Origin of the sequence: Nocardia sp. CA-107356 (assembly GCF_050946365.1) — a bacterium.
Taxonomy (GTDB): Bacteria; Actinomycetota; Actinomycetes; order Mycobacteriales; family Mycobacteriaceae; genus Nocardia.
The window spans coordinates 6018344-6247662 of sequence record NZ_CP191992.1 but is presented as its reverse complement, the minus strand read 5'-3'; the positions used below and the strand labels follow the sequence as shown (position 1 = coordinate 6247662).

The window sequence follows — 229319 nt, the reverse complement described above, 5'->3', positions numbered from 1 at the left end:
GCTGGCCACTGCCGTAGCCGCCCGCTACGCGGGCACCCGCGCGGACGTCCTGCGCCTGGCCATCCCGCCCCGGCACGCCCGCACCGAGAACGGCGGCTCGAAGAAATCGGCTGAATCCGAAGAGCCACCGGATGATTCGACCGAGTCGGCCGACGGCGGTGCGGGCACGTCTGTGAGTCGAACAGCCCAAGCGCCCACACCTTCGCGCGGTCGAGCTGTCACATCCGGCACCTGGCGCGCCCCGCTCGATAGCGATCTCGCCGACAATTCCGCGGCGGAACGGGTTGCATTCGTGGCTGATGCACCATCCGCCGCTGCCCGACCCGATGCTCCGGTAGTTGGCGATCCGCATAGGGCATCGTTTGTGTCGGGATCGCTGGATATGCCGAATGACTCGGCAGCGGCGCCCGCCGATTCCGTCGATCCTGCCCGAACTCCGAATGTCACTGCGGCGGTGGCTGATTCGCCTGACGTGCGGACGGCAGGCGCTTCCGTGGTGCGGGCCGACTCTGTCGAATCCGCTGCATCCGTGGATGCGGCGGGGGTGGTCGACGTCGCTGGCGATCGGCCCGATACCGCTCCGGCGGCATCGCGATACACCGATCACGCGACGGCTGCCGGTGCCGGATCGGTGTCGCCGCCAACGGATTCCGTCGGATCGGTGGCGAACTCGGATGTCGCGACGTCGCGTATGCAGGCCGGTGCCGACTCTGTCGCTACCACTGGTGCAAGCGGGGATGCGGAGCCGGAGGGCGGGGGCCTACCAGCGGGTTTGCCTGGTGCCGTTGCGGCCGAATCCGCGAGGTCGGTGAATGTCGCTGCGGCGTTGACTGATTCGGGTGACATGCCGGACGGGGTGGATGTCGGTCCGTGGGAGCGGTATGTCCATGGGGCGGCGTTCGTATCAGCATTGGGGCAGGGAAAGGGGGTGCGGGCGGGTTGGCAGGCGGTGCCGGGGGAGGATTGGGCGCGGCGGTTGGCGGAGTTGGCCGCGGTGGTGGCGGGGCAGGGGCGCAGTGCGATTCTGATGGTGCCGGATCAGCGGGATCTGGATCGGGTGCTGGCGGAATGTGTTCGGCTGGTGGGGGATTCGGCGGTCGGGTTGGCTGCGGGGTTGGGTCCTGCCGCGCGGTATCGGCGGTGGTTGGCCGCGTTGCGAGGGACGGCGCGGGTGATCGTGGGGACGCGCAGTGCGGTGTTCGCGCCCGCCGCTGATCTCGGGTTGATCGCGATCTGGGATGACGGGGACGACACCTATGCCGAGCCGCGGGCGCCGTATCCGCATGCGCGCGAGGTCGCGATGCTGCGGGCGCACGAGAACGGGGCGGCGTTCGTGGCGGCCGGATTCGCGCGGACGGCGGAGATCCAGGCGGTGGTCGATTCGGGGTGGGCGCATGATCTGGTCGCCGATCGGGCTGTGGTGCGCAAGGTTTCCCCGCGCATCAGTGCTCCGGGTGACTCCGATATCGCGATGGAACGCGATCCCGTCGCGCGGGCGGTGCGCATCCCCGCTGTGGGATATGCCGCCGCGCGATCGGCACTCAAAGAGGGGGCTGCGGTATTGGTGCAGGTGCCGCGGCGCGGGTACATTCCGGCGCTCGCCTGCGCGAAATGCCGAACGCCAGCACGATGTCGGCATTGCAACGGCCCACTTGCCCTGCCGGATGGGCGAGCCGGGCACCGCGGCGAGACCGCGCACAGTCCTGCGTGCCGGTGGTGTGGTATCACCGAGGCCGCATTCCGTTGTCCCGCTTGTGCTTCCAGGGCGCTGCGCGCAGTGGTGATCGGTGCGGCCCGCACCGCGGAGGAACTCGGCCGCGCATTTCCCGGTGTGCCCATCCGCGGGTCGAGCGGCGGCGCGATCCTCGATACGGTGGAACCCGGCCCCCAGGTGATCGTCGCGACCGTCGGCGCCGAACCGGTGCTGCCCGGCGGCTACGGTGTCGCCCTGCTGCTCGACGGTTGGGCGCTGCTCAGCCGCGCCGACCTGCGGGCCGCCGAGGACACGCTGCGCCGCTGGATGTCGGCCGCCACCCTGGTCCGCACCCACGGCCAGGTCATCGTGATGGCCGAACCTTCGCTGCCGACCGTTCAGGCATTGCTGCGCTGGGATCCGGTCGGCCATGCCCGCGCCGAGGTGGCCGGCCGCGCCGAAGTCGGCTTTCCGCCTGCCGTCCGCATCGCCGCCATCGATGGCACATCCGATTCCATCGCCGAATTGCTCTCCGCGGCAAAGCTTCCGGAGAACGTCGACCTCCTGGGCCCAGTACCGCTCCCGCCCGGGGCCCGCAAACCCTTCGACAGCGGCGATACGCCTGCCGACGTCGAACGTATGCTCCTGCGCGTGCACCGTACTTCCGGCGCCGCCCTGGCCCGCGCCCTCACCGCCGCCCAGGCCATCCGCAGCACCCACCGCTCCGACGCCCCCCTCCGCGTCCAAATCGATCCAGTCGATATCGGCTGACGCTCGGCCCGCTGTTCACAGCGCAAATAATCGCGCCGTGCCGACTTGTGGTGGTCGATCGTGGTGGGGTGCGTGCTGTGGTTGAGTGGGACGAATGATCAGCAACTCGCTTCGTACCATCGCGACCATCTGCCTTGCGCTTGCCGCCGCCGGACTATCGCCGGCACCCGCCGGCGCGGATCCTGGGCTGTCCGAGTTATCGCTGAGCGTCAGTAAGGGGGAGGCGCAGAGTCCTGGCGCAGAGCAGGTCACGCTGACTTGTGATCCGGCGGCCGGCAGTCACCCAGCGGCGAGCGAGGCGTGCGCGGCGCTGGCGACCGCGGGCGGCACTTTCGACAAGCTCGTCGGTGATCCCGGCGTCCGCTGCATGAAGATCTACGCCCCGGTGACCGCGACCGCCGCCGGGACGTGGCGCGGCCGAAACTTCCAGTGGCAGAAGACCTTCGGCAACAGCTGTGAGTTGCGTGCCGCCACCACCCCGGTCTTCGATTTCGTCACCGGCTGACCGACCTTCGGCGGGCCGCGCTCCCTCACGGCAGTCCCAGCCTCGCTTGACGGGGCTGGCCCGCGCTCGCGGTAATTCTTTAACTGGCTGATTAATTAATGATAGACTCGAAGCATGGCCCGCACCGTCGATCCGCAGCGCGTCGCCGAAAGGCGCACCGCCATAACGCATGCCGCGGCCGGGCTGTTCGCGACGCAGGGGTACGAGCGCACCACGGCCGCGCAGATCGCCCGCAAGGCGGGACTCACCTCGGGCAGCGTGTTCTATTACTTCCAGGACAAGGCCGCGGTCTTCCGATCGATCTTCGAACTGTCGATTCCCGAGCACACCGAACTCATTTCCCGGCATATCGATCGCACCGATTGCCTCGCCGCGATCCTCGATATCGTCGACGCGCTCGCCGGTGAGGTGCTCGATCCGGCCGCACCGGGGCTCATGGTGGAACTGTTGCGACGGATCGAGCACGACGAAGAACTCCTCGCGGTCGCCATGGAGGATGCGCGCCTCAGTGCGGCGGGGCTCACGACGCTGCTCGAGCGCGGCATCGACCAGGGCCGCATTGATTCCGGATTCGATCCCGAGGAGACCGCGCGCTGGATCCTGTCGATCATCGATGCGGCCTTCCTCAATGCCGATCCGGATCGTCCGCACGATCCGCGACCGCTGGTGCGCGCCACCGTCTCCCGCCTCTTACGCCCTATCGGATCGGATGACCGATGACCACCACATCCGCACCCACGGTGCTGCGTTTCTCCACCGTCTGGCTCTGGCTGTTCGGCCTCGGCGGGCTCGCCCTGGGTTGCGGGATCGGATTCGCCGTCCCGTTCGTCGGCCAGTGGCTGGTGGATACCGTGCACGAGATTCCCGGCCCGCTGCGCATCGCCATGACGGTGCCGCGCATCTGGCTGGTTCCGATCACCACAGTGATCGGTGCGCTTGCTGGGCTGGCCCTGTTCGGCACCGCGAGAAACGAGAGCTTGGCCCTCACCGTTGCCGGCGATCACGTCGAACTCGCCCAGAACGGGCGCGAACAGTATGTATCGCGCGCCGAGATCGCCGCCGTCTTCCGCGAGCACGGGGACTTGGTCGTCACCGATCGAAATCGACTGCGGCTGGCCCGTTTTCGCGCAACCGACCTGCGCGCCCGCGCCATCGAACAAGCCTTCCGCGACCACGGCTACCCCTGGCTCGAGCAGAACGACCCGTATGGTGCGGACTTCACCCGCTGGGTCGATGGACTGCCGGAAACCGGCGCCGATATCGATACCCTGATGCGGTCCAGGCGGCGGGCAATCGCCGACAAGAAGTCGCTCGAAGTCGAGGACCTCGACGATAAGCTGCTCGCCCTCGGCGTCGACGTACGAGATCGCAAGGGCGAGCAGCAGATCCGGATCGGCGGACAGTCGAGCAGGGGCTAGCCGAAGACCGCCCGGTTGCGTCGCGCCCATTCGGCATACGACGTCGCGGGTCGCCCGAGCACAGCTTCGATATCGCCGCTGACCTGCTGCTCGGCCGGCGTCGGTGTGCCGAGGATGTCGAGCGTGCCGTCGGCCACGTCGGCGGGCATGAACCGCAACATGCCGGAACGCGCCTGCTCGCGGGTCAATTCGACGAACCGCAGCGAGGTACCGAGCGCGGCCTCGACGGCCTGGGCCTGTTCGCGCGGGCTGATGGCGGCGGGTCCGGTCAGTTCGTAGACACGGCCGGAATGATCGGTACGCAATACGGTCGCCGCGACCTCGGCGATATCGACGGGGTCGATCGCGGGCAGGGCGATATCGGCGAAGGGTGCGGCGATCAGCTGCTCGGCCCGGATCGACTCGATCCACGCGTAGGTATTGGAGAAGAATCCGGTGGGCCGCAGAATCGTCCAGTCCAGGTCGGACTGCTGCAGCGCCGACTCGAAGGCATGCAGTCGGGCGTGCGAGGCGAGTCCGGGCCGGGTGCCGGTTGCCTGGGACGACAGCAGCACCAACTTCTTGATTCCGCCGGCCGCGGCGACCTCGACGAACCGCGCCGGATCAGGTCCGGTTACCAGTTGCGGTCCGGTGAGGAGCAGGAAGAGCGCATCGGCGTTTTCGATTGCGGGGGAGAGACTTTCAGGGTCGGCGAGATCGGCTTGCCGATGCTGGACGCCGTCCGGCAATGCGATGTCCTGATTTCCGCGGGATACGGCGATCACCTGTTCGTCCGCGGTGACGAGGTGCTGCACGAGGGTGCGTCCGATATTGCCGGTCGCTCCGGTCACTACGATCACGTTCACTCCTGAGTTAGTTGGCTGACTTAAATGACCGTAGCCGATGAGCTACCGGATTGTCTATAGTTAGTTGTATGACTAACTCAGTCGAAGGACGGCGCACGCTGCCCAAGGCGGGCAAGCGGGAACGCCTCGCCGGAGCGGCCGCCCAGGTGTTCCATGAACAGGGCGTCGAGAAGACGACGATCGCCGATATAGCGCGCGCGGCCGAGGTCCCCGTCGGCAACGTGTATTACTACTTCAAGACCAAGGATCAGCTGGTCGAGGCGGCACTGGGCGCGCACGGGCAGACGCTGCAGGTGTTGATCGCCGCGCTCGAGCAGTACGACGAGCCGCGGGAGCGCCTGAAGGCGCTGGTGCGCGGTTGGGTCGACCAGCGTGACCGTGCCGCGCAATTCGGTTGCCCCACTGGCAGTTTGGCCTCGGAACTGGGTAAACGTGGTGACGGGCTGGAGCGGGCTTCAGCGGCGAGTATCCGCAGCTTGCTCGACTGGATCGAACAGCAGTTCACGGCAATGGGGCGTGCGGATGCGGGAGAGCTCGCCGTTGCGCTGTTCGCGGCATATCAGGGGATCTCGTTGCTCACCAATGCCTTCCGCGATCCGGAGCTCATGGTGGCCGAGGGGCTCCGGTTGGAGCGCTGGATCGATTCGCTGGCGCAATAACGGTTTCCATCGGTGTGCGCATGGTGGGTCCGATCTCGTTGGTGACTTGCTCCATGGCTACGCCTCGCTCAGGTGACAAGTCACTACCGACGCCTTCCGATCGGGCCGCGCATCGACTGATGTGCGGCCCGATCACATTGGAGCGACTAGTTGGTTCGTGTCACCCATCACTCTTGCGCGCGATGCATTGCCGATATATCGTCGATAATGTGAGATACACGCGAGAGCCCAAGGAGGCTGACATGGAAAACATCGAATACGGAGAATTCAGAGGTCGTGGCCGCTGGCGGAAGCCGGGTCATGACGAGGGCGACGCGAGTCGTCGGCAGCATCGCCGCGGCGGGCGGCACGGTTTCGGGCCCGAGTTCGGACCGGGCCTCGGCCCTGGTTTCGGACCCGGCTTCGGTCCCGGTTTCGGACGTGGGCGCGGTCGCGGCGGCCGGGGCAGGCGCGGTGACGTGCGTGCGGCGGTGCTGTTGCTGCTCACCGAGCGTCCGATGCACGGCTACGAACTGATCCAGCAGATCAGGGAGCGAAGCGACGATGTTTGGCGCCCTAGTCCGGGATCCATCTACCCGGCGCTCGCACAGCTCGAGGACGAGGGTTTGGTGCTCATCGAGAAGGTCGCCGGTCGCAAGACCGCGAAGCTCACCGACGCGGGCGCGGCCTACGTGACCGAGCATCGTGACGACCTCGGCGATCCCTGGGCGGATGTCAAGGAGGACGTCGGTACTCAGGCGATGGATCTGCGTGGGCTCATCGGACAGTTGATGGGTGCGGCCGCTCAGGTCGCCGCGGCGGGTACGCCGCAGCAGGCGACCCGGGCCGCGGAGGTGCTCACCGAGGCGCGCAAATCGCTATACCGCATTCTCGCCGAGGATGACGCCCCCGAAAAGTAATGGCGGTGTGAAACACCGCGTGAGCGTGCACTTTTCGAGTCGATCGGGTACATCATTGTGATATGGAACAGCCGATTGGTTCGTGGGGTTGGGGTACATCACAGTTCCGGCGTGTGGTGGCGGCCGGTATCTTGGCCGGAGCCGTCGTTTTCGGCTCCGGCGCCGCGCCGATCGTGAGCGCGGAACCGGTCGGAACCGCGCCGGTGAGTGCGGAAATCGTCGGATACCGTCCGCCGGATATACCAACCCGACCCGGCCCCGCCCAACCGGACCATCTGGCCGCCGCGACCTATCAGAAGACGCACAAGAACGCGGTCCCGGTCGGTGTCAACAACTTCGACTGCAAGCCGACCGCTGAACATCCCCGTCCGGTCGTCCTGGCGCACGGCACCGATTCCACTGCCTACTCCGACTGGTCGGCCATCGGGCCGCAGATTTCGGCGCTCGGCTTCTGCGTCTTCGCCCTCAACTATGGCGGCGCGCCCGGCAAGGACACCTACGGCACGGAGGACATCGTGATGAGCGCCTACCAGGTCGGTGCGTTCGTCGACCAGGTGCTGGCCGCCGCCGGTGCCACACAGGTCGATATCGTCGGATTCTCCCAGGGCGCCAATGTCACTCGCTACTACGTCAACAGGCTCGGCGGTGCGCCGAAGATCGGTCAGTGGATCGGTCTGGCGTCCCCGAGCTACGGCGGGGTGATGTACGGACTGGTGCCGGCGGCGGAGGCGATTCCGGGTGCGCTGCAGGCATTCTCGATGGTGACCTCGCTCGCGGCGGTGCAGCAGGCGCAGGGGTCGCCGGTGATGGTCGAACTCAATGCGGGCGGTGACACCGTGCCCGGCCCGCATTACGTGACCGTCGGCAGCCGGGTCGACGAGATGATCCAGCCGTTCAGCAATATCGCGCTGCACGGCTCGAGCGTGCAGAACATCGCGCTGCAGGATCTGTGCGCGGTCGACCAGACCGGTCACTTCCACATGGTCTACGACCCGTTCGTGCAGGAGTTGCTGCTGCAGACGCTGGATCCTGTGCATGCGCCCGCACCGACGTGCCGCGCGGTGCCGCTGGGCACCGGCATTCCCGAGGTGATCATCGCCGGACATTCCTGACCCCGCGGTTCGGGACGGCCGGGCGGAGGTATCGACGCTCCGCCCGGCTCCCGGGCGTAGAAGCGAAAATCGCAGGCCTGCACTTCCATTGAGGTGCCTCTGTGTAGGTGGAGCGCTGCTCTAGCGAATCAAACCTAGTTGGCGCGCCCGGGCGACAGCCTCGGTGCGGTTGACGGCACCGAGCTTGCCGAAGATGTGGGTTATGTGTTTCTTGACGGTGTCGACACTGACTACCAACTCGTCGGCGATCCGCCGGTTCGATCTGCCTGCGACCAGCAGACCCAGTACGTCGCGCTCACGGGCGGTCAGTTGCTCGACCAGGCCCGGCGCCATTGCCGCGGCACTCGACCCGGAATCTTGGACGAGGTGCTCCTGGCTGAGCGCTTGCAACACCCGGGCCAGGTATCCGAGGGGCACGCCGCGGGCGGCGTGTTCTGCCCGCTGGGCCGCGATCAGTCGGCGGAGTAGCACACCCATTGGGGCACCCTCGTCGGCGAAAACCCGAACATAGCTGTGGGGGTAGGCGAGTGTGAGCGCATTGGCCAGTGCGTCCACAGCGTTGTTCTCCGCACCCCGAGCGGCGAGGGCCAGCGCCTGTAGCGCCTGGATCTCGATGATGCTCCCGACACGGCCTCGGGTGGCCGCCGCCGCGAGCATTTTCTCCAAGAGTGCAAGTGCCGGGCCGGGCAAGTCTTGCGCGAGCAGCAACCGGGCCAGCACCAGATACTCGGGCTCCCGGGAATAGTCCGGCTCGTCCTCCGCGCTCAGGTCGCGTTCCTTCGTCCAATGGGCCGCCGCGACGATATCGCCCTGTGCGAGGTGCAACCGCGCCCGTTGCGCTGGAACAGGATTGAACTGGTCGGCCATGGCTGTACCCGATGTGAGCTGCTCGGCCTCGCCGATCGCTGCCATGGCCCCGGTCGGGTCACCCTTGGCCCGCCGGATCCACGCCAGTGTCGCCAGCCCTGCGGCCAGCGGCTGAGTGTAGGTCAGCTGCCGGCAGTGTGCGATGCCCTCGGTTACGTCCCGGAGGGCGGCATCGAGTTCGCCTCGCTGGTAGGCCACCTCCGCCATGCCCACGTACCCCATGCCAGCAGTCGACAGAGTCGGCACACCGGGTGGTGCGGTGATCTCGACTGCCTGCTGGTAGGCGCCCAGTGCTGCGTCCAGGCGGCCTTGGGCGCGCCGCACTTGGCCGAGGTGGTAGTAACCCCGAACAGCCAGGGAACGCTCGTCCGCCGCCTGCCACTGGGTGATGCTCGAGGTGAATGCCTGCTCGGCTTCTTCGAGCCTGCCGCGCAGCCATTCGGCCAAGCCCAGTTGCCACCAGGTTACGGACTCCAGCATCCACTCGTCCTCGCCGAGTTCGGCCAGTGCCCGTGCGGCGAACGCGGCCGTTGCCTCGGCATCGCCGTGCAGATAGGCGAGCCAGGCATGAGCGAGTGCGATCGCTGCGGGGACGTTCGCCAGCCAGCTCGCGGCCCTGCCGACCGACGGCTCGAACGGCTCTTCACCAGCGTCTGCAGGCGTCCGCTGGACAGCGTCGAGCCGCGGCCCAGCCGCGTCCGAGTTGCTGCCCACGAGTGCCATCCACGCCTGTGCCAGGCACAGACGGGGCCTTGACTGGATGAGCTCGGCGGGCAGTTCGGAAAGCCAACGATGCACCGTTGCCTGCTCGCCCTGACGGAAGATCCCGTCGAAGTACCGTTCGATCATCCGCGCAGCCCAGGCTGTGTCGTCCGCACGTAATGCGTGGTGTACGGCCTCGTCGGCGAGCCCATGCGCCGCACACCAGGCTGCCGCGTTTCGGTGCAGTGCTGAGGCCTGTCCGGGCTGTTCGTGCTGCAATCGGGCGCGGAGCAACTCGGCAAACAGATGGTGATAGCGCCACCAGCCGCGTACCTCATCCAGCGGCACGAGGAACAGGCCAGCCAGCTCAATCCCTTCCAGCATCTCCTGGCCATCCGCCCGGCCGGTGACGGCATCACAGAGCTCCCCGCTGAGGCGCTCGAGCACGGAGGTCTGCAGCAGGAACCCGCGTACCTGCTCGCTCAGTTGCTCGAGTACCTCCCCTGCCAGGTAGTCCAGGATGTAGCGGTGGCTGCCGCTGAACGCCGCTGCGAACTGGGCGGGATCCGCCTGGCTTCGCAGCGAGAGGCCGGCCAACTGCAGGCCGGCTGCCCATCCCTCGGTGCGGGTGGTAAGCATCGTTACTGCCGCGTCGGGCAAGCCGCCGCCAGTCGCTCCACGCAGCAGCGCTGCCGCTTCGTCCGGTGCGAAGCGGAGCTCGTCGGCGCGCAGCTCAGCCAGCTGACCTCGGGCCCGCAACCGCGCCAGCGGCAGCGGCGGGTCGGACCGGCTGGCCAGTACCAGCCGCAGACCTGTCGGCAGGTGCTCCAGCAGAAACGTCAGCGCGGCGTGAACCGCCTGCGCATCAATCAGGTGGTAGTCGTCGAGGACCAGCAGTACCTCTTCCTCACCAGACCGGGCGTCCAGCGCATTGATCAGCGCCGTCACCAGTCCTTCGAACGAGGTCGGGGCGGGCGGGCCCGGCAGCGGGCCGACCCGCTCGCCGATTCCCGGGCGCGCCCGATCGAGCGCCGCAACCACGTGCCGCCAAAACCGCGCCGGGTCATTGTCTGCCGCATCAAGCGACAGCCAGGCAACCGGTCGTGGGCCATTTCGAGCCCATTCGGCCAGCATGCCCGTCTTGCCGAACCCTGCCGGGGCGCAGACCAGAACCAGCCCCTGTTTCAGATCTGCGTCGAGCCGACCGACGAGCCGCGGGCGGGGCACGAAGCCCAGGCGTAGCCCGGGCACACGCAATTTGGTGGCTAGCAGCGCATCCTGCTCGGACATGACACCTCGGAACGGGTAAGCCGCGGGCGGCTCAGCCGTCGACAACCTACCGCTCAGCACGTCCAGCGATGGTTAGCTCGGTTGCTGGCTGGGCCCATTGTAATGGCGGGCGAATCAGGCGCTCCGGCTGCGAGATCGCCTGGCATATGCGGCAACCAGAGAATACTGCGCTGCCCTGGTACCACTTTCGGGCCGGACGCGTCTGCGGAGATTCCACCTGCATATCCACCTTTGGGTGACGCGCCGGTCCGGGGGGCGTTCGTAGCGTATTCGGTGACTGAAATGCCCATCAGCAGAAGGAATCGGCAATGGATGCGCTCAGGCTCGAGCAGTACACGACCTGTCCCGCAGGTATCGGAGAAACGCTCATTACGCGTAACGCCTTGCCCCTTGGCATGGCCGCCGTCCTCGGGCTCTTCGAGCAGCAGCGCCGTTGCGGCCGGGCACTGGTTCTCCGCCAGGACCGTGAGCGGGTGTGAAGGGCTCGGGATGGCCGGCGCATTACGAGATCCGCGTCGATGGCGTCCTCGACGACCGGTGGGCCGACTGGTTCGGCGGACTGCAGGTCAACGCCGAGGTCACTCAGACCGCCATCTTTGGCCTGATTGCTGATCAACCCGCGTTGCACGGTGTTCTGACCAAAGTCCGCGACCTCGGGCTGTGTCTGGTCTCGGTGCGTCGGCTGAGCCCCGACGAAGCCAGGGATGGTGCGTAGCAATCTTGGGGCAACGCCAAGGCCCATGCCCTCGACCAGCCCGACACGATCGGCCATCCCGTCGCCAGCCAATAGCCATACCGATCAGCACCCAACAATCAGAACAGGACAGCCTCAAATGACCGAACAAGACACGTCCGAGTCCGTCGAACGGGAGAAGGTTCGATTCGTCAGCGGCGACACTATATGTGCCGCCTGGCACTATCCGGGAACCAACGGCGCTTGCGTGATCATGGCAGGCGGGTTCGGGGTACCCAAGGAGCCGGCCACCGACCAGTTCGCGAAGCGATTCAACGATGCGGGGTTTGCGGTACTCGCCTTCGACTACCGCTGCGTCGGTGAGAGCGAAGGGCAGCCGCGCCTCGCGTTTTCGGCCAGAAACCAGCTCAACGATTGGCAGGCCGCGATCGACTTCGCCCGGACTCTGCCGGGAGTCGATCCGACCAAACTCGCAATCTGGGGGTTCTCCGCCACCGGCGGTCACATCTTTCGGGTCGCGGCGCGCAACCCGCAGCTCGGCGCGGCAATCGCACAGACACCGAACCCCGACGGTCCGGCCCTGAGCCGCAACGCCATGCGCCACCAGAAGCCACTGGCGATGCTACGTTTCACCGGCCTGGGCGTTCTCGACGCCCTCGGTAGTCTCGTGGGGCGTCCACCGCGATTGGTGCCGCTCGTCGGAAAGCCCGGGACCGTCGCGATGCTCACGACGCCGGACGGAATCGACACCGGACTCGCACTGCGTTCGCACATGTATCCGGACTGGCAGCAGATGATCGCTGCCCGTACCGCGCTTCGCTTCACTCTCTATCAGCCTGGCCGTGCCGCCTCCCAGGTGCAGTCGCCGCTACTTGTCATGGTCTGTGACCACGATCAGACGTCGCTCGTCAAGCCATCTGTGAAGGCGGCGAGCCGCGCTCCACGCGGGGAGGTCGTCGAAATATCCGGTCCCCACTACGCCCCGTTCTTGGATAAGCACGAGCAGGCCGTCGAAGCGCAGTTGTCCTTCCTGCACCGGCACCTGTTCGATCATCCGGCAGCGGATCACTCCGGCATCTCCCATGCCTCGCAGGGGCGAAAGGTATGAAGCAGATCGAGCTGTCCGCGGGGACTATCGACTACCGAGACACCGGCGGTGACGGCCCCACGATTGTGCTGCTGCACGGATTGATGATGGACGCTTCGCTGTGGGACGGACCAATTGCCGAACTGTCCGCCGACCACCGATGCGTGGCGCCGACATTGCCGCTCGGCGCGCATCGGCACGGGATGCACGCCGACGCCGACCTGTCTTTGCCTGCGATAGCCCAGCTGGTCGCGGAATTCCTCGACCGCCTCGACCTGTATGACGTGACCCTCGTCGGCAATGACACCGGCGGCGCGCTTGTCCAGCTACTGATGGGCGATGGCACCGCCCTTGCGGGACAACGCGTGGGGCGGGTCGTACTCGTCTCGTGCGAGGCGTTCGACAACTTCCCGCCCGGGCTGACCGGCAAGCTGCTCATGCTCACCGGCAAGCTCTCGCCAGCGTTGTTCGGGCTATTCATGCAGCAAATGCGGTTCCGGATACTCCGGCACAGCCCGCTCGCGTTCGGGTGGCTGACCAAACGCGGAGACGCGACGGTCGCCGGTTGGATGGAGCCGATCTTGACTCAGCCGGAGATCCGCCGCGACGCAGTGCGAATGCTGCGAGCCGCGGCGGCAGATACGAGCTTCTTGCTCGCCTCGGCCGAGTATCTGCCGAGCTTCGACCGCCCGGCCCTCGTGGTTTGGGCGGAGGACGACCGCGTAATGCCACCCGAACATGGCAGACGCCTCGCCGAATTCCTCCCGCGCGCACAGTTGATCGAGATAGCAGATAGTTACACTCTCATCCCACTCGACCAACCAGCAAGACTCGCCCGGGTCATCCGGGAGTTCGCTGACCCATCCCGCACAACCGAGCCGTCGCGCGGACCATCCCGGTCAGCGTGACTCGCCATGCCGGTCGGGACAATGTGGACAGGTTTCGGGTATTCACTCGTTCGACGTGGTTCGGTATCCCGATCTCGTTGGGACACAACGGTTTGGGCGCAGTGCGTGAGCGAAACAGCCATGGGTCGAGCTCTATCTCGATGCGGCGATGGCGGCAGAGGTGATGACGCTGGTTCGCGGTGAACGTGTCGTCGACGCCGGGGCTCGGCGGGGCCATTTGCCGCCCAAAATACTATCAGACGCATATAATATTGAATTCACATTATTTGACCGCTCTCCCGCATCGGTTGAGCATCAACGAATCTGAAGGGAAGACCGCAGTGCGGAAATCCGTTATGCGAAAGAAAGTTCACTTTCACAGCCGTGGTGTCGAATGCGCCGCGTGGTATTACCCGAGCCAGAACGGGACATGCGTCATCATGGCCGGAGGGCTGGGCGTCACCAAAGAACCCGCTGCGGACCGGTTCGCGGATCGGCTCCACAAAGCCGGTCATGGCGTGCTGACTTTCGATTACCGCAATTTCGGCGAAAGCGGCGGCACACAACGCCAACTCGCCCGTTTCCGTGAGCAAGTCGCCGACTGGCAGGCTGTGATCGAATTCGCCCCCACTCTGCCCGGTGTAGACCCGGACAAGCTCGCAGCGTGGGGATACTCGTCCTCTGGCGGCCATATGTTCACCGTTGCGGCGCGCAATCCGCAACTTGCCGCCGCGATCGCCCATGCTCCGCTTACTGACGGTCCGAATGGGGCGCCGAACGCATTCCGGCACATGACACCGATCGCACTCACCCGGATCACCGCGCGAGCCATTGCCGACGCGATCGGCGGTGCCCTCGGCCGCGACCCGTTACTTGTGCCGCTGGCCGGCGAGCGCGGCTCTGTCGCTCTCCTGACCATTCCCGACGCTGGCAATAGCGCACCCGCGCTCAATCCGGGGAACAAATACCCGGATTGGCAACAGGAGGCAAGCGCGAGCGCATGGCTGCGCTTGGGCTCCTACCGCCCTGGGCGACACGCATCCGCCATTCGATGCCCGCTGCTGGTCATCGTGCACGATGAGGATGATGTGGCCCCCGCGGAACCAGCGGCCCGCGCGGCGCAGCAAGCTCCTCGCGGTGAAGTTGTCCGCCTCCCCGGCGGACACTACGGATCGTATTTGGATGCTTACGAGCAGGCCGTCGAAACCTTGCTTTCTTTCCTGGATCGACGTGTAGCCCACCCGTGACGACGCGGAAGGGTCGAATCCGCGGCCCAACCGGGCTGCGGGTCGCACCAGACTTCCTGATCGGGACCGTCTGCATGACGACCTTTGCGCGAGACGTGATAGCCGTTCTGGGGCAGTAGGAATACTTTGTCGGCGCGAGAAGTCCGCCTGCATTCGGTTTCGAGGTACGGGGCTTATGCATTCACCGAGTCGAACTATTGCCGCTGCATCGAGGTCCCTCTCGGTCGAGACCGGAGCGATGCCCCAAGCGATCTGGCGCATATATTATGAAATAGGTAAATTATGACCATAGGTGGAGAGTGTAGGGGGCCGGATCGCGGATCCGAACACCGGGCTGTCCGAAGTGATCGCCGTCGGTGTGATGACGCCGGCCTACTTCGGCGGCGAATATGGCTCCCACCCCGGCCGAGATCCGGAACGCCGGGGTTGCCCAGTAAGGAGTATCGGCATCATGGGTCCTGCCGCCAGGTTTGCTCGGTTCGCCGGGCCAGTGTTCACCGGTCTCTATGCAGGTTCTCTGCTCACCCTGCTGGTCCTCGAATTGGAGTTGCGGCGCTTCGACGGCTCGGTGTACACGCAGGTAGCGCAGATCAATCTCATCGGGATCCCGTGGCTTTCCGGTGCAACGTTGATTCCCGCGATGCTGTGCGCGGCGCTGTCGGTGGTCGTCACGATCCGGCGGCCGGGTACGGCCAAGTGGTGGGCGCTGTCCGCGTTGATGCTGTTGTTGACCGTGTTCGTTATCTCCTCGGCGATCAACGTTCAGATCACCGCGGCAGAAGGTAGATGGACCGTCGCGGCGCCGCCAGCGGACTGGGCCGTTCAACGAGATCACTGGCAGGTCGCACACGCGATCCGCACCATCGCCGCCACCGTCGCATTCGTATGTCTGAATGTTCTCGCGGTCTCGGGCCGTCGACAAACCGGTAAGGCGTGACCGGCTACGCCCATATTGGAGGCGCGAATCCGCATATGCGGCTCCCATATCTGGAACGTGTAGATGGCGAACGCAAAGTCGAACATCGTGCGAGCGGGCGAGGTGCGGTCCGCGACAGCATGATTCGCGCCCTCGCGACCGGGTGAGTGTGCAACTCGGAAGCATCGCCGAGATCGGTGATTCCCCGAGCCGCGACAGCCGAGAGGGTGATCTACGGATCCGATGTTCTTCCCACTGGGCCGTGTCTGATGCGGCCTTGTAGTGCCGTCATGTCCTCTGTTCGGACCCGCACCATGCGTCGACTAAGCCCGGGCGATCTATGCCGCACCGGCAGAGCAGCAGGGCCGGAATCGGCAGTGGGAGCACCTGTAGGCCGATCGTCCAGTGGCGAGCATCACTCCATAAAATACGTAAATCATATAGTCCCCATTTCAAAATAATTGATATGATTCTCGTGTCTTACGGTTCCCGGTGGTGACTCGTGTGAGCGATTCGCCGGGCGGAGGAGTCGCGATGACCGTTGCCATCCCGGTGGCCGGGCAATCGGTCGCTCAGGTGCGTCCATGCTGCTGGATCCGGGTGTCGGCGGTAACCGATTTCGAACGGCGACCTGCCCCACGGCGTTCGTCCCGTCGGAGCCGAAGAAGACGAATCTGCCCTGCGGTACTCGAAAGGTCTGTTATGCCCATTGATTTCGCCGTCATGTACGCGACGCACGATGCCTTCCGCCGCGACCTGAGCCGACTGGCCGCGGCCGCGGAGTCCGGTCTCGCCGACTCGCCTGGTGTCCGGGCCGGATGGGCGAATTTCAACCGTCAACTGCATGTTCATCACAGCGTCGAGGACGCCGCGCTATGGCCGCGCGTACTCGACGCGCTGCCCGGTCGCCCGCACGACCGGGCACTGATGGCGGATATGGAAGCCGAGCACGCGGCACTGGACCCAGCCCTGGCCGCAGTCGAGAAGGCGATGCGCCGACAGTCCGCCGATCTGCCGGAGAGCATCCACAAGCTGTCGGAGATTCTGGGCCAGCACATGGCACATGAGGAAAGCAGTGCATTGCCACTCATCCAGGAAGTCTTGACTCCGAAGGACTGGGATGCCTTCCGAGGCGCGATGGCCAGAAAACAGGGTCCATCGGGCGCCGCGGTCTATATCCCGTGGGTTCTCGATGACACAACGCCTGAACAGCGGCGTCGTTTCCTGGCCGCGATGCCGGGGCCGGTCGCCCTGATCAACCGGTTGCTGTGGGAACGCCGCTATCGCAACCAGCGATGGTGGCACTGACCCGGGAAAGCGACGTAGCCGACGGAAGACATTGGTTCCACTCTCGTAGGTCGGCGTTGGGCCGCCTACGGACGTTACGGAAGGACATTGATGAAGGGCTCGATTGCAGCGTTGCTGTCTGTATCGGTCGCCACGATATTCGGCACTTGCGCCACTGCTTCGGCGGATCCGATCGCGGACAAATCTCGCGCTGTCGGCACTGTGGACGGCTGGGAGCTGCAGATCACGAAAGTTGCGGAAAGTGTGGACAGGCAGCCGAATCTGGCTGATTCGCCGTTTACGCACGAGGGTTTCGTCAGCCTAACGGCGGCCGCTGATATCACCGGATCCGGGCGAACAGCGGTGAATTCCGGGACAGTACAGTTGGGGTATCAGTTGGGCTGTCAGGCCGATGTCACCAACGGTCTCACTGCCGGATTGGCCGCCATGGCAGGACCGAATGTGATGGTGACCGTCGCGCCCGCGCCGGGGGTCGCGGTCGGTGCCGGCGCACAGCTCATGCCGAGTTTGGCTGTGAATATCAAGCCCGGCACCATCACCTCTATTCCGCTCGGCACGAAGATGCTTGCTGGAGCGCACGGCTCGATCTCTGTCGATCAGGTGGAGATCAAGATCGACGGATGTCTCGGTCAGGTCAGTTTGCGTTCCTTCGCGATCGTCACGATATCCACGGCTACTGCCGATAGTTCGACAGCCGTTTACGGCGACCCGATGTGGTTGTGATGCGTACTCCGCGATTCTGGCAGGGCTGGATCCTGGCCTGGTGCGTTTCGGCATCGATGGTAGCGGCGTCCGGACATGCAGCTCCGATCGTCCCCGCGCCCCCGAACGTGACATGTGAGACCTCGGACTCGGCTACCGGATGCGACGCTCCTCTCACCGAGCAGCACGGTGATCCGGGCCCACGGTTGGATCCTGCGCCTGTTCCGCCCCCGGCGGTGCCAGCGCCGGGTCCCGGCGCCCCGGCCAGTCCGCCTGCCGCAGCACTGGTTCCGCTGTCGCCTGGACCCGGTGGCGACGTGCCGATCGTGCCGGCAAACGGCAACTGACCACGGTCGCGCCCCCGGACTCGACCGGGGGCGCGGCCAAGGCTGGAGCACCGTCGAGCGGATCGACCGGATGATCGAGATCAAGATCACTGCAAGCCGTCATGTTCTATGATGTTCATATAATATTATAAATGTATTAGATGTCATAGGGCATTGGCCGTATGACAGTGAGGAGCCTGACGATGGTCAACGCAATAGTTCGCGTGGGTGCTGCACGGACGATGTCGGTATTGCGTACGCCGGAATCACGATTCGAAGGCTTACCGGGCTATCCGTTTGCGCCGCACTACACCGAGATCGACGCGGGGGATGGCGTAGGCACGCGGCTGCGGGTCCACTATCTCGACGAACGCCCCGCTGACCCGGCACGAGAGTCTGGGGAGACAGTTCTGCTGCTACACGGCGAGCCGTCGTGGAGCTTCCTGTACCGGCACGTGATACCGCCACTGGTCAAGGCCGGGCATCGCTGCGTCGCGCCTGATCTCGTCGGGTTCGGCAAGTCGGACAAGCCCGCCGACCGTTTCGAGTACACGTATCAGAGCCACGTCGACTGGCTGGCCGAAACGGTCTTCGATCGCCTCGACCTCCGCGACATCACGATGGTGTGTCAAGACTGGGGCGGCCTGCTGGGGCTGCGCCTGGTGGGGGAGCATCAGGATCGGTTTCGACGCGTGGTTGCGACGAACACCTCATTTCCGACAGGCGACCAGGACCTCGGAGGCTCCTTCGCCCTGTGGCTGCAGCTCAGTCAGCGCTCGAATCCCTTCGATATCGGCCAAGTCGTCGACCGGGGAACCGTGAGTGATCTCGATCCGGCGGTCCTGGCGGCGTATAACGCTCCGTTTCCCGATGAGTCGTATCTGGCAGGCGCTCGCCAGTTTCCTCTACTGGTGCCCATTGCACCGTTCGACGAGGCGGCTCCGGCGAACCGCCTGGCGTGGGACGCGTTGGGAACCCTGCAGATCCCGTTCCTGTGCGCGTTCAGCGATAAGGATTACGGAGTCGGCGGTGGTGACCGGGTGTTTCGTGAGCACGTTCCTGGTGCGGCCGGGCAACCGCACGTGACCATCGCAAACGCCGGTCACTTTGTGCAGGAAGATCAGGGGGCCGCTCTGGCCGTTATCGTCGACGAATTCATTCGATCGACTCGCTGAATCGGTCGCGGGGTGCGCCGTCGTGGCCGTGGCGGAATCCGCCGGTCGATCGAGGCGTTCGGCGGTGACATGGCGGCGCATACACCGAATTGTGGTCTTGACATGGCGCCCGTTGACGATGTGAATTCGCCCGCCGTTCGGTCGGTTCTGCGCCCCGTTTCTATGTTTGTGCCAGGTCTGCGTATGATATGTAAGCCGTATAAACGTGGGCGAGGTGGCGCAAGATGAGTTCAGTAGCGGGTCGTGCTTCGACGCCGAGTAAGCGGAGGTTGACCGCTGACGTGCGGGAAGCGTTGCGTGACTTGAATATTCAGTTGTCGCTGCTCAATCGGAGGTTCGGTGGCCGGGTTGAGCTCAAGGATGTCGATTGGACGTGCCTGGATCTGATCAACCGATATGGCCCGCTGTCACCGACGGCGCTGGGGCGTCGCGCTGGGCTGCATCCTGCGACGATGACAGGGATCTTGGATCGATTGCAGAAGGGCGGGTGGATCGTGCGTGAGCGTGATCCAGAGTCCGCGGATCGTCGTGCGGTCACGTTGCATGCTGTGCGTGAGCGGAATGCCGAATTGTTCGAGTTGTTCTCCGGGATGAACAACCGCATGGATAAGTTGTGTGCTCGTTATTCGGTGGCCGAGCTCGAAGTGATCGCCGACTTCCTGCAGCGGACCGGCGCAGCGGGTCACGAGGCAGCCGAGGAGTTGGCTGAAGGCTGAGTGCAGCGGGTAATAGCTCTGCGGACGTCGCTGCGACGCGCTGAAGGGCGTGCTGTTTCGGCTGATGCCAGCTTCGTTTGTCGGCTTTCCCGGCCGTTCGGGCTGAATCTTCGGTTGAGTAGCGAGAGTCGAATGTCCAAGCGGTGCAATGCTTCTCGCGCGGGGTCGTGTAGCGCTACTTCTCTACCTCTATTTGTATGGCTTCCGCATCAGATGCGGCCGACGGCGGCGGGGGGTAGGGCACTTCTGCAAGTGGCAGAGGTGTCCACTCACGTTCGATCAGGCATGCTCGACCCGGAACGCTGCGATCCGAGTTGCCGCCGCGGCCACTCCGTCCGGAGTCGGGGTATCGGACAGCCCAGTGATCACGAAGCGCTTGCCGACGCTCTTCGGGCTCGTTGCAACCAGTTCGCGCAGCAGGGGCTGGCGTTGGGCAACTGGAATCTCGACAAGGCGAGCCTTTCGTCCTCGTGTGAGGGTGACAGTCTGCGGTCGTTACCGGGCAGCCCGGCGGAGGTATCGACACTCCGCCCGGCTCCGCTATCCATTGCGGACTGGACTTACGCTGTATGGGGAGAAGTCCGGAGAAAGGGTTTGCACAGGTGGCTGCCGAAGTCGAGTCTCGAATCCCGTTGAGCCGGATGCGAGTACTTTCGACGGCGATCGGCGTCGCCGACGAGCGTGGTATCGAATCGCTGACGATGCGTCGGTTGGCGGAATTGCTCGGCGTCGAGGCGATGTCGCTGTATCACCACGTGGCCAACAAAGAAGATGTGCTCGATGGCGTGGTCGACGTCATCGTGGGGGAGATCAACCAGATCGTGGCCAGCATTGATGCGCCCGCTGCCGGGGCCGCGTGGCAGCCGGCCGTGCGGCAGCGGATTCTGTCCGCCCGCGAGGTGCTGGTGCGACATCCGTGGGCGCCCGGTGTCTTCCAGACGCGGACCAATACGAGCCAGGCGGTCCTGCGCTACTACGACGGCCTGGTGGGGCTGATGCGCGAAGGCGGCTTCTCGCACGACCAGATCCACCACGCAATGCACGTGCTCGGCAGTCGGGCGCTGGGTTTCACCCAGGAGTTATTCGATCCCGGTGACGGACCCGTCGATGCGGAAGCCATGGCCGCGCTCGACGGATTGGCCGAGGCGCTCCCGAATCTGGTCGGGATGCTGCGGGAGGTCGCCCACGACGATCCGGACTCGACCTTGGGCTGGTGTGATGACCAGTTCGAATTCGAGTTCGCACTCGATCTGATTCTCGACGGCCTCGACCGTTTGCGTGAAACTGCCTGACCCGTAGCGACTTCACTCGGCATGGAGGTGCTCGCGCCGGCTATTGACCAGCCTTACGTCGTAAGGGTACCTTACGACGTAAGGCTCATGAGCGCCGGAGGTGGCTCGGTGCCGAGATCTGAGGAGAACATCATGAAGGCCTATGTCCTTCGCTCATTCGGTCCACCGGAGCGGCTGACTCTCATGGACATCGACCAGCCGGTACCCGCCGACGACGAAGTGTTGGTCCGGGTGCGTGCCACCTCGGTGCAGCCCTATGACTGGCATTTCATGCGCGGTGAGCCGTATATCGCGCGGCTGATGGGTGGTGGTGTCGGCTTACGCAAGCCGTCCATCGCCATCCTGGGCGCCGATGTGGCGGGGGTGGTCGAAGGTGTGGGCAGGGCGGTGACCGGATTCCGACCCGGCGACGAGGTATTCGCGATGGTCAAAGGGGGTGGCTTCGCCGAATACGTGCGTGTCCGGGAAAGCGAACTGGCGCCCAAGCCGAAGAACCTGTCGTTCGCGGCGGCGGCCGCGGTGCCGCTGGCGGCGAATACCGCGCTGGTGGCCCTGCGTGACGAGGGACGGATCCAACCTGGGCAGCGGGTACTGGTCAACGGCGCATCGGGAGGTGTCGGCACATTCGCGGTACAGCTCGCGCGCGCGTTCGGCGCGACGGTCACCGCTGTCTGTGGCACGAGGAATACGGAGTTGGTCCGCGCACTCGGCGCGGATGCGGTAATCGACTACACCGCAGCGGATTTCACGCGGAACGGGCAGCGTTACGAGCTATTGGTGGATATCGCGGGAAGTCGCTCGGTGTCGGCATGCCGGCGCGTGCTGACCCCCGATGGCACCTATGTCGCGGTCGGCGGGCCAGCGGGGCGCTGGCTGCAACCCGCGGGTCGGATGTTCGCCGCGTTGGCGGTGGCGCCGCTCATCTCGCAACGAGTCGCGATGGCGGAGGTGACCCGATGTACGCGGAACAAGGAAAACCTCATGGCGCTGACCGAACTCATCGAGGACGGAATGATCACCCCGGTCATCGACCGGACTTATCCGTTCGCCGAGATCCCGTCGGCGGTGCGGTACCAGGAGGAAGGCCACGCCACGGGAAAGGTGGTCGTAGTCGACGACTAGGTCGTGCGGATCTTTCGCCGCCTCCGTTCAGCCGCGCCTACCGCGTAGATAGTCACTGACCACGGCGGCGCCGAGACCGTCCAGATCCGGCGCCACCACGCGGCCACCGCTGCGGCGGGCCACCAGGTCGACGAATGCGGCCAGGCTCGGGTCCTCGCCGAGCATGAATACGGTGACCGACGCGCCCAGCTTGGCCAAGGCGTCGACCTGAGCCATCGTCGCGGCGAGAGTGCGCGGCTCCGGCGGCCAGTTGAAGTACGCCGCACCGTCCGGTTCCAGATGCGCCGTCGGCTCGCCATCTGTCACAACGAGTACGACGGGTACGGCGTCCGGATGCCTGCGCAGGTGCCGTCCGGCCAGCAACAGCGCGTGGTGCAGGTTGGTGCCCTGTTCCCACACGCCTTCCAGCGCAGTCAGTTCGCCGATGTCGACCGTCGTGGCGTGTCGGCCGAACGTGATCAGGCTCAGCGCGTCGGAGCGGAATCGGGTGCTGATCAACTGATGCACCGCGAGGGCAGTGCGCTTCATCGGCAGCCACCTGCCCTCCTGCACCATCGACCACGACGTATCGACGCAGAGCGCCACGGCTGCCCGCGACCGCTGCTCGGTCTGCATGATCTCGACGTCGGACACATCGAGCGTGACAACGCGACTACCCACCGACGCCGACCGCAACACCGCGTTGCGTACCGTTCTCGGCACGTCCCACGGTTCGGTGTCGCCGAACTGCCACGGCCGGGTGGCGCCCGTCGGCTCGCCAGCCGCGCCGGCCAAGGCCGTATCCCGATCACCGCGACGGGACCGCAACTGGCCGATGACAGCACGCAGCGCGGTCTCGCCGAGCCGTCGTAAAGCCTTGGGCGTCAACCGAAGCGAGCCGTCCGGTGCCCGTTCGAAGACGCCCTGTGCGCGCAGTTCGCGCTCCAGTTCGGCCAATCGAGCGGCGTCTACGCTGGCGTCGTCGCCGAGTTGGCGGGCCAGCGCATCCAGATCGATGTCTTCGAGCCGGGCGCCCGGATAGGACTGGCCGAGCTGTTCAGCGAGCGCGTCCAGTTCGGCGAGGTCCTGTAGGGCTTGCGCGCCCGCGCCAAGGCCCAACGGGTCGTCACCGCGGAACCGCTGGGCGGAGTCCCAGTCCTCGCCCGGCCGCAGCGCACGCAGGGCGGCATCCAGTGCGGCGACCTGCTGGGCAATGCGCGGATCGCCGAATGCCTGGCCGATCAACTCGGACAGCTCCGACCGTTGCTGGGCCGACATCGAGTTCAGCATGCGTTGCGCGGCCGCGGCCCTGGCGGCGAGTGCGTCGATCAGCTCGTCGGTATTGCTCGGGTTCTCCGGGAAGAATTCGCCGTGCTCGGCCATGAATTCGGCGAACCGCTGGTCGGTATTCTCGCCCCGCGCATGGGCTGCGAGCAGGTCGTTCAGGTCGGACAACATCCGTCCGATGCGTTCGACGTCGTCCGGTGTGGTGTGCTGCAGCGCCTGTTTCATGCCCTGGAACCGGGATTCCAGTAGTTCCTGACCGAGTAGGTCGCGGATCTGCTGGTAGTTCTGCCTGCCGGTTTCGGATCGCCAGTGGTAGTCGGCCAGCTCATTGACGGCGGCCGCGGTGCTCGGTGGCAGTGCGTCCAGCTGTGCCTCGGCGAACCTGGCGTCGTCGGATGGATCGGGGAACAGTGCGCGGCGCTCGGCATCCAGTGCCTGCTCCAGCAGTTCGCGGACCTGTTGCAGCGTGCCGTCCAGCCGGTGTCGACCGGCGATCTCGGCGCGGCGCTGCCGCAGCTGCAGGGTCAGCTCATCCAGCCCGCGCATATCGCGCATGCCGCGTCGCAGCAGCTCCTCCAGTGCGGTGCGGGGCGAGCTGCCCTCCATCACGTCGCGTCCGATATGGTCCAGCGCTTCCCGCAGATCGAGCGGGGGTGCCAGTGGATCGGGTCCGTCGTGATAGGGGCCGTAGGCGTAGCGGTCGGGAATCGTCATGACGGCTCACCTCGACCAAGTGCTTCGGCGGTCACGAGCCGTACACCGCGACGCCATCGTCGGAGTCCTTGGCTACCTGCCGGGCAAGATAGAGGGCTTCCAAGGCGAATTCGACCGCCGACGCGATCCGGGTCGGCGGTTCGGAGGCGCCGACGCCGAGGCGCTGAGCCACCTCGTGCAGGATGGGCAGTTCCGGCAACGCCGAGAGGACATCTCGGCCGGGGACGCGCTCGCCGGTGGTGACCAGATGGCCGTCGCCGACCGCCTCCGCCAAGGGCCGCAGGTTCAGCCCGCCGAGCCGTGCACTGGCCGTCTCGGCGAATGAGCGCCGCAGCAGGTGCGCGAGATGTTCCTGCTCACGGCCTTCCTCACCGGATTCGAACTCCAGCTTGCCGCGCAGTACCGCGGGCACGGATTCGAGGTCGACGGGCCGCGCGACGGCGGGGCGCTCGCCGGTGAGCGCCGATCTGCGGAGCGCGGCAGCGGCCACCGTTTCGGCGGCGGCGACCGCGAAGCGCGCGGACACACCGGAGCGCTGGTCGATCGCGGACGATTCGCGCAGGTGCCGGACGAACCGGGCGAGTACTTCGATCAGCGGGTCGCCCACCTCGGCCACCAGTTCGGCCTCCTGCCGGACCAGCGTCACCTCGGCCGGAACGCTCAGCGGGTAATGGGTGCGGATCTCCGCGCCGAACCGGTCCTTCAGCGGCGTGATGATCCGGCCGCGGTTGGTGTAGTCCTCGGGGTTGGCGGTGGCGACGAGCAGCACGTCGAGGGGCAGGCGCAGGGTATAACCACGGACCTGGATGTCGCGCTCCTCCATCACGTTCAGCAACGCGACCTGGATCCGTTCGGCGAGGTCGGGCAGCTCGTTGATCGCGACGATGCCGCGGTGGGCGCGCGGCACCAGTCCGAAATGGATGGTCTCGGGATCGCCGAGGCTGCGGCCCTCGGCCACCTTCACCGGATCGACGTCACCGATCAAGTCGCCGACGGAGGTGTCCGGCGTGGCGAGCTTCTCCGCATAACGCTGCGAGCGGTGCCACCACGTGACCGGCAGATCGTCGCCCAACTCCTCGGCCAGTCGTCGGCCGGCCGGGCTGATCGGGTCCAGCGGGTGCTCACCCAGTTCGGTGCCGACGATGACGGGTGTCCACTCGTCGAGGAGGCCGACCATAGTGCGCAGCAGCCGGGTCTTACCCTGGCCGCGCTCACCGAGCAGAACGATGTCGTGGCCGGCCAGCAGCGCGCGTTCCAACTGCGGCAGGACGGTCCGATCGAAGCCGACGATGCCCGGCCAGGGATCATCACCGGAACTCAAGCGCGACAGCAGGTTCTCGCGCATCTCGGTCTTCACACTGCGCGGCAGATGGCCGCCCGCGCGCAACTCGCCCACGGTCGTTGGCAGGTGCTCTGGAACAATCACCCCTTCGACGCTACGTCGGTTCGGCGATGGGGTCGAGACGGAGCAGTGCAAGGAAACACGCCGGAAATAAGCTTGACAGGCGAGATCCATCGGTGTTCGAGTTCAGTGGCGAGGCAGTGGCCGACGGATCGGCGTCGGCGTTCAGGGGCGGGCGATGATGATCGGGCAGTCGGTGGCATGTAGGACGGCTTGGCTGACCGAGCCGAGGGTCATGCCCGCGAAGCCGCCGCGGCCATGGCTGCCGACGACGATCAATTGGGTATCCGCGGATTCATCGAGTAGGCGTCTGGCCGGTCGATCCTCGACGACCACCCGCTGTACTTCGAGGTCCGGATACTTCTCCGCGTAACCGGCCAGGCTTTCCGATAGCAGCCCCTCGGCCTCCTGCTGCATATCGGCGCGAGAGATGTAGCGGTTGAATTCGGACCAGGTGAGTACCGCGCGCACCGCGACATCGCGATGGGCGGCCTCGTCGAAGGCGACCTCGATGGCGCGGGTGCTGCACGGGGAGCCGTCGACACCGACCAGCACCGGGCCGAGCAGCCGATCCGGTGTGTAGTTCTCGGGTTCGGGGATGACGGCGACCGGACAGTGCGCGTGCCGGGCCACCGCGGTGCTCACCGAGCCGAGCAGGCCGCGGCGGAAGGCGCCGAGGCCGCGGGTGCCGACAACAAGCAGGCGCGCATCCTTGGAGCGGTCGAGCAGGACGGGGATCGGCGGGGCCTCGACGACGAATGTGGTGATGTCCAGCTCGCCGATGGGTGCGGCTGCCGCCGTGGCGAATTCGTGTGCGGCGGTGACGGCCGCGGCCCCGGCCGCTCGGTACGCGTCGTAATCGATCTGGTTGAAGGCGATCCCGGGTCCGAAGTCCATCGGGGCGCCGATGCCGTACACGATGTGCAGGGGTGCGCGGTGGTGGACGGCGTCGACGGCGGCCCAGCGTACGGCCTCGGCGGCATCGTCGGAGCCGTCGATACCGACGAGCACGGGGGGATTGATAGCGTTGGCGGACATATGATTTCGTAGCCCTTCTGCGACGGGGGTGGGTGCTCTACTGCGGGTGGACGACCATAACCGGGCAATGCGCGGTCTGCACCAGCGCATTGCTGGTGGAGCCGAGCAGCAGTCCGCGGAATCCGCCGCGGCCCCGGCTGCCGACCACCAGCAACTGCGCGGACCGCGACCATTCGAGCAGCGCCAGCCGCGGACCGGACAGATACACCTTGCGAATGACCTGGACATTCGGGTACTTCTCCTGCCAGCCCGCGAGCTGCTCGGACAGGATCGCCTGCCCGGCGGTCTCGGCGTCGCGATCGCAGATGGTGTACGGGAGGCCGGCGAACCGGTCGTAGTACAGATCGCTCCACGCGTGCACGGCGACAAGTTGGGTGTTGCGCTCGCTGGCTTCGGCGAACCCGGCCCCGACAGCGGCCGCGCTGACCGGCCCACCGTCCGCGCCGACCACGACCGGGCCGATGCGCCGAGTCTGCTGTTCGGTGCCGGTATCACGGACGACCACGATCGCGCCGTGGCCATGAGCGGCCACGGCGAGCAACGTCGACCCGAGATGGCCGGGGGTGTTGCCCGACCCCGCCGCACCGATCGCGACCAGATGCGCCGATTCGGACAGCTCGATCAGCAGATGCGCTGGATCGGCTTCGGACACTTCGGCTTCCACGGTCAGCGTCGGATCCACCTCGTGCGCCAGTCGGCGCGCGGTGCGTACCAGATCTGTGCCTTCGCGACGGATCGCATCGATCACCGGCGGTGTGATCACGTCGTAGATCCCGTAGACGGCCCCGGCCGCCGCGAGATCGAGGCCGTGCACGACGCGCAGTCGGCGGCCGCGCTGTGACGCGGTCTCGGCTGCCCATCGGACGGCGAGGTCGGCGGCCGCCGACCCATCGATTCCGACCACTATTTCGGCCGATGCCAGCCGGTGCGGATCATCGTGGTGCTGGGTGGTCATGCGCGGTGTCCCTTCGAGTAGATCGGCTACCCGTAGGTTAAGAATCCGAGGCCCTCCGGCACGCCGGGCGTTGGTCACGAACCGTAGGGTCCAAAGGCCGCTCACACCAGGCGCGTTGGTACCGGGAATCACCCGCTTGTGCCCCGGTGCTCGCACTCAGGGCAATGGTGCCGACCAGTGCAACACCGTGCCCCCGCCCTCGCCCTTCGTCACGCTGAAGCTGCCGCCCGATCGCTCCGCACGGGCGGCCAGGTTCGCCAATCCGCTCAGCCGCTCGACGTCATCGGGTACGCCAATGCCGTCGTCACTCACCTCGATGGTGACGTCGTCGCGCACCCGGAGCTGGACCGATACTGTCGTCGCGGACGCATGCTGCACCGCGTTGCTCACTGCCTCGCGCAGTACCGCCTCGACGTCCTCGGACAGCGGTGGCGTCAATACCGATACCGGTCCGGCCAATCGGATGGTGGTGCGCAGCCCGCTTTCTCCGATCATGTCCGCGATGACGCCGTGCAGGCGCTTGCGCAGGGTCGGGGCGTCGGCGGTGCTGCTGCTGTGCAAGTCGAAGATCGAGTGCCGGATGTCCTGCACGATCGACTGAACGTCCTGAATGGTTTCGGTGAGCCGAGCTTTGACCTCGGGGGCGCGGGCCCGCTGTGCGGTGCTCTGTAGCGAGAGGCCGACCGCGAACAGCCGTTGGATCACATGGTCGTGTAGGTCGCGGGCGATCCGGTCGCGGTCGGAGAGCACGTCGAGTTCGCGCATCCGGCGTTGAGCGTGGGCCTGCTGCAGGGCCAGCGCGGCTTGGTCTGAGAAGGCGGTCATCATCGACTGTTCGGCGGCGTCGAATGGCTGTGCGTCCGAGGGCCGCACGGTGGCGAGTACCCCGATGACCGAATCCTTGGCCCGCAGCGGGAGGATCAGCGCGGGGCCGAATTTCGACGGCACGTCGAAGATGGGGGAGAAGTGCAATTCGTCGATGGTGACGACGCGTCCGTTCCGGAACGCTTCGCCGGAATGCGATCCGCTCATCAGGATGCGCTCGTCGATGAGCTCTTCGGCACCGACGCCAGCGGCGGCGACCACCACCAGTTCGGTGACATCCTCGACTGGGACTTCGGGATCTTCGGGGAGCGCGAGGAAGGTGCACGCCGAATGGGTGAGTCGCAGCGCGCGGTCGGCAACGAGTGCGAGGGCGCTGCCGGGTTCGCCGCCCGCGAGCAGTTCGGTGGCGACGTCGCTGTTTGCCTCGAGCCACTGCTGGCGGATGCGGGACTGCTCGTAGAGGCGGGCGTTGGCGATGGCGATGCCCGCGGCGGCGGCCAGGGCCTGCACCACGACCTCGTCGTCCTCGGTGAATTCCCGGCCGCCGGATTTCTCGGTGAGGTACAGGTTGCCGAAGATCTCGTCGCGGACCTTGACCGGGACGCCCAGGAAGGTGTGCATCGGCGGATGGTGGGCTGGGAAGCCCACCGATGAGGGATGAGTCGAAAGGTCGCGCAGCCGAATGGGTTTCGGTTGTTCGAAAAGCAGCCCGAGCACACCGTGACCGCGCGGCAGATCACCGATCATGACCCGGGTCCGGTCGTCGATGCCCTCGTAGACGAACTCGGCGAGCAGGTCGCTCGTCTCATCGGTTTCGCGCACGCCGAGTGCACCGTATTCGGCGTCGACCAGCTCGATGGCGCTGTGCACGATCGAGCGCAGCGTGTTGTCGAGGTCGAGTCCGGCGGTGACGACCAGCATCGCCTCGATCAGGCGGTCCATCCGGTCGCGGACGCCGACGATCTGCGCGATCCGGTCCTGGACCTCGCCGAGTAGCTCACGCAAACGCAGCTGCGATAAGGTTTCGGTCACCGGTGTCTGGCCGGGTATGGCCGACTCGCGATCCATATCTTGCATTTTCGCACGAATCAACTACCCAAGGCTGCGCTGCGCGACACCCTGACTCATGTTCATTCATTCCATCTTTATGGGCGCGCTGAGTTTCGAAGCCAGCACCGCGGCCTGCGTGCGCCGCTCGACCCCCAGTTTGGTCAGCAGCCGCGAGACGTAGTTCTTCACGGTCTTCTCCGCCAGGAACATCCGGCCCGCGATCTGCCGATTCGTCAGCCCTTCACCCAGCAGATCGAGCAGGGTCCGTTCCTGTTCGGAGAGCGTGGCCAGTGGCCCGGTCTTGGCTCCGGCCTCCTCGCGCAGTTTCGCCATGAGGGCGGCGGCCGCACGATTGTCGAGCAGCGACTTGCCGGCGCCGACCTCGCGAATGGCCTCGACCAGCTCCAGTGTGCTGATGTCCTTGACCACATAGCCGCTGGCCCCGGCCAGAATCGCGTCGAGCATGGCCTGCTCGTCAGTGAACGAGGTGAGGATCAGGCAACGGAACTCAGGGTGCTGGCTCAGCAGTTCACGGCACAGTTCGATGCCGTTGCCGTCGGGTAGTCGCACATCCAGGACCACGACGTCCGGGCGTAACGCGGGAATGCGCGCCAAGGACTGCGATACGGAACCCGCTTCGCCGACCACATCGAGGTCGGGTTCGGCGTCGATCAGATCCTTCACGCCTCGTCGCACGATCTGGTGGTCATCGACCAGGAACACGCGGATCATCGGGAACACCTCCCTCGAGTACTACTTCAGCCTACTGAGCGATCCAGGTCGGCATATCGGAGATCGGCCCCGGTTCGGTGACGAAGGTCCCTTGATTCCGGCTCGCCCCGATGCCAGGCACGTACGGCCGCAGCTACGGTGTGGTCCAGCGGCAGGGCCGTATCGAAAGCTGTCGCACCGGGCCATGGAGACGCCGCGGCCGCCATGGCGTTGGCGATATCCGGCGTCGCATCGGATTCGCGGGCCGTGCGCTGTCGGATCCGGCTATTCGCGAGTGCGCGCGGGCAGACGCACTGCAGCGCCACCAGGTCGGCGGATGTTTCTTCGGCGAGCGCGGCCGCGCGACGCCGGTCGGTCGCGTCGATCCAGCTCGCGTCGAGAATGACCGAGACGCCGGCAGCCAGCAATGTCCGAGCCCTGGCCAGTAGTTCGGTGTAGACGCGGACCTTGCCCGCCGGGGCGTACGCGCCCGCGCTGTAGGTGCCGATCGCACCGGTCACCTCGTGCCCGGCCAGCAGTTGTTTGCGCACATCGTCGCTGGAGATGACGACCGCGCCGGTGGTCGCCGCGAGTTCGGTGGCCACTGTCGATTTTCCGGTGCCCGGTAGACCGCCGACGAGCACCAACCGCACCGCCGCCTGCTCCAAGTGGCGCTCGGCGATCTGCAGATGCCGTCGTGCGCGTTCGCGCGCCGCCGTTTCGCCCTGCCCGGCACAGATGACGTCGACCTTCGCGCGGACCAATGCGCGATATGCGACATAGTGATCGCGCAGCGATCTCGGTGCCGGGTCCGCGGTGGCCCGCAGGTATTCGTCGAGCAGTCGATCGCCGAGTTCGCGATGGCCGAGAGACTCGAGATCCATTGCCAGAAAGGCGATGTCGTCGAGGCAGTCGACATAGCGGAGCCGATCGTCGAAGTCGAGACAATCCAGAACCCGGAAGCCGTCGGCGAGATCGAAGATATCCTCGGCGAGCAGGTCACCGTGCCCATCGACGATGCGGCCGTCAGCGATCCTGTTCGCCAGTAATGGATAGCGACCGTCGATATAACGCATCGAGAGCTCATCGATGCGCGCGAGCCGTTCCTGGTCGACGAGGTCTGCCGATTGCCCGGTGAGGCTGTGCAACAACTTCCGCCAACGGCCGCGCAGTTCCTGCGGCGTCGCGGCGCGATCGATCTCCGGGCCGCGTCGCGCCGTATGGTGGAACAGAGTCAGCACCTGGATCAGCGCGGACAGCTCCGAACCACGCACTATGGGGTCGGCCAGGACGTTGGAAAGTCGCCGGTCCTCCGGCATGCGCCGCATGACGACCACCGGTTCATCGGGTCCGCCCGCCGGATCGGTGAGGTGCGCGATGCCGAGATACACATCCGGCGCGAGCCGACGGTTCAACTCGACTTCCCGCGCACAGGCGTGCTCGCGCAGCGGTGCGGTGCTGAAGTCCAGGAAGTCGGTGGCGATCGGTTTCTTCGTTTTGTACGCGCGGTCTCCGTAGAGCATCACGACGCCGGTATGGGTTTCCCGCAGCTGAGCCGCGTTCATAGCCGTGCTCCGTGCGCTTGGGCGGATGCGGCCAATGCCATGCCCGCGGTGGCGCCGCCATCGATGACGAATTCCGACCCGGTGGAGTAGGTGGCTTCGTTGACGATGAATCCGACCATTGCGGCAACCTCTGCTGGCTCGCCGAATCGCGGCAGTGGTTGTCCCGCAGTGATTCTCATGTCGAAACCAGCCGTCATCGGGGTGTCGATCGGGCCGGGGTGCACCGAGCAGACCCGGATGCCGGCACCGCCGAGTTCGAGCGCGGCGGCCTTGGTCAATCCGCGCAGGCCCCACTTGCTGGCCACGTAGCCGGCGATCCCGGAATAGCCCATCAACCCCGCGGTCGAGGAGATGTTGACGATGACGCCGTCGCCATTGGCGCGCAGCCGCGAGGCCCCCAGATGCATCCCGAGCCAGGCGCCGAACAGGTTGACGTCGACGACGTGCCGGAACATCGCCGGTGATTCGGACTCGACACCGCCGACGTCGAGGACGCCGGCATTGTTCACCAGGACCGCGAGCGGCCCGAAGTTCGCCTCGGCGTCGTCGAGCACCCGCTGCCAGCCGTGCTCGTCGGTGACGTCGAGGTGCCGAAATATCGCTGTCGTGCCGAGGGATGCGGCGGTCGTGGTGCCTTCGGAATCGAGCAGGTCGGCCACGACGACGCCGAGGCCGGACTTGACGAGGGTCTGCGCGATGGCTGCGCCGATGCCGCGGGCGCCGCCGGTCACAACGGCGCTTCGGCCATGTAATTCGAGCCCGTGGAGTTCAGGCATGATGCCACCCTTTCGCTGCTGATGCACTCAGGATTTCGCAATCGGCGGCGCGTTGTGATGGCCGAAGGTCATCGATTCGGCGGGACTTCCGGACTGTCCTCGTCGGTGGCGTCCGAAGTCCCGGTAGAAGGGGCCGTCGTGCTCTTATCTGCGGCCTCGCTTCGGTGGAAGCGTGAATCGAGACGAGAAAGGATGGCGACAATGGATCACGGACTGCCCGATGATCAGACCGTGAAGGCGGCGCTGGCGCTTGGGGTGCGGGCGCCGTCGGTGCACAACACTCAACCGTGGCGGTGGCGGATCGGTGATAGCGCCGTACACCTGCACTTGGATCCGACGCGGGCACTGACCTCGACCGATCCCGAGCAACGCGACCTCGTAGTGAGTTGTGGTGCGGCGCTGCACCATCTCCGTATCGCGTTGGCGGCGCTCGGCTGGTCGGCCGTGGTAGATCGGCTGCCGAATCCGGCCGCACCGAACCATCTGGCATCGATCGAACTGGTGCGGCATCGGCCGACTCCCTTCGATGTCGAGCTGAGTGCCGCGATCACCCGCAGACGGACCGATCGACGCCAGTTCAGCTCATGGCCGGTGACGCCCGGATACCTCGGGCTGGTCACCGAGCGCGCCGCGACACTCGGGGCAATCGTGCGGCAGGCGACCGATGGGTCGCGCGACAGTTTGGTCCAAGCCATATGTATGGCGGCCGAGCGGCACGCCGGGGATCCGGGCGATCGATTCGAACTGGCCGAATGGGGCGGCAGGCACGAACCCGACTACGCTGAACTGCTGGTACTCAGCACCTCGGCCGATGACCGGTGCGCTCGACTGTGCGCGGGTGAGGCGTTGAGCGCCGTGCTGCTGACCGCGACGAATGTCGGCTTGGCCACCTGTGTGCTGACCGAACCGCTCGAGATTCCGGCAATGCGCCAACGGGTCCGCGTCGGTGTCCTCGACGACGGTAGCTATCCGCAGGCCGTGATCAGGATCGGCTGGGCGCCGACCAGCGCCGAGCCGTTGCCGCCTACGCCGCGTCGGGCGGTCGATGATGTGTTGGATACCTGCGACACCCCCCAGGCGACGGCCTGCTGAACGACTTTCGCCGAGCGTAGTCATACGGTGGCTCGCGCTCGGGCGGCGAGCCACCGTATGACTACGCTCGACGCGGCGGAGGTGCTGGGCGGATGTCGAGTACGTCGTCGAGGGGGCGGCGGTGGGGTGGGGTGGGGGTGTTGTCTTCGGGGGCGGTGCCGATTCGGATCAGGACCTGGGGGATGTCCGGGTGGGGGACCAGTTCGGCGACTACTGAGCGGCTGGTGGGGAGTTCTGTGATGTGGGTGAGGGCGCAGGTGGATAGGCCGCGGGCGGTGCATTCGAGGAGTACCTCCGAGAGTGCTTCGCCGGTGTGCAGCCACTGGGAGGGGGATTCGCCGAGGGTGCTGAGGGCCACCAGGCGGGCCTGGTCCACGAGATCGGCGCGGCGCGCCGAATAGGGCGCGGACGGGAAGGCGCGGCCGATATCGACTCTGGCCGCCTCGGCATCGGAGACCAGTGCGGCCACGGGGATGCCCTCTTGGACATCCGAATGTCCGGTCCACCAATGCAATTCGGTTTGGTACCGCATATCGTACCGGCGCAACGCGGTGGCGTGCTCGGTCGCTGCGGCCAGCCGATGCCGGCTGCTGTCGGGGATTTCATCGATCGCCACATGATGCGGCCGGGCGAGTTCACGGACGGCGCTGAGCGCGTCGAGCCAGCCGTCCGGCGCCTGCATCGGCAGTCGGTCGGTGTGGCGCTGATGGATGGCGCGCACGCGGGCGGCGGTGGTGTTCAGCGCACCGGGCCACGGCCAGAACTCGAGGGTGGCCAAGTGCTCCGGCAGATTCGGATCCGGGAAGCGGGTGACCTCGGCGAACCAGCCCATCGACAGGAAGGCCAGGCGCGCGTGGTCGAGTACCGCGCCACAGCTGATCACCAACTGCCTGCCGAGTGGGTCGGCCGACGACAGCAGCCGGTCGGTGTCGCTGCGCAGTTGCAGTCGCGTGCCGTCGAACACCCAGCGCCACGGCTGGGTGTTGTGCACCGACGGGGCCCGGCCGGCGAGCATAAGCGCCAACCGCACGGTCTGCAGATCTGGTCTGGTCACATGATCGCTCGAGTTCATATTTCGAGTGTCGACCGCGATAACAGCGACCGCGATGGGCATTGCGCACCTGATCCAGGGTCCATCGTCACTACTGGTGCGAGTCGGCGGCGATATCGGCCCCGAGCCTGTTCGCATGGCGAGTTTCCGGGCCGTTGGTACCTGCCGTATGAGGCGATCGATTCTGGTGGCGGCGGGTGGGCGCATAGTCGGGGTGAACCGTAAGCGGAGTACCGCGACAGCCCGGAGGAGCAGCGTGACCGACCGCTGGATCGGAGACTCGCCGCCACATTATTGGCAGCGGATCGTGGTGACCTTTCGGCAGTGGGTGGGTCGTCTGTCGTCCTACTCGTGATTCATCGTGAGGATGTCGGTGAGCGGGCGGCGCGGCGTGGGCGGGGCCTGCGGTTCATCCTCGGGGGCGGTGCCGACGCGGATCACGACTTGGGGGATACCGAGATGCGCGAGCATGCCCGCGACAACCCTTCGGCCCGAGGGTATCTCGGTGATGTGGGTCAGCGCACAGGTCGCCAACCCCGCCGCCGTGCATTCCAGCAGCACCGCGGAGAGCGCCTCGCCGGCGTGCAGCCATGCGGTGACGGAATCGCTGGGTGAGCTGAGCGTCAGCAGCCGCGCTCGGTCCTCCTGGGTGCCCCGGCGGGCCGAATGCGGTGCGGACGGGAAGGCGCGTCCGACGCCGACCCGGGCGAATTCCGCGTCGGCGACCAAGGCTTCCCGTGGAACGCCCTCTCGATCGCCGGAATGTCCGGCCCACCAGCGCAATTCGGCTTGATACTCCATATCGTAGCGGCGGGTCGCGGCGGCGTGTTCGGAGGCCACCGCGAGTTTGTGGCGCGCAGTCTCGTCGAGCACGTCGAGTTCGAGGTCATGGGGCGTGACCAGCATCCGCGCGGTGTGCACGAGTTGCGACCAGCCCGTGGGTGCGAACATCGGCAGCCGGTCGGTGCGCCGGTGATCGATGGCGCGGGCGCGGGCCAGCACGCCGAACGGGGGATCCGGCCACGGTCGGAACTCGATGACCGCAAGGTAATCGGAGCGCTCGGAATCGGGCAGTCGCGTGGTGTCGGTGTGCCAGCCCTGTGCGGCGAAGGCGGTGCGCACATGATGCAGCATCGCACCGCAGCTGATCACCAATTGTCTGCCGAGCGGGTCCGCGGAGGTCAGCAACCGGTCGTTGTCGCGATACAGGTGCAGCCGGTCGCCGTCGAATACCCAGCGCCACGGCTGGGTATTGTGCACCGACGGTGCCCGGCTGGCCAGACGTATGGCAGCCAACACCATTCGATGGTCGGGCACGGAACGTACAGGGGAGGGGCTGGTCTCGGTCATATTTCGAGTGTTGTCCGGTGCGTTGCCGGTCGATACGGGCCTTACGCCCGTTCTCGAAGGTCCATCGTCACACCCGGACTCGTGTGGCGGTCATCGTGACGGAGGGCGTCGTCGGTTCGGCCGGGCTGCGCTCGACGCGCTGCTCGATGCCGAGGAGCGTCGTGCCATGACATTCCACCGAAATTCATATCGGGTACAGGGGCGTTCGGCAGCGGGTGCGGACGACCTCTATCCGCCGTGATCGCTTGCGGCACGCGCCGCGCCCCATAGCCATGATCGTCATGTCATCGGCATTTCCGGGCCAGAGACCGATGGCTTCGCGCCGAGGGCCGGACCGGCGCTATCGATGTGGGGTTCCACGGAATTCAGCGGCACTTCCCATATCTCGCCGGCGGAGAGAGTTTTCTCGATGTCCTCGATACATACCCGGATGGGGGCCGCCGTGCTCGGTAACAGCCGCACGACGGCCCGGGTACGGGTCAGCGTGATGCTGAGCGGCTGCCCACGATAGCTGAGGGTGAATTCGGTTCGGGACAGTTCGGCGGGCAGCACCGGGTGCAGCCGCAGCACGTCGTGGCGGGTCTCGACGCCGCCGTAGCAGCGGATCACCATATCCGCGGTGCCCGCCATCGCGCCGATATGGACGCCCTCGCGGGTGGTCCCGCCTTGGGTATCGGCCAGGTCGGTGTCGAGGGCTTCGGTGAACAGCGACCAGGAACGGGCGCGGTCGGTGCGGGCGAGGACCCAGGCGTGGGCCAGCCGGCTCAGCGTCGAACCGTGGCTGGTGCGCGCGAGGTAGTACTCGACGGTGCGGGGGATGAGTTCCGGGGGCAGTTCGTAGCCGAGCCGGTCGAACAGTGTGCGCAACTCCTCGGCCGAGAACAGGTAGAACAGCATGAGTACATCGGCCTGTTTGGAGAGCTTGAACCGATTGGTGGTGTCGCCCTCGGCCTGCAGGATCAGATCCAGGCGGCCGATTTCGCCGTACTTGGATCGGTAAGCGTCCCAGTCGAATTCGGCCAGCTTCTCGTAACCTTCGAACTGGCTGATGATGCCGTCGTGGAACGGGATACGCAAGCGTGCGCTGATCCGGTCCCACAGCGCCGGTTCTTGCGGCGTGAGCCGCAGCCGATCCCACAGCGGATCGCAGTCGGTACCGGTGAGCAGCGCGACCGCATCGTGGGCACGCATGAGTACCCAGGCGGTCAGTACATTCGTGTACGCGTTATTGCGCACGCCGCGTCCCGGCGCGTCCGGATAGCCGTCGTGGTATTCGTCCGGACCCATCACCCCGGTGATATCGAATCGGTCCTCGACCGGATCGTGCACAGCCAGATTCGCGAACAGGCGAGCCACTTCGACCAGGATCTCCGCGCCGCAGTCGATGAGAAAACCCAGATCCGCGGTGGCCTGGAAGTACTGCCACACACTGTAGGCGAGCGCGAGGCCGACGTGGCGCTGGCGGTGCGAATTGTCCGACATCCATTGGCCGTCGCGGATATTGAACAAACGGTCCGGAGTCTCCTCGCGCCCGTCGCTACCGCTCTGCCAGGGAAACAGGGCTCCGGCCAGCCCCTCGGCGCTGGCGGCGGCCCGTGCTCTCGGCAACCGCCGGTGCCGGTAGCGCAGGAAGGCGCGGGTCAGCTCGGGCCGCCGCAGCGTCAGCACCGGGTAGACGAACAACTCGTCCCAAAAGATATGTCCGCGATAGCCTTCGCCGTGCAGCCCGCGCGCGGGCAGACCGACATCGGCGTCCGGACCGACCGCAACGGTCGCCTGCAACATGTGAAAGATATGCAGATTCAACGCAAGTCGGCGATTGCGACCGTCCTCGAGGCGAATGCCGAACCGGTCCCACAGCCGCGCCCAGGCGTCGACGTGCGCGGCGAGCAGGTCCGCGAACGCGGGCGCCCGCGCGATACGGTACTCGACATCCAGTGCGGCCGTGGACAAACCGCGGTCTCGCGAAGTCGCCACCACCGCGACCTTCTCGATCGTGACCGGGTTGCCCGGTCGCACCGCGACGGTGAATTCGTGTCCGGGACAAGACGTGTCGGCCAGCAGTTCGCGAGCTGACACCTCGGCGTCGGTGTGCGTGCGGGCGGCCAGGGCGATGGTGATGTCCGATTGATCGGTGATCGCCTCGTACAGCACAGTGTCGGAATCCAATTCCCGATATCCGAGCGGCGCCAGATGAGCGTGTGCCAATGCGCGATCGGCCGCAACATTGCGATTGGCCACGCGCCCGTTGATCGTCGAGGTGATGACGACAGCTCCGGTCCAATCCTCGGCTTCGATGGTGAACTGCAGTGCCGCGAGGCGCGGATCGGATAACGACTGGAATTGCCGGGTGATGACCCGTGTGGTTCGTCCGGCGTCGTCGCGGTACCGGTCGACCCGCGTGAGGACCCCCGCCCGCAGGTTCAGATCCTGGTGATGGCCGAGCATTTCGGGTGTGCCGGGGCGCAGCGTCGGGCCGTCGACCGGACGGATGGTCAGGAAGGTCCAGTCGGGAGCATTGACCAGATGTTCGGATTCGACTGTGCCGCTATGTAGTTCGGAGCTGTGGCGATTGTAGATACCGGCGAGATAGGTGCCCGGATAGTGCACCGAGTCGGCTGTGCTGCCCGGCGTCGCCGCCCGCGTACCCCAGTATCCATTTCCCAATGCGCACAAGGCTTCCCGAGTCCCCTCCCGGGCCGGATCGAATCCGTCGTAGACCAGATTCCAGCCGCCGGGGCCCGCGATGGTCGCGCCGGCGCACCACCGTGCGCTCGGATATTCGATCGCGGTCGCGCCGTCGCCCGGTATGAGGTGCAGGTCGGCGAGATCGGTGACGATGACGTCCGCGCCCGCATCGGTCAGCTGTGTACCGGTCCCGGTGTGGTCGACACCGACGACGAGTCCGAATCCGCCGGCGGCCGCGGCCCGGACCCCGGCGGCGGCGTCCTCCATGACGACGGCGTCGATGGGCTCGATGCGCAGGCGGTGGGCGGCCGCGACGAACATGGCCGGATCGGGCTTGCCGGGCAGTTTCATGCGCAGCGCGTCGGTGCCGTCGACGCGGACCGTGAACAGTTCCGTGATGCCCGCGGCGTCGAGTATCGCGGCGCTGTTGCGGCTCGCGGTCACCAAAGCCGTCGGCACCCGCACCGCGCGCAGTTGTTCGAGCAGCTTGCGCGCGTCGGGGAACACGCGCACACCTACCCGTGCCAGTGCGTCGGTGAACAGCTGTTGTTTGCGGGCGGTCAGTCCCGCGACAGTCAATTGTTCAGCGTCGTCGGTGATTTCGCCTTCCGGCAGGGTGAGGGCGCGCGATGCCAGAAAGGCCCGCACGCCATCCGCACGGCTGCGGCCGTCGACCCACTTGCGGTAGTCGAGGTCGGTGTCGAAGGGCGGCTGGGACGGACCACCGAGCTTGGGCAGCACCTGATCGAACAGGGACTTCCACGCCGCGGCATGGACCGCCGCGGTATCGGTGACCACGCCGTCCATATCGAAGATGACCGCACCGTAGTCGTTGGCGGTGCGTCCCGGGGCCGACGGAAGGTTGTCCAGCCGCATCGTCGAATCCATCCCCTGGTCGTCGAGCGGGTCGGGGGCCGGCACATCGTGCACATCCCCGATGGTCCGCGTCCGGCACGTGATGGACAAGTGCCCTTTGTCCCGGTGGCATGGGCTTTAGGCGCGCTCTCGCGAGCCGATCCCCGCGCGCTGATGCGCAGATCCGGACCGATCGGCGCCTCGAGCAGGCCTTTCGGCCCTTCCCCGCGCGAGGGCGCGCTGCGAGCGTGGCTATCGGATGGCACAACCAGATCAGGAGGACCATGATGTCCAGCGAAACCCGTTCGGGTGCCACGCCGGTCAACGCACCGATTGTGGTCGCGGTCGACGGTTCGACGATTTCCCAGCACGCGGTGGCCTGGGCTGCGGTCGACGCCGCAGTGCATCGATGCCGCCTGGAGATAGTGACGTCCTTCGCGATCCCGTTCGGCTTCGGGCCGTCGGTGACCCTCACCCAGGACGATATCGACCAGCTGCGCATCGATGCCGAACGCGTGCTCGACGAAGCTACAAAAGTAGCGCGGGCAGCGGCGCCCGACGCGGTACTGGCCATCTCCACCGAAGCCATCGACGAGCCGATCATTCCGACGCTGCTGGCCCGATCCGAGCAGGCCAGCATGCTGGTCGTCGGTGGCCGTGGGCTCGGGGCCGTGCGGCGCGCGCTGCTCGGCTCGGTCAGTGCCGCCGTTACCCGCCATGCGAAGTGCCCGGTCACCGTGGTGCACACCACCTCGGCCACCGACGCGATCTCGGTGTGCCTGCCGGTACTGGTCGGCGTCGATCGCACCGTGAACAGCACGGCTGCCGTCGAATTGGCCTTCGAGGAGGCATCCCGGCGCAAGGTGGGTATCGTCGCGCTGCACGCCTGGAGCGACACCACCGGACTCGCGCTACCCGAGATCTCCTGGCCGGGGGTAAAGGAGGCGCAGGACACACTGTTCGCCGAAAGCCTGGCGGGCTGGGCCGAACGGTATCCGGATGTCTCGGTGTGCCGGGTCCTGGTGTGCGACAGGCCTGTTCACGCCCTGCTGGAGGAGTCGGCACACGCCCAACTCGTGGTGGTCGGCAGCCATGGTCGTGGCGGATTCGCCGGGATGCTGCTCGGTTCGACGAGTACGGCTCTCCTGCATTCGGTGGAGTGCCCGATCACCGTCGTGCGGGGTGCTTGATCGCGGTCGGATGACCGCGCCGAAATCCGTGGACATCGGTGCCGATGGTCGTGTGAGCCAGGGTCTTTCGGCCCTCCCGTGCTCGATACCGCGAATGTTGCCATCAATGTTCGGTTCTCGAAGTCACGATCGAAGAGCGAGGTCGTCATGAGTCCGTCCGGGCGGTGGTCGAACTCGGCTTTCCCCGACATTGTCGTGTTCCCGCGCGGACGGATCGCGGAGTTGGAACTCGAGCGCGTGGCCGGCGCGGTCGGTCGACTGCTCGCCCGCTACGGGGTCGAGGGCGGCGCGCGGATTCGGGTTGTCGGCGCGAATTGTGCGAACGGGCCGCAGTTGGTGCAGGTGAATCTGCGGGTGGACGACATTGCGGCGCGGGTGCAGATGATTACGCCCGGTGCCGGGGTGGTGTTGCCGGTCGTGCTGCGGCTGGAGCGGCTGATCAAACGGTTGACAACGAATCCGCGGTTGCCGCTGGAACCGGATCCGACTCGGCGGCCGTTGGCGGGCCCCGGCCGGGGCGAGATCACGCGTCGCAAGAATTGCACATTGCTGGTCGGCATGCCGGATGCGGCGGTGGCGGTCATGGACGCGATGGACTATGACGCGCATCTGTTCACCGATGCCGAGATCGGTGCCGATGCGATCGTCTACCGCGACCGCACGGGGATCGGATGTGTCCGTTCGCGAAGGGGCACACCGTCGGACCGGGGGCAACCGCCGCCCGCTCCGGAGTTGTCGGAGCCTGTGGCCGTCGACCTGCTCTGCGGTGATGGTATGCCGTATTTGTTCTTCGTCGATCCCGTGAGCCGTCGCGGACGGCTGCTGTATCGGCGTTACGACGCCGATCTCGGGCTGGTCGCACCCACATCTCTACGACCGGCACACCAACAAGGGGCAGGTGGTGTGACGGAGTCGACGTCCCCGATTCATGGGCCTTTCGGCCCTGTTCGGCATCCACGGGCCCCGACCAAACTGCCAGCGTTGCGTGCGCTATCGGCTGAGAAGGGATTTCGCGTGAGTACATCCGAGTTATCGTCGACCAGGACTGCTATGGAAGAGGTGTGCACCACCCAGGGCGCCGTGGACCCCGTCCAGGGTGCCCGTGCGATGCGGGCGATCGACCGGGTGCTGCGCTGCCACCATATCGGTGCACCGGCGCGGGTGCGGCTCACCACAGCGCCGTGCGCGGACGGCCCGATGCTGGCACAGGCCAATGTGGTATTCCGGGATACCGCTGTGCGAGTACAGGTTCCGGGCCCCAGCGGCTTCGTCGTGGCCTTCCTCGCCGACCGGCTCGACCGGCAGCTGGCGCGACTGACCTCCGACGATCTGCCGAGGCACTGGCCCGATCCGGCCCGCCCGCCGTTGGCGGTGGGCACCGAGGAGCAGCCGATCGTGCGCCGCAAGCACTGCGCATTGCTGACCGGAACACCGGCCGATGCGGTACGCGCGATGGATGCGATGGACTACTACGCGTACCTGTACACCGACGCGGAGACCGGCGAGGACGCCGCGGTCTACTGGGCGGGCCCGCTCGGGGTCCGGTTGGCGCGCCAGCATCGGCGGCAGCTACCCGAATTGCCCTCCGGACTGTCGCTGACCATGAATCCGCATGCCACGCCGCTGCTGACCGAAGCCGAGGCCGCGGCCCGGCTGTGCCGATACGGCCTGCCGTTCCTGTTCTTCACCGATCCTCGCAGTGGGCGGGGGCGATTGCTGTATCGCCGCTACGACGGTGCGCTGGCGCTCGTGCTGCCCGTGACGCAGAACGGTCGATCATGACCGAGCTGGCGAACGACTGCCCAGGGCGCGCGGTTGTCGAACTCGATCGCGCGACGGCGTTGGAACTGCTCGCAACCGTCCCGGTCGGTCGAGTGGTCTTCAGCCGCAACGCATTACCGGCGATCCGACCGGTCAATCACATAGTCGAGGAGGACGGCCTCGTCATCGTGCGCACCCGCCTCGCCTCCAGGCTCACCTCGGCTGTGCATGCCAACTCCGGTGTGGTGGTCGCCTACCAGGCCGACGAGATCGACCCGCACCTGCGCACCGGTTGGTCGGTCGTGGTGACCGGCCTCGCCCGCACCATCACCGACCCGACTCGCATCGCCCGCTACGAGCGCTTACTTCACTCCTGGGCCGACGGGATCATGGACACCGTCATCGAGATCGAGCCCGCCTTGGTCTCCGGCATCCGCCTCGTCGACAAGGTCGCATAGCCAACTGGAGCGTGCGATTCATAGCGTGGAAGTACATTTGGCGACCAACGTCCCCGGGATAGAGGGTATCTCGGCTCTGTCGACGACGATGGCGACCCGGGCATGGTGGGATCGGAACCGGCCACCGATGGCCGGGCGGGAAGCAAGGCGGCAGGATCGGCCGACCGCGAGGTCGGATCATGGGGCGGACGAATCGACTCGCCGGTTCCGTGTCGGCGACCGACGAGTTACATATGGCGATTGACGACCACGCCGTGATCCGACAACCGGATATCCGGGCCGTGCCCGCCGAAACGCATCCGCCCATCGCCACGGTGGCCGGTTCCGCATCCCTGCGCACACCAGCTATCACACGCCGGTCGGCTACCAAGTCTCAGACGCCCTCTGACAGGGTGCTGGTGCCGCCACTGTTGGGGCTGCTACCGAGTGAACCGGGCGATGTCTTCAGCAACAAGCGCTGGTGCTTCGAAGGGGAACGCGTGACCGAGCCCGGGGTAGATCCGCAATTGCGAACCGTTGATGTAGTGATGAAGCAGGGTGGAGTTGGCAGCGGGTTCTTGTTCGTCGTTTTCGGCGCCCAGGATGAGGATGGGCAGCCGCAGGGTGGGCAGGCTGCTGACGACGTTGGCGGTGGGGTTGATGAGCCAGTCGGTCATTGCGGCGCGTTGACGGTTGAGGCCGGTCAGGTTTTCTTCGACCCTGTTGGGGCGCAGAGCTGTTCGTTGACGCCATGCAGCCAGGTCGTCGGGGTGGTCGCTGAAGTACAGCGGAATGACCTGGTCGGCAGGCGCGAGTGGGTCGAACGCTGGCCCGCCGGCGATCAGATCCGGCAGATCGGGCAGCACCTGCTGTGATCCGCCGGGGCCGGTACCCATCAGGATCAGGGCGCCAACGTCATCGGGGCGATCTACGACCAAGCGTTGCGCGACGAATCCTCCAAGGGAGTAACCCACGACGGTGGGCCGGTTCAGATGGAGGGCCTGGATCAAGCCAGCGGTCTGATCGGAGAGTTGTGCGACAGTCAAGATGGCCGAGGAGCTGGCCGGGGTCCGTCCCACGCCGTCGGCGTCGAAAATGACGACGCGGTTGGTCGTGGCCAGGCGGTCGAGTAATGCCGGGTCCCAGTCGTCCATGGTGAATCCGAGGCACGGGGTCAATAGCAGGGTTGGTCCGTGTCCGAAGCTGCGGTACGCCACCGGCAGCCCCGCGACGGTGACGATGTGGGTGGGTGCTGTCAACGACGGTGACTGGTCGAAGCCGTCAGACGCGATGTCGCTGGTGGGGGCGAGCTGAGGGGCCGTGGTGTCGGCGTTAGCGGCGCTGGGTGCGATCAACAGCATGCTGGTGGCCAGTGCTGCGGTGACGGCCAGGGCAGGCGTCCGGCGTCGCGAGACGGGCCGGCGAGGGCGGGGCAACGGCCCGCTGTCGGGCGTCGCCGGGGCTGCTGGTTGCGGCGGGTCGAGAGCGGTCATGTGGGCTCCTCGAGGTTGCGCGATGGACCGGAATCGCGGCTGTGATGCGCTGGGTGCCGCTGGATCATCGGCATGCCGACCCGATTCGGGGATCGATGTCCTTCGGTCTGAATGGTTGTCCACGCGTATCAAGAGACGCCGGGGGCCCGAAAGGATTCACCTGGCTGGGTCAACAGGACACTGCTGACCTTCTGCAGAGCAGGCTCGGCGCGGTCAAGACTCCGAAGTCGGTGAAGATCTGCCCCCTACCACGATCATCCGTTGGCAAGGTCCTTCGCCGTGAACTGCGCGACGAGTACTGGATTCACGCCGACCGACGAGTGTGATCGCGTGTCATCGCAGCTGAACTCCGGCTCCAAGTCGCTGACCGGGTCGCTCCGGGCGGCCGGGCGGAGGGATCGACACCCCGCCCGGACCGCACTGGAGTTCTACCAGCTTTTCCCCCATCGGTCGGGGAGATCCGTGTGAACGGCGTCGCTCTCTAGAATGAATCGACCGTATTCATCGTTTCTCGGGAGTCGCCGCCGTGACCATTCAGCCCGTTCGCCTCTTCGGCGATCCCATTCTGCGTTCGCGTGCGGCGGAGATCACCGAATTCGATCGTGAGCTGCGGCAACTGGTCACCGATCTGACCGACACCATGCACGACGACGGCGGAGTCGGGATGGCGGCGCCGCAGATCGGCATTGGTTTGCGGGTTTTCGTCTACGACACCGAGGACGCCAGGGGACATCTGATCAATCCGACCTATGAAGTGGTCGGTGCGGAGGAGCAGGTCGGGCCCGAGGGCTGCCTGTCGATTCCCGGGGTGCGTTACGACACGCGGCGCGCGCTGCGGGTGCGGGCCGCCGGTGTCGACGTGGACGGTAAGCCGGTCGAATTTGCCGCCGAGGGGCTGCTGGCCCGCTGCGTTCAGCACGAGACCGATCATTTGGACGGTGTGCTGTTCATCGATCGGCTCGATCCCGCGCAACGCAAAGAGGCGATGCGCACCGTTCGCGAATCCGATTGGTTCAGTGCGGGGATCACGGTGCGCAGTTCGCGTGCGTTCGGGTCCAGCCAGGCCGGACCGTTCGGACGGGGTCGCTGATGCGCATCGTTTTCGCGGGCACACCGGATCCCGCGGTGCCGTCGCTGCAGCGCTTCATCGAGTCGGAGCGGCATGAGGTGGTTGCCGTGCTGACTCGGCCCGATGCGATCGCCGGGCGCGGACGCAAGGTGCAACGGTCGCCGGTCGGGCAACTCGCCGATGAGCACGGTATTCCGGTCCTGATGCCCCGGCGTCCCGCCGAACCCGAATTCATCGAACAGCTCACCGAATTGGCGCCCGACTGCTGTCCGGTGGTGGCCTACGGTGCGCTGCTGCCGCAGCCCGTGCTCGACATTCCGCGCTTCGGCTGGATCAACCTGCACTTCTCGCTGCTGCCCGCGTGGCGCGGCGCCGCGCCGGTGCAGGCGGCGATCGATGCGGGTGACGAGATCACCGGCGCGTCCACCTTCCAGATCGAGGCGGGTTTGGACACCGGGCCGGTCTTCGGCGTGGTCACCGAGAAGATCGCGGTGACCGATACGGCGGGCGCACTGCTCGACCGGCTCGCCGACACCGGGGCGGTACTACTGGAGAAAACTCTCGACGGCGTGGAAGACGGGACGCTGCACGCGGTGGCGCAGTCCCCTGACGGCGTTTCCTACGCGCCCAAGGTGGCGGTCGAGGCCGGGCATATCCGCTGGGACCAGCCCGCACTGGCGATCAACCGCCGCATCCGCGCGGTCACTCCGGCACCCGGTGCATGGACCGAGGTCAACGGCACTCGCCTCAAGCTCGGCCCCGTCGAGATGGTCGAGGAAGTACTGCCGGAACGGACGATCGAGGTCCGCAAATCCGGAGTTTTCGTCGGCACCGCCACCACCGCGGTCCGCCTCGATCAGGTTCAGCCGCAAGGTAAGCGCATGATGGCCGCCCTCGACTGGGCCCGCGGCGCCCGCCTGCAGCCCGGCATGGTGGTCGTATGACAACGCCTGAGCGCCGCCCTCGTACCGCGGGACCATTCGGCCGCGCCGGTGTCGAGTCGGGCCGTGGAAAGTCCACATCCGTCGACTCGGGTTGGCTCGCGCGCGCTACCTCGGCGAAAAAGGGCGCACAGCAGAAGAATTCGCAATCCGCACGGTGGAACCAGGACCACGACGATACCGGCGCGCGGCATAGCGCGCGTGCCGGGAACAATCCGGCGCACCGGGACGTCACGCGCGAGCGCGATGACGAGGCACGACCGTGGCGCACCGACCAGAGCCGCGGCGATGCGCCACGGACCCGACCAGAGCGGCGGAACATGAACGAACAGGGTAAATCCGCATCATCGGGGGGCGGTTCGCAGCGCAAGAGGCCGCCCTCGACGCAGGGCAAGGGCGCGGCCCGCACCGGGTGGAACGGCGACACCGCGCGGGCCGATCGAGGCGGTCGCGTGGACAGCGGGCCGGGAAGTCCGGCCGGGCGCGGTGGCGCGCCGCGACGGTCCGTGGACCGTGGCGGCAGTCCACAGACCGAGGACGCGAGGCAGTCCGTCGATGATCGGCGCGAAAATCGCTCGGGAACTGGATATTCCGGTGGCTCGTCGAGTTGGCGGGATCGCCGCGCGAAGGGTGCGGAGCCCGCGAATGGTGGGCGGAGCCGTTCGGACACATCGAGATCCGCGTCATCGGGTCGGGAAGACACGGGGGCGCCGTCGAGCGATGCGCGGTGGGGGAATGCGGCCGCCCCGGCTGGCCGGAGTGATCGTTCGAAGGGAAAGGGCGGTGCGGCGTCGAGCGAACAGCGGCGTGGGAACCGTTCGGACGCGGCGAAAGCCGGTCCATCGGGCCGGAACGAGGGTCGGCAGGGCAAGCGAGCCGCGAGTGGTGATGAGCCCGGCTCGAATCGCGCGGGCGCTGGGGGCTCAGCCGCATCGGCAGGCGGGCGCGGCAGGTCCGGCGCAGGTGGCTCGAGTCGGCCCGTGGGCGGGCGTAGCGACTCTTCGAAAGGCCATGGGCGACACAAGGATTCCGCTGGGTCCGGGGATCCGGTACGGCTGGTCGCGCGGGATGTGCTGCGGGCGGTGCGGGAGCGGGAGGCTTACGCGAATCTCGTATTGCCCGGATTGCTCCGGGAGCGGCGGATCTCGGGACGGGATGCGGCGTTGGCGACCGAATTGACCTACGGCGCTTGCCGTTCACTCGGATTGCTCGATGCGGTGATCGCCGCGGGGGCGGGGCGGTCGGTCGAGGAGATCGATGGGCCGCTGCTGGATGTGTTGCGGCTGGGGGTGTATCAGTTGCTGCGCACCCGGATCGGGGCGCACGCGGCGGTGGATACCTCGGTGGCATTGGCGCGCGCGGAATTCGGGGCGGGTAAGGCGGGCTTCGTGAATGCCGTGCTGCGGCGGGCCGGAGAGAAGTCCGCCGACGAGTGGGTGGCCGAACTCGCGCCGCGAGATCCGGTGGGGCGGTTGGCCTTCGAGTTCGCGCACCCGGTATGGATCGCGCAGGCGTTCGCGGACGCGCTCGGCGCACGGGCCGGGGAATTGCGGGATGTGCTCGAAGCCGATGACGCGCGTCCGATCGTGCATCTGGTCGCCCGTCCCGGCGATATCACCGCCGAGGAATTGGCCTTGGTGACCGGTGGCGAAGAGGGCAAATGGTCGCCGTACGCGGTCTACCTCGATGGTGGCGGCGATCCCGGAAAGCTGGAACCCGTCCGCGAAGGCATGGCGGCCGTGCAGGACGAGGGCAGTCAACTCGTCGCGCTCGCCCTTACTCGTGCGGAACTGGACGGTCCGGATAACGGCCGCTGGCTCGATCTGTGCGCCGGGCCCGGTGGTAAAGCAGCCCTGCTCGGCGCGATCGCCGCGATCGACGGTCACCGCGTCGACGCGGTGGAACCGGCCGAACATCGCGCCGAACTCGTCCGCAAGGCGGTACACGACCTTCCCGTCGACGTCCACGTCACCGACGGCCGCGCCAGCGGACTCACTCCCGGCTACGACCGCATCCTGGTCGATGCCCCCTGTACCGGCCTCGGCGCGTTGCGCCGCCGTCCGGAAGCCCGCTGGCGCCGCACACCAGCCGATGTCGCCGAACTGGTCGTCCTGCAGCGCGAACTCCTCGCCGCCGCATGGGATCTCCTGCGCCCCGGCGGCGTAGTCCTCTACTCGACCTGCTCGCCCCACCTCCCGGAGACCGTCGCGGTAGTCGCGGACGCCGTCCGTCGCACCGGCGCCATCCAACTCGACACCCGCGAACTGCTCCCCGGCGTCACCGATATCGGCGATGGCCCGGGCGCGCAACTCTGGCCGAATCGTCACGGCACCGACGCCATGTTCCTCGCGGCCCTGCACAAACCGGTCGGATAGCACCGGCCCTGGCGTTGCTCGAGACCGGGTGGTGTTGGGTGTTTCTACCCTCCCGGTTGCATGGCGGCCTTGCGTGAGCGGGTCGAAAGGCGCTGGTTCCCGGGATTGCCCGACACCGGGTGGTGTTGGGCGTTTCCATCCTGCGGTTGCATGGCGGCCCTGTGTGAGCGGGTCGAAGGCGCTGGTTCCGGCGTTGCTCGAGACCGGGTGGTGTTGGGTGTTTCCACCCTCCCGGTTGCATGGCGGCCCTGTGTGAGCGGGTCGAAGGCGCTGGTCCCGGCATGGTGCGAGGCTGGGTAGGGCCGGGTGATTCCCCGCCGGGTTCCCGGGTGGTGGCACCCGGCGTCACGCGGCCCGCACCTCCGCCTGCCGGAGTGTCGAGCAGTTGCTCGCAAGGAATTGCGCGAACCGTTCGGCAGTGCACCCGCAATCCGAGGCGACATTCGTCCAAGACGTCGGCGGGTCGACGGCCCACACTGACCGCATGGCGATGACGTGGGAGCAGGTGGTGGCCTTGGCGACCGAACTTCCCGAGGTGGTGGAATCGACGTGGTGGCGCAGCCCCGCGCTGAAGGTGGGCGGTAAGGGGTTCGCGCGGCTGCGGTCGGAGGCCGAGGGCGGGCTGGTGCTGCTGTGCGAGATGGCGGAGAAGCAAGCCCTGGTGGCTTCGGACGATCCGGCCTTCTACACCACCCCGCACTACAACGGATCTCCCTACGTCCTCATCGATCTCGACCGGATCGAGCCCGATCAACTGCGCGAGATGCTCGATGCCGCATGGTGGCTGTCGGCACCGGCGCGCCTGCGAAAACAGCGGGCGCGCTAGTTCGCTGGTCACCGGCTCCGACGGGTGCGGAAGCTGCTGCTCGGTGCGGCGAACCGAGCATTTCAGTCGCGGGCCGACTGCTCGCGCAGGCGGGCAAGGGTTTTCGCGAGGATACGCGAGACGTGCATCTGCGAGATACCCATGCGCTGGGCGATCTGGGTCTGGGTCATCGACTCGAAGAAGCGCATGGTGAGGATGCGGCGTTCGCGCTCAGGGAGTCCGTCGAGTAGCGGACGGATCGCGACATACTCCTCCACCCGGTCGAATTGGGATTCCTCCTCGCCCAGCGTGTCCAGCAGCGATGCCTCGGTGTCGCGACCGAGGGAAGCGGCGTCGATCGAACTCGGCTGGTAGGCGTTGCCCGCGATAACGGCCTGGGTCACCTCGTCGGGATCCACATCGAGTTCGGCGGCGATCTCTTTCGCAGTCGGGGAGCGGCCCAAGGATTGCGAAAGCGAGTCGATGGCGGAGCCGATACGCAGATGCGTTTCCTTCACCCGTCTCGGCACCCGCATGGCCCAGGTGTTGTCGCGGAAGTAGCGACGCACTTCGCCCATAATGGTCGGCACCGCGAAGGACAGGAAGTTCGAGCCGCGCGAAATATCGAAACGGTCGACCGCGTGCACCAATCCGACCCGCGCCACCTGGGTGAGGTCGTCGAACGGCTCACCGCGACCGCTGAATTTGCGGGCGATGTGATCGGCGAGCGGGATGCAGCGGCTGATCAGCTCGGCGCGCAGCGCGTTATGCCGTGCCGTGCCCGGTTTGGCGGCGGCGAGTCGCTCGAACAGCCCACCGACATCGTCGTAGCCCGCGCCCGACGCCTGGAGGGTTTCGACTTCCTCAGCGGCCTCGTCGGTCAGCACTGGTTCGACGTCATCGTCCTTCTCGGCATCGGACACGGTGTTCTCGTCCGCCACTACGCTTTCCCCCGGACCCGACGGAACTCCACCGTCGTCGGATATCCGGAAACGGCCGCGTCGTGCGGATCCTGTGTCGCTTGCACGTCATCGGTGAGAGTGCGCAGCACATGCCAACCGAAGCTGCGCTGATCCGGCAGTCCCTCGGTGGCGGCGACCCCGGTGACTCGAACGAGTAGTTCGGTGTCGCCGACGGTGAACCGGCAGTGCAAGCTGGTTTCCGGCGCCGCGACCGCGATCAGCGTCGAGCACACCTCGTCGACGGCCAGCCGAATATCGGCCACCTCGTCCAGGGTGAAATCGCTGAGCAGCACCAGTGTTTCGGCAAGCCCGCGCACGATCGGCAGCTGCGTCACCGACGCCGCCACCCGAATCTCCACCGGGGTGCTGTAGAGCCCCTGTTCCGCCGAAATGTTGATCACCTTATGCAGGCTACCCACTCACGGCCGGAGCAACCCTAGGTACCGGTAAGCTCCCGCGATGTGTCCCCTTCGACGTTTACCCGCCCGACCACGCCGATGATCGCCCCGTCTATCCTGTCCGCCGACTTCGCCCACCTCGCTGACGAGGCGAAAGCAGTGCATGGCGCCGACTGGTTGCACGTCGATGTGATGGACGCACACTTCGTGCCGAATCTCACTCTCGGACTTCCGGTGGTCGAAAGTCTGTTGAAAGCCACCGACATTCCGCTCGACTGCCACCTGATGATCGATGATCCGGGCCGCTGGGCTCCGCCTTATGCGGAGGCGGGAGCGTACAACGTCACTTTCCACGCCGAGGCGACCGACGATCCGATCGCGGTGGCCCGCGATATTCGCGCGGCCGGTGCCAAGGCGGGCCTTTCGGTGAAGCCGAATACGCCGATCGAGCCGTATCTGGAAATCCTGCGCGATTTCGACACGCTGCTGGTGATGAGCGTGGAACCCGGCTTCGGCGGGCAGTCGTTCATTTCGCACGTGCTGGAGAAGGCACGTATCGTGCGTCGGCTGGTGGACGCCGGTGAACTGCGTTTGATCGTGGAGATCGACGGCGGCATCAACGCCGATACGATCGAGGCGGCTGCGGAGGCGGGTATCGATTGTTTCGTCGCCGGATCCGCGGTCTACAACACCGACGATCCGGGGGCGACCGTGGAAAAGCTGCGGCAACAGGCCGCGGCACTGCGCGCGGTCTGAAAACTCGAACGGGCCGAATCTTCTAGCGGGAGGGCGCTTTCCGGGTGCCGAGCGCACGCGTCGCCTCGATCACCGCGCTGAGTGGTGGCAGGGTTGTCGCGTTCTCCGGCGGCTGGATCCAGGTGCGATAGCCGGTGCGCTCGTCATCGGGTGACGGGAGCACGACCTGGCTGCCGGTGCAGGCGACGGTCGCGTAGAGCCGGAACAGCTCTGCGGAGATGGCCGGGCTGAGGGTGTCGGGCCGGGTCGGGCCGGTGATGAAGGTCCAGCGTCGTGCCCTGGGGTGGTGGACCACCGGCGCGGCGATCTGCGCCTGCGTCAGCTGCCGCTGCACCTGTTCGCCGAGATCGGCGGGCATGGTGATGGCGCCGTAATGGGTACCGATCCGGAGCAGGATGCGGCGTGACGTCGGGTCGATCGATGCTGGCATATGAAATTCGCGCCGGTACTGCACACAGCGAACTTCCAGCGTCGAATCGACAAGAGTGGTCACGCAACACCCCCATTGGTGTCGAACTTGATTTGACCCACGGTGCTGTTCCCTGGCTTCCTCGAGTGGTGGATTTCCTGGTCGAACTCGCCGGACCGGTCACGGCCCGGGGTGAACCGTTCCGCACTGAACTGCTCGGGTCGAAGTTGAACGAAAGGAATCAGCTGCGTAACAATCTTGCGGCCATTTTTTCGCCCGCGCAAGGTTTCGGTGTAAGTGCGTGTCCAGTGGGTACAACGTCGTGTTCGACACTATGCGCGACGGGTGAAATCGCCCCGCGCAGTTTTGGAAATAGGAATGAACAATTATTGCCGGCGAGTAAACGGCAATATTTTCCGCACGGCCGTACACTATTTCGCTTCAAAGAATAATTGACGTTGGTTCAGTGTCCGCCGGGGCGCCCTGCGGTCTGCTTACAGCGCGAGTTGCCGAGCCGCGGTTTCGACCAGCCGCTGGTCGGAACCGCGCTGTCGTCTACGACCCGGCGTCGTTACGCTGAGCTGGGACCGGTGTGCCGACGGGAATAGTCGCCGGATCCCGACTGTTCGGCAACCGTAGAAACGACGCGACAGGGAGTCAAGGCATGTTCACAGGCATTGTCGAGGAACTCGGCGAGATCGTCGCCACCGAGGAGCTGGCCGACGCCGCTCGTTTGACGATCCGGGGCAAGCTGGTGACCTCCGATGCCGGGCACGGCGATTCGATCGCCGTCAATGGCGTATGCCTGACCGTGGTCGACGTGGTCGACGGCGATTCGTTCACCGTCGACGTGATGCAGGAGACGTTGAACCGCTCCAGCATCGGCGGGCTCGGCGCGGGTTCGCGGGTCAATCTCGAACGCGCGGCCGCATTGAACAGCAGGCTGGGCGGTCACCTGGTGCAGGGACATGTCGACGGCACCGGCACCGTGCTCGCGCGCACCCCCTCGCAGAACTGGGAGGTCGTGCGGATCTCGCTGCCGGACGCGATCGCCCGATATGTAGTGGAGAAGGGTTCGATCACCGTCGACGGTATCTCGCTGACCGTCTCGGGCCTCGGCATCGCCGACGCGCCCGCCGCCGACGGCAACCGCGACTGGTTCGAGGTCTCCCTGATCCCGACCACCCTGTCCATGACGAACCTCGGCACCGCCGTCGTCGGTACCACGGTGAATCTCGAAGTCGACGTGATCGCCAAGTACGTAGAGCGCCTGCAGCAACGCGGCTCTGTGTGATCGCCGCGCCTGCGGCGCATCGACCGCTCGGCTGAGTTCGATGGCCGAGCCTTCGACTCGGACGCGAGATGGGCCACGAACGGGTCAATCGTCAGACTCGCTCCGTGGTGGCTGGTCGGGCGGCTCAAAGTCGGCTTATGGCCAGTCGACTAGTGTATGTGAGGCACCTATTTCGAGATGGAGCACAACAGACGTGACCAGGTTCGACACTATCGAGCGCGCAGTCGCCGATATCGCTGCCGGTAAGGCGGTCGTCGTCGTCGACGACGAGGACCGCGAGAACGAGGGCGACCTCATCTTCGCGGCGGAAAAGGCGACCCCCGAGCTGGTTGCCTTCATGATTCGCTACACCTCCGGTTACATCTGCGTGCCACTCACGGGTGAGGACTGCGACCGCCTCGGCCTGCCGCCGATGTACGCGCAGAACCAGGACAAGCACGGCACCGCCTACACCGTCTCGGTCGATGCCAGGGAGGGCGTCACCACCGGTATCTCCGGCGCTGACCGCGCGACCACCATGCGACTGCTCGCCGACCCGAATGCGAAGGCCGACGATCTGACCCGGCCCGGTCACGTGGTTCCGTTGCGCGCCAAGGACGGTGGTGTGCTGCGCCGCCCCGGTCACACCGAGGCCGCGGTCGATCTGGCCAGGATGGCCGGACTACATCCCGCGGGTGTCATCTGCGAGATCGTCAGCCAGAAGGACGAGGGCCATATGGCCCGCACCGAGGAACTGCGCGTCTTCGCCGACGAGCACAACCTCGCCCTGATCTCCATCGCCGAAATGATCGCCTGGCGGCGCAAGCACGAGAAGCAGGTCATCCGGGTCGCCGAGGCCAGAATCCCCACGGCGCACGGCGAATTCATGGCCGTCGGCTATCAGAGCATCTACGACGATGTCGAACATGTCGCCCTGGTCCGCGGCGATATCGAAGACGGCGACGATGTGCTGGTCCGGGTGCACTCCGAATGCCTGACCGGCGATGTCTTCGGCTCGCTGCGCTGTGACTGTGGTCCGCAGCTCGACGCCGCGCTGGAGATGGTGGCGCAAGAGGGTCGCGGTGTGGTGCTCTACATGCGCGGGCACGAGGGCCGCGGCATCGGGCTGATGCACAAGTTGCAGGCCTACCAGCTGCAGGATTCCGGCCACGACACCGTCGATGCGAATCTCGAGCTCGGTCTGCCCGCCGACGCCCGCGACTACGGCACCGGTGCGCAGATTCTGGTGGATCTCGGCATCCGGTCCATGCGCCTGCTCACCAATAATCCGGCCAAGCGGGTCGGACTGGACGGCTACGGGCTCAAGATCACCGATCGGGTGCCGATGCCGTTGCGCGCCAATGCCGAGAACCTGCGGTACCTGCGCACCAAGCGGGACCGGATGGGCCATGACCTGATCGGGCTGGACGAACTCGACCTGGGCGAGACGGCACAGTGATTTCACACCCCGAGATTTCGGACCTCGACGCAGCCTGGAAAGGCGGTATTCGATGAGCGGCACCGGCGTACCCAGCTTCGAGCTGTCGGATGCCAAGGACCTGAAGCTCGGCATCGTCGCCTCGCGCTGGCACACCCAGATCTGCGACACGCTGGTCGCGAATGCGGAAAGGGTGGCCAAGGACGCGGGCGTCGAGCACATCACCGTGGTGCGGTGCGCGGGCGCGATGGAACTGCCGGTGGTGGCCCAGGAACTGGCTCGCTCACATGACGCGGTGGTCGCGCTCGGGGTGGTGATCCGCGGTGGCACACCGCATTTCGAATACGTCTGTGACGCGGTGACCGCCGGTCTGACCCGGGTATCGCTGGATGCCGGCACGCCGGTCGCGAATGGTGTGCTCACCACCAATAACGAGCAGGAGGCGCTGGATCGGGCCGGATTGCCCGGTTCCGCCGAGAACAAGGGCGAACAGGCCGCCGCGGCAGCGCTCGACGCCGCGTTGACGCTGCGCGCGCTGCGGCCTTAGGTCATGCCGGTCGTCCGCATTTGGCGTAGGCGCCCCGGCGACGGGGCGGGTTCGGCTGCCGCATCGGGACAAGATGATTGGGAGCTCGAGGTGCGGCCGCATCGCGCGGTACGGACCGCGTGGATCGTGGCGGTGCTGCTCGTGGCCGGTTTCACGGCAGGCGGTATCTGGTTGCGCCACGGTTCGACGGGGGTGAACTTCCGGCTGGCCGATCAGTTGGCGATGATCGGCATCGGTCTGCTCGGCGCGGCCGCAGTGTTGCTGTTGACCCGGCCGCGGGTGCGCGTCGGCAAGCGCGGCGTTTCGGTACGCAACATCCTGGGCGACACCGAATTCCCCTGGCAATACATTCGAGGCGTCTCGTTCCCGGACCGGAAGTCCTGGGCCCGTCTCGAACTGGTCGACGACGATTACGTGCCACTGATGGCGATCCGCTCCAACGATAAGGAGCGCGCCGCCGAGGCGCTCGACAAGCTGCGCGAGCTGGGCGCGAAATACACTGCCGCGCAGGAGTGAGCGCTGCTCTATCCGATATTGCGTACCGGATAGAGCAGCCGCAGGTCAGCGGGTGTCGCCGAGGACGGCACCTTCACGCCTCGGGTCCGCACCGCCGATCCAGCCGTCGGTCCCGTCGCGCTGCAATGCGCTCAGGCCACTGGACTGCGGAGCGACCGAGACCTGATGGCCCAGTTGGCGAAGCCGTAGGACCAGCGGGTCGTGATCGCCGTTATCGGTGGCGTTGATGGCGGGATGCTCGCCGCCGACGCCGGTCGCCGGACCGTTCCCGGCGCCGAAGGCGACTGCGGAGACCGCCTGCTGCGGGTCCAGGCCCCAATCCAGTACGCCGATCAGGGCTTTCACGACGAACTGGATGATCACCGAGCCGCCGGGCGAACCGGCGACCTGAGTGAGATCGCCGCGGGAGCCGTCGGCATTGCGGTCGAAGACCAGGGTCGGGCTCATCGAGCTGCGCGGCCGCTTACCCGGCTGTACGCGGTTCGCGACGGGGGCGCCATCGGTGCCGAGCGGGTCCGCGGAGAAATCGGTGAGCTGGTTGTTCAGCACGAATCCGTCGACCAGATGGAATGATCCGAAGGCCGATTCGACCGTGGTGGTCATCGAGGCGGCATTGCCGTACTTGTCGACGATCGAAATATGGCTGGTGCCGTGCTCGGGCGGCTGCGGCCCGATGCCGAGCGGAACCGGGCCGAAATCGCCGGGTTGGGCGGTGCCCATGCTGTGGTTGGGGTCGATGAGGCCGGAACGTTGCTTCAGGTAGTCCCTATTGAGCAGGGTCTGCGGCGAATTGCCCGGCAGCGGAATGAAATCCGTATCGGCGACGTACTTGTTGCGGTCGGCGTAGGCGAGCCGCTCGGCCTCGGAGATGAGGTGCACCGCATCGGCTTTCGGCGTGCCGCCATTGCGGTCGATATTGTCCGGGCGCAGTGCGGCGAGGTCGAAGTTCTCCAGGATGCCGAGGGTGGCGGCGACGGTGATCCCGCCTGAAGACGGACTCGGCATACCGCAGATCTCGTGCGTGCGATAGCTGGTGCACAATGCGGTTCGCTTCTTGGCCTGGTATCCGGCGAGGTCATTGGCGGTGATCAGGCTGGGAGTGCGTCCGCCCGCGGTGGAGGCGGCCTCGTCGACGATGTCACGGGCGAGTGCGCCGGTATAGAAGGCGTTCGCGCCGTCGCTGGCGATGGCGTTGAGGGTTTTGGACATTGCCGGATTGGTCAGGACGGTGTCGGCCCGCTTGGGGCTGCCGTCCGGATTGAGGAAGTACGCCTTCGCGGCCTCGTCCACGGCAAGATCCTTCGCCGATTCGGCGATCTGGCCCGCCAGCCGCGGACTGATCGCGAATCCCTGGTCGGCGAGGCCGATGGCCGGGTTGAACAAGTCCCGCCACGTGGTCTTGCCGTGGTCGCGATGTGCCATTTCCAGCATGCGCAAGACACCGGGGACGCCGATCGAGCGCCCGCTGGCGCGTGTACTCGGCTTCGGCTCGGTGCGATCGGTATCGCTGACCCAGCGCAGATAATTCTCGGTCGCGGCGGCGGGCGCGACCTCCCTGCCGTCGTATGCCTCCACGCTCTTGCTGGCCGCGTCGTAGTAGAGCAGGAACGCGCCGCCGCCGATGCCGGAGGCCTGCGGTTCCACCAACCCGAGCACCGTCTGCGCCGCGATCAGCGCATCCGCGGCCGTGCCGCCATTGCTCAGCACCTCGCATGCGGCCTTGGTGGACAGCGGGTTGGCCGTCGAGACCGCATACGTTTTGGTGCGCACCGCTGTCATCCCGGACCGGTAGCCGGTCGCGATCTCCGGATTGGTGCTCAGATCCTTGGTCGCGCCCGGCGTCGCACCCGCTGAGGTCGCGACCACCGGGGTGCCGTTGGGCGTTGCCGTACATGCCGCGTTCGCGGATTTGTCTTCGGATGAACATCCGCTGACAACGCCGACGATGAGCGTGAGCGCCGCCGCGGCGCTGACCCAGGTTCCTCGCGTGCGACTCATGGACGGCACTGTATCGCCGATCGCCGACCCCCGCGGGAATTCCGGCGCTGCGGGCTCCCAGCGGTGGCAAGCCGGATTCAGCTGTGCCGAAATTGTCTCGCGGACAAGCACTCTCCGCAGGTGATCGCTCGCCGAGGTTCATCGAAGGTCATGGTCGGTACGCTGGATCGAGTGGTGATCGAGGCGGTGTTGTTCGACTTCTCCGGCACGCTGTTCCGGCTGGAGCCCGATGAAACCTGGGACGCGATGGTCGCACCCGATGGCGAGCACTTGGATCAGGCCGCGATCCTGGACCGAATAACGAGGCCGGTCGGTTACGGCGCGCGGTTCGACGCCGCGGGCCGGATCGTGTGGGAGCGGCGGGATCTGGATCCGGCGATGCATCGCAGCGCCTATCTCGAGGTGCTGCGGCAGGCCGGGGTGCCGACGCGGACGGTAATCGAGCGGATCTACGACTGGATGGTCGACCCGCTGGCGTGGACGCCTTATCCCGACACCGGTGCCGTTCTGGAAACCTTGGCGGCGCACGATATTCCGGTTGCAGTGGTGAGCAATATCGCCTTCGATATCCGCCCGGCGTTCGCCGCCAACGGCTGGGATCGGCTCGTCGCCGCACACACGCTCTCGTTCGAGGTCGGCGCGGTGAAGCCGGATCCGCGGATCTTCCTGGCTGCGCTGGACCAACTCGGGGTGCGCCCGGAGTCGGCACTGATGGTCGGTGACAGTGCCGAGGCCGACGGTGGTGCGGCGGTCGCGGGCTGCGGTTTCGCGCTGGTCGATCCGTTGCCGACCGCGGATCGTGCCGAAGGGCTGCTCGACGTCCTGCGCGAGCACGTACTCGCCTAACGGCCACTATGTGACCTGCATCACACTCTTTGGGTCCTGAATGTCGATGTCCCCGAACTGAATTAGCTTGCGGTGACGCCCATCACATCGGGGTGCGTAAGCTCGACCGGGGAGTGGCCATGGATGCCGAGGCACATTTCGAATCATCGGCCGTGCGCACGGCGCGGCCCGTCGGCCTGCCCGAATCGGTCCGCGAGGCCAGAGAGGCGGCATCGGGTCTGGCCGGCTTCGGCCTCGCGTATCCGGTCATCATGGGCCTGATCTCCGGCGATGCGGCGGCCAGATCCGCGGCCGTGCAATTCAGCTGTAGCTGGGTAGTCGGCCTGGCGCTGTTGGCCATCGGCTGTGGAGCGATGGTGCGTCGGGCGGCGATCGGCCTGGCCGTCGTGCAGGCCGTCGCCGTGCTGCGGGTGCACGTCGATGCTGTCCCGGATGTGGCCGGGCTGGTCGTCATCGTGTTCACGCTCGGCGCATCGACAACGATCGTGTACCAGCTGTGGCGGCCGGAAGCCAAGGCCTGGTTCGACATTCGAGTCGCCGACGCCGAGTAGCGCAGCCGATCAGGCTGGCTGTGCCGACGGCTCGGCCACCGCGAGATCGGGCCGGGCATCGGCGGCGGATCGCGCATAGCGCTGGGCGAGGACCGTGCAGGTGAACAGCTGGATCTGATGGAAGAGCATGAGCGGCAGCACGATCAGACCGACCGGATGTCCCGCGAACAGCACCGAGGCCATGGGCAGGCCGGTGGCCAGGCTCTTTTTCGAGCCGCAGAAGATCGCGACGATCTGGTCGGGGCGCGCGAAACCGAGAAGTCGGCTGCCGAACGTCGTGACCGTGAGAACGACGGCGAGAATGCCAGCACACACAGCGGCGGTGGCCAGTAGCGCCCACGGCGAGATGCCGCTCCAGATGTGTTCGGTCATGCCCGCGCTGAATGCGGCGTAGACGATGAGATAGACCGAGCCGCGATCGACGGTCCTGGTCACTGTGGCATGCCGCAGCAGCCGGGTCATCCTTTGCCGCAGCAGCTGACCTGCCAGGAACGGCAGCAGCAGTTGGACGACGATCGCGAGGATCGCGACGGGGGAGACGGTCGCATTACCGGTGGTGTCCATCAACAGCATCACCAGCAGCGGGGTCGCGAAGACGCCGATCAGGTTGGACAGCGACGCACTGACCACCGCACCCGCCACATTGCCCTTGGCAATCGAGGTGAAGGCGATCGATGACTGAACGGTCGAGGGCACCAAGCACAGGAACAGCACGCCTGTGTAGAGGTCATCGGTCAGCACCGAAGGCGCCAGGAAACGCAGTGCCAGACCGATCAGGGGAAAGATCAGATAGGTCACTGCCAGCACCGACGAATGCAGGCGCCAATGCCGCAACCCGGCCCATGCCTCGCGCGGCGCGAGGCGAGCGCCGTACAGAAAGAAGAGCACGCCGATCGCGATCTTGGTGATCCAGTCGAGCGCATCGGCCGCGACACCATGCGCGGGCAGCAGTGCGGCCACCGCCACGCTGACCAGGATGCCGAGCATGAACGCGTCGATACGTAGTTTGGCGAAGAACTTCACAAGTCGACGGTATGGCGCTGGCGACTGATCGCGATAGGCGTTGGGATCGATATCTGTAAACGTATTCGGTGATAATTGGAGCGTGTTCGAACCCGAGCTGCTGCGGACCTTCCTCGCCGTCGAACGCGCGGGTGGTTTCACCGCGGCCGGTCGCATTCTCGGCCTGCGTCAGTCCACCGTCAGCGGTCACATCGCCCGCTTGGAGAAGGCTGTCGGTCGCGAACTGCTCCGCCGCGACACCCGTAACCTCGCGCTGACCGCCGACGGTGCGGCCATGGTCGGGTTCGCCCGCACCATCCTCGACGCGCAGGGTCGGGCCGAGCGCTACTTCTCCGGCTCCACCCTCACCGGGCTGATCCGCCTCGGCGCCTCCGATGACGTGATGGCCCGTGAACTCCCCGACGTACTCCTGGAATTTCAGCGCACCCATCCCGGCATCGATCTGGAACTCACCGTCGGCCTGAGTGAAAACCTGAAAACCCGGATGGAGACCGGCGAACTCGACCTCGTCGTCGGCAAACGCCTACCGGGTGAACGGCACGGCGAACTGCTCTGGCGCGACCGCCTGGTGTGGGCGGGTCGCTCGGCCGCAACGGAATTCGACGATCCGGTACCGCTGGTCACCTACCCGCCGCCCAGCCTCACCCGCCGCATCGCGCTGCAGGCCCTCGAACGCGATGCCCGCACCTGGCGGGTGACCTGCACCAGCGACAGCCAACTCGGCCTGCGCGCCGCCGTCCTTGCCGGGCTCGGCGTCATCGTGCACGCCGAAACCCTGCTCCCGGACGGCCTCGTCGTGCTGCCCGGGCGTCAACTGCCGGAGCTCGGCGAACTCGAGTTCGTCCTGATGCGCCGTCGCACCCGACTGTCACCACCGCAACAGGCGCTGTGCGAGGCCATCATCGCCAGTGCGCGCCGATTCTCCTGAGCCGAGCCCGGCGACGACCGCACCCGTGCGGATGTGTCGGGGGCGGTCGATAGGCTTGGATTCGTGGCAGATCCCGCGACCTACCGGCCGAAGCCGGGCACGATTCCCGTTGAACCCGGTGTCTACAAATTCCGGGACGCGCACGGGCGTGTGATCTATGTCGGCAAAGCGAAGAGTCTGCGGAGCAGGCTGAATTCGTACTTCGCCGATGTGGCGTCGCTGCATCCGCGTACCAGGCAGATGGTCACGACGGCGGCGAGTGTCGAGTGGACCGTGGTCTCCACCGAGGTGGAAGCCCTTCAGCTGGAATACAACTGGATCAAGGAGTTCGATCCGCGTTTCAACGTACGGTATCGGGACGACAAGTCGTACCCGGTGCTCGCAGTGACGTTGAACGAGGAGTACCCGCGGCTGTTCGTCTATCGTGGCGCGCGCAAGAAGGGGGTGCGGTACTTCGGGCCGTATGCACATGCCTGGGCCATTCGGGAGACCCTCGATCTGCTGCTGCGGGTATTCCCCGCGCGCACCTGCTCCAACGGAGTCTTCAAGCGGCACAACCAGATCGGGCGGCCATGCCTGCTCGGCTACATCGACAAATGTTCGGCGCCGTGCATCGGCAGGGTCGATGCCGAGCAGCATCGGCGGATCGTCGAGGACTTCTGCGACTTCCTGGCCGGGCGCACCGATCGCATGGTGCGCGACCTGGAGCGCCGGATGCACGACGCCGCCGAGGAGTTGGATTTCGAAACCGCCGCCCGGCTGCGCGACGATGTCCAGGCGCTGCGCCGGGCACTGGAGAAGCAGGCCGTGGTCCTCGGGACCGGCACCGACGCCGATGTGATCGCCTTCGCCATCGACGAGTTGGAGGTCGCGGTGCAGATCTTCCACGTCCGCGACGGCCGGGTACGCGGCCAGCGTGGGTGGGTGGTCGACAAATCCGGTGACGCCATCGACGGCCACGAGGCCGGTGGCGAGGTCGCCGCGCTGGTCGAGCAGTTCCTCACCCAGTTCTACGGCGAGCAGGTGACCCAGGCCGAACAGGGTGAGGACGAACAACCGGCCACCGTGGTGCCACGCGAGGTGCTGGTGCCGGAGCTGCCCGCCGACGCCGAACAGATCCAGGAGTGGCTGAGCGAACTGCGCGGGTCGGCGGTGCAGCTGCGGGTGCCCCAGCGCGGTGACAAGAAGGCGCTCGCCGAAACCGTGCAGCGCAACGCGATGGAGGCGCTGGCCCAGCACAAGCTCAAGCGGGCGGGCGATCTGACCTCGAGATCTGCTGCGCTGCAGGACATTCAAGATGCCCTCGATCTGGATAGCGCGCCGCTACGAATCGAATGTGTGGATATCAGCCACGTGCAGGGCACCGATGTGGTGGCCTCGCTGGTGGTGTTCGAGGACGGCCTGCCGCGCAAGTCCGAGTATCGCCACTACACCATCAAGGAGGCGGCGGGCGACGGCCGCTCCGACGATGTCGGCAGCATCGCGGAGGTGACCAGGCGGCGGTTCTACCGATTGCGCCGCGAACGCGACGAGATCGAGGCCGAGGACATCGTGTCCGAGGGCATCGCCGCCGACGGCGAGGATCTCGAACTCGCCTCCCGCCCCGGCATCGACCCACGCACCGGCCGCCCGCGGAAGTTCGCCTACCCGCCCAATCTGTATGTCGTGGACGGCGGCGCACCCCAGGTCGCGGCCGCCGCGGAGGTTCTCGACGAACTCGGCATCACCGATGTCGCGGTGATCGGCCTGGCCAAACGACTCGAGGAGGTGTGGGTGCCGGGTGAGGGCGATCCGGTGATCATGCCGCGCAATAGCGAGTCGCTATATCTGCTGCAACGGGTGCGCGACGAGGCGCATCGCTTCGCCATCACCTTCCATCGCAGCAAACGCTCCCGCCGGATGACCGCGTCCGCACTGGACTCGGTGCGTGGCCTCGGTGAGTCCCGCCGGACCGCGCTGGTGACCCACTTCGGGTCGGTTGCCAAACTCAAGGAGGCTACGGTCGAGCAGATCACCGAGGTTCCCGGCATCGGTGTGGCAACCGCGAAGGCCGTTTTGGCCGCGTTGCGGGAGGAATAAGACACCTACGTTGTGTGTCTGCGCCCGATACCGGAACCGGTGCGGGATGATCGACAGGCACCCTGACACAGATCCGGTAGGACATGACACGCGTCGAATCGAACAACAGTGCGGGCAGCCCGCGGTCGACCGCTGGGCGAACCGGCCCCGCGGGCACCCTCGGCGCACCTGTCGAACGTGGCGACGGCAATCCACCCCAGCCGCGGGTCGAAGTGGTGATCGTGACGGGTCTATCCGGCGCGGGCCGTGGTACCGCGGCCCGCGTACTCGAGGATCTCGGGTGGTATGTCACCGATAATCTGCCGCCCGAGCTGATTGGGCGGATGGTCGAACTCGGTGCCTCCGCCGATCCGCCGATCCGCCGGCTCGCCTTGGTCATGGATGTGCGTAGTCGCTTCTTCACCGGCGATCTCTCGGCCGTCACCGAACAGCTGCGATCCTCGGGCGTGCGGACCAGGATCCTGTTCCTGGAGGCCTCCGATGATGTGCTGATCCGGCGTTTCGGCTTCGCCCGCCGCCGTCACCCGCTGCAGAGCGAGAGTGCCGACGGTACGCTCTCGGCGGGCATCGCCGCCGAACGGATTCGCCTTTCCGCCGTGAAAACGGCGGCCGACCTGGTCATCGACACCACCGAGTTGTCGATCCACCAGCTGCACCGCAAGTTGGAGGAGGCCTACGGTGGTGGCGCGCCCACCGCACTGCAGCTGACAGTGCAGTCGTTCGGATTCAAGTACGGGGTACCACTTGATGCGGACATGGTGTTGGATGTGCGTTTTCTACCCAATCCGCATTGGATACCGGAACTTCGGGAACATTCGGGACAGGAGACCGTGGTCAGCGAGTATGTGTTGTCGCGTCCCGGCGCGGCCGATTACCTGAGCACCTGCCACCACCTGGTCGACTTGACGACGAATGGTTACCGCCAAGAGGGGAAGCGATACATGACGGTGGCAGTGGGCTGCACCGGAGGCAAACACCGCAGCGTGGCGATAGCCGAAGCGCTGGGCGAACTCATCGGATCACAGACCGCGGAATCCGGTCCCGCCGATGTCGTGCGGGTCGTGCATCGGGATCTGGGGCGCGAATGACGGGGTGGGAATCGGATCCCGCCATCGTTGCGTTGGGTGGCGGGCACGGCCTGTATGCGACGCTCACCGCGGTGCGGCGGCTGACCAGGAAGATCAGCGCCGTGGTTACCGTCGCTGACGACGGCGGATCATCGGGCAGGCTCCGGTCCGAACTCGGTGTGCCACCGCCCGGCGATCTGCGCATGGCCCTGGCTGCGCTGGCCGCCGACGGCGACGACGTCTGGACGCGCACCGTGCAGCATCGCTTCGGCGGCACGGGTGCGCTGGCCGGACATTCGGTCGGCAATCTGATCCTCGCGGGCCTGACCGAGGTGCTCGGCGATCCGGTCGCCGCGCTCGACGAGGTCGCCAAGATGTTGCGTATCACCGGTCGGGTGCTACCCATGTCGCCCATTGCGCTGGATATCGAAGCGGATGTTTCTGGGTTGGAAGCGGATCCGCGGGTGAGTCGCTGCATTCGTGGCCAGGTCGCCGTCGCGACGACACCGGGTAAGGTGCGGCGCGTGCGGCTGATTCCGTCCGATCCGCCCGCCAGTCCGGAAGCCACCTCGGCCATCGAACACGCCGATGTCGTTGTGCTCGGCCCGGGTTCCTGGTTCACCAGCGTGATTCCGCATGTACTGGTGCCCGAATTGCGTGATGCGCTGGTGTATACCAGGGCGCGCAAGGTACTGGTGCTGAATCTCGCCGCTGAGCCCGGAGAAACGGCGGGTTTCTCCGCGGAGCGCCATCTGCATGTATTGTCCCAGCACGCACCGGAATTCGTGGTCGATGAGGTACTGGTCGATTCGGGGTCGGTGCCGGAGGGTCGCGAAAGAGAACATGTGGCCAGGGCTGCCGAACAATTGCGGGCACGAGTAACCTTTTCCGATGTCGCCGAAGCGGGCACCGACCGGCATCACCCCGGAAAGCTTGCCGCCGCACTGGATCAGCTGATCCAGCAACCTCGGCCACATATGGCAGGGCTTCGAGTCGAGGGACGGCACATGGGTCAGGATGTGCGTTCCGGGTTGGGTGGAAAGGAGCGCGTCTCGTGGCGATGACAGCCGAAGTGAAGGACGAGCTGAGCAGGCTCACGGTCTCGCAGGTGAGTTCTCGCAAGGCGGAACTGTCTGCGCTGCTGCGGTTTGCGGGCGGCCTGCACATCGTCGGCGGGCGGGTGATCGTCGAGGCCGAGGTGGATATGGGCTCCATCGCGCGCCGACTGCGCCGGGAGATCTTCGAGTTATACGGGTACGGCTCCGATGTGCACGTGCTCGGAGCCGGCGGCCTGCGCAAGACCTCGCGCTATGTCGTGCGGGTGTCCAAGGAGGGTGAGGCGCTGGCCAGACAGACCGGTCTGCTCGACGTGCGTGGCCGACCGGTGCGCGGACTGCCCGCGCAGGTGGTCGGCGGCAGCATCGGCGATGCCGAAGCCGCTTGGCGCGGAGCCTTTCTCGCGCACGGCTCGCTCACCGAACCGGGTCGCTCATCGGCGCTCGAGGTCAGCTGCCCCGGTCCGGAGGCGGCGCTCGCGCTCGTCGGTGCGGCACGGCGGCTCGGCATCACCGCCAAGGCGCGTGAGGTGCGCGGCACCGATCGGGTCGTGGTGCGCGACGGCGAGGCGATCGGCGCACTGCTGACCCGGATGGGCGCGCAGGACACCCGGATCGTCTGGGAGGAGCGAAGGCTGCGCCGCGAGGTGCGAGCCACCGCGAACCGCCTCGCCAATTTCGACGATGCGAATCTGCGCCGTTCGGCTCGTGCCGCGGTCGCCGCGGCCGCGAGAGTCGAACGCGCACTGGAGATCCTGGGCGATGAAGTGCCCGACCATTTGGCCGCGGCGGGCAAGCTGCGCGTGCAGCACCGCCAGGCGTCGCTGGAGGAGTTGGGCCAGCTCGCCGATCCGCCGATGACGAAAGATGCTGTGGCAGGCCGGATTCGGCGATTACTGTCGATGGCGGACCGCCGGGCCAAGGAGTTGGGGGTACCCGATACCGAATCGGCCGTCACCGCCGAACTGCTCGACGAAGCGTGAGTCGAATCGCCGCCCCCACGGGGCGGCGATTCGTTTTCCCGGCGCCGAGCTGTCTACCCGGCTTACGGTCCGAAGTCCGGCGCACTCGCCGCCGCCGCGGCGTATCCCACCCGCTCGGGCCGCACGTGGCGGGGGTGAGCACCGGAATTCCATGGTGAGCCGAAACAAGGCCGAGGACGCCGGAATTGTGCCCCGAAACCACCCGCGCGGGCGTCTGCGCAGGTCCCGCGTGCTCACGAATGACAGGTGCGTGTCGGAGAGACTACAGCCGGGCACTACTGTGGTTATGGCATCGGAATGAATCCGCTTGAAAGCTGAGGAGCGATAACGTGACTGTCCGGGTAGGCATCAACGGCTTCGGTCGTATCGGACGTAACTTCTTCCGGGCGGTGGAGGCGCAGAAGGCGCTCGGCACCACCGACATCGAGATCGTCGCGGTCAACGACCTCACCGACAACGCGACGCTCGCAACCCTGCTCAAGTACGACTCGATCCTGGGCCGCTTGCCCCAGGATGTCTCGCTCGACGGCGACGACACCATCGTGGTCGGTGAGCAGCGGATCAAGGCACTGGCCATCAAGGAGGGCCCCGCCGCGCTGCCGTGGGGTGACCTCGGGGTCGACGTGGTCGTCGAATCCACCGGCATCTTCACCGACGCGACCAAGGCGAAGGGCCACATCGCCGCTGGTGCCAAGAAGGTCATCATCTCCGCGCCCGCCAAGGGTGAGGACCTGACCGTCGTCATGGGCGTCAACGACGACAAGTACGACGGCAGCCAGAACATCATCTCCAACGCCTCGTGCACCACCAACTGCCTCGGCCCGCTGGCCAAGGTGCTCAACGACAGCTTCGGCATCGAGCGTGGTCTGATGACCACCATCCACGCCTACACCCAGGACCAGAACCTGCAGGACGGTCCGCACAGCGACCTGCGCCGCGCCCGCGCCGCCGCGCTGAACATCGTGCCCACCGGCACCGGCGCCGCGAAGGCCATCGGCCTGGTGCTCCCGGAGCTCAACGGCAAGCTCGACGGCTACGCGCTGCGCGTCCCGGTCCCGACGGGCTCGGTCACCGACCTCACCGTGACCCTGAGCAAGTCGGCCTCGATCGACGACATCAATGCCGCCTACAAGGCCGCCGCCGAAGGTGCGCTGAAGGGCATCCTGAAGTACAACGTGGACCCGATCGTCTCCAGCGACATCGTCACCGACCCGCACTCGTGCATCTACGACGCGCCGCTGATCAAGACCATCGATGATCAGGTGAAGGTTGTCGGCTGGTACGACAACGAGTGGGGCTACTCCAACCGCTTGGCCGATCTCATCGGCCTCGTCGGCAAGTCGCTCTGACGCGCATGGCAGTCAAGACACTCCAGGATCTCCTGAACGAGGGTGTCGAGGGTCGGGGCGTGCTGGTGCGCTCCGACCTGAACGTCCCCCTCGACGACAACGGCCAGATCACCGACCCGGGTCGCATCATCGCCTCGGTGCCGACGCTGCGAGCGCTGGTCGAGGCCGGTGCCAAGGTGGTCGTCATGGCGCATTTGGGCCGCCCGAAGGGTGAGCCGGATCCGAAATTCTCCCTCGCCCCGGTCGCAGTGCAGCTGGCCGAGCTGTTGGGCCGCAATGTTCAGCTCGCCGGTGACGTCGTCGGCTACGATGCGCTGTCGCGCTCGGAGGGCCTCACCGACGGCGATGTGCTGCTGCTGGAGAACGTGCGCTTCGATCCGCGTGAGACCAGCAAGGACGATGCGGAGCGGGCCAAGCTGGCCGCGGCGCTGGTCGAACTCGTCGGCGACGACGGTGCATTCGTCTCCGACGGCTTCGGTGTCGTGCACCGCAAGCAGGCCTCGGTCTACGACGTGGCCGAGCTGCTGCCGCACTATGCGGGCACGCTGGTTGCCGCCGAGGTCGAGGTGCTGGCCAAGCTGACCGAGGACCCGCAGCGACCGTATGCGGTCGTGCTCGGTGGTTCCAAGGTCTCCGACAAGCTGGCCGTCATCGAGGCACTCGCCCCCAAGGTCGACACCCTGGTGATCGGCGGCGGCATGTGCTTCACCTTCCTTGCCGCACAGGGCCTTTCGGTGGGCAACTCGTTGCTGCAGGCGGAGATGATCGAAACCTGCAAGGGCCTGCTGGAGCGCTATGCGGACGTCATCCACCTGCCGCGCGATATCGTCGTCGCGGATAAGTTCGCGGCCGACGCGGATTCGAAGGTGGTGCCCGCCAACGAGATTCCGGACGGCTGGCTGGGTCTGGACATCGGTCCCGAGTCGGTGGACCGGTTCGCGGCGCTGCTGACCGAGGCCAAGACGGTGTTCTGGAACGGCCCGATGGGTGTGTTCGAGTTCGAGAACTTCGCCGCCGGAACCCGCGGGGTCGCCGAGGCGATCGTGACCGCGACGGGTAAGGGTGCCTTCACCGTTGTCGGCGGTGGCGATTCGGCCGCGGCCGTGCGCGCGCTCGGCCTGCCCGAAGACGGCTTCTCGCATATCTCGACCGGTGGCGGCGCATCCCTGGAATACCTCGAGGGCAAGGAACTGCCCGGTATCGCGGTACTGGAGGACTGAACCATGGCACGCAAACCGCTCATCGCGGGCAACTGGAAGATGAACCTCAATCACCTCGAGGCCATCGCTCTGGTGCAGAAGATCGCATTCGCACTGCCGGAGAAGTACTTCGCGAAGGTCGACGTCGCGGTCATCCCGCCGTTCACCGATATCCGCAGCGTGCAGACCCTCGTCGAGGGTGACAAACTGCTGCTCACCTATGGTGCGCAGGATGTTTCGACACACGACGAGGGTGCGTACACCGGTGAGATCAGCGGCGCCATGTTGGCCAAGCTGGGTTGCACCTTCGCGGTCGTCGGCCACTCCGAGCGGCGGCAGTACCACTCCGAGGACGACGCCACCGTGCTGGCCAAGGCCAAGCAGGCGCTGAAGTACGGGATCACCCCGATCGTGTGCATCGGTGAGGGTCTCAATGTCCGTGAGGCGAAGACGCACGTCGAGTACAACCTCGAGCGGCTGCGCGGTTCGCTCAAAGGTCTGACGGCAGCGGAGATTTCGAAGATCGTCATCGCCTACGAGCCGGTCTGGGCCATCGGCACCGGCAAAGTCGCCACCCCCGCCGACGCGCAGGAGGTGTGCGGTGCGATTCGCGCGGAGCTGGTCGAACTGGCCTCGCCCGAGGTCGCGGCGGGTGTGCGGGTGCTCTACGGCGGCTCGGTGAATGCCAAGAACGTCGGCGAGTTGGTCGCGCAGACCGATATCGACGGCGCGCTGGTCGGCGGTGCGTCGCTCAAGGGCGACGAATTCGCGACACTGTCCGCAATTGCCGCGGGTGGTCCGCTGCCCTGACGGGCGAATGCTCGAATCAGCCCGGTACCACACCTGATCGCGTGGTACCGGGCTGATTTGCGTCGGTCCGGACTTCCCGCTCGGAGCCAGCCGTTCCAACGCCGGGATGCGATGCTGGTCGGGTCGCTGATCAGCAAGGCCGACAAGGATCGGCTCACCGCACCGTGAAGCCGGTGGCGGTCAGTGCCAGCTCGAACGGTTCGTCACGCGGGTCCATCGAGACTTCGGCGGTCCGCACATCGGGGTAGTGCACATGTAATCGGTACAGGGTGCCGCGCAGGAGGTGGGCGAGTTCGGCGGGCTGCTCGGTGGCGTGCACGATGTACAGCCTGGCTGTCGTATCGAAGATACCGACCGAGCATTCGGCCAGGAGTGCCCCATCGGGGTCGATAAAGCCCAAAGAGAAGGTGGTATGCAGGAATTCGTCTCGCTCGGCGAGTAGCGCCGCGATGGTGTCCGCATCCCATCGGCCGGTTTCGTCACGGCGGGCGAGTCCAGCGGCGGTGTAGAGCTCGGCGTAGCGGATCAACGTTACCTCTGACGGCGGCGCGGGCAGCTTCTCGATGTGGGCCGATGGAAGGTCCGGCCACGGGCCGATTTCGACATACCAGGTGCGGCTGACCGGATGGCGGAAACCCGGTGTGCGGGAGTTGTTTCGGTGCTCCGCCACGGCTATGCCGCGTGTAGCGTCAGGCCGGAGCCGTTGGTATTGCGCAGGATCAGGATGTCCGCGTCGATGGTGGCCGTTGTCTTGCCGTCGAGGGCCTTCAGCACGGCCTGCTCGACTTCCATGATCTCCGGGGCGCACATCATCTTGGTGGTGCCGATCTGGAAGGTGACATCCGGCCCGTTGACGGTGGGCGACGGTGTGGCGTGTCCGGTCATGCGGTTGCATCCGGCGCCGCCGGATACCGCACCGTCCGGTGCGATGGTGAGTGTCGGTTTCATATCGTCCAGGGTCCGTGACCGGATCTGGGCGTTGGGCGTCATCAGAGCGGTGACGATCCAGGCGGTTCCGATCAGCGGTTTATCGGGCTGAGCGACCTTTTTGTCCAGCAAGGTAACGGTTGTTTCCTTCCCGGTCAGCGTCAGTGTCGCATCGTCGAGTCGCCATTTCGGCAGTGCGGTCAACACCTTGTCCTGCCAGCTATCGGCCTGGCCGCGCTCATCCGGGCAAGCCATCAGGGTGCTGGAGAGGGTGCCGACATGCAGGATGCCGTCGGCCAGGTCGACCGTGCCGTTCGCGGTATTGCAGCCGGAACTGGCCGAGATCTTGCCATCGGCGAAGGTGAGCGTCATCGGTCCGCCGCCCGGAATCTGCTGCCCTTCGACGGCGGTCGAGACGAAGGTGCGGCCCATCGGCGTGGCCACCGGTTTGGTCTCCTTGTGATCGCCGCTGGAGCAACCGGCCAGCAGTCCCGCCGCCATCGCCAGGAGGATTCCGACGCGCACCGTCGTAGCCGTCATGTAGCCGATGGTACGGCCGCCGCCGGTGGAAACGCCTCAACTCGGACCGGTATGCCCAGTGCGGAGGCGATCGTTTGCCCGGCGGCTTTGGTGAGCGGGCGGGCCCCCAGGACTTCGCGTGCCACAAATGCCGCGGATGCAACTGCGAACCCTGCGGGCCTTCGAAGTCGTTGTCGCATTGCGCGCCCAAGGGGTACCACCAGCCCGACTAGGAGCGGGATAACGTGAACTGGCGGCCGGCATATCGGTCTCTGGCGATCGAGATAGCACGCCGCGGCATCGCTTGTGATGGTCCACTCGCGGGGGACTGCGGCGCAGACATGGTTCTTCCCGCTGCCGTGTGGCCGGAGCAGGTGTTTTCTTGCGGGCATAGCCGTCGAAACAGGTAGTGGGTTACTCGTGTCGGTGTGGTGGGGCGGGCACAGACTCGGTTCCGGAGCACGGATCGATGCTCGGCGGTCCGCGTTTCGGAAAGGCAGCTATGAGAAGCGGGGCGCGAGCCTTCCTTGTCGCCGTGGCCGCAGCGGGGGTGCTCGGCGCGGTGTGGGTGCCGATCGCAGTGTCGGCGCCGACGACGACCACACCGGTCACACCGACTGGCGGGGGAGGGTGCTGCGGTACATCCCCTGTCCCGCCGGTGACTTCCAGCGAGGTTCCCGATCCTGTGCTCAATGTGCCCCCCACCGTCGAACGTGACACGGAGATTCGCGTGCGCGGCAATTACTGGCCCTGCACCGAGGTGATGGTCTACCCGAGCTGGTCCGATTCGGTACACAGCGCAACCGTGAGCCGGGGTTCGTTCGATGCTCGTGTCGCCGTATCCGACCGGGCCGGACTCGGCTCGCAGTCGATTCTCGTCGAGTGCAGCCGGAACCCGGATGTCAATCGGAAGGCGACGCTCAGGATCGACCCGGCGAAGGACATCTCGACCACCACGACCACTGAGCCGTCGTCCACGACCACCACAGAATCACTCGTCTCGGAACCATCCGACACGCCGACCGCAGCGCCGGTGGCTGCGGATCCTCAGCGGGACAACCATTTCGGCGATGTGCTCGGCATCGGCGCGGTCCTGCTCGCCGTCGGTGTGGCGACACTCGTACTGCACGGGCGGCGTAAGCGCGCGGCCGATCCGTTGCGCGCTCACCGCCGTGATCCGCACCTCCCGCAGGTACGTGTGCAGGTGCTCGGGGACCTGAACCCGTCGATCCACGTTCGCGAGTTCACTCGCTCCACTGTTCCGGCTGTTCGGGTTCGAGTGAGTGTCGGTGATCCGCGGGTGCAAGTGAGGGAGGTTCCGCGATGACGAGTCCACTATTGATCACGGCTCGGGCGGTGCTGTTCGGGCGTGCGGCGCGTGAGGTCGTCGAGGGTGAGTTGGCCGAACGCCTGCGCGAGCGCGGGGTCGAGCAGCTGGCGCTGCGGCATGCGTCGGTCGTTACCGAGGTCCTGCGGTCGACAGCGCTGCGTGAGATGGCCAGGGCGGTCGACGGGCTGCTCGGGGTCGATCTCGGCGGGGTCGCGGTCGCGGGTTGGCGCCGCTACCACCGGCTTCGCGATGCGGCGACGCGTACCCGCTCGGGCGGAGTCGAGCAGGTCGAGTTGTTGGAACACGAAATCACGCGCACCTGCTGTCCGTGCCTCGAGGTCACCGTCGACGGAAGCCAGGCAGGCGAGTTCGAGCTCGGACTCTGCGTCGCGGCGCTGCTTCGGCCGCTCTCGGCAACCGTTCGCGATGGCATGCTGGCGGCGTTGGGCCCTGGTGACTGTACTGTGACGGTCTCGATCCGCGCACCGGAAGTCGGGCCGATCATGGAGCGTGCACACACAATTCCGGTGGCGACCATGGTCGATCTGCGGCAACCGATCCCACTGGTCGGCCACCAGTCGACCCGGCCGCACACATCACCGCCCCAAGGCGTGCCAGGGCCCGGGCCACCACAGCCGCACCATTGAGCGAAAACAGCGGCCGCGCGGAGGAGTTTCGCCGCCCTTCTGCGCGGCAGCTGAATTCTCTCGGTTCCCAGTCGGGGTACATCGTGGGCGGCACGTATCTCCCCCCGTAGCTATGCTCGGGCCCGTGACCACTGCCGATGCGACGACACCTTTATCCACCTGGGCGCCGTTACGGTCGCGGATCTATCGGGCGCTGTGGGTTGCGCAGTTGGTTTCGAATCTGGGCACTTGGATGCAAACCGTTGGGGCGCAATGGATCTTGGTTGATCAGCCCAATGCAGCGACGCTGGTCGCGTTTGTGCAGACGGCGACCACATTGCCGGTGATGTTGTTGTCCATTCCGTCGGGGGTGTTGGCGGATCTGTTGGATCGGCGCCGGCTGTTACTCGGCGCGCAGACGGCGATGGCGGTATTGGCCGCGGTGCTCGCGGTATCGACGGCGACCGGGCATACCACCCCTGGTGTGCTGTTGACGTTGCTGTTCCTGCTCGGGTGCGGGCAGGCGCTGACCGCGCCAGCGTGGCAGGCGATTCAGCCCGAACTCGTTGCGCGCGAGCAGATTCCGTCCGCGGCGGCGCTGGGCAGCATGAATATCAATATCGGGCGCGCCGTCGGGCCCGCGATCGCGGGCGTGCTGGTCTCGCTGTCGGGGCCGACCCTGGTGTTCGCGCTGAACGCGGTGTCGTTCGTCGGCATCGTCACAGTGCTGCTCAGCTGGCGCAGGCCGATGAAGGAACCGAAGTTGCCCAGTGAGCGGCCGCTGGCGGCGTTGCAGGCGGGTACTCGATTCATTCGCGCCGCGCCCGCGATCCGCCGGGTGCTGCTGCGCTCGATCCTGTTCATCGCTCCGGCGAGCGCGGTGTGGGCGCTGCTTCCGGTGATCGCCCGTGACGACCTCGGACTGTCCTCATCGGGCTACGGTCTGCTGCTCGGTGCGCTCGGACTCGGCGCGGTGCTGGGTGCGCTCGGTCTGTCGCGGGTCCGCGCCCTGCTGACACCCACGCAGCGGTTGACCGCAGCCGCGATTTTGTTCGGCATCGCTTCGGCGGGTGCCGCTGTGCTGCACAGCGTGCCGGTGGTGCTGGTGCTGCTGGTCGGGGCCGGATTCGCGTGGCTGCTCGCGATGTCGACGATGAATTCGACCATGCAGTTGCTGCTACCTGCGTGGGTGCGGGCGCGCGGACTGTCGGTGTACATGCTGGTGTTCATGGGCGGCCAAGCGCTCGGATCGCTGGTGTGGGGTCTGGTCGCGGGCGCGGTGGGGCCGGTGGCGGCGCTGCTCGCCGCCGCGGTTCTCTTGGCCGGTTCCGCGGTGAGCTCTGTCCGGCTGCCGATCCGCCACAACGCGGAGGAACTGGACCTGAGCCCGAGCGCCTTCTGGCCCGAACCGCAGCTCGTGGTCGAACCGGATCCCGAGGACGGACCGGTGCTGGTGCTGCGCACCTACGATGTCCCGCCGGAGAAGGTCGAGGAATTTCTGGCCGCGATGGTGTTCGTCGGACGGTCCATGCAGCGCACCGGCGCCATGGAATGGCGGCTGTACCGCGATGTCGGCGTGGTCGACCGCTATGTGGAGGCGTTCGTCGTGCGCTCCTGGTCCGAGCATATGCACCAGCATCAGGTGCGGCTCACCGCCCAAGATCAACTGCGCGAACACGCCGTCGCGGAGTTCATGATCGGCGAGGACACCACCACGCACCTCGTCGCGGTGGACGCACCATAGGCCGTATCCGGCCGGGGTGATTATGCAGGTACGGACGCACACCCATAGACTGTCCGGCATGCGGATGTTCCTGGATATCCTCCTGATCATCACCAGCGTGCTGCTGGTGCTGTTGGTGCTGCTGCACCGCGCCAAGGGTGGAGGTCTGTCCAGCTTGTTTGGTGGCGGTGTGCAGTCCAGCCTGTCGGGTTCGACCGTCGTCGAGAAGAACCTCGACCGCATCACCATCTTCACCGGCCTGGTCTGGCTCATCGCCATTCTCGGCATCGGCCTGGAGATCAAGTTCGCTTGAGTTGCCGTGCGGTGTCGCTTCGCGCGAGCCGCAGGCAAACGATGACGGCCGCTACCGTCGCCACCGCCAGCACGGCGGTCGCGATCGCGAACGCCATCGCATAGCCGTCGCCGATCACCGGCGCGACCACGAGTGGACCCAACATCTGCCCCGCGCCATAGCCTGCGGTAAGGATGGCCGCGGCCCGGTGACCGGTCAGTTCGGTGCCGAGCCGGATCGCGAGCATCGTGATGCCCATGAACGTGCCACCGAACAGTGCTGCCGCGATAATCGCGGTCCATGTGGTCCTCGACCCAGCGAGCAGCGCCGCCGCCGCGCATTGCGCGAGTAGCGCGAGGACCAAGGCGGTCGCCGGCGACCAGCGGCGGGCGACCAAACCCCAGAGCACCGCCGGTGCCGCGGCCGCGCCGACGATCACCCACATCGCCGAGCCGACCGCCGCGTTGTGCGCGCCGACGGCGGCGACCAGGAATGTGCCGATCACGATATAGCCGACGCCCTCGAGGCAGTAGGCGACGAACAGCGCGCGCCAGGCCCTGCTCGGGCGATCGGCGCGGACCACCTCGGTGGTCCGAATGCCGTGGATATCGAGTCGGAGTGCGGGGAGCAGCAGTACGGCGGTCAGTTCGGCCGCGCCGAGCCACAGGCCCTGCCAGGTGAGCATCGGTCGCGCGGCCAGCGCCAGCAGGCCGGTGAGGGCGATACCGAAGCCGACCCCACCGAAGGCGATACCCGCCCCGTGCCCGCCGAGTCGGGCGATCGCACCCGCGCAGCCGACGAAGATCACCGCGCTGGCTACACCCGCGATCAGTCGCAGTATCGCGGGGATCAGGGTCGGACCGGGCAGCGCGACCAGCGCCTCGCTGGCCACGAGCGCACCGGCCGAAACGCGAAAAGACATGCGGCTGTTGAGATTCGGGCGACGCGCGAGCAGTACCGCGCCCGCGAGATAGCCCGCGTAGTTGGCGGCGGCGATGAGCGCGCCGTCATGGGCATCGATGCGGTTCGCGTCCACCATCGCGGGCAGCAGTGGCGTGTAGGCGAAGCGGCCGACACCAACGGCGGCGGCCAGACCGGCACCGGCGGCGAGCGCCGGTCCGAGGGTGCGGCGCGGGGTGTCGAGCAGAGCTGAAGCGGTCACAACCTCCGACGGTATGGTCCGCTGGCATGGCTGTGAAATACTTTCTGTGCACGATGTATACGCTCGACGCATGGATATCGAGCTGCGGCACCTGCGGGCGTATCTCGCACTCTGCGAGGAATCGAACTACACCCGCGCCGCCGCCCGGCTCCACCTCAGCCAGCCCGCGCTGACCCGAACCATCCAGCAGTTGGAGCGCCTCGTCGAATGTCGGTTGATCGAACGCACGTCGCGGCGCTTCGAGCTGACCGAAGAGGGGGTGGAGCTGCTGGAGCACAGCCGGCGGATCATCGGTGATATCGACACTGTCCAGGCGGATCTGCGCAGGCGCGCCACGATCGAGGTCGGGTTCTCCTGGCTGCTGCCCGATGCCTGGTTCGCCGCGACCCGCACCCGATACGAGGCGCTCGGGGGCCGGATTTCGCTACGTCGTGTCGAGGATCCGATGGCGGCACTGGACGACCGGTCGATCGATATCGCCATCCACCGCAACGATATCTGGCTGCCGCACCACCTGGAATCCCGCGAAATCGGTTCCGAGCAGCGGGTATTGGCGGTTTCGGTGCACTCGCCGCTGGTGCATGCGGGCGAGGTGCACTGGGCCGAACTCGCGCACTATCCCTTGGTGGCCAATACCGTCTCCGGCACCACCAACGCCGAATCCTGGGATCCACCCGATCCGAACCGGACCGTCATTACCTGCACGAATTTCGACGAGTGGATCGAACTCGTCGCGGCCGAGCGCGGTATCGGGATCGTGCCCGTGCTGGCCCGTACCCGCGCGCCGCATCCTGGCGTGGTCTATATCGACATTGTGGATGCACCACGGTCGCATATCTACCTGACCTGGCGGGTGAAGCCGACCCCGTTGCGATCGGTACAGCGCTTTCTAGGCGCCGCGTGAGCGGAGTCAGTCGCTGCGCGGGACGCGGCCATCGATATCGGTGAATCCGTATTCGTCGGCCAGATCCGCTATGCGCCAGGCTGATCCGGAGCGATTGCCGCGATTCGGATCGGCGGCCAGTGCGACGACGGCGCGGCCGGGAAAGCGCGGGGATTCGGCGGCATCGAGGTCGTATGTGCCCTCGCCGGGGAGGGTGACGATGCGGCGGCCGTCCGCATTGGGCGGAACCAGTTGCAGCAGTTCGGTATCGACAATGCCGGGCCAGAGCGATACCACCGTGACGCCGGTGTCGGCGAGATCGTCGGCCATATCCGAGGTGAGGCGGTCCACCGCAGCTTTGGCGACGCCGTACACCGCGTTGTGCATGTACCGCTCCGCGCCCGGGGATGAGATATTGGCGATGAGTCCGGCCGATTCGATCAGCAGGGGAGCCGCGAAAAAGCTTGCCGCGTAATGCGATCGGACGCCGATGTCGAAGGTTTCGTCCCAGGCGGTCGGCGGCACCTCCCAGAACGGTTTGCCGAGCCAGCGTGCGGCGGCGGGGGAGTTGTAGACGTTGTTCACCAGCACGTCCAGTCGGCCGTGTTCGGCGCGGATCCGCTCGAACAGGCGCTCGACCGCATCGTCGTCGCGGTGATCGCAGACGACCGGGATGCCCGTGCCGCCGAGCGCATCGATCTCCGCGGCGGTCCCGTGTACGGTCCCCGGCAGGCGGCCGGGTGTGGCCGACCGTCCGGTGACGTACACCGTCGCGCCCGCCGCACCCAACTCCAGCGCGATGCCCTTGCCGATGCCGCGGCTCGCGCCGGTCACTACCGCGACGCGGCCGCTGAGAACCTGAGGTATTCCGTCCACGATCCTGGGACACTACCGTGAAACAAGAACGCGTTCTAGGTCTTGGAGGTCGTTGTGGCGTTGATCCATCGGTTCGTGACGGGTGGCGGCGTTCGCATGCATGTCGCCGAACAGGGAGAGGGGCATCCGGTGATCTTCTGTCACGGCTTCCCACACACCTGGTTCATGTGGCATCGCCAGCTCGAGGCGGTCGCCGCGGCCGGTTACCGGGCCATCGCACCGGATTTGCGCGGGTATGGGCGTACCGAGGTGCCCGCCGATATCGAGGACTACACCAATCGCGCCGTCATCGGCGACCTGCTCGGCCTGCTCGATGACATCGGCGCCGAGCAAGCGGTCTTCGTCGGCCTGGACTTCGGGGCGGCCCTGGTGTGGGAGCTGGCGCTGCGCGCACCGGAACGGGTCAGCGGCGTCATCGTGCTCAACAATCCGTACGCCCCACGTCCGCCGCGCGCACCCTCGCAGCTGTGGGCCAAGGCCGCCGAACGCCACTTCCTGCATCTGGACTATTTCCAGAAGCCCGGCCTCGCCGACGCCGAACTCGGCGGCCGCGCAAGGGAATTCCTGGCCCGCGTCTACTTTTCCCTCAGTGCCGACTACCACTATCTCGACACGTGGCGCTTCCCTGCCGAAGGGACCGGCTACCTCGACGTCCTCCCCGAAGCCCCACTGCTGCCGTGGCGTTGGCTCTCGATTACCGAATTCGACACCCTGGCACAGGATTTCGAGCACACCGGCTTCTCCGGCGGTCTCAACTGGTACCGAGCCCTCGACCGGAACTGGGAACTGACCGCCGAATTCGCCGACGCCGAGATCACCGTCCCCACCTATTTCCTCTACGGTGACCGAGATCCGGATATGGAGGGTTTCAGCGGGCGTGACCCGCTCGCCACCCTCCGCGCCAACGTCACCGATCTTCGCGCTGTCACCAAGGTCGCGGACGCGGGACATCTCGTTCAGTTGGAACGCACCGAGGAGGTCAATACATTGATCACCGACCACCTGCGCGATCTCGTCCCGAACTCCGCAGTCATCGCCTAGCCGTCGATCGCGCATCGACGCCACCGGCTGCACGCGGACCACCTACTTCCGTCCGAGTGCGCGCGGGCCGCAAGTCAGCGGTATTCGTTGGTGAGTTCGGGGTAGTCGGCCCAGGTGGGCAAGGGGCGGCGCTCGAGGTATGCGGTGAGGCGGTCCAGGAGGTATTGCCAGCGAGGGCCGACCGAGCATGCGTCGGCTGGGCAGACGTGGCGGCGGATCAGTTCCACATTGGTGATCACGCCGACCTGGGTCATATGCACTTCGAGGATGCCGCCGTCGATGTGGATGACCAGATCGTGCGGTGCGCGGCAGTCGTCGACGCGGATCGCGATGGGGCCGGGGACCGGACCGTCGGTCGGTTCGATGGTCAGGTTGCCATTGCCGCCGGATACCGCGCCGAACCAGCGATCGAGTTGGCGGCGTTCGGCGCAGGCGGACCATACGTCGAGTACGGGCATTCGGAAGGATCGGAGAAAGTGCAGAAGCACGAGATCTCCGTCGATTGCCCGATCGTGTTCGGGTCGTACTTCGCCGAGCATGGACGTCGTGGTCATTGCCGTGCCCTTCCGCCGCTGGTCACCGTACGTTCCACTGTATTTCCCCGTGGGTGCCGCCGAATCCGATTCACCGCAAGTTGGGCTTCCGCGTGTCGGATCTCCTCGGCACATCGTGAGTCGATCGCAGCGGGCTACTTGCGCTGCGTCCACGCGGCGCCGAAGTGCAGGCTCGAGGTGGGGTCAGCGGTCGGTCAGGAGTTTGGTGGCGGCGGATTCGATGTGGGATTCGTTGAGCAGGACTGTTTCCGCGGCGGGGCCCAGGGGGATAAAGGTGTCTCGGCTGGTTACGCGGGTGATGGGACCGGTGAAGCCCGCGTCTATGAGGGCGGTGCAGACGGATTCGGAGATGCCGCCGGTGTGGCGGGTTTCGTCGGCGATCAGGACGCGGCCGGTGGCGCGGGCGTGGTGCAGGAGGTCGTCGAGGGGGAGGGGCGCCAGCCAGCGGAGGTCGAGGACGCGGGCGTCGATGCCTTGGGTCGAGAGGCGCTGTGCCACACGCAGACTCATGGCGACGCCGTTGGCGAAGGTGACGATGGTGAGGTCGCGGCCGTCGCCGTAGACGCGGGCCCGGCCGATGGCAATGTGGTTGGTGTCGGAAATAGGTGCGAGCCAGGCGTTATCGCCGGGGACGTGCAGGTCGCGGGTGTGGTACAGGGCGATGGGCTCGAGGTAGACGCAGACCCGGCCGTCGACACGGGCGGCGGAGACGCAGGTGCGGAGCATGGCGGCGGCGTCATCGGCGCGCGCGGGAGAGGCGATGATGAGACCCGGAATATCGCGCAGTGCCGCAATGGAATTGTCGTTGTGGAAGTGGCCGCCGAACCCCTTCTGGTAGGCATATCCGGCGACGCGTACGACCATCGGATTTCGGTATCGCCCCTGCGAAAAGTACGACAGTGTCGCGGCTTCCCCGCGCAGTTGGTCGGCGGCATTGTGCACATAGGCGAGATATTGGATCTCCGGAATCGGCACGAATCCGGCGAGCCCGGTCCCCAACGCCGTGCCGAGCACACTCTGTTCGTCGAGCAGCGTATCGAATACCCGCCGCGCCCCGAACTGCTTCTGCAGCCCCTTGGTGACGCCGTACACGCCGCCCTTGCGCCCGACATCCTCGCCGAACACCAGCACATCGGAGTCCCGCGCCAGCAGATCCGCAAGTGTCTGATTGACCGCCTGTGCGAAGGTCACCGCGTCGTTGGCCACTGCGTGTTCCACCGTGTCATGGGCGGACGGGTTGCTGACCGCGGTGTGGTGGGCGGACGGGTTGTCGACATCGGCGCGCACGAGGTCCGGATGTAACGGTGCCAACGGTTCCATGACGGCTGATGCGGATGTCAATTTCGGTTCGCGCCAGACCGATTCGGCCATGGTGGTGACCTGCGCGCCGATATCGTCGTAGCGTTCGAGGATTTCGGCTGGGGTGGCGATGCCGGAGGAGACCAGTAGGCGGGCGGTCGCGGTGACGGGGTCGCGGCGGAGGTCGGCGGCGATATCAGTGGGGCGGCGGTACGCGGATTCGACATCGGATCCGGCATGACCCATCAGGCGGACGGTGCGCAGGTGGAGGAAGGCGGGCCTGCGGTTTTCGCGAACCCAGTCGGCCGCCTCGGCGGCGGTCAGCGCGGCGTCGAGCAGATCGCAGCCGTCGGCGTCGAAGTACTGCAGGCCGACGCGTATTCCGTAGGCCTGTTCGATCCAATCGGGCGGGGTCGGGACGCTGATGCCGATTCCGTTGTCCTCGCAGACGAACAGCAGCGGCAGCGCAACCCCTTGGTGCGCAGTATGAATTGCGGCATTGATGGCCCCGGTGGCCGTGGAGTGATTGGCGGACGCATCACCGAAACTGCAGAGCACCACCGAATCCGACGGCCATTCGCAGGCGACGCCGAGCCGGGCCGCGCGTTCGATCGCGAAGGCGAGTCCGACGGCGCGCGGCAGATGGGAGGCGATGGTGGAGGTCTGCGGGATCACCGACGCCGGTTTGCTGCCGAAAACCTTATGCCGGCCGCCGGAGATCGGATCGGCGGCCGCGGCAACCACACCGAGCAGCACATCTCGGATCGGGTCGAGGCCCGGCACCTGACTGGCCCGGTGCACGAAGAACGCCCCGGAGCGATAGTGCAGCAACGCCGGATCGGTGGGACGCAGGGCCGCCGCCACTGCCGCATTGCCCTCGTGTCCGGAGGACCCGATGCTGTAGTAGCCGCGTTTCGCACTGCCCAACCGGCGCGCCGCGAGGTCGAGATGCCTACTCGTCGCCTGTGATTCGAACAGGTCCAGGCACTGGGTTCCGGTCAGCCCAGCACCCACCTCGAGCGGCTGCTCGACGGGACGGCTCGGACGCGGAGTCAGCGCCGATACCTCGGCCCGAAACCGCTCATCAAGGTCGACTCGCTGTTCGCTCACCGTGCGATCATCTCCGACGAACGCCGCTCCGGGTACCGCATTTCGATCGGATTTCTGAAAATATTTTGACTACTGCCGCAACCATGAGGAATTTCTCCGCGAACGCCCGGCTGCGAATCGGGGATTTATCGGCGATGGTCGATGCAGCTGGTCAAGCGAGGGGAGTGTCCGGAGGCCTCAGCGCATCCGCTCCGTCTCCATGATCGTGCGGCGCAGCACATCGCGGGCAGCATCCAATTCGGCCGCCCGACGATCCAACTCCGCCAGACGCTCCTGTAGCGCGGGCAGCACCCCTGGGCAAGCGCGGACCGCACCGCCGTTGCCGGTACAAGGCAGCACCTGCCCGATCATCCGGGTCGAGAGCCCCGCGGCGAGCAACGCGCGAATCCGCACGACCTGCTCCTCGGCGTCGGCGTCGTATTCGCGATACCCGTTATGGCGGCGTTCGGCGGAGAGCAATCCGACGCGCTCGTAATACCGCAGCAGCCGTTCGCTGGTTCGTGTACGGCTGGCCAGCTCACCGATCAGCACGACTTGACCTTCTCATGGTGTCAGGGATCAACACTGAGCGCCGCAACTCGATTCCTGAGGAGAACCGTTGATCATCGACGCACACAGCCACGTGCACGACCCGCTCACCGATCACATTGCGCTACTCGACGAGGCGGGCGTGGACAAGACCGTGCTCTTCATGACCAGACCGCATCCCGAACGCGCCCGAAATCTCACCGAACTACGCCAGGAGATGGACCGGTTGCGCCAAGCGCTCGCTGGCGGCGGAAGCCTCGGCCGGGAAAACGCCCAGCGCGAACTCGACGCGGCACTGACCGCGTACCCGGACCGCTTCATCGGCTTCGCCTCGGTACCTCTCGACGCAGCCGACGTCGAGGGCATCGTCGACCGCGATGTGGTCGGCCGCGGACTACGCGGCATCGGTGAGCTGACCCCGCCACCCGACCAGGCTGCCCTGATCGAGCCGGTACTTCGTGCCGCAACCGATCACCATGGACTCCCCGTCGTCGTCCACGGCGCCGCGCCAACCACCGCCGCCGACCTGCGCACCCTGACCGACCTGGCGCGACGCTACCCGCGCGTGCCCCTGGTGGTATCCCAACTCGGCGGAGCGCACTGGATGGACGCGATCGAACTGGTCCGCGACACTCCGAATATGTACCTCGAACTATCCACTGCCAGTATCGTTTTCGCGGTCCGCCTGGCCATCGCCGAAATTCCCGAGCGCACCCTCTTCGGCTCGGACGCCCCCTACGGCGACCCGGTCATCGCGCGCACCACTGCCGAACGCGCCACCAACTCGCGACAGGTCCGCGAACTCGTCCTCGGCGGAACAGCACAGCGGCTGCTCAACTAGCCTGTCGCATCGGCCACTGGGGTACTGCGCCTACGGCAGCGCGGCGGCGGCGTCCCGATCCAACAGCCACGTAGTGGATTCCGAGCCGGTAGCACCCGCAGCGGGGATTTCGACCGGATCGGCACCAGCGAGCACCGCGGCGACGGCTTCGGCCTTCGCCGCTCCGCCGACAACCAATACGACGTGCCGCGAATGCCGCACCGCGGGCAGCGTCAGCGTGACCCGCACCGGTGGTGGCTTCGGCGAATTCGACACCGCCACAACGAGTTCGTGCTGTTCGCGCACCGCATCGGTATGCGGGAACAGCGAATTCACATGCCCCTCGCCGCCCATACCGAGCAGATGCAGATCGAACGCACCGTGCTCGGCGAGATGCGCGTGCACCGCCGCCGAGTACTCCGCGGCAGCCTCGACCGGATCGGGATACTCGCCATCGGAGGTGGCGACCGGATGTACCCGAGACGGATCGACCGGCACATGATCGAGCAGCGCCTGCCGCGCCTGCAGATCATTGCGCTCCGAATCGCCCGCGGGCACGAATCGTTCGTCACCCCAGAACACGTCGAGCCGCGACCAGTCGATATCCCCTGGCGACTTGCGAACCAGCTCCAACAGTCCGACCCCGGTCCCGCCGCCGGTCAATACGACCGATGCGGATCCACGGGCGGCCTGCGCGGCCACCACGACCTCGACGAATCGCGTCGCCGCGGCGGCGACCAACGCCTCGGTATCCTCGTGCACCTCGACTGTATTCGCGGGGAAGTCTGCGCGCTCACTCATAGGTCACCTTCTCGATTCCGGCGAGCGCCTCGGCGTAGAATTCGTCGGCATCGAGCCGTCGCAGTTCTTCAGCGAGGCAGTCGCGAGTTTCCCGGCGCGCCAAGGCGATTCGCTGATCCGGATCGCCCGTGCGGGTGAGCGTCGCGGTCCGGCCGGTCTGCGGCCGTTCGATCGCGATCGACACCGTCGGGCGATGCACCTCCACCCGCAACGCACCGGAGCGGCGCCGCACCGGGCATCCGAGCCGGGCGGCCAACCATCCGGCGAGAATATCCAGCGCCGGTTCGTCGCGCAGTCCGGACACGATTACCGAATCCACCGGCTCGAACGGCGGTTCGTCCATGGCGGCCGCCAGCAGCGCCCGCCAGTAGGTGATGCGACTCCATGCCAGATCGGTATCCCCGGAGGCATAGGTGCCGAGCCGCTTCTTGATCGTCGCCTGCGGATCGGCCGCGAAGGTGGCATCGGTGATGCGTCGAGTCGCCAAGCGCCCCACCGAATCCTTGGACGGGAACTCCGGGGCCCCGCGCGGCCACCAGGCGACTACCGGGGTGTCCGGCAGCAGGAACGGGATGACGACGCTGCTCTCGTGGTTGATCAGTTCGCCTTGCAGCCGCAGCACTATCACCTCGGCCGCACCCGCATCGCCGCCGACGCGGATCTGGGCGTCCAGCCTGGTCTCGGCCGCACGATCCCCACGGGCCAAAACGACCACCCGACAGGGATGTTCGCGACTGGCGTCATTGGCCGCGTCGATGGCGTCCTCGGCCTCGGAGCTGTCCAGTGTGCATACGACCAGGGTCAGCACCCGGCCCATGGTGATCACGCCGTTGCTCTCGCGAAGGCGAACCAGCCGCTTGGTGACGTCGCCGGTGGTGGTTTCCGGCATATCGACGATCATGGCCGCCGCCATTCGCGCCCAGTGCGGGCGAGCATCTCCTCGGCCGAGGCCGGACCCCAGGTCCCCGCCTCGTACTGTTCGGGTTTACCTTCGGCGGCCCATTGCTCGAGCACCGGATCCAGGATGCGCCAGGACAATTCGACCTCCGCGTTCACCGGGAACAGTGACGGCACCCCGAGCAGCACATCGAGGATCAGGCGTTCGTAGGCCTCGGGGGAGGATTCGGTGAACGCCTCGCCGTAGCTGAAATCCATATTGACGTCGCGCACTTCCATGCTCGACTCTGGCACCTTCGAGCCGAACCGTGTGGTGATTCCCTCATCGGGCTGCACACGGATCACCAGGGCGTTCTGCCCGAGATCCTCGGTCATGGTCTGGTCGAACGGCAGATGCGGCGCGCGCTTGAACACCACGGCGATCTCGGTCACCCTGCGGCCCAAGCGCTTTCCGGTGCGCAGGTAGAACGGGACGCCCGCCCAGCGCCGGGTGTCGACCTCGAGGGTGATCGCCGCGTAGGTCTCGGTGCGCGACTGCGGGTCGAAGCCCTCCTCATCGAGCAGCCCGACCACATGCTCACTGCCCTGCCAGCCCTCCGCGTACTGGCCGCGGGCGGTCGTTTCATCAAGAGGTTCAACGAGTTTGGTCGCCGAGAGCACCTTGATCTTCTCGGTCTGCAGCTGTTTGGGCTCGAAGCTGATCGGCTCCTCCATCGCGGTCAGCGCGAGCAGCTGCAGCAGATGGTTCTGGATGACGTCGCGGGCTGCGCCGATGCCATCGTAATAGCCTGCGCGCCCGCCCAATCCGATGTCCTCGGCCATGGTGATCTGGACGTGGTCGACGTAGTTGGCGTTCCAGATCGGATCGTAGAGCTGGTTGGCGAAGCGCAGCGCCAGGATATTCTGCACCGTCTCCTTGCCGAGATAGTGATCGATCCGGAACACCGTCTCCTCCGGGAATACCCGGTTGACCAGAGCATTCAGCTCCTGGGCACTGTCCAGATCGTGCCCGAACGGCTTCTCGATCACCACCCGGCGCCACGGCTTGCGACCCTCGGCATCGGTCGTCGCCGGTTGCGCGAGTTTGTGTTCGGAGAGCTGATCGAGTACCACCGGGAACATATTCGGCGGAATCGACAGGTAGAAGGCGTGATTGCCGCCGGTGCCGCGCTCCTTGTCCAACTTCGCCAGGGTGTCGGCGAGTTTGGCGAAGGCGGCGTCGTCGTCGAAGGAGCCCCGCACGAAGCGAATGCCCTCGGCCAGATGGTCCCAGACCTCCTGACGGAAGGGCGTGCGCGCATGTGCCTTCACCGCGTCCAGCACGACCCTCGCGAAATCCTCGTCCGCGTAGTCCCGGCGGGCGAAGCCGACCAGTGCGAAGCCCGGGGGCAGCAGCCCCCGGTTCGCCAGGTCGTAGATGGCTGGCATCAGCTTCTTCCGGGACAGATCGCCGGTGACGCCGAAGATCACCATGCTGCACGGCCCCGCGATGCGGGGTACCCGTTTATCCCGCTCGTCGCGGAGCGGGTTCTTCCAGGTATTCGTCTGTGTGCCAGCCATCGGGTCAGTTTTCCCCGGACCCGGCAGGATCGGCAGGCCCGGAGGCGGTAGCTTGCGTGGCCACGGAGGGACCCGATCCTGCCGAATTGACAGCAGCGAGTTCGCCGGCCGTCGCGGTGAGCAGCTCCTCCCACGACTTCTCGAACTTCTCCACGCCCTCGCGTTCGAGCACGTCGAACACGTCGTCCAAGTCGATGCCGACGGCGGTGAGCTTGTCGAAGACCTCCTGCGCGGCCGCGCCGGTACCGCTGATGGTGTCGCCGCGGATCTCGCCGTGATCGGCGACGGCCTCGAGGGTCTTCTCCGGCAGGGTGTTCACCGTATTCGTCGCCACCAGCTCGGTGACATACATGGTGTCCGAGTATTCCGGATTCTTCACACCCGTCGAAGCCCACAGCGGCCGTTGCCGATTCGCGCCCGACGCGTTCAAGTGCGCGTAGGTCGAGGTATGCGCGCCACCGTCGAAGACGTCCTGGTACTCGGCGTAGGCCAGACGCGCGTTGGCGACGCCCGCCTGCCCGCGCAGGGCCAGCGCGTCCGGCGTGCCGATGGCCTCGAGCCGCTTATCGATTTCGGTGTCCACCCGGGAGACGAAGAACGAAGCGACCGAATGGATCTTGGCCAGATCGTGGCTGGCGCCCTTGGCGTTGCGCAGACCGTCCAGATACGCGCCCATCACCTGGCGGTAGCGCTTGACCGAGAAGATCAGTGTGACATTCACGCTGATGCCCTCCGAGATCACCCGGGTGATCGCGGGCAGGCCTGCCTCGGTGGCCGGAATCTTGATGAACAGGTTGGGCCGGTCCACCGTCTTCCACAGATCGATGGCCTGGGCGACGGTCCGGTCGGCGTCGAATGCCAGGCGCGGGTCGACCTCGATGGAGACCCGGCCGTCGACGCCATTGGAGGCCTCGTAGACCCCGGCCAGCACGTCGCAGGCCGCACGCACATCGTCGGTGGTGATGGTGCGGATCGCGGAATCCACGTCCGCGCCTTGGGCGGCAAGCTCTTTCACCTGTCCGTCATAGGCGTGGCCCTGACTCAGGGCGCCCTGGAAGATGGTCGGATTGGTGGTGACGCCGACGACGCTGCGGGTTTCGATGAGCTCGGCGAGGTTGCCGGATTGGATCCGGTCCCGCGACAGATCATCGAGCCACACCGATACTCCGGCGGCCGAGAGGGCGGCGAGATTTTCGTTCTGTGCCATGCGCTCTTATCCCTTCACGTTTTCCAGCGTGCGCTGCGCGGCAGCCACTACGGCTTCCGCGGTGATTCCGAACTCGCGGAACAGGGTCTTGAAATCGGCCGAGGCGCCGAAATGCTCGATCGACACGATCTCGCCCGCATCGCCGGTGAACCGGTACCACGGCATCGCGATACCGGCCTCGACGGCCACTCGGGCGGCGATCGCGGGGGGCAGCACCTCGTCCCGGTAAGCCTTGTCCTGTGCGTCGAACCACTCCACGCACGGCATCGAGACCACCCGGGTGCCGATGCCCTGCGCCTCCAGCGTAGTGCGGGCGGCCACGGCGAGCTGGAGCTCGGAACCGGTCGCGATCAGGATTACCTGCGGGATGCCGGTGGACGCCTCGGCCAGCACGTAGCCGCCCTTCTTGACACCCTCGTAGCTGGTGCCCTCGACGATCGGCAGATCCTGGCGGGTCAGCGCGAGCGCGGAAGGTCCGTCCTGGTGAGCGGGCTCGGAGACCGAGAAGTGCGAGGTGTGCTCGCTGCTGTCGCGCTCGAGGATGGTGCGCCAGGCGTAGGTGGTCTCATTGGCGTCGCCGGGGCGGACCACGTTCAGACCCGGGATGGCGCGCAGCGCGGCCAGATGCTCGATCGGCTGATGGGTGGGGCCGTCCTCGCCCAGGCCGATGGAGTCGTGGGTCCAGACGTAGATCGCGGGCACCCGCATCAGTGCAGCCAAGCGGACGGCCGGGCGCATGTAGTCGGAGAACACCAGGAAGGTGCCGCCATAGGGACGGGTCGGTCCGTGCAGCGCGATGCCGTTGAGGATTGCGCCCATGGCGTGCTCGCGCACACCGAAATGCAGGGTGCGGCCATAGGGGTTGGCCTTCCACATACCGGTCGAGATCGACTCCGGACCGAAGCTCGGCGCGTCGGGCATGGTGGTGTTGTTGGATTCGGCGAGGTCGGCCGAACCGCCCCACAGCTCGGGCAGCACCGGCGCGAGTGCGGCGAGCACCTTGCCGGAGGCCTTGCGGGTGGCCATACCCTTCGGATCCGCCTCGTAGGTTGGCAGATTCGCGGCCCAGCCCGCGGGCAGGTCACGCTTGACGAGCCGATCGAACAGCGCCTTGCGCTCCGGGTTGGTGGCAGCCCACGCGTCGAACTGCTGCTGCCAGGCCGCATGCGCCTGCTGTCCGCGCTCGACCACCTGGCGGGTGTGCGCGATGACATCGGCGTCGACCTGGAAGCTCTGCTCCGGGTCGAAGCCGAGGATCTTCTTGGTGGCGGCCACCTCGTCGGCGCCGAGTGCGGCGCCGTGCGCGGCGCCGGTGTTCATCTTGTTCGGGGCCGGGTAGCCGATGATGGTGCGCAGCACGATGATCGACGGCTTGCTGGTCTCCGCCTTGGCCGCGGCCAGCGCCGCCTCGATGGCGACGACATCCTCGCCGCCCTCGACCACCTGCACATGCCAGCCGTAGGCCGCGTAGCGCTCGGCGACATCCTCGGTGAAGGCGATGGTGGTGTCGTCTTCGATGGAGATCTTGTTGTCGTCGTAGATCACGACCAGGTTGCCCAGCTGCTGGGTGCCCGCGAGCGAGGACGCCTCGGAGGTGACGCCTTCCTCCATATCACCGTCGGAGGCGATCGCGTATATGAAGTGGTCGAACGGGCTGGCGCCGGGCGCGGCGTCCGGATCGAACAGACCGCGCTCGCGTCGCGCCGCCATCGCCATACCGACCGCGGAGGCCAGCCCCTGACCCAGCGGGCCGGTGGTGATCTCGACGCCGTCGGTGTGGCGGAATTCGGGGTGGCCCGGGGTGAGGGAGCCCCACTTGCGCAGATGCTGCAGATCGGCCAGCTCCAGACCGTAACCGGCCAGGTAGAGCTGGATGTACTGGGTCACGCTCGAGTGACCGCAGGACAATACGAAACGGTCCCGGCCGACCCAGCTCGGATCACTCGGGTCCAGGCGCATGGTGCGCTGGTAGAGCGTGTAGGCCAGCGGTGCGAGGCTCATCGCGGTGCCGGGGTGCCCGTTCCCGGCGTTCTGCACCGCGTCGGCGGCCAGAACCCGAACGGTGTCGACGGCCTTGGTGTCCAGATCCGTCCAGTCGTCCGGGTGGTTCGGCTGAGTAAGGGCGCGGATGTCGTCTGTGACTGACACGACCGGGGTTCTCCTGACATTGGTTTCGTCGACAGGTGGCGGGAGGGTGCACGCACGGCGGCGTGGATGCGATCCGGGTTTACCCCAACCACCCTAGATGTGCCCGGTGACCGGCATGTGAGGAACCCGGCTTAGTCCGGTTACGTGTCGTATTTCGTTTCCCGTCGCAGACCATGGGGTTATCCATTCGTGGCCGGGTACCGACCGGTCGTGGCGGTGATGTCGAATCGCTCCGGCACCGCAGCGGAGCAAGGGGCTATGGAAAGAACACTGGGGGGCTGGGTCTACCATCGTCTGTAGTAGTAGCCGCGCCGCACCAGCACGAGCAGGGAAGAGCGGGCTGCTGTTCCATGCCGGATGCGATGCACAGCGTGCGAGGAGAGACAGTGCGGATTGGGCAACAGCCGGGTGGCGATGGCGCACACGGCTCCTCCGCGACGGCGCTGGCCGACCGGTTGACCGGCGATGGCCTGCTGTCCCGACTACTGCGGCGACCGCTCGCCTATATCGCGCTGACCAAGCCGCGCGTCATCGAACTGTTGCTCGTCGCGACCATTCCGACGATGCTGCTGGCCGACCGCGGCCACGTCGATATCCGACTGATCCTGGCGACGCTGTTCGGTGGCTGGATGGGCGCCGCGAGCGCGAACACCCTCAACTGCGTCGCCGACGCCGATATCGACAAGGTGATGAAGCGGACCGCGAAACGGCCGCTGGCCAGGGATGCCGTGCCCACCTCGCACGCCTTCGTCTTCGGCGTGGTGCTCGGCATCGGCTCGTTCGCCTGGCTGTGGTGGCAGGCGAATCTGCTCAGCGGTGTGCTGGTCGTCGCGACCATCCTTTTCTATGTCTTCGTCTACACGCTCGGGCTCAAGCGCCGCACCTCCCAGAATGTGGTGTGGGGCGGTGCGGCCGGATGTATGCCCGCCCTCGTCGGCTGGTCGGCGGTGACCGGAACGATCGGCTGGCCCGCGGTCGCGCTGTTCGGCGTCATCTTCTTCTGGACACCGCCGCATACCTGGGCGCTGGCCATGCGCTACAAGGAGGACTACCGCGCGGCCGGGGTACCGATGCTGCCGGTGGTGGCCACCGAGCAGGCCGTCACCAAGCAGATCGTCATCTACACCTGGCTCACTGTGCTCACCACCCTCGCGCTGGCCCCCGCGACCGGCGTGGTCTACGCCGCCGTGGCGCTGGTGGCCGGAGCGTGGTTCCTGCTCATGGCGCACCAGTTGTATTCCGGTGTGCGGCGTGGTGAATCGGTGAAGCCACTGCGACTGTTCCTGCAGTCCAACAACTATCTTGCGGTGGTGTTCTGCGGACTCGCCGTGGATTCGGTGCTCGGGTGGGACACGATCGGCAGTTTCTTCAGCTGATCGCCGGACCGGTTCGCGCTGGAGCGAGTGCGTTGGCCATGACGCACGGGCAATCGTAGGGGTGTCATGGCCAAAACGCGGGTACGCGGTGTTGAATTTGTCGTATCAGCGGTGCGCGAGGTAGCCGTCGGGGCGGATTCGGATCACCGTGCCAGCTACCGCCTGATAGGCGTCGAACGCGTGGCCGTCGACGTCTACGACGTGGCGGCCGGCGGCCTTATCGCCCGGACGGATCACGGTGTACGACTCGACGCCCGGTTCTGCTGTCGGCGCGTTGCTGTCGCCGAAGGTGAGCAGCGTCGAATGCGGTCCACGAAACAGGTCGAAGAGGCGGATCGGCTGTCCGGCAACATCTTTCACCGGGGCGTCGGGAGCGCGATCGCCCGCGATGAGTGCGCCACGATCGGCGGGATCGCGGTAGCTGATATCCAACTGACGCGTCTCCTCGCCGCGTTGCAGCGCGTCCTCGGCGCCGTCGACCAGCTTGTCCAGCAGTTCGGTGCTGATGCCGAGTACCCGGGCGGCCACTGTCCTGCGCTCGGATTCGTAACTGTCCAGCAGTGATTCGTCCCCGGCGAGGGCGGCGGCGAGCTTCCAGCCGAGGTTGTAGGCGTCCTGGATGCCGGTGTTCATACCCTGGCCGCCGGTAGGAGGATGCACGTGTGCTGCGTCACCGGCAAGGAATACGCGTCCCGCCCGGAATCGCTGTGCCAGGCGGATATTCGGCCGCCACACCGTGGCCCAGGTGAGATCGCTGAGGACGATATCCGGATTCCCGGCGTACCGGTCGATGAGCTCCTGCAGCACCTCGAGCGAGGGTTCGACGTCCTCGCGCAGCGGTGCACCGAACTGGAACTGGCCGCCACCGGGCAACGGGGACAACGCGATTCCCTCCATGGGGCGGGCGGCCCCTGCGAACCAGTAGCCGTAGTCGTGGTCGAGCGCATCCGCGCTGACATCGCCGAGCAGCATCCGTATCGAATCGTCGGTATTGCCCTCGAACGGGATGCCGAGCGTCTTGCGGACCGTACTGCGGCCGCCGTCCGCGCCGACCAAATAGGCGACACGCACCGTCTCGGTGCCGCCGTCGTGCGCCAATTCAGCGGTGACGCCCGTGTCGTCCTGTTGGAAGGACACCAGCGCCGTGGCCAGTTCGACCCGCACGCCGAACTCCGCGAGCCGGTCTCGCAGGATCGCCTCGGTCCGTGACTGGCCGAGTACCCAGATATTCGGGTAGGGGACCGCGGGCGTTGGCTCGACCGGTTCGGCCGCGCGATGTTCGCCCGCGAATTCACCGCCGAAGTACGCCCGCATCACCGGTGCCGGTGCTCCGGCAGCGTGCACCGCGTCCAGCACGCCGAGGTCGTCGAAGACCTCGAGGGTGCGCGGCTGGATGCCATCGCCGCGCGAGCCGGCGAAGAATGCGGTGGCCTGGTCGATGATGCGCACCGGGATATTGCGGCGGGCCAGGTCGATGGCAAGGGCCAGACCGGTGGGGCCGGCACCCGTGATGAGTACTCGGGTGTGGTCGAGAGTGTGGTCGTGCACGATATCTCCGAACTGAATTGACGTGACGGGCTGCGGAATTGCGGCCCACCCGAACTGTCGATCGGTGTCGCGGACTAGTCCGGGACCACCACGACGCGAGTGGCGCCGAACCGTGCCCCCGCCCATGCGTCCTCGATCTTCGACAGCGGGAACTCCTGTACGGCGATGTCGACTCGGCCGTCGGCGATGAACTGCATGTATTCCGGAATCGCGGCCAGGATCGACTGCACCGACGCGGATCCGGCGCCACTGCCGGAGATGGTGATGTGTCGGCTGCGCAACAGTGCGGCCGGGACCGCCGCCTCCGCGCCCGCCATGGCGCCGATCTGGACGTAGGAGATATTCGCATCGTCCTCGGTCATGCCTTGGCGCCCCAGCGCCGCAAAAGCCGCTTCGGCCGGTGCGCCCCACACATAGTCGAGTACGAGACTCGGCGCCTCGGAGCCGATCGCCTCGGCCAGCACCGCCGCGGTGGCGTCCTTATCGTCCTGGAGGGTGACCGTGGTCGCGCCGTATCCGGCCGCGCGCTCGAGTGCCTGTGGATTGCGTCCCGCCGCGATCACCCGATTCGCACCGAGCAGAAGTGCGTTCTGCACGGCCAGCAGTCCCGCGGCCCCGGTGGCGCCCAGGATCAGCACGGTGCCCAGCGATTGCTCGCCATCCGCGGCGCGCAATGCGTCGCGCCGCTCACGCAGGGTCAGCCAGGAGGATAACCCGGGGTTGAGACCACCGGCGATCCGCGCCGGATCGGCCCCAGCCGGGAGCGGAATCCGCATCCGCGTCGGCACCGCCATGCGTTCGGCCAGTGTGCCGTAGGGGGCCTGCAGGAAGCCGGTGTAGACGAGCGCGCCGTCGGCGGTGCGGGCGACCGCGTCGATGCCGGGGATCAGGGGATAGGTGTCGGTGCTGCCGTAGTGCGTGCCCGCCGCCAGCGATCGCACGATCGGGTGAATTCCGGCCGCCACCAACTCGACGAGTTCCCGGCCTTCTGTTACCTGCGGCTCGTCGAAGTCGGCGTACACCGGAACGTCGCCGGTGCTGCGCAGGACTGCTGCCTTCATGATCTCCACCATTCTGAATTGAAATTCACTGAATCTGAATTCAGTATGGAGGTTGATAGGTTTTCGTGTCAAGGAGGTGGTGCGGGTGACGTCGAGTCGCCGGGAGAAGTCCGCAGAGACCGAACAGGCACTGAAGGACGCGGCGCGGCGGGTGTTCGCCGAACGCGGCTATTTGAACACCAAGATCACCGACATCACCGCCGCGGCAGGGCGTGCGGCCGGGTCGTTCTACAACCACTTCGCGAGCAAGGAGGAGTTACTCCAGGCCCTGCTCGACGATCTGGCGTCGGCCGGGGATGAGCGCGCGGAGCAGCCCGAGCACAATCCCGACTTCAGTGATCCAGCGGCGGTGCGCTACCACATCGCCGGGTACTGGACTTTCGCCCGGGAACATGCGGCCGTGCTGCGCGCGATGGGTCAGGCGGCGATTGTCAGTGCGGATTTCGCCCGCGTCCTCGGGCAGTTCGGCGTCGAGCAGCGCGCGGATATCGCCGACCATCTGGATGGCCTGGCCGACAAGGGATTACAGCTGCCGAGCAGTATCGACGCCAGCCTGGCGATGATGTTCCAGGTGGCTCACGGCATGGTGACAGCGGTCGAGGACGGGACCGTCGAGTTGACCGATGAGCAGGCGATCGAGGGACTGACGCGGTTCATCTACCGCGGGCTGACCGGACAGGACTACCGGTAGCGGCCCGGATCGGTCTGCCGGGCAGTGGATTCGAGACCCGACGGCCGCGCAGGTGCGCGACCGCCGGACACGCGGTCAGGGCAGCAGGACGATCGAGCCGGTGGTCTTGCGGCCCTCGAGATCGCGGTGCGCCTGTGCGGCCTCGGCCAGCCGATAGCTGGCGCCGATCCGAACATGCAGCGTGCCATTGGCGATCGCGGTGAGGATATCGGTTGCGCGCCAGAGTAATTCGGCACGATCGCGGGTGTAGTGCACAAGTGTCGGGCGGGTGACGAACAGCGAGCCCGCGGGGTTCAGGCGCTGCAGGTCGAATGGCGGCACCGGGCCGCTGGCTGCCCCGAAGAGTGCGAGCATGCCGCGGATGCGCAACGATGCGAGGCTGGCCTCGAAGGTGGCCGCGCCGACGCCGTCGTACACGGCGGCGACACCCACGCCATCGGTCAACGCGCGGACCTGCTCGGCGAGGTCGTCGCTGTAGCGCAGTACCTCGGTGGCGCCCGCCTCGCGAGACAGTTTTTCCTTCGCGTCCGAGGAGACGGTGGCGATCACCCGGACGCCGCGCGCCGCGGCGAGTTGGGTGAGCAACAGGCCGACGCCGCCCGCGCCGGCGTGCACGAGCACGGTTTCGCCGGGTTCGGGCTTGTAGATCGATTCGATGAGGTAATGCGCGGTCATACCCTGCAGCAGCGCCGAAGCGGCAACCGGCGCGTCGACACCATCGGGCACCTTGATCGCGACCGCGGCCGGTACCGCGACACGCTGGGCGTAGCTGCTGGGCGCCGCGGCCCAGGCCACCCGATCACCGACCGCGAATTCGGTCACATCCGCGCCGATCTCGGCCACCACACCTGTGCCCTCGGCACCCGGAACATAGGGGACCGACTGTGGGTAGCGGCCGGTGCGGATATAGGTATCGATGAAGTTGATGCCGATCGCCTCGGTGTCGACGAGCAGCTGACCCGGACCGATCTGCGGATCCGGCACTTCGACGTAGTTCAGGACTTCGGGACCGCCGTGCTCGGAAACCTGAATAGCGCGCATGAGATCCGTTCTACACCCACGCGGGGTGGACCCGAACGTACCGGCCAGTAAACTAACCGCCATGACTGCTGATGCCGCCTTGGCCCCAGAGAAGCTATCGGGTTCCCTCGTGGACTCGGTCAAGGGATTCGTCGCCGAGCACGGCGGTTCCGCCACCGCCGTCCTGCAGCCGATCGGCCGCCTCGGCGTGCGCGTCACGCTGGTCGGTTCCGACGGTATTCTCGGTGACCGCGTCGTCGCCGACTTGGAGACGGCCAAGGAGTTGGTGGCGACCGTCGACGGACTCACCGAGGCCGACGAATGGGATCGCGAGCTCACCTCGATCGTCACCCCGCGCGTCGGGCACTGGGCCAAGATGGCCGGTTGGGTCGCTCGCCAGACTCGTTTCCCCAAGGCGCGCAACGAGAACTGAGCCTTTCAGGGTCCCGTGATCGCACCGCCGAATCGGCGAGTCCGGCGCGGGGGCAGCCGCCGGATCAGCCGCACCACCGGTCCCGCGAAGATGCCCGCGAGCCGGGTGTAGGGCCAGATCCCGATGATCAGCAGCAGGATCAAGCCGCGCCCCTGGTGGATGAGCGGGGCGTGCACCATGGCCTCCGGATACGGATCGATCGTGAACAGCGAGCGGAACCAGGCGAAAAGTGTTTCGCCGGTTCGATATTCGCGTGCGGAGGCCGGATCGAATTCGAGGAGCACCCCGGACAGCAGCGCGGCCGCCAGGGCCGGGAAGGTGATGCGATCGAGCGGGGTGATCAGGGGGTGCGCCGGGCCGGAGATCAGGTCGGGTAGGAAAAGCAGCACCGCGCCGACCACCGCCGCCGCGACGCCGATGATCTGCACGATCATGATGACGACGTGGATCGCACCGGTCGGACGGGTGTGCGGTTGCGAGGCGATCATATTGGTGACGCGCGCGACGACGATGAGGCACACCCCGGACCGGAACGCTGTCCTCCCGAATCGCTGTTCGCGGTCCATCTCCGGGTCGCGGGTGTAACTGCGGAAGCCGTCGCGCCGGTAGCGCCACACATGACCGAGGATGAACGAGATAAACGCGCCGTAGGGCAGGGCGATCCATAACAGCGATGTCACGGCGAGTTCGCTTTCGGCTTGCCGACAATCAGACGTATCAGATTCGCAGAGCCGCGGATGCCGAACAAGGGACCAACGGCCCTTACCGCGAGGTACTTGGGCGGTCGGCGGCGAGCCGGGGGAGGCTCGCCGCCGACTCACTGTCTACTTCGGCAGTTCGACCTCTCCGTTCTGCTGCCCGTTCGTGCTGAGATTCATTGCGGGAAGTAGGGATTCGCGTGCAATCGAGGTGAGGGCACCGGCCTGCTGGATGATCTCGGCGAGCGCCGACGTCACGCCCTGTGCGCCGTTGAGCACCGTGAATTGGTCGACGTGTTCGAACGGAGCCGCTGCCGCGGCGACGATCTGGGGGAGTTTCTCGGCGATCTGCTGCGCGATGACGGCCTCCTGGTTCTGGCTCATCGCCTCGGCCCGCTGCTGGATGCCCGCCGCTTCGGCTGCCATATGGGCACGCACCGCATCGGCCTCGGCCAGACCCCTGGCCTTGATGGCGTCGGCGTCGGCCTGACCGGTGAGCCGGGTGGCCTCCGCCTCCGCGGCGGCGCGCAGTTTGATCGCCTCGGCCTCGGCCAGCGCCTGCATCTTCGTCTGTGCCGCAGCGGCTTCCGCGCGCAGGCGGGTCTCCTGGGCGTCGGCCTCGGCCTGGCTGATCCGGGCGTCGCGGCCCGCGGCGGCCAGGGTGGTCTGGCGATAGGCCTCGGCGTCGGCGGGCTTGCGGATCTCGACCTGCAGCTGTTGTTCCTTCTGCTGCGCCTCGAGTTGTGCTACTCGCGTTGCCATTTCGACCACGGCCTGTCGCGCGGTCGCATCGGCGAGCGGGCCCTGCTGGGCGGCCTCTTGACTCGCGCTGTCGACCTCGGCCTGATATCCGGCCTTCTTGATCTGGGTGTCGCGCACCGCGAGTGCGATCTGCGCCTGCGCGGCCTGTTCCTGTTCGATGGCCTCGCGCTCGGCATTGGCGCGGGCGATGCGCGCCTTCTGTTCTACCGCCGCCTGATGCGGAATCGCAAGGTTGGCAATGTAATTCGAACCGCTGGCAATGGACTGGATCTGGAAGCTGTCGATCACCAGCCCGAAGGATTCCATTTCCTGGGAACAGCGGTCGCGGACCTGCTCGGAGAATTTGTCCTGGTCGCTGATCATATCCTCGACGGTCATCGAGCCCGCGATCGCGCGCAGATGGCCGACGAAAACGTTCTGCACTTTGGTTTCCAGCTCTTCGGCCGGACGGTCCAGGAAGCGGCGCGCCGCGTTCGCGATGGACCGGTAGTCGTCACCGACCTTGTAGACCACCACACCCGCCAGTTGCAGGCTGATCTTCTGCTGACTCACACAGGGCACAGTGATCTGACTCTCATGCGCCTCCAGGGAGATTCGGCGCACCTTGGTCAATCCCGGCGCGACCAGACTGCCGCGTCCGGTGACGATCCGGAAGCCCATGCTCTCGCCGAAGGACTGTCCCTCACCCGCCCGGAAGCCGGAAATGATCAGCGCCTCATCGGGTTCGGCGACTCGCCAGGAGAGCCGGAACACGATGGCGGCCAAGAACAGCACAACAACGGCGATACCGACGACGACCACGATCACGGCGTCCATGATGAACCTTCATTTCAAGGGAGTGACTTCAACCGTTCGCCCACCCAGGCTCCCGACCACGAGTACCTGGGTATGCCTCGGAATGGTTGTCTCCCCGTCGGCAGAGCGCGCGAGGAATCGTTCTGTCCCCGCCCGCACCTCGATCAAAACCTCGCCGAGATGGTCCGGCCTGATCGTCGCGGTCACCCGGGCGATCTTGCCGATCACGTCTGTCGCCACCGACACCTCCCTGCCGCGGTTCGACCACTCCACGGTAGACCTCGCGAAATTCGAGAGATGTTCGCGCAAGCGATCTTTACGAATCCCTTATGCCTTCCAGTCTCGCGCCCTTGACGACGGTTTGCATGCTGGGCAGTTGTTCATCGAAATACCTATGGGATGATGAGGGCAAGACATCGGAATAATGATGGGTGCCTAGTAGCGGGTGCGGACCGGGTTCGGCTCGTAGAGTAGGTGACGATGAACGCGGATAAGGCGAGTGAGCTGGCGGCTCGGCGGGTCGGCGCCGCGCATGCTGACGCACGCCAGCGCGTCGCGCTGGCCGAGAGCTGCTACCCACCGGCGCTGCGCGGCTACGGCCGCGCCGAAATCGCGTTCCTGCGCTGGGAACTCGCGCGCGGCGTACTCGATCCGGAGACCGGCAGCCCGTGGTGGCGGGCCATCAACGACCGCCTGCTGCACGACAAACTCGAGGCCGCACTGCTGCATCAGGACGGTGTTCGCGACGGGTCGACACCTGGTGCCCGGCTGTGGCTCGAATTCCTCACCGCCCCTTCCCCCGCGGCGTGGTATCGGGCGCACAATCGCAGCGTCGTCTCGGGATATTTGGAGCATCAGGAGCTGGCCGAGGCCGAGCTGCCCGCCGAGCGATTGATGATCAATGTGACGCTCATGCGGGTGCTGTTCACCCATGCGCTGGTCGCGCGGCCGATGCTCGCGCTCGGAAGGTTCGGCCGCTTGGGCGGCTGGTCGGCCGATCCGCGGCGCAGCTCGGTGCGACTATTCCTCGACCTGCGTAATGTATTTCCCGAGGTGTATCCACTGACGGAAATGTCGGTCGACGCGGTGCTCGCGCTGGAAGGCCGCGTCGCGCGGGCCCTCGACTACGGACTGATCGTCCCCAAGCTGGAGCACGTATACGCGTTCGCCGCAGAACATTTGGATGAGCCGATGATCGTCGGCCTCGTCGAGAACGGTGATCCGTGCTACGCGGGATTGCGCATCCAGCGTGGGCGGCTGGCATCGGATGCGCTGATCAGAACGCTCGCGCGGGCGACTCGGCCGCGGCTCTGATTCGTCGGAGTCGGTCCGTCGCATCGAAATCGGCACCCCTTCAACCTTCGGCGCCGCCGAAGCGGGCCAGGGCCTCGAGGATCGCGTGCGCCATGGCAGGACTGCCGGTATGGCCGGAGTCGTCGATCACGCGCAGTTCGGCGCTCGGCCATGCCCGCGCCAATTGCCACGCGGTATAGAGGGGGCCGGACAGGTCGAGGCGGCCGTGAATCAGCACGGCCGGGATTCCCGCGAGCTTGTGCGCATCGCGCAGCAGGACGCCGTCATCGAGCCACGCGGCGTTGGCGAAGTAGTGCGTGCAGATCCGCACGAACGCCATCATCGCATTGTCGGCCTTGGCGCTGTATTGCCCAGGAGTGCCGAGGTTTTCATGCGCTATGACCGCATCCTCCCAGGTGCACCAGTCCTGCGCGGCCTTGGCGCGGACCGCGGGGTCCACGCTGTTCATGAGCCGGTTGTACGCCGCGACCAGATTCCCGTCGCGTTCGGCCGCGGGTACTCCGTCCCGAAACGCCTCCCATGGGCCCGGCAGCAACCGCGCGACACCGTGGTATAGCCAGTCGATCTCTTCAGGCCGAGTCATCGTGACGCCGACGAGCACAACCGCACTGACCCGTTCCGGATAACGCTGCGCGTACGCCAGGATCAAGGTCGATCCCCATGATCCGCCGTACAGCAGCCACCGATCGATACCGAGATGTTCGCGCAGCCGCTCCATATCCGCGATCAAATGCGCAGTGGTGTTGTGCGCCATATCGACAGCGGGATCAGTGGCGTGTGGCACACTCTCCCCGGATCCGCGCTGATCGAACAATACGATCCGATACACGCTGGGGTCGAACAACTTTCGCGACCCGCGTCGTCCACCGCCGCCCGGGCCGCCGTGCACGACAAGTGCGGGTTTGCCGTTCGGGTTCCCGCTGGTCTCCCAATAGATCTGGTTCCCATCGCCCACGTCGAGGAGTCCGTGCTCATATGGCTCGATTTCCGGAAAGGGCTGGGCCGCTTGGGCACTCGCCTCCGCTGGATTCGGTGCCGCTGCAGTACTCGACTCGGCTGCACTCATGACCGCTCCTGTCGTCGTCGTCGACTGCTTTGTCGCTCCGGATGCCCTGGGCAACGCCCTGTGGCTCAATGCCAGCTTGCCTGGCGAATGGGATCGAAGCGTCGGCTGCCCGCCTTTGCGCACCGAGTTGCGGATCCATCCGGTGCGCCGGGTGCATCCCCGTGGCGATCAGAGCGCCTACGGGTTCGAGCCGACTATGCCGATTGTTCGGCGGTGTTGGGGATCAGGGCCGAGATGTGTTCGCGGGTTCGCATTGATGCCCAGAGGGCTGCGGTGGCGGCGGTGCAGGCGGCCGCGCCGCCGACGTGGGTGGCGACCAAGGCGGCCGGGACGTCGGTGAAGTACTGCACGACACCGACCAGGGACTGGGCGCAAACCAGACCGAGCAGTACGAACAGGCGAGTGCGTACGGCGGGAGTGATACCGACGGCGAACAGGCCGAAGGCCAAGCCGATGAGCAGCGCCAGATAGCCGACCAGCAGTTGCGAGTGCAGGTGGACCAGGGTGACGATCTCGACCTGCAAGCGCTCGACGGGGCGCTCTATGCTCTTATCGCCCGCATGCGGTCCGGCGCCGGTGACCAGTGTGCCCGCGATGAGGACGGCGGCGAGTGCGATACCGCTGAGCCCGGTGAGCCAGCGCAGCGGTGCGGGCGCCTGGATCACTTCGATACCGTCATCGGGTTGGGCGACCTTCGCGAACATGACGACCGAGACCCACACCATCAGCATCGACGCCAGCAGATGCACCGAAACCGTCCACCACAGCAGGCCGGTGCGCACGGTGATGCCGCCGATGATCGCCTGCAGTACGGTGCCCCCCGGCATCAGCCACGCGTACACCAGCACCTCGCGGCGGCGCCGGGCCCGGGTGACGGCGAGCACGATGAGTGCCGCGCACAGGGTCACTGCGAAGGTCAGCATGCGATTGCTGAACTCGACGGTCTGGTGCAGTACCGGAACCTCGGCGACTCCGGTGGGGGTGAAACTGCCGGGGAAGCACTGCGGCCAGGTCGGGCAGCCGAGCCCGGAGGCCGTGACGCGCACGATCGCGCCGGTGACGGCGATCCCGGCCTGGGAGACGATGACCGCGAGGGCGATCAATCGCTGCACCCGCAACGAGGGCAGCGGGAGCAGATCGACGAGTCGCAGGAATGCGCGATACAGCACGCAACGATCGTAGCCGGGTCGGTTGGACCGCCTGCAAGCGGTCTACTACATATCGTCGTTGCGGGTCTGAACCGCATTCAGCTTGCGCCTTTCGAGGGCGATCGCCGGATGCGGCAGGAAACCTCGGCGCATTCCGACCTCAGTCGAAACGGAAGAAGCGGGTCGCGAGGAAACCACTGACCGCGCCCCAAGCGGCGAGTACGGCGATACCGAACCAGTCCACGCTGTTGCGCATGGCGTCTTCGAGAGCGACTGCCAGCGCCCCCGATGGCACCAGCCGCACAAGCACATTCACCACCAACGGCAGATCGTCGGAAGCGAACACCACGCTGGCGATGCCGAGCATCACGAACCACAGGATATTCGCCAGCGCCAGCACGATCTCCGCCTTGAGCGTGCCACCGAGCAGCAGCCCCATCGCCGCGAAAGTGGCAGTGCCGAGCGCGATCACCAGCGCACCGAGCGCGAGCCCCGCGGGGTCGGGTCGCCAACCGAGCGCGAATCCGATGGCTCCCAACAGGATCGCCTGCAATACCACCACGATCAGCACCGCGGCACTCTTGCCCGCCACGATGCCCCAGCGGGGGAGCGGGGTGGCGCCGAGGCGCTTGAGCGCGCCGTAACGCCGGTCGAATCCGACCGCGATGGCCTGCCCGGTGAAGGCGGTCGACATGACCGCGACCATCATCACCGCGGGCACGATCTTGTCGACCCGGTCGGTACCGAGGTCGCCGAACGGCAGCAGGCTGAGCCCGACCAGCAGTGTGATCGGAATGAACATGGTGAGCAGCAGCTGTTCACCGTTGCGCAGCAACAGGATCAGCTCGAGCCGAGTCTGTGCGGTCATCATCGCGACGCGGCCGCTCGGGCGCGGATCGGGGGTGAAGGTGCCCGGCGCGAAGCGGTTCTCGACGCGATCCGACTGGTTCATCCGCGTAGGTCCCGTCCGGTGAGTTCCAGGAAGACATCTTCGAGACGGCGCTGATCGATCCGGATATCGGTCGCCAGCACATTCTGCTGTGCGCACCACGCGGTCACCGTCGCGAGCACCTGCGGGTCGATCTCGCCCTCGACCAGATATGCGCCCGGGGTCGTCTCGCGCGGCGAGAAGCCTTCCGGCAGTGCGGTTTTCAATAGCTGTAGATCGAGTTTCGGTGGGGCGGTGAAGCGTAGCTGCCCGGCCGCGCCGTGTGCGGTCACTTCGGCGGGTGTCCCGGAGGCGACGATCTGCCCGTGATCGATGATCACCAGTTGGTCGGCGAGTTGCTCGGCCTCGTCCATCATGTGTGTGGTGAGCAGCACGGTCACCCCGTCGCGGCGCAGCGCGTCGATCAGCTCCCAAACCATGAGTCGGGCCTGCGCGTCCAGACCCGCGGTCGGCTCGTCGAGGAAGACGATCTCCGGCTTCCCGACCAGCGCGCAGGCCAAGGCGAGCCGTTGCTGCTGACCGCCGGAAAGGCGTCGGTACGGTGTGCGCCGGTTGTCCTGCAGGCCAAGGGTTTTCAGCAGCCAGTCGGGATCGAGCGGATGCGCCGAATAGGCGGCGACCAGATCGAGCATCTCGCCCGCCCGCGCGCCGGGGTACGCGCCGCCGCCCTGCAGCATGGCACCGATGCGCGGGCGCAGCCGGTCGGAGTCGGCGATCGGATCGAGTCCGAGCACCCGTACCGAACCTGCGTCCGGAGCGTTGAACCCCTCGCACATTTCCACGGTCGTGGTCTTGCCTGCCCCGTTCGGTCCGAGCAGGGCCAGCACCTGCGCCCGTTCGACAGCGAAGCTGATCCCGTCGACCGCAGTGGTCTCGCCGTATCGCTTGACGACGCCGTCGATGCAGACGGCGGGTTCCGAGGCTGCGGTCACCATCGCGCCTCGGTGCTCGGCTCCGTCGCGTCCAACGGTGCTGTGCCCATTGTTCGCTCGCTTCGCTCCCTCACGGTGTCACACCGTAAGCGTTGGACCGATGTGACCCGGACGACACCCCTGCCTCGTCAGCTCTGTGGTCCGGAAGAACCGGCCGCGGTGGGCGCGGAGTCGGCGCCGGAGTGTAGCCGCCATGGCAGCGACTTGCGGGTGGCCAGGATCATCAACGTACACGTGAGGACCGTGATGCAGGCCGCGTAGATAAGGACGAACGGAGGGATTTCGCTGCCCGACGGCATGAGCATGACGCTGATCGCCGCCGAGGCGATCGTCGCGGGGACCCGGAAGGCGGGTCGGCTGGCCCAGGCCGCCAGCGGCACGATCCCCCAGAGCAGATACCAGGGCTGCACCACCGGAAACAGCAGCACGACCGCGCCGAAGGCGACACCGAGCGCACCGACCGGATGCAGCCGACCCCGCCAGGTGGCCACCATCAGCCGCACCACGACGAGAGTGGCCGCGGCGGCCGCGATCGGCCGGGTGATGCTGAGCAGGGCAGTGGTGTGGTCGCCCAATCCCAGCAGAACGCCCCCGAATCCGGTGGCGACGCCGAGCGCGGTGGGTAGCGACATCCAGCTGCGCACCGAGTTGGCCATGGTCAGAGTGTCTATCCAGCCGAATCCGAGACCGCTGCCGAGACAGACCGCAAGCATGACGGCGCCGGTGACACACCCCAGCAGCAGCGCCGAGCTGCACACGGCGCGCCAATCGCCGCCCCATTTTCGGCTCAATGCCATCCATACGAACGCCAGCGCCAGCATCGATGGAATCTTGACGGTGGTGGACAGCGCTATCAGGGTGGTGCCCGATAAGAGCAACACGAGTGCGTGTCCGCGCATCGGGCCGATATTGCTCAAGGCGGCCAGGCAATATTCCAACCCGACCAGCATCAGGCCGAGCATCATCGCCTCGTTGTGCACACCGGACACCAGATGGAATATCACCAATGGGTTCACCGCGCCGAGCCACAATGCGGCGACGGGCGAGACTCGGCACCGCTGTGCCAATCGTGGCAATGCCCAGACGATGCAGGCGACACCGATGAGCGCCAGCATGCGGTGCAGCAGTACTCCGGCGAGCATATTGTCACCGACGATTTCGGCGATGCCCTTGCCCAGCCAGATCGATAGCGGCCCGTACGGTGCGGGCGAGTTCTGCCAGATATTGGGGACGCTGCGCGTCAGAATATGGTCCTGGCCGAGGCCCTGTACCGGACCGACGTCGTAGGGGTCGAGCCCGTTCGCCGCGATCTCCCCCTGGGCCAGGTAGGAGTAGACGTCCTGGCTGAACATCGGCGGCGCGACCGACAGTGGGATGATCCAGAGCAGCAGAGTGCGGTCCAACTGCGATCGGCTGATGCGGCGAATGCGATTGGATTGCAGGCCGAGTGCGAAGCGTCCGAGTAGCAGCCAGGCCAACATCACGATGACCGTGCCGACCATCGTGGTCGCCAGCCCGGAATTGTGCACACGCGCGGGCAGTCCGAGAATGGCCCGGCCGTAGGTCGGATTCTGCAGTGTGGGCTGGGCGCCGAGTCCGAGGGCGCCGATGGCCATCATGACCGAACCGGTCGCGCCGAGCAGCCGGACTCGGCGCAGTTGCGCTGTCTCCTGCGGGTTGAGTTCGGCTGCTTCGGGCTCGTTGACGTGAAAGGTGTCGCCGACGGTGTGGTCCGGCGCTACATCGAGTCCGATGATGCGACGACCCAGCGCAATGGCGGTGCTGATCGGTGTGGTCCGGCGCAGTCGAATCAGGGTGCTCGCGGTGCTCGACCGGCGTTCGACACCCGCTTCGCCGTGTTCGCCTGACATCACGCGGTCAGCGTAGCCGATGCCAGCGGCACCACCGATGTCCTGCGGGGACGGACCGCGGCGCACGTTCTCACGACGGTCGGATCCAATGTGGCCGCCCTGGTCACCACGGTGACCGCCGATCGGGACGACGCTGTCGACGCACTGCTCGCGACCCCGATGAAGCTGGTCGCGGTCCGCCTGACAACGCCAGGGGATTTTCAGCACCGAGGTGTGTCCTAAATCGCACTCGCAATTCTGTCGAGTACGCGGGCCCGCCGCGGCGCGAGAGGCGCAGGTGGTGAACCCGTTACGGTCTCTCGCCGGTCGCGGCGGTACTCCCGCGCAGGTCATCGGCATGGCAACTCAGGGCACCCTTATTAGATTCCGGGAAATAATTCCGTCACACTGGTGTTGTGAAAACCGTGGGTTTGCCGCATGACGAGGATCGAGGCACCGGTCGCCGTACCGTTGCCGCATCTTCTGCTGCGCCCGCGGCCCTGGTCACGAGCGGTGAGGGACATACCAGAGCCGCCGTCGTCCAACTGCTGCTCGAAGAGGGGCCGATCACCGCGACCGCGATCGGCAGCAAGCTCGGCCTGACGCCAGCGGGTGTCCGTCGGCACCTGGACGCGCTGATCGAATCCGGTCAGGCGCGGGCGAGCCGCTCGGCGCCGTGGCAGCAGAAGGGTCGCGGCCGCCCGGCCAAGCAATACCAGCTCACGGCCGATGGTCGGGGACGGCTCGGCCACGCCTACGACGATCTGGCCGGGGCGGCCATTCGGCAACTCGGTGAGATCGGCGGCGAGCAGGCCATTACCGAATTCGCGCGCAGCCGGGCCAGGACCATCGTCAAGGGCATCGAACCGGTCACCGAGCACACCGCGGAAACCACCACCGCCAAGGCGGAGGAGATCGCGGAGGCCTTCACCGACGCCGGATTCGCCGCGTCCACCCGCAAGGTCGGCGCGGGCGTCCAGATCTGCCAGCACCACTGCCCGGTGGCCCACGTCGCCGAGGAATTCCCGCAGTTGTGCGAGGCCGAACTCGAGGCTTTCCGGGACCTGCTCGGAACCCATGTACAGCGACTTGCGACGATCGCCAACGGCGATTGCGCGTGCACGACCCATGTGCCGCTGCTCGCTCTGCCTATTACCGATACGAAGAACGCTTCCCATGAAGCCGCTGCACAGCCCGCAGCGGTACGTACGAACGACTCCGGAAGGAGTGCCGAATGACGACGACCACCGACCAGGTGCAACCGCTCACTCAGGAAGAAGCCATCGCTTCGCTGGGCAAATACGGTTACGGCTGGGCCGATTCGGATGTGGCCGGTGCGAGTGCGCAACGAGGCCTGTCCGAGGCTGTCGTCCGCGACATCTCGGCCAAGAAGAACGAGACCGAGTGGATGCTCGAGCACCGGCTCAAGGCATTGCGCATCTTCGATCGCAAGCCGATGCCGAGCTGGGGCTCCAACCTCGACGGTATCGACTTCGACAACATCAAGTACTTCGTGCGTTCCAGCGAGAAGCAGGCCGAGAGCTGGGAAGACCTGCCCGAGGACATCAAGAACACCTACGACAGGCTCGGCATCCCGGAGGCGGAGAAGCAGCGCTTGGTCGCCGGTGTCGCCGCGCAGTACGAGTCCGAGGTCGTCTACCACTCCATCCGTGAGGATCTGGAGAAGCAGGGCGTCATCTTCCTCGACACCGACACCGGTCTGCGCGAGCACCCGGAGATCTTCGAGAAGTACTTCGGCTCGGTGATCCCGGCCGGTGACAACAAGTTCTCCGCGCTGAACACCGCCGTGTGGTCGGGTGGTTCGTTCATCTACGTGCCGCCGGGCGTGCACGTCGACATTCCGCTGCAGGCCTACTTCCGGATCAATACCGAGAACATGGGCCAGTTCGAGCGGACCTTGATCATCGTCGACGAGGGCGCCTATGTGCACTACGTCGAGGGCTGCACCGCACCGATCTACAAGTCCGACTCGCTGCACTCCGCGGTAGTCGAGATCATCGTGAAGAAGGGCGGCCGCTGCCGCTATACCACCATCCAGAACTGGTCGAACAACGTCTACAACCTGGTCACCAAGCGGGCCAAGGCGGAGGCGGGCGCGACCATGGAGTGGATCGACGGCAATATCGGCTCCAAGGTCACCATGAAGTACCCGTCCGTGTGGATGATGGGTGAGCACGCCAAGGGCGAGGTGCTCTCGGTCGCGTTCGCTGGCGAGGGTCAGCATCAGGACACCGGCGCGAAGATGCTGCACCTGGCGCCGCACACCTCCTCGACCATCGTGTCGAAGTCGGTGGCGCGCGGCGGCGGCCGGGCCTCCTACCGCGGTCTGGTCCAGGTGAACAAGGGTGCGCACGGCTCCAAGTCGACCGTGAAATGCGATGCGCTGCTCGTCGATACGATCAGCCGCTCCGACACCTACCCCTACGTCGATATCCGCGAGGACGACGTGACCATGGGCCATGAGGCCACCGTCTCGAAGGTGTCCGAGGACCAGCTGTTCTACCTGATGAGCCGCGGCCTCACCGAGGACGAGGCGATGGCGATGGTTGTGCGCGGCTTCGTCGAGCCGATCGCCAAGGAACTCCCGATGGAGTACGCACTGGAATTGAACCGGCTCATCGAGCTGCAGATGGAAGGGGCCGTTGGCTGATGGCGACTGGTGTAATTGGAGCGGTCGAGGGCGAGAACCCCACGGCTAAGCCGATTCAGAACCCGGGCGCAGGGGCCGCGACCAACAAGGGGGAGGTCTTCACCTCCTACGACGTGAACGCCTTCGAGGTGCCGTCGGGCAAGGACGAGGCGTGGCGGTTCACCCCGCTGCGTCGACTGCGCGGTCTACACGACGGCTCCGCGGTCCGCGACGGCAAGGCCACGGTCGAGGTCTCCTCGGTCGCGGGTGTGCACGTGGAGACGGTGGCGCGCACCGATTCTCGTCTCGGTGCGGCCGGTGTGCCGTCGGATCGTGTTGCCGCCCAGGCGTACTCGGGCTTCGAGTCGGCGACGGTCGTGTCGGTCGGCGCGGAGACCGAGGTCGCCGAGGCAGTGGTCGTCACGGTCACCGGTCCCGGCGAGGGCAAGACCGCCTACGGGCACCTGCAGATTCGCCTCGGCAATTTCGCCGTCGCCACCGTGGTCATCGACCAGCGCGGCAGCGGAACCTACGCCGAGAACGTCGAATTCGTGCTGGGTGACAGTGCGAAGCTGACCGTCGTCGCGGTCCAGGACTGGGCCGACGATGCCGTGAACACCACCGCGCACCACGCCGAGCTCGGTCGCGACGCGACCCTGCGGCATATCGCGGTGACACTGGGCGGCGATCTGGTGCGTCTCACCGCGAACGTTCGCTACGACGGTCCTGGCGGCGATGCCGAACTGCTCGGCCTCTACTTCGCCGATGCCGGTCAGCACTTCGAACAGCGCCTGCTCATCGACCACGCGGTCCCGCACTGCAAGTCGAATGTGCTGTACAAGGGTGCGCTGCAGGGCGATCCGCATTCGCCCAAGGGCGATGCCCGCACGGTGTGGGTCGGTGACGTGCTCATCCGCGCCGCCGCCGAGGGCACCGATACCTTCGAGGTGAACCGCAACCTGGTGCTCACCGATGGTGCGCGCGCCGATTCGGTGCCGAACCTGGAGATCGAGACCGGCGAGATCGTCGGCGCCGGACACGCCTCCGCGACCGGTCGTTTCGACGACGAGCAGCTGTTCTACCTGCGTGCTCGCGGTATTCCGGAGGATGCGGCCCGCCGTCTTGTGGTGCGCGGTTTCTTCCACGAAATCATCCAGAAGATCGCGGTCCCCGAGATCCGGGAGCGGCTGGAGGCGGCCATCGAGGCCGAACTCGCCGCGATCGGCGTCTAACCGACTGAAACCTACTCCCCACAAAGGAACTCGAATTCGATGACCACCCTGGAAATCAAGGACCTGCACGTCGAGGTCGCCAACCCGGACGAGACCGGCGAGCCCATCAAGATCCTCAAAGGCGTGAACCTCACCATCTCCTCCGGTGAGACGCACGCGATCATGGGCCCGAACGGCTCTGGCAAGTCGACCCTGTCCTACGCGATCGCCGGACACCCCAAGTACACGGTGACTTCCGGCTCGATCACCCTCGACGGCGAGGATGTCCTCGCGATGTCCGTCGACGAGCGGGCGCGCGCTGGTCTGTTCCTGGCCATGCAGTACCCGGTCGAGGTTCCCGGCGTCTCGATGTCGAACTTCCTGCGCACCGCCGCCACCGCGGTCCGCGGCGAGGCCCCCAAGCTGCGTACCTGGGTCAAGGAGGTGAAGGAGTCGATGAGCGAGCTGGAGATCGACGCCGCCTTCGCCGACCGCAGTGTGAACGAGGGCTTCTCCGGCGGTGAGAAGAAGCGCCACGAGATCCTGCAGCTGGGACTGCTCAAGCCGAAGATCGCGATCCTGGACGAGACCGACTCCGGCCTGGACGTCGACGCGCTGCGCATCGTTTCCGAGGGCGTCAACCGCTACAAGGAGCGCGAAAACGGTGGCGTGCTGCTGATCACGCACTACACCCGCATTCTGCGCTACATCCAGCCCGAATTCGTACACGTATTCGTCGGCGGCCGCATCGTCGCCGAGGGCGGCGCGGAGCTGGCCGAGGAACTCGATGCCAATGGCTACGTCCGCTTTACCCAGGGCTCACCCACCCCGTCGGCTTCGCCGACTGCCGTTCCCGAATCCGCTACCGCTGGAGCCTGATATGACCGCCGTGTCGGAATCACGGGCGCAAGCGCCCGGGGCCAACACCCTCGACGTCGCCCGGATCCGGGCCGACTTCCCGATCCTGAGCCGGACGGTTCGGGACGGGAAACCGTTGGTGTACCTGGACTCCGGCGCGACCTCGCAGCGCCCGCTCGCGGTACTGGACGCGGAACGGCAGTTCCTGACCGAGCGCAATTCGGCGGTGCACCGCGGTGCGCACCAATTGGCCGAGGAGGCGACCGACGCGTACGAGGGCGCGCGCGCCGATATCGGCCGGTTCGTCGGCGTGGACGCCGATGAGATCGTGTTCACCAAGAATGCGACCGAATCACTGAATCTGGTGACCTACGCGTTCGCCGACGATCGCTTCCCGTACCACGTGGGTCCGGGCGACGAGATCGTCATCACCGAACTCGAGCACCACGCGAATCTCGTGCCGTGGCAGGAACTCGCGCGTCGCACCGGGGCGACCCTGAAGTGGTACGGCATTACCGATGACGGCCGGATCGATCTCGATTCTCTCGAATTGTCGCCTGCCACCAAGGTGGTGGCGTTCACGCACCAGTCGAATGTGACCGGTGCCGTGAGCGATGTCGCCGAATTGGTCCGCCGGGCAAAGGAAGTCGGCGCGCTGACAGTGCTCGACGCCTGCCAGTCGGTGCCGCATATGCCGGTGAACTTCCGGGAACTCGGCGTCGACTTCGCCGCGTTCTCCGGGCACAAGATGCTCGGACCATCCGGTGTCGGCGTGCTCTACGGGCGGCGTGCGCTGCTCGAAGAGACTCCGCCGTTCATCACCGGCGGCTCGATGATCGAGACCGTCACCATGGAGGGCAGCACCTACGCGCCGCCGCCGCAGCGATTCGAGGCCGGTGTGCCGATGACCTCGCAGGTGGTCGGATTGGGTGCGGCCGTACGGTATCTGGAAACGATCGGCATGGACGCCGTTGCGGCACATGAACATGCGCTCACCGATGCGGCACTGGAGGGACTCGCCGCGATCGCGGGCGTGCGGATCATCGGCCCGACCGAGAATATCGACCGCGGCGGCGCGGTGTCGTTCGTGGTCGATGGTATCCACGCCCATGACGTCGGTCAGATTCTCGACGACGAGGGCGTCGCGGTGCGCGTGGGACACCACTGCGCGTGGCCGCTGATGCGCCGCCTCGGCGTGCCAGCGACGGCCCGTGCGTCGTTCGCGGTTTACAACACCCTGGATGAGATAGACCAGCTGGTAGCCGCTGTGCGGAAGGCTCAGCGCTTCTTCGGAGTTGCATAAGACATGCGCATGGAGCAGATGTACCAGGAAGTGATCCTGGATCACTACAAGCACCCGCACCACCGCGGGCTGCGGGAGCCGTTCGGTGCCGAGGTGCACCACGTCAACCCGACCTGCGGTGACGAGGTGACCTTGCGCGTGCAGCTCGACGGCAACGGTGATGTCGCCGATGTGTCCTATGACGGCCAGGGGTGCTCGATCAGCCAGGCCGCCACCTCGATCCTCACCGACCAGGTGATCGGACTGCCGGTGCAGCAGGCGCTGAAGGTCGTCGACTCGTACAACGAGATGATCTCCAGCCGCGGCACCGTCGAAGGTGACGAGGACATGATCGGTGACGGCATCGCGCTCAGTGGCGTATCCAAGTATCCGGCGCGGGTCAAATGCGCCTTGCTGGGTTGGCTGGCGTTCAAGGATGCGGTGATTCGGATAACCTCCGCGGAAGAGGCCAAGCGGATTATGGGCAGCGACATCTCCACGAATGGAAAACCGTCATGAGTGAGACACCAGCCATCGAAACGACCGAGCAGGCCGAACTTTCGGTCGAGGACATCAAGCAGCTCGAGGACATCGAGGAGGCGATGCGTGACGTCGTCGACCCCGAACTCGGCATCAATGTCGTCGACCTCGGCCTGGTCTACGGTGTGAGTGTCGACCAGGACAATATCGTCACCCTCGATATGACCCTCACCTCGGCGGCCTGCCCGCTGACCGATGTCATCGAGGATCAGTCCCGCAACGCCCTCGTCCGTTCCGGATTGGCCGAAGACCTCAAGATCAACTGGGTCTGGATGCCCCCGTGGGGCCCGGACAAGATCACCGAAGACGGCCGCGAACAGCTGCGTGCCCTCGGCTTCACCGTCTAGAACCCGCGAATCCGGCTGCGGCCGAATACGTTCGAAGCGACCCCGGCCACCTGGCCGGGGTCGCTTCGTGTCGCGTACTCATCGCCCACCGGCCAGATCGATGAAGGTTCCGGTGACGTAGGAAGCTTGATCGGACCGGAGCCAGGCGATGGCCTCGGCTAACTCTTGTGGGCGGCCGCCACGTTGCACCGGGAGACTGGGGGCCATGCGGCGGCACCGATGCCGCGGCTGCCACCGGTGACGATGATTGCTCCCTGATCCGGCTCTCGCATAGTCGGGAGGGTAGCGCCGCGGCGGCTCGACCTCGCTCAGCGACTCCACCAGCCGGGGCTGTCACATTCTCCGGGCGGGTCCGGTCATAGCGGTGACGGGAAGGTGTCCGTCGCCGCCGCGCTGGGTCGCGGTGGATGACCTGCTGAAGAGGGAACAATGTCGCAACGTTCGCGGTCGGCTCGGGTACGTGCCGGGCTGTACTGGTTTCTCGGATTCGAGTTCTTCGTCGGCTTCGCCACCAAGTTCTGGCCCGGATCTACGTTTTTCGGGCCCGCGTATTCGGAGAAGTTCGCAGACTGGGGATTTCATCCGAATATGCGGTTCGTGGTGGGTGCACTCGAGTTGATCGCCGCTGTGCTGCTGGTGATTCCGCGCCGGGAGAGCAGATTCCTGGGCGCGGCGATGCTGGTGCTGGTGCTGACCGGGGCGGTGACCACTCATCTGATCGATGACGCGCCGTTCTGGCAGGGCACATCGGCGCCGATTCATCTGGTGATCATGATGGTTGTCGCGCTGGCGAATTGGCCCGCCGATTGGCGAGATGTGGTTCACCCGTGGGACCGGGTCGCACCCGCGACGAGAGGTGCGGTGGCGCTGCAGGATCGCTGATTCCCGCTTTGTCGGATCCCAGTGCTACAAAGATTTGGACAATTCGGATCGGGCCGACCAGGATCTCGATCCGAACCTATTTTCTGAACTGGGGAGACATCACATGTCACTGTCGTCCAAGGCTGCCATGGGTCTGGTAGCCGCGTCCGCTGGTGCCTGCATCGCCGCTGGCGCCGGCGCCGCGCAGGCAGATGAGAGCCTCTATGGCTCGCTGGCGATTTCGGTCTCGTCGCGGGGCGATGCCACCCTCGGATGGGCGTACAACCACTCGAACTGGGCGGATTCGGATCGCGCCGCAGTGCAGCAGTGCGGCCTGCCCAGCTGTCACGTCATCGTGCAGTTCGCCAATGCGTGCGCGGCCGTGGCCCGCAACGGCGATGACCACCTGGGCTGGGCCTGGGCGTCGACCCGGGCCGAGGCCGAACAGCAGGCGATCGCCAATGCCGGGCCGACCGCACCGCCGCCGCTGCTGAACTTCGGCAGCTCGGTGCCGCGCGGACCGCGCATCGTCGATTCCCAGTGCACCGCGAACGCGAGCTGACGTCCCGACAGAGCCGGTGCGCTCTCGACGCAAGCCGCGTCGAGAGCGCACTGTTTTTGCCGACCGCGCCGAAGACTCAGCGGCGCAGCACCTTTCGGGCGACGAAGTTGCCGAGGAACTGAATCCCCTGCACGCCGACGATAATGATCAGCGTGGCGACCAGCGTCACCTGCCAGTCGAAGCGCTGATACCCGTAGACCAGCGCGAAATCGCCGAGTCCACCGCCGCCGACCGTACCCGCCATGGCGGACATGTCGACGATGGCGATCACTACGAATGTATAGCCGAGGACCAAGGGCCCCAACGCCTCCGGGATCAGCAGCGTCAGAATGATCCGCAGCGGCCCGGCCCCGACGGCCCTGGCCGCCTCGATGACGCCGGGATCCACCGTGACCAGATTCTGTTCCACGATGCGGGCGATGCCGAAGGATGCCGCCACGATCATGACGAAGGCCGCTGCCTCGGTGCCGATCGTCGTCCCGACCACTTCGAGGGTGACCGGGCCGAGTGCCGCGAGCAGGATGATGAACGGGATCGGCCGGACCACATTCACCAGTACATTGAGCAGCAGGTTGATCGGTGCGTTCGCGAGCAGTCCACCCTTGCGGGTGGTGTAGAGGGCAGTGCCGAGGAACAGCCCGATCAATCCGCCCACCACGAAAGTGAGCAGCACCAGGTAGATGGTGGTACCGATGGCCTCGGTCAGTACCGGCCGGAGTTTGTCCCAATCCGTATGCATGGGTGCCCCTTTCAGCCGACGCAGGTCATGTCGAGCGACCTGCGAGCAGTCGCTAGCGGCGATCGAGTGCGTCGATCACCTTGTCCACGTCGTCATCCGAACCGTGCAAGGACAGTGTCACGCTGCCGAAGGTCTTGTCCTGCACCGTGCTCACCCCGCCGTACACCACCTCGAATTCGACACCCGCATGCGCGGCGGTGGCCAGCGCCGCACCGATCCCGCGCTGGTCATCGATATCCACCGTGACCAACCGGCCGCCGTGCAGCTCGCCGAGCCGCCGCAGTTCCTCGACGTCGGGCCGATTGTGCAGCACGGTCTCCACGAACGACTGTGTCGGTGGCGCCTGCGGGGTCGCGAAAACCTCGAAGGTGCTGGCGAGTTCGATGATCTTGCCCTCGGCGAGCACCGCGACCCGGTCGGCCACCGCGCGGATGACATCCATCTCGTGCGTGATCACCACAATGGTGACGCCGAGTTCGCGGTTGATCTTCTTCAGCAGCCGCAGCACCTCACCGGTGGTCTCCGGATCCAGTGCCGAGGTCGATTCGTCCGCGAGCAGCAGCGACGGTGAGGTCGCCAGTGCACGCGCGATGCCGACCCGCTGTTTCTGACCGCCCGAGAGCTGATCCGGATAGCTGCGGGCCTTATCGGCGAGCCCGACGAACTCGAGCAGTTCCTTGACCCGTGCCTTGCGTTCGGCGCGCTTCCAGCCCGCGACCTTCAGCGGATATTCGATATTGCCTGCGGCCGTGCGCGATCGGAACAGGTTGAACTGCTGGAAGACCATGCCGATATCGCGGCGGATGCGCCGCACCTCGGCCTCCCGCACACCCGTGATCGGTGTGCCGGAAACCTCGATGGTGCCGGTGGTCGGCTTCTCCAGCGCGTTGATCAGTCGGACCAGCGTGCTCTTGCCCGCGCCGGAATAGCCGATCACACCGAAGATCTCGCCCTGTTCGATGCGCAGGTCGATAGCGTCCAGCGCGATATGCCTATCCGCACCCTTGCCGAAAACCTTGGTGACCGAACGGAATTCGACCGCAGGAACCGCCGACTCGCTCACTTGCCGTCTTTGATGCTCTGCTGCACCCTGGCCAAGATCTGCTCCAGCTCGGGACCGGTGCGTTCGACCTCGACCGCCGTGTTCTTGGTGACCTGGGCATGCGCCTGTTGTACGTCGGTGTCGTGCCAGAGCTGGGCTACCTTCTGGTAGAGCTCGTTGTTCTTGTCCTCGGCCCTGGACACTACGACATTGATATACGGCTCGGCTGCCGGATTCTTCGGATCATCCTTGTAGAGCGCCGAATTGGGGTCGATCCCGGAACGGTCGAGGAAGGTGTTGTTGATGATCGACCCGTCGACCGAGGCGAGCGAGAGCGCGGTCTGCGCCGCGTCGACCGGGGTCACTCTGACCTTGGACGCACCCTTATCGATATCGGCGGGTGTCGGCGCTTTGCTGTCACCGGAGAGCTTCAGCACACCGGCAGCCTGCAGCACGAACAGCGCCCGCGCCTGGTTGGTCGGATCGTTCGGGATCGCGATCTCGGCGCCCTGCGGCAGGTCCGCGAGCGACTTATGTTTCTTGGAGTAGAGCCCGAGCGGCACGATATAGGTCGAGGCGATGGGGGTCAGGGTGTCGTTATTGGCGACGTTGTAGGCGCCGAGGAACTGCAGATGCTGAAACAGGTTGAGATCGATCTGCCTTTGCGACAGTGCGAGATTCGGCTGCTTGTAGTCGGAGAAGTTGGTGATCCGCAGGGTGATGCCCTGCGATTTCGCCTTCTCCTCGAAGACGTCCCAGGCGTGATCCTTGTCGGTGGTGCCGATGCGCACTACGTTGTCGGAGGAAGCCTTGTCGTCGCTGCCGCACGCCGTCAGGGTGAGGGCCGCGGTGGCTACCAGGACCGGGATCGCCAGTACCCGATGGAATTTCACTCGTGCTCCCGAAATGCTTGTCGCAGTATGAACCCGGTAATCCAAGCGATGTCCCTGGCTATCGGACAACGGTTTGGATTGAGCTGAGCGAAACTCTGGCAACTAGTTGGACGAGCGTCTAGGTTGCCTGCAATGCGATTGCTGCGCCGTGTTCTGGTGATTCCCCTACTTCTTGCCCTGACCGCTGGCGGAGTCGCGTGTGGCAGGGAGCACCACGACGACGTCGTGCGCATCGGCGTGAACGACATCTCGCTGCCGCATTGGGATGTCTACCGGAAGAAGGCCGCCGAACAGGGCATCGCCGTGGAGTTCGTCAACTTCACCGACTACAACCAGCCGAATCCGGCGCTGGCCCAAAAGCGGATCGACCTCAATAAGTTCCAGCACGTGCGGTACCTGGCCAATTACAACGTCCGCAATAACGACACCCTGGTGCCGATCGGGGCTACCGAGATCTTCCCGCTGACCCTGTACTCGCGTAAACACAAGTCGGTGACCGAGATCCCCAAGGGCGGCCAGATCACCCTGAGCAACAATCCGGCCAATCAGGTCCGCCCGCTACTCGGCTTGGCCGCCGCCGGGTTGATCGTGCTCGAGGGCGGCGCGAGCTGGGATTCCAAGATCGAGGATGTGGACACCGACGCCTCGAAGGTGAGTCTGAGGACCATCGATCCGACGCTGACCGCGCAATCCCTGGAGAGCGTCGATGCCGCATTTGTCGACGACACCTTCGCGCGCCCGGCCGGTCTCACCAAGAACGAGACCATCTTCACCGACGATCCCGAACGCTCGGAGCTGAAGCAGTACATCAACGTCTTCGCCGCCCGTGCCGAAGATAAGGACAACCCGAAACTGCTCGCGTTGGCGCGGCTTTACCACGATCCGGAGGTCGAGGCTGCCGTGCGGGCCGAGTCCGGGTATCAGGGCATCTTCAAGACGAATGATCCGGTGGATCTGCAGGCCACGCTCGCCGAGTTGCAGACCAAGTTCCGCAAATAGCGGGCACGGTCACTCCGGTATGCGTTCGGCGTATTCGGCAGCGAGCTGCGCGAACTTGGGCCAGAACGGTTCCGGTGTGCGGTTCGCCAGCCGGGCGGCGAGCAGGTCGAGGTGGCTGTGCCAACCGCCGGAGACATTCAACGTCCGAGAGCGGTCGGGGAGTTTGCGGTGGGTGAGCTCGAGACGCACCATGTCCCCGACACTGGCCAGTTCGAAGGTCACTTCGGAACCGTCGGCCCAGGTGAAGGTGAGCAGTTTCGGCGGATCGCAGGCGAGTATGACACCGGGTTCACGGTGCTCTCCGGCGTACTCGGCGGGTGCCGGATCGTCGGCGCCGGTGAGCTCGGAATTGCGGAATATCAGTTCGACATCACCGCCCTCGCGCAGCTCCATATCGCCCGCGGCGAGCCAGGTTCGGCGCAATTCGGCATCGGTGATATAGCGCCACACCCGTTCGATCGGTCCGGGCAGCAGCCGCTCCAGCCGCACTGTCCCCGGTTCCACCAGCGTCCCGTAATCGGCTTCCCGCATCGTCATGATCGGTCCTCCCGTCGCAGAATTTCTTCGAGTCGATCCAGTTGGTCAGTCCAGAAGCGCTCGTAGAAGCGCATCCACTCGACACCACCGCGAATCGGCCGCGCGTCGAGGCGGCAGAGATGAACCCGCCCGCGCACCATGCGCTCGACCAGTCCGGCCCGCTCCAACACCTGAATGTGTTTCGAGGCTCCCGCCAGCGACATCGCGTACGGCTCGGCCAACTCGCCGACACTGTGCTCACCATCGGCCAGCTGCCGCAGCATCGCGCGCCGCGTGGGGTGCGATAGCGCATGGAACAACGTATCCAACTCGGCTTCATGCTCAACCACATGGTTGAGTCTGCCGCTTCGACCCTCAATAGTCAACCGAATGGTTGAATGAGTTGGAGGGTTCTGGCGATGCGGGCGGCGTGGGCGAAGGAGGCCTCTACTGCGGGCTACTCCCTCTTCGACATCCTGATGATAAGCGACAGCAATCGCGATGAATCGAGCCTGACGGTGCTGGTATCGGGGAATATCTGGTGGGGTATGGCGCGGGCGGCGTGTGGCGGCCATGATTTCGGGGTGGACGACACAACGTATCGGGATACCCGGCTCGCCCTGCATGCGGCGGGGGAGTTGTTGATCGCGGGACCGCAGTTCCGGCGGTTCGGGACCATCCGAATGCGCGTCGTACTGGGTGGCTTCGGCGGTGCGCAATGGCCGGTATCGGTGGTGGGCGCCGATCTGGTGTGGCCGGAGGGGCGCGCGCCGCTGGCGGGGACCTACGACAAGGTGGCGGCCAGCGCGGGATTCGAAGCCGAAGCCCCGGACGGTGTCTACGCCGATACCACCGGAACCGATCCCGGCGATGCGATCCGGGTCGATCCGGAGGCGGCAACACTGATCGCGGACTGGTTCGCCCTCGGCGATGCCGCACTGCGCTGCTCGGCCCCCGATGTCATTCCGGTGCTCTGGCCGGAGCATTTCGACCTGTCCAGCACGCTGCACGAGGTCAATTACGGTGTGTCGCCGGGCGACACCGCGCATCCGGGGCCGTATGCCTATGTCGGTCCTTGGAAACCCCGTACCGGCGACTTCTGGAACGCCCCGTTCGGCGCACTGCGCCCCCGCGAAGAGGTCGACACGGTCGCGAGTCTGCTCGACTTCTTCGAAGAGGGAAAGGCGCGGGCCGCAGCGGACTGAACGCCGCAGCTGCTGGCTGGGGTTACCCGGCGAGAGAGTGGAGGTAGGCGGCGGTGCTGGGGTCGGCGGGAAAATAGGACTCGATCGCGATCTCGTCGAGCGTCACATCGAACGCTGCGCCGAACCGCATGATCGTGTTGAACAGCGATAACTCTGTGCCGCGATGATGGAGGCGGATGGGCAGTGCGATGTCGGCCGGATCGATCCGTGGGGGACCGTCTTCCGGTGCGAAGGCACTCAATTCCCTATGCAGCGCAGCCAATTCGGGATCCCCAGTCTGTGCCGCCTGCCGTGCGAGGCGCGGCAGCAGAAACCCGCGGACCTGGTCGATGTTGCGCACACGTGGCGCGAAACCCTTGGGGTGCAGCCCGACTCGCATCATATTGATCGGCGGTGCGAGCAGCGCCGGATCGACCCCGTCGAAGAACACCTCGACCGCCGCGTTGGCGAACAGCAGATTCCATCGGCTATCGATGGCCAAGGCCGGAAACGGCTCATGGGCGCGCAGCACCCGCCGCACCGCGGCCCTTGCCTCGGTCAGATCCGGATCCTCCAGGGTCCGATGTCGATAGGTCGGCGCGTGTCCGGCCGCCACCAGCAGTCGGTTGCGCTCCCGTAGTGGAATATTCAGCTGCTCGGCGAATCGCTCGATCATCCCCGGACTCGGCACGGTCCGCCCGGTTTCGACGAAACTGATATGCCGCGTGGAAATTCCGGATTGCGCCGACAGTTCGAGTTGACTGAGCCTGCGCCGACTCCGCCACTCGCGCAACAGCACACCCGCGTGTCGATCTCGGTCCACGCACACCAGTATCGCCGCACCACCGACCCACGCCATTACATGCCTGGTAATCGACAGGCTTACCGCACTGCTGCGACGGTTACCCGCATGACGAACAATGTGGCAACCCGCAACAAGGAACTTCTCCTGCGCAGCCTCGCCGAGTTCACCAACGGCAATATCGAGGTGCTACGAAACCTGCTGCACGAGAACTTCATCGAGCACAGTCCCGGGAACCCGTCCGGTCGTGACGCCTTCATCGAATTCATCGCGAATTCGCCGGTGGCCAAGGCTCGATTGGAGATCAAACGGGTCATCACCGACGACGATTACGCCGTCGTGCACTATCACATGATTCCGGCCGACGACGTGCGCGGCATCGCGGTGGTGGACATCTGGCGACTGGTCGACGGTGTGATCACCGAACACTGGGACGTCGTACAACCGATACCCGACGACGACCAGATCCCGCACGGGATGTTCTGATCCGGCTATCGGGCGGTGCGCCCCTCACCGGCCAGTCGGCCGCGGCGGATGAGCGCCCGCTTGGTCCCCGGCGGCACCGCGGGCAGGATCGCGTCAGCCGAATCCAGTTCGGGCTCATTCGGATTCGGGCGGACGAACAGCGTCACGGTGACCGCGGGCAGGAAGCCGTTACGCGTCATCAGTGTCGCGGAGGCGGTATTGCGCTCCTCGACATCGGTCACGATGCGCCGCGCGCCGCGCGCGAACAGCGCCCCGGAGCAGACGTCGACGAGGCGGCGGGCGATGCCGAGGCCCTGCCGATCGGGGGCGACGGCGATCCATTCGAGATAGGCCCAGTCGTCGCGGTGTTCGAATTCCATCGAGCCGAGCACGAATCCGACGACCCGATCGAAGTCGAGAGCAACCCAGCACGCGTTATCCGGACTGTCCATATGCTCGGCCACCGAGGTCAACGACCACGAGGTGTACGGCTTGATGGTGGTGTCGAATACCTCGTACCCCAGATCGAGCACCTGGCGCAGATGGTCGAGGCCCATCGGGACGATCGCAATGGCGGGGTCCATGCCGCCCAGTTTGCCAGGGGTGTGCGGGTAGCCGGGGTCACGCGCCCTTGCGGGCGGCGGCTTTCTTCGCGGTCTTCTTGGCTGGTTTGGCGGCGGTCTTCTTCGCCGCCGCCTTGGTTGCCTTCTTCGCCGGTGCCGCCTTGGCCTTGGGCTCGGCGGTCGCGCTGGCGGAGCTTTCCGCTGCCCGCCGCCCGCTGGCCTCCAGGCTGCGTTGCAATGCCGCCACCAGATCGACGACCTCGGCATCCATCTCGGCGGGCGCGGCCTCGGGCTGGCTGGCGATCTTTCCGGTGCCGCTGGCGATCGCCTCGTCGAGCACCTTCTTCAGCTCGATCTGGTATTCGTCGGTGTACTGGTCGGGATCGAAATCGTCGGACATGGTTTCGACCAGCGTCTCGGCCATCTTGATCTCCTGCGGCTTCGGCTCGGCGACGCCGTCGAGGGATTCGAAGTCGACCGCGCGTACCTCATCGGGCCACAGCAGCGTCTGCAATACCAGCACGCCGTCGCGCACGCGCAGCGCGGAGAGTCGGGTCTTCTGGCGGAGCGTGAAGTGCACCAGGGCGGTTCGGTCGATGCGCTCCAGTGTGGTCGCCAGCAGCACATAGGCCTTGGGGGTATTCGAATCGGGCTCCAGGTAGTAGCTCTTCTCGAACAGGATCGGGTCGATCTGGTCGGATGGCACGAACTGCAGCACGGGAATCTCGTGCTTCTCCGCCGCTGGCAGTTTGGCGAAGTCCTCGTCGGTCAGGATGACCTTGTCGCCTTCGGGGGATTCATAGGCCTTATCGATATCGGCAAACTGCACGGAGTTGCCGCAGACCGTGCAGACCCGGTCGTACTTGATCCGCCCGCCGTCCTTGGCATGCACCTGGTGGAACCGGATATCGTGATCCTCGGTGGCGGTGTACACCTTGACAGGGACGTTTACCAGCCCGAATGCGATCGAGCCCTTCCAGATAGCTCGTGCCATCACTCCATGATGGACGAACCCATTCGAATACGCGAGCGAATCGGAATCCCGAGTGTCGCGGCGGCGACACGCCGACGCAGGGGGGTGGGCAGGGCGGTGAAGAGGGTGCGCATGGCGGCGGCGGTGCCGCCGAGGTCGGCGCGGCCCGACAGGTATGCCCGTTGCAGCTGCGGCGGCATAGTGAAGAAGGCATCGAAGAAGACCGGTAGGTCGGCGGGCGGCAGTGCGAGCAGCGCCCGCAGACCGGCCGCCCGCAATGCATGTACTGCGCGCGCCCGCACCGGCCATGCCGTGGCTCCGAGCGCGACCGCCTCGGCGGCGGCGAACGCGGCGGTGACGCTGTAACCCGTTGCGGGATGAGTGAATGCGCCCGCCGCGCCGAACCTGGCCCGCCCCGGCCGACCGCCCTGCACCGGGAACCGCACGCGCTCGGTCGGTTCGGATCCGGTGAGTTCGATTCCGCGAGTACGCAACCGGTGCTGCAGCCGGTCGCGCAACAGCGTCGTGTCGAGGGCGGGACGTCCGGCGAGGCAGGTCTCCTCCAGGAGCATGGTCCGCGCACCCAACGGCACCGCATACAGAAACGACGGGGGCGCATCGGGTTCCGCGCCGTTGTCCGAGCGCCAGTCCATGAACAGCGGTTCGATCTCGGTATCCCGTTGGACGACAACGCCGTACGCGGTTTGCTCGGCCAGCCGGGGCGAGCGGGCAATTCCTCGTGCGTCGATAACACGATTCGCGGTATATATTGTGCCCGAAGCCAAAGTCACTGTGTTGTGCCGAATTTCGACAACGCGATCCGCCGATATCCGGGCGCCGTCGAGATTCAGCGAATCGCGCAGCCGCTCGGAATCGAAGACGGCATAGGTTCGGTCGAGTCGATGAATCCGGGTGCCCCAGGCTGTGGGGTGATCGATGACGGCGGCGACGACCGTCGGATCCAGCCACCGCGGCAACTCGTCGTACCACCCCGCGTACGTCGCTGACCAGCGTCGATCCGGTAGCGGATCGACTGCGGTGACCGACATTCCGTGCGCGAGGCAGCGGTGCGCGAGCGCCCGACCAGCGGGGCCGAGGCCGCAGACGATGATGTCGGCGGTCATCGCGCATCCGCTGCGGAATGCGGATGCTGGTGTGGCGCAGCGTGTTCGGCGGTGTGCAGGGCGGATCCCTCCGTTCGCGGATCGGTTCGTCGGCCGCGTCGAGCTTACTGCCGGGTGCTTCGGCCACCGTTGCGTGGTGATAGTTCACATATATCGACGGTGACATTCTTCATAATGCGATCATGATAGATCTGGATTTTCCAGCAACGATGTGACTCGCCAGTAGCTCGGCGCGGTCATCCGGCTGGTCACTTTGTGCTGTGCGTCGTATGCTCGGCGTTGTCGGATGGATTGCCCAGGGTCGGGCAATCCGGACGTGGTTGCCGAAATCAGCGTAGATTTCGTCGCTCGCTGTTCCCCAATCGTGTGGAACGGAATTCCTGCACTGTCTGCCCGAGGCCATTGTCGTGCCACGGGGAGTTCGTGCTGCCTGTCTCTGTCGAAAGGACCGCTACGGTGAATTCTTCCCGATTACGCGCCCTTGGAGCCGCCCTTCCGGCCGGCGAATACACCACCTCCGAAGTACTCGGTCGGATGACGAGCGGCGGTGAGTTCGACGTCGAGCGAATTACCGGCATCAATCACCGCTATATGGTGGATCGCACCGTCGAGGACACCCTGACCCTCGGTGTGAAGGCGGCGCGGGACGCGCTGGCCAAATCCGGTCTGGACGCCGCCGACCTGGATATCATCATCTGTGGTGGCACCACGGTGCACGACGGATTCCATATGGTCTTCGAACCGTCGGCGTCACAGGAGATCGCCCGGCGTATCGGCGCGGTCAATGCCTCCGGTTATGACGTGGCGAATGCCTGCGGCGGCACCATGACCGGAATCTATCTGCTCGACAACATGATTCGCGCCGGTGTCGTGCGCAATGGCATGGTCGTCACGCCCGAGGTGATCTCGCCGGTGACCGAGGGCGCGCTCGCCGAGGCGCTCGATGTGCGCGATCCACAGTTCGCCGCGCTCACCCTCGCGGACGCGGCGGTGGCGGTCATTCTGGACCCGGCGGTCGACGAAGACGATGTGCTGCACTACGTCGATCTGACGACCTGTGCCGAGTACTCGCCGTTGTGTATCGCAAAACCGAGCGACGCCAGCCAGAACATGATCATGTTGACCGACAATCTCACCATGCAGGCCGCGCCGCGCCGCGAAACCTGGGCGAAATTCCACCGCGATATTCTCGCCAAACGGGGCACCGTATTCGCCGACGAGAAGTTCGACTACATCGTGTTCCATCAGCTCGGCGTCGGCTTCACCGAGAAGCTCGCCGAATCCGGCAGCAAAATTCACGGCACGGAGATGCCGCCGCGCCTGGCGACTGTCGAGAAATACGGCAACACCGGGGCAAGCACGCATTTCCTGGTGCTGCACGACTACATTTCTCGTGGCGAGATCCCGAAGGGTGCGAAGATTTGTTTCGTACCGACGGCTTCGGGAATGGTCTTCGGCGTCTTGTCGGCAACTATCAGCGCATTGGTGGGATGAAATGACGTTCATAATTGGCCGGTCCGCCATCAGTGCCGACCCCACCCTCGGTTCCATCGATCACGCTGTGCGGGCGGCCGGGGAGTGCCTCTCGGGGGCGGGTGTAGCGCCGAACGATATCGACGTGCTGATCAATGTGGGCGTCTACCGGGACAGCAATATCGTCGAGCCGTCGAATGCGGCGCTGATCCAGCAGGAACTGGGGATGCACCTGGACTACCAGGTCGGCTCCTCGCGGGCGGGCTTCTCACTCGATCTGCGCAACGGGTCCTGCGGCGTGCTCAACGCATTGCAGGCGGCGGGGGCCTTGCTGGAGAACGGCACCGTCGAGCGGGTGCTGATCGTCGCCAGTGACGCCCATCCGGGTGGAGTGGGGCACGCACCGGCCGACTTCCGCTATGCCGCGGTCGGCGCGGCGCTGCTGGTGACCAAGGGCATCGACGAGGGGACCGGTTTCGATCGCGTGCACATCCCGGCGCCGCTGCCGCGCGCGGTCGGCACCCATCCGGGTGTCGCCGGATACCTCGATCTCGAGGCGATGGGCAACGACGGACAGCGTTCGATCACCGTCGATGTCGCCGATGATTACGCCGAATTGGTCACCGGCGCGGCCTTTGCCGCGATCCGCCCCTACCTCGCGGAGCGGCCGCAGGCGCAGCGCGTGCTGGTCACCAACAACCCCGTGCCCGACTTCGCGGTCACCCTGGCGGGCGAATTCGGTTTCGGCCGAACACATCAGGCCGCGACCGGCGATCTGGACGCGGGCAGTTCGGGTCTGATCATCGGCTACCACCAGCTGCTGGAAAGCGGTGCGCTGTCGGCCGGTGACGAATTGTTGTTGGTGGCCGCGGGATCCGGTCCGATCGCCGGATGCGTGAGCTACACGGTCCCTGCCGGCGGTGCCGGGTGAGCCGAGAGCTGGCTGACCTGAGCGAGCTGCTGGATGATCAGATCCGGCAGCGCGCCGACTCGGCCGCCATCAGCTATCCGACCATCGCCCATCCCGAGCGCGCCGAGCGCGCGGCGGATCTCGGGTTCGCGGTGCTCACCTTCGCCGAACTCGGCGAGCGGGTCGCCGCCTATGCGGCGGCGTTCGAACGGATCGGGATCACCAAGGGCGTCAAGACCATTGTCATGGTCAAGCCGGATCCCGATCTGTTCGCGGTGATCTTCGCGCTGTTCCGGGTCGGCGCGGTGCCCGTGGTGGTGGATCCGGGTATGGGGGTGCGCCGCATGCTGCACTGCTTCCGCAGTGTCGGTGCGGAGGCGTTCATCGGCATCCCGCTGGCGCATCTGGTACGGCTCGCGGCACGGCGGACCTTCCGTTCGGTACGTCTGCATGTGACCGCCGGACGGTCGTATTGGGGCGGGCACACGCTGCTCGCCATGCGGCAGACGCCGGGTGCGGTCGCACCCGAGATCGCCCATGCGCCCGAGGATCTGCTGATGATCGCCTTCACCACCGGTAGTACCGGACCGGCGAAGGGCGTCGAGTTCACCAGAGCCGGATTCGCCGCCTCACTGCGGGTGATCGAGCGGTTGCACGGTCGCCCAACGGGTTTCGTCTCGCTGACCTCGGTACCGCTGTTCGGCATCTTCGATCTGCTGCAGGGCGCGCATGTGGTGCTCGGGCCGGTAGACCCGGTGCGGGTGTCGAAGGCGGATCCGGCGTTGCTCGCCGATGTAGTGCGGTCCTTCGATGCCACCGATGTCACCGCATCGCCGGCATTGCTGGGTCCGCTCGGCGAATATCTGATGCGGACCGGTACCGAACTGCCGAGCCTGGTCCGGGTCATCTCGATGGGCGCGCCCGCGAATCTGGATGCGCTGGCGAGTGTTCGGGCCGCCCTCGGCGAGACGGCGCACGTCTTCACCACCTACGGCGCGACCGAGGCGCTGCCGCTGACCACCCTCGAATGGTCCGAACTCGACGAGACTCGTAAGCAGACCGCCGAAGGAGCGGGCACCTGTGTCGGGCGGCCGATCGCGGAATCCGAGAGTGATACCCGGGTTCGGATCATCGCCATCTCCGACGACGAAATCCCCGCCTGGCATGACGATCTGGTGCTGGCGCAAGGCCAGATCGGCGAAATCGTCGCCACCGGCGCGCACGTCAGCACCGCATATCACCGCAATCCGGCCGCGGACGCCCGCAACAAGATCGACGAGATCCGCCCGGACGGCACCGTGCACCGCTGGCACCGCGTCGGAGATCTCGCCTGGCAGGACGAATCCGGACGGTTGTGGTTCTGCGGCCGCTCGGCCCAGCGGGTTCGCACCGCGGCCGGTGACCTGTTCACCGTCCAGTGCGAGCAGATCTTCAACACCCATCCGGATGTGCACCGCACCGCGCTGGTCGGAGTGGGTGAGCCGGGTGCGCAGATCCCGGTGCTGTGCTTCGAATTGCGCTCCGGCGTCGCGGAATCCGAGATCGCACGGGTGCAGCGGGAGCTGTGGTCCATCGCGCGTGAACGCGAATTCACCAGGCCCATCAGGGTATTCCGCGCCCATCCCGGGTTCCCGGTCGACATCCGGCACAACGCCAAGATCGGGCGCGAGGAATTGGCCGAATGGGCCGGAAAGGGTATGACGCCATGAAGGCATTGGTCACCGGGGCAACCGGATTCCTCGGCAGCCATATCGTCGACGCCGCGGTAGCCGCGGGCGATGAGGTGCGCGCCATCGTGCGGCCGTCGAGTGATCTCGGGTACCTGTCGACGGTGCCCGAACTCGAAACGGTGGCAGGCGATCTCGGCGACTACGAATCGTTGATCACGGCCTGCAAGGACGTCGATGTGGTCTATCACAGCGCCGGGCTGGTCGCCGAGGTCGGCAGCCGTGCCCAGTTCTGGGAGGCCAATGTCGAAGGCACCCGGCGGCTGATGCGGGCCGCGCGGGAGGCCGGAGTCGGCCGGTTCGTCTTCGTCAGCAGCCCCTCGGTCGCGACCTCCTATGACACCGATCGCTTCGGTATCGACGAGTCCGAGCCGTATGTGACCGATCCGAAGAGCCTGTACGTGGCGACCAAGGCCGCCGCCGAACAGCTCGTCCTGGCCTCGAACACCCCTGATTTCGTGACCTGTGCGCTGCGGCCGCGCATGATCTGGGGGCCGCGCTCCTCGGGCTGGATGACGCTGCTGCTGCGAAAGCTGAAGTCCGGCAGGCTGCCCGACCTTTCCGGCGGCAAGAACGTCCTGGTGTCGATCACCTATTGCGAACATGCCGCCCAGGCCTGCCTGCAGGCGGCGCGCTCGGATCAGGTCGCGGGCAATGCCTACTTCCTCGCCGATCCCGAGGATGTCGACCTGTGGAAGTTCGTCAAGGACCTCGCCGTCGCCCTGGATCTGACGCCGCCGACCCGCACCATTCCGAAACCGATATTCGACGCCGCCATCGCGGTTTTCGACACCATCTGGCGGGTGCCAGCGATCAAGGAACGCTACGCGCCGCCGCTGTCGAGTTGGACCACCGCGGCACTGACCGTTTCCAACACCTACGACACCAATGCCGCCGCACGGGATTTCGGCTACGCGCCCACGGTATCGCTGGCCGACGGGCTGGCCGCCTATGTCGACTGGGTCGGACAGGTCGGCGGTGTCGATGCCGTGATCGCCCGCGGATGACCGATGGTCGCCGCCCCGCACTGGAGCGAAAGTCGATCCACGCCTAGGAGACTCGCATGATGACCACCCGGCTGACCAGCCACCCGACCGGCATCGCCGAGGTGCCGACCGCACCGGGCGCCCTACCCCTCATCGGACATTCGCACCGGCTGGCCCGCAGGCCCTACCGCTTCCTGCAGACACTGTCGCGGCTCGGCCCAGTGGTGCGGGTGAAGATTCCGGGTTATGACACCTACGTCGTCACCGAACCGGATTTGATCCGGGAGGCCTTCGTCGGCCTCTCCGATCAGGGTTCGATGATCGATCGGGCTGAGGCTCTGCTCGGCGCTGGCGTCACGGTGCTGTCCGGCCCGCAGCACAAGCGGGAACGCCGAATGATCGCTCCGGCCTTCGCGCGCGGCCGCATCGCGCAGTACGCCACCGTGATGACGCGTCTCGGCGCGGAGCAGGCCGAGGCCTGGCGCGACGGCCAAATGGTCGTCGTCAATGCGGAGATGCACGACCTCGCGTTGCGCACCGTCGCGGGGGCGCTGTTCTCCGGGGATCTCGGCGCGGAGACCGGTGCGGAAATCCACGAGATGCTGACGCCGGTCATGACGCTGCTCGCCCGCCGCGTCACCCGCCCGGCCTGGATCGACACGTTGCCGCTGCCGAGCAACCGCCGCTTCGAAGGTCTTGTCGCGGGGATGAAGTCGGCCACCAGCAAGATCATCGCGGCATACCGCGCCGACCTCGCCGTCGATCCGACGCTGGATCACGGTGACCTGCTCGACACCCTGATCAAGGCCCGCGACGAGGACGGTGTCGCGCTCACCGACGCCCAGGTACACGACGAGCTGATCAACTTCCTGGTCGGCGGCACCGAAGCCACCGGTATGACGCTGTCCTGGGTCTTCCACGAGCTTGGCAGAAATCCCGAGCTGGAGGCGGCTTTCCACGCGGAGATCGATGCCGTGCTCGGCGGTCGCCCTGCCGAATTCGCCGATCTGGGCCAGCTCGATCTGACCAAGCGCATCGTCATGGAGACGCTGCGCGTGTACTCGCCATGGCTGACCGTGCGCGATGTGCCAGCGAACTATGAACTCGGCGGCAAGGCGCTACCGAAGGGGTCCATGCTGCTGGTGTGTCCCGTCGCGGTGCACCGGGATCCGGCGGTCTTCCCGGATCCGGATAAGTTCGACCCGGACCGCTGGCTGCCTGCGGCGATGGAGGCCCGGCCCAAGGGCGCCTACCTGCCCTTCGGCATGGGCACCCGCCAGTGTCCGGGAAACGTGTTCTCGCTCACCGAGGTTGCGCTGCAGGTTGCTACGATCGGCGGGCGCTGGCGGCTGCGCCCGATGCCCGGTATCGCGGTGCAAGAGACGGTGATCGGCGCCCTGGTACACCCGAAGTATCTGCCGATGCGGGTGGTGGCCAGGCAGGTGGTAGCCGGGCACGTCGCGGATTCGTCAGGGAGCGAACGCGGCGCGGCTTAACGAGTGATGAGGGTGTGGCGGTGTTCGAACTGACCAAGCGGCGCAGTAGGTGGATTCTCGGCGTATTCGTCGTGCTCGCGCTGGCGATGGGGATGCTCAGCTCGACGTTATTCGACAAGGTTCAAGGCGGTGGCTACAGCGATCCCGGCGGTGAATCCAGCCGGGCCACCGAGATTTTGCGCGATACGTTCGGTCAGGCGCCACCGAACTTCGTCCTGCTGGTGCACAGCGACACTTCCGTCGACGAGCCGGAATCGGCCACCGCCGCGGTCAAATTGGCGTTGAAGCTGAAGGACGAACCGGGCGTCGCGGGTGTCATGTCCTACTGGATGGACAAGTCGCCCGCCCTGCGCGGCAACGACGGCAAATCGGGGCTGATCGTCGCCAGCATCCTCGGCGAGGAGGGCGAGGTCGACCAGAAGGTCGGCGGGCTCGTGGATCGCTACGGCGGTGCGCACGGTCCGGTCGAGGTGCGCGTCGGCGGCTACGCGATGTTGTTGCACGAGACCGTGAAACAGAGCGAGAAGGACGCCGTCCTCGGCGAATCCATCGCCTTCCCGATCACCCTGCTGGCACTGCTGTTCGTCTTCGGCGGTTTGGTGGCAGCCAGCCTGCCGCTGGTCGTGGCGGCGGTGACCGTGATGATCACCATGGGCGCGCTCTGGCTCATCACACTGGTCACCGATCTCGCTGCGACCGCGACCAATGTCGCCACGCTGCTCGGCCTCGGCTTGGCGATCGATTACAGCCTGCTGATCATCAGCCGTTACCGCGACGAACTGGCCGCCGGTGCACAGACCGGACCGGCGGTCGCCGCGACCATGCGGTCGGCCGGACGCACCGTCGCCTTCTCGGCCGTCACCGTCGCGGTCGCGCTGTCGGGTCTGCTGTTCTTCCCGCTGTTGGCCGTACGTTCGATGGGTTACGCGGGTCTGGCGGTCGCGGCGATCGCCGCGACGGTCTCGTTGACGGTGCTGCCCGCTATCCTGCTGCTGCTCGGCAGCCGCATCGATCGCGGCCAGCTCGGCTGGTTCTTCCGACCGCAGCGGCCCGCACCGGGCGAGGGTTTCTGGCATCGGCTCGCGGTTTTCGTGATGCGCAAGCCGATGCCCATCGGACTGGCGGTCGCGGCCTTCCTCCTGCTGCTCGGAACCCCGTTCCTCGGGGTGAAACTCGGCTTCCCGGATCAGCGGGCACTGCCGGAGTCGATGAACAACCGGCAGGTCACCGAGATCATCCAGCGCGATTTCACGGCGACCGACACCAATGGACTGTTCGTCGTATTGCCCGACGGCAAGTCCGGCTTGGATGCCTACGCGCGCAAACTCTCCGAGGTCGACAATGTCCGCCGCGTCGATGCCGCCACCGGTAGCTACGAGCACGGCGGGCAGCTCGTCCCGGGCATGGCGCAGCACGCGCATTTCGAGACCAAGGACGCCGCATACCTTGCGGTGACGCCGGATACCAGCGATCCGGGCCTGCTGGACCGGGTGGCGAAGGATCTGCGCGCGGTGCCGGCACCGTCGCAGCGCTTGGTCGGCGGTATCGCGGCCGCGAGCGCCGATTCACTCGACGCGGTGACCTCGGCGCTCCCAATTGCCCTGGCCTACGTCGTGATTATCATGCTGATCGTGCTGTTCCTGCTGACCGGCAGTGTGGTGCTGCCGCTGGTGGCGATCGTGCTCAGCGCACTCAGCCTCACCGCGACCTTCGGCGCGCTGGTCTGGATCTTCCAGGACGGACACCTGTCCGGCCTGCTCGATTTCACCGTGACCGGCGATCTGCCGCCGACCGTTCCGGTCATGCTCTTCGGTGTCGCCTTCGGGTTGGCCATGGACTACCAGGTGTTCCTGCTGTCCCGGATCCTCGAAGAGTACGAACGCACCGGCAAGAACGAATCCGCGGTCGCGCACGGACTGGAGAAGATCGGCCGGATCGTCACCGCCGCCGCGGTCCTGATCTCCTTGGTGTTCTTGGGATTCCTGGCCTCCGACATCACCTTCATGAAGTCCTTCGGCATCGGCCTGCCCCTGGCCGTACTGGTCGACGCGACCCTGGTCCGCGGTTTCCTGCTGCCCGCGGTCATGAAACTGCTCGGCGACTGGAACTGGTGGGCGCCCGGCCCGCTCGAAAAGCTCCATGAGCGTTTCGGATTCGACGAGGGATCGTCCGCGCCGTCCCTGCCCGATCCGGACAATCTGCGCCAGCCCGCGCGGGTGTAGATCAACGACGCTGATCGTTTCGAGCGACCCCGCAAGCGGTCGCCAGTGGTGGCCGTGCGGGATTCACCGCACGGCCACCATTGTTGTCGCGACGTCGGGTATTCCGCCGTTGATCAGCGGATTGCCTCGGGGCGTCTCAAATTCCGCCGGTCGACAGCAAGCCGCCGTCGACGCGAATCGTCTCGCCGGTGATCCACTTGGCCTCGTCGGAGACCAGGAATCCGATCAGCTGCGCCACATCCTCCGGTGCGCCGAGGCGCTTCATCGGATACACGCTCGCGGCCCGCTCCTCATCGGCCGAATACAGCGCATCGGCGAACTTCGTCTTGATCACGCCGGGCGCCACCGCGTTGACCCGGATATTCGGGCCCAACTGCCAGGCCAGTTCGTCGGTGAGCCGGATCAGCGCGGCTTTGGACGCGCCGTACGCCGCGATCACACCGGTCGAACGCAGGCCGGCCACACTGGCCACATTCACCACCGCGCCGCCGTGATCACGCATCCACGCCTTGTACGCCTCCTGCACATAGCCGAGGGCGGCGACGACATTGACATCGAAGATCTTGCGCACCGCCTCCAGATCGGCATCCATGAGCGAGCCGTAGACCGGATTGATGCCGGTGTTGTTGATCAGGATGTCCAGCGAACCGAACTCCGAGACCACCCGGCTCACCGCCGCGGCCCGGCTGTCCGCATCACCCGAATTGCCCGCCAGCGCGCTGACCTCGCCCTGGTGGCCGAGCGCCCGCAGCTCCGCGGCCGCCTCCTCGAGCGGCTCCGGCTTACGCGCGGTGATCAGCACATTGGCGCCACGGCGCAGCAGTTCCGCCGCGACGGCCTTGCCGATGCCACGGCTGGCTCCGGAAACAAGTGCGCTCTTGCCCAACAGATCGGTCGTCATGTGATGGCACGCTACCGCTGTTGAAATCCGTCGAGTGGACCCGGTCGGGTTTGCGCGATCTCGACCGAGAACCCCTGTTCCCACCGGCGGGAACCCGATGGTCAGAGCATGGCTCCTAGCTGCGATTAAGCTGCCGAATAGGTATCGGCGGAAGGTGAGATATGGCTGTCGACACATCGCTGCCGTCACGCCCGGATGCACCCATCCTCAACGCCTACGTCCGCCATATAGAGGCGGTGCTGGCGAAGTTGGTGAAGCCGGTAGGCGACGGTTCGGCGAAGTCGATTACGGTCGAGGGTCTGGATGGCCTCGGGGAGTCGCAGCTGAAGGAAGGCGATCTCGTCTCGAAGTACCACGCCAAGCAGAGCGAGGCCACGCGGTACCGGACCGATTTGAACTCGCTGGACAGCAGTATCGCCGACATCGCATCGAAGTCGGCCGATGTGTCCAACACAGTGACCACCGAGGTCGAGAATCTGGTTCGCGCCATCAAGGACATTCTGGCCAAGGATGTGCCGCAGAACCCCAGCATCGAGTTGCAGCTGAACGTCATCGACAGCATCGACAAGGCCGTCGACAAAACGGCGCAAACGGTGTCGGACGCGTACAACGCATTGGACGAACACGCCGGAAAAATCACCGACCCGGAATCCGACCACAGCGGAAGTGCCCCGAATTCGATCGGTAGCGGCAACAGTTTTCCCGCCTATACCGGCAACGGTGGAAACCGTCGCAACAGCACCGGACCGACAGGTCTCGGCAATTCCGCCAATGCCGAACCCATCAGCGGAGGTCAGAAGGCGAAGGCCAGCGAGATCTATAAGTACCTCCTCAGTAAGGGCTTCACACCGGAGCAAGCAGCAGGCATCTTGGGCAATATGCAGGTCGAATCGGGCTTCGATACCGGTGCTTACAACCCCAATGAAGGGGCCATCGGCCTCTGCCAGTGGGAAGGCGGTCGGCGTGCGAATCTCGAGGCATTCGCCGCTGCCCAGGGCAAGTCGGTCACCGACTGGCATGTCCAAGTCGATTTCATGATGCACGAGCTGCAGGGCGGTGAATCGAACGCGTACGGACACCTGAAGTCCGCGAACTCGGCCGGTGCCGCGGCGGCGGCCTTCGATCAGTACTACGAACGAAGCTCCGGCGAGGCTCGCGGCCAGCGCGTCGCGAATGCGACCAGCATCGCGTCATCCATGAGCAGCATGGCGCTCTAGCGCCGATCCGCGGAGTTAGTGCGGTCACACCTGGATCGGGGGTGTCGGAAGGCACCCCTGGGGCCAGGTAAAATCGGTGGTTCTTGTGTGTGTTCACGTCGCACAATCGAGCAGCAACCGACTAGCACCTGATCAGCGAGGAGAAGCCTGTGATCACCGCGACGGACCTGGAGGTCCGGGCCGGAGTCCGCACCCTGCTGTCGGCCCCGGGGCCGGCACTGCGGGTGCAGGCCGGAGACCGGATCGGACTGGTCGGGCGCAATGGCGCGGGCAAGACCACCACACTGCGCATCCTGGCGGGGGAGGGCGAGCCCTACGCCGGAAAGATCTTGCGCTCCACTGATATCGGCTATCTCCCACAGGATCCGCGTGAGGGCAACCTGGACGTGCTCGCCCGCGATCGCGTGCTCTCCGCGCGCGGTTTGGACACCTTGCTGCGCGATATGGAGAAGCAGCAGGCGCTGATGGCCGAGGTGGCCGATGACGCCGAACGCGACAAGGCGGTGCGTAAGTACGGTCGCCTCGAAGAGCGCTTCTCGGCGCTGGGCGGCTATGTCGCGGAGAGCGAGGCGGCCCGCATCTGCAACAGTCTCGGTCTGCCCGATCGGGTGCTGGGCCAGGCGTTGCGCACCCTCTCCGGTGGTCAGCGTCGCCGAATCGAGTTGGCGCGCATCCTGTTCGCCGCCTCCGACGGCAGCGGCGGGCGTTCGGACACCATCCTGCTGCTCGACGAGCCGACCAACCACCTCGACGCCGACTCCATCACCTGGTTGCGCGGCTTCCTGCAGAACCACGACGGCGGTCTGATCGTGATCAGCCACGATGTCGAACTGCTCGGGGATGTGGTGAACAAGGTCTGGTTCCTGGACGCGGTGCGCGGTGAGGCCGATGTCTACAACATGGGCTGGCAGAAGTATCTGGACGCCCGCGCCACCGATGAACAGCGCCGCCGCCGGGAACGCGCCAATGCCGAGAAGAAGGCCAGCGCACTGCGCGCCCAGGCCGCCAAACTCGGCGCCAAGGCCACAAAAGCCACCGCGGCACAGAATATGGCCAAGCGCGCGGACCGTTTGATGGCCGAACTGGACGAGGTGCGGGTGGCCGACAAGGTCGCACGGATCAAATTCCCCGAACCCGCCGCCTGCGGTAAGACGCCGCTGATGGCGGAGAACTTGACCAAGGTCTACGGCTCGCTGGAGATCTTCACCGGCGTCGATCTGGCCATCGACCGTGGCAGTCGCGTCGTGGTGCTCGGCCTCAACGGCGCGGGCAAGACCACGCTGTTGCGCCTGCTGGCCGGGGTGGAGACGCCGACGGCAGGTGGCCTCGTCCCCGGGCACGGGCTCAAGATCGGCTACTTCGCCCAGGAGCACGACACCCTCGACGACCAGGCCACGGTGTGGGAGAACATCCGCTACGCGGCACCGGATGCGGGGGAACAGGAGCTGCGCGGCCTGCTCGGCGCGTTCATGTTCTCCGGACCGCAGCTGGAACAGCCCGCGGGCACCCTCTCCGGCGGTGAGAAGACCCGTCTCGCGCTGGCGGGTCTGGTCTCCTCGGCCGCCAATGTGCTGCTGCTCGACGAGCCGACCAATAACCTCGACCCGATCTCGCGTGAACAGGTCCTCGACGCGTTGCGCACCTACGCGGGCGCCGTCGTGCTGGTCACCCACGATCCGGGCGCGGCCGAGGCGCTGTCCCCGGAACGGGTGATCTTGCTGCCCGACGGCCAGGAAGATCACTGGTCAGCGGAGTATTTGGAGCTGATTCAGCTGGCCTGATCGGGGCGATCTCAACGGAGTTCCGTTGTGGGCGGTAGGTTTTCACTTCCTCTGATCGGATATTCGGTGATATTCATCACAAATACCCGTTGATCACAGCTTGCTGAGTGTCTAGCCTGGAATCACGCGGCTCGGCGACTCGGAGGAAGCCATGAGCGACAGGCCCACACAAGTCAAGGCCCCACTGGGTAGGGGCACACGCGTCACGGGGAAATCGCGAGACCGTTTGCAAACCCAGCTGAAGAAGCAGTACGAGGCGGGTGCCAGCATTCGATCGCTGGCTCGGTCGACCGGCCGCTCCTACGGTTTCATCCACAACGTTCTGGTGGAGTCGCACGTGCAGCTCCGCAGCCGCGGCGGTGCGAACCGCCGCAAGGGCCAGTAGCGTTTCGGATCTGAATCCCGATGTCGGCGAGTGGATTTCGCCGACACCGGGCACAGTCGAGCGCGCTAGTAGCCCGGCACCGCGCCGTCGCCGTTGACCAGCAGGTTGGCGAGGCTGCGGAACATCGGCAGGCCCGTCTTGATCTCCAGATATGCGAACTGGCCCTGTGGGTTGACCTCGAGGAAGTAGTACTCGCCGTCGAGGCCGAGGCGTAGATCGAGCACGCCGAAGCTCAGGCCCAGTGCCCCCATGAGCGTGGCGAGCGACTTGCTGACCGACGCGGGCAGATGTTCGGGAGCGAACTCGACGGTGGTATCCAGCCGTGAGTCGACCCGGCCGACGCCGGATTGCGAGTCGATGCGGACCGTCCATTCGACGCCGTCCATCCACACCACGCGCAGATCGCATGTGGCATCGATATAGTCCTGGAAGGTGGTCGGCGCGGACCGGATGCCCGCGAGTCGGCCGAAATCGGCCCTGGTGATGATTCTGGTCTCGGCGAATTCGGCGCGCCCGGTGCCGGTGCGCTTGTAAACGACCGCCCCCGAACGTGATTCGACGAAGCTGCGTGCCTCGTCCGGATCGTTGGTGATCAGCGTCTCCGGGACCGCGAATCCCGCGCGCCGCGCGGTCTCCAACTGCACGATCTTACGGCTCGCAGTCCGATCGGCGCCGGGATCGTTGACCCAGTACGCGGGTATCGACCACAGCATCCCCTGGATGAAGCCGTCGCATTCGGCTTGGCGGTAGGCGTCATCGGAGGCGCGCACGCCGCCGGGAACCTGTGCCGGATGCGGTCTTCGCCACCAGACCGACTGGACGTCGTCGAGTCCGATCACATGCGAGAGCGACCGTGCCGTGCCGTGTCGATCGAGCCGGAAACTTCCGGATTCGCGCGGAAAGTCGCGCAGGTCGAGGTGAATCGGGCTGAGCCCGTGGTGTTCTCGCAACGTCGCCGCCATCGCGGTGCCGTGCAGATCATCGGATTCGGAGACGATGAGGACCGAACCTGTCCGGCGCGCCGCCATACGCAGTCCCGCTCAGTCGAGACTGTCGCAGTTTATGCCGTCGTCGCTGGTCGCGAGCGATTTGGTTTGGCAGTAGGTGAAGGTCGCTCCGCTGGTGCCGGGGTAGTCGACGAGCTGGAGGCTGTCGGCCCACGATGCGGTGAGTTGTTGCAGCGCTTCATCTCCCAGCGCGGCGGAGGGTTCGGTGGCCAATGTCATCGGCCGGTCGACGAGGTCGATGCGCAGGCGCCGGGTGAAGTCGGCGGTGGCGCCGGGACGGATATCCATCAGCACCGGGCGGCCGTCGCGCTCGGTGGCCGCACCATCGTTCCAGTCCACTACTCGAAGTACGTCATCTCGGCGAAAGGTCCACGTACCTTCGTTCACTCTGACCGTGAAATCGCGTTCCGACTCGGCCACCAACAGACCCTGCAACGCGGGGACGCGGTCACCCGTCGGCGCGATACCGGGGAGGTGGATTGCGTCGGTCATTGTTAACGCTCCGATCTGCTAACGATTTGCCAGGACCCCCGAGCGGGAACTGGATCATAACGCGCAAGGGGTCCCGCACGGTTCGGATCGCGAGATTTCACCACCGCTGGCAAACTGGATTTGTGCTCGGGATGCGCTAGCGCCGAAAGATTTTCGGTGCGAGGGCAGATAGGTTCCCGCAATCATTGAGCTACATTTGAACGGTGCCGTCCGGTCTGTATTGCCCGGGGTTGGCGGCTGTGCATCCGCCATTGCGGATACGACGGTTGTGGTTCAAAGTCCGAGCAGGTCCGGTCGTTCGGCGAGGGTGCGCAGGCGTTCGCCGGGATCGGCGACGAGCTTGCGTGCGGTGAGATCGAGAACGCCCCCGACGATTGTGACCTTCGCTGCGACAGTACCGTCGAGTTTGCGGGTCTCCTGGTGGATTCGGAAGATCTTGCCGCTGTCCCACTCGAATTCGCAGTTGATCGTGACCTCATCGCCGCCGCGCAGTTCGTGCAGGTATTTGATCGTGCTTTCCAGCACGACCGGTCCGAAACCGCTGGCGATCAACTTGTCCTGGCCGATTCCGGCCGCCCGCAGCAGTTCCGAGCGGGCGTGCTCGGCGTGCTGCAGATACACGGCCTGATCGAGGTGGCCCAGGGTATCGAGCTCATAACCGCGGACGACGAGGGAAACGCTGAAGCTCACAGTCGGTCGAACCCTCGCGCGCGCGAGGGCTGTTCCCGATCACCCCTGATGTGTTCGTCACATTCGGTGACCGCGGTACATAATCCGCCGTCGGGTCTTTCTGATCACGCGCGCCGATTCGCATTGCGCTCGGCCCACCACTCCGGAGAATCCACGAACCAATTGTCGAACTCCTCCTGGGATGCCGCCAGATCCTCGAAGGTGGCCTCGCCCTTGACGAGACGGTCGAGCACGCGGAAGTAGCCGAAGCGTTCTACGGCGGGCGTGAGGGCGATGAGGATGCGGGCCGAGCTGTCCGGGGTCGCGCCGAAGGCGTGCGGCATGAGCTTGGGCACGACGATCGATCCGCCCGCGGCGACGGTGACGATCTCGTCCCCGGCCAGGACCTGCAGTTCGCCGTCGGCGACGTAGAACAGTTCGTCGGACTTGGTGTGGTAGTGCGGCGCCGCGCCGTCGGCCCCGCGGTCCATATCGACCTCCAGGTGACTGACCGCGCCGCCCGCCTCGTTCGAGTCGATGAGCAGGCGCATGGTGACCGACGGGGTCACCAGGGTCTCGGCGTCCTGCGGCTGGCGGATGGCGAACTTGCGGTCGGTGGTGGCGCTCATGGTGTTCTCCAGATGATTCGGTCGTTGATAATTCGATACCGAACTATATCCCATCGAATAGAATCTTGTCCATGGGTGAGACAGAACAAGATCCGGTGGACGCGATCGTGGGGCAGTGGAGTCGGGAGCGGCCGGATCTCGAACTGGAGGCGATGGCCGTGATCGGACGGCTCGGCAGGCTGCTCGTGGTCGCGCAGCGGGAGATCGAGGAGGTCTTCACCGCGCACGGGCTGCAGCGCGGGGAGTTCGATGTGCTTGCCGCGCTGCGTCGTTCGGGCACGCCGTTCGAGTTGAATCCGTCGGTGCTCGCCGACACGCTGATGATGTCGCGTGCTGGAATGACCGGACGGCTCGATCGCCTGGAGTCGGCGGGTGTGGTCCGGCGCATTGCCGACGCGGCCGATCGGCGCGCCGTCCGGGTCGCCCTGACCGATGCCGGACGCACGCTGATCGACGAGGTCGTCACCGCGCATACCGAGAATGAAACCCGCATGTTGTCGGTGCTTTCGGCACAGGATCGCCAAGACTTGGACCGCATCGCGCGGGTACTGCTCGGCAGTCTCGAACCCGGCGCGAAATGAGGTAGTTCGCTACTCGGGTACCAGCCGAATTGTCGGTTCAACCTGGAGTCATCGCACCGACGTGCGGTGCAGAAGGAGGTTCGCGATGATCGACATCATCACCCTGCGCGGCACGGGCGAGCCGCGCAATGCCAACGGGACGCCGACCGGCATGCTCCGCGATGTCACCAAACTGCTCGATACCGCCCGCTTCACCACGTTCGAACCGGACTGGCCCGCCTCGGTCGGACCGAGCCCGGATCTGTGGGGCCCATCGCTGGACACCTCCATCCGCCTCGGTGTCGCCGCCGGTGTCAAGGCGATTCAGGATTCGCCGAATGTGTGTGGACTGCTGAGCTATTCGCTCGGCGGCATCTGCGCCAGCAAGATTCTGGAAGGGGTGCGGTCCGGGAAATACAAGAACAGCGATGGCTCGCCGCTCGAGATCGCGTTCGCCGTCAACTTCGCCAACCCGCTGCGCAAGCGCGGCCAGTCGGTCGGCAATCTGTGCCCGGCAGCCACTTACGGACTGCATGGCGAACACGCAGCGTGGCCCGCGCTCGACGTCAAGGAGTACGCGAATCCTGGAGATATCATCACCGCGTCACCCGGTGACTCCCCACTGCGGGTGATCGACGTCGGCATTTCGCCGTTTTCCTTTGTGGAGGGCGCTCGCATCGGCAATGTGGCTCCGCTGATCTTCGCCGAACTGCTCCGCTTCCTGATGTCCGACCCGATCGCCAATCTCAACCGGTATGCCGCCGCGGTCGATGGCGTGATCGGCTATCTGACGCCGTGGCCGGACGGTCAGCACGTCCGCTATTCCGGGCACAACATGCCCGGCACGAATGTGCTGTGGACGACCCATGCCGCCGACTATCTGAATGCCACCTACTGAACACCGTATGTCGGGGTGGTTTCGTACCGGAAGTCGGTGAATACCCGAGTGCGCGGCGGAATTCGGTGATCACCAGCACTGATGCGCGGAGTTGCGTGCATCACAGTCCCTATTTCGCGGAAAGGCTGCTATGCGGCGGGTGGTCGCGTCGTAGAGTCTGAATTCGCTGACGCGTCATTGGGTTTCGATCGAGGGTCACGGAGGCGTCTGTGACTTCCAGATGGCGTGGCGGCGGCAGGCCAATCCCTTCGGCCTGTACCCGCGCCGTCGGCCAGCGAGGGCGCGGTCTCGGATAGTCGGCGCCGCCGGGGAGGGATCCACCCTCAACCCCACTCTTCCCGGCGGTGTCGCGTTCCGATATCGCTCAATCCCCCTGTGCCGCGGCGGAGACCGGCTGCCACTCGCGCCAGAGTTCCAGGCGGGATTCGTAATCCGCGGTCGCGATCGCCAGCGGGACTTCGCCGAGGAAGATGCGCAGCGGCGGCTCCGGTGCGTCGACCATGGTCAGGATGGCGGTTCGAGTGGCGGCCGGATCGCCACTGCGCACCGCGGAACGCTGCGTCGCCCTGGCTGCCCTGGCCGCATCGTAGGCCGGAATCGGCGTCGCGTGGCGCGCGGACGGGCCAGCCCAGTCGGTACCGAAACCGCCCGGCTCGATCAGGGTGACGTGGATACCGAACGGTGCGACTTCCTGTGCGAGGGACTGGGAGAATCCCTCCAGCGCCCACTTCGACGCGTGGTACGCCCCGAGGTTCTGGAAGGCCGAGATGCCGCCGATGCTGGATACCTGGATGATGTGGCCGCTGCCCTGGGCGCGCAGGATCGGCAGCGCCGCCTGCGTGACCCACAGCGCGCCGAAGACATTGGTCTCCAACTGCGCGCGCAGTTCGTCCTCGCTGAGTTCCTCGATCATGCCGAACTGTCCGTAGCCCGCATTGTTGATCACGATATCGAGCCGACCGAACCGCTCCGCGGCCTGCTGGACGGCGGCGAAGTCGTCGGCCCGATCGGTGACGTCCAAGCGCAGCGGCAGGAAGGCATCCGGATATTTGGCGACGAGATCGTCCACTGTGCTCAGGTCGCGGGCCGTACCGGCCACCTGGTCGCCTCGCTCGAGTGCGGCCAGCGCCCATTCACGGCCGAATCCACGTGAGACTCCGGTGATGAACCAAACTTTGCTCATACGATCACGGTAGTCACCTGGAGTGCACTCCAAGCAAGTGGTCAGCGCGGGCGCAGGGTGACCGGCAGTGCCGACGGAGACAGGACGAAGTCCCGATTCGATGCGCGCACGACATACTTCGGATCGGGGATCGGCCGCCAGCGGGCGAGCAGAGCCGCCGCGGCGAGGCCGATTTCGATCATGGCGAAATGGTCGCCCAGGCAGCGGCGACGGCCGACGCCGAACGACAGATTGGCCTTCTTATCGATATCGGCGGCGCGCTCGGGTGACCAGCGGTCCGGGTCGAAGGACTCCGGATCGGTGAAGTACCGCTTGTTGTGCTGAACCAGATAGGGGCTGAACATGATCGCCGTACCGTCCGGCACGGTGAGTCCGCCGACAGTGACATCGCCGTCGGCGGTACCCGCGCTGATCCACGGGCCCCAGAAGCGAAGTGTCTCCGCCACGACCTGTTTCAGGTAGGGGAGTGTGCCGAGATGTTCGGGCCGGACCGGGTCCGATCCGACAACGGCATCGAGTTCGGCGTACAACTGCTCGGCGATATGCGGGCGGCGTATCACCTCGTGCCAGAGCCACCCGGTCAGCGACGCCATCGAGCCGACGCCACCGGCCAGCATGAGAATCGCCTCGTCGATGATGTGCTCGTCGGACAGTGTCGCACCGGTCTCGCTGTCGGTATGCCGGATGAGCGCGGACACCACATCATTGAAATCCTCATCGCGGCGGCGGTATTCGGCGATGACGTCTCCGATGGCGGAACGCAGGTGATGTGCCTTCGTGCGCCAGCGCCAGTTCGCGATGAGCCGCAGGCGGCGCACCTGCGGCGGCAATGCGGTCCGCAGGATGACCTGACTGAGCAGCCATGGCACGTTGTCCCGGATCTCACGGCGTGCGTCGTCGCTGAAGTCGGCCGTGAACAGGGTCGAGGAGACGGTGTCGAGGATCAGGCCGTGTGCCTCGTCCATCAGATTCACCCGACCGCCCGAAGACAGTCCCGCCGACCAGGTTTCGGCGATATCGGCGGCCGAGCTGGTGTATTCGGCGAGACGGCTCTGGCGCAGCGCGGGCGCGATCATCCTGCGCCGCAGTTTGTGTTCATCGCCGCGCAGGACGTTCACCGATCCGCCCGCGACGTCCTTGATCGCCTCACGCAGGTCATCGCGATTGAGTTCGGCATCGCCGAGTCCGACCTCACGGACGAGATCCGGTGTGGTGAGCAGATATCCGGTCTTCTGGCCGAAGTGGATACGCACGATCGGTCCGAGGTCGGCCAGTGATGTGACGAATCCGGGGGCGTCGCGCAGGGCCCGCAGACTATGTCCTACCAGCGGCAGCGCGCCCGGAGCTGTGGGGACCTCCGAAAGAGATTGTGGCATGACCAATTCTGGACTCCGCGCGGATTCTTCGCGGGCTCGGCGATAGATTTCGAGCACCGTCCCGGTCTGCTGTGATTGCCGCACGCCATCGCGGTACGCGCCGAGGACCTCGCGCATCTGCTCGAATGCGGTGCGATCGGCGTTGAGTTTGGCAATGGTATCCGCCATCGCGACGGTCGACGGGTCGGCAGTGCGCACGCCACCACCTGCTGGCACCGATTCGCCCAGATCGGGATCGCAGTAGATGATCGGCAGGCCCACCGCTACCGCTTCCAACAGGACCATGCCCTGGGTGTCGAAACCGTGCGAAGGAAAGAGCAGTGCGTCACCGCCCGACATGGCCGCGAGGCATTCGGCTCGAGTAGCCCTGCCGTGCAAGCGGATTCGGTCCTGGAGGCGGTATTCGGCGATGGCGGCTTCCGCCGGGCCGCGCAGGTCACCCTCACCGTAGATATCGAGGGTGCAATCGTCGACGAGCCGCACGGCGTCGATCGATTCGAGCAGCCGCTTCTCGGCGGACAACCGCCCGCACCAGATGAGGCGCAGCGGTGCGTCGGCGGCGCGATCGGCACCCTGCGTACTGCCGCTGCTTTCGATCAGGTCATCGTCGACGCCATTGGATACCACGCGAATCGGGCGGGTCAGGCCGTGCGCGAGCAGCAGGTCAGCGAAATGCCGCGTCGGCGCGATCACCCGATCCGCCGCCTGCGCCTGCCCGACGATCGTCCACCAGGCATGGCGTGCCGCACGGCTTTCGGCGCGGTGCGGCATGTGCTGGCGGTGCGGTACGAACCGGCCGTGCAGTGCGCGCAGCGCCAGGGCCGCCGGATACGGTGCGGGCGAGGTGTTCTCGATGAAGGCGTCGTCGCGGCTCTGGGCGGTGTGGATCAGCGGAATCCGGTGTCGCCGTGCCGCTTTCATACCAGCGATGGCGACGCCGTAGGTGGTGTGGGTGTGCACAAGGTCGATCGGGCCGCGCGCGGCGAAGGCCGCGTCGATCAGTTCGGCATTGTGCTCGGTCGGCAGCACAACCGGGAAACCGTTCACCTCGAGACCGCCGACGGCACGCAGCTCGACCACATGTGGGCCCGCGTCCGCACCCGACTGCGGCGCGACGAAGAGAGTGACGCGGTGACCTGCGCGTTCGAGTCCGCGGCACAACGAGTCGACCGCGGTCTGGATCCCTCCGAGCGTGGTCGGGTGGTAGTCCATGAACATCGCGATGTGCACAATGGCACTGTACTGATACATGCCCGTCGTCGAGAGCCCCTAGTTCTGTGGACTACCCGCTCGAGTTGGGCAAGGTGCCCGATACCCGAAAGAGCCGCCGTGAAAATAGCGATTCCGCTGACCGGAACTCGTGGAGACGTCCAGCCGGTAGTGGCGTTGGGACTGGAGTTGCGCCGTCGCGGCCACGATGTGCTGCTCGGGGCGCCGCCGAACCTCGTCGAATTCGCCACGGCCACCGGTCTCGCCGCCGTCGCCTGCGGGCCCGATGTGCAGCAGCTCTACAGCTCGACCGCCGGACAGCGGGCACTCGCGGCGGGAAATACGCTGCGGCTGATGCAATTGGTGGCTCGTCAGATGGCCGAGTACGCCCAGCAGATGAATCGCGAGGTCATCGATGTTTGCGCGAAGGCCGATCTGATCGTGGCCAGCACGGTTACCGAGGATCGGGCCGGTTCGGTCGCTGAAGCGATGGGGGTTCCGCTGGTCAGCCTGCATTACTTCCCCTGCAGGAGCAATCGCGCCTATCCGTTTCCAGGTGCGCTACCGCCGCATTGGAATCCGCCCGCGATGGTAAATCGGTCGACCTGGATGATCGCGGAGAATCTGCGCCGCGTGGTGTTCATGCGCTACCTCAATGATCTGCGGGTGACGCTCGGGCTGCCGAAATCGCGGGCGAGTACGGCCGCCGTCCTGGCCCGCGCGCACGTCCCCGAGGTGCAGATCTACGATCCGGCGCTGGTTCCCGGACTGCCGGAGGAATGGGATGAGCGCAGGCCGTTCACCGGATTTCTGACCCTCGATCACGCCGCCCGCGAGGCCGTCGGCGATCTCGCCGGCGACCATGCGGGCATCCTGTCCTGGATCGAGACGGGTGAGCCGCCGGTATTCTTCGGTTTCGGCAGTATGCCGATCCGGGATACCGCGACGGTGCTGGCGATGGTGTGCGAGGTGTCGACTCGGCTGGGGGTGCGTGCGCTGGTAAGCGCAGGATGGAGTGATCTGGACATCGCTGCTGCGCAGGCGGGCCCGAACGTCAAGGTCGTCGGCCCGTTCGCGCACGATCTGGTCTTTCCGCACTGTGCCGCCGCGGTGCATCACGGTGGTATCGGGACGTTGTTCGAGAGTCTGCGTGCCGGATTGCCGACGCTCGTATGCTCGGTGTCGTTCGAGCAGCCGATGTGGGGTGGGCAGGTCGAGCGGCTCGGCGTCGGTGCACATCTGCCGTTCACGCGACTCACCGAGGCGCGGCTCGAACAGGGTGTCGCGTCATTGTTGACGCCCGAACGGCGCACCCGCGCAGCGGAATTCGCGAAAACATTGAGCACTGACGACGCCGCGGCGCGCACCGCCGATATCGTAGAGGCCGCCGCCCGGTGACGACCGACGTCTTCGCCGATACCTACGTCATGTTCCGTCGCTGCGTCCGCCATACGCTGCGCAGCCGGGACACTCTGATCATCTCGCTGCTCATGCCGATTCTGGTCATGCTGCTGTTCACCTATGTCTTCGGCGGAGCCATCGATGTCGGCGGACCGTATCTCGACTATGTGGTGCCCGGAATCATGTTGCTGTGCACGGGTTTCGGCTCATCCATCACGGCCACGGCGGTCTCCACCGATATGACCAGGGGTAGTATCGACCGGTTCCGCACCTTGCCGATGTTCCGGCAGGCCGTGCTGGCCGGGCACGTCGCCGAGGGGGTGATGCGCAATCTCACGGCCATCACGATCGCGGTTTCGGTGGCGATCACGCTCGGCTACCGTCCCCAGGCCGGTCCGCTCGGCTGGGTGGCGGCCCTAGCGGTGATCACCCTTTTCGTCACGGCCATCTCCTGGATCGCCGTGGCGCTCGGCTTGGTCGCGAAGAATCCGGAAGCCGCCGGTGGTCTCACCTACGCCATCATGTTCATCCCTTACATCAGCAGCGCCTTCGTCCAAACCACCACCATGCCGCACTGGCTGCGCGGCTTCGCCGACTACCAACCCGCCACTCCCGTCATCGAAACGATCCGCGGCCTGCTCAACTCCACCGACACCGGGCACCACGCCCCCCTCGCCATCCTCTGGTGCGTCATCCTCGCGACCCTCGGCTTCGCCGGCGCCAGCATCGTATTCAGCCGCCTGTCCCATCGCTGACCTATCCCGGTGACCGGCTTTGTGGACCGCAAATAATTCGTCGAAGCGGCTGGCGGAGCTTGCCTCGGATATCGAGGACCGGCTTGTATCGGATGTATGACCGCAACTTTCGGATCTCGGTGCGCGTCGAATACACCGGTCTTCAATGGTGGCTATTACCGGGGGACGCGGACGAGCGGAAGCGGCTGCGCTGGTGCGCAACTCGCGCGCACGGACGCGCTTGGCGTCGTGGAGCAATCAGCTCACCGCCTGACCAACCACAGAACGGAAGAGAACACCGCAGTGTCCGAACGTGCCAGCAAGAAGCGCTCGCGCCGGCAGTACGGGTGCCCAACCACGGCCACAAGCCGGGCCAGCGCTGAGTAGCACGTAGGGCAGGAACGCCGCGGCGCCCGAAGCGGGTGTCGCGGCGTTCCCGGTGCCAGGTCGCGAGTGGGCGGGTGGTGCGTTGTTCGATGTGGCGGCCGACGCCGCCGACGAGGATCGAGGCGAACGCGCAATCGGCGGTCTTATCGACGGCCCGAGCTCAGCGCGTGTTGCGTTGACCGGCGGCCAGTTCGGTCATGAGTTTGTCGGCACCGAAGAGGTGCTGGACGCGGGCTGAGAGGTTGGGGGCGATCAGGGCGAAGGTTGCGCCGAGGCGGACCGGGAGGGGGGCTACGTCGGTTTCGGCGATGTTGCGTTCGATCGCTCGGAACACGGCGTTTGCCACGTCTTCTGGGCTTCGGGTGCCGACGCCCGGTGGTAGGGCCGCGCCGGATTTGACGAACATGCCCGCATCCCTGACGAATCCGGGGTAGATCGATGAGACACCGACGCCGCGGCTTTGCAGGTCGTCGCGCAAGGCCAAGGCGAAGCCGCGCAGTCCGAATTTGGTCGCGTTGTACATCGCCGCCTTACCGGATGCGGCCTTGCCGGACAGGGAGTTGATGAAGACCAGGTGGCCCTTGCCGCGTTCGGCCATCTGCGCACCGGCGAGGCGGGCCAGCACGATGGGGGTGCGCAGATTGACCTCCAGCGCCCGATCGATCTCGGTCAGCGAATAGTCGAGCAAATCGCCCGAACCGGGCAGTGCGGCGTTGGCGATGACGACATCGAGGTCACCGGACTCCTCGAGCAGCTTCTCGGCAGCGCCCGGCACGGCGAGATCTGCGACCACCGCCCGCGCGCCGAATCGGGTCGCGACCTGGTCGAGTTCTTCGGCTCGGCGTCCGGAAACCACCACGTTCGCGCCCCGTGCGGTGGCTGCGGCGGCGATCGCGACCCCGATTCCACCCGTCGCACCGGTGATCAGTACGCGTGCTCCGTTCAGTTCCATGTCGACGATTATTGTCGCGATTGCGCATTTCGCGAGATATCCGCCGTCACGCGGCGTTGTCATGAGCGGCGGCTGCCTTCAGTTCCATGCCGTGGTATGCCGGGGACGGTACCTGGCGCCCGAAGACCGCGACCGCATCCTGCGAGATGTTGAAACGGCCGCGCAACAGGTGAATTCCGCGCCGATGCCGGATGGTCTGCGCGGAGGATGCTGCGCCTGACTTCACCCCTTGCGGCGCACCGACGCTTCGACCAGATCCAGTACCGCGGAAAGGTTTTCGTTGGTGTGCCCGGAGGCGATGCGGGCGATGAGCCCGTCGAGCACCAGATCCAGATACCCGAGCAGGACGTCAGTGGGCACGTCGTCGCGCAAGGCGCCCGCGGCCTTGCGGCGTTCCAAGCGCGCGAGGGTCGCGGCGGTCAGTTCGGCCGAGCGCTGCGTCCAGCCCGCGCGGAACTCCGGATCGGTGCGCAGCCGGCGCGCGATCTCCAAACGCGTTCCGAGCCAATTGAATTGCTCGGGGTGGGCCAGCATATCGCGCATGACCTGCACGAGGCCCTGGTTGGCCGCGACGTCGGCCATGCGGTTGGCGTCTTCTTGGGCGAGTGCGAAGAACAGGGCGTCCTTGTCCCGGAAGTGATGGAAGATCGCGCCGCGGGACAGGCCGATGGCCTCCTCCAGGCGGCGCACGGTGGCGCCGTCGTACCCGTATTCGGCGAAACAGGCCCGCGCCCCGTCGAGTATCTGACTACGCCGGGCGGCGAGGTGATCGTCACTGACTTTGGGCATCTGGCGGGCTCCTCCGAGCGAAGCGGGCAATGCAATGTGAACGGGTCCGCGCACCGCACGGATGCGGTGCGCGGACCCACGACAGCACAGTCGATCAGCCGCGAATCATATTGCGCAGCACGTACTGCAGGATGCCGCCGTTGCGGTAGTAGTCGGCCTCACCGGGGGTGTCGATCCGGACCACCGCGTCGAAGGTGATCACATCACCGTTCTCCTTGGTGGCGGTGACCTTCAGGGTCTTCGGAGTCGCACCCTCGTTCAGCTTGGTGATGCCCTCGATATCAAAGGTTTCGGTGCCGTCCAGCTTCAGCGACGCGGCCGACTCACCGGCCGGGAACTGCAGCGGAATGACGCCCATACCGATGAGGTTCGAGCGGTGGATGCGCTCGAAGGACTCGGTGATGACGGCCTTCACGCCGAGCAGCGAGGTGCCCTTGGCGGCCCAGTCACGCGAGGAACCCGAGCCGTACTCCTTACCGCCGAGCACGACCAGCGGGATGCCCGCGGCCTGGTAGTTCTGCGAGGCGTCGTAGATGAACGCCTGCGGCCCACCGTCCTGGGTGAAGTCGCGGGTGTAACCGCCCGAGACGTCGTCCAGCAGCTGGTTGCGCAGCCGGATGTTGGCGAAGGTGCCGCGGATCATCACCTCGTGGTTACCGCGGCGCGAGCCGTAGGAGTTGTAGTCCTTGTGCTCGACGCCGTTGGCCTCCAGGTACTGCGCGGCCGGGGTACCGGGCTTGATATTGCCCGCCGGGGAGATGTGGTCGGTGGTGACCGAATCGCCGAGCAGTGCGAGCACGCGGGCACCCTTGATATCGGTGACCGGCGCCGGGGTCTGCGGCATGCCCTCGAAGTACGGAGGCTTGCGGACATAGGTGGACTTCGCGTCCCACTCGAAGGTCTTGCCCTCCGGGGTGGGCAGCGAACGCCAGCGCTCATCGCCCTTGAACACATCGGCGTAGGACTTGACGAACATGTCCTGGCTGATCGCCGAGTTGATGGTGTCCTGGATCTCCTTGGGGGAGGGCCAGATGTCCTTCAGGAAGACATCGTTGCCGTCGGCATCCGTGCCGAGGGCGTCGGTCTCGAAGTCGAAGTCCATGGTGCCCGCGAGCGCGTAGGCGATGACCAGCGGCGGCGAGGCCAGGTAGTTCATCTTCACGTCGGGGGAGATGCGGCCTTCGAAGTTGCGGTTACCGGAGAGCACCGCGGTGACCGACAGGTCGTTGTCGTTGATCGCCTTGGACACGGCGTCCGGCAGCGGGCCGGTGTTGCCGATGCAGGTGGCGCAGCCGTAGCCGACCAGGAAGAAGCCCAGCTTCTCCAGGTAGGGCCACAGTCCGGCTTTGTTGTAGTAGTCGTTGACGACCTGTGAACCCGGCGCCATCGAGGTCTTCACCCACGGCTTGGAGGTCAGGCCCTTCTCGACGGCGTTGCGGGCGAGCAGCGCGGCGCCGAGCATGACCGACGGGTTGGAGGTGTTGGTGCAGGAGGTGATCGAGGCGACCACCACCGCGCCGTGGTCGAGCACGAAGTCGCCGTACTCCTGCGAGGAGACCTTGACCGGCTTGCTCGGGCGGCCGACCGCCCCGTTGGCGGCCGAGGGCAGGATCGCGTCGTCGTCGGCGAAGGACAGCACAGCCGGATCGCTGGCCGGGAAGGACTCCTCGACGGCCTCGTCCAGGTGCGAATGCGGGGTGACGGCAGCGGGGCCGCTCTCCGCGTCGCTGGTGTAGTTGTGGATGTCCTTGCGGAACGCGGTCTTGCTGTCCGACAGCAGGATTCGGTCCTGCGGACGCTTCGGGCCCGCGATGGAGGGCACCACATCGCCGAGGTCGAGCTCGAGGTACTCCGAGTACGCGGGCTCGTGCTCGGCGTCGTGCCACATGCCCTGTTCCTTGGCGTAGGCCTCGACCAGCGCGAGCTGGTCATCGGTACGGCCGGTCAGGCGCAGGTAATCGATGGTGACCCCATCGATCGGGAAGATCGCTGCGGTGGAACCGAATTCGGGGCTCATATTGCCCAGGGTGGCGCGGTTGGCGAGCGGAACCTCGGCCACACCCTTACCGTAGAACTCGACGAACTTGCCGACCACACCGTGCTTGCGCAGCATGTCGGTGACAGTGAGCACGACGTCGGTGGCGGTGACGCCGGGCTTGATCTCACCGGTCAGCTTGAAGCCGACGACGCGCGGAATCAGCATCGAGACGGGCTGGCCGAGCATGGCCGCCTCGGCCTCGATACCGCCGACGCCCCAGCCCAGGACGCCGAGGCCGTTGACCATGGTGGTGTGCGAGTCGGTGCCGACACAGGTGTCCGGGTAGGCCTGGCCGTTGCGGACCATGACGGTGCGGGCGAGGTGCTCGATGTTCACCTGGTGCACGATGCCGGTGCCCGGGGGGACGACCTTGAAGTCGTCGAACGCGCCCTGGCCCCAACGCAGGAACTGGTAGCGCTCGCCGTTGCGGGAGTATTCGATGTCGACGTTGCGCTCGAAGGCGTCGGCGCGGCCGAAGACGTCGATGATGACGGAGTGGTCGATGACCATCTCGGCGGGGGCGAGCGGGTTGACCTTGTTCGGGTCGCCGCCGAGGGTGGCGACGGCCTCACGCATGGTCGCGAGGTCGACGATGCAGGGCACACCGGTGAAGTCCTGCATGATCACCCGCGCCGGGGTGAACTGGATCTCGATGCTCGGCTGCGCCGAGGGATCCCAGTTCGCGATGGCGCGAATGTGATCGGCGGTGATGTTGGCGCCGTCCTCGGTGCGGAGCAGATTCTCCGCGAGGACCTTCAGTGCGTAGGGGAGTTTTTCGGTGCCCGGCACGGCCGAGAGACGGAAGATCTCGTAGGAGTTGCTTCCGACCTCGAGGGTGCCCTTGGCGCCGAAAGTATCGATACTTGTCGTCACGTCAGCTCCACTCGTCTGTGAGGGTGGCCATCGGCGGGGCTGTGCCGATGGCCGGTCTGTTCGAGCGACCTGAAAGGGGTCGCTGGATTACGTCTTTGGAGGGCTCCAGCGCTGGAAGGTGCTGGCTCCTCGCGCCTTCGAGCCTAACAGTACGCTTGTCCTGTGAAACGCGCGGGTGCCGTTCGGTGCGCCGTCCGGCGGTGGTGCGACACTCCGTCGCGTACTGTGCTTTCGAGTTAGTCGGGGTGACCGGTGGGCATGTACCGGTCGGCCCGGCAGTGTTGTATGCCCGTCGCCTCGCGTCCCGATGCGGCTCGACAGACCGGATGGAAGATGACCGTCTCGCACACCTCGGTTTTCACGCCCATGCGTGCCGAACTGCCGCCTGGTATCGACGACAAAACCTTGACCCAGATCAAAGAGGATGTGGTCGACAACCACGTCGCCACTCCGAAGGATAAGGATCAGGACGCGCTGGAGGCGGTTGTCGCCGACGCTCGGGCCCATGGCATCGAGCTCAGCATCGTGGTGATTCCCGGCAATCCAGGCCACGACTCCAATCTACGTGACCTGGCCACCGAGGTCGGCAAGACCGAGCGCGGAACCGTGGTGGTGCTCAGCGACGACTGGGTCGGCACCTACAGCGATTCGATCAGCCGGGTGAAGCTGGAACGCGCCGAGGACTTTTCCAAGAGCACGCAGGGGCATTCCGCGCAAGCGGCGCAGCTTTTTGTCGATCAGCTGGAGCGGCCGGAGACATTCTCCTGGACCGCGATCACCAGTGTGTTGCTGGTCGGTGCAGTGGTTGTGGCCGGCGGACTCTATTGGGTGAAATCCCGTCGGCCTGTCGAGGAGTCTGTGCCGGTAGGAGCTTCGCGGCGCGACGACGACCGAGACTTCCCTTCATAGCGGGTATCCGTTCAGCAATTTTTCCTGTCGGTCGGTTTGTTTTGCTCGACCCAATCCTCGAACCTGCCCGGCAATCTCAGGGCAACGGGTAAATTACGCGGCTGTAGTTCTGTTGCTGGAGTTTCTTTGGTGAAAGATGTGACGTACGGTTCGAATGATGTCTAATGGGGAAGAAGTGTTGAGAGAGCTATCTGTCAACCACTGAGTTGGATGGTTCGCAGGGGGCTCGTGAGGTCACGCCGTAGTCGGGTCCTTGGGAGGTGCGATGCTCAACATCGGCAAAGCCGGTTCTCGGCGTCCGCTGTGGATCGCTGTGGGCTTGCTGGTCACCGCGGCAGTGCTCGTCACGGCCGGACCCGTTGTCGCGGTGCCGCCTGCCCCACCGAACCCGAGCGACAGTCAGATCGCCGATGCCGGGGCGCAAGTCGACGCCAGAGTGAGCGAGATCGGCGCGCTGATCAACCAGGTCGCCGCCGCGGATCAGAAGCTGCAGGAGCTCGATGCCGCGGTCGCCCAGAAGCGCGAGGAGGTCAATAAGGCCCTCGTCGATCTGCAGGACGCGCGCGATGCCGCCGATGTGGCCGCCGCCGCGGTCACGGACACCCAGCGTGAACTCAGCGAGGCCGGGACCCAGGTCGAGCAGGCCCGGCGTAACTTCGATCAGTTCGCGGTGCAGGCCTACATCCGGCCCGCCGCGACCTCGATGGTTACCTATCTGTCCTCGGCCACTTCGGACGTCGCTCTGGACCGCGCCCAGGTATTCACCCTGGTATCGAAGAACCAGCAGTCGGTACTCGACTCGTTGCGCCGCGCCCAGATCGCTCAGGGCAATAGGAATTCCACTGCGCGCCAAGCCAAGTCGGCCGCCGACGCGGCCGCCGCAGCGGCCGAGCAGAAGAGGGCCGACGCCGAGCACGCCGTCGCCGCGGTGAAGGCCGAACAGGATCAGCAGGCCGGACAACGCGAGGGGCTACTACGCGAGCGGACGGTGGCGCAGGGACGTTTGGATCTCGCGCGCACGAATGTGGCTGGGCTACAAGGACAACGCGAGGCATACCTGGCCTGGGACGAGCAGCGCAAGGCCGAGGAGGCTGCCGTGCGCGCGGCCGCCGCGGCCGCCGCCGCGCGGGCCGCGCAGGACCAGGCCGCGAAGGATCGCGCGGCACAAGCCGGCGCGGGTAAGCGGCCGCATATCCAATTGCAGAATTCCCCGCCGCCGCGTCAGACGCGGCCGCGGGTCACCACGCCGAGCATGCCGTCCATCGGCGGCTCCGATGCCATCGAAACCGTTGTCGACCGCGCCATGTCGCAGCTGGGCGTCGACTATTCCTGGGGCGGCGGCGACGAGGACGGGCCGACCCTTGGCATCCACGACGGCGGCGTCGCCGACAGCTACGGCGACTACAACAAGGTCGGCTTCGACTGCTCGGGTCTGATGATCTACGCCTTCGCCGGAATCGGCGTCTCACTGCCGCACTACAGCGGCTACCAGTACAACGCGGGCACCCGGGTGCCCGTCGGCGAGCGCACCCGCGGCGACATGCTGTTCTGGGGGCCGAACGGCAGTGAACACGTTGCGCTCTACCTCGGAAACGGGAAGATGGTGGAGGCGCCACAGTCCGGCGAAGTCGTGCGGGTATCTCCGGTGCGCGAGGGCGGCATCATGCCGTACGCGGTGCGGATCGTCTCGTAACCCTAGGCTGGGGCCGTACGCCGCGAACCCGACCACACGAATCTGTTGATTTGCCGTGATCTCGGGTCCGGTTGCGGCGTATGCGGCCATCACCTGGAATAGTTGTGGCAGCACGCACAGGACCAAGGCGAAAGCGGGGATGTTGGTGACTTCGACGGACGGTGTGAGCGGGGCAAGTTTGGCGAAAGAGGCCGCTGCTCCCGCATCGAGCACCCTGGCGCGTGACGTCCAGACCCTGGAAAAGGCGATATACGAGGTCAAGCGCGTTATCGTGGGTCAGGACCGGCTCGTCGAACGACTGCTCGTCGGGGTGCTCGCGCGCGGTCACGTACTGCTCGAGGGTGTGCCCGGTATCGCCAAAACCCTTGCGGTGGAGACCTTCGCCAGGGTCGTCGGCGGTTCCTTCTCCCGCGTCCAGTTCACCCCCGACCTGGTGCCTACCGATCTCATCGGTACCCGGATCTACCGTCAGGGCCGCGAGGAATTCGATACCGAACTCGGCCCGGTCGTCGCGAACTTCGTGCTGGCCGACGAGATCAACCGCGCGCCTGCCAAAGTGCAGTCCGCGCTGCTCGAGGTGATGGCCGAGCGGCATGTGTCGATCGGCGGCAAGACCTACCCGATGCCCGATCCGTTCCTCGTCATGGCCACACAGAACCCGATCGAGAGCGAGGGCGTGTACCCGCTGCCCGAGGCGCAGCGCGACCGCTTCCTGTTCAAGGTCGTCGTCGACTACCCGTCGGTGGAGGAAGAGCGCGAGATCATCTACCGGATGGGTGTCACCCCGCCGGAGGCCAAGCCGATTCTGGCACCCGACGAACTGATCCGGTTGCAGCAGGTCGCCGCCAGTACGTTTGTGCACCACGCGCTGGTCGACTACGTGGTCCGGGTGATCGCGGCGACCCGCAAGCCCGCCGACTTCGGCATGCAGGATGTGGCGAGCTGGATCGCCTACGGCGCCTCGCCGCGCGCCAGCCTCGGCATCATCGCCGCGGCCCGGGCCGTCGCGCTGATTCGCGGCCGCGACTATGTGGTGCCGCAGGACGTCGTCGAGGTGATTCCGGATGTGCTGCGCCACCGTCTGGTGCTGTCCTACGACGCACTCGCCGACGAGATCAGCCCCGACGATGTGATCAAGCGGGTGCTGCAGACGGTCGGGCTGCCGCAGGTCGCGCCGCAGGCGGTCGCACCGGGTGCGCCGGCTCCGGCTGCCGTGGGGCCGCACGGTGCGCCGACTCCGCAGCCGCCGGCACCTCAGGATGCGGTGCCGCAGCCGCCGGTGGCGCAGATGTCTCCGGCCGCCAGCAATAACCAGCCGAAGTGACCTCAGCGTCGGATCCGGTTCCATCAGTGCCGATGTCATCGCACGCACCGCCGTCCTTCCGATCGGGTGAACTCGCCGATCCGAAACTGACGGCGGCGCTGAAAACGCTGGAACTGACCGTGCGGCGCAGGCTCGACGGTGTGCTGCACGGCGATCATCTCGGACTGATCCCCGGCCCCGGCTCGGAACCAGGCGAGGCAAGGACCTACCAGCCGGGCGACGATGTCCGGCAGATGGATTGGTCGGTCACCGCCCGCACCACCCATCCGCATGTGCGGCAGATGATCGCGGACCGGGAACTCGAGACCTGGATGGTGGTCGACCTGTCGGCCAGCCTCGACTTCGGCACCGCGCTGTGCGAGAAGCGCGATCTGGCGATCGCGGCCGCCGCGGCGATCACCCACCTCACCAGCGGTGGCGGCAATCGGATCGGCGCGGTCGTCGCGACCGGTGAGCAATTGACGCGCATTCCGGCGCGCAGCGGCCGGGTACACGCCCAGTCGATGCTGCGCGAGATCGCGACGACGCCGCACGCCCGCGACGGTGTGCGTGGAGATCTGCGCGAGGCGATCGAATCGCTGCGCCGCCCGCAGCGCAAGCGTGGACTCGCGGTGATCATCAGCGACTTCCTCGGTGATATCAACTGGCAACGCTCACTGCGCGCCATTTCTGCGCGCCATGATCTGCTCGCGGTCGAAGTGCTCGATCCGCGCGACCTGTCGCTGCCCGATGTGGGCGATGTGGTGCTGCACGATCCGGAGACCGGGCGCACCCGCGAATTCAGCGTGACACCGTCGCTGCGCGCCGATTTCGCGGCGGCCGCCCAGCGCCATCGCGGCCAGGTCGAACAGGCGCTGCGCAGTTGCGGTGCACCGGTGCTCACTCTGCAGACCGATCGGGACTGGATCTCGGATGTGGTCCGGTTCGTCTCCACCCGGCGCCACGCATTCGGCGCCCCGAGCGGACGGGCGCCGCGCCAGTGAGTATTTCGCATTTCACCGCGTTGGTCTGGCTGGGCTTTCTCGCCGTCGTCGTGCTGATCGCGTTGGGTTACATCCTTGTGCAACGCAGCCGCCACCGGCACATGCTGCAGTTCAGCAATATGGAACTGCTGGAGAAGGTCGCCCCGTCGCGGCCGAGTCCGATCCGGCATGTGCCGATCGCGCTGATGTTGGTCGGTCTGGTGTTCCTCACTATCGCGGCCGCCGGGCCGACAGCGGTCAAGAAGGTGGCGCGCAATCGCGCGACAGTCGTTCTGGTGATGGACGTTTCGCTGTCCATGGAGGCCACCGACGTGCCGCCCTCGCGACTGAAGGTGGCGCAGAAGGCGGGTAAGGAATTCGTCGACGGACTGCCGCCCGGCATCAATCTCGGCTTCGTCACCTTCGCGGGCACCGCCTCGGTGATGGTGCCGCCGACGACGAATCGCGAGGCCGTCAAGGCGGCGATCGACAACATCAAACTCGCCGAGCGCACCGCCACCGGTGAGGGCATTCTCACCGCGTTGCAGTCGATCGACACCATCGCCACGGTGCTCGGCGGCGCGGAAACACCGCCGCCGGCGCGCATCGTGCTGATGTCGGACGGTAAGCAGACCGTGCCCGACGATAAGGATGTCGACAATCCGCGGCACGGCTTCACCGCGGCCCGCCTGGCGAAGAACAAGGGCGTTCCGGTGTCGACGATTTCGTTCGGCACCTCATGGGGCACGGTGGAGATCCCGGACCAGGACGGTAAGGGCGCACAGCGCGTCAAGGTGCCTGTCGACGACGATGCGCTGCGCGAGATCGCGAAGCTCTCCGGCGGCGACTTCTATACCGCCTCCAGCCTGACCGAGCTGACCGCCGTCTACGACACCCTCGAAGAGCAGATCGGCTACGAGCTGACCAGGGGCGATGCCAGTCGACCATGGCTTTTGTTCGGCATGTTGCTCGTCGCTGCCGGTGTGGTTACCGGCTTGCTCTATCGTCAACGCCTGCCGTAGTCGTCAACGTCCGCCGTCGCGACGCGCCCGGCCCGGCACAGCGCACTATGCGTGGCCCGGGCGTGGCGCGCGAACCCGAACAGATAGGTTGGTCTTCATGTCGAACATCACATCCCGGTCGGTCCTGGTGACCGGCGGCAACCGCGGTATCGGACTCGCGGTCGCACAGCGTCTGCTTGCCGACGGGCACAAGGTGGCCGTTACGCATCGTGGGTCGGGGGTTCCGGACGGTCTGTTCGGTGTGAAATGCGATGTGACGGACGGTGATTCGGTCGATGCCGCCTTCAAAGAGGTGGAACAGCATCAGGGACCGGTCGAGGTGCTGGTCGCCAATGCGGGCATCACCGACGACACGCTCCTGATGCGGATGTCGGAGGAGCAGTTCACCAAGGTTATCGATGCGAATCTGACCGGTGCGTTCCGCTGCGCCAAGCGCGCCAACCGGGCCATGCTGCGGGCGCGCTGGGGGCGGATGATCTTCCTCGGCTCCGTGGTGGGCCTCGCCGGTCAAGCGGGACAGATCAATTACGCCGCGTCCAAGGCCGGAGTCATCGGTCTGGCCCGCTCGATCACTCGTGAGCTCGGCTCGCGCTCGATCACCGCGAATGTCGTCGCGCCCGGCTTCATCGAGACCGATATGACGGCCGAGCTGCCCGATGATCTGCGCGACATGGCGAAGAAGTTCATTCCGTTGCAGCGTCTCGGCCAGCCCGAAGATGTCGCGGCAGTGGTCAGCTTCCTCGCTTCCGAGGATTCGCGCTATGTATCCGGCGCGGTGATCCCGGTCGACGGCGGCATGGGCATGGGCCACTGAGCTAACCGGAACGCCGCGCCGCCTAGGCGGTCGCAACCCCACGAACTTCGACTGAGGAGAACCGAAAACCCATGGGCGGATTGCTCGAAGGCAAGACCATCCTGATCACCGGCATCATCACCGATTCGTCGATCGCCTTCCACGCGGCCGCGGTCGCGCAGGAGCAGGGCGCGAAGGTGATCATCACCGGCATTCCGGAGCGGCTGCGGCTGATCGATCGGATCGCCAAGCGGCTGCCGCAAGAGGTCGGCCCGGCCATCGCGCTCGATGTCACCAGCGAGGACGATCTCGCCGCGCTGGCCGATAGGGTGCGGGAGTTCGCGCCCGAGGGTGTCGACGGCGTGCTGCACTCGATCGCCTTCGCGCCGCGCACGCTGATGGGCCCGGAGGCGCGTCCGTTCCTGGACGGTCCCGGTCCGGATGCGGCCAAGGCCTTCGAGATCTCGGCCTGGAGCTACGCCTCACTGGCCCGCGCGGTGCTGCCGATCATGAACGAGGGCGGTTCGATCGTCGGCATGGACTTCGATCCGCGCACCGCGATGCCGTACTACAACTGGATGGGTGTGGCGAAGGCGGCGCTGGAGTCGGTGAACCGGTATGTGGCGCGTGAGGTCGGTACCGCCAAGCGGATTCGCTCGAACCTGATCGCCGCCGGGCCGATCAAGACCCTCGCGGCCAAGGCCATCGCGGGCACCGCGACCGATGACGCGGCCAAGCTCAACCAGCTCAACACCTACTGGGACGGCGCGTCGCCGATCGGCTGGGATGTCGACGACCCGACCGTGGTGGCGAAGTCGATCGTCACGCTGCTCTCGGACTGGCTCCCCGGTACCACCGGTTCGATCATCTATGTCGACGGCGGCGCCAGCCACAACACCTGGTTCCCGGAGAACATGTCGATCAACTGAGGTATTTCGAAGGGAGACACCGTGGTTCGGGCCGCCGACGCCCTGCTGCTGTTGTCGTTCGGCGGTCCCGAGCGGCCCGAGGACGTTATGCCGTTCCTGGAGAACGTCACTCGGGGCCGGGGAGTGCCGCGCGAACGCCTCGATGAGGTCGCCCAGCATTACCTGCATTTCGGGGGTGTCTCGCCGATCAATGCGCTCAACCGCGACATCATCGCCGCGGTGCAGCGCGAATTGGCCGGTGCCGGTATCGAATTACCGGTCTACTTCGGCAATCGCAACTGGGATCCGATGGTCGAGGACACCGTCGCGCGGATGGCCGCCGACGGTGTGCGGTCGGCGTTTGTGTTCCCGACCTCGGCGTGGGGCGGGTACTCCGGCTGTCTGCAGTACGACGAGGACATCAGCAGGGCGCGTGCGGCCTTCGGGCCGGATGCGCCGGAACTGGTGAAGTTGCGGCAGTACTTCGACCACCCGCTGTTGATCGAGGCATTCGCCGAGGCGATTCGTGCCGCGGTGGGTTCTCTTCCCGCGGAGTGCCGCGATGGTGCTCGTCTGGTGTTCACCGCGCACTCGATTCCGGTATCGGCCGATATTTCCGCGGGGCCGCCCGGTGACGGTGGTCGTCTGTACAGTCGTCAGGTCGCCGAGGCCGCCAGATTGTGTGCCGCCGCAACCGGATTCACCGACTACGACCTGGTGTGGCAGTCCCGCTCCGGTCCACCGCAGATCCCTTGGCTCGATCCGGATATCGTCGACCATCTCGAGGATCTGTCCGGCAAGGGCGTAGACGCGGTCGTGGTGTGCCCGGTCGGGTTCGTATCCGATCACCTCGAGGTCATCTGGGATCTGGACAACGAAGCCAAAGACAAGGCCGCTGACCTGGGTATGGCGTTCGCCCGCGCCGCCACTCCCGGCACCGACCCTCGCTTCGCCGAGTTGGTCGTCGAACTGATCAACGAGCACCTGACCGGTACTTCGCCCCGCCGCCTCGGTGACATCCCGGGCTACGGCTGCACCGTGAACGGCGCCCCCTGCGCAATCGGCTGCTGCACCCCGCCCCGCCGCCCCGCCTCGACCCACTGAGACCTCGCCCAAGAGCAGAGTCGGCCTGTGCGCCACGGTTTGTATCCGCGCGGATTCGCGTCTCACGTGCGTTGTCGCCGCGCGATGTCGTGCGATGCGTGATGGGCGGTGCGTCGCGATCGGCGATGCATGGCGGACTGGAGGCACGGCCGGATTTTGGCGGTGCGCCGCATGATCCGGGGGCGTGTGTGCCCGCGGCGTTGTCAGAAGGTCAGGGTGGTGATGCGGGTGTAGACGCCGGGGAAGCCGGGGCGGGCGCTGCCTTTGCCCCACGAGGTGAGGCCGAGCAGGCGGCCCGCGACGAGGAGTGGGCCGCCGCTGTCGAATTCGGCGGTGTCGGCGTCGGTAGATCCGGCGCAGAGCATGTCGGCGGGGTCGAAGGCTGAGCCGTAGGCGGCGGCGCAGGTGCTGTCCGGGACCACAGGGACCGTTGCGGATCGCAAGAGAGCGTTCGATAGGTCGTCCTCGCTGGTGGCGCCCCATCCGAGGACGGTGCCGGTGGTCCCGGGTGCCCCAGCATCGCTCGGCGACGCGGTATTGCTTTGTGGCGCGGCGACTTCCAGATAGGGCCCTGGTCTGGGCTCATCGAGGATGAGGATCGCGAGGTTATCGTGGTGCACGGTTTCGCCGTCGAATTCGGTATCCCGGAAATCCGGGTGGACGCGAATCTCCTTGACTCCCACGGTGACTCCATCGTGCGAGCGCAGGTCGGCGCGGCCGAAGGTGACGGTCAGCGCCTGTGGCAGCAGCCGGGCCGACGCGACGCAATGTGCCGCTGTCAGAACCCGGTCCGGCGCGATGAGCGCACCACCGCAGAACTGCCCGGACGGCCGGGGGAAGAACAACGGGGTGCCGATGGCGGCAAGCCACGGGTAGCCGGTCGCCTCGGTGGTGTTACCACCGACGATCGCCGCAGCGGGAACGGCGGGCGCGCCGAGACCGATGAGTGCGGCGGTCACAACCGCGGCGATGCGAGGTATGCGGGGCATACCGCCTCCCGGATTACATAGGCGATCGGTGGGCCTATTCAACCAGAGGATGCGGTGTTCGCGCGCCTTCGGGGATCGCTGGTCGTCTCGTGCGTCGGAAGCCGACGCCTTTACGAGTTGCCTCGGGCCGCGGCATGCACCGCCACCAGCCGCGCCGCGCGGATCGCGTCCCACAGTGGGCGTAGGAGGTCCTCCTGGGCGCCGATGGCGGTGGCGGAGGTGGGGGAGGAGGCGGGTTCGCGTTGGGCGACCGTGAGGATGGCGGCGACGTGGTCGGCGGTGTCGAGGATTCGCCTGGCGCGCAACGGGATCGATTCCGGATAGTCGTGGCGGGAGTAGTCCGCGAGTTCGGCCTCGATGAGTTCGCGGGGGTCGGCGTCGACGGCCGCGCCGGCGGCGGTGGTGTGCAGTCGCATCAGGGCATCGGCCGCATCGCGCACCGCCTCGCGCATCGTGTACTCGGCCTCGCCGAGCGACATATCCGATCCCGGCCCGGTGGGGATCGGTGTGCTGTAGACGGTCCACTGCAGGGTGTCGTCATCGGCCCACTGCGGGATCAGTCCGGTGCCGTCAGTGCCCGGCACGCCGAACAGCATGCCCTCGCCCGTCTCGATGGCATCGGCGGCGAAGGCCGTTCCGGTCGGCAGACCGCGTACATCGCCGGGCACCGGCAGCACCAGTCGCAGTTGCGCACCTGGCTGCGCCATCGCCTCGCGAATCACCTTGAGCAGCGCCATGACTCCGGTGCCGGGCAGGTTGCCGCGGGAGGACCAGGGCAGGTCGTCGCGGCCGCCCGTGATCGGGTCGCCCGCGGCGATCGTGTGCCGCGGTGCCCAGGCGTGCAACGCCTCCAGAATGTCGTCGGGCGCGCTGCGACCGGCCAGCCATGAGCCGGCCCACACCGTCAGCGTGGCACTAGGAGAGCACATAATTATCGAGCATAAAGGAGGGTTGCGACTAGGGGGCATCCATGCCGGATACCCCGGTGAGCTGCACGCATCGATCGGACTGCCGGTACCGCGGGTACCTGGAATGCCGCACCGCCGCTGCCGCTGCCGCGTTGTACCGACCAGGGCCGAATTCCGCGTAGTGAGACATGATTTCAGCGATTGGACCCAATTGCGATCGCGCTGGTCGGGTCACTCCGGTTCGGTGACGAAGTCGATGAGCCGCTCCACCGCGCCGATCAGCGGGGATTCCAGATCGCGGAACGATTCGACGGCGTTGTAGACCCGCCGCCAACCCTGCTGCGGAGTGCCCCACCCGAGGCGACGGCAGATACCGGTCTTCCAGTCCTCACCGCGCGGCACCTGCGGCCATGCCGCGATGCCGACCGCCGCCGGGCGCACGGCCTGCCACACATCGATATACGGATGCCCGGTGACCAGCACATACTTGCCGAGGCCGGTGGTCAGCTGAGTTTCTTTCGAACCGGTGACCAGATGGTCGACCAGCACACCGACCCGCCGACCGGGCCCCGGCGCGAATTCGGTCAGCCGCTCGGCCAGATTGTCCAAACCCTCGAGATGTTCGACCACCACGCCCTCGACTCGCAGATCGTGCCCCCAGACCCGCTCCACCAGCGCGGCATCGTGTACCCCCTCAACCCAGATCCGGCTGGTCTTGGCGACCTGCGCGCGCAGCCCCTCCACGCGTGTCGAGCCCGACGCCGACCGGGTTTGCTTCGTCGGCGCCGCGGCTTTGGGGCGGACCAGCGTCACCGGCTTACCGTCGATCAGGAACGCGGCCTCGCGCAACGCGAACAACCGCACCGCGCCGCGCGCATCCTCCAGTTCGACGAATTCGCCGTCGTAGCTGCGATCGAATCCGACCACGGCGCCGCAGAATCCGCTCGCCGCATCCTCTACGACGAGGTCGCGTTCCGCCGTCACCGTCGGTACGGTTCGCTTCTTCGCCCGCGAATGTCCGGAGAAGATGTCGCCGCCATACATGTCACGCCCGCTCACCCGCCTGAAACTAGCACCGCCACATCGGTTGATGGGTTTGTCGCGCCACAGAACTGCCTCGGACAACTACAGTGGGCATGTGGCCGCAATCGTTTGGCTGGTCGCGGGTTTACTGCTCGCGGCGGCGGAGATGCTCACCGGGGACCTCACACTGCTCATGTTGGGCGTCGCCGCGCTCGGCACCGCGGGCGTGAGCGCGGTGACGGGTACCGGTCTGGTCGTCGACGCGGTGATCTTCGCGGTGCTTGCGCTCGTTCTGCTGCTCGGTGTGCGGCCGGTTCTGCGGCGGCGCTTCGGAACTCCGCCGCCGATCCCGACGAATGTGGACGCGCTGATGGGCAAGCAGGCGCTGGTGCTCGAACAGGTGGCCGAGCATAGTGGTCTGGTCAAAATCGGCGGCGAGGAATGGACCGCACGGCCGTTCGATACAACGGTCGAGTATCCGAAGGGAACCACGGTGTACGTCATGAAGATCGATGGCGCGACCGCGGTCGTCTGGAAGGGGCCGTAATGGCTGTACTGATCGTTGCCGCCGTCTTGGTGCTGCTGGTCGTGGTGGTGGTCTTCAAGTCGATCGCCCTCGTCCCGCAGGCGGAGGCGGCAGTCATCGAGCGACTGGGCCGATATTCGCGCACCGTCTCCGGTCAGCTGACGTTTCTGGTGCCGTTCGCGGACCGGATCCGGGCAAAGGTGGACCTGCGCGAGCGGGTGGTGTCCTTCCCGCCGCAGCCGGTGATCACCGAGGACAACCTGACCCTGCATATCGACACCGTCGTGTACTTCCAGGTGACGAGCCCGCAAGCGGCGGTGTACGAGATCAGCAACTACATCGCCGCCGTCGAGCAGCTCACCGTGACCACACTGCGCAATGTGGTCGGCGGTATGACCCTGGAGCAAACGCTGACCTCGCGCGATCAGATCAACGGCCAGCTGCGTGGTGTACTCGACGAGGCCACCGGCCGCTGGGGTCTGCGCGTCGCGCGGGTCGAGCTCAAGAGCATCGATCCGCCGCCATCGATCCAGGAGTCGATGGAGAAGCAGATGAAGGCCGACCGCGAGAAGCGCGCCATGATCCTCACCGCGGAGGGCACCCGGGAGTCGCAGATCAAGACGGCCGAGGGTTCCAAACAGGCGCAGATCCTTTCCGCCGAGGGTGCGAAGCAGTCCGCGATCCTGGCGGCCGAAGGTGAACGGCAGAGCCGGATCCTGCGCGCCCAGGGTGAACGTGCCGCGTCCTACCTGCAGGCCCAGGGGCAGGCAAAGGCCATCGAAAAGGTCTTCGCCGCAATCAAATCCGGTAAGCCGACGCCGGAACTGCTTGCCTACCAATACATGCAGACCCTGCCGCTGGTCGCCCGCGGTGATGCGAACAAGGTCTGGCTGGTGCCGAGCGATTTCGGCAAGGCGCTCGAAGGGTTCGCCCAGAACTTCGCGACCAAGGGCGAGGACGGTGTTTTCCGTTACGAGCCAGCCCCGGCCGACGATGTGGAGAGCAAGCCGGAGGACGATTCCGATGTGGCGGGCTGGTTCGATACGGCCCGCGACCCGGCCATCGAACAGGCGGTCCGTGCCGCAGAGGCCGATGCACGTGCGCCGGTGGAGGGCATGGTTACTCCGGTGACCCGCCAGCCCGCGCCGCAACCGGTCGTTCCACCGCAGCAGGCGGCCCCGCCGCAGCAGATCCCGCCGCAGCAACCGCCGTACCACCCGGACGGGCCGCAGGGCCGCCCCTGGCAGCCGCCGTCACGCTAGGAAGCGATATGCACCGCCCCGGATCTCGCAGAGGTCCGGGGCGGTTCGGTGTTGCGACGGCGATGTTCGCGCCGATCCAGGGGGCGGTTCTATGGCGCGAGGTCGATGGTCAGCGTTGCCAATTGGAGCGCTATCGCGCATGGATCCGGTGCGGTGGTGTGCGAGTTGTTCTGGACCCGCCAGACGATGGTGCCGTTATCGGCGGCGGCGACCGCGCAGTCACCCGGGTCGTGCGGATTGCGAATGTAGAAGCCGGTCGCGGTGACCGTGGTGCCGAAAATCTGCCTGGTGATGGTCAGGTGTTCGTTCTGGAAGCCGTCGTCCTCGGCCCGCTGCCACGTCTGCTGCAGTGATTCACGGTCGGTGTAGGTGAAGGTCAGGTCGGATTCGCCATCGCCGCGCTGCGCCTGCCAGACGCAGACCGGCGGACGATGATGCGTGGTAAGGGTGTCGGCCTGCGCGGCGCGGCCGATCTGCTCGTCGGTCAGCGGCGTGCAGTTGGTCAGGGAATTGGCGGCCGGGGCGGAGGTCGGACCGGCGTCGGGTGCGCCATGGTCCGCACAGCCGGTCAGCAGTCCGGCGACCGCGAGAACGGCCAGCCCGACGCCGCGTATCCGGAATACGGTCACATCCGCTCCCTTCCCTGAACCAGCCCAGCGAGTACGTGCCAAGGTTACCGGCGCTCCATTCGTCGGACAGTGCGTGCGGGTCCTCGGATCATCGACCGTCGTCGACGACGGGCACCAGGAAAATCATTCGGCGCGATACGGGCGCGCTGGAATACTCACGGCCCATACCGATGGGAGGACCGCGCGTGGGTGATTCCGGAGTGCTGCCGTTGCTCGACCAGGTCGCTGCCGCTGTGTCGGCGGCGATCGGGCGATTCCGCCCCGAGATGGCGGGCGCGGATCCGGTGGTGCGACGCTCCGAGCGCGCGGACTTCCAGTCGAATGTGGCGCTCGCGGTTGCCGAGCGGGTCGGGATGCGGCCCGCCGATTTCGCCGCGGAGTTGGCCCAGGCGTTGGATCAGTGGGGCGACGGACTGTTGGTGGCGACGGTGTCGGGGCCCGGATTCCTGAATATTGCGGTGGCGGATCATGCAGTCTGGCAACAGGTTTCGGCGCGCCTGCGCGATGATCGGTTAGGGGTAGCGGCAGCCGAGGCCGGACGCCGGACAGTGGTCGACTACTCGGCGCCCAATATCGCCAAGGAGATGCACGTCGGTCATCTGCGCACGACGATCATCGGCGACAGCATCGCCCGTGTGCTGGACTTCCTCGGCGCCACGGTGTTTCGACAGAATCATCTGGGAGACTGGGGAACTCAGTTCGGCATGCTCATCCAGTATCTGGACGAGCATCCCGACCTGCGGTGGCGCCACGACGAGCTGAGCAGTGGCGCCTCGGCGGTATCGGCACTGGATGGTTTGTACAAGGCGGCGCGCACGGAATTCGACGGCGATCCGACATTCGCGGACCGTGCTCGCGCCCGGGTGGTCGCGCTGCAATCCGGCGACCCGGCCACTACGCGGCGGTGGCGGGAGATCGTCGCCGAATCGGAGTTGGCGTTCGGTGATATCTACGATCGCCTCGGCGTACTGCTCACCCCGGACGACTATGTCGGCGAGTCGTTCTACAACCCACTGCTGCCCGATACCATCGCCGAATTGGTCGATAAGGGCATCGCCGTCGACAGCGATGACGCCCTTGTTGTGTTCTCCGAGGAGGTCACCGGGCCCGATGACCGGCCGGTCCCGCTGATGGTGCGCAAGCGCGACGGCGGATACGGCTATGACACAACGGATTTGGCGACCATTCGCTACCGCGTGCACACCCTGCGCGCCGAGCGGCTGCTCTATGTCACCGATTCCCGTCAGGCCCTGCACTTCCGGCTCGTCTTCGAAGCCGCGCGGCGGGCCGGATGGTTGACCGACGATATCGATGCCGTACATATCGCCTATGGCACGGTACTCGGCCCGGACGGACGGCCCTTCAAAACCCGTGCGGGTGGCACCGTGCGGTTGACAGACCTACTCGACGAGGCTGTCGCCAAGGCCAGAGCCGTTGTCGCGGAACGGAACCCGGACCTGCCCGCGGCCGAACTGGACGCGATCGCCGAACCCACCGGCATCGGCGCGGTCAAATACGCCGACCTGTCCACCTCCCGGGTCAAGGACTACACCTTCGACCTGGACCGCATGGTCGCGTTGCATGGCAACACCAGCGTCTACCTCCAATACGCGCACGCGCGAATCCGGTCCATCCTGCGCAAGGCCGAAGGCCGCACCGCACGCATCGATCCGAGCGTCGCGCCCGAACCCGCCGAACGGGCCCTTGCCCTGGAACTCGACGCTTACGGCACGATCGTCGGCGAGGTCGCCGCAACCCTGGAACCCCATCGGCTGTGCGGCTATCTCTACGACCTCGCCCGCGATTTCACCGGCTTCTACGAGAGCTGCCCGGTGCTCACCGCCGCCGAACCCGTCTGCGGTAACCGCCTCGCACTCTGCGATTCGACCGCGAAAACGCTCGCGCACGGACTCGGTCTCTTGGGCATTGCCGCCCCCGAACGCCTGTGAACGACACCTGCGCGGGGTCGGCCGATCAGCCCGTCGCCGCCCGAGACGCCCGCTCGGTCGGCCGTCGCGCCCGCTCGACGCGAGGGCCGGCCGAGTTCAGGCGCAGAGTTCGCGCACGCGCGGCACGACATCCGCGACCCATCTGCGCAACTGCGTCTCATCCGGTGATTCGGGCCAGTAGACGAACGTGTCGAATCCGGTCTCGAGAGCGAGATCGGCCAGGATCTGCGCCCACCCGGCGGCATCGCTGCGAATCGGCTCCTCGCCGCGCAGGGGCACCGCACCAGGCGCCTCGGTGATTTCGCCGACCAACTGCGCCATCCGCATGATGTCGCCGGGGTTCCGTCCGGCATCGACAGCGCTCGCCGAGATGATCTGTTGCGCGCCTCGCCATTTCTCGTAGGGCAGGTAATGCGGGATCGGTGCCGCCCACCCGTCGGCGATCCGCCCGGTCAGTGCATTGGCTTTCGGACCAACGCTGCCGAACCAGATGCCGACCGGATGTACCGGCGCCGGACCGGACTGCACACCGCGCACGGAGTAGTGCGCACCCGCCACCGTGGCCTTCGCACCCGGCACCCACATCGCCCGGATGATCTCGGTCGCCTCCGTGAGTGCCTGCAGCGCTTCGGGATTCGTCCGCGCCGGACCACCCATCGCACTGATGGCGGGCCAGAAAGCTCCGGCGCCCAACGCCAATTCGAACCGCCCGCCGCTGAGCAGATCGAGCGTCGCCGCCTGTTTGCCGAGTAGTGCCGGACCGCGCAACGGCAGGCTGGCCACATCGGGGAATACCCGCAGCTGCTCGGTTTCGGCGAGTACCGTCGCGACGACCGCAAACGTATCAGCGAGCCCACCCGCGTACGGGTGGTCCTGAATTCCCAACAGATCCAGCCTTTCCCGATCCGCGAGGCGGGCCAGCGCGCGAACACGGGGGAGCTCGTCGGCGGTAGGCGCCAGCTGGATTCCGAAACGAAGGTTCACAGAGCGCATGATGCCAGCCCGCCACGCGCATCCGCCGCTCGGCGGTCCGCCGCGCATCCGGTGGCGGCGGAATGTGTGAACCAGAGCGGATTGCGCATACTTGCGCAACTGATTGACGGACCGCTCTGGCAGGTTTCTAATGATTGATGGCGCAATTCGAGCGCCGAGATCAACCAAACGAAGCGGGGTGCCCCGCCAATGGCGCTCGTCTGTGCATCGTGGCGAGCGCGGCCACTGCACGAACGGACGTATTGGAGCCCACCATGGCGACGCTGTTCAACAAGGTCGAATCTGCGCACCGCACACCGAATCTCGAGCGACAGGCGATCTGGTTCACCATCGGTCTGTATCTGTTGATCAGCGCGGGACTGCTGACGATGCACTATGCGCATCCACAGCAGCCGGTCGGATCGTCGTCGGTATCGCCAGCACATTCGTCGTACGGGCAGTAGCCGATGACGACGATCACCGCCGCCCCGATCGACCGCTTCGATACCGAAGTCCTACAACAGCACTGGATTTCGCTCTCGGTGACCGATGCCGACACCGCCGCGGCGCTGCGCGAACGCTTCGGTGTGGATTTCGCCACCGCACGAAATCGGGTCTTCGAGACCGATACGTTCATCTATTTGCCCGTCGTCCTCAGCTATAAACGCGGCGCCGCCATCGAACGCGACACCATCGTCTTCGCGCTGGGCAGCGATTTCCTGATCACCTTGCAACCGGACGAGCATTTCACCCCATTCGACAAGGCCGTCGCCAAAATGCGCCGCAATCCGAGTCTCACCGGATCCTCGCACGGCGTCATGTACGCGCTGCTCTGGGCGCTGAACGAGGCATCGGAACGGGTCATCCACTGCGCCAGCGACGCGTTGGAGGCGATGAACGACGATATCGAAATGGCCACCAACGGCTATGACCATCGCGGCCGCGAAATCGGTGTTGCGGATATGCGCGGGACCATGTCGCGGATGAACGCGGCGGAGGAGATCGTCTCCCGCGTGCAGGAGACCCAGCTCCAATTGGCCCGCGCGGCACGACATTTGATGGCAGATACGCCCGCGGGCGACGTGGAGGGCCTGATCGCCATCCTGATCGCCGATATCGATGGCGTGAAACAGCACGCGGGTTTCGAACACGACAAGGTTCGTTATCTGCAACAGTCGGTGATGACCTGGCTCGACGTGAAACAGAACCAGATCGTAAAGGTCTTCACCATCATCACCGCCGTCTTCCTGCCCCCGACTCTGATCGCGACCTTCTACGGTATGAACTTCACCTGGATGCCGGAATTGGAGTGGCAGCAGGGCTTTCTCGCCACCACCCTGATGACCCTGGTGGCGGCGGTGATTCCGCTGGTCTACATCAAACGTAAGGGCTGGTTGCGCTGAGCCTGTGACGGCGGTCTCGGTTATGGGGTCCGGTACCGCAATGTGACCAGCAGCCGACCAACGCCCGATCGCTACCGGAAAACCGCCGTGACGGATTACCGTGCGGCCATGACGACTGCCGACACAGCCGCCCGCCATCTGCGGCCACGGGCCTGGATCGCCCCGATCGCCGTGGTCACCTTGCTCATGTCGCTACTGGCCACGATGTACCTGGCGTATGTGGTCAATCCGACGAAGAATCTGCACGATTTCCGTGTCGCGCTGGTCAACCAGGACGACGGCGATACCCTCGGCGGCAAGCCGACCAATGTCGGAGATCAGATCACCGAGGCGCTCGTCGCGGGCCTGCCCGCCGACAAGATCGATCTGCAGGTCGTCGGTTTCGCCGAGGCGCAGCGGCAACTGCGCCAAGGCCGGGCCTACGGCGCGATCGTGATCCCCAGTGACTTCACCAAGCGGCTGGCCATTCTCGGCGCGGCCGGGGTGGTGCCGGGCAAGGTGGAACAGCCGATCATTACGGTGCATACGAACCCGCGCGCGGGCAGTTTCGCCACCGGGGTGATGCAGCGCATCGCCGAGCAAGCGCTGAGTCGTGTCGACGAGACCGTCGGCAAACAACTCACCGATACCGTCGAGTCCCAGCTGCGGCCCGCCGCGGGTGGCGCGGCTCCCGAATTGGCCGGAGCCAGCCAATTGATGCTGGCCCATCCGATCCAGGTGGTGGTCGCACCGTATCGGCCGCTGCCCGATGGGACCGGACAGGGGCTGTCGGCCTTCTTCTATACGATCATGGTGCTGCTGGCCGGTTTCACCGGCGCGATGATCATTCATTCGATGACCGATTCCGCGCTCGGGTTCGCACCGACCGAATACGGCCCGTGGTACGTGCACTACCCACCCGCGCCGATCTCCCGGTTTCGCACCCTGCTGCTGAAGTGGGCGATTCTGATCGTCACCGCACCGATCGTGTCCGCGGTATTCCTCGGCATCGCAGCGGCATTGGATGTACCGCTCGATCATCCCCTCACGCTGTTCCTCTACTGCGTGCTCGCGATCATCGCGGTCGGGGTGACTGCGCTGTCCGTGCTCGCCGCCCTCGGCACCGCGGGTCTGCTGGTCAATCTGATTCTGTTCATCGTGCTCGGTTTGCCCTCCTCGGGCGGTAGCGTGCCGATCGAAGCGACACCGAACTACTTCGCATGGCTGGCCACCTTCGAACCGATGCACCAGGTCTATCTCGGTGTGCGCGCGATCCTGTACTTCAATGCCAACGGAGACGCCGGTCTCGCGCGCGGCAGCTGGATGGCGGTGCTCGGTGTTGGCATCGGTCTGGTCGTCGGCGCCGCGGTGACCCTGTACTACGACCGAAAGGGACTGCACCGCAAGCCCGCCGAACAAGCAGCCGCGGCGGAGTGAGCGTTGGGGATATCGGAGTGAGCGATCCGGCCATTGGAACACTCACATCCAATGCCTAACGTGGTGCTCATGACCTTGGAAATCGGCGTTATCCTCCCGACCTCGACACCCGATCCCACGCGGCCGATCCTCGGCGATGTGCGGGCCAGCGCCCGGCTCGCCGAACAACTCGGCCTCGAATCGGTCTGGTCCACAGACCATCTCGTGGCGAGTGCGCCCATGTTGGACAGTACCGTGACGCTCGCGACCGCGGCGGCCGTCACCGACCGGATTCGGATCGGGTACAACGTCATGCTGCTGGCGCTGCGCCCGGTGGCTTGGGCGGCCAAGCAGATCAGCACGCTGCAGTACGTGTCGGGGAGTCGGTTGCTGCTCGGCGTCGGCACCGGGAATCCGGCGCACGGCGATATCGGCTGGCGCGCGGCCGGTATGGCCTTCGAGGATCGCGGCCGCCGCACCGACGAGGCACTGCGGGTGCTGCCCGATCTCGTGACGGGGTCGACCGCCGCGGTCAACGGTGTGGACGTGACCTTGGCGCCCGGATCGGCAATGCCACCGGTCCTGGTGGCGGGCAATGGGACTCGGGCCCGGCGCCGGGCCGCCGAGTACGCCGACGGCTGGATCACCTTGCAGCCCGGCCTCGAACAGTTGGCGGCCGATATCGGCGAATTGCGGACGCTCGCAGCGCAATTCGATCGGCCGGTGCCCGCGGTCACCGTCGTCGCGCCAGCGTTACCCGCAGATCACGCGGCGGCCGTCGAACTGCTCGCCGCCCACGGGGATGCCGGAGTCGAACGCGTCATTCTCGCCCCGACCGGCCCGAATTGGGAGCGCGACTACGAAAATGCCGCGAAAATCCGTGCGGCACTCTAGATCTGCTGCCGCTGCTTCATCGCGTCGGTGATCAACGCCCGGGCGGCATCGCCATACCGCGCTTGCCGGTGCAGCGCCGCCCAGGTCTTCTCGTAGTACGCGAGCTCGCGGGGCTGGGTGATGGTCAGACCCGCCGAAATCGTCTCGACCTCGGCGATGCGTTTGTCGAGCAGCACGAAACACGTTGTGGTGTAGAGGAAATCCGCCGTCCGCGGAATGATGCCGAGGCCGAGCCGCGGCAGCGGCATCACGTCGATGAGCTGTTCGAGCTGACCGGTCATCACATCGTTGTCGCCGACCGTGGTGTAAAGCGCCTGTTCGGCGAGCAGGATGCTGATGCGATGGGTGCCGTGGCGCAGAATCCGTTGGCGCGCAATACGTGCCGCCACCGCGCGGTCGATATCGTCGATGCCGCCGACGAAGTCGATGCAGCTCTCCAGGACCGCCCTGGCATACGGTTCGGTCTGCAGCAGACCCGGGACGACCGCGTTCTCGTAGTTGCGGATCGTGCTGGCGCGCGACTCCAATTCGATGCGGCGGCGCTGCTGCTGGGCATGTCCGGTCGCGGCGATGCGTCGCCACTCCTGCCAGAGCGCCTCGATATTCGCCAGCGCCGCACGCAGATCCGGCAGCAGCAGCTCGGCACCGCACAACCGGCACCACTCGGCCAGGTCATTATCGCTCGGCGTCTGCTTGCCGTGCTCGATGCGCGACACCTTCGCCGAATGCCAGCCGGCAGCAGCGGCGAGCTGCACACCGGTCAGGTGTGCGGCTTTGCGCAGTTCACGTAATCGCGCCCCGAAGGCTTGCCGGGACTGCTCGACACCGGTCATCCACTCCGCCCGCTGGGCATATAGTCGTGGTGCGGAATTGCTTTGTTCCACAGCGTATCTCGTACTGTCGTGCATCGTGCGACCAGGACCGGGTCGGTGGTTACCGCGGCACCGGCCAGATCGCCGGACTTGGTGAAAATCGTAAAGGCGAGCGTCTCGTCGAGCAGCCACCATTCGTCGTCGGTGTACTCCGACGGATCGGCGAGATGCCGTGGCAGCCAGCGAATGTCCTCGCCGTACCGTTGATTTCGGTCGGTGAGTGCGTGCAGGAATCGAACGTAGTCGGTGAGCGGCTCCGAGACCACCCGGACGCGCCGGATCGGGACGCCGCGTCCGGCGACCTCGCTGGTGAGCTCCTCCCAGGCCCGCCACGACGGCGGATAGCACTGCTCCTCGAATGGCGGTAGCCCCGCCAGGACCCGGCGCATCGGCTCGGTCTCGTCGGCGACCTGAGAGTGATCATCGGACACCTCCAGATGGAAAGCGTCGCTGCGAGTCTCGCGAATGAGATCGTTCGTTTCCTCGACGGTGAAGTAGAGCATTTCATTACCATTCCCACGGGCTCTGTCCGACCGGGACCGCGATCGCGGTTTCGTGATCGGGAATCCGCATGTGCGCCAAGGCATCCGGATCGGTGACCGGTTGCCCGGCGAGAGTGAAGGATCCATGCCCGGAGTCGTGCAGGGGAGCGCCGATGTAGGTGCCGGGTTGTAGCCAGCCCAGCAGCATATGGGGTATTTCGACATGGTTGGCGTGATGGGCCACCCGGTAGCCCTGGACGAGATACAGATGTCGATCCTCATCGATCCAGAGCCGCGGTGAGCCGGTGTTATTGGTGGGTCCGCCGAGCAGTTGTATACGCATGAGAGTGGCCTCGTCTCGCGTGGAGAATTGCGCTGGCTGTGCCTAATCGTCGCCGGTCAGCGCCGTGAGGGTCAACAGCTTCCGCAAATCCCCGCAAAACCATGGTGCCGACCGCGTCCGGTTTCCTACCGTTGCGCTAGGTGCTGGCAGACAGGGTGTGCGCGATGAACGGGTCCGGATCATGGGAGGTTGTCGAGCATTTGCAAAGCGAAATGGGGGTACTTGGCAACGGGGTGGTGGCGAAACCATGGGCGATCGGGTTCGTACGGTGGGATATTTCCGGATCCATGGTGGATTACGATGTGCGGGGCATCCGCACCTGTTCGGCTCGGCTCGGCTACGAGCTGGTCTCGATGACAGTGGGTCCGCAGGGTGACCCGGTCGCGCGGCTGCTCACGGCGATCGCGCGCTGTGGTGCGCGTGCGGTGCTGGTGCCGAGCCGGGAGCATATCTGGGCTTCGCGGCGTGCGGTCACCGAGATGTGCGATCTGGTCGTGGTCTCCGGGGGCATGGTGTGGGAGCGCGGCTATCAGTGGCCGCGCTGGTTCGCCCGGTAATCCTTACCTCGCGCGTAATCGACTCGGTGATCGCCAGCGGGCAAGGTTGAGGTATCCGCTTCGGAACTCCGACGGATGACCGAAATACCTTTCAGCAGAGGATGATTCACTATGTCGCAGTATGACGAAGCGGTCGGCCGGTACTTCACGGCGTGGAATGCCACCGATGATGACGTGCGCGCACGGGCGGTGGCGGCGGCCTGGCACGAGGACGGTTTCTACACCGATCCGCTCGCCGACGTCGCCGGGCACGAGCAGTTGACCGCCGCCATCGGGGGAGTGCACCAGCAGTTCCCCGGCTTCGAATTCCGTCAGCTCGGCACGGTCGACGGGCACCACGACACCGCCCGCTTCTCATGGGAGCTGGTGTCGGTGACCGACGGAAGTGCGCCCGTCGCCGGGACCGATGTGATCACCCTGGCCGCGGACGGCCGCATCCTCGGTGTGCACGGCTTCCTGGATCGGGTGCCTGGGGCGTAGTCAACCCGAAACCAGCACCGGATCGGTGATCTGGCCGGAGACCCGCCGCACCGATCGGATGAAGGACTCCTCGCCGGGTGGAAAGGCCGAGGACAACAGGGCGATCAGATGACTCATCACGATGTCGTCCTGGACATAGTGTTTGCGCATCGGGGCCCGATCGCCGAAGCGGAACCGCATGCGGCGCACCTTCGGATAGGCGCCATTGGATTTCGCGCTGGTGGTCAGGTGAATCTCCGTTGATTCAAGGGGTATTCGGTTGTTACTTCAGGTGATCGACGAGCGCGCTGTCCGCGCGTCGAATGGTTCCTTCTGCCAGCGCCGCAACAGTTCCCGGGTATCGATATCGTCCTGGTGGAAGCAGGGGCGCAGGTACACCGCCAGTTCTCGGCCGATGCCTTGGAAAACCGTGACGCGGAACGGCGAGTACGCCTCGGGGGCCAGTGTCAGCGGGTGCTGTCCGGTGTGCGGGTCGCGTCCGAGTGACGGGCTCACCGTTGGGCTCCGGCTCACCGAAACGGAACGCGATTCGTCTGGCCTTGGGATGTCCAGGGGTGGTGCGGCTCTTTGCTCGCACAGTCTGCTCCGCCATGGCGCACCTCGTTGGGACCGCGGGTATGCGGTACTGGTAGTACGATACCGTCTCAGACGGTTGAAACCAGGCCTCCGCGTGGATTGGTTATGAACCCGCTGTGTCGAACGCGAGCGGCCATGTCGGTATCGGGTCGTCGGCGTCGGATGAATCCGGTTGCGCCTGTGGCGAACACGATGCGCGGGCGGTGGCGGCGGGGCATGCTGGAGAGGGCGCCCTCGAATCGAGTGTGCGCCCGATGAGCAGGATGGTGGTCAGCGTGGACGACGAGTCGGTCCCGTTGTCGGGCCAGGAAGGCGCCGCACGACAACACAACCTCGACGAGTCCGCGATGGACGCGTATTCGCGCACTGTCATCGCGGTCGCGGCGTCGGTCACCCCGCATGTGGCCAGCGTGCGGACCCGGCGGGGGAGCGGATCCGCGGTGGTGTTCACCGACGACGGTTTCCTCTTGACCAACGCGCATGTGGTCGGCTCGGCGAGCAGCGGCGATATCGTCTTCGCCGACGGCGTGGAGTCACGCATCGATGTCGTCGGCATCGACCCGCTGTCGGACCTCGCGGTGCTGCGGGCGCGCGGCGGCGCACCTGGTGCGGTTGTCCTCGGCGACGCGGACAAGTTGGTGGTCGGCCAGTTGGTGGTCGCGGTCGGGAGCCCGCTGGGGTTGGCGGGCTCGGTGACCGCGGGCGTGGTGAGCGCGCTCGGCCGTGCGGTCCCGGTCGCCTCCCGTCGCGCCGGACGGGTGATCGAGGACGTGATCCAAACCGACGCCGCGCTGAACCCCGGCAATTCCGGTGGCGCGCTTGCGGATTCGGCGGGCCGAGTGGTCGGCGTCAATACCGCGGTCGCGGGAGTCGGTCTGGGCCTAGCGATCCCGATCAACGCGACAACCCGGCGCATCATCAGCACTTTGCTGAAAGACGGCCGAGTCCGCCGCGCCTATCTCGGCCTCGTCGGCGTCCCCGCCCCGCTCCCCGCATCCGTCGCCGCCCGCACCGGCCAACACGCCGGTGTCCGCATCGTCGAGGTAGTCCGCGGTGGCCCCGCCGACCACGCTGGCCTGCGCCGCGGTGACCTCGTCCTCAGTGTGGCCCGCTCCGAAGTTGCCGACGCCCAGGGCATCCAACGCCAACTCTTCGGTGATGCCATCGGCGTCTCCATGCCCGTGACGGTCCTGCGCAACGGCGCGATGGTGGATGTCTTCGCCATCCCGATCGAACTGACCGTCGACTGACTATCGCGCGTCGTTCAGTCGGCGATCGAGGCGCGTGCCGCGGTGGTGGGTTCCTGGGTCGGCTGGTGGGTTTGCGACCAGCGAGCATCGACCACCAGCCCGATGATGCCGATGGCGATCAGCGCGCCGGAGACCACGAGCATCCCCGGATGGGTACCGCCGGTGAGGGCATCGCCGAGGATCACGGTCCCGATGGTGCCGGGGAGGATGCCGATGATGGTGGCGATCATGTAGGGCCAGAACCGGATCGAGGAGAGGCCGCAGCAGTAGTTGATGACCGAGAAGGGGGCGAAGGCGATCAGGCGCAGCGAGCCAACGGCCAGCCAGCCGCGCCGTTCGAGGCGTTCATCGATGGAGTGCACCGCCGGGTGGGTGAGGTGAGCGGCGACGCGGTCTCGGTCGAGGGCGCGCACGAGCAGGATGGCCAGCGCGGCACTCACGGTGGTCGCGGAGGCGGCGAGCGCGATGCCGAGGGCCGGGCCGAACAGGACGCCCGCGCTCACCGTCAGCACCGTTCGCGGTATCGGCGCGACCGTGACCAGCGCGTGGACCACGAAGAACAGCAGCGGGAAGATCGGGCCGACCGAGGTGGCCCAATCCTGCATCTGCTGTGGGGTCGGTAGCGGGACCAGCATCGCCGCGATGAACAGCGCCGCGCCACCGAGGAGCAGGGCGACGATGCGTGGGTCACGGATCAGCCTTGTCACCCGGGCAAGGTTACCGGTTGGTAGTGGCGGCCACGGTCAACCGGCTGCGGCGCTGCCGCTAGCATCAGAAGAAACGGGACGAATGCTCGTTAACTGATGTGCTCGCTGAGCTGGGCGAATGCAACGGTTTCGGGCGCACACGAGGCGTGCGTCGAGGAGAAGAGGAACAGCAGCTATGCCGATTGCTTCAGAGCCGGTGGCCGGAGCGGAGCCCGCGGAGCGCCCAGACGTTCCCGACTACGCCGCATGGCGCAAGGGCGTGGCCGCAGTGCTGGCGAAGGCCAGCCGGGTCGGGATCCCCGAGCTTCCCGAGGAGCCCGAGAAGCTGCTCGAGGAAAAGACCTACGACGGGCTGACCATCGCCCCGCTGTACACCCGCCGGGATGAGCGGGCCGAACTGCCGCTGCCGGGCGAATATCCGTTCGTGCGTGGCCGCGACGCCACCCGTGACGTGCATCGCGGCTGGTACGTGAGCGCTTTCATCAGTGCACGCGATGGCGCCGCGGCGAATCGCGAGATCTTGGCGGGTCTGGAGAACGGGATCAGCGCGCTGTGGCTCGCCGTCGGCGAGCGCGGTCTGCCGGTCGCCGAACTGCCCGCCGCGCTGTCGGGGCTGCTGTTCGAAATGGCACCGCTGACCCTCGATGCCGGAACCGCGGTTTCCGATGCGGCGCAACAGGTTTTCGCAGTGCTCGACGGCTACCAGGTAGCCGATCGGTCCGGTATCCAGGTGGCGCTCGGCGCGGCCCCGCTCACCAGTCGCTTCGCCGGATCCGCCGACGTCGAGCTGGCGGCGGCGGTCGCACTGGCCGGACAGGCGGCGGCGCGGTCGGAAACCGTGCGCGCGATCACGGTGGACGGCACCGTCTTTCACAATGCGGGTGCTTCGGATGCACAGGAACTGGGTGCCGCGGTGGCCGCGGGCCTGGCCTATCTGCGCGCGCTCACCGATGAGCACGATATCGCTGATGCCTTCGACCAGTTGGTGTTCCGTTTCGCCGCGACCGACGACCAGTTCGCCACCATCGCGAAATTCCGTGCGGCCCGCCAACTCTGGGCCCGCGTCGCGCATGTGTGCGGAGCCCCGGCATTCGGTGACGCACCACAGCACGCGGTGACCTCCGCGGCCATGATGACCCAGCGCGACCCATGGGTGAATATGCTGCGCACTACCCTCGCCGCGTTCGGCGCTGGTGTCGGTGGCGCGGATACGGTGACCGTGCTGTCCTTCGACTCGGCATTGCCGCCGGGCGAACTCGGTGTCTCGAAGTCGTTCGCGGACCGCATGGCTCGCAATACGCAGCTGCTGCTACTCGAGGAGTCGCACCTCGGGCATGTGCAGGATCCGGGTGCGGGCTCCTGGTACATCGAGGATCTCACCGCGGCGCTCGCCGCCAAGGCGTGGGAGTTCATGCAGGAGATCGAGGCCGCGGGCGGATATTCGACCGCGCTGGACTCCGGATTGCTCGCCGAGCGGATCGCCGCGACGCGGTCGGCCCGGGATACCGATGTGGCACACCGCAAGACGGCTGTCACCGGTGTGAACGAATTCCCCAATCTGGCCGAGCAGCCGCTGTCGGAAGCCGCACGACAGGCCGGACAGGTCGCTCGCTACGGCGCAGCCTTCGAGGCGCTGCGCAACCGCTCGGATGCCTACCTCGCGGCCAACGGTGCGCGCCCACGTGCGCTGCTGGTGCCACTCGGCACGGTGGCCGAGCACAATGTGCGGGTGACGTTCATCGCGAACCTGCTGGCCTCCGGCGGTATCGAGACGCTGCATCCGGGCCCATTGGAGGTGGCTGGAATCGGTGCGGCCGCAACGGAATCCGGTGCTGCCATCGCGGTGCTGTGTGGTTCGGACAAACGCTATGCCGAACAGGCGGGTGTGGCTGTCGAGCAGTTGCGCGCCGCCGGAATCGAGACGGTGCTGCTGGCCGGTGCGGAAAAGGCCGTTGGCGAACTGAGCGGTGCGCAACGCCCGGACGGCTATCTCGCGGCTCGCATAGATGCCGTCGCCGCACTGTCCGACCTGCTGGAGAAGGTGGGAGCCTGATGACACTGAGTCATATCGAGCATCTGATCGGCAGTTTCGCCGAGGTGCCGCTGTCCGAACGTCCGGCCGACCCCGCCGAGGTGGACGCCGCACAGGTCGACGCCTACGTGCGCGCGGCCGCCGAGGCGAACAACTACACCCCCGAACAGCTGGTGTGGGCGACCCCCGAGGGCATCAATGTGCCACCGGTTTTCACCAAGGCCGACCGTGACGCCGTTGCGGCCGAGGGGTATCCGCTCGACAGCGTGCCCGGTATCGCGCCGTTCGTGCGCGGTCCGTACCCGACCATGTACGTCAACCAGCCGTGGACCATCCGCCAGTACGCGGGCTTCTCCACCGCCGCGGACTCGAATGCCTTCTACCGCCGCAATCTGCAGGCGGGCCAGAAGGGTCTGTCGGTCGCCTTCGACCTGGCGACGCACCGCGGCTACGACTCCGATCATCCGCGTGTACAGGGTGATGTCGGCATGGCCGGTGTCGCCATCGATTCGATCCTCGACATGCGTCAGCTCTTCGACCACATCCCGCTGGATCAGGTCAGTGTGTCGATGACCATGAACGGCGCGGTGCTGCCGATCCTGGCGCTGTATGTCGTCGCGGCCGAGGAACAGGGTGTCGCACCGGAACAGCTCGCCGGAACCATTCAGAACGACATTCTGAAGGAGTTCATGGTCCGCAACACCTACATCTATCCGCCCAAGCCCTCGATGCGGATCATCTCCGATATCTTTGCCTACACCAGCGCGAAGATGCCGAAGTTCAACTCGATCTCCATCTCCGGCTACCACATTCAGGAGGCCGGAGCGACGGCCGATCTGGAGTTGGCCTACACCCTCGCCGACGGTGTCGAGTACATCCGCGCCGGTATCGACGCCGGCATGGAGGTCGACAAGTTCGCGCCGCGGCTGTCGTTCTTCTGGGCCATCGGCATGAACTTCTTCATGGAGGTCGCCAAACTCCGTGCGGGACGACTGCTCTGGAGCGAACTGGTCGCGAAGTTCGAACCGAAGAGTGCGAAATCGCTATCGCTGCGCACCCATTCGCAGACCTCGGGTTGGTCGCTGACCGCGCAGGACGCCTACAACAATGTGGCGCGCACCTGTATCGAGGCCATGGCCGCGACCCAGGGCCACACCCAGTCGCTGCATACCAACGCCCTCGACGAGGCGCTCGCCCTGCCGACGGACTTCTCCGCGCGCATCGCACGCAACACCCAGTTGCTGATCCAGCAGGAGTCCAACACCACGCGGCCGATCGACCCCTGGGGCGGTTCGTATTACGTCGAATGGCTCACCCACCAGCTGGCCAACCGCGCCCGCGCGCATATCGCCGAGGTGGAGGCGCACGGTGGTATGGCGCAGGCGATCGGCGAGGGCATCCCGAAGCTGCGCATCGAGGAGGCCGCCGCGCGCACGCAGGCGCGCATCGATACCGGCCAGCAGCCGGTGATCGGCGTGAACAAGTATCAGGTCGAAGAGGATCAGCAGGTCGAGGTACTCAAGGTCGAGAATTCGCGAGTGCGCGCCGAGCAGATCGAGAAGCTGAACCGGCTTCGGGCCGAACGTGATTCGGCCGAGGTGGAGCGGGTGCTGGCCGAATTGACCCGTGCGGCAGCCTCTTCGGAGGGTGGCATGGAGAACAACCTGCTCGCGTTGGCGATCAATGCCGCCCGTGCGAAGGCCACCGTCGGCGAGATCTCCGACGCGCTGGAGAAGGTGTACGGACGCCACCAGGCCGAGATCCGTACGCTCTCCGGTGTGTATCGCGACGAGGCCGGGAAGGTGACCAATATCAGCAAGGCGATCGAACTCGTCGAGGAATTCGCCGATGCGGAAGGTCGTCGACCGCGCATCCTGGTCGCGAAGATGGGCCAGGATGGACACGACCGAGGGCAGAAGGTGATCGCGACGGCCTTCGCCGACCTCGGCTTCGACGTCGACGTGGGCCCGCTGTTCCAGACCCCGGAGGAGGTGGCGCAGCAGGCGGCCGATAACGACGTGCACGTCGTCGGTGTGTCCTCGCTGGCAGCGGGCCACCTCACGCTGGTGCCCGCCCTGCGGCAGGCGCTGGCCGATGTCGGGCGTCCCGACATCATGGTCATCGTCGGTGGTGTCATTCCGCCCGGTGACTTCGACGAGCTGTACGCGGCGGGTGCGGCGGCGATCTTCCCGCCCGGCACCGTGATCGCGGACGCCGCGATCGATCTGCTGAAGAAGTTGGCGGGCGAACTCGGTCACGAGATCGGCGGCGGCAGCAGGCAATGAATCGAGCATCGCGCAGCGATCCCGTGAGGGGTGGTGGTCGGGTGACGGGCGGGCATCCAGCATCGCGCAGCGATCCCGTGGGGGGTGGTGGTCGGGCGACGGGTGGGCATAAGCGCGTCATTGATGTCGACGCACTCGCGCTGGCGGTCCGCTCCCAGGAGCGGGCCGCCTTGGCTCGGGCCATCACCCTGGTCGAGTCGACCAGGGCCGATCATCGGGAGCTCGCGCAGCAACTGCTGCTGCAACTGACGCCGCCCACCGATACGGTCACCTCGAATCGTGTCGGCATCACCGGTGTTCCCGGCGTCGGTAAGTCGACCTTCATCGATGCGCTCGGCATGGATCTGATCGGCAAGGGGCATCGGGTGGCGGTACTGGCCGTCGATCCGTCCTCCACCCGCACCGGCGGCTCGATCCTCGGTGACAAGACCCGCATGGCGCGATTGTCGTTGGAGCGCAACGCCTATATCCGTCCGTCGCCGACCGCGGGCACCCTCGGCGGCGTCGCCAAGGCGACCCGCGAAACCATCGTGCTGCTCGAGGCCGCGGGCTACGACGTGATCCTGGTGGAGACCGTCGGCGTCGGCCAGTCCGAGGTGACCGTCGCGAATATGGTCGACGTCTTCTGCTTCCTCACCCTCGCCCGCACCGGAGATCAGTTGCAGGGCATCAAGAAGGGTGTCCTCGAACTCGCCGACCTGGTCGCGGTCAACAAGGCCGATGGCAAACACGAGATCGAGGCCAAGGCCGCTGCCCGCGAACTGGCGGGTGCGCTGCGCCTGATCCATCCGCACGACGCACTCTGGCGCCCACCGGTGCTCACCATGAGCGGGCTGGAAGGCCATGGGCTGGACAAGTTCTGGGATACCGTTCTCGAACACCGTCGCATCCTCACCGAGGCAGGCGAGTTCGCCGAAAAGCGTCGCCGCCAGTTGGTCGACTGGACCTGGACCATGGTGCACGACCAACTCCTGCGCCGCCTTGCCGAGAACCCGAACGTCAAAACCATTCGCGCCCAAGTGGAGAAGCAGGTGCGCGACGGCACGCTGACCGCCGCACTGGCCGCTGAACAGCTACTCGAAGCCTTCGACAGCTGAGCGTGTGTAGCGCCCGCGGCGAAGTTCGGGACGTATCGCGCCTTCGGCTAGACGGCACTGAGTTGGGTGGTCAGCGCCCTGGCGAGTTCGGCGGCGCCTTCGGCGTGTAGGGCGTTGGGCTGGAACAGGATTCGGTACCACAGCACGCCGAAGGCCTGTTCGACGACCAGTTCGGCCGGGGCCGTCCCCGGGATCTCGGCGCGGGATCGGCTCTGTTCGATGACCTCGGCCAGTGCCGTTCGTCGGCGGGCGAGGAACTCGCGCAGGGCCTGTTCGAGGTTCGCGTCGTCCTGGGCGGCGATGACCGCGGCGATCAGGGCTCGGCGATTGCGTTCGGTGCGCGCGGCGGCGAAGGTCTCGCCGAGAAAGACTTCGAGATTGCCGCGCAGGGTTCCGGTATCGGGAATCGCGACAGCCTGTTCGGCCGAATGGACCAGCGCATCGAGTAGGACCGCGTCTTTGGACGGCCACCAGCGGTAGATGGTCTGACGCCCGACGCCCGCATGCGCCGCGATGCGATCCACGGTGACACCCGAACTTCCGTGTTCGGCGAGGAGTTCGGCCGCAGCGGTCAGAATCGCCGCGCGCGCCGCCTCATTGCGCCGGGATCCGGTGTGCGCTCGCGTGCTCGCGTTTTCGGCCATGACGCAATACTACCTTGACGAGACTGTCAGTCTCGACAACACTCGAACCATGACTTCACCGGCTAATAATTCCTGGCGGCTGCGTCTCGATCACGCCTTCCATCGCCGCCTCGCCAACCCGATCACTACGCGCATGCGCGACCAGATCCTGCTGGAGACCACCGGGCGCAAGTCCGGTGAACCGCGAAGCACCCCGGTCGGCGGAAAGGTGGTGGGGGAGCAGTTCTGGATGGTCTCCAACCACGGCGAGCACTCCGACTACGTGCGAAATATCAAGGCGGATCCCGCCGTTCGGGTGCGCATCGATGGCCGCTGGCGTAACGGCATCGCCCAACCACTGCCCGACGACGATGCGATGGCGCGTCTGGCCACCCTCCCGCGGATGAACAGCGCGATGGTCCGCGCCTTCGGCACCAACCTCCTGACCATCCGGATCGACCTGACCGACTGACGAGTTGCCGACCGGCGGCGGCGGTGGCATCCCGCGCATCTAACGAGTCGCCATCATGACTGAGGCAACTGTTGATTCACTGTCTCAGTCGCCTTGCTTTGGTGGGACAACGGCGTGGTTGTCGAGGTTCCGATGGTCGATTCGTTGCTGCGGCGCTATCCGGATCGAACCCATTGATGTCGCCGGTACGGTGGGCGACCGTACCGGCGACATCGTGGCCTACCTCGCGTCGGTGTATGTGTTGTCGCAGGCCGTACGACCGTGCTCGAGGCCGAGCTGGTAGGCCTCGATGCGAGCGAAACTGCTCGGCACCGAGAGGCCGTCGACATTGCTGGCGACCAGCCCGTCCCGCAGCAGTCCGGCCAGAGCTTCGTCCACATCGCCTTGGGACAGTTGACTTTCCGCCAGCTCGCCCCTGGCCAGGGCATCGGTGTAGACGCCGGTGTAGCACGCGACGTGGAGTGCGGTCGTCTGCTCGGAAAGTGATCGGCCGGAGGCCTTTTCGACCGCAAGCAGGACGCGAGAGGCGACCAGTGCGTAGGCATCGAAGTCGCCTCTGGGCACCAGGCTATCGACCTTGCGCCCTCGTTTCACCAGCCCGGGCAGGTCGATCCCGATGGTGTTGGTGGACGGGCAGTACGAGACCGGTGTGGTTTCGTGCGCGTCCGGGCAGCCTCGGATCGCGCCGGTGTACTCCACTTTGGGCTTATCCTTCAGCTTGAACAGCCGGGCGGCGAAGTCGATCTGGGCTTGCACCGAGTCCTGCGTGATCTCCTGCTCGCCGGTTTCGGTGGAGCTGAAGATGGCCGGCAGGTTGCCGCGCCGTACCGCGATTTCGGCATCGTCGATCTTGCTGCAGGCGTCCGCGCCGTCGGTGAAGCCGAGCTGCAGGGCACCGGCCCGCTCGAATCCGCTTCCGTGCTCGTTCGGCATCGTTCCGATGTAGTCGCCGTCGCGCAATGTCAGTGCCGCGACGATTACATTGTTCAGGCCGCCGGCAGTGTTGAGGGTGAAGCGGGTGGACTTGCCTTCGGCGACCGATCTCAAGTAGGAGCCGGCGAAGCAGTCGGCCTGCTGTTCGCGCACGATGGTCGTCGTGGAGTCATTGACCAGCCTGGCCTGATCCTGGACCGCGTGTCCGTACTCATGGGCCAGAATGAAAGGGACGGACTCCGGTCCGAGCTGAGCGTACATCGACATCAGCTCTCGGTCCCACGCGATGAGTCTGCCCTGCTTGCACTCGGTGGTGTAGAACGCGTTCTCTACGCCCGCAACGGATTCGCCGCAGACGGTTGCGGCCGCATCGCTGGAGTCGTAGGAGACGCGGTGGTCGACGGGAACGAATTGGCGGCCGAACATCCTGGGGTATTGGACGCGCCAGAAATCCTCGACGTCGGCGACCGCGTTGGCTGCAAGCTGATCGACCGGGGTGCCGGTGAACCCGTCCACCGTGATCGCGGGTGGCGGCACATGCTCGCGCAGGCCGCTGGGCCCGTCCGCGACCGGCAGGCCCGCGACCTTGGTCGCGTCGTAGTGGGCGCGCGCGGGTGCGGCTGGATCGTGACCACAACTGGCGACCAGTGCGAGCGCGGTGACCGGGACGAGCGTCGCCAGCAAATACCGGCGGAAGGTGCGTGCGTTCATCAGTGCGCACCCCCGGTCAGGACCGTATTCAGAACGGCGGCATTGACAATCCGCCACTGCCCGCCGATGCGCTCGAGCTGGAAGGTCACGCGCTGCGTCACATCGGCCTGCTGAATGGTCACCGTGATACTTGCCGAATCGCTGTTGACGACCGTCCGGTCGACCGAGCGGATCACGATGCCCTTCAGTGCGGCCAAGGTCACCGCATCGATTTCCGTAATGTTGTGTGCGGCAACGAGATTGCCGGTATTCGCCGCATCGAACAGGCTCTGTACCGTCTGCTGTACGTCGGCCTCGTCCATCATCTGGGTCCGCTTGCGTTCGGCAGCAGGATCGCTGGGCAGCTTGCTGATGCGCCACATTCCGTCGATCCGGGTCAGTTCGATTCGGGGGTGCTCGTCGCCGATGTCGGACAGCTCGCCACCGATCGAGTGGCCGGTCATGGCGACCCGCGCACGATCGCCGTCGACCTCGACGTCGTCGAACCAATTGACGACGAAGCGTCCGTTCTGGGCCGTTAACCGCTTGGCGTAATCGGCGAATGCGGCCGGCTGTACGTCGAATGCGGCCTTTGCCACGTCGTCGGTGACGTCGGCGCGGACCTGCGTCAGATCGCCGCGCTGCCAATCGGCGTAGTAGTCGTCGATGGCGGCGCGCACCCGCGCTTCGGCGGTCGGCCCGGACTCGGTCGGGTGGGTGACCAGGTAGGTACCGCCGCCCGCGGCGCCCATGGCCGCGACGACAGCGATGCCCGCCAGCGCTATGAGTGCCCGCTTCCGTTTGCGTGCAACGGGTTTCGCGACGGGATTCGCGGGCACGTACGCCGGCGGCGGCGGCTCCGCGAGAGTGGGTGGAGTCGACATCATGGGTCCTTTCGGCATTGCGAGGTCGGCGGGGGGCGGTGGGGCGTCCGCGCCGGGGTGCGGGCTCATCGGCTGATCTCCGTGGTGTCGGACAGCTTCCATTCGCCGAAGATCCGGTGCAGGGTCAGCTCGGCGACGTAACTGCCCTCGCGGTCCTTGCCGGTGACCGTGACCTTGGCCGAGTCGCTGCGGATCACGACCTCGTCGACGGATTCGAGCGTGCCCCAGCGGCGCAGCGTGCGCGTGAACTCGTCCGGTGACGCGCCGACGATCGACTGTGCGACGGGGCCGTCACTCAAAGCGGCAAGCTGCTCACGATCGTGGTCCTCGACCGCGTTGTAGAACTTCGTGACGACGTCACGTACGGATCGTTCGGTGGCCGCCTGCTCCTGCTTGGCTTTGGTCGCCGGATCGTCTTCTGGCCACTTGCACAGCTTCCAGTCGCCATTGATTCGGGTCAGCGCAAAGCTGGTGTGTTGCATGCCGATATCGCCGCGATCCATATGTCCGGAGACAGTGGCGCGTGCGCGATCACCCGAAACCTCGACGGTGTCGAACCCATCGATCGTGAATCGCCCGTTCTTGTCGTTGTCGAATCGAACCAATGCGGCAAACTGTCCGGATGAGAATTGCGCAAGCTCCTCCGAATACTCGGCACAGAAAGTGGAGCGCAGCCGACCGACGTCGCCGTCCTGCAGTGCATCGGTGGCGGATCGGACCGCAGCGCGTACGTGATCCGCCTCGGTGGGACGGTCCAGATGCGCCCGAACCGAGAAGTATGCGCCCGCCCCGATACCGCCCAACGCCAGCAGCGAAACGGCACCGATCGCAACCGCCCTGCGACCACGGCGGCTCGGCGTCGGCGGGTGCGGGGGTGCGCCGGGCGGGAATGGACTATCCGCCGGGGTGTCAGCGGCTTGCACATTGTTCTCGGACTCGGACATGCCTTCCCTCTCAGTTGCGACCACTGCCACTAAATTCTGCGGTGAGAGGTCTACCGTTAACGGGTAGCAATCCGGCATATGTGCGTGGCCGGCCGACCGGGCAACGAGCGATCGCACCTGTTAACAAGTCCGGCGGAGATTGCGAAATTCGAGAATGCCCGCATGACGAATCATGACAGCTGTCGGCGAGTGCGGTGGAGTGTGCGACCACTCGGCTCGCGGTTATTTGTGCGGCAATTGAGTATCGACGCGGCTGATTCGCAATTCTCTTGCAGTGGCGGATATTCCGACCGCAAGACGAGTTGAATCAGCTCCGATCCATGCCGAGCGCGAACGACCTCAGGGGCATGCCCTGCCTGCCGGACGCGGCTCGGCCGATGTGCGGCAGGCTGACGGGCGTCAGACCGAATCGCCGTGCGCCTCGAGCAGGGTGCGCAAGGCGGCCGCAACCTGCTTGCGTTGTGCGGGCGTCAGGGGTTCGAGCAGTCGGGCCTCTGTGGCGACATGGTCGGGGAGTGCCGCATCGATGAGTTCGCGCCCGGCTTCGGTGAGTGTGACGTGTACGCCCCGCCCGTCGTGTTCGCTGCGGGTGCGGGTGACGAGGCCGCGTTCCTCCAGGCGGTCCAGGCGTTGCGTGATGCCGCCGGAGGTGATCATGGCCGAGCGCATGAGTTCGGTGGGGGTGAGGCGGTGGGGTGGGTCGCTGCGGCGCAAGGTGGCCAGGACGTCGAAGGAAGCGGCGTCGAGTCCGTGCGCGGCGAACGTCTTGCGCAGCTCGGCGCCGACCACCTGGGACAGTCTGGTCAGCCTGCCGAATACGGCCATCGGCGAGACGTCCAGGTCGGGGCGCTGCGCGCGCCATTGATCGAGCACCCGTTCGACATGATCGGTCACGTCCGCAGCCTAGCGAATATCTCAGCGGTGAGGTATCTCATACCTCGGAATTGCTTAACGCTAAGCTATGTTTCTTAGAGCTGAGCAATCAATAGTCCGATGAAAGGCGAATCACCATGCGTATCACCGTGTTCGGAGCGGCGGGCGATGTCGGCAGCCGAGTAGTGGCGGAGGCGCTGGATCGCGGGCACCAGGTCACGGCGGTGGTCCGTGATCCCGCACGTGCCGGTGCGGTGCCCGCCGCGGCGATGCTGCGCACCGGTGATGCCACGAACCTCGACGACGTCGTATCCCTCAGTGCGGGCCAGGATCTGGTGATCACCGCGACCCGCCCGGCACCCGGTCGCGAACACGAACTACCCGCGATCACCTCCGTGCTGTTGACCGGTCTGGCGCGCACCGGCGTCCGTCTGCTGGTGGTCGGGGGCGCGGCCACCCTGCTCGTGCCCGGCCCGGATCCGATGACCTTGCACGAAAGCCCGGATTTCCCGGTCGAACTGCAGGCCATCGCGCAGGCCTGCGCCGACCAACTGGCCATGTGCCGCGCCGAAACCGCCGCCGACTGGACATATCTGAGCCCGCCCGCCGAACTGGTGCCGGGAAAGCGCACCGGCAGCTACCGCGTCGGCACGGACGAACTGCTCACCCGTGCCGACGGCGTCTCGGCCATCTCCATGGAGGATTTCGCGGTCGCGCTGCTCGACGAGGCCGAGCGGCCCGCGCACCGGCGGACCAGGTTCACGGTCGCATCGGTCTGAGCACTACTGGATCTCGAAGAGCCGGGCGGCATTGCGGTAGCAGACCTGTTGCAGCCAGGTGTCGCCCAAATCGAGGCGTTCCAGCGCGTAGATCGAATGGCCGTAGGAATAGGGGATATTCGGGAAATCGCTACCGAACAGAATGCGATCACCGAAGTGCCGCAACCGGGCGCGCTCCGACGTGGGGAAGGGTGCCTTGGCCTCGGAGAAGTCGGTCCACACCATCGTCGTGTCCAGATACACGCCAGGGTAATCCTGCGCCAGGTCCAGAAATTCGGAGTATTCGGGTGTACCCATATGCGCGATGATCAGCCGCAAGCGCGGAAAGCGTTGCAGGAGACCGGCAATGGGCTCCGGTCCGGTGTATTCTCCGGGCGCCGGGCCGGAGCCGCAGTGGATCAGCGCGGGAATCTGCGCGTCCTCGAGCATGCCCCACACCGGATTCAGCAGCGGGTCGCCGGGATGGAAGTCGCCGACCTGCACATGGACCTTGAATACCCGGGCGCCGCGTTCGATGGCCGCCTCCACGTAACTGTCGGCGTGATGTTCGGGATAGAACGTCGCGGTGTGCAGGCAATCGGGGGTGCGCTCGGCGAAGTCGGCGGCCCATTCATTGAGCCATGCCGCCATATCCGGTTTGTGGGGATACACCAGTGAGGTGAATGCGCGCACACCGAAGCCGCGCAACGTCTTCAATCGGACCTGTTCGTCGTCGCGGTAGGCGATGGGCCACTCCCGGCCGATCAGCGGACCGGCCGAATCGAAGTACGCCCATACCTTGGCCATCACCTGTTCCGGCATGAAATGTGTATGGACGTCGATGATTCCGGGCAGGTCGAGTCGGGTGCGGAACTGGGCGAGGTAGGTATTGTCGTCGCCGGTCATTGCGGCCCTTCCTGCGGGTAGATCGAGCGGGCGAAGTCGCCGACCCGGCTGATCAATCGCTCGAAGAACACGTCGGGTTCGGTGCCGATGACGATGTCGGCGTTGGGTTCCCGGCCCCACATGCCCGCCCAATCCGCCACCGTCGTCGCGCGAGTCAGGGTGCCGACGAGTTCGACGTCGACCGTGGCCGGTCGGATGTTGGCGAGTGCTGGATCCAGCGCGACGGCCGCCGCGAACGGATCGTGCATATGCGCGAGATAGCCCTGGTCGTAGAGCTTGTGGAAGTCGAAGTAGAACCGGACCGCATCGGTGAAATGGCGCACGATGGGATTGCTCGTCGCCGACCTGGCCTCCGGCGGGTCGGTCTCCGAAACCACTTCGACGGGAAGGCTTCCCGCGCGCTCGGCCAGCTGCGCTACATGTTTGGGCCGCATCTGGATGGTCTCGGTGATATCGAGCGCGCACACGATCGGCCGTCGATCGGCGGGTGCGGCGGAGAAGGCGTCGAAGACCTCCTTGGCCGCCTCCGGATCCACGTGCACATTCCATTCGTTGGTCGGGGTGGTGTTACCGGGATGATTGAAGGCCCCGCCCATGATCACCAGTCGCCGCAGCAGCAGTGGGAGTCGCGGTTCGAGCCGAAGGGCGAGCGCGAGATTGGTCAGCGGTCCGGTGCAGAGTCCGATGATCTCGCCGGGGGCCGCACGCACCAGGTCGACCCACATCTGCGCCGCGGACCGGGTCGACAGTGTACGAGCGGACTCCGGCAGTTCCGCATAACCGATGCCCTGCGGCCCGTGCGTGTCCTCGGTGGTGCGCAATGGGATCGCGAGGGGTTCCGCGGCGCCGAGCGCGACCTCGATGTCGGGGGCTCGGCACACATCCAGCCAGGCGAGATTGTTCGCCGCCACCTGCGGCGCGGGCACATTACCCGCGGTGGCGGCGATCCCTACGATCTCGGCATCCGGGGAGGCGAGCAGGTACAGCAGCGCGAGTGAATCATCGATCCCGGTATCGACGTCCATGATGATCTTTTGCCGCACCAGTCGAGCCTAGCGAGCCGATCCCACCGGTCCGCCGCGAGGCTCAGTAGGACGGCAATACGTAGTCGTCGGTGTCGGTCATCATCCGCATCATTACCGGTCGCAGCAGCCGCGAGGTCATGAGCCGCATGCTGACGTGTGTCATCCGCGTGCCGAAGCGCGAGGTGGGCAGCATCATCTTGATGCCGCCGCCGGGCAGTTCCTTGGCCTTGTCCAGGAACGGCGTGACGATTTCGGCATAGCGGGTCAGCGCCTTCGCGAGATCGTCGGGGGTGGCGGCGATTTCACCAGCAAGGACGTACGCGCCGACGATGGCCATTGCGGTGCCCATACCGGTCATCGGGGAACCGCAGAAGCCGGAGTCGCCGAGCAGGGTGACCCGGCCGGTGGACAGCGACGGCATGTCGACCCGGGCCAGCATGTCGAAGTAGAAGTCCGGGGTGCTGGTCATCGCGTCCAGCACGGCGGGGGTCTCCCACCCCGCCTCGGCCAGCATGTCGTGGATGAGCCGCTGCTGCGCGGACACATCGCGACGCAGCGCCGGATCGACTTCGGTACGCATGGTGATGATCGCCTTCGAGGTCGCCGGATCGGCATCCGGTCGAATCGCGACCGCGGCGCTGGGCACGGTATGCATCTTGAACCAGCCCGGCTCGGTTCCGGCAGGCGTCGGCATAGTGAAGAAGGACATGTACCCGCCGAGGTAGGTGACGAACTGTTCCTCCGGGCCGAAGGCGAGTTGCCGGGTCGCCGAATGCACCCCGTCGGCGCCGACGACCAGATCGAAGAGTTCGGTGCGACCCGATGCGAAGGTGACCTCCACCCCGGTGTCGTCCTGGTGCAATACCTCGATCCATTCGCCGTAGCGGTAGTCGAGTTCGCCTGCCGTGCTGGCGAGTTCGGTGAGCAGCACCTGGTTCAGATCACCCCGGGTGATCTCGATATCGGCCACCGGCCCCTTGCCGTCGAACATCTCCGCGGGCATCCTGGCGAACTCCCGGCCGTGCTCGTCGACGTAGGCCATACCGCGCTCGTCGAGCTGGTATTTGCGGATGCCCGGCATGATTCCCATCCGCTCGGCGACTTCGCGGCTCGGCCCGCGCAGGTCGACCGCCTGACCGCCGGGACGCGGCTTGGGGGCGCGCTCGACGACGGTGGTTCGGATGCCCGCGCGCAGCAGTTGCAGCGCGAGCGCGTTGCCAGCGATACCGCCGCCGCTGATCAGGATGTGGAGGGCGTTGGTGGTGCTCATGACCGGAGCCAATCTGTCGGACGAATGTGTCAGACAAATGTTTAACACACAGATAGCACGATCGTCTAGTACAAATGTCTAAGGCGAGTGTAGGCTGAGATCATGGGAAACCGGGAAGATTTGTTGGCGGGAGCGCGTAAGGCCATCATCGAACGTGGCGTCGCGAAAACAACCGCCCGCGATATCGCTGCGGCGGCAGGTGTGAGCCTGGCCGCGATCGGCTACCACTTCGGCTCCAAGGATCGGCTGATCACCGAGGCGCTGACGGAGGCGCTCGGCACCGATATCGGCGACCGAATGGAGGCGCTGGTCCGTGACGGCGCCGGTCATTCGCCGCTGACGGCGTTCACGCGGATGTGGGACGGTATGTCGCAGGTCTTCGAGGACAACCGCGACGGCATGCTGGCGAGCCTGGAAAATCTGGTGCGCGTCGCGCGGACGCCGGAATCGCAGACGTATATGGCCGAAAGTCTCACCGGCGCGTACGCGGACATCGGTCGAGCCCTGCGGGAATCCCGCCCGGATCTCGATGCGGACACCGCCGAGGCGATCGCCGAGCTGTATTTCATGCTGACCCAGGGACTCGGCATCCTGTGGACGATCACCCGTGGTGCGAACCTGCCCGACGGCGCGCGACTTGCCAAGGCCATCGCGGCCCTGGCCCGCGAGTCCTGACGGTCAGGACTGATCCGACTGCGCTCGGGCCGGAATGTGACGCAGCGAGGGCTATCGCGTTGTCAAGGGCCAAGCGGGCCGGTCCGCGCCGTATTGCGGTGCTGGCCAGGCGTAATCCGGATATTCGGCGAGCACCGGCGCCGCGGTGGTGACATTGCCGTGCGTGACCGCAGCCATCGGGCTCGGCGGCGCGGCCTGCGGATGCCGCGGGGTGCGGCCGGAGGCGGTGAGGAGCCAGGATGCGGTGCGCGCCAACGCGACTCGGACATCACGCCCGATGCCGTCATGGGCGCGGGCGACGAGCGCATCGATGACACCGGCGGCGAGCAGATAGCCGGAGGCGTGGTCGAGTGCCTGCGCGGGCAGCGCCGCCGGCACCGCGGGTGCGCCTTCGATGATCGAGATACCGGCCGCGGCCTGCACAATGCTGTCGAAACCGCGGCGCCGACCCCAGGGACCGGATTCGCCCCACGCCGATATCCGTCCGTGCACGAGGCCGGGACGACGAGCGGCGGTGAGCCCGGCATGTTCCAGCGCGCCGGGCCGATATCCGGTGATCAGCACATCGGCGGCGGCGAGTAGGTCATTGATCAGGGGGAGCTGGGCACGCAGATCGAGCAGCGTCGAGCGTTTGCCCTGGCAGGTGTCGTGGTACTGCCAGGGGATCTCGGGTAGTCGCGGCGGGTCGATCCGCAGCACATCGGCGCCGAGCAGTGCCAGCGTTCTGGTCGCCACCGGTCCGGCGATGACGCGGGTCAGATCCAGCACCCGGACACCACGCAATGGCTGCAACGGCGATGCGCCGATCGGCAACCCGATCTCGCCCCGGTCGATCCGGGTGTCGATCGCCACCAACGGACCCGACGCGGCGGCTTGCCCCTGGGCAGTGGCCGCCCACTCCTCTTCGGTGCGCACCTGTACCGCGATCGCGCCGTGTGCGGCCGCGAGTTCCTCGACATCGCTGGCGCGGCTCATCGCCATTTGCGCGACCGCCAGATCGACGGGCGCGTCGTCGGGGAGTCCGAGCGCCCCGAGCAGTCGCGCGCGATGATGCGGGTAGTTGGCGTGCGTGCGGACCCAGCCGTCGAAGGTCGGGAAGAACCCGGACAGGTCGGCGAATATCGCGGCGGTCGAACCGCCGATGCGCAGCAGACGCTCACTGGAGAAGGCGGCTGTGATCCGGTCCGGATCCAGCCGGTGCGCCACCGGATTCAGCTGGTGTGCCTCCCGTACGCGGTTCGCCGCCGACGTCACCGCGGCCACCGATCCGGCGGCCAGCGCCCAAACCGGCAGCGTCGCAGCCAAAGAGCTGCCCGGATCTGCGGATGGGGTGGTGTCGGAGGCTGGGATACCGATTCCGGCTTCGTAGTCGCGGACCAGCTGTTCGTGCGCAATCACCAGACCGAGAGTAGTAGTTGTGACGCAGTAGTAGGGTCGGGGCCATGACGCCGCTGCAGCGTTACATCGCCGAAGAGATTGCCACCGATCACGCCGACGGACTGATCGGCCGCCGGGAAGCCCTGCGCCGACTGGGGATGCTCGGGGTCGGCGCCACCTCCGCGGTCGCCCTACTTGCCGCGTGCTCGAGTAGTGGTGATCAGGCCAACTCCGCGTCTACGGGCTCGGCACCCGAGGCTTCGTCGCCGCCGCCGGGTACGGCCGGAGCGGTCGCGGCCACCGCGATCACCTTTCCCGGCCCTGGCGATCGTCAGCTACAGGCCGCGTGGGCGGCCGCGGCGCAGCCGCGCGGAAGTGTGCTCGTCATTCACGAGAACAAGGGACTCACCGACCACATTCGTTCGGTGACAGGACGTTTCGCGGGCGCCGGATACTCCGCACTGGCCGTGGACCTGCTGTCCGAACTCGGCGGCACCGCCGCCTTCACCGACCCGGCGGTGGCCACCGCCGAACTCGGCAAGATCGCGCCGGAGCAGTTCATCGGTGATCTGCGGGCCGGAATCGCCGAATTGGAGCGCCGGGTGCCGGGAAAGAAGGTCGGTGCCACCGGGTTCTGTTTCGGCGGCGGTCTGGTCTGGCTGCTGCTGGCCGCGGGCACCCCGAAACTCGCCGCGGCGACACCGTTCTACGGCCCCTTCCCGGAGAATGGGGACCTGTCCGGCTCGCAGGCCGCGGTGCTCGGCATCTACGCCGCCAAGGACGAACGGGTGATCGCCTCGCGTCCCACCGCGGAAGCGGCACTGGACCGCGCTGGCCTCACCCATGAGATCTACGTTGCCCCGAATGCCGACCATGCCTTCTTCAACGACACCGGCCCCCGCTACAACCCGACCGCCGCAGCCGAGGCCTGGCGACGGGTCCTGGATTGGTACGGAACATATCTCGGCTGAAACGCTGCTGTTCGCGTACCGATATCCGGGCCGAGGCCTGGTGACGAATCTTTTGACGGAGAAGGAGATCGACGTGGGCAGAGCCATTGTCGCGACGGACTGGCTGCGGGTGCTGCGAGCGCATCTCGCGCCGCGCCACCAGTTGCTGTGCTTCCCGCCGGGCGGTGGTTCGGTTACCGCGTACCGTGCACTGGCCGAGCGGCTCGACGACGGTATCGCCGTCGCGGCCGTACAGTACCCGGGTCGACAGGATCGCCTCGGTGAGGCTGCGATCGACGATATGGACACCCTCGTCGATCGGATCGTGGACGAAGTGCTGGATCAGGGCCCGGTGCAGCAACTTTCGCTATTCGGTCACAGTATGGGAGCGACCGTGGCCTTCGAAACGGCGCGCCGCCTCGAATACAAGGGACAACCGCTGACCACGCTGTTCGTATCCGGCCGCCCCGCACCGACTTTCGTCGAGACACGTCGCCTGCACCTGGGCTCCAACGACGATCTGATCGGCGATTTGGAGCGTCTGGCAACCGATCCCGCGTCGGTCCGGATCCTGCGCGAGGAACCCAGCCTCGCGGAACTGGTGCTGCCCGCCGTGCGCGGCGACTACCAGGCCATCGAGACCTACCGCTACCGCGAAGGCGCGCCGCTGTCCTGTGCTGTCTCGGCGCTGGTCAGCACCGAAGATCCGACCATGACAACGGAGCAGGCCGAGGACTGGCGCGAGCACACCCGGGGCTCCTTCGAGCACACCATCTTTCCCGGCGGCCACTTCTACCTCGACGACAAGGTCTGCGAGGTAGCCGACCTCATTGCCCGCACCCTCCACAGGTAGCCGACCCAGGACACCACCACGCATACCGCGACCAACCCGCGCACCAACCCCAACGCGCTTTCCGGATAGATCACCCCGGTCAGGTAGTGGTCGATGAACCCGCTCGGCGGCAGTCCGGCCACACCCGCCCGATGCCGCGCCCAATTCTCCAAATTCGTGAGCGGACAGACGAATCCGAACAAAACGGTGCTGAATCCCCACCCGAACGCGATCAGATGCAGCCAAATGGTGCGCGGCCAGCGCCACGCCACGAACCCGCCGACCACCACATACGCCACGAACGCGAAATGCACCGCGGCAGTGGCATCGGCCAGCAGCCGGTACAGCATATGCCCAGGGTAGCCCCGTGCCCGATCACCAGGGGGAGGGTTGGTAGTCCTTGAGGAAGCAGCCGTAGAGGTCGGTGCCGGTTTCGCCCTGGACGATCGGATCGTAGACGCGGGCGGCGCCGTCGACCAGGTCGAGTGGGGCGTGGAAGCCTTCGTCGGCCAGCCGGATCTTGGTGTAGTGCGGGCGTTCGTCGGTGATCCAGCCGGTGTCGACGGCGGTCATGAGGATGGCATCTTCTTCGAACAATTCCCGGGCGCTGGTGCGGGTCAGCATGTTCAGCGCGGCCTTGGCCATATTGGTATGCGGGTGGCCCGCGCCCTTGTACGCGCGGGCGAACTGACCCTCCATAGCGGAGACGTTCACGACGTACTTGCGGCGGGCCGCGGCGGCGGCCATGGTGGGGCGCAGCCGGGAGACGAGGATGAACGGGGCCACCGAATTACACAGCTGGACCTCGAGCAGTTCGGTCGGGTCCACCTCGCCGACGGTCTGCACCCAGCTGTTGGTATGCGCCAGATCCGGCACCAGACCACCGGCGTCGATCGCGATACCGCGCGAAATGCGTTCCGGTGTGGCCGATCCCGCGACCAGCGCCAGTTCGGCGACATCGGTGGAGGACAGCGTCGGCGTCAGGGAGGCGGTGAGTGCGGTGGGGTGCGCCTGCATGGTCTTGCCGAAGGTGACCACATCCGGCAGCGCGCCCGCGGGCAGCGGACCGGATTCGGCGTCGACGAGCGCACTGTAGGCGCCGGGGGAGCGGCGCACTGTCTGCGCGGCATTGTTGATCAGAATATCGAGCGAACCCTGGGCCGCGATGTCATCGGCGAGCGCGACGACCTGGGCCGGATCCCGGAGATCGATGCCGACGATGCGCAGTCGATGCAGCCAGTCGGCGCTGTCGTCCATGGCGGCGAAGCGGCGGATGGCATCGTTGGGGAAGCGGGTGGTGATGGTGGTGTGCGCGCCGTCGCGCAGCAGCCGCAGTGCGATGTACATACCGATCTTGGCGCGCCCGCCGGTCAGCAGGGCGCGCCGCCCGGTCAGATCGGTACGGGCGTCCCGTTTCGTGTGGCTGCTCGCCGCACAGTCCGGGCACAGCTGGTGGTAGAACGCGTCGACTCGGGTGTAGCGCTGTTTGCAGATATAGCAGGGCCGCGGCCGGATCAGGGTGCCCGCACTCGCGCCCGCGACATTCGAGGTCAGCGCAATACCCGCGGTCTCGTCATCGATCCGGTTCGGTGAGCCGGTCGCCGTCGCCGCGACCACTGTTCGGTCCGCCTCGGCGACCGCATCCCTGGCCTCGGTCCGGCGGCGCTGCTTCAACTTCTTGAACATATGGCCGACCGCGCGCTGCACCGCGATCGAATCCGGATCGTCCTTGTCCATTTGGCCGGCTTGTTCGAGCACTCGCAGGCAGATCGCCAGCTCATCGGGGTCGATGGCGGTGCCGCTCGGCGCTGGTGCGGTAGACGTCGATGCGGTGTTATCGGCCATCGGAATGCGGGTTTGTCCTTCGTGAACATGGGGGGTTGACGGACCCATTGTCGCATTCGCGGTTCGGACCGGTCGGCACGGTGGTACCGCACCGACCGGACGTCAGCTATTTGCGCAGCTTGCTCAGTGTCGAGGTCGCCGTCTTCTTCAGCAGTTCGGTGGCCTCGGAGGCGCTGAGGATCTTGCTCGAGGACTTGGACGAACTGGACGAATACTGCGACCAGCTGATGTGGTAGGTGGTCCAGCCGTCGCGCACGGCCAGTGAGACATCGGCCGTCGGGTCGTCGGACTTGTGCTTGCCGGTGATCAGATACGCCTCGTCGCCCAGTCCGGAGACCTTGTCGACCTTCGCGTCCTTGCCGTATTCGCTCTGTGTCCAGGTGTCGTACGACGCGGTGAATTCCGGCCCCGGGTTGGTCTGCTTGTGTACCTGCGCGCTGGTGTAGATCGCGGCGTAGTCGTATTTCTCGCTCGATCCGGACGGGGTGAAGCGAACATCGCAGCCCATCGAGTCGACCGCGGCGTGCTTGGAGCCCTCGTGCTTCGGGTAGGTGTCGCCCGAGGAGTCGGTTTTCGACAGAGTGAAGCCAGCGCTGGTGTAGGGGGAGGTGTCGGTGATATCGCAGAGATTGTCGACGTATTTGTAGCCGCGCAGGTCGGCGTCCTTGCTGATATCGGCCTTGCCCGCGTCGAATGCGCCGATCGCGAACATGGCGACCGCCCAGATCGCGGAGGTGAGCACGATAGCGCCGAGCGCCCAAAGCCAGCCTCTGCCACCGGATTTGGGAGGCTGTGGCTGCTGGTAGCCGGGTGCCTGTTGCTGGAATCCGGGAGCGGGCTGGAATCCGGGGGCTGGCTGCTGGAATCCCGGTGCGGACTGTTGGAATCCCGGTGCGCTCTGGGGAAATCCGGGAGCGGGCTGCTCGAATCCCGGTGCGCCCTGCGGGAATCCGGACGCGGGCTGCGGGAATCCCGGCGCGGCCTGCGGGGCCCCTGCCGGTGGGAATCCGGGCGCGCCCGGCGCCTGCTGGAATCCCGGCTGCGGATATCCGGGCGTGGATTGGTGATATCCCGGTTGTTGATAGCCGGTCCCGGATTGATATCCGGCAGGGGCGGCCCCCGGCTGGTCGAACGGCTGACGCAGCAGCGTCGGATCAGCGGGTTGCTGCGCCGCGGCGCCCGGCTGTTGCCCCGCGACCGGAACCGCAGGCTGCGACGGCAATTGATAGCCGGGCTGGCCGACCATGGTCGGATCCGATTGTGAATACTGTGGCGCTTGTGGCGGCTGCTCCTGCGCCCACCAAGCGTCGTTCGGCTGATTCTGCTGTTCCCCCGGTCCGGTCATGCGCGCAAAGTACCACCCCGTTCGTTTGCCCGGCCATTCAGATCGACCACCACTGGTGGAACCTATGCGTCACCGCTGGCTCCGAATCCGAAAGATCCCGCAGGGGAGCGAGTTCAGTGGTCTCAGCGCGGGAAGTAGCTGGATGTCGGTTTCACTGGCGCGGGATGCTGGCGTTCGCGGCACGCAGATCCTCGATGAAGTTGGCGATGGCCTCGGCGACGAGTAGCGGCTCGGTCACCGGCAGCCAGTGATCGGCCGGAATCGGGCAGCGCCACAGCCGATCCACCCAGCGCGCGCTGCCGTAGTACAGGAACGGTGGCACGAGTACGTCGGTGGTGTCGACGACCAATTGCACCGGGACCGCGGTGGTGCGCTCGCGCGGCCACAGCAGATAGTGCGGGAGGTTGGTCGCGGCGATCCGCGCGCCCGCGGCGAGGTCCGCGCGCCAGGTCGGGGCGATGGGCGCATAGGCGCGCGCGATGCCGCCGAGCCGTTCGATCAACCAGGTGCGCACCCGCGGCGGGTAGGCGATCCGCTGCGCCGCGGTCTGCGCCGATCCCGCCCCGTGCCGCCAGAATTTCCGGTCGGCGATCAACTGGAGCACCCGTCGCGGTTGAGTTGCCAACTCGCGCAGCGTCATACCGACGTGATCGAGATTCGGACCCGCAACGGCGGTGAACGAGGCGATCCGGGTGTTGGCCCGCGGCTCGCAGACCGCCTCCCACACCTGCACCGCACCCCAGCCGTGCCCACAGACGTGCACCGGCCGCTTCGGGCTGACCGCATCGATCAGCGCGAAGAAATCCCCGGCCAGTGAATCGAGTCGATAATCCTGCGGCGCACCGGGTTTCGCCGATTGCCCGTGCCCGCGCACGTCATAGGTGATGACTCGGAACCCGTCGGCCAGCAGTGCGGCCACCGCGGACCACACCAGGTGGGTATCGGAGAGGCCGTGCACCAGTACCAGGGGTTCGGCGTCGAGGGCGCCCCATTCGAAGACGGCCAGTTCACCGTGCGCGCCGTCCACGGTCGACTGTCGGTGTGGACGCCGGGCGCCGGTCGGGTCGGAGGAGTCGAGCTGTTCGGTCATCTTCATGCCTCGATCGATGCGCTGGGTGCTGCCTGTACCGCCGGTACGTGACCCGATACTGACAGTACGAATGAACCTAAATCAATGGGTCGAAACCGTCATCGACTATGAAGTCGGTCACCCAGATAGCGGGTTTGACACGGATTCGCGCGGCTCAGGAGTGCGTACCGCCGGTACGTGTATGCTCCGGGTCATGGCGCGTTCCGATAGATCCACGCCGCGGACGATCACCCGCGCGGAGATCGTCGACGCGGCCGTTCGGGTGATCGACCGAGACGGCCCGCGCCCGAGTATGGACGACATCGCCCGCGCGGCCGGGATCACCAAGCCGCGCCTGTACCGCCAGTTCGCCGATAAGGCCGACCTCTATACCGAGATCGGCAACCAGATGGCGACATCGGTCGCGGCCGCCGCGGGCAACGATCTGACGCTGATGCTGCAACCGCCGCGGGTCGCGCTGCGCCGCGTGCTCACCGGCTACGCCGACAGTATTCTTCAGCACCCCAACGTCTTTCGCTTCCTCGGCCAGGCGCACGTCACCCAGAACGCGGACGGCTCGGTACTACAATTCGATCTGGGCCGCGCGGCCGCGGACCGATTCGCCGGGCAAGCGCGCGAAGTCGCCGAGTCCGTCCCGATCGATGCCACCGGCATCGACTATCTGGCCCGCGCTGTCGTCGGTGTCGTCGTCGCGATCACCGACCTGTGGCTCGGCGAAGCGGATTCCGAACGTCGCGGCGGGACGGCCGAATTCATCGAACAGGCCACCGAATTCGTCTGGGGTCTGATCGACGGATTCTTGCGTCGGCAGGGCATCTCGGCCGATCCGGATACCCCGATCTTCACCTCGCTCGCGGCCGTCAACCAGGCCCGGCAACCGACCGGCTGATCCGCGTTCTCCCCTCGTAAACCTGCCTCGACCTGCTGTGCCACCTCTGAACAGAACCGCTGCGCACGAGGTTCGAGTGTGGCGCAGGTGGCGTGATGACCGGCGGTCGTGGTGTCCATCCAGCGGTCGGGGCGCAACGCGTTCGACCAACGACAGCCTTTCCTCACTTCATCAAGGGGCCTTGTCGGTGGATTTCGAGGTGACCTGAGCTAGAAGTTCCAAGGCGATAGGGGCGCAGAGGGTCTGCTTGGCCAGCGGTCGCAGATCCTCCACGGTGAGGGGCCGGTCCTCGGCGGCAGCGGCCAGCTCGGCTGTGGCGAACCCACACACGCGGCCCTGACACCAGCCCATTCCTGGCCGCGCCATCATTTTGACGGTCCGTACGTCGGTGGCGCCGAGCTCGTCGCGGGCCCGACAGACGCTGTCGAAGCTGACCTCCTCGCACCGGCAGATCGTGGTGTCCGGGGTCAGCCACTCGTGCCAGCGTGCCGGGACCGGGTGCGCCTGGTGCATGGCGGCGGCGAAGACACGGAGGCGCTGGATGCGCGCACGCAGTCGACGAATATGCATGGCGTGGACCTCGAGCGCGTCGGCCGCCGCGATCCCGGCCAGTTCACCCTCGGCTACCGCAAGCAGCGCCCCGCCGACGCCGGTTGCCTCACCGGCGACGTACACCCCTGGCGTGGTGCTGCGCTGCGAGTCGTCGACGACGGCGACGAGAGACTGGTCGATGTCGATCCTGGTTTGGGCGCCCACCGCGGTGATGAGCTCCATCGAAGGGGTGAAGCCCCAGCCCAGGGCGACCAGGTCTACGTCAACGGTCGTCGTGGGGCCGACAACCCGCCCCGCATCATCGAGCTTGGCCAGTTGGACCGCCTTGGTGCCGGTGGGATCGGCGTCGATGCGAGTCACCGCGGTGCGAGTCCGGTACGGGATCCGGTGGCGGGCCAGCGCCAGGGCGTACTCCGCACCCTCGGCGACCTTGGCAGGAAGGGCTGCCACGGCGCGGGCGTGGCGCGCCCATCCGGTCAGGGCATTGGCCTCGCACACGGCCACGACTGTCGCTCCGGCATCGGCGAGCTGCTTGGCGACCGGAAGGAGGAAGGGGCCGGTTCCCGCGACTACAGCGCGCTGGCCGGCGAGTGTGCGGTGTCCCTTCAACAGGGCTTGTACGCCGCCGGCAGCCATGACTCCAGGGAGGTCCCAACCGGGGACGGGCAGCTGGCGGTCGTACCCACCTGGACAGAGAATCAGCCTGGTGGCGACGACCAGTCCGGGCGTCGCCTCGGTGTCGACGCCCACGACCGTCGGAGTGAGGTGGAGGGTCCAGCCCCCTTCCTGGTTATCGGCGTCGGCCGGCGCCGTGGGTTCCACGAACCAAACCTGGGTATTGGGAAGGTGAACCACCGCGCCCATCTCCCGGTGCCGGCGCAGCTTCTCGCGAAGCTCGGTGAACAGCTTCCAGTCGTGATGGCCTTCCGACTCAGGCCCACGTGGGGCGCGCTCGTCCGGATGACGCCAGTACTGGCCACCGATCTGGACACCAGCGTCCACCAGCACGACGGTCTTGCCCCGGTCCGCCGCAGCTGCGGCGGCCGCCAGGCCGGCTGGGCCGGCACCGACGACGGCTACGTCAAACGCGCCGACCGTTTGTCCGGAAGGGGTCGGGTTGGTGCTCATCGCTTGGTCCCTCCGTCGTTGGGACCGTCAGTTGCCGCACCGACCGGCGCAGCGGTCGTGCTCAGCTGCATGCCTTCGCAGACGGGGACGAGGCAGGCGCGCTGGTCGGGTGCGCCGTCGATGGTGATCAGACAGTCGTAGCAGATCCCGATGCCACAGAAGAGGCCTCGGGGGCGGCCGTTCTTCCGGGTGGTGCGCCAGGACTGGATCCCGGCGTCGATGAGTGCCGCACCTACGGTCTGGCCGGGATGGGCGAGGAGCTCCTGGCCGTCGAAAGTGAGGTGTACGACGGACGTGCCGCCGCCCTCGACTGTCCGCGAACCGGCCTGGGGTTTCGGATGTCTTGTCATGCGTGGTCACCTGCCGAGAAGCGTGCGGGGGCGAAGGGGGAGAGGTCCAGGTCGGGCGACTCGCCGGCCATCGCTTGAGTCAGCAGCTTCGCGGTGCCGACCGACAGCCCTATGCCGGCGCCTTCGTGCCCGGTCGCGTGCCACATCCCGGTGAGGCGGGAGTCGTGGCCGATCACGGGCAGATGGTCGGGGCAGTACGGCCGGAACCCCATGTAGGTGCGCATGATGCGGACCCGGGCCAGCGAGGGGAACAACGCCATTGCCTTGGCCGCGATCTCGCGCAGAGCCGGCAACGACACGGTGCGGTCGAATCCGACCCGCTCCCGCGAGGACCCGATCAGGATGGTCCCGGCCTGCGTTCCCTCGATCACGGTAGAGGTCTGCAGGCCTTCGTCCGAGGAGAGCGTCGAGGCGACATAATCGCCGGAGTACACCTTGTGGTTGATCGTGGGCGGCAGCGGCTCGGTCACGAGCACGAAGCCACGCCGGGGCAGGACAGGTACGTCGACCCCAGCCATCGCCGCGATCTCGCTCGCCCAGGTGCCGGCGGCGTTCACCACGTGGTCGCAGGCGATCGTTCCTCGACTGGTGCGGACGGCGTTGACCCGTCGTTCGCCACCCAGGTCACGGTGCTCGATCCCGGTGACTTCGATACCTGTGGACATGACGGCCCCCATGCCTCGTGCCAGCCGCAGCAGGTGGGCGGTGAGAAGCATGGGCTGCACTTGGGCGTCTTGCGGGTAGTACGCCGCTGCCGCCAGGCCGTTGCGGATGTTCGGCTCGTACTGGTGGATGTCGGCTGCGTCGACATCCACGGTCTCGATGCCTGCCAGGCGCTGACGGGCGCCGAGTTCCCGTAGCGCGTCAGCGCCCTCGGGGCTCGACGCGACAACGAAGCCGCCCTTGGACTCGAACTCCCATAGCTGACCGAACTCGGCCAGGTCGTCGTGCCACACCGAGTGCGAGTACAGAGCCAGGTCCAGCTCGTGGCCGGCCTCCTTGTCCGACACCAGCAGGTTGCCCTCACACGCGCTACTGGTCCCCGACGCAACCTGGCCCTGCTCGAGCACCTGCACGCGGAAGCCTTCCCGCGCCAGGAAGTACGCGCAGGCCGCGCCGACCGCTCCCGCACCGATCACCACGACTTCTGCGCCCTTGGGCAGGTGATCGCTCATGCCACCCTCCCGGGAGGCCCCGGAAAGTGCGTCACAGCAGGAACCCCGCAGGGAATGGGTCGGTGGGATCGAGCATGTACTGCGCGGTGCCGGTGACCCATGCTCGTCCGGTGATGGTGGGTACGACGGCACGGATCGTCTCGCCGTCCTCGGTGCCCGGAAGCTCGACCTCCTCGACGAGCCGGCCGACGAACGTGGACCCGATGAACGACTCGTTGACGAAGTCGGTGTGGAGGTCGAGCTCGCCTCGCGCGTGCAGTTGCGCCATCCGGGCACTGGTGCCGGTGCCGCAGGGCGACCGGTCGAACCAACCGGGGTAGATCGCCATGGCATGCCGGGAGTGCTGGGCGGTGGCACCCGGCGCCTTCAGGTACACGTGGTGGCACCCGTTGATGTCCGAGCGCTCAGGGTGCACCGGCCTGGCCTGCTCGTTGATCGCATCCATGATGGCCAGACCCGCGTCGATCAGGCGCTGCTTCGCCGCCCTGTCGAACGGCAGCTCGAGGTCGTCGAGGTCGACGATCGCGTAGAAGTTGCCCCCGAACGCGATGTCGTAGCGGACGTCGCCGTACCCCTCGACCTTGACGACCTGGTCCAGAGCGAGGCTGAACGACGGCACGTTCGTGATGGTGACCGATTCCGCGTGCCCGTCTCGTACGGCGACCTCGGCGACGACGAGACCGGCCGGGGTGTCGAGGCGGATCGTGGTCACCGGCTCGACGACGGGGACCATACCGGTCTCGACCAGCACAGTCGCCGTACCGATGGTGCCGTGGCCACACATCGGAAGGAGCCCCGAGACCTCGATGAAGAGCACGCCGTAGTCGGCATCAGGCCGGGTGGGGGGCTGGAGGATCGATCCGGACATGGAGGCGTGGCCCCGCGGCTCGAACATCAACAGCGTGCGCAGCTCGTCGTTGTTGTCGATGAACCATCGGCGGCGCTCCGCCATCGTGGCACCGGGGAAGACTCCGACGCCGCCGGTGATGACGCGCGTGGGCATGCCCTCGGTGTGTGAGTCCACAGCGTGAATGATGCGTGTTGTCCTCATGTTGCCCTTTCTCGGATGCTCCAGCTGTGCGGATCAGGTCAGCTTCCCGTCAACTCTGCGCGGTACGTCGGCATCGTCGCGCAGCTCGCTCGGAAGCAGGAAGTCGGGGAATCCTTGATAGGCCACCGGCCTGGTGAACCGATCGATGGCGGCGGTGCCGACCGAGGTGGTCCCGGCAGCGGTGGTTGCCGGGTAAGGGCCTCCGTGCTGCTGGGCATAGGTCACCGAGACGCCCGTGGGCCACTGGTTCCACAGCAATCGGCCGGCCTTCGAGGCCAGGATGGTCGTCAGCCGCCCAACGATCTGGTCGTCCTCGTTCGCCACCAGGGTCGCGGTGAGCTGTCCCTCCAACTGCTCCGCGACCTCGACCAGCTGCTGCTCGTCGGCGTACTCGACGATCAGGACGGTCGGGCCGAAACACTCGGCCAGCAGCGCTTCCGGGTCGGCCAACAGGTCCTGCACCGAGGTGGACAGGACGGTCGGAGCGGGCGGGTCGTTGAGCGGATCCTCCCCCTCGGCCACCACGGTGACAGCGGGATGCCGGCGCAGCCGCTGCTGGCCACTCAGGTAGCCGCCCGTGATCTTGTCGTTGAGCAGCGGCGCGGCCGACGGCAGCGCGCCGGCGCGCAACGATGCCAACAAGTGGGAGTCGACGGGTGCGAGGACCACGCCCGGCTTGGTGCAGAACTGGCCCGCGCCCAGCGTGAAGGACCCGACCAGCCCGGCGGCGATGTCCACGCCGCGGTCGGCGTCCGCGGCGGCAGTGACGAATACCGGGTTCACCGACCCGAGCTCGCCGTAGAACGGGATCGGCTCCGGGCGCGACGACGCCAGGTCGAACAGCGCTCGCCCGCCAGGGATGGAGCCGGTGAACGCCGCAGCCTTCACCTGCGGGTGCGTCAGCACGACGACCCCGGCCTCTTGGCCGTAGACGATCTGCAGGAGTCCGCTCGGTGCGCCGAGCTCGTTGAACGCCGCCGTCACCACCTGCGCAGTCGCGGCGGAGAGGCCGACATGGCCTGGATGTGCCTTCACGATCACGGAGCATCCGGCAGCGAGGGCAGAAGCGGTGTCGCCGCCGGCCACGGAGAACGCGAAGGGGAAGTTGGAGGCGGCGAACACTACCACCGGGCCGTAGGGGACGCGGGTACGCCGCAGGTCCGGACGCGACCCCATCGGCCAGTCCGGATCCGCGTGGTCCACGCGCGCGTCCAGGTAGCCGCCCTCGTTCACCGTCTCGGCGAACAGCCTCAGCTGGAACGTCGTACGGGCCAGCTCGCCGCGGAGCCGTTGCTCGGTGAGGCGCGTTTCCCGGATGGCGAGCGGGACCAGGATGTCGGCGGCACCATCGAGCCGGTCCGCAACGGCCCGCAGCACTGCGGCGCGCTCGGTGCGGGTTCGGCTGGACCACTGCGTTGCGGCCCGTTGCGCACCGAGGACGATATGGTCGATGCGGTCGGTGCGGGTGTCATACATCATTCCTCCAACGTGGACAGAGATTTTGGTGCGTCACGCGCGTTGCCGGTAGCGGTCGTAGGCGTGCTGCGCCACGACCAGGTCTTCCCAGGCCATGCCCACTCCGGAGAAGACCGCCGGGCGACCGGGCGACGGGGTGAAGCGGCCGGTCACCAGTTCGGCCAGGTTGGCCAGCGGGCATCCTCGCTCGGCGTCCGCGACCCACTCGGTGGCCGGCCGGGCAAGGAGCAGGTTGCCCGACTCACGCATCGCCGCGGCACGGCTCTCCACCACGATGTCGGCATTGAGCACCAGCTCCGCGGGGAGTTCGCGCTTGTCGGGGCCGTGTACGCCGATCGCGCAGACCACGGCATCGGCGGGTACGTCGCCGGCGTCGAGGAGGGGAGTGCGGGAGGACGTGGCACAGACAATGAGGTCCGCCCGCGACAGGTCCCGCGCGGCGTCGGCGGGTCGGACAGGAGCGCCGAGAGCGGCCGACCGTGCAACGAGCGGGTCTACCCCCTCAGGGCGGCGTCCCACGACGGCGATGTCGTCAGGGTGCAGGACGGCGTTGAGGTACGCGATGTGGCGCTCAGCCTGCGGGCCGGTGCCGAAGACCACGACCCGCTGTGCGCGAACCGCGGATCCAGGATCTACGCCGCGGCGGGCGGCGATGAGGTTTTGCGCGGCCATCACCGTAGTGGCCGGGGTGCGCACCAGTGTCAGCTCCGCAGCGTCGAGAACCGCCAGTGGCGCGTGGTGCTCGGTTTCGAACAAGACGTAGACGCCTTGGACATTCGGGTGTCCGTCCTTGGGGTTGCCCGGCGCGAGGGTGAGGACCTTGACCCCTGACGCGCCGCCGGTAGCGCTGGGCATCATCAGGAACTCGGCGCCCGGCCCGGCGGGAGCGAAGAGCCTCGGGCTGTCCTGTTCGGGATCGACGCGCCCTGATACGAGAGCCTCGGTGAGGACGCGGACCGCACCGGGTCCGTCGACGAGGTCCGCGATGGCGACTGCGCTGAGGTGGGTCAGACCAGTCGAACGACCACCTGCGTCAGTGGACTGCCCACTGGGTGCCATCATGATCTCTTCCTCTCCGAGGCTCTCGCCCCTCATCAGCAACACGGGATCGTTCGACGGTGATCCCGGGCTGCTCGCCGAGGGCGTGTCTCTCAATGCCGGCCGGCTACTACATGGGATCGACAGACACGCCCAACTACGATCAGCGGTAGCCCTTGGCCAGAGCGGCCTCGGTATCGCGGCGTATCGCCTCGGCCTGCTCAGCGGTCAATGGGCTGCGCGGCGGGCGGCACTGACCGCCCTTGCGGCCGGCGATGTCCATCGACAGCTTGATCGCCTGGACGAACTCGGTCTTCGAGTCCCACCGCAGCAGGGAGTGCAGGTCGCGGTAGAGCGGCATGGCCGCCTTCAGGTCCTCGACGTTGCCAGAGGTTGCCAGCCGGTACAGCTTGGCGGTGGCCTCGGGAATCGCGTTGGGGTAGCCCGCGATCCAGCCGACCGCGCCGGCCAGGCCGAGCTCGACCACGACGTCGTCGGAGCCGATGAGGATGTCCAGATCCGGCGCCAGCTCCCGGATCTCGTAGGCGCGGCGAGCGTCACCGGAGAACTCCTTGACCGCCTTGATCAGACCCTCCGAGTGGAGTTCGGCCAGCAGGTCCGGGGTCAGGTCGACCTTGGTGTCGTAAGGGTTGTTGTACGCCACGATCGCAAGCCCGACCTTGGCAGCCTCGCGATAGTGGTTGAGCACCGACTGACGGTCCGCACGGTAGATATTCGGCGGAAGCATCAGCACCGACTGGGCGCCGGCCTCGGCCGCCTGCTCGATCCAGCGGACGGTCTCCCTCGAGCCATACGCCGCCACACCGGGCATCACGCCGAACCCTTCGGGCGAGGCCTGCACCGCAACCTCGACCACGCGGGCGCGCTCTTCGGGGGTCAGCGTCTGGTACTCGCCCAGCGAGCCGGACGGGCACACGCCGTCGGTGCCGTTGGCGGCCAGCCATGAGACGTGCCTGGCGTAGCCGTCGTAGTCGACGCTGAGGTCGTCGTTGAACGGCAGTGCGGTCGCGGTGTAGAGGCCGCGCCAGGGGTGCTCTTTCGAGATGGTCATGTTGTGAAGTCTCCTGAATCAAGGATGAGCACGAATAGAATGTGATATTGCACTGCGATTCGCAAGAGGCTTGGTCGGCGAGCCTCCGGGTCGCCGGCTTCAGTCTGCCTCCTGCGAGAACTTTATGCAATGTGCTATTGCACTAGCTGATTTCGGTCTCTACGCTAGGCCTCGGTTCCAGCAGAGTCACACCGCAGTGGCTTAGCGCGGACCTGACGCCTGAGGCGTTGACCAGGAGTGGAGATACAGATGATTCGTAAAACGTGGATCGGCGCCACGGCGGCAGTCGCTCTGACCTTGACCCTGTCTGCCTGTGGCGGGGGCGGTCTGGCGGCGGGCGGCGGAGGTGACGGCGGAAAGGGCGACATCCGGCTGGGCATGGCGGCGCCGCTGAGTGGCAGCAGCGCCGCGATCGGGCCGTACATGAAGAACGGCGCGCAGCTCGCGATCGACGAGATAAACGCCGCCGGCGGTGTGCTCGGCCGCAAGCTCGAGCTCGTCCCCGAGGACGATGCGTGTGACCCGAGGACAGCAGCGTCGGCGGCCGCCAAGCTCGTCACGGAGGGCGTGACCGTGTCAGTCGGCGGCTACTGCTCGTCGGCGACCCTGCCGACACTCTCGATCTTCAACAAGGCCGACGTCCCGATGATCATCCCGGCCGCGAACTCCAACGACCTGGTCAAGAGCAAGCTGTCGAATGTCTTCCTGCTCAACGGCACCGGTGCCCAGCAGGCCCAAGCGGCGGTCGATTACATCAAGTCCTCCGGCGCCAAGGCCGTCGCGCTGGCAGACGACAACACGTCGTACTCCAAGGACATCAGCACCCGCACTGGGGAGAAACTCGGGGCAGCGGGATCGGTCAAGATCGTGGACCACGAGTCGGTGACCGCTGGCGAGTCGGACTACTCCGCTGCGGTGACCTCGATCCTCAACGCGAAGCCGGACTTCGTGTACTGGACCGGCTACTACCAAGAGGGCGGGCTGCTCATCAAGCAGCTTCGCGCGGCGGGTTACACCGGCAAGATCATGGTCGCGGACGGATCCGTCGACGAGCAGATGATCTCCATCGCCGGTGCCGCCAACGCCCAGGGCGTGCTGGCGACCATGACGCAGACACCGCAAACGATTGCTGGTGGCGAGAAGTGGATCGCCGACTACAAGGCCGCCTTCAAGGCCGACCCTGGGCCCTACTCGACGCAGTCGTACGACGCCGTGCGCGTGGCAGCCGAGGCGATCAAGAAGGCCAACTCGACCAAGGGCGGCGACATCGTCGCCGCGTTGGAGAAGATCGACGGGTTCCCGATCTTCAGTGGCAAGCTCAAGTTCACCCCGGAGCACACCCTCAGCGAGGGCGGCTTCGGCATCCTCGTGGTCCAGGGCAACACCTTCGCGCTCAACAAGTGACCCTCGGCTCGCGGGCGCCAGCCGCATGGTCGGCGCCCGCGAGCCAGCCGCATCATCCGCTCCTGCTGGCCCAGCCGGCTCCCGGCATCTAGGAGTGCCATGGACCTGCCCTACCTCATCCAACTAATCCTGAACGGCCTGTTCATCGGCTCGTTCTACGCCCTCGTCGCACTCGGCTACTCGATGGTCTACGGCATCATCAAACTGCTGAACTTCGCCCACGGTGACATCTACATGCTCGGCGCCTTCGCGGGCTATGCGCTGCTGACCGTGGCAGCCGGCTCGCTCGGCGCGGGCGCCTCGATCTTCGTACTAGTCCTGATCATGGTGGTGGCAATGCTGGTCACCGGCACCGCGGGGCTCGTCCTCGAGCGGGTCGCCTACCGGCCGCTGCGCGGAGCACCGCGATTGTCGGTGCTGATCACTGCGGTCGGCGCCAGCTTCGCGCTGGAGTACGGCATCGCCGTCGGGTTCGGCCCGAACCCGCGTGTCTATCCGGTCGGCTTCGGCAACGGTGCCATCTCCGTGCTGGGCGCCCGGGTGACCTACGCCCAGCTCGCCATGATGGTGATCGCCGTCGGCCTCATGATCGCCCTCGACCAGCTCGTCAACAGGACCCGGGCGGGTCGCGCGATGCGCGCGATCTCGCAGGATCCGAAAGCCTGCCTGCTGATGGGCATCAACGTCGACCGCGTCATCTCGCGCACCTTCTTCATCGGCTCGGCGCTGGCCGGTGCGGCCGGAGTCATGGCCGGCGCGTATTACGGGAAGGTGGACTTCCTCATGGGCTTCATCATCGGCCTCAAGGCGTTCACCGCCGCGGTGATCGGCGGCATCGGCAACCTGCGGGGCGCCGTTCTCGGCGCTGTCGTTCTCGGGCTGCTCGAATCCTTCGGAACCGCTGCGCTCGGCAGTGAGTGGCGAGACGTCTTCGCCTTCGGCTTCCTGATCCTGTTCCTGACCGTCCGACCCACCGGTCTGCTCGGCGAGAGAGTGACGGAGCGGGTCTGATGAGCAACGATAACTCGATCCCGGCCCGAGACGGGGTCTCCGACGCCCCCTCCGGATTCGTGCAAGCCGTCGACGGGGCCGGCAACTCCACGGTCGGTCACGTGGGCTCCGGCCTCGCGCCGGCCGATGCAGCTGGCCGTGTTACGCCGGTAAGCCGCGCGATCAGCCACCCGCTGTTCGGCTGGGTCGTGATGGCCCTTGCCGTTGCACTGCCGTTCGTCGACTCCTCGTCTTACAGCATCCGGATCGCAACGGACGCGCTCATCTTCGTGATGCTCGCCGTCGGCCTGAATATCGTCGTGGGCTACTGCGGTCTGCTCGACCTGGGCTTCGCCGCCTTCTTCGCGATCGGCGCCTACACATCCGGCATCCTCACCACGTCGCTGGGGTGGCCCATTCTCCTCACGATCCCAGTCGTCGTGATCGCGGCCGTCATCGGCGGGGTGGTGATCGGCGGCCCGACCTTGCGACTGCGCAGTGACTACCTCGCCATCGTCACCCTCGGATTCGGCGAGATCATCCGGATCACCGCGAACAACCTCGATGTCACGGGCGGCCCGAACGGGATCTTCGGTATCCCGGACTTCGGCGACTTCGGCCTGCGTTCTGACATCACGACGTACTGGATCGTCGTCGCTGTCGTTGCAGCAGCGGTGTTGGCTTCCGCGCGGCTCGGCAAGGGGCGGCTGGGCCGGGCCTGGCGGTTCGTGCGCGAGGACGAGGACGCCGCGGAGGCGATGGGCATCCACACCTACCGGGTGAAGTTCGCGGCGTACATCACCGGAGCGATCTTCGGCGGGATCGCCGGTGTGCTCTTCGCGGTGCACCAGACGGCGATCTCGCCAACTAGCTTCAACTTCCTCTGGTCGGCGCTGATTCTCATGGCGGTGGTCCTCGGCGGGATGGGCTCAACGCCCGGCGTCGTCGTCGGCGCGCTCGTCATCTCCCTGCTCCCCGAGCTGCTACGCGGAGCGGAGAACTGGCGCTATCTCGTCTTCGGCGTCCTGCTCATCATCGTGATGCTGTTCCGCCCGCAGGGCATCTGGCCGCACCGGGGCGACGAAAAGCCGTCGCGGATCGAGAAGCGACGAGCCCGCACGGCAGCAAAGGAGGTCGCACCGTGACCGCGACACACGGCGAGGTGGCAAGGAACGGCTCGTCGGCCACGAGGCTGCTCCAAGTCCGCGACATGACAGTGGCCTTCGGCGGAGTCACTGCCGTCAACGGCCTGACCTTCGACGTGCACGAAGGGGAGGTCCTCTCGGTAATCGGCCCGAACGGTGCCGGCAAGACCAGCGCCTTCAACTGCATTACCGGCTTCTACAAGCCGTCGGCCGGGCACGTCACCTTCGACGGCAGCGACATCACCGGCAAACGTCCCGCGGTCATCGCCGCGCGTGGGGTCGCCCGCACGTTCCAGAACCTGCGCCTGTTCGGCGAGCTCAGCGTCCTGGACAACGTGCGCGCGGGGATGCATGTGCGGATCCGGCAGAACGCCTTCGACGCCGTCCTGCACACCCCCCGGTACCACCGCAGCGAGCAAACCGCGACCGACGAGGCGCACCGCTGGCTCGACTTCGTCGGAGCGCGCGGGAGCCGGGTCCACGAAGTGCGCAACCTGCCGTACGGCGAGCAGCGCCGCGTCGAGATCGCCCGGGCCCTGGCCCGGGAACCGAAGATGCTCCTGCTCGACGAGCCCGCGGCCGGCCTGAACCACAACGAGAAGGAGGAGCTCCTCGCCCTACTGCGCCGCATCGGCGACCTCGGGACCGCGGTCGTGCTCATCGAGCACGACATGGGCCTGGTCATGGAGGTCTCCGAACGCATCGTCGTCCTCAACTACGGCAAGGAGATCGCGGACGGTACACCCCACCAGATCCGCACCGACCCCAAGGTCGTCGAGGCCTATCTGGGCACCGACGACGCCGAGGCCGAAGCGGTGGCCGCCGCCACCGACGAGGAGATTTTCAGCGATCACACCGCGGCACCAAGCGAGAAGGGCGAGTCGTGAGCACAGTTACCCCTGTCCTCGAGGTCGAGGACCTCGTGGTCAACTATGGACGGGTCGAGGCGCTGCGCGGTCTGTCGCTGACGGTCGGTGAAGGCGAGACGGTGTCGCTGCTCGGCAACAACGGCGCCGGCAAGTCGACCACCGTCTCCACGATCTCCGGTCTGGTGCGCGCGAAGTCGGGACGGATCAGGGCGTTCGGCAAGGAGATCACCGCAGCCAAGCCCTGGGAGCTCGTCGAGATGGGCATAGTCCACGTGCCCGAAGGCCGGCGGATCTTCCCTCGGCTCAGCGTCCACGAGAACCTGCTCATCGGTGGATACACCGTCCGTGACAGCAAGGCGATCGAGGAGCGGATCCAGGAGGTGTACGAGCTGCTACCGCGGCTGCGCGACCGCCGCAACCAGCACGGCGGCACCCTGTCCGGTGGTGAGCAGCAGATGCTGGCGATGGGGCGCGCGATGATCGCTGCGCCGCGCCTGCTCATGCTCGACGAGCCGTCCATGGGACTCGCCCCCCTCATGGTCGCCCAGATCATGCAGGTCGTGCGAACCATCAACCAGCGAGGCACCGCCGTACTCCTCATCGAGCAGAACGCCCGGTCCGCGCTCACCGTGGCCACCCGCGGCTACGTACTCGAGGCCGGCGTGACCAGCCTCGAGGGGTCCGCGGAGGAGTTGCGGACCAATCCCCGAGTAGTGGAGGCCTACCTTGGCGCCTGAGATGTCGTTCAGCTTCGAGACGGTGGACTACCACACCGGCGGTGAGCCGTTCCGGATCGTCGCCCACGGAGCGGTCCGGCTCGAGGGCGCCACCGTGGCGGACAAGCGGGTCCGGGGGATCGCCAGCCCGGAGGTGCAGTATGCCCGCGCGCTCCTGTGCAGCGAGCCACGCGGGCACGCAGACATGTACGGCGGCTTCGTCACCGAGCCCGACGACGAGGGCGCCGATCTCGGGGTGCTCTTCTGGCACAAGGACGGCTTCTCCACCGCGTGCGGCCACGGCACGATCGCGCTGGGTGTGTGGGCCGTCGAGTCCGGCCTCGTGCCGCGACTCGAGCAGGGCACCCGCGACGTACGGATCGACGTCCCCTCCGGGCGGGTCACCGCCCGCGTTGCCTTCGAGGCAGGCGAGATCGCCCACGTCTCGTTCGTCAACGTCCCGAGCTGGGTGCACTCCACCGGTGTCGACGTCGAGACCGACCGTGGCCGCGTCACGTGCGACATCGCCTTCGGCGGTGCGATGTACGCCGTGGTGTCCGCCGCGGACCTCGGCCTGGCTGTTCACCCCGCAGACCTGCCCGACCTGATTCGGACCGGTCGCCAGATCCGGGATGGCCTCAACGCCGCCCGCGCGGCGGAGCACCCGAGCGACCCGCGCCTATCCGGTGTCTACGCAACGATGTTCACCGAGGACGTCGACCCCGACGACGCGACCGCCTCCCAGCCGTTCGAGGGACTCAGTGCCGAGGGTGCGCTGCACCAGCGCAACGTCGTGGTGTTCTCCGACGGTGAGGTCGATCGGTCCCCGTGCGGGTCCGGCACCGCGGCCAGGGTCGCGCATCTGACCAGCCAGGGACGTCTCGCCGACGGTGAGGTCCTGGTGCACGACTCCATCGTCGGCAGCAGGTTTCGTGCTCGGGCCGTGGCACGGGTCCAGGCCGACGGCCACGACGCGCTCGTGCCTGAGGTCGTGGGCACGGCGCACAAGTTGGGAGACAGCCGCTTTGTCGTGGACCCGCGCGACTCGCTGGTTCCCGGCTTCATCCTGAGGTGAGGCTGAGCGTTCGTCGCGCGCCGCATGGTTATCAGAGACGAACCGAGATCGCTTCTGGCGCCTGTCCTTACCGTCGAAGAACGGGCAATGCTCGATGGTATGCGCGACCGCGCGGCGATCTGGTCTGTCCCCGGGGGCACGCGCGGTATGTGATATGTCACCGACCACTTCGCTTGTACTATGGCAACTGACCAGATCACACGGGCTGATCCCGTGCTCGCCGTTCATCCACCCCCACGCAACAAGAAGGCAATGATGTCCGCCACCGATATACCGGTCTCAACACTGACGTCGTTCCTCCCCCGGAAGAGCATGCGCGACGAGATCATCGAGAAGCTGCGCGGGGCGGTCATCACCGGCGAGTTGCGCCCAGACGTCGTCTACTCGGCCCCTGGACTGGCCGAGCAGTTCGGCGTGTCCGCGACTCCGGTCCGCGAAGCAATGATCGACCTGGCCAAGGAGGGATTGGTCGAAACCCTGCGCAACAAGGGCTTTCGCATTCGTGAGCCATCCGAACAGGAGCTGGACAACCTCGTCGAGGTCCGCCTGCTCATCGAGGTCCCGACCGTACGCAAGGTCGCCGACGCCGGCATCGATCCCCAGCAGCTCGCCGAACTGCACACCCTGGCCCTCGGCATCGAAAAGGCCGCGGCCGAACACGACTTCATCACCTACATCTCCATCGACACCGAATTCCATTGCCGCCTCCTCAGCCTCGCGGGCAACAACGAGTTGGTCGAAACGGTGCGCTCGCTGCGCGCCCGCTCCCGCCTCTACGGCGTCCGCCCACTCGCCGAACGCGGTGAGCTCATTCACTCCGCTCACGAGCACATGGAAATCCTGAATCTCATCGAACAGGGCGACGCGGAAGCGGCGGAACAACTGATCCGCCGCCACATCGGCCACGTCCGCGGCATCTGGGCTGAATAGCACCAGCAGCCTTCGGGTTGTCCGGCCCTCAGTTACAGCTGGGGGCCATTTGTTTGTTATGCCTTGTGCCTCAACGTGTTCGAAGCGCGCGTGAGGGATTGCCCCGACTTCGTGGTTTTCGGGACGGTCCGACTGCTCATCCACCAAGTTGTCTGAACCAGGCGCGCGGCCGACCGGCTGATCTGCATTGCACCCCCATAACCTGCCTCGACCCGCTGCGTGAGCGCTTTGTTGACATCATGCCAATAGTGCGCGACTCTGATGACGAGACGCGGGCGCGGAGGCCTGCGCGCATGAGCAAAGGATTTATGCGATGGCACGCGCCGCATGGAGTGACGACGAAGTCGAGGCGGTCCGGGAACTAGCGAGAACCTTCTTCGAGAAGGAGGTCGTCCCGCACGAGGAGAAGTTCGTCGCTCAGGGGCATCCCGACCGTGCGCTGTACAACCGGGCCGGTGAACTCGGTCTGTTGTGCACCGCGATCCCGACCGAATACGGCGGTGGCGGCGGCACCTTCGCACATGAGGCCGCCATCATCGAGGAACAGGCGTTCGCCGGTGACGGCTCGATGGGCATGGCCGTGCACACCTCGATCATCGCGCCCTATATCCACAACTTCGGCACCGAGGACCTCAAGCAGCGGGTGCTGCCCAAGGCCGCGACCGGTGAAATGGTGCTGTCCATCGGCATGACCGAACCGGGCACCGGCTCGGACCTGCAGAACATCAAGACCCGCGCGGTCCGCGAGGGCGATGAGTACGTCATCACCGGCTCGAAGATCTTCATCACCAACGGCTGGCTCTGTGACGGCATCATCATCGCCGCCAAGACCGACCCGACCAAGGGTGCTGCGGGCGTCTCACTGATCTTTGCCGAGGTCGGTGCCGATACTCCCGGCTTCGAACGCGGACGCATCCTCGACAAGATCGGCGGTAAGGCCCAGGACACCGCGGAACTGTTCTTCGACGGGCTGCGTGTGCCCGCATCGAATCTGCTCGGCGAGGCCGAAGGTCAGGGCTTCTATCAGATGATGCAGCTGCTGGCCCAGGAGCGATTGGTAACCGGCATCATCGCCGTCGCCATGATGGAAAAGGCCGTGCGGCTGACCGTCGACTACACCAAGGGACGCGAGGCCTTCGGCAAGCCGCTGTTCGCGATGCAGAACACCAAATTCGAGATGGCCGAATGCGCGACCATCGCCAAGGTGAGCCGGATCTTCCTGGACGACTGCATCGTGAAGCATCTGCGCGGCGAATTGGATATTCCCACTGCTGCAATGTCGAAGTACTGGCTCACCGATCAACTCGGTATTGTGGTCGATCGCTGCCTGCAACTGTTCGGCGGCTACGGCTACATGACGGAGTATCCGATTTCCCAGCTCTACACCGGTGCCCGCGTGCTGCGCATCCTCGCGGGCAGCAACGAGGTGATGAAGGATCTCATTGCCAGGTCACTCTGAGATCGCCGAGGCGCAGCCGCGCAGACGCAGGCTGGAACCGGACGAACGTCGTGCGCAGATCCTCGAATGCGCGATCGACATGTTCGGCGAGCGGCCGTACGCGGCGGTGTCCACCGCGGAACTCGCTCAGCGCGCCGGGGTCGCGCGTGGTCTGATCAACCACTACTTCGGCAATAAGCGCGACCTGTATCTCGCGGTGGTGCGCCGGATGGTTACCCTGCCGCGCCTCGACGATATGGTCGCGCCGACCGGGACCGACCGCGAGCGCGTCGACGCGAGTGTGCACTGGCTGTTGGATGTGATCTCCGAACACGGCAGCACCTGGGTCAAGGTGACCAGCCACGAGGGGGTCGGCGACGATCCCGAGGTACAACACATCTTGGACCAGGCCGACGATGCGGCCGCCGAGCGGATGCTGGTGATGGTCGGGCGCGCGGCATCTGCGCACAGTGCTGAGTTGCGCGCCATGGTCCGCGCATTCGGTGGTCTGGTAAAAGTCGCGGGCCGGGAATGGATCACCCGCGGCACGCTCACCCGCGAGCAGGTGCACGTCTTACTGGCGGACCTGCTGATGACGCTGATGACCGAGACGATGCCGAAGGTGGACCCCGGGCGCTAGCAAGAGCTATCTCGTCAACTCGGACTTGCTTGGACCCGCTGCGATCTTGCGCTCGGTGGCGCTGTAGCGCACCGGCCGCACATGTCCCGGCGCGTGTCCGTGCCGTCCGTACTTCAATTCGATGACATGCTCCCGGCGATGTTCCACCAGCAGCGCGCCGATACCCGCGATCCACAAACCCGCCGTCGCTATCGCGCCGATCTGCATCCACCCGGTGAAGCCGGAGCCGGCTGCGGTGAGCGTGCACGCCATGGCGACGACGCCGAGCGCGCACAGAATGATGCCGGGAATGTTGTAATCGTCACCGAGTAGATCTCCCGCGTGTGAATGCCACGGCCGGGCTCGGTTTCCTGTCGGATCGGGTTCGCGGGGCATGGATCCTCCTGCACTGAAGTCACCGCATGGGTCGGTCGTTCCCTGCTGTAACCAGGATCTACCTCCCGGCCTCGATCCGCGAGAGCTGTTTGCCGGTTTGTTACTCCGACCGTCGGGTGGGGTCGTGCCGTATCCGGACTCCCGATGCGAAGGACAGTCCGGTTTGACATGGCGGCGTTCGCGATTACGGTTTGATGACGATTGATCGGCCGTTTCGGATGATGTTGCGGTCGTTGGCCCCTATCCTTTGTCGGTATCGGGGCGGGTCCGGGCAGTTCGAGGTTCCTGCGCGGTTTGGTGGTGTGGAAGAGGGACCTGGATGGCACGGACGGATAACCGTGAGCGCGAGCGCTGGCCGGAGGCGCAGCAGCCGGAGGAATACGAGCAGGAGATGGGACCGGTCGGCCGGTGGCCGGACTCGGACCCCACCGACCGCTGGCCCGAGGCCGAGCCGCCGAACCGGAGCCGCCGGGCCGGTCGACTACGGGTCGAGGTCCCGCCCATCGTCAATCCGTATGCGATCGTCGCTTTGGTGGCCGCCCTGCTCGGTCTGTTCCCGGTCGCGATCGTATTCGGCTTCATCGCCTTCAGTCATCCGCGCGGCAAGACGATGGCAGTGTGCGCGCTGCTGCTCGGTGTGGTGGAAGTGGTCGCCATCGCGGGGTATGTGGTGTTGTCCGGCGGTAACTTCGCCGACGCGCTGTCCGGGGCGAACCGAACCCCAACCGTGTCGAGCGTTGCGTTGCCCTCGACGATCGCCCAGACCGCCGTCCCACAGCCGACGGTGGCGCCGACGGTCGCACCTCCGGTCACCACGACCGCCGCGCCGACGGTGGCTCCGAAGAAGGGCGCGGTGTGCACCGAGCCTGGGCGCATCGGCACCGGGGCGGACGGCTCCACCCTGCTATGCCTGGCCAGCGGCGGTGTCTACCAGTGGAACGGTCCCTACACTATCGGGGGCACCGTCGCAGAGGCCGGCTCCAAATGCGATGGTTCGACGAAGAGTGCCCGCACCGCGGACGGGCGCGCACTCACGTGTGAGAGCAAGGTGTGGGTGCTGTGGACCGAATAGCGTTGCGGTAGCTAATCTTGCGGATCCGCCTTCTTGGCCCGGCTGGGCTGCACCCGCGGCGGCTCATTGGGCATCTTCGGATATTGCGGCGGCCAGGGTGCGTCCATGAGGCCCGAGGCCATATCCCGCTCCGACATTTTCAGCAGCGGTTCGATGGATTGGGCCGGTCGGTCCGCCCATGGGTCACCGAATTCGGCCAGCCGCGCGGGGACGGTGGCAATGGTCAATTCCTCGGGGACGATGGTGTCCAGATCGGACCAGGCGATCGGGGTCGACACCTGCGCGCCGACCTTCGGTCGCACACACCATGCACCGAAAACCGTCTTATGCGGGGCGTTCTGGTTGAAGTCGACGAAGACGCGGGTGCCACGTTCCTCCTTCCACCACTGCGCGGTGATCCGGTCCGGATGCCGCCGCTCCAACTCCCTGGCCAGCGCGACCGCGGCGGCGCGCACCTGATAACCATCCCATCTCGGTTCCAGCGCAACGTAAATGTGCAGTCCGCGTGAGCCGGAGGTCTTGATGCGGGAATCGATGCCGAGTTCGGTGAACAGCTCGCGAGTGAGCACCGCGGCGTGCTTCAGATCGTCGAAGACGATGCCGGGGGAGGGATCCAGATCGATACGCAGTTCATCGGCGATATTCAAGTCGTCGACGTGATTGGGCCAGACATGGAAGCCGAGGCAGCCCTGGTTGACTGCCCACAGAATGTGCGCGAGATCGTGTGCGACGAGGGCGTCGCTGGTGGTGCCGTTGGGTGTGGCGACCTCGACGGTGTGCAGCCAGTCCGGCGCGGATTTCGGCACCCGCTTCTGGAACCACGACTTACCGGACGCCCCATCGGGATACCGCTCCAGCAGCAACGGCCGATCACGCACAACCTTCAAGAACGGCTCGGCAACGGCCTGGTAGTACTGGACGAGATCGAGTTTCGTCTCCCCGTGCTTGGTGAAATAGACCTTGCCGGGATTGCTGATGGCGACGGATCTGCCGTCCACCTCGATATCGACCGACTCACCCATCATTTCCCCCTGGCTTCGCTGAAGATGGCACTCAACTCGGCCGGTGCGACCTCATCGAGCTGCGCGTAGGTACACGATTCCGGGGTGCGGTCGGACCGGAAACGAACCAGCCTGCCGCCGTGGCGCAATCGGCCGGACTGCACATGTTCGTAGCGCACCTCGGCGACCAATTCCGGCCGCAGGGCCTCCCAGGACAGATCCTTGCCGCCGGTCCACCGGCTCACCCCGCCGGGCATTTTGCCATCGGCTTTGGCCTGGGCCGCCGCATCCGCCCACTCGCGCCACGGATGGTTCTCCAATGCGTTGTCCCGCAATGGTTTCAGCTCTTCCACCAGCGACTTGCGTTTGGCTGCCGTGAAACTGCTGGCCACCCCGACATGGTGCATATTGCCCTCGTCGTCGAACAACCCGAGCAGCAGCGATCCGACGCCCTCGCCGTCCTTGTGCCAGCGGAAACCGGCCACCACACAGTCCGCGGTGCGTTCGTGCTTGACCTTGAGCATCACCCGCTTGTCCTGCAGATAGGCCAGATCGTCTGCCTTGACCATGACGCCGTCGAACCCAGCGCCCTCGAAGCGGGTGAACCAGTCCTCGGCGACATCGGGATCCTGGGTGATCGGGGTCAGGTGCACCCGGGCGAGTTCGGTGTCGAGAATGGTCTCCAGCAGCCGCCTGCGTTCGGCGAACGGTTCGCCGGTCAGATCCTTATCGCCGAGGGCGAGCAGATCGAAGGCGACGAAGCTGGCCGGTGTTTCCTCGGCCAGTTTGTTGACGCGCGAAGCCGCCGGATGCAGCCGGTTCTGCAGGGTGTCGAAATCGAGTCCCTCATCGGTGACCACCACGATTTCGCCATCCACCACGCATTTATCCGGCAGCGCCGCCTTCAGCAGTTCGGCGACCTCGGGGAAATAGCGGGTGAGCGGCCGGTCGTTGCGTGAACCGAGTTCCACTTCGTCGCCGTCGCGGAACACGACACAGCGAAACCCGTCCCATTTCGGTTCATAACTCAGTCCCGGCTCGCGCGGCACCGAGGGTGCCGTTTTCGCCAGCATCGGCCGGACAGGTGGCATAACCGGTAGGTCCACGCGATCCTCCTCGAGTTCGGTGCTCACCCCTATCGACGTCGCGGGCGACGCGGATTAATCGGTGCGGGCTCGAGCTCGATCGTAAGTCGCTGGTCCGACAAGGTCGTGAAGGCTGGATGGCGGCGAGCTGGCGGGTGTCGATCCGGCGGCGCAGCCGTGCGGGCACAACCTGCCGGACGGTGGTCAGCGCACGCGCCGCCGCTTCCTTGATATCCGCACCGGTGGTGGTGGCGATCTGGAGTGCGACGGCCAGAGCGACGGCCTGCTCGTCGTCGAACAGCAATGGCGGCCGGCTCAGTGCCGGCACCCAGCCGGTACCCGCCGTCGGGGCCCTTGACGGCCGCGATGAGGTACCCGAGCTCGCACAGCCGGTCGACGTCGCGGCGCACGGTGCGTGGGCTGATGTCCAGCCGCTGAGCCAGCAACTGCCCCGGCCAGTCCCGACGCGCCTGCAGTAGCGAGAGCAACGCCAGCAGTCGCGCTGAAGTCTTCGGCATAACTCCGAAGATTACCCGGAGAAGCGGCCACAACCTGGCCGCTTCCCCTGCGACTGTTGTCGCGTGCAGACGACAACGAGCCTCGCGCAGGGAGACGCGTGAGGACCTCATCGGTGACAGCTGCACTCCGGCCGACAACGCCTGGAAAACAATCAATCCGAAGGTAAGGAATCAAGCATGTCCATCAAGACCACGACGCACCTGAACTTCCGCGGCGATGCCCGGGCGGCGCTGGAGTTCTACCAGTCCGTTTTCGGTGGCGATCTCGCCGCCGTCACCTACAAGGACGCCGGTGCCGTCCAGGACGAGTCCGAGGCCGACCAGGTGATGTGGGGCCAGGTGCTCGCCGAGGACGGCTTCCACGTCATGGCCTACGACGTTCCCTCCCGGATGGCCTACGACCAGGGCGAGAACTCTGTCTTCGTCTCCGTACGCGGCGAGACCGTGGAGGAGATCGCTGGCTACTGGGAGAAGCTGTCCGACGAGGCGATCATCGTGATCCCGATGGGCCCGGCGGGCTGGGCGCCCGCCTACGGGATGCTGAAGGACCGCTTCGGCGTCGTCTGGGTGCTGGACGTCGTGAGCGAATACAACGGGTGAGCCCGCATGATGGGCGGGAGTGGCGCTGACCTCCGCTCTCCCGCCCATCTGCTGCATCTCGCGGGGCGACCCGCACGTCACCAGATCATCGAAGGGAACAACAGTGCAGACGCGTCCCCTTGGCCGCACCGGAATCCAGGTCAGCCCCTACTGCTTGGGCACCATGATGTTCGGACAGGCCGGGAACCCCGACCATGACGACTGCGTCCGGATAATCCACCGCGCGCTCGACTCGGGCATCAACTTCATCGACACCGCCGACGTGTACGGCCCCCACGGCATGTCCGAAGAGATCGTGGGCGCGGCGCTGAAAGGCCGACGCGACGACGTCGTGCTGGCCACCAAGGTCAACGGCTCGATGGGGGACGACCCCAACCGGCGCGGCAGCTCGCGGCGCTGGATCGTCACCGAGGTCGAGCACTCGCTGCGGCGCCTGCGGACCGATCGCATCGACCTTTACCAGATCCACCACCCCGACCCGCGGACCGACGTCGAGGAGACGCTCTCCGCGCTGACCGATCTCGTGCGCAGCGGCAAGGTGCGCGTCATTGGCACCTCCAACCTCCCGGCCTCGGAGATCGTCGAGGCGCAGTGGGTCGCCGAGCGGCGCGGACTGCAGCGCTTCCGCACCGAGCAGCCCACCTATTCCATTCTCAACCGCGGCATCGAGCGCGAGGTCCTGCCTACCTGCCAGCGCTACGGCATGGGCGTGCTGGTGTGGAGCCCGCTGGCGATGGGCCTGCTCACCGGCCGCTACCGCAAGGGCCAGCCTCCGCCGCGGAACGCGCGGATGAACTGGGTGCCCCGGCACCTGACCGACGAGCGCAAACTCGACGCTGTCGAGCAACTCCTTCCCCTGGCAAAGGAGGCCGGCCTGGCGCTGACCCACCTGGCGATGGCCTTCACCATCGCCCACCCCGGCGTCACCTCGGCCATCATCGGCCCCCGCACTATGGCGCACCTCGACGATCTCCTGGCTGGCGCCGCGGTCACCCTGGACGACGAGGTCCTCGACCGGATCGACCGAATCGTGACGCCCGGCACGGACATCAGCCCGCTCGATGTGTCCTACGTGCCACCGACCATCGAACACGCGGCGCTACGCCGTCGATCGGCCGACGAACGCGCGGTGGGCTGACCTGGTGACCGTGCTGGACATCCGGGCGCTCAACCGCGCGACGCTGGCCCGGCAGTTGCTGCTCGATCGCGCCGACCTGCCTGTCCTCGATGCCGTCGCGCACCTGTGCGGCCTGCAAGCGCAGGAACCGCAGGAACCGTTCGTCGGGCTCTGGTCGCGGCTGCGCGCGTTCGACCCTGCGGCGCTCTCGGACCTGCTGACCAGTCGGCGCGTGGTGCGGACCCACCTTATGCGCCGCACCGTCCACCTGCTCACCGCCAACGACGCGCTGGCCTGGCGGGCCCGCCACGACACCATGCTGCGCCAGCGAGTACTCGGGAACTACCGCCACGAGCTCTCCGGGATCAACCTCGACGAGCTCGCGGCGGCGGGCCGGGCGGTGATGGCCGACGGCGAGCCCCGCTCGATGACCGAACTCGCGCGGGCGCTCGCTGAACGCTGGCCGACGCCGGGACCGCGGGCGCTGGGCGAAATGCTGATCGCCGCCCTCGTCCCGGTGGCGCAGCTGCCGCCGCGCGGGCTGTGGCGCACGAAAGCGGGAGCACGCTACCGGCCGCTGTCAGTGTGGCTGGGCAGCGAGATCGACCCGCCGCCTCCGGAGGGCACCGATCCGGTCGGCGAAGCACTGGTCCGGCGCTACCTGGCCGCGTTCGGCCCCGCGACCTCGGCCGACCTGCGTGCCTGGTGCGGTCTGGCCGGACTGCCCGCCGCAGTGGCCGCGATACGCGAGGAACTGGTGACCTTCCGTGACCAACGGGGCCGCGAGCTGCTCGACCTCCCCGACGCGCCACGCCCCGACCCTGACACACCCGCCCCGGTGCGGTTCCTGCCCGCGTTCGACAACGCGATCCTCGGCTACCACCATCGCGGCCGGATCATCGACGATATCCACCGGCGCCTCTCGGTCGCCGGCGCGCGCGTCGTTCTGGTCGACGGCCGAGTCGCCGCGACATGGACCGTCGAGCGGGACGCTGTGATCGTCACCCCGCTGCGCCGATTCTCCCGAGCCGAGCACACCACCGTCGCCGAACACGGGCGGGAACTGGCGTCCTTCGTCTCCGACGATGGCGGCCACCGCGTACAGATCACCGCGCCTCCCCGCTGACCGGACACCACACGGAGATCGGCCGCCGGAAGTCGGATGCGGCTGCGCCAGCGCCGGGCCCGACTCCGCGAACGGTTGGGTCGGCCGTGCAGCGAGCGGCGCAGGTGGCGGTGATCAGCTGACGGGCTCGACTTGGCTTCTGCGAGCGGCCGGGTGGTGGACCCGTTCGGGCGAGCACCAGCAGGGACAGTTCGGAGAGTTACTTCGTCATGGGCGATGGAGTTTGACGGTCAGGAAGAGCGGCTGTTTGTGCGTCTTGTCGTATCGATGTGGATCAACCAGCTGAGCTTCCTCGGTGGCCCGCGGCTCCACCAGCGCTTGGAGCACGAACCCGGCGCCGAGAAGCTCGCCGAGGAACGTTTCCAGCGTCATCCGCCTGTAGCTGATGAAACCATTACCGAGGGGAAGCTCAACGCGGTCATCGGCGAAGTAGGAGCCGCCGAAGTAGATCCAGTCACTGGTGGGGTGGGTCGTGGAGACGAGCAGGCTGCCGCCTGGTCGCAGAACGCGTCGAATCTCGGCGAGCAGCTGTCCGCGCGCGTCTATGTGGTGGTAGACGAGGGCCATCACGGCCAGGTCGAATGACTGGTCTTCCACGAAGGCCAGCGGCTTCTCCAGGTCGTGGTGGTGCAAGATGGCACCGTCTCCGAGTCGCTCCTGTGCGGCGTGCAGCAGGGTCTCGCTTCCGTCGACGCCGATGACCTGCGTGGCCCCCAGTTTCAGCAGTTCGGCGCCATAGTGGCCTGCCCCGCATCCAAGATCCAAAACCCGTAGTCCGCTGACGTCACCGGCAAGCCTGAGCATGGCCGGCCGATCGGTATGGGCGTTATAGGCGTTGTCCGTTGCCGAGGCGGCGAACTGCTTGCCCATCTCACCGTGGTAGGCGGTCTCAGCACTCATTCGATCATCCTCGCAGTAGCCGCTACCACATACGTTCTGTTCCAACGAGATTCGCCCGTGCACTCGTGCTCCCGGAAGACATCCCCTTCAGGCCACGGAGCTGTCGCGCGTGACCGATTCGGGAACAGGTACTGGTCGCGGCGTGCGGCCTGCCCACTCGCGCAACCCGGAAGGAACCGGCTGTCGAGATACAGGTCCGTGACTATGCCGATCAGCCTGCGGGCACGCCGACCTGGTCGCGCTCGAGCACGCCGCGCAGCTGCGAAAGAGTCTGCGCGACAACCGATAACGAAGAACCTGCGAGGGTGGTGCCGAGCAACTCGATCAGTCGCTGGGCGAAGGTTTTCTCCGCTGCCTCGACCAGACGCACACCGTCATCGGTCAGGGCCAGCAGCGACGACCGGCGATCCAACGGATTCGGTTGCCGCACAACCCATCCCTGTTTCTCCAAGCGGTCGACACCTTTGCTGATCGCCCCCACGCCCGCGGCAAACTCGCTCGCGAGGTCCGCCACCCGGGCCCCCGGGGCGATCACGCAGGAAGCGCAGGAATTCGAACTGCGAGGTGACGATCCCGTGCCGCTCGCGCAGGCGATCGTTGAGCGTGTTGTACAGCCGAGCACCGGGATGCGGTTGCCGCGGATGCTGCGGCACACGTTCGTGACCACCATGCTCGACGCGGGAGTCGGCCTGCCAGACGTCGCTTGGCGCGCACGTGATCACAACTGCCAGCGCGAGCAAGCGGGAGCTCGGCGCCGACGAGGTCATCGATTACACCGCGGTCGACTTCACCGAAGTCGTCGGCAACCTCGCCAACCTTCGGACTGGACGGCGTCGAAGCGGATATTCTCTTGTTCAGGGGGCAAGGCACCGGCGACACCAGGTGCCGTTCTTCGCGCAAAGTTCCACTGGTCGACCACCGACAGAACGGAATCGAGCCATGTCCGAAACATATCCCACCACAGAGGCTACCCAGCAGACCGACGGCAAGGGCGACGCCGGTATCGCGGAGTTGATCGAGCAGGGCGTTCCACGGGAGGAGGTGGAGCCGGGGTACACGGTGAGCGAGACGGAGGCGCAGCAGATCGCGGCCGAGCGGCTCGCGGCGGCGCGGCGTCTGGAGGATGAGCAGATCGCCGAGCTTGCGCGGGCGAGCCAGGAACGGATCCGAGACGCACAGCGTGAGATGGCCGCCAAGGGGATCGAAGTCCACTTCAACACGAAGTGGTGGGGGTTCGAGATGGTTCTCAACAAGGAAGGGGCCCTTGCGGCTGCCTATCTCACCGAATACATCGGTAGGGCCTTGCAGGAGGTGCCGAAGCTGAAACCGTTCGCGATGTTGATCGATGCATCCTGCAAGCTCAAGGCCAACTGGATCAAGGCGGTGGGCGAAACCTACGGATGTCGGCTGGTCTCCCCATGGATCGCTCCGGGCATGCTCATCCCGATCTCCCTGGCACCCAGGGATGACACCAGTTTGTGGTGGACGGTCTACGAGACTGCGCAAGGTTGGAACCAGGACGAGAAGTTCGCCGCCCACAAATCCAAATCCAACCCCGCCCTGGCCGCGTTGAACGGAAAGTTGTACTGCGTGCACCGCGGCGACAACAACGAAAAGCTCTGGTGGACCGCCTACGACCCCGATACCGGCTGGTCGGACGACACAGAGTTCCTCGCCCATACCAGTGGGGCCGGCCCCGCCCTCGCCGCCTACAACGGAAAGCTGCATTGCGTGCACCGGGGTGGTGGCAGCCAAACCGAACTGTGGTGGACCACCTTCGACGGCACCGGGTGGAGCGATGATGTCCAGATCGGCGGCAGGACCAGTCACGGTCCGGGCCTGGCCGTCTACGACGGCAAACTGTTCTGCGCCTACAAGGGCTACAACAACAATCAGCTGTACTGGCGAACCCTTACCGGCAATGGCAATAGCTGGGGCGGCGAAGGGACCATACCCGGCAAGACCAACTCCAACCCCGCCCTCGCGGTCTACAAGAACACCCTGTACGCCATGTATACGGCCTACAACTCGTCGGATCTGTACCTGAACAGCTTCAGCGGCGGCAGGTGGCACGGCGACAGCAAGCTGCGCGCCCACAAGAGCACCGAAGGCCCAGCCCTGGCCGTCTACGACAACCACCTGTACTGCGCACACCGCGGCGCCACCGACGACAAGCAACTGTGGTGGACCCGATTCAACGGCAGCAGCTGGAGCGACGACACCCGCTTCGGCGCTCACTCCAGCGCCCAGGGCCCAGCACTCATCGCCTACCGCGACAAGAACGGCACCCAAGACCAGCTGCTGTGTGTCCACCGCGGCTACTAGCCGAACGCGGGGACCCACGCCGCCGAGGCTGACCAGGCCGCTCGCGAGCAGTACCGCCCGCAGCGGCTCCCGGTCGAGTTCCCCACGGGGCCAGGCGAATCGCTGCAGGATGAATCCGTCGATCAGTGCGACGATCGCGCGTGCACCGGGGCGATGACGATCTACAACTACGTCAACGGCCGCGAGGGACTCGAGGAACTGGTGGCAGAGCCGGTGATGAGCCAAACCTACCGAGCCGGATCCGTGACGGTGTCGCTTCTCCGGTCGAGATTGTCGCCGAGCCGGATCAGCAGGTGCTTCAAGGTGTCGATCTCCTCGGTGGTGAATCCCGCGACAGCCCGATTGTCGAGGGCGGTCAGATGTTCATGTGCCTCTTTGAGCTGAGCGTCGGTTCCGGGGGCCAGCGCGATCGTCTGGCTTCGTGCGTCGCGCGGGTTGGGCTTGCGGTGGATGAGCCCGTCACGATCCATGCGGGTGAGTAACTGCGCCATGGAGGGCTGTTCGATACCGGTGGCTTCGGCGAGTTCTTTCTGGGTCAGCTCCGGGCCCTCATGCAGCAACGCGAGCACCGGCACTTGCGCATAACGCAGGCCGAGGGGTTTGAGCGCGTTGTCCGCATCGCGTGCGAGTGCGCGGGAGGCGCGGTTGATCAGCTGAGCGAGGCTAGGTGTGGTGAGTGGGGTCATAACTGCCTTTACATAGGAGCCTATCTAATGTTACATAGGGTCCTATGAACTCTAGAT

218 protein-coding genes and 3 pseudogenes (2 of these 221 running past the window's edge) are annotated in these 229319 nt (G+C 66.3%); 120 read left to right on the top strand and 101 right to left on the bottom strand.

Going from position 1 to position 229319, the window contains the following annotated elements; translation table 11 throughout:
• The 4 genes from ACQP1G_RS28325 to ACQP1G_RS28310 all read left to right on the top strand — a co-directional run.
• Positions 1–2464, top strand: the 3' portion of a protein-coding gene (locus ACQP1G_RS28325) for a hypothetical protein (RefSeq protein ID WP_433192605.1). It extends 275 nt beyond the left edge of the window; 2464 of the gene's 2739 nt are visible here — the last part of the coding sequence; its start codon lies off the left edge, out of view; its stop codon occupies positions 2462–2464.
• A gap of 94 nt (positions 2465–2558) precedes the next feature.
• A complete protein-coding gene (locus tag ACQP1G_RS28320) occupies positions 2559–2969 on the top strand; it encodes an SSI family serine proteinase inhibitor (protein ID WP_433192604.1) in 411 nt (136 codons plus the stop codon).
• A gap of 114 nt (positions 2970–3083) precedes the next feature.
• Positions 3084–3689 (top strand): TetR/AcrR family transcriptional regulator, encoded by a 606-nt coding sequence (locus tag ACQP1G_RS28315; RefSeq protein ID WP_433192603.1) that lies wholly within the window; start codon positions 3084–3086, stop codon positions 3687–3689.
• On the top strand, positions 3686–4387 hold the full coding sequence (locus ACQP1G_RS28310) for a YqeB family protein (protein ID WP_433192602.1): 702 nt from the start codon (positions 3686–3688) through the stop codon (positions 4385–4387). The genes ACQP1G_RS28315 and ACQP1G_RS28310 overlap by 4 nt, the downstream gene beginning before the upstream one ends.
• On the opposite strand, the gene ACQP1G_RS28305 is transcribed toward ACQP1G_RS28310, so the two are convergent.
• Positions 4384–5226 carry an NAD(P)H-binding protein gene (locus tag ACQP1G_RS28305; protein ID WP_433192601.1) on the bottom strand — a complete coding sequence of 281 codons (843 nt, stop codon included), beginning with the start codon at positions 5224–5226 and terminating at the stop codon, positions 4384–4386. The two genes, ACQP1G_RS28310 and ACQP1G_RS28305, sit on opposite strands and share 4 nt — an antisense overlap.
• Positions 5227–5300: 74 nt before the next feature.
• Between ACQP1G_RS28305 and ACQP1G_RS28300 the strand changes: the two genes are divergently transcribed.
• The 3 genes from ACQP1G_RS28300 to ACQP1G_RS28290 all read left to right on the top strand — a co-directional run bounded on the left by ACQP1G_RS28300 (position 5301) and on the right by ACQP1G_RS28290 (position 7902).
• A complete protein-coding gene (locus tag ACQP1G_RS28300) occupies positions 5301–5891 on the top strand; it encodes a TetR/AcrR family transcriptional regulator (RefSeq protein ID WP_433192600.1) in 591 nt (196 codons plus the stop codon).
• Between the two features lie 242 nt (positions 5892–6133).
• The gene (locus ACQP1G_RS28295) at positions 6134–6790 is read left to right on the top strand and encodes a PadR family transcriptional regulator (RefSeq protein WP_433192599.1); all 657 of its coding nucleotides are present in this window, start codon (positions 6134–6136) and stop codon (positions 6788–6790) included.
• A 62-nt stretch (positions 6791–6852) separates the two neighbouring features.
• Complete coding sequence (locus ACQP1G_RS28290; RefSeq protein ID WP_433192598.1) at positions 6853–7902, top strand: esterase/lipase family protein; 1050 nt, start codon at positions 6853–6855, stop codon at positions 7900–7902.
• 120 nt (positions 7903–8022) lie between these two features.
• On the opposite strand, the gene ACQP1G_RS28285 is transcribed toward ACQP1G_RS28290, so the two are convergent.
• Positions 8023–10761: a LuxR C-terminal-related transcriptional regulator gene (locus tag ACQP1G_RS28285; RefSeq protein WP_433192597.1), complete on the bottom strand. Its 2739-nt coding sequence runs from the start codon at positions 10759–10761 to the stop codon at positions 8023–8025.
• Positions 10762–11236: 475 nt separating this feature from the next.
• On the opposite strand from ACQP1G_RS28285, the gene ACQP1G_RS28280 reads away from it, so the two are divergent.
• The 11 genes from ACQP1G_RS28280 (at position 11237) to ACQP1G_RS28230 (ending at position 22233) form a co-directional block, all read left to right on the top strand.
• Positions 11237–11476, top strand: a complete 240-nt coding sequence (locus tag ACQP1G_RS28280; RefSeq protein WP_433192596.1) for a hypothetical protein — start codon at positions 11237–11239, stop codon at positions 11474–11476.
• The gene (locus tag ACQP1G_RS28275) at positions 11466–12563 is read left to right on the top strand and encodes an alpha/beta hydrolase (RefSeq protein ID WP_433192595.1); all 1098 of its coding nucleotides are present in this window, start codon (positions 11466–11468) and stop codon (positions 12561–12563) included. The genes ACQP1G_RS28280 and ACQP1G_RS28275 overlap by 11 nt, the downstream gene beginning before the upstream one ends.
• Positions 12560–13450 carry an alpha/beta fold hydrolase gene (locus tag ACQP1G_RS28270; protein ID WP_433192594.1) on the top strand — a complete coding sequence of 297 codons (891 nt, stop codon included), beginning with the start codon at positions 12560–12562 and terminating at the stop codon, positions 13448–13450. Before ACQP1G_RS28275 ends, ACQP1G_RS28270 begins: the two co-directional genes overlap by 4 nt.
• 179 nt (positions 13451–13629) lie before the next feature.
• Positions 13630–14676, top strand: a complete 1047-nt coding sequence (locus ACQP1G_RS28265; protein ID WP_433192593.1) for an alpha/beta hydrolase — start codon at positions 13630–13632, stop codon at positions 14674–14676.
• 292 nt (positions 14677–14968) lie between these two features.
• Positions 14969–15613, top strand: a complete 645-nt coding sequence (locus tag ACQP1G_RS28260) for an anthrone oxygenase family protein (RefSeq protein ID WP_433192592.1) — start codon at positions 14969–14971, stop codon at positions 15611–15613.
• Between the two features lie 681 nt (positions 15614–16294).
• Positions 16295–16900, top strand: a complete 606-nt coding sequence (locus ACQP1G_RS28255; RefSeq protein ID WP_433192591.1) for a hemerythrin domain-containing protein — start codon at positions 16295–16297, stop codon at positions 16898–16900.
• A gap of 90 nt (positions 16901–16990) precedes the next feature.
• Positions 16991–17623: an MspA family porin gene (locus ACQP1G_RS28250; RefSeq protein ID WP_433192590.1), complete on the top strand. Its 633-nt coding sequence runs from the start codon at positions 16991–16993 to the stop codon at positions 17621–17623.
• Positions 17624–18170: 547 nt separating this feature from the next.
• Positions 18171–19103, top strand: coding sequence for a haloalkane dehalogenase (locus tag ACQP1G_RS28245; protein ID WP_433208875.1), 933 nt, complete (start codon positions 18171–18173; stop codon positions 19101–19103).
• A gap of 224 nt (positions 19104–19327) precedes the next feature.
• On the top strand, positions 19328–19819 hold the full coding sequence (locus ACQP1G_RS28240; protein ID WP_433192589.1) for a MarR family transcriptional regulator: 492 nt from the start codon (positions 19328–19330) through the stop codon (positions 19817–19819).
• 602 nt (positions 19820–20421) lie between these two features.
• Positions 20422–21111, top strand: a complete 690-nt coding sequence (locus ACQP1G_RS28235; protein WP_433192588.1) for a TetR/AcrR family transcriptional regulator C-terminal domain-containing protein — start codon at positions 20422–20424, stop codon at positions 21109–21111.
• A gap of 132 nt (positions 21112–21243) precedes the next feature.
• Positions 21244–22233 carry an NAD(P)-dependent alcohol dehydrogenase gene (locus ACQP1G_RS28230; protein ID WP_433192587.1) on the top strand — a complete coding sequence of 330 codons (990 nt, stop codon included), beginning with the start codon at positions 21244–21246 and terminating at the stop codon, positions 22231–22233.
• A 27-nt stretch (positions 22234–22260) separates the two neighbouring features.
• On the opposite strand, the gene ACQP1G_RS28225 is transcribed toward ACQP1G_RS28230, so the two are convergent.
• From ACQP1G_RS28225 to ACQP1G_RS28190, 8 genes are all read right to left on the bottom strand, one after another.
• Positions 22261–24213 carry a hypothetical protein gene (locus tag ACQP1G_RS28225; protein ID WP_433192586.1) on the bottom strand — a complete coding sequence of 651 codons (1953 nt, stop codon included), beginning with the start codon at positions 24211–24213 and terminating at the stop codon, positions 22261–22263.
• Positions 24214–24244: 31 nt separating this feature from the next.
• The gene (locus tag ACQP1G_RS28220; RefSeq protein ID WP_433192585.1) at positions 24245–25639 is read right to left on the bottom strand and encodes an ATP-binding protein; all 1395 of its coding nucleotides are present in this window, start codon (positions 25637–25639) and stop codon (positions 24245–24247) included.
• 141 nt (positions 25640–25780) lie between these two features.
• Positions 25781–26653, bottom strand: coding sequence for a universal stress protein (locus ACQP1G_RS28215; RefSeq protein WP_433192584.1), 873 nt, complete (start codon positions 26651–26653; stop codon positions 25781–25783).
• A 37-nt stretch (positions 26654–26690) separates the two neighbouring features.
• Positions 26691–27608 (bottom strand): universal stress protein, encoded by a 918-nt coding sequence (locus tag ACQP1G_RS28210; protein WP_433192583.1) that lies wholly within the window; start codon positions 27606–27608, stop codon positions 26691–26693.
• 156 nt (positions 27609–27764) lie between these two features.
• Positions 27765–29501 carry a GAF domain-containing protein gene (locus tag ACQP1G_RS28205; RefSeq protein ID WP_433192582.1) on the bottom strand — a complete coding sequence of 579 codons (1737 nt, stop codon included), beginning with the start codon at positions 29499–29501 and terminating at the stop codon, positions 27765–27767.
• Between the two features lie 66 nt (positions 29502–29567).
• A complete protein-coding gene (locus ACQP1G_RS28200; RefSeq protein WP_433192581.1) occupies positions 29568–30215 on the bottom strand; it encodes a response regulator in 648 nt (215 codons plus the stop codon).
• Between the two features lie 26 nt (positions 30216–30241).
• Complete coding sequence (locus ACQP1G_RS28195) at positions 30242–31759, bottom strand: AAA family ATPase (protein WP_433192580.1); 1518 nt, start codon at positions 31757–31759, stop codon at positions 30242–30244.
• The gene (locus tag ACQP1G_RS28190; RefSeq protein ID WP_433192579.1) at positions 31756–32535 is read right to left on the bottom strand and encodes an SDR family NAD(P)-dependent oxidoreductase; all 780 of its coding nucleotides are present in this window, start codon (positions 32533–32535) and stop codon (positions 31756–31758) included. The genes ACQP1G_RS28195 and ACQP1G_RS28190 overlap by 4 nt, the downstream gene beginning before the upstream one ends.
• A 201-nt stretch (positions 32536–32736) precedes the next feature.
• Here ACQP1G_RS28190 and ACQP1G_RS28185 point away from each other — a divergent pair, with 201 nt between their 5' ends.
• The gene (locus tag ACQP1G_RS28185) at positions 32737–33627 is read left to right on the top strand and encodes an Acg family FMN-binding oxidoreductase (protein ID WP_433192578.1); all 891 of its coding nucleotides are present in this window, start codon (positions 32737–32739) and stop codon (positions 33625–33627) included.
• Positions 33628–33688: 61 nt separating this feature from the next.
• Here ACQP1G_RS28185 and ACQP1G_RS28180 read toward each other — a convergent pair whose 3' ends face one another.
• From ACQP1G_RS28180 to ACQP1G_RS28170, 3 genes are all read right to left on the bottom strand, one after another.
• A complete protein-coding gene (locus tag ACQP1G_RS28180; RefSeq protein ID WP_433192577.1) occupies positions 33689–34699 on the bottom strand; it encodes an Acg family FMN-binding oxidoreductase in 1011 nt (336 codons plus the stop codon).
• A 324-nt stretch (positions 34700–35023) separates the two neighbouring features.
• Positions 35024–36028 carry an Acg family FMN-binding oxidoreductase gene (locus ACQP1G_RS28175; RefSeq protein ID WP_433192576.1) on the bottom strand — a complete coding sequence of 335 codons (1005 nt, stop codon included), beginning with the start codon at positions 36026–36028 and terminating at the stop codon, positions 35024–35026.
• Between the two features lie 279 nt (positions 36029–36307).
• A complete protein-coding gene (locus tag ACQP1G_RS28170) occupies positions 36308–39592 on the bottom strand; it encodes a beta-phosphoglucomutase family hydrolase (protein WP_433208872.1) in 3285 nt (1094 codons plus the stop codon).
• 263 nt (positions 39593–39855) lie between these two features.
• Here ACQP1G_RS28170 and ACQP1G_RS28165 point away from each other — a divergent pair, with 263 nt between their 5' ends.
• From ACQP1G_RS28165 to ACQP1G_RS28155, 3 genes are all read left to right on the top strand, one after another.
• Entirely contained in the window at positions 39856–40761 is a 906-nt protein-coding gene (locus tag ACQP1G_RS28165; protein WP_433192575.1) for a universal stress protein, read from the top strand.
• Between the two features lie 147 nt (positions 40762–40908).
• Entirely contained in the window at positions 40909–42543 is a 1635-nt protein-coding gene (locus tag ACQP1G_RS28160) for a sigma 54 modulation/S30EA ribosomal C-terminal domain-containing protein (RefSeq protein ID WP_433192574.1), read from the top strand.
• Positions 42540–42980 (top strand): pyridoxamine 5'-phosphate oxidase family protein, encoded by a 441-nt coding sequence (locus ACQP1G_RS28155; protein WP_433192573.1) that lies wholly within the window; start codon positions 42540–42542, stop codon positions 42978–42980. Before ACQP1G_RS28160 ends, ACQP1G_RS28155 begins: the two co-directional genes overlap by 4 nt.
• Positions 42981–43399: 419 nt before the next feature.
• Here the strand turns inward: ACQP1G_RS28155 and ACQP1G_RS28150 are convergent, their stop codons facing one another.
• Positions 43400–44452, bottom strand: a complete 1053-nt coding sequence (locus tag ACQP1G_RS28150; RefSeq protein ID WP_433192572.1) for an alpha/beta fold hydrolase — start codon at positions 44450–44452, stop codon at positions 43400–43402.
• Positions 44453–44978: 526 nt separating this feature from the next.
• Here ACQP1G_RS28150 and def point away from each other — a divergent pair.
• The 4 genes from def to ACQP1G_RS28130 all read left to right on the top strand — a co-directional run bounded on the left by def (position 44979) and on the right by ACQP1G_RS28130 (position 49663).
• Positions 44979–45542 carry a peptide deformylase gene (gene def / locus ACQP1G_RS28145; RefSeq protein WP_433192571.1) on the top strand — a complete coding sequence of 188 codons (564 nt, stop codon included), beginning with the start codon at positions 44979–44981 and terminating at the stop codon, positions 45540–45542.
• Positions 45542–46465, top strand: coding sequence for a methionyl-tRNA formyltransferase (gene fmt, locus ACQP1G_RS28140; RefSeq protein WP_433192570.1), 924 nt, complete (start codon positions 45542–45544; stop codon positions 46463–46465). The genes def and fmt overlap by 1 nt, the downstream gene beginning before the upstream one ends.
• A gap of 977 nt (positions 46466–47442) precedes the next feature.
• Positions 47443–48837, top strand: coding sequence for an RsmB/NOP family class I SAM-dependent RNA methyltransferase (locus tag ACQP1G_RS28135; RefSeq protein ID WP_433192569.1), 1395 nt, complete (start codon positions 47443–47445; stop codon positions 48835–48837).
• Positions 48838–49321: 484 nt separating this feature from the next.
• Positions 49322–49663 (top strand): MmcQ/YjbR family DNA-binding protein, encoded by a 342-nt coding sequence (locus tag ACQP1G_RS28130; protein WP_433192568.1) that lies wholly within the window; start codon positions 49322–49324, stop codon positions 49661–49663.
• 62 nt (positions 49664–49725) lie between these two features.
• Here the strand turns inward: ACQP1G_RS28130 and ACQP1G_RS28125 are convergent, their stop codons facing one another.
• Entirely contained in the window at positions 49726–50529 is an 804-nt protein-coding gene (locus ACQP1G_RS28125; RefSeq protein WP_433208869.1) for a SigB/SigF/SigG family RNA polymerase sigma factor, read from the bottom strand.
• A 53-nt stretch (positions 50530–50582) separates the two neighbouring features.
• Entirely contained in the window at positions 50583–51005 is a 423-nt protein-coding gene (locus ACQP1G_RS28120; protein ID WP_433192567.1) for an ATP-binding protein, read from the bottom strand.
• A gap of 96 nt (positions 51006–51101) precedes the next feature.
• Here ACQP1G_RS28120 and rpe point away from each other — a divergent pair, with 96 nt between their 5' ends.
• Entirely contained in the window at positions 51102–51758 is a 657-nt protein-coding gene (gene rpe / locus ACQP1G_RS28115) for a ribulose-phosphate 3-epimerase (RefSeq protein ID WP_433208866.1), read from the top strand.
• A gap of 22 nt (positions 51759–51780) precedes the next feature.
• Here the strand turns inward: rpe and ACQP1G_RS28110 are convergent, their stop codons facing one another.
• Positions 51781–52251, bottom strand: a complete 471-nt coding sequence (locus ACQP1G_RS28110; protein ID WP_433192566.1) for a hypothetical protein — start codon at positions 52249–52251, stop codon at positions 51781–51783.
• A 580-nt stretch (positions 52252–52831) separates the two neighbouring features.
• On the opposite strand from ACQP1G_RS28110, the gene ACQP1G_RS28105 reads away from it, so the two are divergent.
• The 4 genes from ACQP1G_RS28105 to ACQP1G_RS28090 all read left to right on the top strand — a co-directional run bounded on the left by ACQP1G_RS28105 (position 52832) and on the right by ACQP1G_RS28090 (position 55941).
• Positions 52832–53461 (top strand): riboflavin synthase, encoded by a 630-nt coding sequence (locus tag ACQP1G_RS28105; RefSeq protein WP_433192565.1) that lies wholly within the window; start codon positions 52832–52834, stop codon positions 53459–53461.
• A gap of 193 nt (positions 53462–53654) precedes the next feature.
• Entirely contained in the window at positions 53655–54899 is a 1245-nt protein-coding gene (locus ACQP1G_RS28100) for a bifunctional 3,4-dihydroxy-2-butanone-4-phosphate synthase/GTP cyclohydrolase II (protein WP_433192564.1), read from the top strand.
• Positions 54900–54951: 52 nt separating this feature from the next.
• Positions 54952–55425, top strand: a complete 474-nt coding sequence (ribH, locus tag ACQP1G_RS28095) for a 6,7-dimethyl-8-ribityllumazine synthase (RefSeq protein WP_433192563.1) — start codon at positions 54952–54954, stop codon at positions 55423–55425.
• A 3-nt stretch (positions 55426–55428) separates the two neighbouring features.
• Positions 55429–55941, top strand: coding sequence for a PH domain-containing protein (locus ACQP1G_RS28090; RefSeq protein WP_433192562.1), 513 nt, complete (start codon positions 55429–55431; stop codon positions 55939–55941).
• 45 nt (positions 55942–55986) lie between these two features.
• On the opposite strand, the gene ACQP1G_RS28085 is transcribed toward ACQP1G_RS28090, so the two are convergent.
• Positions 55987–57939, bottom strand: coding sequence for a gamma-glutamyltransferase family protein (locus ACQP1G_RS28085; protein ID WP_433192561.1), 1953 nt, complete (start codon positions 57937–57939; stop codon positions 55987–55989).
• 150 nt (positions 57940–58089) lie between these two features.
• Here ACQP1G_RS28085 and ACQP1G_RS28080 point away from each other — a divergent pair, with 150 nt between their 5' ends.
• Entirely contained in the window at positions 58090–58785 is a 696-nt protein-coding gene (locus ACQP1G_RS28080; RefSeq protein WP_433192560.1) for an HAD family hydrolase, read from the top strand.
• A 119-nt stretch (positions 58786–58904) separates the two neighbouring features.
• Entirely contained in the window at positions 58905–59336 is a 432-nt protein-coding gene (locus ACQP1G_RS28075; RefSeq protein ID WP_433192559.1) for a hypothetical protein, read from the top strand.
• A 9-nt stretch (positions 59337–59345) separates the two neighbouring features.
• Here ACQP1G_RS28075 and ACQP1G_RS28070 read toward each other — a convergent pair whose 3' ends face one another.
• Entirely contained in the window at positions 59346–60359 is a 1014-nt protein-coding gene (locus ACQP1G_RS28070; protein WP_433192558.1) for a bile acid:sodium symporter family protein, read from the bottom strand.
• 82 nt (positions 60360–60441) lie between these two features.
• On the opposite strand from ACQP1G_RS28070, the gene ACQP1G_RS28065 reads away from it, so the two are divergent.
• From ACQP1G_RS28065 to tpiA, 8 genes are all read left to right on the top strand, one after another.
• Positions 60442–61287: a LysR family transcriptional regulator gene (locus tag ACQP1G_RS28065; RefSeq protein WP_433192557.1), complete on the top strand. Its 846-nt coding sequence runs from the start codon at positions 60442–60444 to the stop codon at positions 61285–61287.
• 63 nt (positions 61288–61350) lie between these two features.
• A complete protein-coding gene (gene uvrC / locus ACQP1G_RS28060; RefSeq protein ID WP_433192556.1) occupies positions 61351–63366 on the top strand; it encodes an excinuclease ABC subunit UvrC in 2016 nt (671 codons plus the stop codon).
• A gap of 83 nt (positions 63367–63449) precedes the next feature.
• Positions 63450–64454 (top strand): RNase adapter RapZ, encoded by a 1005-nt coding sequence (gene rapZ / locus ACQP1G_RS28055; RefSeq protein WP_433192555.1) that lies wholly within the window; start codon positions 63450–63452, stop codon positions 64452–64454.
• Positions 64451–65497: a gluconeogenesis factor YvcK family protein gene (locus tag ACQP1G_RS28050; protein ID WP_433192554.1), complete on the top strand. Its 1047-nt coding sequence runs from the start codon at positions 64451–64453 to the stop codon at positions 65495–65497. The genes rapZ and ACQP1G_RS28050 overlap by 4 nt, the downstream gene beginning before the upstream one ends.
• Positions 65488–66471: a DNA-binding protein WhiA gene (gene whiA / locus ACQP1G_RS28045; protein ID WP_040692075.1), complete on the top strand. Its 984-nt coding sequence runs from the start codon at positions 65488–65490 to the stop codon at positions 66469–66471. The genes ACQP1G_RS28050 and whiA overlap by 10 nt, the downstream gene beginning before the upstream one ends.
• A gap of 329 nt (positions 66472–66800) precedes the next feature.
• Positions 66801–67820, top strand: coding sequence for a type I glyceraldehyde-3-phosphate dehydrogenase (gene gap / locus ACQP1G_RS28040; protein ID WP_433192553.1), 1020 nt, complete (start codon positions 66801–66803; stop codon positions 67818–67820).
• A gap of 5 nt (positions 67821–67825) precedes the next feature.
• Positions 67826–69040, top strand: coding sequence for a phosphoglycerate kinase (locus ACQP1G_RS28035; RefSeq protein WP_433192552.1), 1215 nt, complete (start codon positions 67826–67828; stop codon positions 69038–69040).
• 3 nt (positions 69041–69043) lie between these two features.
• On the top strand, positions 69044–69829 hold the full coding sequence (tpiA, locus tag ACQP1G_RS28030) for a triose-phosphate isomerase (RefSeq protein WP_433192551.1): 786 nt from the start codon (positions 69044–69046) through the stop codon (positions 69827–69829).
• Positions 69830–69983: 154 nt separating this feature from the next.
• On the opposite strand, the gene ACQP1G_RS28025 is transcribed toward tpiA, so the two are convergent.
• Positions 69984–70499: a hypothetical protein gene (locus tag ACQP1G_RS28025; RefSeq protein WP_433192550.1), complete on the bottom strand. Its 516-nt coding sequence runs from the start codon at positions 70497–70499 to the stop codon at positions 69984–69986.
• Positions 70500–70501: 2 nt separating this feature from the next.
• Positions 70502–71296, bottom strand: a complete 795-nt coding sequence (locus tag ACQP1G_RS28020; protein WP_433192549.1) for an META domain-containing protein — start codon at positions 71294–71296, stop codon at positions 70502–70504.
• A gap of 637 nt (positions 71297–71933) precedes the next feature.
• Here ACQP1G_RS28020 and ACQP1G_RS28015 point away from each other — a divergent pair.
• The 4 genes from ACQP1G_RS28015 (at position 71934) to secG (ending at position 75267) form a co-directional block, all read left to right on the top strand.
• Positions 71934–72602, top strand: coding sequence for a hypothetical protein (locus tag ACQP1G_RS28015; protein ID WP_433192548.1), 669 nt, complete (start codon positions 71934–71936; stop codon positions 72600–72602).
• Entirely contained in the window at positions 72599–73252 is a 654-nt protein-coding gene (locus ACQP1G_RS28010; RefSeq protein WP_433192547.1) for a hypothetical protein, read from the top strand. The genes ACQP1G_RS28015 and ACQP1G_RS28010 overlap by 4 nt, the downstream gene beginning before the upstream one ends.
• Positions 73253–73364: 112 nt before the next feature.
• Positions 73365–74975, top strand: coding sequence for an MFS transporter (locus ACQP1G_RS28005; protein ID WP_433192546.1), 1611 nt, complete (start codon positions 73365–73367; stop codon positions 74973–74975).
• 58 nt (positions 74976–75033) lie between these two features.
• Positions 75034–75267 (top strand): preprotein translocase subunit SecG, encoded by a 234-nt coding sequence (gene secG / locus ACQP1G_RS28000; RefSeq protein WP_355035391.1) that lies wholly within the window; start codon positions 75034–75036, stop codon positions 75265–75267.
• Here the strand turns inward: secG and ACQP1G_RS27995 are convergent.
• Entirely contained in the window at positions 75254–76408 is a 1155-nt protein-coding gene (locus tag ACQP1G_RS27995; RefSeq protein WP_433192545.1) for a YbfB/YjiJ family MFS transporter, read from the bottom strand. The genes secG and ACQP1G_RS27995 overlap by 14 nt on opposite strands.
• A gap of 70 nt (positions 76409–76478) precedes the next feature.
• Between ACQP1G_RS27995 and ACQP1G_RS27990 the strand changes: the two genes are divergently transcribed.
• A complete protein-coding gene (locus tag ACQP1G_RS27990; RefSeq protein WP_433192544.1) occupies positions 76479–77312 on the top strand; it encodes a LysR family transcriptional regulator in 834 nt (277 codons plus the stop codon).
• A 6-nt stretch (positions 77313–77318) separates the two neighbouring features.
• Here the strand turns inward: ACQP1G_RS27990 and ACQP1G_RS27985 are convergent, their stop codons facing one another.
• On the bottom strand, positions 77319–78167 hold the full coding sequence (locus tag ACQP1G_RS27985; RefSeq protein WP_433192543.1) for an SDR family NAD(P)-dependent oxidoreductase: 849 nt from the start codon (positions 78165–78167) through the stop codon (positions 77319–77321).
• 54 nt (positions 78168–78221) lie between these two features.
• Between ACQP1G_RS27985 and ACQP1G_RS27980 the strand changes: the two genes are divergently transcribed.
• A complete protein-coding gene (locus ACQP1G_RS27980) occupies positions 78222–79208 on the top strand; it encodes an alpha/beta fold hydrolase (protein WP_433192542.1) in 987 nt (328 codons plus the stop codon).
• Between the two features lie 74 nt (positions 79209–79282).
• Here the strand turns inward: ACQP1G_RS27980 and ACQP1G_RS27975 are convergent, their stop codons facing one another.
• From ACQP1G_RS27975 to ACQP1G_RS27965, 3 genes are all read right to left on the bottom strand, one after another.
• Positions 79283–79762, bottom strand: a complete 480-nt coding sequence (locus tag ACQP1G_RS27975) for a hypothetical protein (RefSeq protein WP_433192541.1) — start codon at positions 79760–79762, stop codon at positions 79283–79285.
• A 183-nt stretch (positions 79763–79945) separates the two neighbouring features.
• Positions 79946–82171 carry a thiamine pyrophosphate-dependent enzyme gene (locus ACQP1G_RS27970; RefSeq protein WP_433192540.1) on the bottom strand — a complete coding sequence of 742 codons (2226 nt, stop codon included), beginning with the start codon at positions 82169–82171 and terminating at the stop codon, positions 79946–79948.
• Between the two features lie 177 nt (positions 82172–82348).
• The gene (locus tag ACQP1G_RS27965; RefSeq protein ID WP_433192539.1) at positions 82349–82702 is read right to left on the bottom strand and encodes a MerR family transcriptional regulator; all 354 of its coding nucleotides are present in this window, start codon (positions 82700–82702) and stop codon (positions 82349–82351) included.
• A gap of 67 nt (positions 82703–82769) precedes the next feature.
• On the opposite strand from ACQP1G_RS27965, the gene ACQP1G_RS27960 reads away from it, so the two are divergent.
• On the top strand, positions 82770–83540 hold the full coding sequence (locus ACQP1G_RS27960) for an amidohydrolase family protein (RefSeq protein ID WP_433192538.1): 771 nt from the start codon (positions 82770–82772) through the stop codon (positions 83538–83540).
• Positions 83541–83570: 30 nt separating this feature from the next.
• Here the strand turns inward: ACQP1G_RS27960 and pgl are convergent, their stop codons facing one another.
• The 5 genes and pseudogenes from pgl to tkt all read right to left on the bottom strand — a co-directional run bounded on the left by pgl (position 83571) and on the right by tkt (position 90132).
• Complete coding sequence (gene pgl / locus ACQP1G_RS27955; protein WP_433192537.1) at positions 83571–84320, bottom strand: 6-phosphogluconolactonase; 750 nt, start codon at positions 84318–84320, stop codon at positions 83571–83573.
• Entirely contained in the window at positions 84313–85221 is a 909-nt protein-coding gene (gene opcA, locus ACQP1G_RS27950; protein ID WP_433192536.1) for a glucose-6-phosphate dehydrogenase assembly protein OpcA, read from the bottom strand. The genes pgl and opcA overlap by 8 nt, the downstream gene beginning before the upstream one ends.
• Positions 85218–86777 (bottom strand): glucose-6-phosphate dehydrogenase, encoded by a 1560-nt coding sequence (gene zwf / locus ACQP1G_RS27945; protein ID WP_433192535.1) that lies wholly within the window; start codon positions 86775–86777, stop codon positions 85218–85220. Before zwf ends, opcA begins: the two co-directional genes overlap by 4 nt.
• A 91-nt stretch (positions 86778–86868) precedes the next feature.
• A pseudogene (gene tal, locus ACQP1G_RS27940) lies at positions 86869–87984 on the bottom strand (transaldolase); the annotation flags it as partial.
• Between the two features lie 6 nt (positions 87985–87990).
• The gene (gene tkt / locus ACQP1G_RS27935; RefSeq protein WP_433192534.1) at positions 87991–90132 is read right to left on the bottom strand and encodes a transketolase; all 2142 of its coding nucleotides are present in this window, start codon (positions 90130–90132) and stop codon (positions 87991–87993) included.
• Between the two features lie 386 nt (positions 90133–90518).
• Here tkt and ACQP1G_RS27930 point away from each other — a divergent pair, with 386 nt between their 5' ends.
• Positions 90519–91508, top strand: coding sequence for a heme o synthase (locus tag ACQP1G_RS27930; RefSeq protein ID WP_433192533.1), 990 nt, complete (start codon positions 90519–90521; stop codon positions 91506–91508).
• 105 nt (positions 91509–91613) lie between these two features.
• Here the strand turns inward: ACQP1G_RS27930 and ACQP1G_RS27925 are convergent, their stop codons facing one another.
• Both ACQP1G_RS27925 and ACQP1G_RS27920 read right to left on the bottom strand, forming a co-directional pair.
• On the bottom strand, positions 91614–93056 hold the full coding sequence (locus ACQP1G_RS27925; RefSeq protein ID WP_433192532.1) for an FAD-dependent monooxygenase: 1443 nt from the start codon (positions 93054–93056) through the stop codon (positions 91614–91616).
• A 74-nt stretch (positions 93057–93130) separates the two neighbouring features.
• A complete protein-coding gene (locus ACQP1G_RS27920; protein WP_433192531.1) occupies positions 93131–94117 on the bottom strand; it encodes a zinc-binding dehydrogenase in 987 nt (328 codons plus the stop codon).
• An 85-nt stretch (positions 94118–94202) separates the two neighbouring features.
• Here ACQP1G_RS27920 and ACQP1G_RS27915 point away from each other — a divergent pair, with 85 nt between their 5' ends.
• Positions 94203–94808: a TetR/AcrR family transcriptional regulator gene (locus ACQP1G_RS27915; protein ID WP_433192530.1), complete on the top strand. Its 606-nt coding sequence runs from the start codon at positions 94203–94205 to the stop codon at positions 94806–94808.
• Between the two features lie 75 nt (positions 94809–94883).
• Here the strand turns inward: ACQP1G_RS27915 and ACQP1G_RS27910 are convergent, their stop codons facing one another.
• Positions 94884–95849: a quinone oxidoreductase family protein gene (locus tag ACQP1G_RS27910; protein ID WP_433192529.1), complete on the bottom strand. Its 966-nt coding sequence runs from the start codon at positions 95847–95849 to the stop codon at positions 94884–94886.
• 61 nt (positions 95850–95910) lie between these two features.
• Here ACQP1G_RS27910 and ACQP1G_RS27905 point away from each other — a divergent pair, with 61 nt between their 5' ends.
• Entirely contained in the window at positions 95911–96261 is a 351-nt protein-coding gene (locus ACQP1G_RS27905; RefSeq protein ID WP_433192528.1) for a hypothetical protein, read from the top strand.
• 5 nt (positions 96262–96266) lie between these two features.
• Here ACQP1G_RS27905 and ACQP1G_RS27900 read toward each other — a convergent pair whose 3' ends face one another.
• From ACQP1G_RS27900 to ACQP1G_RS27890, 3 genes are all read right to left on the bottom strand, one after another.
• Positions 96267–96941, bottom strand: coding sequence for a respiratory nitrate reductase subunit gamma (locus tag ACQP1G_RS27900; RefSeq protein WP_433192527.1), 675 nt, complete (start codon positions 96939–96941; stop codon positions 96267–96269).
• A gap of 144 nt (positions 96942–97085) precedes the next feature.
• Positions 97086–98537: an SPFH domain-containing protein gene (locus tag ACQP1G_RS27895; protein WP_433192526.1), complete on the bottom strand. Its 1452-nt coding sequence runs from the start codon at positions 98535–98537 to the stop codon at positions 97086–97088.
• Positions 98538–98546: 9 nt separating this feature from the next.
• On the bottom strand, positions 98547–98756 hold the full coding sequence (locus ACQP1G_RS27890) for a hypothetical protein (RefSeq protein WP_433192525.1): 210 nt from the start codon (positions 98754–98756) through the stop codon (positions 98547–98549).
• A 240-nt stretch (positions 98757–98996) separates the two neighbouring features.
• Here ACQP1G_RS27890 and ACQP1G_RS27885 point away from each other — a divergent pair, with 240 nt between their 5' ends.
• Complete coding sequence (locus ACQP1G_RS27885) at positions 98997–99830, top strand: hypothetical protein (protein WP_433192524.1); 834 nt, start codon at positions 98997–98999, stop codon at positions 99828–99830.
• A 40-nt stretch (positions 99831–99870) separates the two neighbouring features.
• Here ACQP1G_RS27885 and pip read toward each other — a convergent pair whose 3' ends face one another.
• The 5 genes from pip to mptB form a co-directional block, all read right to left on the bottom strand.
• Positions 99871–100896, bottom strand: coding sequence for a prolyl aminopeptidase (pip, locus tag ACQP1G_RS27880; protein ID WP_433192523.1), 1026 nt, complete (start codon positions 100894–100896; stop codon positions 99871–99873).
• Between the two features lie 194 nt (positions 100897–101090).
• Positions 101091–102065 carry a COX15/CtaA family protein gene (locus tag ACQP1G_RS27875; protein WP_433192522.1) on the bottom strand — a complete coding sequence of 325 codons (975 nt, stop codon included), beginning with the start codon at positions 102063–102065 and terminating at the stop codon, positions 101091–101093.
• A gap of 139 nt (positions 102066–102204) precedes the next feature.
• Positions 102205–102996: an ABC transporter permease gene (locus ACQP1G_RS27870; protein WP_433192521.1), complete on the bottom strand. Its 792-nt coding sequence runs from the start codon at positions 102994–102996 to the stop codon at positions 102205–102207.
• Positions 102993–103928, bottom strand: a complete 936-nt coding sequence (locus ACQP1G_RS27865) for an ABC transporter ATP-binding protein (protein WP_433192520.1) — start codon at positions 103926–103928, stop codon at positions 102993–102995. Before ACQP1G_RS27865 ends, ACQP1G_RS27870 begins: the two co-directional genes overlap by 4 nt.
• A gap of 125 nt (positions 103929–104053) precedes the next feature.
• Entirely contained in the window at positions 104054–105796 is a 1743-nt protein-coding gene (gene mptB / locus ACQP1G_RS27860) for a polyprenol phosphomannose-dependent alpha 1,6 mannosyltransferase MptB (protein WP_433208863.1), read from the bottom strand.
• A 90-nt stretch (positions 105797–105886) separates the two neighbouring features.
• On the opposite strand from mptB, the gene ACQP1G_RS27855 reads away from it, so the two are divergent.
• The 8 genes from ACQP1G_RS27855 (at position 105887) to ACQP1G_RS27820 (ending at position 112663) form a co-directional block, all read left to right on the top strand.
• Positions 105887–106018, top strand: coding sequence for a hypothetical protein (locus ACQP1G_RS27855; RefSeq protein ID WP_433192519.1), 132 nt, complete (start codon positions 105887–105889; stop codon positions 106016–106018).
• Between the two features lie 173 nt (positions 106019–106191).
• Complete coding sequence (locus tag ACQP1G_RS27850) at positions 106192–107013, top strand: helix-turn-helix transcriptional regulator (RefSeq protein WP_433192518.1); 822 nt, start codon at positions 106192–106194, stop codon at positions 107011–107013.
• Entirely contained in the window at positions 107010–108446 is a 1437-nt protein-coding gene (gene sufB / locus ACQP1G_RS27845) for a Fe-S cluster assembly protein SufB (RefSeq protein ID WP_433192517.1), read from the top strand. Before ACQP1G_RS27850 ends, sufB begins: the two co-directional genes overlap by 4 nt.
• Positions 108446–109657, top strand: coding sequence for a Fe-S cluster assembly protein SufD (gene sufD, locus ACQP1G_RS27840; protein ID WP_433192516.1), 1212 nt, complete (start codon positions 108446–108448; stop codon positions 109655–109657). The genes sufB and sufD overlap by 1 nt, the downstream gene beginning before the upstream one ends.
• Before the next feature lie 39 nt (positions 109658–109696).
• Positions 109697–110515, top strand: a complete 819-nt coding sequence (gene sufC, locus ACQP1G_RS27835; RefSeq protein ID WP_433192515.1) for a Fe-S cluster assembly ATPase SufC — start codon at positions 109697–109699, stop codon at positions 110513–110515.
• 1 nt (position 110516) lies between these two features.
• Positions 110517–111797, top strand: coding sequence for a cysteine desulfurase (locus tag ACQP1G_RS27830; RefSeq protein WP_433192514.1), 1281 nt, complete (start codon positions 110517–110519; stop codon positions 111795–111797).
• Positions 111798–111800: 3 nt separating this feature from the next.
• Positions 111801–112295, top strand: coding sequence for a Fe-S cluster assembly sulfur transfer protein SufU (gene sufU, locus ACQP1G_RS27825; RefSeq protein WP_433192513.1), 495 nt, complete (start codon positions 111801–111803; stop codon positions 112293–112295).
• On the top strand, positions 112292–112663 hold the full coding sequence (locus ACQP1G_RS27820; RefSeq protein WP_433192512.1) for a metal-sulfur cluster assembly factor: 372 nt from the start codon (positions 112292–112294) through the stop codon (positions 112661–112663). Before sufU ends, ACQP1G_RS27820 begins: the two co-directional genes overlap by 4 nt.
• Positions 112664–112741: 78 nt before the next feature.
• Here the strand turns inward: ACQP1G_RS27820 and ACQP1G_RS27815 are convergent, their stop codons facing one another.
• A complete protein-coding gene (locus tag ACQP1G_RS27815) occupies positions 112742–112870 on the bottom strand; it encodes an SDR family oxidoreductase (RefSeq protein WP_433192511.1) in 129 nt (42 codons plus the stop codon).
• 222 nt (positions 112871–113092) lie between these two features.
• Between ACQP1G_RS27815 and ACQP1G_RS27810 the strand changes: the two genes are divergently transcribed.
• Together ACQP1G_RS27810 and ACQP1G_RS27805 are read left to right on the top strand one after the other, a co-directional pair.
• On the top strand, positions 113093–113545 hold the full coding sequence (locus tag ACQP1G_RS27810) for a DoxX family protein (protein WP_433192510.1): 453 nt from the start codon (positions 113093–113095) through the stop codon (positions 113543–113545).
• A 103-nt stretch (positions 113546–113648) separates the two neighbouring features.
• Positions 113649–114086 (top strand): DUF4189 domain-containing protein, encoded by a 438-nt coding sequence (locus tag ACQP1G_RS27805; protein WP_433192509.1) that lies wholly within the window; start codon positions 113649–113651, stop codon positions 114084–114086.
• A 76-nt stretch (positions 114087–114162) separates the two neighbouring features.
• Here ACQP1G_RS27805 and ACQP1G_RS27800 read toward each other — a convergent pair whose 3' ends face one another.
• Genes ACQP1G_RS27800 through ACQP1G_RS27790 form a run of 3 tightly spaced genes read right to left on the bottom strand, consistent with a single transcriptional unit; the run spans position 114163 to position 116760 of the window.
• A complete protein-coding gene (locus tag ACQP1G_RS27800; protein ID WP_433192508.1) occupies positions 114163–114825 on the bottom strand; it encodes a methionine ABC transporter permease in 663 nt (220 codons plus the stop codon).
• Between the two features lie 52 nt (positions 114826–114877).
• A complete protein-coding gene (locus ACQP1G_RS27795) occupies positions 114878–115888 on the bottom strand; it encodes a methionine ABC transporter ATP-binding protein (protein WP_433192507.1) in 1011 nt (336 codons plus the stop codon).
• Positions 115885–116760, bottom strand: coding sequence for a MetQ/NlpA family ABC transporter substrate-binding protein (locus tag ACQP1G_RS27790; RefSeq protein ID WP_433192506.1), 876 nt, complete (start codon positions 116758–116760; stop codon positions 115885–115887). The genes ACQP1G_RS27795 and ACQP1G_RS27790 overlap by 4 nt, the downstream gene beginning before the upstream one ends.
• A 132-nt stretch (positions 116761–116892) precedes the next feature.
• Here ACQP1G_RS27790 and ACQP1G_RS27785 point away from each other — a divergent pair, with 132 nt between their 5' ends.
• A complete protein-coding gene (locus tag ACQP1G_RS27785) occupies positions 116893–117759 on the top strand; it encodes a MetQ/NlpA family ABC transporter substrate-binding protein (protein ID WP_433192505.1) in 867 nt (288 codons plus the stop codon).
• Positions 117760–117768: 9 nt separating this feature from the next.
• Here the strand turns inward: ACQP1G_RS27785 and ACQP1G_RS27780 are convergent, their stop codons facing one another.
• Complete coding sequence (locus ACQP1G_RS27780) at positions 117769–118296, bottom strand: SRPBCC family protein (protein ID WP_433192504.1); 528 nt, start codon at positions 118294–118296, stop codon at positions 117769–117771.
• The gene (locus tag ACQP1G_RS27775; RefSeq protein ID WP_433192503.1) at positions 118293–118625 is read right to left on the bottom strand and encodes an ArsR/SmtB family transcription factor; all 333 of its coding nucleotides are present in this window, start codon (positions 118623–118625) and stop codon (positions 118293–118295) included. Before ACQP1G_RS27775 ends, ACQP1G_RS27780 begins: the two co-directional genes overlap by 4 nt.
• Before the next feature lie 48 nt (positions 118626–118673).
• Here ACQP1G_RS27775 and ACQP1G_RS27770 point away from each other — a divergent pair, with 48 nt between their 5' ends.
• Positions 118674–119480: a hypothetical protein gene (locus ACQP1G_RS27770; RefSeq protein ID WP_433192502.1), complete on the top strand. Its 807-nt coding sequence runs from the start codon at positions 118674–118676 to the stop codon at positions 119478–119480.
• 22 nt (positions 119481–119502) lie between these two features.
• Here ACQP1G_RS27770 and ACQP1G_RS27765 read toward each other — a convergent pair whose 3' ends face one another.
• The gene (locus ACQP1G_RS27765) at positions 119503–120282 is read right to left on the bottom strand and encodes a helix-turn-helix domain-containing protein (protein ID WP_433192501.1); all 780 of its coding nucleotides are present in this window, start codon (positions 120280–120282) and stop codon (positions 119503–119505) included.
• Positions 120283–120369: 87 nt separating this feature from the next.
• On the opposite strand from ACQP1G_RS27765, the gene ACQP1G_RS27760 reads away from it, so the two are divergent.
• A complete protein-coding gene (locus tag ACQP1G_RS27760) occupies positions 120370–120747 on the top strand; it encodes a nuclear transport factor 2 family protein (protein ID WP_433192500.1) in 378 nt (125 codons plus the stop codon).
• 5 nt (positions 120748–120752) lie between these two features.
• On the opposite strand, the gene ACQP1G_RS27755 is transcribed toward ACQP1G_RS27760, so the two are convergent.
• From ACQP1G_RS27755 to ACQP1G_RS27745, 3 genes are read right to left on the bottom strand one after another with little or no spacing between them, the layout of a single operon-like run.
• The gene (locus ACQP1G_RS27755) at positions 120753–121310 is read right to left on the bottom strand and encodes a GNAT family N-acetyltransferase (protein ID WP_433192499.1); all 558 of its coding nucleotides are present in this window, start codon (positions 121308–121310) and stop codon (positions 120753–120755) included.
• A gap of 37 nt (positions 121311–121347) precedes the next feature.
• A complete protein-coding gene (locus tag ACQP1G_RS27750) occupies positions 121348–122283 on the bottom strand; it encodes a Ku protein (RefSeq protein WP_433192498.1) in 936 nt (311 codons plus the stop codon).
• A complete protein-coding gene (locus ACQP1G_RS27745) occupies positions 122283–123386 on the bottom strand; it encodes a lycopene cyclase family protein (RefSeq protein ID WP_433192497.1) in 1104 nt (367 codons plus the stop codon). The genes ACQP1G_RS27750 and ACQP1G_RS27745 overlap by 1 nt, the downstream gene beginning before the upstream one ends.
• A gap of 456 nt (positions 123387–123842) precedes the next feature.
• Between ACQP1G_RS27745 and ACQP1G_RS27740 the strand changes: the two genes are divergently transcribed.
• Genes ACQP1G_RS27740 through ACQP1G_RS27715 form a run of 6 tightly spaced genes read left to right on the top strand, consistent with a single transcriptional unit; the run spans position 123843 to position 132200 of the window.
• On the top strand, positions 123843–124880 hold the full coding sequence (locus tag ACQP1G_RS27740) for a 3-oxoacyl-ACP synthase III family protein (protein ID WP_433192496.1): 1038 nt from the start codon (positions 123843–123845) through the stop codon (positions 124878–124880).
• A 1-nt stretch (position 124881) separates the two neighbouring features.
• Complete coding sequence (locus ACQP1G_RS27735) at positions 124882–125790, top strand: hypothetical protein (protein WP_433192495.1); 909 nt, start codon at positions 124882–124884, stop codon at positions 125788–125790.
• Positions 125787–127478 carry a fatty acid CoA ligase family protein gene (locus ACQP1G_RS27730; protein ID WP_433192494.1) on the top strand — a complete coding sequence of 564 codons (1692 nt, stop codon included), beginning with the start codon at positions 125787–125789 and terminating at the stop codon, positions 127476–127478. The genes ACQP1G_RS27735 and ACQP1G_RS27730 overlap by 4 nt, the downstream gene beginning before the upstream one ends.
• Positions 127451–128503: an NAD-dependent epimerase/dehydratase family protein gene (locus ACQP1G_RS27725; RefSeq protein ID WP_433192493.1), complete on the top strand. Its 1053-nt coding sequence runs from the start codon at positions 127451–127453 to the stop codon at positions 128501–128503. Before ACQP1G_RS27730 ends, ACQP1G_RS27725 begins: the two co-directional genes overlap by 28 nt.
• A gap of 56 nt (positions 128504–128559) precedes the next feature.
• Positions 128560–129978, top strand: coding sequence for a cytochrome P450 (locus ACQP1G_RS27720; RefSeq protein ID WP_433192492.1), 1419 nt, complete (start codon positions 128560–128562; stop codon positions 129976–129978).
• Positions 129979–129998: 20 nt separating this feature from the next.
• Positions 129999–132200, top strand: a complete 2202-nt coding sequence (locus ACQP1G_RS27715; protein ID WP_433192491.1) for an MMPL family transporter — start codon at positions 129999–130001, stop codon at positions 132198–132200.
• A gap of 136 nt (positions 132201–132336) precedes the next feature.
• Here ACQP1G_RS27715 and ACQP1G_RS27710 read toward each other — a convergent pair whose 3' ends face one another.
• Positions 132337–133101 (bottom strand): SDR family oxidoreductase, encoded by a 765-nt coding sequence (locus ACQP1G_RS27710; protein ID WP_433192490.1) that lies wholly within the window; start codon positions 133099–133101, stop codon positions 132337–132339.
• A gap of 161 nt (positions 133102–133262) precedes the next feature.
• On the opposite strand from ACQP1G_RS27710, the gene ACQP1G_RS27705 reads away from it, so the two are divergent.
• The 3 genes from ACQP1G_RS27705 to ACQP1G_RS27695 all read left to right on the top strand — a co-directional run bounded on the left by ACQP1G_RS27705 (position 133263) and on the right by ACQP1G_RS27695 (position 136484).
• Positions 133263–134318: a phage tail tip lysozyme gene (locus ACQP1G_RS27705; RefSeq protein WP_433192489.1), complete on the top strand. Its 1056-nt coding sequence runs from the start codon at positions 133263–133265 to the stop codon at positions 134316–134318.
• A gap of 149 nt (positions 134319–134467) precedes the next feature.
• The gene (locus tag ACQP1G_RS27700; protein WP_433192488.1) at positions 134468–136099 is read left to right on the top strand and encodes an ABC-F family ATP-binding cassette domain-containing protein; all 1632 of its coding nucleotides are present in this window, start codon (positions 134468–134470) and stop codon (positions 136097–136099) included.
• Between the two features lie 151 nt (positions 136100–136250).
• Positions 136251–136484, top strand: a complete 234-nt coding sequence (locus ACQP1G_RS27695; protein ID WP_433192487.1) for a helix-turn-helix domain-containing protein — start codon at positions 136251–136253, stop codon at positions 136482–136484.
• Positions 136485–136549: 65 nt separating this feature from the next.
• Here the strand turns inward: ACQP1G_RS27695 and ACQP1G_RS27690 are convergent, their stop codons facing one another.
• The 4 genes from ACQP1G_RS27690 to ACQP1G_RS27675 all read right to left on the bottom strand — a co-directional run bounded on the left by ACQP1G_RS27690 (position 136550) and on the right by ACQP1G_RS27675 (position 139203).
• On the bottom strand, positions 136550–137512 hold the full coding sequence (locus tag ACQP1G_RS27690; protein ID WP_433192486.1) for a hypothetical protein: 963 nt from the start codon (positions 137510–137512) through the stop codon (positions 136550–136552).
• 12 nt (positions 137513–137524) lie between these two features.
• Positions 137525–137983 carry a hypothetical protein gene (locus ACQP1G_RS27685; protein WP_433192485.1) on the bottom strand — a complete coding sequence of 153 codons (459 nt, stop codon included), beginning with the start codon at positions 137981–137983 and terminating at the stop codon, positions 137525–137527.
• Between the two features lie 273 nt (positions 137984–138256).
• A complete protein-coding gene (locus tag ACQP1G_RS27680; RefSeq protein WP_433192484.1) occupies positions 138257–138673 on the bottom strand; it encodes an acyl-CoA thioesterase in 417 nt (138 codons plus the stop codon).
• A 104-nt stretch (positions 138674–138777) separates the two neighbouring features.
• A complete protein-coding gene (locus ACQP1G_RS27675) occupies positions 138778–139203 on the bottom strand; it encodes a cupin domain-containing protein (RefSeq protein ID WP_433208860.1) in 426 nt (141 codons plus the stop codon).
• Positions 139204–139352: 149 nt separating this feature from the next.
• On the opposite strand from ACQP1G_RS27675, the gene ACQP1G_RS27670 reads away from it, so the two are divergent.
• A complete protein-coding gene (locus ACQP1G_RS27670; protein ID WP_433192483.1) occupies positions 139353–139862 on the top strand; it encodes a MarR family winged helix-turn-helix transcriptional regulator in 510 nt (169 codons plus the stop codon).
• Positions 139863–139947: 85 nt separating this feature from the next.
• The gene (locus ACQP1G_RS27665; RefSeq protein WP_433192482.1) at positions 139948–140739 is read left to right on the top strand and encodes a hypothetical protein; all 792 of its coding nucleotides are present in this window, start codon (positions 139948–139950) and stop codon (positions 140737–140739) included.
• A 364-nt stretch (positions 140740–141103) separates the two neighbouring features.
• Here ACQP1G_RS27665 and ACQP1G_RS27660 read toward each other — a convergent pair whose 3' ends face one another.
• A complete protein-coding gene (locus ACQP1G_RS27660) occupies positions 141104–141922 on the bottom strand; it encodes an SDR family oxidoreductase (RefSeq protein ID WP_433192481.1) in 819 nt (272 codons plus the stop codon).
• A 41-nt stretch (positions 141923–141963) separates the two neighbouring features.
• Complete coding sequence (locus ACQP1G_RS27655; RefSeq protein ID WP_433192480.1) at positions 141964–144528, bottom strand: cytochrome P450; 2565 nt, start codon at positions 144526–144528, stop codon at positions 141964–141966.
• 99 nt (positions 144529–144627) lie between these two features.
• On the opposite strand from ACQP1G_RS27655, the gene ACQP1G_RS27650 reads away from it, so the two are divergent.
• Complete coding sequence (locus ACQP1G_RS27650) at positions 144628–145905, top strand: glycosyltransferase (RefSeq protein WP_433192479.1); 1278 nt, start codon at positions 144628–144630, stop codon at positions 145903–145905.
• On the top strand, positions 145902–146663 hold the full coding sequence (locus tag ACQP1G_RS27645) for an ABC transporter permease (RefSeq protein WP_433192478.1): 762 nt from the start codon (positions 145902–145904) through the stop codon (positions 146661–146663). The genes ACQP1G_RS27650 and ACQP1G_RS27645 overlap by 4 nt, the downstream gene beginning before the upstream one ends.
• Before the next feature lie 526 nt (positions 146664–147189).
• Here ACQP1G_RS27645 and ACQP1G_RS27640 read toward each other — a convergent pair.
• The 4 genes from ACQP1G_RS27640 to ACQP1G_RS27625 form a co-directional block, all read right to left on the bottom strand.
• Positions 147190–147981: an SDR family NAD(P)-dependent oxidoreductase gene (locus ACQP1G_RS27640; protein ID WP_433192477.1), complete on the bottom strand. Its 792-nt coding sequence runs from the start codon at positions 147979–147981 to the stop codon at positions 147190–147192.
• 46 nt (positions 147982–148027) lie between these two features.
• Positions 148028–148207: a hypothetical protein gene (locus ACQP1G_RS27635; protein WP_433192476.1), complete on the bottom strand. Its 180-nt coding sequence runs from the start codon at positions 148205–148207 to the stop codon at positions 148028–148030.
• The gene (locus ACQP1G_RS27630; RefSeq protein ID WP_433192475.1) at positions 148204–148770 is read right to left on the bottom strand and encodes a TetR/AcrR family transcriptional regulator; all 567 of its coding nucleotides are present in this window, start codon (positions 148768–148770) and stop codon (positions 148204–148206) included. The genes ACQP1G_RS27635 and ACQP1G_RS27630 overlap by 4 nt, the downstream gene beginning before the upstream one ends.
• 94 nt (positions 148771–148864) lie before the next feature.
• Positions 148865–151681: an aconitate hydratase gene (locus ACQP1G_RS27625; protein ID WP_433192474.1), complete on the bottom strand. Its 2817-nt coding sequence runs from the start codon at positions 151679–151681 to the stop codon at positions 148865–148867.
• A 333-nt stretch (positions 151682–152014) separates the two neighbouring features.
• Here ACQP1G_RS27625 and ACQP1G_RS27620 point away from each other — a divergent pair, with 333 nt between their 5' ends.
• The 8 genes from ACQP1G_RS27620 (at position 152015) to ACQP1G_RS27585 (ending at position 160396) form a co-directional block, all read left to right on the top strand.
• Entirely contained in the window at positions 152015–152590 is a 576-nt protein-coding gene (locus tag ACQP1G_RS27620) for an Rv1476 family membrane protein (protein WP_433192473.1), read from the top strand.
• A gap of 265 nt (positions 152591–152855) precedes the next feature.
• On the top strand, positions 152856–154283 hold the full coding sequence (locus ACQP1G_RS27615) for an NlpC/P60 family protein (RefSeq protein WP_433192472.1): 1428 nt from the start codon (positions 152856–152858) through the stop codon (positions 154281–154283).
• A 139-nt stretch (positions 154284–154422) separates the two neighbouring features.
• On the top strand, positions 154423–155607 hold the full coding sequence (locus tag ACQP1G_RS27610) for an AAA family ATPase (RefSeq protein WP_433192471.1): 1185 nt from the start codon (positions 154423–154425) through the stop codon (positions 155605–155607).
• A 32-nt stretch (positions 155608–155639) separates the two neighbouring features.
• Positions 155640–156590 (top strand): DUF58 domain-containing protein, encoded by a 951-nt coding sequence (locus tag ACQP1G_RS27605; protein ID WP_433192470.1) that lies wholly within the window; start codon positions 155640–155642, stop codon positions 156588–156590.
• Positions 156587–157591, top strand: coding sequence for a VWA domain-containing protein (locus tag ACQP1G_RS27600; RefSeq protein ID WP_433192469.1), 1005 nt, complete (start codon positions 156587–156589; stop codon positions 157589–157591). The genes ACQP1G_RS27605 and ACQP1G_RS27600 overlap by 4 nt, the downstream gene beginning before the upstream one ends.
• Positions 157592–157688: 97 nt before the next feature.
• On the top strand, positions 157689–158405 hold the full coding sequence (fabG1, locus tag ACQP1G_RS27595) for a 3-oxoacyl-ACP reductase FabG1 (RefSeq protein WP_433192468.1): 717 nt from the start codon (positions 157689–157691) through the stop codon (positions 158403–158405).
• Between the two features lie 71 nt (positions 158406–158476).
• Positions 158477–159313 (top strand): NADH-dependent enoyl-ACP reductase InhA, encoded by an 837-nt coding sequence (gene inhA, locus ACQP1G_RS27590; RefSeq protein ID WP_433192467.1) that lies wholly within the window; start codon positions 158477–158479, stop codon positions 159311–159313.
• Between the two features lie 21 nt (positions 159314–159334).
• Positions 159335–160396 carry a ferrochelatase gene (locus ACQP1G_RS27585; protein ID WP_433192466.1) on the top strand — a complete coding sequence of 354 codons (1062 nt, stop codon included), beginning with the start codon at positions 159335–159337 and terminating at the stop codon, positions 160394–160396.
• A 203-nt stretch (positions 160397–160599) separates the two neighbouring features.
• Here the strand turns inward: ACQP1G_RS27585 and ACQP1G_RS27580 are convergent, their stop codons facing one another.
• The 3 genes from ACQP1G_RS27580 to ACQP1G_RS27570 form a co-directional block, all read right to left on the bottom strand.
• The gene (locus ACQP1G_RS27580) at positions 160600–161385 is read right to left on the bottom strand and encodes a S1 family peptidase (protein ID WP_433192465.1); all 786 of its coding nucleotides are present in this window, start codon (positions 161383–161385) and stop codon (positions 160600–160602) included.
• Positions 161386–161495: 110 nt separating this feature from the next.
• Positions 161496–162314: a hypothetical protein gene (locus ACQP1G_RS27575; protein ID WP_433192464.1), complete on the bottom strand. Its 819-nt coding sequence runs from the start codon at positions 162312–162314 to the stop codon at positions 161496–161498.
• A 210-nt stretch (positions 162315–162524) separates the two neighbouring features.
• Entirely contained in the window at positions 162525–163352 is an 828-nt protein-coding gene (locus ACQP1G_RS27570; protein ID WP_433192463.1) for a DUF3097 domain-containing protein, read from the bottom strand.
• Positions 163353–163431: 79 nt separating this feature from the next.
• On the opposite strand from ACQP1G_RS27570, the gene ACQP1G_RS27565 reads away from it, so the two are divergent.
• Together ACQP1G_RS27565 and ACQP1G_RS27560 are read left to right on the top strand one after the other, a co-directional pair.
• Positions 163432–163863 (top strand): NfeD family protein, encoded by a 432-nt coding sequence (locus ACQP1G_RS27565; RefSeq protein WP_433192462.1) that lies wholly within the window; start codon positions 163432–163434, stop codon positions 163861–163863.
• Entirely contained in the window at positions 163863–165104 is a 1242-nt protein-coding gene (locus tag ACQP1G_RS27560; RefSeq protein WP_433192461.1) for an SPFH domain-containing protein, read from the top strand. The genes ACQP1G_RS27565 and ACQP1G_RS27560 overlap by 1 nt, the downstream gene beginning before the upstream one ends.
• Positions 165105–165193: 89 nt before the next feature.
• Here ACQP1G_RS27560 and ACQP1G_RS27555 read toward each other — a convergent pair whose 3' ends face one another.
• The gene (locus tag ACQP1G_RS27555; protein WP_433192460.1) at positions 165194–165733 is read right to left on the bottom strand and encodes a DUF3558 family protein; all 540 of its coding nucleotides are present in this window, start codon (positions 165731–165733) and stop codon (positions 165194–165196) included.
• Positions 165734–165918: 185 nt separating this feature from the next.
• Between ACQP1G_RS27555 and argS the strand changes: the two genes are divergently transcribed.
• Positions 165919–167682, top strand: coding sequence for an arginine--tRNA ligase (gene argS, locus ACQP1G_RS27550; protein WP_433192459.1), 1764 nt, complete (start codon positions 165919–165921; stop codon positions 167680–167682).
• Positions 167683–167778: 96 nt separating this feature from the next.
• On the opposite strand, the gene ACQP1G_RS27545 is transcribed toward argS, so the two are convergent.
• A complete protein-coding gene (locus tag ACQP1G_RS27545; protein ID WP_433192458.1) occupies positions 167779–168666 on the bottom strand; it encodes an LLM class flavin-dependent oxidoreductase in 888 nt (295 codons plus the stop codon).
• A 263-nt stretch (positions 168667–168929) separates the two neighbouring features.
• On the opposite strand from ACQP1G_RS27545, the gene ACQP1G_RS27540 reads away from it, so the two are divergent.
• The 4 genes from ACQP1G_RS27540 (at position 168930) to ACQP1G_RS27525 (ending at position 172346) form a co-directional block, all read left to right on the top strand.
• Positions 168930–169118 carry a hypothetical protein gene (locus ACQP1G_RS27540; protein WP_433192457.1) on the top strand — a complete coding sequence of 63 codons (189 nt, stop codon included), beginning with the start codon at positions 168930–168932 and terminating at the stop codon, positions 169116–169118.
• A 3-nt stretch (positions 169119–169121) separates the two neighbouring features.
• On the top strand, positions 169122–170057 hold the full coding sequence (locus tag ACQP1G_RS27535) for a CorA family divalent cation transporter (RefSeq protein WP_433192456.1): 936 nt from the start codon (positions 169122–169124) through the stop codon (positions 170055–170057).
• A gap of 108 nt (positions 170058–170165) precedes the next feature.
• The gene (locus tag ACQP1G_RS27530) at positions 170166–171473 is read left to right on the top strand and encodes a YhgE/Pip domain-containing protein (protein ID WP_433192455.1); all 1308 of its coding nucleotides are present in this window, start codon (positions 170166–170168) and stop codon (positions 171471–171473) included.
• Between the two features lie 69 nt (positions 171474–171542).
• Positions 171543–172346: an LLM class flavin-dependent oxidoreductase gene (locus tag ACQP1G_RS27525; RefSeq protein ID WP_433192454.1), complete on the top strand. Its 804-nt coding sequence runs from the start codon at positions 171543–171545 to the stop codon at positions 172344–172346.
• On the opposite strand, the gene ACQP1G_RS27520 is transcribed toward ACQP1G_RS27525, so the two are convergent.
• Genes ACQP1G_RS27520 through ACQP1G_RS27510 form a run of 3 tightly spaced genes read right to left on the bottom strand, consistent with a single transcriptional unit; the run spans position 172343 to position 174043 of the window.
• The gene (locus ACQP1G_RS27520) at positions 172343–173179 is read right to left on the bottom strand and encodes a helix-turn-helix domain-containing protein (protein ID WP_433192453.1); all 837 of its coding nucleotides are present in this window, start codon (positions 173177–173179) and stop codon (positions 172343–172345) included. The two genes, ACQP1G_RS27525 and ACQP1G_RS27520, sit on opposite strands and share 4 nt — an antisense overlap.
• Positions 173176–173721 carry a DUF6879 family protein gene (locus ACQP1G_RS27515; RefSeq protein WP_433192452.1) on the bottom strand — a complete coding sequence of 182 codons (546 nt, stop codon included), beginning with the start codon at positions 173719–173721 and terminating at the stop codon, positions 173176–173178. Before ACQP1G_RS27515 ends, ACQP1G_RS27520 begins: the two co-directional genes overlap by 4 nt.
• Before the next feature lie 4 nt (positions 173722–173725).
• Positions 173726–174043, bottom strand: coding sequence for a hypothetical protein (locus ACQP1G_RS27510; protein ID WP_433192451.1), 318 nt, complete (start codon positions 174041–174043; stop codon positions 173726–173728).
• A 164-nt stretch (positions 174044–174207) separates the two neighbouring features.
• Between ACQP1G_RS27510 and ACQP1G_RS27505 the strand changes: the two genes are divergently transcribed.
• Positions 174208–174600: a hypothetical protein gene (locus ACQP1G_RS27505; protein ID WP_433192450.1), complete on the top strand. Its 393-nt coding sequence runs from the start codon at positions 174208–174210 to the stop codon at positions 174598–174600.
• A gap of 111 nt (positions 174601–174711) precedes the next feature.
• A complete protein-coding gene (locus tag ACQP1G_RS27500; RefSeq protein ID WP_433192449.1) occupies positions 174712–175080 on the top strand; it encodes a nuclear transport factor 2 family protein in 369 nt (122 codons plus the stop codon).
• Between the two features lie 12 nt (positions 175081–175092).
• Here the strand turns inward: ACQP1G_RS27500 and ACQP1G_RS27495 are convergent.
• Both ACQP1G_RS27495 and ACQP1G_RS27490 read right to left on the bottom strand, forming a co-directional pair.
• Positions 175093–175260 (bottom strand): annotated as a pseudogene (locus ACQP1G_RS27495) (metal-dependent hydrolase); the annotation flags it as partial.
• Positions 175261–175347: 87 nt separating this feature from the next.
• Positions 175348–175575, bottom strand: a complete 228-nt coding sequence (locus ACQP1G_RS27490) for a hypothetical protein (RefSeq protein ID WP_433192448.1) — start codon at positions 175573–175575, stop codon at positions 175348–175350.
• A 428-nt stretch (positions 175576–176003) separates the two neighbouring features.
• Between ACQP1G_RS27490 and ACQP1G_RS27485 the strand changes: the two genes are divergently transcribed.
• Positions 176004–176906, top strand: a complete 903-nt coding sequence (locus ACQP1G_RS27485) for a S1C family serine protease (protein WP_433208857.1) — start codon at positions 176004–176006, stop codon at positions 176904–176906.
• A 14-nt stretch (positions 176907–176920) separates the two neighbouring features.
• On the opposite strand, the gene ACQP1G_RS27480 is transcribed toward ACQP1G_RS27485, so the two are convergent.
• Entirely contained in the window at positions 176921–177613 is a 693-nt protein-coding gene (locus ACQP1G_RS27480; RefSeq protein WP_433192447.1) for a TVP38/TMEM64 family protein, read from the bottom strand.
• Positions 177614–177788: 175 nt separating this feature from the next.
• On the opposite strand from ACQP1G_RS27480, the gene ACQP1G_RS27475 reads away from it, so the two are divergent.
• The 3 genes from ACQP1G_RS27475 to meaB are packed head-to-tail and all read left to right on the top strand — an operon-like array spanning position 177789 to position 183027.
• On the top strand, positions 177789–179666 hold the full coding sequence (locus tag ACQP1G_RS27475; protein WP_433192446.1) for a methylmalonyl-CoA mutase family protein: 1878 nt from the start codon (positions 177789–177791) through the stop codon (positions 179664–179666).
• Positions 179666–181930, top strand: a complete 2265-nt coding sequence (scpA, locus tag ACQP1G_RS27470; RefSeq protein WP_433192445.1) for a methylmalonyl-CoA mutase — start codon at positions 179666–179668, stop codon at positions 181928–181930. The genes ACQP1G_RS27475 and scpA overlap by 1 nt, the downstream gene beginning before the upstream one ends.
• Positions 181927–183027, top strand: a complete 1101-nt coding sequence (gene meaB / locus ACQP1G_RS27465; protein ID WP_433192444.1) for a methylmalonyl Co-A mutase-associated GTPase MeaB — start codon at positions 181927–181929, stop codon at positions 183025–183027. The genes scpA and meaB overlap by 4 nt, the downstream gene beginning before the upstream one ends.
• A gap of 47 nt (positions 183028–183074) precedes the next feature.
• Here meaB and ACQP1G_RS27460 read toward each other — a convergent pair whose 3' ends face one another.
• Positions 183075–183671, bottom strand: a complete 597-nt coding sequence (locus ACQP1G_RS27460) for a TetR/AcrR family transcriptional regulator (RefSeq protein WP_433192443.1) — start codon at positions 183669–183671, stop codon at positions 183075–183077.
• Positions 183672–183720: 49 nt separating this feature from the next.
• On the opposite strand from ACQP1G_RS27460, the gene ACQP1G_RS27455 reads away from it, so the two are divergent.
• Complete coding sequence (locus ACQP1G_RS27455) at positions 183721–184122, top strand: nitroreductase/quinone reductase family protein (RefSeq protein WP_433192442.1); 402 nt, start codon at positions 183721–183723, stop codon at positions 184120–184122.
• A gap of 219 nt (positions 184123–184341) precedes the next feature.
• Here ACQP1G_RS27455 and ACQP1G_RS27450 read toward each other — a convergent pair whose 3' ends face one another.
• The 4 genes from ACQP1G_RS27450 to ACQP1G_RS27435 all read right to left on the bottom strand — a co-directional run bounded on the left by ACQP1G_RS27450 (position 184342) and on the right by ACQP1G_RS27435 (position 188467).
• Entirely contained in the window at positions 184342–185766 is a 1425-nt protein-coding gene (locus tag ACQP1G_RS27450; protein ID WP_433192441.1) for a metallopeptidase, read from the bottom strand.
• Positions 185766–186698 carry an Rv0361 family membrane protein gene (locus ACQP1G_RS27445; protein ID WP_433192440.1) on the bottom strand — a complete coding sequence of 311 codons (933 nt, stop codon included), beginning with the start codon at positions 186696–186698 and terminating at the stop codon, positions 185766–185768. The genes ACQP1G_RS27450 and ACQP1G_RS27445 overlap by 1 nt, the downstream gene beginning before the upstream one ends.
• Positions 186695–187573 carry an Rv0361 family membrane protein gene (locus ACQP1G_RS27440; RefSeq protein ID WP_433192439.1) on the bottom strand — a complete coding sequence of 293 codons (879 nt, stop codon included), beginning with the start codon at positions 187571–187573 and terminating at the stop codon, positions 186695–186697. Before ACQP1G_RS27440 ends, ACQP1G_RS27445 begins: the two co-directional genes overlap by 4 nt.
• Positions 187574–187972: 399 nt before the next feature.
• Complete coding sequence (locus ACQP1G_RS27435; protein WP_433192438.1) at positions 187973–188467, bottom strand: MarR family winged helix-turn-helix transcriptional regulator; 495 nt, start codon at positions 188465–188467, stop codon at positions 187973–187975.
• A gap of 116 nt (positions 188468–188583) precedes the next feature.
• Between ACQP1G_RS27435 and ACQP1G_RS27430 the strand changes: the two genes are divergently transcribed.
• Positions 188584–189225, top strand: a complete 642-nt coding sequence (locus tag ACQP1G_RS27430; protein ID WP_433192437.1) for an NAD(P)-dependent oxidoreductase — start codon at positions 188584–188586, stop codon at positions 189223–189225.
• A gap of 3 nt (positions 189226–189228) precedes the next feature.
• Here the strand turns inward: ACQP1G_RS27430 and ACQP1G_RS27425 are convergent, their stop codons facing one another.
• From ACQP1G_RS27425 to ACQP1G_RS27415, 3 genes are all read right to left on the bottom strand, one after another.
• On the bottom strand, positions 189229–190110 hold the full coding sequence (locus tag ACQP1G_RS27425; RefSeq protein WP_433192436.1) for an amidohydrolase family protein: 882 nt from the start codon (positions 190108–190110) through the stop codon (positions 189229–189231).
• Positions 190107–191135 carry a nucleoside hydrolase gene (locus tag ACQP1G_RS27420; RefSeq protein ID WP_433208854.1) on the bottom strand — a complete coding sequence of 343 codons (1029 nt, stop codon included), beginning with the start codon at positions 191133–191135 and terminating at the stop codon, positions 190107–190109. Before ACQP1G_RS27420 ends, ACQP1G_RS27425 begins: the two co-directional genes overlap by 4 nt.
• Before the next feature lie 61 nt (positions 191136–191196).
• The gene (locus ACQP1G_RS27415; protein WP_433192435.1) at positions 191197–192405 is read right to left on the bottom strand and encodes an FAD-dependent monooxygenase; all 1209 of its coding nucleotides are present in this window, start codon (positions 192403–192405) and stop codon (positions 191197–191199) included.
• 102 nt (positions 192406–192507) lie between these two features.
• Between ACQP1G_RS27415 and ACQP1G_RS27410 the strand changes: the two genes are divergently transcribed.
• Entirely contained in the window at positions 192508–193080 is a 573-nt protein-coding gene (locus ACQP1G_RS27410) for a TetR/AcrR family transcriptional regulator (RefSeq protein ID WP_433192434.1), read from the top strand.
• 51 nt (positions 193081–193131) lie between these two features.
• Here ACQP1G_RS27410 and ACQP1G_RS27405 read toward each other — a convergent pair whose 3' ends face one another.
• A complete protein-coding gene (locus ACQP1G_RS27405) occupies positions 193132–194478 on the bottom strand; it encodes a CoA transferase (protein WP_433192433.1) in 1347 nt (448 codons plus the stop codon).
• 44 nt (positions 194479–194522) lie between these two features.
• Here ACQP1G_RS27405 and ACQP1G_RS27400 point away from each other — a divergent pair, with 44 nt between their 5' ends.
• Complete coding sequence (locus ACQP1G_RS27400) at positions 194523–195428, top strand: dienelactone hydrolase family protein (protein WP_433192432.1); 906 nt, start codon at positions 194523–194525, stop codon at positions 195426–195428.
• Positions 195429–195501: 73 nt separating this feature from the next.
• The gene (locus ACQP1G_RS27395; protein ID WP_433192431.1) at positions 195502–196260 is read left to right on the top strand and encodes a thioesterase II family protein; all 759 of its coding nucleotides are present in this window, start codon (positions 195502–195504) and stop codon (positions 196258–196260) included.
• Here the strand turns inward: ACQP1G_RS27395 and ACQP1G_RS27390 are convergent.
• The 4 genes from ACQP1G_RS27390 to ACQP1G_RS27375 all read right to left on the bottom strand — a co-directional run bounded on the left by ACQP1G_RS27390 (position 196200) and on the right by ACQP1G_RS27375 (position 200525).
• Positions 196200–196589 (bottom strand): DUF2784 domain-containing protein, encoded by a 390-nt coding sequence (locus ACQP1G_RS27390; RefSeq protein WP_433192430.1) that lies wholly within the window; start codon positions 196587–196589, stop codon positions 196200–196202. The genes ACQP1G_RS27395 and ACQP1G_RS27390 overlap by 61 nt on opposite strands.
• Before the next feature lie 25 nt (positions 196590–196614).
• Complete coding sequence (locus tag ACQP1G_RS27385; RefSeq protein WP_433192429.1) at positions 196615–198084, bottom strand: SDR family NAD(P)-dependent oxidoreductase; 1470 nt, start codon at positions 198082–198084, stop codon at positions 196615–196617.
• Between the two features lie 106 nt (positions 198085–198190).
• Entirely contained in the window at positions 198191–199429 is a 1239-nt protein-coding gene (locus ACQP1G_RS27380; protein WP_433192428.1) for a hypothetical protein, read from the bottom strand.
• Between the two features lie 151 nt (positions 199430–199580).
• Positions 199581–200525: an alpha/beta fold hydrolase gene (locus ACQP1G_RS27375; protein ID WP_433192427.1), complete on the bottom strand. Its 945-nt coding sequence runs from the start codon at positions 200523–200525 to the stop codon at positions 199581–199583.
• A gap of 187 nt (positions 200526–200712) precedes the next feature.
• Here ACQP1G_RS27375 and ACQP1G_RS27370 point away from each other — a divergent pair, with 187 nt between their 5' ends.
• Entirely contained in the window at positions 200713–201408 is a 696-nt protein-coding gene (locus tag ACQP1G_RS27370; protein ID WP_433192426.1) for a TetR/AcrR family transcriptional regulator, read from the top strand.
• Between the two features lie 171 nt (positions 201409–201579).
• Here the strand turns inward: ACQP1G_RS27370 and ACQP1G_RS27365 are convergent, their stop codons facing one another.
• The 7 genes from ACQP1G_RS27365 to ACQP1G_RS27335 all read right to left on the bottom strand — a co-directional run bounded on the left by ACQP1G_RS27365 (position 201580) and on the right by ACQP1G_RS27335 (position 209250).
• Positions 201580–203088, bottom strand: coding sequence for an FAD-dependent oxidoreductase (locus ACQP1G_RS27365; protein WP_433192425.1), 1509 nt, complete (start codon positions 203086–203088; stop codon positions 201580–201582).
• Positions 203085–203438, bottom strand: coding sequence for a (2Fe-2S)-binding protein (locus ACQP1G_RS27360; RefSeq protein ID WP_433192424.1), 354 nt, complete (start codon positions 203436–203438; stop codon positions 203085–203087). Before ACQP1G_RS27360 ends, ACQP1G_RS27365 begins: the two co-directional genes overlap by 4 nt.
• Positions 203435–204613 (bottom strand): NAD(P)/FAD-dependent oxidoreductase, encoded by a 1179-nt coding sequence (locus ACQP1G_RS27355; RefSeq protein WP_433192423.1) that lies wholly within the window; start codon positions 204611–204613, stop codon positions 203435–203437. Before ACQP1G_RS27355 ends, ACQP1G_RS27360 begins: the two co-directional genes overlap by 4 nt.
• Before the next feature lie 31 nt (positions 204614–204644).
• Positions 204645–205637 carry a proline racemase family protein gene (locus tag ACQP1G_RS27350; RefSeq protein ID WP_433192422.1) on the bottom strand — a complete coding sequence of 331 codons (993 nt, stop codon included), beginning with the start codon at positions 205635–205637 and terminating at the stop codon, positions 204645–204647.
• Between the two features lie 60 nt (positions 205638–205697).
• Positions 205698–207143 (bottom strand): aldehyde dehydrogenase (NADP(+)), encoded by a 1446-nt coding sequence (locus ACQP1G_RS27345; RefSeq protein WP_433192421.1) that lies wholly within the window; start codon positions 207141–207143, stop codon positions 205698–205700.
• 30 nt (positions 207144–207173) lie between these two features.
• Positions 207174–208202, bottom strand: a complete 1029-nt coding sequence (locus tag ACQP1G_RS27340) for an ornithine cyclodeaminase family protein (protein ID WP_433192420.1) — start codon at positions 208200–208202, stop codon at positions 207174–207176.
• A gap of 139 nt (positions 208203–208341) precedes the next feature.
• Positions 208342–209250 carry a dihydrodipicolinate synthase family protein gene (locus ACQP1G_RS27335; protein ID WP_433192419.1) on the bottom strand — a complete coding sequence of 303 codons (909 nt, stop codon included), beginning with the start codon at positions 209248–209250 and terminating at the stop codon, positions 208342–208344.
• Positions 209251–209487: 237 nt separating this feature from the next.
• Here ACQP1G_RS27335 and ACQP1G_RS27330 point away from each other — a divergent pair, with 237 nt between their 5' ends.
• The 9 genes from ACQP1G_RS27330 to ACQP1G_RS27290 all read left to right on the top strand — a co-directional run bounded on the left by ACQP1G_RS27330 (position 209488) and on the right by ACQP1G_RS27290 (position 218457).
• On the top strand, positions 209488–210654 hold the full coding sequence (locus ACQP1G_RS27330; protein WP_433192418.1) for a branched-chain amino acid ABC transporter substrate-binding protein: 1167 nt from the start codon (positions 209488–209490) through the stop codon (positions 210652–210654).
• A 99-nt stretch (positions 210655–210753) separates the two neighbouring features.
• Positions 210754–211665: a branched-chain amino acid ABC transporter permease gene (locus ACQP1G_RS27325; protein WP_433192417.1), complete on the top strand. Its 912-nt coding sequence runs from the start codon at positions 210754–210756 to the stop codon at positions 211663–211665.
• Positions 211666–211766: 101 nt separating this feature from the next.
• Positions 211767–212789, top strand: coding sequence for a branched-chain amino acid ABC transporter permease (locus ACQP1G_RS27320; protein ID WP_433192416.1), 1023 nt, complete (start codon positions 211767–211769; stop codon positions 212787–212789).
• Positions 212786–213676 (top strand): ABC transporter ATP-binding protein, encoded by an 891-nt coding sequence (locus tag ACQP1G_RS27315; protein ID WP_433192415.1) that lies wholly within the window; start codon positions 212786–212788, stop codon positions 213674–213676. The genes ACQP1G_RS27320 and ACQP1G_RS27315 overlap by 4 nt, the downstream gene beginning before the upstream one ends.
• Positions 213673–214395 carry an ABC transporter ATP-binding protein gene (locus tag ACQP1G_RS27310; protein WP_433192414.1) on the top strand — a complete coding sequence of 241 codons (723 nt, stop codon included), beginning with the start codon at positions 213673–213675 and terminating at the stop codon, positions 214393–214395. Before ACQP1G_RS27315 ends, ACQP1G_RS27310 begins: the two co-directional genes overlap by 4 nt.
• A 1-nt stretch (position 214396) precedes the next feature.
• Positions 214397–215449: a proline racemase family protein gene (locus tag ACQP1G_RS27305; protein ID WP_433192413.1), complete on the top strand. Its 1053-nt coding sequence runs from the start codon at positions 214397–214399 to the stop codon at positions 215447–215449.
• 180 nt (positions 215450–215629) lie between these two features.
• Complete coding sequence (locus ACQP1G_RS27300; RefSeq protein ID WP_433192412.1) at positions 215630–216379, top strand: GntR family transcriptional regulator; 750 nt, start codon at positions 215630–215632, stop codon at positions 216377–216379.
• A 313-nt stretch (positions 216380–216692) separates the two neighbouring features.
• Positions 216693–217838, top strand: coding sequence for an acyl-CoA dehydrogenase family protein (locus ACQP1G_RS27295; RefSeq protein WP_433192411.1), 1146 nt, complete (start codon positions 216693–216695; stop codon positions 217836–217838).
• Positions 217822–218457, top strand: coding sequence for a TetR/AcrR family transcriptional regulator (locus ACQP1G_RS27290; protein WP_433192410.1), 636 nt, complete (start codon positions 217822–217824; stop codon positions 218455–218457). Before ACQP1G_RS27295 ends, ACQP1G_RS27290 begins: the two co-directional genes overlap by 17 nt.
• A gap of 6 nt (positions 218458–218463) precedes the next feature.
• On the opposite strand, the gene ACQP1G_RS27285 is transcribed toward ACQP1G_RS27290, so the two are convergent.
• Positions 218464–218832, bottom strand: a complete 369-nt coding sequence (locus ACQP1G_RS27285) for a hypothetical protein (RefSeq protein ID WP_433192409.1) — start codon at positions 218830–218832, stop codon at positions 218464–218466.
• Positions 218833–219151: 319 nt separating this feature from the next.
• Between ACQP1G_RS27285 and ACQP1G_RS27280 the strand changes: the two genes are divergently transcribed.
• Positions 219152–219904, top strand: coding sequence for a DUF4190 domain-containing protein (locus ACQP1G_RS27280; RefSeq protein WP_433192408.1), 753 nt, complete (start codon positions 219152–219154; stop codon positions 219902–219904).
• Positions 219905–219915: 11 nt separating this feature from the next.
• On the opposite strand, the gene ligD is transcribed toward ACQP1G_RS27280, so the two are convergent.
• The 3 genes and pseudogenes from ligD to ACQP1G_RS27265 all read right to left on the bottom strand — a co-directional run.
• Complete coding sequence (gene ligD / locus ACQP1G_RS27275) at positions 219916–220926, bottom strand: non-homologous end-joining DNA ligase (RefSeq protein ID WP_433208851.1); 1011 nt, start codon at positions 220924–220926, stop codon at positions 219916–219918.
• Positions 220926–222011, bottom strand: a complete 1086-nt coding sequence (locus ACQP1G_RS27270) for an ATP-dependent DNA ligase (RefSeq protein WP_433192407.1) — start codon at positions 222009–222011, stop codon at positions 220926–220928. Before ACQP1G_RS27270 ends, ligD begins: the two co-directional genes overlap by 1 nt.
• Before the next feature lie 103 nt (positions 222012–222114).
• Positions 222115–222508: pseudogene (locus ACQP1G_RS27265) on the bottom strand (helix-turn-helix transcriptional regulator); the annotation flags it as partial.
• A gap of 177 nt (positions 222509–222685) precedes the next feature.
• On the opposite strand from ACQP1G_RS27265, the gene ACQP1G_RS27260 reads away from it, so the two are divergent.
• The 3 genes from ACQP1G_RS27260 (at position 222686) to ACQP1G_RS27250 (ending at position 225351) form a co-directional block, all read left to right on the top strand.
• Entirely contained in the window at positions 222686–223108 is a 423-nt protein-coding gene (locus ACQP1G_RS27260; RefSeq protein WP_433192406.1) for a VOC family protein, read from the top strand.
• A gap of 103 nt (positions 223109–223211) precedes the next feature.
• Positions 223212–224246, top strand: coding sequence for an aldo/keto reductase (locus tag ACQP1G_RS27255; protein WP_433208848.1), 1035 nt, complete (start codon positions 223212–223214; stop codon positions 224244–224246).
• A gap of 4 nt (positions 224247–224250) precedes the next feature.
• A complete protein-coding gene (locus ACQP1G_RS27250; RefSeq protein WP_433192405.1) occupies positions 224251–225351 on the top strand; it encodes a winged helix DNA-binding domain-containing protein in 1101 nt (366 codons plus the stop codon).
• A 207-nt stretch (positions 225352–225558) separates the two neighbouring features.
• Here the strand turns inward: ACQP1G_RS27250 and ACQP1G_RS27245 are convergent, their stop codons facing one another.
• Positions 225559–226251, bottom strand: a complete 693-nt coding sequence (locus ACQP1G_RS27245) for a class I SAM-dependent methyltransferase (RefSeq protein WP_433192404.1) — start codon at positions 226249–226251, stop codon at positions 225559–225561.
• 211 nt (positions 226252–226462) lie between these two features.
• Positions 226463–226786: a MarR family winged helix-turn-helix transcriptional regulator gene (locus ACQP1G_RS27240; protein ID WP_433192403.1), complete on the bottom strand. Its 324-nt coding sequence runs from the start codon at positions 226784–226786 to the stop codon at positions 226463–226465.
• Between the two features lie 404 nt (positions 226787–227190).
• On the opposite strand from ACQP1G_RS27240, the gene ACQP1G_RS27235 reads away from it, so the two are divergent.
• A complete protein-coding gene (locus ACQP1G_RS27235) occupies positions 227191–228576 on the top strand; it encodes a hypothetical protein (protein ID WP_433192402.1) in 1386 nt (461 codons plus the stop codon).
• Positions 228577–228803: 227 nt separating this feature from the next.
• On the opposite strand, the gene ACQP1G_RS27230 is transcribed toward ACQP1G_RS27235, so the two are convergent.
• Positions 228804–229262, bottom strand: a complete 459-nt coding sequence (locus tag ACQP1G_RS27230; RefSeq protein WP_433192401.1) for a MarR family winged helix-turn-helix transcriptional regulator — start codon at positions 229260–229262, stop codon at positions 228804–228806.
• A gap of 44 nt (positions 229263–229306) precedes the next feature.
• Between ACQP1G_RS27230 and ACQP1G_RS27225 the strand changes: the two genes are divergently transcribed.
• A protein-coding gene (locus ACQP1G_RS27225) for an FAD-dependent monooxygenase (protein ID WP_433192400.1) crosses the window boundary here: on the top strand, positions 229307–229319 show its start. 1532 nt of this gene lie beyond the right edge of the window; only the first 13 of its 1545 coding nucleotides appear in the window; the start codon lies at positions 229307–229309; its stop codon lies off the right edge, out of view.

Bases quoted from the DNA above. Each gene is read 5' to 3' on its own strand.
- ACQP1G_RS27760 (WP_433192500.1), top strand. From the start codon at position 120,370: ATGACGAACAATGTGGCAACCCGCAACAAGGAACTTCTCCTGCGCAGC.
- ACQP1G_RS27440 (WP_433192439.1), bottom strand. From the start codon at position 187,573: ATGTCCGAGTCCGAGAACAATGTGCAAGCCGCTGACACCCCGGCGGAT.
- ACQP1G_RS28320 (WP_433192604.1), top strand. From the start codon at position 2,559: ATGATCAGCAACTCGCTTCGTACCATCGCGACCATCTGCCTTGCGCTT.
- ACQP1G_RS27335 (WP_433192419.1), bottom strand. From the start codon at position 209,250: ATGACCATCTCGAAAGAGCACCCCTGGCGCGGCCTCTACACCGCGACC.
- ACQP1G_RS27510 (WP_433192451.1), bottom strand. From the start codon at position 174,043: ATGCGTATACAACTGCTCGGCGGACCCACCAATAACACCGGCTCACCG.
- ACQP1G_RS27360 (WP_433192424.1), bottom strand. From the start codon at position 203,438: ATGACAAGACATCCGAAACCCCAGGCCGGTTCGCGGACAGTCGAGGGC.
- ACQP1G_RS27755 (WP_433192499.1), bottom strand. From the start codon at position 121,310: ATGGACCCCGCCATTGCGATCGTCCCGATGGGCCTCGACCATCTGCGC.
- ACQP1G_RS27235 (WP_433192402.1), top strand. From the start codon at position 227,191: ATGTCCGAAACATATCCCACCACAGAGGCTACCCAGCAGACCGACGGC.
- ACQP1G_RS27630 (WP_433192475.1), bottom strand. From the start codon at position 148,770: ATGCCCAAAGTCAGTGACGATCACCTCGCCGCCCGGCGTAGTCAGATA.
- ACQP1G_RS27285 (WP_433192409.1), bottom strand. From the start codon at position 218,832: ATGCCCCGCGAACCCGATCCGACAGGAAACCGAGCCCGGCCGTGGCAT.
- ACQP1G_RS27640 (WP_433192477.1), bottom strand. From the start codon at position 147,981: ATGGAACTGAACGGAGCACGCGTACTGATCACCGGTGCGACGGGTGGA.
- ACQP1G_RS27445 (WP_433192440.1), bottom strand. From the start codon at position 186,698: ATGAGCCCGCACCCCGGCGCGGACGCCCCACCGCCCCCCGCCGACCTC.
- ACQP1G_RS27770 (WP_433192502.1), top strand. From the start codon at position 118,674: ATGAGTTGGAGGGTTCTGGCGATGCGGGCGGCGTGGGCGAAGGAGGCC.
- ACQP1G_RS27280 (WP_433192408.1), top strand. From the start codon at position 219,152: ATGGCACGGACGGATAACCGTGAGCGCGAGCGCTGGCCGGAGGCGCAG.
- ACQP1G_RS27355 (WP_433192423.1), bottom strand. From the start codon at position 204,613: ATGAGCGATCACCTGCCCAAGGGCGCAGAAGTCGTGGTGATCGGTGCG.
- ACQP1G_RS28035 (WP_433192552.1), top strand. From the start codon at position 67,826: ATGGCAGTCAAGACACTCCAGGATCTCCTGAACGAGGGTGTCGAGGGT.
- ACQP1G_RS28300 (WP_433192600.1), top strand. From the start codon at position 5,301: ATGACTAACTCAGTCGAAGGACGGCGCACGCTGCCCAAGGCGGGCAAG.
- ACQP1G_RS27735 (WP_433192495.1), top strand. From the start codon at position 124,882: ATGACGTTCATAATTGGCCGGTCCGCCATCAGTGCCGACCCCACCCTC.
- ACQP1G_RS27260 (WP_433192406.1), top strand. From the start codon at position 222,686: ATGTCCATCAAGACCACGACGCACCTGAACTTCCGCGGCGATGCCCGG.
- ACQP1G_RS28240 (WP_433192589.1), top strand. From the start codon at position 19,328: ATGAGTTCAGTAGCGGGTCGTGCTTCGACGCCGAGTAAGCGGAGGTTG.
- ACQP1G_RS27245 (WP_433192404.1), bottom strand. From the start codon at position 226,251: ATGAGTGCTGAGACCGCCTACCACGGTGAGATGGGCAAGCAGTTCGCC.
- secG (WP_355035391.1), top strand. From the start codon at position 75,034: ATGCGGATGTTCCTGGATATCCTCCTGATCATCACCAGCGTGCTGCTG.
- ACQP1G_RS27575 (WP_433192464.1), bottom strand. From the start codon at position 162,314: ATGTGCTCTCCTAGTGCCACGCTGACGGTGTGGGCCGGCTCATGGCTG.
- ACQP1G_RS28185 (WP_433192578.1), top strand. From the start codon at position 32,737: ATGGATCACGGACTGCCCGATGATCAGACCGTGAAGGCGGCGCTGGCG.
- ACQP1G_RS27885 (WP_433192524.1), top strand. From the start codon at position 98,997: ATGAACGCGGATAAGGCGAGTGAGCTGGCGGCTCGGCGGGTCGGCGCC.
- ACQP1G_RS28310 (WP_433192602.1), top strand. From the start codon at position 3,686: ATGACCACCACATCCGCACCCACGGTGCTGCGTTTCTCCACCGTCTGG.
- ACQP1G_RS27460 (WP_433192443.1), bottom strand. From the start codon at position 183,671: ATGGCCGAAAACGCGAGCACGCGAGCGCACACCGGATCCCGGCGCAAT.
- ACQP1G_RS28270 (WP_433192594.1), top strand. From the start codon at position 12,560: ATGAAGCAGATCGAGCTGTCCGCGGGGACTATCGACTACCGAGACACC.
- ACQP1G_RS27710 (WP_433192490.1), bottom strand. From the start codon at position 133,101: ATGACGACCGATCTGTTGGGCAAGAGCGCACTTGTTTCCGGAGCCAGC.
- opcA (WP_433192536.1), bottom strand. From the start codon at position 85,221: ATGATCGTCGATATGCCGGAAACCACCACCGGCGACGTCACCAAGCGG.
- fmt (WP_433192570.1), top strand. From the start codon at position 45,542: ATGCGCATCGTTTTCGCGGGCACACCGGATCCCGCGGTGCCGTCGCTG.
- ACQP1G_RS28275 (WP_433192595.1), top strand. From the start codon at position 11,466: ATGGTGCGTAGCAATCTTGGGGCAACGCCAAGGCCCATGCCCTCGACC.
- ACQP1G_RS27870 (WP_433192521.1), bottom strand. From the start codon at position 102,996: ATGAACCAGTCGGATCGCGTCGAGAACCGCTTCGCGCCGGGCACCTTC.
- sufU (WP_433192513.1), top strand. From the start codon at position 111,801: ATGCGCATGGAGCAGATGTACCAGGAAGTGATCCTGGATCACTACAAG.
- ACQP1G_RS27530 (WP_433192455.1), top strand. From the start codon at position 170,166: ATGACGACTGCCGACACAGCCGCCCGCCATCTGCGGCCACGGGCCTGG.
- rapZ (WP_433192555.1), top strand. From the start codon at position 63,450: ATGACACGCGTCGAATCGAACAACAGTGCGGGCAGCCCGCGGTCGACC.
- ACQP1G_RS27685 (WP_433192485.1), bottom strand. From the start codon at position 137,983: ATGACCGACGCAATCCACCTCCCCGGTATCGCGCCGACGGGTGACCGC.
- ACQP1G_RS27820 (WP_433192512.1), top strand. From the start codon at position 112,292: ATGAGTGAGACACCAGCCATCGAAACGACCGAGCAGGCCGAACTTTCG.
- ribH (WP_433192563.1), top strand. From the start codon at position 54,952: ATGAGCGGCACCGGCGTACCCAGCTTCGAGCTGTCGGATGCCAAGGAC.
- ACQP1G_RS27380 (WP_433192428.1), bottom strand. From the start codon at position 199,429: ATGACCGGACCGGGGGAACAGCAGAATCAGCCGAACGACGCTTGGTGG.
- ACQP1G_RS28285 (WP_433192597.1), bottom strand. From the start codon at position 10,761: ATGTCCGAGCAGGATGCGCTGCTAGCCACCAAATTGCGTGTGCCCGGG.
- ACQP1G_RS27450 (WP_433192441.1), bottom strand. From the start codon at position 185,766: ATGAACGCACGCACCTTCCGCCGGTATTTGCTGGCGACGCTCGTCCCG.
- ACQP1G_RS27990 (WP_433192544.1), top strand. From the start codon at position 76,479: ATGGATATCGAGCTGCGGCACCTGCGGGCGTATCTCGCACTCTGCGAG.
- meaB (WP_433192444.1), top strand. From the start codon at position 181,927: ATGAATCGAGCATCGCGCAGCGATCCCGTGAGGGGTGGTGGTCGGGTG.
- ACQP1G_RS28315 (WP_433192603.1), top strand. From the start codon at position 3,084: ATGGCCCGCACCGTCGATCCGCAGCGCGTCGCCGAAAGGCGCACCGCC.
- sufD (WP_433192516.1), top strand. From the start codon at position 108,446: ATGGCGACTGGTGTAATTGGAGCGGTCGAGGGCGAGAACCCCACGGCT.
- ACQP1G_RS27535 (WP_433192456.1), top strand. From the start codon at position 169,122: ATGACGACGATCACCGCCGCCCCGATCGACCGCTTCGATACCGAAGTC.
- ACQP1G_RS27905 (WP_433192528.1), top strand. From the start codon at position 95,911: ATGACTGCTGATGCCGCCTTGGCCCCAGAGAAGCTATCGGGTTCCCTC.
- ACQP1G_RS27750 (WP_433192498.1), bottom strand. From the start codon at position 122,283: ATGGCACGAGCTATCTGGAAGGGCTCGATCGCATTCGGGCTGGTAAAC.
- ACQP1G_RS27865 (WP_433192520.1), bottom strand. From the start codon at position 103,928: ATGGTGACCGCAGCCTCGGAACCCGCCGTCTGCATCGACGGCGTCGTC.
- ACQP1G_RS28255 (WP_433192591.1), top strand. From the start codon at position 16,295: ATGCCCATTGATTTCGCCGTCATGTACGCGACGCACGATGCCTTCCGC.
- ACQP1G_RS27675 (WP_433208860.1), bottom strand. From the start codon at position 139,203: ATGCGCCTGCTCATCGACTCGAACGAGGCGGGCGGCGCGGTCAGTCAC.
- ACQP1G_RS27815 (WP_433192511.1), bottom strand. From the start codon at position 112,870: ATGGCCCCCAGTCTCCCGGTGCAACGTGGCGGCCGCCCACAAGAGTTA.
- ACQP1G_RS27385 (WP_433192429.1), bottom strand. From the start codon at position 198,084: ATGGCCGATAACACCGCATCGACGTCTACCGCACCAGCGCCGAGCGGC.
- ACQP1G_RS27615 (WP_433192472.1), top strand. From the start codon at position 152,856: ATGCTCAACATCGGCAAAGCCGGTTCTCGGCGTCCGCTGTGGATCGCT.
- ACQP1G_RS28105 (WP_433192565.1), top strand. From the start codon at position 52,832: ATGTTCACAGGCATTGTCGAGGAACTCGGCGAGATCGTCGCCACCGAG.
- ACQP1G_RS28075 (WP_433192559.1), top strand. From the start codon at position 58,905: ATGGATGCCGAGGCACATTTCGAATCATCGGCCGTGCGCACGGCGCGG.
- zwf (WP_433192535.1), bottom strand. From the start codon at position 86,777: ATGGCTGGCACACAGACGAATACCTGGAAGAACCCGCTCCGCGACGAG.
- ACQP1G_RS27415 (WP_433192435.1), bottom strand. From the start codon at position 192,405: ATGAGCACCACCAACGCCCTCCACATCCTGATCAGCGGCGGCGGTATC.
- ACQP1G_RS28005 (WP_433192546.1), top strand. From the start codon at position 73,365: ATGCTCGGGCCCGTGACCACTGCCGATGCGACGACACCTTTATCCACC.
- ACQP1G_RS27455 (WP_433192442.1), top strand. From the start codon at position 183,721: ATGACTTCACCGGCTAATAATTCCTGGCGGCTGCGTCTCGATCACGCC.
- scpA (WP_433192445.1), top strand. From the start codon at position 179,666: ATGACACTGAGTCATATCGAGCATCTGATCGGCAGTTTCGCCGAGGTG.
- ACQP1G_RS27805 (WP_433192509.1), top strand. From the start codon at position 113,649: ATGTCACTGTCGTCCAAGGCTGCCATGGGTCTGGTAGCCGCGTCCGCT.
- ACQP1G_RS27745 (WP_433192497.1), bottom strand. From the start codon at position 123,386: ATGACCGCCGACATCATCGTCTGCGGCCTCGGCCCCGCTGGTCGGGCG.
- ACQP1G_RS28155 (WP_433192573.1), top strand. From the start codon at position 42,540: ATGACCGAGCTGGCGAACGACTGCCCAGGGCGCGCGGTTGTCGAACTC.
- sufB (WP_433192517.1), top strand. From the start codon at position 107,010: ATGACGACGACCACCGACCAGGTGCAACCGCTCACTCAGGAAGAAGCC.
- pgl (WP_433192537.1), bottom strand. From the start codon at position 84,320: ATGAGTGAGCGCGCAGACTTCCCCGCGAATACAGTCGAGGTGCACGAG.
- ACQP1G_RS28230 (WP_433192587.1), top strand. From the start codon at position 21,244: ATGAAGGCCTATGTCCTTCGCTCATTCGGTCCACCGGAGCGGCTGACT.
- ACQP1G_RS28245 (WP_433208875.1), top strand. From the start codon at position 18,171: ATGTCGGTATTGCGTACGCCGGAATCACGATTCGAAGGCTTACCGGGC.
- ACQP1G_RS27520 (WP_433192453.1), bottom strand. From the start codon at position 173,179: ATGACCGGTGTCGAGCAGTCCCGGCAAGCCTTCGGGGCGCGATTACGT.
- ACQP1G_RS28165 (WP_433192575.1), top strand. From the start codon at position 39,856: ATGATGTCCAGCGAAACCCGTTCGGGTGCCACGCCGGTCAACGCACCG.
- ACQP1G_RS27345 (WP_433192421.1), bottom strand. From the start codon at position 207,143: ATGATGTATGACACCCGCACCGACCGCATCGACCATATCGTCCTCGGT.
- ACQP1G_RS27670 (WP_433192483.1), top strand. From the start codon at position 139,353: ATGGGTGAGACAGAACAAGATCCGGTGGACGCGATCGTGGGGCAGTGG.
- ACQP1G_RS27400 (WP_433192432.1), top strand. From the start codon at position 194,523: ATGACGCCGCTGCAGCGTTACATCGCCGAAGAGATTGCCACCGATCAC.
- ACQP1G_RS27895 (WP_433192526.1), bottom strand. From the start codon at position 98,537: ATGGACGCCGTGATCGTGGTCGTCGTCGGTATCGCCGTTGTTGTGCTG.
- ACQP1G_RS28190 (WP_433192579.1), bottom strand. From the start codon at position 32,535: ATGCCTGAACTCCACGGGCTCGAATTACATGGCCGAAGCGCCGTTGTG.
- ligD (WP_433208851.1), bottom strand. From the start codon at position 220,926: ATGGGTGAGTCGGTCGATATCGAGGTGGACGGCAGATCCGTCGCCATC.
- ACQP1G_RS28130 (WP_433192568.1), top strand. From the start codon at position 49,322: ATGGCGATGACGTGGGAGCAGGTGGTGGCCTTGGCGACCGAACTTCCC.
- ACQP1G_RS27605 (WP_433192470.1), top strand. From the start codon at position 155,640: ATGTCATCGCACGCACCGCCGTCCTTCCGATCGGGTGAACTCGCCGAT.
- ACQP1G_RS28205 (WP_433192582.1), bottom strand. From the start codon at position 29,501: ATGGATCGCGAGTCGGCCATACCCGGCCAGACACCGGTGACCGAAACC.
- ACQP1G_RS27720 (WP_433192492.1), top strand. From the start codon at position 128,560: ATGATGACCACCCGGCTGACCAGCCACCCGACCGGCATCGCCGAGGTG.
- ACQP1G_RS28170 (WP_433208872.1), bottom strand. From the start codon at position 39,592: ATGCGGCTGGACAACCTTCCGTCGGCCCCGGGACGCACCGCCAACGAC.
- ACQP1G_RS27780 (WP_433192504.1), bottom strand. From the start codon at position 118,296: ATGACGATGCGGGAAGCCGATTACGGGACGCTGGTGGAACCGGGGACA.
- ACQP1G_RS27340 (WP_433192420.1), bottom strand. From the start codon at position 208,202: ATGATGGCACCCAGTGGGCAGTCCACTGACGCAGGTGGTCGTTCGACT.
- ACQP1G_RS27810 (WP_433192510.1), top strand. From the start codon at position 113,093: ATGTCGCAACGTTCGCGGTCGGCTCGGGTACGTGCCGGGCTGTACTGG.
- ACQP1G_RS27375 (WP_433192427.1), bottom strand. From the start codon at position 200,525: ATGAAGATGACCGAACAGCTCGACTCCTCCGACCCGACCGGCGCCCGG.
- ACQP1G_RS27690 (WP_433192486.1), bottom strand. From the start codon at position 137,512: ATGGCGGCGCGCCGGACAGGTTCGGTCCTCATCGTCTCCGAATCCGAT.
- ACQP1G_RS27910 (WP_433192529.1), bottom strand. From the start codon at position 95,849: ATGCGCGCTATTCAGGTTTCCGAGCACGGCGGTCCCGAAGTCCTGAAC.
- mptB (WP_433208863.1), bottom strand. From the start codon at position 105,796: ATGTCAGGCGAACACGGCGAAGCGGGTGTCGAACGCCGGTCGAGCACC.
- ACQP1G_RS27785 (WP_433192505.1), top strand. From the start codon at position 116,893: ATGCGATTGCTGCGCCGTGTTCTGGTGATTCCCCTACTTCTTGCCCTG.
- ACQP1G_RS27830 (WP_433192514.1), top strand. From the start codon at position 110,517: ATGACCGCCGTGTCGGAATCACGGGCGCAAGCGCCCGGGGCCAACACC.
- ACQP1G_RS28080 (WP_433192560.1), top strand. From the start codon at position 58,090: ATGGTCGGTACGCTGGATCGAGTGGTGATCGAGGCGGTGTTGTTCGAC.
- ACQP1G_RS28010 (WP_433192547.1), top strand. From the start codon at position 72,599: ATGACGAGTCCACTATTGATCACGGCTCGGGCGGTGCTGTTCGGGCGT.
- ACQP1G_RS27665 (WP_433192482.1), top strand. From the start codon at position 139,948: ATGATCGACATCATCACCCTGCGCGGCACGGGCGAGCCGCGCAATGCC.
- ACQP1G_RS27430 (WP_433192437.1), top strand. From the start codon at position 188,584: ATGCGTATCACCGTGTTCGGAGCGGCGGGCGATGTCGGCAGCCGAGTA.
- ACQP1G_RS27505 (WP_433192450.1), top strand. From the start codon at position 174,208: ATGAACGGGTCCGGATCATGGGAGGTTGTCGAGCATTTGCAAAGCGAA.
- ACQP1G_RS27610 (WP_433192471.1), top strand. From the start codon at position 154,423: ATGTTGGTGACTTCGACGGACGGTGTGAGCGGGGCAAGTTTGGCGAAA.
- ACQP1G_RS28180 (WP_433192577.1), bottom strand. From the start codon at position 34,699: ATGAACTCGAGCGATCATGTGACCAGACCAGATCTGCAGACCGTGCGG.
- ACQP1G_RS28295 (WP_433192599.1), top strand. From the start codon at position 6,134: ATGGAAAACATCGAATACGGAGAATTCAGAGGTCGTGGCCGCTGGCGG.
- rpe (WP_433208866.1), top strand. From the start codon at position 51,102: ATGATCGCCCCGTCTATCCTGTCCGCCGACTTCGCCCACCTCGCTGAC.
- ACQP1G_RS27515 (WP_433192452.1), bottom strand. From the start codon at position 173,721: ATGCTCTACTTCACCGTCGAGGAAACGAACGATCTCATTCGCGAGACT.
- ACQP1G_RS28195 (WP_433192580.1), bottom strand. From the start codon at position 31,759: ATGAACGCGGCTCAGCTGCGGGAAACCCATACCGGCGTCGTGATGCTC.
- ACQP1G_RS28085 (WP_433192561.1), bottom strand. From the start codon at position 57,939: ATGAGTCGCACGCGAGGAACCTGGGTCAGCGCCGCGGCGGCGCTCACG.
- ACQP1G_RS27295 (WP_433192411.1), top strand. From the start codon at position 216,693: ATGGCACGCGCCGCATGGAGTGACGACGAAGTCGAGGCGGTCCGGGAA.
- ACQP1G_RS27580 (WP_433192465.1), bottom strand. From the start codon at position 161,385: ATGCCCCGCATACCTCGCATCGCCGCGGTTGTGACCGCCGCACTCATC.
- ACQP1G_RS27425 (WP_433192436.1), bottom strand. From the start codon at position 190,110: ATGACCGGCGACGACAATACCTACCTCGCCCAGTTCCGCACCCGACTC.
- ACQP1G_RS28020 (WP_433192549.1), bottom strand. From the start codon at position 71,296: ATGACGGCTACGACGGTGCGCGTCGGAATCCTCCTGGCGATGGCGGCG.
- ACQP1G_RS27305 (WP_433192413.1), top strand. From the start codon at position 214,397: ATGTCGTTCAGCTTCGAGACGGTGGACTACCACACCGGCGGTGAGCCG.
- tpiA (WP_433192551.1), top strand. From the start codon at position 69,044: ATGGCACGCAAACCGCTCATCGCGGGCAACTGGAAGATGAACCTCAAT.
- ACQP1G_RS27300 (WP_433192412.1), top strand. From the start codon at position 215,630: ATGGCAACTGACCAGATCACACGGGCTGATCCCGTGCTCGCCGTTCAT.
- ACQP1G_RS28150 (WP_433192572.1), bottom strand. From the start codon at position 44,452: ATGACCGCTCTCGACCCGCCGCAACCAGCAGCCCCGGCGACGCCCGAC.
- ACQP1G_RS27370 (WP_433192426.1), top strand. From the start codon at position 200,713: ATGGCGCGTTCCGATAGATCCACGCCGCGGACGATCACCCGCGCGGAG.
- ACQP1G_RS27525 (WP_433192454.1), top strand. From the start codon at position 171,543: ATGACCTTGGAAATCGGCGTTATCCTCCCGACCTCGACACCCGATCCC.
- ACQP1G_RS27500 (WP_433192449.1), top strand. From the start codon at position 174,712: ATGTCGCAGTATGACGAAGCGGTCGGCCGGTACTTCACGGCGTGGAAT.
- ACQP1G_RS28225 (WP_433192586.1), bottom strand. From the start codon at position 24,213: ATGACGATTCCCGACCGCTACGCCTACGGCCCCTATCACGACGGACCC.
- ACQP1G_RS28210 (WP_433192583.1), bottom strand. From the start codon at position 27,608: ATGACCACCCAGCACCACGATGATCCGCACCGGCTGGCATCGGCCGAA.
- ACQP1G_RS28160 (WP_433192574.1), top strand. From the start codon at position 40,909: ATGAGTCCGTCCGGGCGGTGGTCGAACTCGGCTTTCCCCGACATTGTC.
- ACQP1G_RS28290 (WP_433192598.1), top strand. From the start codon at position 6,853: ATGGAACAGCCGATTGGTTCGTGGGGTTGGGGTACATCACAGTTCCGG.
- ACQP1G_RS27485 (WP_433208857.1), top strand. From the start codon at position 176,004: ATGGACGCGTATTCGCGCACTGTCATCGCGGTCGCGGCGTCGGTCACC.
- ACQP1G_RS27420 (WP_433208854.1), bottom strand. From the start codon at position 191,135: ATGGACGTCGATACCGGGATCGATGATTCACTCGCGCTGCTGTACCTG.
- ACQP1G_RS27365 (WP_433192425.1), bottom strand. From the start codon at position 203,088: ATGAGCACCAACCCGACCCCTTCCGGACAAACGGTCGGCGCGTTTGAC.
- inhA (WP_433192467.1), top strand. From the start codon at position 158,477: ATGGGCGGATTGCTCGAAGGCAAGACCATCCTGATCACCGGCATCATC.
- ACQP1G_RS27325 (WP_433192417.1), top strand. From the start codon at position 210,754: ATGGACCTGCCCTACCTCATCCAACTAATCCTGAACGGCCTGTTCATC.
- ACQP1G_RS28090 (WP_433192562.1), top strand. From the start codon at position 55,429: ATGCCGGTCGTCCGCATTTGGCGTAGGCGCCCCGGCGACGGGGCGGGT.
- ACQP1G_RS28200 (WP_433192581.1), bottom strand. From the start codon at position 30,215: ATGATCCGCGTGTTCCTGGTCGATGACCACCAGATCGTGCGACGAGGC.
- ACQP1G_RS27390 (WP_433192430.1), bottom strand. From the start codon at position 196,589: ATGCTGTACCGGCTGCTGGCCGATGCCACTGCCGCGGTGCATTTCGCG.
- ACQP1G_RS27660 (WP_433192481.1), bottom strand. From the start codon at position 141,922: ATGAGCAAAGTTTGGTTCATCACCGGAGTCTCACGTGGATTCGGCCGT.
- sufC (WP_433192515.1), top strand. From the start codon at position 109,697: ATGACCACCCTGGAAATCAAGGACCTGCACGTCGAGGTCGCCAACCCG.
- ACQP1G_RS27800 (WP_433192508.1), bottom strand. From the start codon at position 114,825: ATGCATACGGATTGGGACAAACTCCGGCCGGTACTGACCGAGGCCATC.
- ACQP1G_RS28215 (WP_433192584.1), bottom strand. From the start codon at position 26,653: ATGTCCGCCAACGCTATCAATCCCCCCGTGCTCGTCGGTATCGACGGC.
- ACQP1G_RS27705 (WP_433192489.1), top strand. From the start codon at position 133,263: ATGGCTGTCGACACATCGCTGCCGTCACGCCCGGATGCACCCATCCTC.
- ACQP1G_RS28050 (WP_433192554.1), top strand. From the start codon at position 64,451: ATGACGGGGTGGGAATCGGATCCCGCCATCGTTGCGTTGGGTGGCGGG.
- ACQP1G_RS27540 (WP_433192457.1), top strand. From the start codon at position 168,930: ATGGCGACGCTGTTCAACAAGGTCGAATCTGCGCACCGCACACCGAAT.
- ACQP1G_RS27695 (WP_433192487.1), top strand. From the start codon at position 136,251: ATGAGCGACAGGCCCACACAAGTCAAGGCCCCACTGGGTAGGGGCACA.
- ACQP1G_RS27920 (WP_433192531.1), bottom strand. From the start codon at position 94,117: ATGAAGGCAGCAGTCCTGCGCAGCACCGGCGACGTTCCGGTGTACGCC.
- ACQP1G_RS27475 (WP_433192446.1), top strand. From the start codon at position 177,789: ATGCCGATTGCTTCAGAGCCGGTGGCCGGAGCGGAGCCCGCGGAGCGC.
- ACQP1G_RS27560 (WP_433192461.1), top strand. From the start codon at position 163,863: ATGGCTGTACTGATCGTTGCCGCCGTCTTGGTGCTGCTGGTCGTGGTG.
- pip (WP_433192523.1), bottom strand. From the start codon at position 100,896: ATGAGTGCAGCCGAGTCGAGTACTGCAGCGGCACCGAATCCAGCGGAG.
- ACQP1G_RS28250 (WP_433192590.1), top strand. From the start codon at position 16,991: ATGAAGGGCTCGATTGCAGCGTTGCTGTCTGTATCGGTCGCCACGATA.
- ACQP1G_RS27725 (WP_433192493.1), top strand. From the start codon at position 127,451: ATGGGCCGGAAAGGGTATGACGCCATGAAGGCATTGGTCACCGGGGCA.
- ACQP1G_RS27230 (WP_433192401.1), bottom strand. From the start codon at position 229,262: ATGACCCCACTCACCACACCTAGCCTCGCTCAGCTGATCAACCGCGCC.
- ACQP1G_RS27620 (WP_433192473.1), top strand. From the start codon at position 152,015: ATGACCGTCTCGCACACCTCGGTTTTCACGCCCATGCGTGCCGAACTG.
- ACQP1G_RS27410 (WP_433192434.1), top strand. From the start codon at position 192,508: ATGGGAAACCGGGAAGATTTGTTGGCGGGAGCGCGTAAGGCCATCATC.
- ACQP1G_RS28175 (WP_433192576.1), bottom strand. From the start codon at position 36,028: ATGACCGAGACCAGCCCCTCCCCTGTACGTTCCGTGCCCGACCATCGA.
- ACQP1G_RS27975 (WP_433192541.1), bottom strand. From the start codon at position 79,762: ATGACCACGACGTCCATGCTCGGCGAAGTACGACCCGAACACGATCGG.
- fabG1 (WP_433192468.1), top strand. From the start codon at position 157,689: ATGTCGAACATCACATCCCGGTCGGTCCTGGTGACCGGCGGCAACCGC.